Origin of the sequence: Pseudomonas sp. SORGH_AS_0211 (assembly GCF_031453455.1) — a bacterium.
In the GTDB taxonomy this organism is placed as follows: domain Bacteria; phylum Pseudomonadota; class Gammaproteobacteria; order Pseudomonadales; family Pseudomonadaceae; genus Chryseomonas; species Chryseomonas aestiva.
In genome coordinates this window covers 2278749-2509434 of record NZ_JAVIZV010000001.1, presented here as the reverse complement: position 1 = coordinate 2509434, position 230686 = coordinate 2278749, and the positions used below count along the sequence as shown (strand labels likewise).

Annotated in this window: 196 protein-coding genes, 2 tRNA genes and 5 pseudogenes (2 of these 203 only partly in view); 82 read left to right on the top strand and 121 right to left on the bottom strand. The window is 66.9% G+C overall.

The annotated features are described in order from the left end of the window. The 6 genes in view from QE393_RS11620 to QE393_RS11595 are tightly spaced (at most 5 nt apart) and all read left to right on the top strand, a layout consistent with a single transcriptional unit that may run on beyond the window. Positions 1-1068, top strand: partial view of an ABC transporter substrate-binding protein gene (locus QE393_RS11620; protein WP_310043606.1) — the final stretch only. 1155 nt of this gene lie to the left of the window's left edge; only the last 1068 of its 2223 coding nucleotides appear in the window; its start codon lies off the left edge, out of view; it ends in the stop codon at positions 1066-1068. Next, positions 1065-2042 (top strand): ABC transporter permease, encoded by a 978-nt coding sequence (locus tag QE393_RS11615; RefSeq protein ID WP_310043604.1) that lies wholly within the window; start codon positions 1065-1067, stop codon positions 2040-2042. The genes QE393_RS11620 and QE393_RS11615 overlap by 4 nt, the downstream gene beginning before the upstream one ends. Positions 2043-2047: 5 nt before the next feature. Then, entirely contained in the window at positions 2048-3505 is a 1458-nt protein-coding gene (locus QE393_RS11610; protein WP_310043602.1) for an ABC transporter permease, read from the top strand. Continuing rightward, complete coding sequence (locus QE393_RS11605) at positions 3502-5154, top strand: ABC transporter ATP-binding protein (RefSeq protein WP_310043600.1); 1653 nt, start codon at positions 3502-3504, stop codon at positions 5152-5154. Before QE393_RS11610 ends, QE393_RS11605 begins: the two co-directional genes overlap by 4 nt. Further along, positions 5151-5687, top strand: a complete 537-nt coding sequence (locus tag QE393_RS11600) for a GNAT family N-acetyltransferase (protein WP_310043599.1) — start codon at positions 5151-5153, stop codon at positions 5685-5687. Before QE393_RS11605 ends, QE393_RS11600 begins: the two co-directional genes overlap by 4 nt. Beyond that, positions 5684-6256 carry a GNAT family N-acetyltransferase gene (locus QE393_RS11595; protein ID WP_273805930.1) on the top strand — a complete coding sequence of 191 codons (573 nt, stop codon included), beginning with the start codon at positions 5684-5686 and terminating at the stop codon, positions 6254-6256. The genes QE393_RS11600 and QE393_RS11595 overlap by 4 nt, the downstream gene beginning before the upstream one ends. Positions 6257-6295: 39 nt before the next feature. On the opposite strand, the gene QE393_RS11590 is transcribed toward QE393_RS11595, so the two are convergent. From QE393_RS11590 to QE393_RS11545, 10 genes and pseudogenes are all read right to left on the bottom strand, one after another. Beyond that, on the bottom strand, positions 6296-7507 hold the full coding sequence (locus tag QE393_RS11590) for a nitrate/nitrite transporter (protein WP_310043597.1): 1212 nt from the start codon (positions 7505-7507) through the stop codon (positions 6296-6298). 722 nt (positions 7508-8229) lie between these two features. After that, the gene (locus QE393_RS11585) at positions 8230-8745 is read right to left on the bottom strand and encodes a DUF4142 domain-containing protein (protein WP_310043595.1); all 516 of its coding nucleotides are present in this window, start codon (positions 8743-8745) and stop codon (positions 8230-8232) included. Positions 8746-8868: 123 nt separating this feature from the next. After that, positions 8869-9624: a hypothetical protein gene (locus QE393_RS11580; RefSeq protein ID WP_310043593.1), complete on the bottom strand. Its 756-nt coding sequence runs from the start codon at positions 9622-9624 to the stop codon at positions 8869-8871. Beyond that, positions 9624-9818 carry a hypothetical protein gene (locus QE393_RS11575; RefSeq protein WP_017642174.1) on the bottom strand — a complete coding sequence of 65 codons (195 nt, stop codon included), beginning with the start codon at positions 9816-9818 and terminating at the stop codon, positions 9624-9626. The genes QE393_RS11580 and QE393_RS11575 overlap by 1 nt, the downstream gene beginning before the upstream one ends. A 94-nt stretch (positions 9819-9912) precedes the next feature. Continuing rightward, on the bottom strand, positions 9913-11154 hold the full coding sequence (gene alaC / locus QE393_RS11570; RefSeq protein ID WP_187979727.1) for an alanine transaminase: 1242 nt from the start codon (positions 11152-11154) through the stop codon (positions 9913-9915). Positions 11155-11287: 133 nt separating this feature from the next. Beyond that, complete coding sequence (locus QE393_RS11565; protein ID WP_027599890.1) at positions 11288-11860, bottom strand: ANTAR domain-containing response regulator; 573 nt, start codon at positions 11858-11860, stop codon at positions 11288-11290. Positions 11861-11871: 11 nt separating this feature from the next. After that, positions 11872-13068, bottom strand: coding sequence for a CmpA/NrtA family ABC transporter substrate-binding protein (locus QE393_RS11560; RefSeq protein WP_273805934.1), 1197 nt, complete (start codon positions 13066-13068; stop codon positions 11872-11874). A gap of 243 nt (positions 13069-13311) precedes the next feature. Then, positions 13312-15694, bottom strand: a pseudogene (locus QE393_RS11555) (penicillin acylase family protein). A 145-nt stretch (positions 15695-15839) separates the two neighbouring features. Next, positions 15840-16619 (bottom strand): hypothetical protein, encoded by a 780-nt coding sequence (locus QE393_RS11550; protein ID WP_273805936.1) that lies wholly within the window; start codon positions 16617-16619, stop codon positions 15840-15842. A 43-nt stretch (positions 16620-16662) separates the two neighbouring features. Then, the gene (locus tag QE393_RS11545; protein WP_273805937.1) at positions 16663-17631 is read right to left on the bottom strand and encodes an alpha/beta hydrolase; all 969 of its coding nucleotides are present in this window, start codon (positions 17629-17631) and stop codon (positions 16663-16665) included. 135 nt (positions 17632-17766) lie between these two features. Here QE393_RS11545 and aroC point away from each other — a divergent pair, with 135 nt between their 5' ends. The 13 genes from aroC to QE393_RS11480 all read left to right on the top strand — a co-directional run bounded on the left by aroC (position 17767) and on the right by QE393_RS11480 (position 28511). Next, complete coding sequence (gene aroC, locus QE393_RS11540; RefSeq protein ID WP_310043589.1) at positions 17767-18858, top strand: chorismate synthase; 1092 nt, start codon at positions 17767-17769, stop codon at positions 18856-18858. Positions 18859-18872: 14 nt separating this feature from the next. Next, on the top strand, positions 18873-20033 hold the full coding sequence (locus tag QE393_RS11535) for an MFS transporter (RefSeq protein ID WP_273805939.1): 1161 nt from the start codon (positions 18873-18875) through the stop codon (positions 20031-20033). Beyond that, positions 20017-20631 (top strand): methylthioribulose 1-phosphate dehydratase, encoded by a 615-nt coding sequence (locus QE393_RS11530; RefSeq protein ID WP_133861148.1) that lies wholly within the window; start codon positions 20017-20019, stop codon positions 20629-20631. The genes QE393_RS11535 and QE393_RS11530 overlap by 17 nt, the downstream gene beginning before the upstream one ends. Next, positions 20628-21179 carry an acireductone dioxygenase gene (locus QE393_RS11525; protein ID WP_310043587.1) on the top strand — a complete coding sequence of 184 codons (552 nt, stop codon included), beginning with the start codon at positions 20628-20630 and terminating at the stop codon, positions 21177-21179. The genes QE393_RS11530 and QE393_RS11525 overlap by 4 nt, the downstream gene beginning before the upstream one ends. Next, entirely contained in the window at positions 21176-21862 is a 687-nt protein-coding gene (gene mtnC / locus QE393_RS11520) for an acireductone synthase (RefSeq protein ID WP_310043585.1), read from the top strand. The genes QE393_RS11525 and mtnC overlap by 4 nt, the downstream gene beginning before the upstream one ends. A 105-nt stretch (positions 21863-21967) precedes the next feature. Beyond that, positions 21968-22180, top strand: a complete 213-nt coding sequence (locus tag QE393_RS11515; protein WP_026083979.1) for a PLDc N-terminal domain-containing protein — start codon at positions 21968-21970, stop codon at positions 22178-22180. Between the two features lie 96 nt (positions 22181-22276). Next, a complete protein-coding gene (gene speE / locus QE393_RS11510) occupies positions 22277-23128 on the top strand; it encodes a polyamine aminopropyltransferase (protein ID WP_310043584.1) in 852 nt (283 codons plus the stop codon). Between the two features lie 103 nt (positions 23129-23231). Next, complete coding sequence (locus tag QE393_RS11505; protein WP_273805944.1) at positions 23232-23573, top strand: ribonuclease E inhibitor RraB; 342 nt, start codon at positions 23232-23234, stop codon at positions 23571-23573. Positions 23574-23830: 257 nt separating this feature from the next. Further along, positions 23831-25240 carry a circularly permuted type 2 ATP-grasp protein gene (locus QE393_RS11500; protein WP_158891249.1) on the top strand — a complete coding sequence of 470 codons (1410 nt, stop codon included), beginning with the start codon at positions 23831-23833 and terminating at the stop codon, positions 25238-25240. Between the two features lie 62 nt (positions 25241-25302). Further along, the gene (locus tag QE393_RS11495; protein ID WP_310043581.1) at positions 25303-26256 is read left to right on the top strand and encodes an alpha-E domain-containing protein; all 954 of its coding nucleotides are present in this window, start codon (positions 25303-25305) and stop codon (positions 26254-26256) included. Further along, positions 26253-27053 carry a transglutaminase family protein gene (locus tag QE393_RS11490; protein ID WP_273805945.1) on the top strand — a complete coding sequence of 267 codons (801 nt, stop codon included), beginning with the start codon at positions 26253-26255 and terminating at the stop codon, positions 27051-27053. Before QE393_RS11495 ends, QE393_RS11490 begins: the two co-directional genes overlap by 4 nt. 97 nt (positions 27054-27150) lie before the next feature. Continuing rightward, complete coding sequence (locus QE393_RS11485) at positions 27151-27888, top strand: proteasome-type protease (protein WP_310043578.1); 738 nt, start codon at positions 27151-27153, stop codon at positions 27886-27888. A 533-nt stretch (positions 27889-28421) separates the two neighbouring features. After that, positions 28422-28511 (top strand) — tRNA-Ser (locus QE393_RS11480). Positions 28512-28585: 74 nt separating this feature from the next. On the opposite strand, the gene QE393_RS11475 is transcribed toward QE393_RS11480, so the two are convergent. The 3 genes from QE393_RS11475 to QE393_RS11465 all read right to left on the bottom strand — a co-directional run bounded on the left by QE393_RS11475 (position 28586) and on the right by QE393_RS11465 (position 30802). Further along, positions 28586-29398, bottom strand: coding sequence for an HDOD domain-containing protein (locus tag QE393_RS11475; protein ID WP_310043575.1), 813 nt, complete (start codon positions 29396-29398; stop codon positions 28586-28588). A gap of 184 nt (positions 29399-29582) precedes the next feature. After that, on the bottom strand, positions 29583-30311 hold the full coding sequence (lpxH, locus tag QE393_RS11470; protein WP_310043572.1) for a UDP-2,3-diacylglucosamine diphosphatase: 729 nt from the start codon (positions 30309-30311) through the stop codon (positions 29583-29585). Next, the gene (locus QE393_RS11465) at positions 30308-30802 is read right to left on the bottom strand and encodes a peptidylprolyl isomerase (RefSeq protein WP_007158996.1); all 495 of its coding nucleotides are present in this window, start codon (positions 30800-30802) and stop codon (positions 30308-30310) included. Before QE393_RS11465 ends, lpxH begins: the two co-directional genes overlap by 4 nt. A gap of 146 nt (positions 30803-30948) precedes the next feature. Between QE393_RS11465 and QE393_RS11460 the strand changes: the two genes are divergently transcribed. Both QE393_RS11460 and cysS read left to right on the top strand, forming a co-directional pair. After that, the gene (locus QE393_RS11460) at positions 30949-32637 is read left to right on the top strand and encodes a glutamine--tRNA ligase/YqeY domain fusion protein (RefSeq protein ID WP_310043570.1); all 1689 of its coding nucleotides are present in this window, start codon (positions 30949-30951) and stop codon (positions 32635-32637) included. Further along, positions 32637-34022 carry a cysteine--tRNA ligase gene (gene cysS, locus QE393_RS11455; RefSeq protein WP_310043569.1) on the top strand — a complete coding sequence of 462 codons (1386 nt, stop codon included), beginning with the start codon at positions 32637-32639 and terminating at the stop codon, positions 34020-34022. The genes QE393_RS11460 and cysS overlap by 1 nt, the downstream gene beginning before the upstream one ends. A gap of 271 nt (positions 34023-34293) precedes the next feature. On the opposite strand, the gene QE393_RS11450 is transcribed toward cysS, so the two are convergent. Beyond that, the gene (locus QE393_RS11450; protein WP_310043567.1) at positions 34294-35610 is read right to left on the bottom strand and encodes a DEAD/DEAH box helicase; all 1317 of its coding nucleotides are present in this window, start codon (positions 35608-35610) and stop codon (positions 34294-34296) included. A 138-nt stretch (positions 35611-35748) separates the two neighbouring features. Here QE393_RS11450 and QE393_RS11445 point away from each other — a divergent pair, with 138 nt between their 5' ends. Beyond that, a complete protein-coding gene (locus tag QE393_RS11445) occupies positions 35749-37641 on the top strand; it encodes an alkaline phosphatase family protein (RefSeq protein ID WP_310043566.1) in 1893 nt (630 codons plus the stop codon). An 18-nt stretch (positions 37642-37659) separates the two neighbouring features. Here QE393_RS11445 and QE393_RS11440 read toward each other — a convergent pair whose 3' ends face one another. From QE393_RS11440 to QE393_RS11410, 7 genes are all read right to left on the bottom strand, one after another. Beyond that, a complete protein-coding gene (locus tag QE393_RS11440; RefSeq protein WP_310043564.1) occupies positions 37660-38775 on the bottom strand; it encodes an FUSC family protein in 1116 nt (371 codons plus the stop codon). A 206-nt stretch (positions 38776-38981) separates the two neighbouring features. Then, on the bottom strand, positions 38982-40226 hold the full coding sequence (locus QE393_RS11435; protein WP_273805956.1) for a TIGR03862 family flavoprotein: 1245 nt from the start codon (positions 40224-40226) through the stop codon (positions 38982-38984). 53 nt (positions 40227-40279) lie between these two features. Continuing rightward, entirely contained in the window at positions 40280-41521 is a 1242-nt protein-coding gene (locus tag QE393_RS11430; RefSeq protein WP_158891227.1) for a zinc-dependent alcohol dehydrogenase, read from the bottom strand. Positions 41522-41675: 154 nt separating this feature from the next. After that, entirely contained in the window at positions 41676-42452 is a 777-nt protein-coding gene (locus QE393_RS11425; protein WP_310043560.1) for an NYN domain-containing protein, read from the bottom strand. Positions 42453-42464: 12 nt separating this feature from the next. Next, positions 42465-43391, bottom strand: coding sequence for a histone deacetylase (locus tag QE393_RS11420; protein ID WP_310043559.1), 927 nt, complete (start codon positions 43389-43391; stop codon positions 42465-42467). Beyond that, positions 43388-44020 carry an exopolysaccharide biosynthesis protein gene (locus QE393_RS11415; RefSeq protein ID WP_310043556.1) on the bottom strand — a complete coding sequence of 211 codons (633 nt, stop codon included), beginning with the start codon at positions 44018-44020 and terminating at the stop codon, positions 43388-43390. Before QE393_RS11415 ends, QE393_RS11420 begins: the two co-directional genes overlap by 4 nt. Beyond that, the gene (locus QE393_RS11410) at positions 44017-45633 is read right to left on the bottom strand and encodes a histidine kinase famiy protein (protein ID WP_310043554.1); all 1617 of its coding nucleotides are present in this window, start codon (positions 45631-45633) and stop codon (positions 44017-44019) included. Before QE393_RS11410 ends, QE393_RS11415 begins: the two co-directional genes overlap by 4 nt. A 171-nt stretch (positions 45634-45804) precedes the next feature. Between QE393_RS11410 and tesB the strand changes: the two genes are divergently transcribed. From tesB to QE393_RS11395, 3 genes are all read left to right on the top strand, one after another. Beyond that, positions 45805-46680, top strand: a complete 876-nt coding sequence (tesB, locus tag QE393_RS11405) for an acyl-CoA thioesterase II (protein WP_310043551.1) — start codon at positions 45805-45807, stop codon at positions 46678-46680. 97 nt (positions 46681-46777) lie between these two features. Continuing rightward, complete coding sequence (locus tag QE393_RS11400) at positions 46778-48226, top strand: ATPase domain-containing protein (RefSeq protein ID WP_310043549.1); 1449 nt, start codon at positions 46778-46780, stop codon at positions 48224-48226. Positions 48227-48251: 25 nt separating this feature from the next. After that, positions 48252-48620: a response regulator gene (locus QE393_RS11395; RefSeq protein ID WP_133861125.1), complete on the top strand. Its 369-nt coding sequence runs from the start codon at positions 48252-48254 to the stop codon at positions 48618-48620. A gap of 80 nt (positions 48621-48700) precedes the next feature. On the opposite strand, the gene QE393_RS11390 is transcribed toward QE393_RS11395, so the two are convergent. Further along, positions 48701-48952 carry a CsbD family protein gene (locus QE393_RS11390; protein ID WP_017642209.1) on the bottom strand — a complete coding sequence of 84 codons (252 nt, stop codon included), beginning with the start codon at positions 48950-48952 and terminating at the stop codon, positions 48701-48703. Between the two features lie 136 nt (positions 48953-49088). Between QE393_RS11390 and QE393_RS11385 the strand changes: the two genes are divergently transcribed. From QE393_RS11385 to cadR, 3 genes are all read left to right on the top strand, one after another. Continuing rightward, the gene (locus tag QE393_RS11385) at positions 49089-50492 is read left to right on the top strand and encodes a hypothetical protein (RefSeq protein WP_310043548.1); all 1404 of its coding nucleotides are present in this window, start codon (positions 49089-49091) and stop codon (positions 50490-50492) included. Positions 50493-50661: 169 nt separating this feature from the next. Further along, a complete protein-coding gene (locus tag QE393_RS11380) occupies positions 50662-50841 on the top strand; it encodes a hypothetical protein (protein ID WP_133861123.1) in 180 nt (59 codons plus the stop codon). 221 nt (positions 50842-51062) lie between these two features. Then, positions 51063-51533: a Cd(II)/Pb(II)-responsive transcriptional regulator gene (gene cadR, locus QE393_RS11375; protein ID WP_310043547.1), complete on the top strand. Its 471-nt coding sequence runs from the start codon at positions 51063-51065 to the stop codon at positions 51531-51533. 7 nt (positions 51534-51540) lie between these two features. Here cadR and rimO read toward each other — a convergent pair whose 3' ends face one another. Continuing rightward, positions 51541-52866 (bottom strand): 30S ribosomal protein S12 methylthiotransferase RimO, encoded by a 1326-nt coding sequence (gene rimO / locus QE393_RS11370; RefSeq protein ID WP_273806323.1) that lies wholly within the window; start codon positions 52864-52866, stop codon positions 51541-51543. Between the two features lie 306 nt (positions 52867-53172). On the opposite strand from rimO, the gene QE393_RS11365 reads away from it, so the two are divergent. Next, positions 53173-55014, top strand: a complete 1842-nt coding sequence (locus QE393_RS11365; RefSeq protein ID WP_183630178.1) for a potassium transporter Kup — start codon at positions 53173-53175, stop codon at positions 55012-55014. A 44-nt stretch (positions 55015-55058) separates the two neighbouring features. On the opposite strand, the gene QE393_RS11360 is transcribed toward QE393_RS11365, so the two are convergent. The 5 genes and pseudogenes from QE393_RS11360 to QE393_RS11340 form a co-directional block, all read right to left on the bottom strand. Continuing rightward, on the bottom strand, positions 55059-55364 hold the full coding sequence (locus QE393_RS11360) for a hypothetical protein (protein WP_310043546.1): 306 nt from the start codon (positions 55362-55364) through the stop codon (positions 55059-55061). Between the two features lie 267 nt (positions 55365-55631). After that, on the bottom strand, positions 55632-56906 hold the full coding sequence (locus QE393_RS11355) for an AcvB/VirJ family lysyl-phosphatidylglycerol hydrolase (protein ID WP_310043545.1): 1275 nt from the start codon (positions 56904-56906) through the stop codon (positions 55632-55634). Between the two features lie 7 nt (positions 56907-56913). Further along, positions 56914-59572 (bottom strand): annotated as a pseudogene (mprF, locus tag QE393_RS11350) (bifunctional lysylphosphatidylglycerol flippase/synthetase MprF). A gap of 190 nt (positions 59573-59762) precedes the next feature. Then, positions 59763-59839, bottom strand: a tRNA-Met gene (locus tag QE393_RS11345). A gap of 90 nt (positions 59840-59929) precedes the next feature. Next, positions 59930-60076 (bottom strand): hypothetical protein, encoded by a 147-nt coding sequence (locus QE393_RS11340; protein ID WP_166655896.1) that lies wholly within the window; start codon positions 60074-60076, stop codon positions 59930-59932. Between the two features lie 172 nt (positions 60077-60248). Between QE393_RS11340 and QE393_RS11335 the strand changes: the two genes are divergently transcribed. From QE393_RS11335 to dinB, 3 genes are all read left to right on the top strand, one after another. Continuing rightward, a complete protein-coding gene (locus tag QE393_RS11335) occupies positions 60249-60575 on the top strand; it encodes a hypothetical protein (protein ID WP_133861118.1) in 327 nt (108 codons plus the stop codon). 23 nt (positions 60576-60598) lie between these two features. Beyond that, a complete protein-coding gene (locus QE393_RS11330; RefSeq protein WP_208691707.1) occupies positions 60599-60832 on the top strand; it encodes a hypothetical protein in 234 nt (77 codons plus the stop codon). A 93-nt stretch (positions 60833-60925) separates the two neighbouring features. Then, the gene (dinB, locus tag QE393_RS11325) at positions 60926-62023 is read left to right on the top strand and encodes a DNA polymerase IV (RefSeq protein WP_273805970.1); all 1098 of its coding nucleotides are present in this window, start codon (positions 60926-60928) and stop codon (positions 62021-62023) included. A gap of 4 nt (positions 62024-62027) precedes the next feature. On the opposite strand, the gene QE393_RS11320 is transcribed toward dinB, so the two are convergent. Further along, on the bottom strand, positions 62028-64796 hold the full coding sequence (locus QE393_RS11320; RefSeq protein ID WP_273805971.1) for a response regulator: 2769 nt from the start codon (positions 64794-64796) through the stop codon (positions 62028-62030). 211 nt (positions 64797-65007) lie between these two features. Between QE393_RS11320 and QE393_RS11315 the strand changes: the two genes are divergently transcribed. From QE393_RS11315 to mazG, 5 genes are all read left to right on the top strand, one after another. Then, entirely contained in the window at positions 65008-65898 is an 891-nt protein-coding gene (locus tag QE393_RS11315) for an alpha/beta hydrolase-fold protein (protein WP_310043541.1), read from the top strand. 80 nt (positions 65899-65978) lie between these two features. Beyond that, positions 65979-66878 carry a cysteine synthase CysM gene (gene cysM / locus QE393_RS11310; RefSeq protein ID WP_007158967.1) on the top strand — a complete coding sequence of 300 codons (900 nt, stop codon included), beginning with the start codon at positions 65979-65981 and terminating at the stop codon, positions 66876-66878. Then, the gene (rlmD, locus tag QE393_RS11305) at positions 66865-68229 is read left to right on the top strand and encodes a 23S rRNA (uracil(1939)-C(5))-methyltransferase RlmD (protein ID WP_310043539.1); all 1365 of its coding nucleotides are present in this window, start codon (positions 66865-66867) and stop codon (positions 68227-68229) included. Before cysM ends, rlmD begins: the two co-directional genes overlap by 14 nt. 63 nt (positions 68230-68292) lie before the next feature. After that, positions 68293-70533, top strand: coding sequence for a GTP diphosphokinase (gene relA, locus QE393_RS11300; protein ID WP_208691702.1), 2241 nt, complete (start codon positions 68293-68295; stop codon positions 70531-70533). Between the two features lie 69 nt (positions 70534-70602). Then, a complete protein-coding gene (mazG, locus tag QE393_RS11295) occupies positions 70603-71448 on the top strand; it encodes a nucleoside triphosphate pyrophosphohydrolase (RefSeq protein WP_273805975.1) in 846 nt (281 codons plus the stop codon). A gap of 150 nt (positions 71449-71598) precedes the next feature. On the opposite strand, the gene QE393_RS11290 is transcribed toward mazG, so the two are convergent. Next, the gene (locus QE393_RS11290; protein WP_310043536.1) at positions 71599-71913 is read right to left on the bottom strand and encodes an EscU/YscU/HrcU family type III secretion system export apparatus switch protein; all 315 of its coding nucleotides are present in this window, start codon (positions 71911-71913) and stop codon (positions 71599-71601) included. Next, positions 71910-73481: a flagellar hook-length control protein FliK gene (locus QE393_RS11285; protein ID WP_310043533.1), complete on the bottom strand. Its 1572-nt coding sequence runs from the start codon at positions 73479-73481 to the stop codon at positions 71910-71912. The genes QE393_RS11290 and QE393_RS11285 overlap by 4 nt, the downstream gene beginning before the upstream one ends. 107 nt (positions 73482-73588) lie before the next feature. Here QE393_RS11285 and ccmA point away from each other — a divergent pair, with 107 nt between their 5' ends. From ccmA to QE393_RS11235, 10 genes are read left to right on the top strand one after another with little or no spacing between them, the layout of a single operon-like run. Further along, positions 73589-74194, top strand: coding sequence for a cytochrome c biogenesis heme-transporting ATPase CcmA (gene ccmA / locus QE393_RS11280; protein WP_310043532.1), 606 nt, complete (start codon positions 73589-73591; stop codon positions 74192-74194). Continuing rightward, positions 74191-74862: a heme exporter protein CcmB gene (ccmB, locus tag QE393_RS11275; protein ID WP_310043530.1), complete on the top strand. Its 672-nt coding sequence runs from the start codon at positions 74191-74193 to the stop codon at positions 74860-74862. The genes ccmA and ccmB overlap by 4 nt, the downstream gene beginning before the upstream one ends. A gap of 10 nt (positions 74863-74872) precedes the next feature. After that, positions 74873-75619, top strand: coding sequence for a heme ABC transporter permease (locus tag QE393_RS11270; protein WP_273805980.1), 747 nt, complete (start codon positions 74873-74875; stop codon positions 75617-75619). Positions 75620-75624: 5 nt separating this feature from the next. Continuing rightward, the gene (gene ccmD, locus QE393_RS11265) at positions 75625-75792 is read left to right on the top strand and encodes a heme exporter protein CcmD (RefSeq protein ID WP_310045629.1); all 168 of its coding nucleotides are present in this window, start codon (positions 75625-75627) and stop codon (positions 75790-75792) included. Then, the gene (gene ccmE, locus QE393_RS11260; protein WP_310043528.1) at positions 75789-76244 is read left to right on the top strand and encodes a cytochrome c maturation protein CcmE; all 456 of its coding nucleotides are present in this window, start codon (positions 75789-75791) and stop codon (positions 76242-76244) included. The genes ccmD and ccmE overlap by 4 nt, the downstream gene beginning before the upstream one ends. Next, positions 76241-78202, top strand: coding sequence for a heme lyase CcmF/NrfE family subunit (locus tag QE393_RS11255; protein WP_310043526.1), 1962 nt, complete (start codon positions 76241-76243; stop codon positions 78200-78202). The genes ccmE and QE393_RS11255 overlap by 4 nt, the downstream gene beginning before the upstream one ends. Further along, entirely contained in the window at positions 78202-78735 is a 534-nt protein-coding gene (locus QE393_RS11250; protein WP_310043525.1) for a DsbE family thiol:disulfide interchange protein, read from the top strand. The genes QE393_RS11255 and QE393_RS11250 overlap by 1 nt, the downstream gene beginning before the upstream one ends. Next, complete coding sequence (locus QE393_RS11245) at positions 78732-79190, top strand: cytochrome c-type biogenesis protein (protein WP_310043523.1); 459 nt, start codon at positions 78732-78734, stop codon at positions 79188-79190. The genes QE393_RS11250 and QE393_RS11245 overlap by 4 nt, the downstream gene beginning before the upstream one ends. Further along, positions 79184-80368, top strand: coding sequence for a c-type cytochrome biogenesis protein CcmI (ccmI, locus tag QE393_RS11240; RefSeq protein ID WP_310043522.1), 1185 nt, complete (start codon positions 79184-79186; stop codon positions 80366-80368). The genes QE393_RS11245 and ccmI overlap by 7 nt, the downstream gene beginning before the upstream one ends. A gap of 35 nt (positions 80369-80403) precedes the next feature. After that, positions 80404-81300 (top strand): hypothetical protein, encoded by an 897-nt coding sequence (locus QE393_RS11235; RefSeq protein ID WP_310043519.1) that lies wholly within the window; start codon positions 80404-80406, stop codon positions 81298-81300. On the opposite strand, the gene QE393_RS11230 is transcribed toward QE393_RS11235, so the two are convergent. Further along, positions 81226-83331: an NAD(P)-binding protein gene (locus QE393_RS11230; RefSeq protein ID WP_310043517.1), complete on the bottom strand. Its 2106-nt coding sequence runs from the start codon at positions 83329-83331 to the stop codon at positions 81226-81228. The two genes, QE393_RS11235 and QE393_RS11230, sit on opposite strands and share 75 nt — an antisense overlap. A gap of 205 nt (positions 83332-83536) precedes the next feature. On the opposite strand from QE393_RS11230, the gene QE393_RS11225 reads away from it, so the two are divergent. Beyond that, positions 83537-90106: a response regulator gene (locus QE393_RS11225; protein ID WP_310043516.1), complete on the top strand. Its 6570-nt coding sequence runs from the start codon at positions 83537-83539 to the stop codon at positions 90104-90106. Positions 90107-90112: 6 nt separating this feature from the next. Next, positions 90113-91027, top strand: a complete 915-nt coding sequence (locus QE393_RS11220) for a diguanylate cyclase domain-containing protein (RefSeq protein ID WP_133861098.1) — start codon at positions 90113-90115, stop codon at positions 91025-91027. Here QE393_RS11220 and QE393_RS11215 read toward each other — a convergent pair. The 9 genes and pseudogenes from QE393_RS11215 to QE393_RS11175 all read right to left on the bottom strand — a co-directional run bounded on the left by QE393_RS11215 (position 91024) and on the right by QE393_RS11175 (position 100479). After that, on the bottom strand, positions 91024-92070 hold the full coding sequence (locus QE393_RS11215) for a diguanylate cyclase (RefSeq protein WP_310043513.1): 1047 nt from the start codon (positions 92068-92070) through the stop codon (positions 91024-91026). The two genes, QE393_RS11220 and QE393_RS11215, sit on opposite strands and share 4 nt — an antisense overlap. A gap of 96 nt (positions 92071-92166) precedes the next feature. Continuing rightward, on the bottom strand, positions 92167-93204 hold the full coding sequence (gene cheB / locus QE393_RS11210) for a chemotaxis-specific protein-glutamate methyltransferase CheB (RefSeq protein WP_310043510.1): 1038 nt from the start codon (positions 93202-93204) through the stop codon (positions 92167-92169). Next, complete coding sequence (locus QE393_RS11205) at positions 93201-95387, bottom strand: response regulator (RefSeq protein WP_310043508.1); 2187 nt, start codon at positions 95385-95387, stop codon at positions 93201-93203. Before QE393_RS11205 ends, cheB begins: the two co-directional genes overlap by 4 nt. Further along, positions 95384-95911 (bottom strand): chemotaxis protein CheW, encoded by a 528-nt coding sequence (locus tag QE393_RS11200; RefSeq protein WP_310043506.1) that lies wholly within the window; start codon positions 95909-95911, stop codon positions 95384-95386. The genes QE393_RS11205 and QE393_RS11200 overlap by 4 nt, the downstream gene beginning before the upstream one ends. Continuing rightward, complete coding sequence (locus tag QE393_RS11195) at positions 95908-97155, bottom strand: protein-glutamate O-methyltransferase CheR (protein WP_310043503.1); 1248 nt, start codon at positions 97153-97155, stop codon at positions 95908-95910. The genes QE393_RS11200 and QE393_RS11195 overlap by 4 nt, the downstream gene beginning before the upstream one ends. Beyond that, positions 97152-97607, bottom strand: coding sequence for a chemotaxis protein CheW (locus QE393_RS11190; RefSeq protein WP_273805995.1), 456 nt, complete (start codon positions 97605-97607; stop codon positions 97152-97154). Before QE393_RS11190 ends, QE393_RS11195 begins: the two co-directional genes overlap by 4 nt. Positions 97608-97609: 2 nt before the next feature. Next, the gene (locus QE393_RS11185; RefSeq protein WP_273805996.1) at positions 97610-99415 is read right to left on the bottom strand and encodes a methyl-accepting chemotaxis protein; all 1806 of its coding nucleotides are present in this window, start codon (positions 99413-99415) and stop codon (positions 97610-97612) included. Positions 99416-99636: 221 nt separating this feature from the next. After that, positions 99637-99813 (bottom strand): annotated as a pseudogene (locus tag QE393_RS11180) (general stress protein); the annotation flags it as partial. A 351-nt stretch (positions 99814-100164) separates the two neighbouring features. After that, entirely contained in the window at positions 100165-100479 is a 315-nt protein-coding gene (locus tag QE393_RS11175) for a hypothetical protein (protein ID WP_310043500.1), read from the bottom strand. On the opposite strand from QE393_RS11175, the gene QE393_RS11170 reads away from it, so the two are divergent. From QE393_RS11170 to cysE, 3 genes are read left to right on the top strand one after another with little or no spacing between them, the layout of a single operon-like run. Further along, entirely contained in the window at positions 100478-101020 is a 543-nt protein-coding gene (locus QE393_RS11170) for a helix-turn-helix transcriptional regulator (protein ID WP_310043498.1), read from the top strand. The genes QE393_RS11175 and QE393_RS11170 overlap by 2 nt on opposite strands. 9 nt (positions 101021-101029) lie before the next feature. After that, positions 101030-101596 (top strand): GNAT family N-acetyltransferase, encoded by a 567-nt coding sequence (locus QE393_RS11165; protein WP_273806000.1) that lies wholly within the window; start codon positions 101030-101032, stop codon positions 101594-101596. Positions 101597-101611: 15 nt separating this feature from the next. Beyond that, positions 101612-102400 carry a serine O-acetyltransferase gene (gene cysE, locus QE393_RS11160; protein WP_273806001.1) on the top strand — a complete coding sequence of 263 codons (789 nt, stop codon included), beginning with the start codon at positions 101612-101614 and terminating at the stop codon, positions 102398-102400. On the opposite strand, the gene QE393_RS11155 is transcribed toward cysE, so the two are convergent. The 4 genes from QE393_RS11155 to QE393_RS11140 all read right to left on the bottom strand — a co-directional run bounded on the left by QE393_RS11155 (position 102382) and on the right by QE393_RS11140 (position 107799). Then, positions 102382-103122, bottom strand: a complete 741-nt coding sequence (locus QE393_RS11155; RefSeq protein ID WP_310043494.1) for an NUDIX domain-containing protein — start codon at positions 103120-103122, stop codon at positions 102382-102384. The two genes, cysE and QE393_RS11155, sit on opposite strands and share 19 nt — an antisense overlap. A gap of 5 nt (positions 103123-103127) precedes the next feature. Beyond that, entirely contained in the window at positions 103128-105671 is a 2544-nt protein-coding gene (locus QE393_RS11150; RefSeq protein ID WP_310043493.1) for a mechanosensitive ion channel domain-containing protein, read from the bottom strand. Positions 105672-105736: 65 nt separating this feature from the next. Further along, positions 105737-106780: an AraC family transcriptional regulator gene (locus QE393_RS11145; protein ID WP_310043491.1), complete on the bottom strand. Its 1044-nt coding sequence runs from the start codon at positions 106778-106780 to the stop codon at positions 105737-105739. After that, positions 106777-107799 (bottom strand): carbon-nitrogen hydrolase family protein, encoded by a 1023-nt coding sequence (locus tag QE393_RS11140; RefSeq protein WP_310043490.1) that lies wholly within the window; start codon positions 107797-107799, stop codon positions 106777-106779. Before QE393_RS11140 ends, QE393_RS11145 begins: the two co-directional genes overlap by 4 nt. 196 nt (positions 107800-107995) lie before the next feature. Between QE393_RS11140 and QE393_RS11135 the strand changes: the two genes are divergently transcribed. The 3 genes from QE393_RS11135 (at position 107996) to QE393_RS11125 (ending at position 112586) form a co-directional block, all read left to right on the top strand. Continuing rightward, positions 107996-110050, top strand: coding sequence for an NADPH-dependent 2,4-dienoyl-CoA reductase (locus QE393_RS11135; RefSeq protein ID WP_310043488.1), 2055 nt, complete (start codon positions 107996-107998; stop codon positions 110048-110050). A 287-nt stretch (positions 110051-110337) separates the two neighbouring features. Beyond that, positions 110338-111651, top strand: a complete 1314-nt coding sequence (locus QE393_RS11130; RefSeq protein ID WP_310043487.1) for a chromosome partitioning protein ParA — start codon at positions 110338-110340, stop codon at positions 111649-111651. 11 nt (positions 111652-111662) lie between these two features. Continuing rightward, positions 111663-112586: a pyridoxal-phosphate dependent enzyme gene (locus QE393_RS11125; protein WP_310043485.1), complete on the top strand. Its 924-nt coding sequence runs from the start codon at positions 111663-111665 to the stop codon at positions 112584-112586. Here the strand turns inward: QE393_RS11125 and QE393_RS11120 are convergent. After that, the gene (locus tag QE393_RS11120) at positions 112559-113389 is read right to left on the bottom strand and encodes a DUF1853 family protein (protein ID WP_310043483.1); all 831 of its coding nucleotides are present in this window, start codon (positions 113387-113389) and stop codon (positions 112559-112561) included. The genes QE393_RS11125 and QE393_RS11120 overlap by 28 nt on opposite strands. A 192-nt stretch (positions 113390-113581) precedes the next feature. On the opposite strand from QE393_RS11120, the gene QE393_RS11115 reads away from it, so the two are divergent. The 3 genes from QE393_RS11115 to QE393_RS11105 are packed head-to-tail and all read left to right on the top strand — an operon-like array spanning position 113582 to position 116291. Continuing rightward, entirely contained in the window at positions 113582-114466 is an 885-nt protein-coding gene (locus QE393_RS11115) for an NAD(+) kinase (RefSeq protein ID WP_007158929.1), read from the top strand. Continuing rightward, positions 114466-115425: a metallophosphoesterase gene (locus QE393_RS11110; RefSeq protein ID WP_310043481.1), complete on the top strand. Its 960-nt coding sequence runs from the start codon at positions 114466-114468 to the stop codon at positions 115423-115425. Before QE393_RS11115 ends, QE393_RS11110 begins: the two co-directional genes overlap by 1 nt. After that, positions 115422-116291: a rhomboid family intramembrane serine protease gene (locus tag QE393_RS11105; RefSeq protein WP_310043479.1), complete on the top strand. Its 870-nt coding sequence runs from the start codon at positions 115422-115424 to the stop codon at positions 116289-116291. Before QE393_RS11110 ends, QE393_RS11105 begins: the two co-directional genes overlap by 4 nt. Here the strand turns inward: QE393_RS11105 and QE393_RS11100 are convergent, their stop codons facing one another. Then, positions 116292-116615 carry a hypothetical protein gene (locus tag QE393_RS11100; protein ID WP_310043477.1) on the bottom strand — a complete coding sequence of 108 codons (324 nt, stop codon included), beginning with the start codon at positions 116613-116615 and terminating at the stop codon, positions 116292-116294. A 69-nt stretch (positions 116616-116684) separates the two neighbouring features. Continuing rightward, the gene (locus QE393_RS11095) at positions 116685-118451 is read right to left on the bottom strand and encodes a thiamine pyrophosphate-requiring protein (protein WP_310043476.1); all 1767 of its coding nucleotides are present in this window, start codon (positions 118449-118451) and stop codon (positions 116685-116687) included. A gap of 111 nt (positions 118452-118562) precedes the next feature. Here QE393_RS11095 and prmB point away from each other — a divergent pair, with 111 nt between their 5' ends. Continuing rightward, positions 118563-119477, top strand: a complete 915-nt coding sequence (gene prmB / locus QE393_RS11090; RefSeq protein WP_310043474.1) for a 50S ribosomal protein L3 N(5)-glutamine methyltransferase — start codon at positions 118563-118565, stop codon at positions 119475-119477. Between the two features lie 50 nt (positions 119478-119527). Then, entirely contained in the window at positions 119528-120847 is a 1320-nt protein-coding gene (locus QE393_RS11085) for a DEAD/DEAH box helicase (RefSeq protein WP_310043472.1), read from the top strand. Between the two features lie 55 nt (positions 120848-120902). Here QE393_RS11085 and QE393_RS11080 read toward each other — a convergent pair whose 3' ends face one another. From QE393_RS11080 to QE393_RS11065, 4 genes are all read right to left on the bottom strand, one after another. Continuing rightward, positions 120903-122735: a bifunctional diguanylate cyclase/phosphodiesterase gene (locus QE393_RS11080; protein ID WP_273806016.1), complete on the bottom strand. Its 1833-nt coding sequence runs from the start codon at positions 122733-122735 to the stop codon at positions 120903-120905. A 114-nt stretch (positions 122736-122849) separates the two neighbouring features. Further along, positions 122850-123812 carry an L-histidine N(alpha)-methyltransferase gene (egtD, locus tag QE393_RS11075; RefSeq protein WP_310043467.1) on the bottom strand — a complete coding sequence of 321 codons (963 nt, stop codon included), beginning with the start codon at positions 123810-123812 and terminating at the stop codon, positions 122850-122852. 3 nt (positions 123813-123815) lie between these two features. Then, complete coding sequence (egtB, locus tag QE393_RS11070; protein ID WP_310043465.1) at positions 123816-125099, bottom strand: ergothioneine biosynthesis protein EgtB; 1284 nt, start codon at positions 125097-125099, stop codon at positions 123816-123818. A gap of 98 nt (positions 125100-125197) precedes the next feature. Next, complete coding sequence (locus tag QE393_RS11065; RefSeq protein ID WP_310043464.1) at positions 125198-126424, bottom strand: carbohydrate porin; 1227 nt, start codon at positions 126422-126424, stop codon at positions 125198-125200. Between the two features lie 206 nt (positions 126425-126630). Here QE393_RS11065 and QE393_RS11060 point away from each other — a divergent pair, with 206 nt between their 5' ends. Together QE393_RS11060 and QE393_RS11055 are read left to right on the top strand one after the other, a co-directional pair. Further along, positions 126631-127575, top strand: coding sequence for an NAD(P)-dependent oxidoreductase (locus QE393_RS11060; protein ID WP_310043462.1), 945 nt, complete (start codon positions 126631-126633; stop codon positions 127573-127575). Between the two features lie 53 nt (positions 127576-127628). Further along, a complete protein-coding gene (locus QE393_RS11055; protein ID WP_310043460.1) occupies positions 127629-131975 on the top strand; it encodes a DEAD/DEAH box helicase in 4347 nt (1448 codons plus the stop codon). Positions 131976-131977: 2 nt separating this feature from the next. Here QE393_RS11055 and QE393_RS11050 read toward each other — a convergent pair whose 3' ends face one another. Beyond that, positions 131978-132703, bottom strand: coding sequence for a TorF family putative porin (locus QE393_RS11050; protein WP_310043458.1), 726 nt, complete (start codon positions 132701-132703; stop codon positions 131978-131980). A gap of 470 nt (positions 132704-133173) precedes the next feature. Here QE393_RS11050 and QE393_RS11045 point away from each other — a divergent pair, with 470 nt between their 5' ends. Beyond that, complete coding sequence (locus QE393_RS11045) at positions 133174-133305, top strand: hypothetical protein (protein WP_007158915.1); 132 nt, start codon at positions 133174-133176, stop codon at positions 133303-133305. An 82-nt stretch (positions 133306-133387) separates the two neighbouring features. Here QE393_RS11045 and QE393_RS11040 read toward each other — a convergent pair whose 3' ends face one another. From QE393_RS11040 to QE393_RS11020, 5 genes are all read right to left on the bottom strand, one after another. Further along, positions 133388-134152, bottom strand: coding sequence for an ATP-binding cassette domain-containing protein (locus QE393_RS11040; RefSeq protein WP_310043456.1), 765 nt, complete (start codon positions 134150-134152; stop codon positions 133388-133390). A 34-nt stretch (positions 134153-134186) separates the two neighbouring features. Then, positions 134187-135299 carry a M14 family metallopeptidase gene (locus QE393_RS11035; protein ID WP_310043454.1) on the bottom strand — a complete coding sequence of 371 codons (1113 nt, stop codon included), beginning with the start codon at positions 135297-135299 and terminating at the stop codon, positions 134187-134189. Positions 135300-135336: 37 nt separating this feature from the next. Further along, the gene (locus tag QE393_RS11030; protein ID WP_310043453.1) at positions 135337-136047 is read right to left on the bottom strand and encodes an ABC transporter permease; all 711 of its coding nucleotides are present in this window, start codon (positions 136045-136047) and stop codon (positions 135337-135339) included. Then, positions 136044-136784 (bottom strand): ABC transporter permease, encoded by a 741-nt coding sequence (locus QE393_RS11025; RefSeq protein ID WP_133861065.1) that lies wholly within the window; start codon positions 136782-136784, stop codon positions 136044-136046. Before QE393_RS11025 ends, QE393_RS11030 begins: the two co-directional genes overlap by 4 nt. Before the next feature lie 102 nt (positions 136785-136886). After that, positions 136887-137666, bottom strand: coding sequence for a transporter substrate-binding domain-containing protein (locus QE393_RS11020; protein WP_273806025.1), 780 nt, complete (start codon positions 137664-137666; stop codon positions 136887-136889). A 504-nt stretch (positions 137667-138170) separates the two neighbouring features. Between QE393_RS11020 and QE393_RS11015 the strand changes: the two genes are divergently transcribed. Then, complete coding sequence (locus QE393_RS11015) at positions 138171-138635, top strand: hypothetical protein (protein WP_310043450.1); 465 nt, start codon at positions 138171-138173, stop codon at positions 138633-138635. Here the strand turns inward: QE393_RS11015 and QE393_RS11010 are convergent. The 27 genes from QE393_RS11010 to QE393_RS10880 form a co-directional block, all read right to left on the bottom strand. Continuing rightward, the gene (locus tag QE393_RS11010; RefSeq protein ID WP_310043446.1) at positions 138575-139678 is read right to left on the bottom strand and encodes an FUSC family protein; all 1104 of its coding nucleotides are present in this window, start codon (positions 139676-139678) and stop codon (positions 138575-138577) included. The two genes, QE393_RS11015 and QE393_RS11010, sit on opposite strands and share 61 nt — an antisense overlap. 2 nt (positions 139679-139680) lie before the next feature. Then, positions 139681-141402 carry an ATP-dependent DNA ligase gene (locus tag QE393_RS11005; RefSeq protein WP_310043444.1) on the bottom strand — a complete coding sequence of 574 codons (1722 nt, stop codon included), beginning with the start codon at positions 141400-141402 and terminating at the stop codon, positions 139681-139683. Then, complete coding sequence (locus QE393_RS11000; protein ID WP_273806029.1) at positions 141399-142418, bottom strand: ligase-associated DNA damage response exonuclease; 1020 nt, start codon at positions 142416-142418, stop codon at positions 141399-141401. The genes QE393_RS11005 and QE393_RS11000 overlap by 4 nt, the downstream gene beginning before the upstream one ends. 60 nt (positions 142419-142478) lie before the next feature. Then, the gene (cobA, locus tag QE393_RS10995) at positions 142479-143225 is read right to left on the bottom strand and encodes a uroporphyrinogen-III C-methyltransferase (RefSeq protein ID WP_273806030.1); all 747 of its coding nucleotides are present in this window, start codon (positions 143223-143225) and stop codon (positions 142479-142481) included. Positions 143226-143476: 251 nt separating this feature from the next. Further along, entirely contained in the window at positions 143477-145147 is a 1671-nt protein-coding gene (locus tag QE393_RS10990; RefSeq protein ID WP_310043442.1) for a bifunctional protein-serine/threonine kinase/phosphatase, read from the bottom strand. A gap of 73 nt (positions 145148-145220) precedes the next feature. Next, a complete protein-coding gene (locus tag QE393_RS10985; protein WP_310043441.1) occupies positions 145221-147254 on the bottom strand; it encodes a M13 family metallopeptidase in 2034 nt (677 codons plus the stop codon). Between the two features lie 315 nt (positions 147255-147569). Then, a complete protein-coding gene (gene nuoN / locus QE393_RS10980; protein ID WP_273806033.1) occupies positions 147570-149021 on the bottom strand; it encodes an NADH-quinone oxidoreductase subunit NuoN in 1452 nt (483 codons plus the stop codon). Between the two features lie 7 nt (positions 149022-149028). Continuing rightward, entirely contained in the window at positions 149029-150561 is a 1533-nt protein-coding gene (gene nuoM / locus QE393_RS10975) for an NADH-quinone oxidoreductase subunit M (RefSeq protein WP_273806034.1), read from the bottom strand. 27 nt (positions 150562-150588) lie between these two features. Beyond that, on the bottom strand, positions 150589-152436 hold the full coding sequence (nuoL, locus tag QE393_RS10970) for an NADH-quinone oxidoreductase subunit L (protein WP_273862251.1): 1848 nt from the start codon (positions 152434-152436) through the stop codon (positions 150589-150591). Then, positions 152433-152741 carry an NADH-quinone oxidoreductase subunit NuoK gene (gene nuoK / locus QE393_RS10965; protein WP_007158894.1) on the bottom strand — a complete coding sequence of 103 codons (309 nt, stop codon included), beginning with the start codon at positions 152739-152741 and terminating at the stop codon, positions 152433-152435. Before nuoK ends, nuoL begins: the two co-directional genes overlap by 4 nt. A gap of 25 nt (positions 152742-152766) precedes the next feature. After that, positions 152767-153279, bottom strand: a complete 513-nt coding sequence (nuoJ, locus tag QE393_RS10960; protein WP_027599799.1) for an NADH-quinone oxidoreductase subunit J — start codon at positions 153277-153279, stop codon at positions 152767-152769. Between the two features lie 9 nt (positions 153280-153288). Next, a complete protein-coding gene (gene nuoI, locus QE393_RS10955; RefSeq protein ID WP_017642306.1) occupies positions 153289-153837 on the bottom strand; it encodes an NADH-quinone oxidoreductase subunit NuoI in 549 nt (182 codons plus the stop codon). Between the two features lie 10 nt (positions 153838-153847). Continuing rightward, on the bottom strand, positions 153848-154858 hold the full coding sequence (gene nuoH / locus QE393_RS10950) for an NADH-quinone oxidoreductase subunit NuoH (protein ID WP_310043439.1): 1011 nt from the start codon (positions 154856-154858) through the stop codon (positions 153848-153850). Beyond that, positions 154855-157572 carry an NADH-quinone oxidoreductase subunit NuoG gene (nuoG, locus tag QE393_RS10945; RefSeq protein ID WP_310043437.1) on the bottom strand — a complete coding sequence of 906 codons (2718 nt, stop codon included), beginning with the start codon at positions 157570-157572 and terminating at the stop codon, positions 154855-154857. Before nuoG ends, nuoH begins: the two co-directional genes overlap by 4 nt. Positions 157573-157712: 140 nt before the next feature. After that, entirely contained in the window at positions 157713-159062 is a 1350-nt protein-coding gene (gene nuoF / locus QE393_RS10940) for an NADH-quinone oxidoreductase subunit NuoF (protein WP_017642309.1), read from the bottom strand. Next, complete coding sequence (gene nuoE / locus QE393_RS10935) at positions 159059-159559, bottom strand: NADH-quinone oxidoreductase subunit NuoE (protein ID WP_017642310.1); 501 nt, start codon at positions 159557-159559, stop codon at positions 159059-159061. Before nuoE ends, nuoF begins: the two co-directional genes overlap by 4 nt. Positions 159560-159561: 2 nt before the next feature. Further along, positions 159562-161346 (bottom strand): NADH-quinone oxidoreductase subunit C/D, encoded by a 1785-nt coding sequence (gene nuoC, locus QE393_RS10930; RefSeq protein ID WP_273806039.1) that lies wholly within the window; start codon positions 161344-161346, stop codon positions 159562-159564. 51 nt (positions 161347-161397) lie between these two features. After that, a complete protein-coding gene (locus QE393_RS10925; protein WP_059315327.1) occupies positions 161398-162072 on the bottom strand; it encodes an NADH-quinone oxidoreductase subunit B family protein in 675 nt (224 codons plus the stop codon). A 10-nt stretch (positions 162073-162082) separates the two neighbouring features. Continuing rightward, positions 162083-162496, bottom strand: coding sequence for an NADH-quinone oxidoreductase subunit A (locus tag QE393_RS10920; protein WP_007158885.1), 414 nt, complete (start codon positions 162494-162496; stop codon positions 162083-162085). Positions 162497-162754: 258 nt separating this feature from the next. Continuing rightward, positions 162755-163516, bottom strand: coding sequence for a secretin N-terminal domain-containing protein (locus tag QE393_RS10915; RefSeq protein ID WP_310043434.1), 762 nt, complete (start codon positions 163514-163516; stop codon positions 162755-162757). Next, positions 163513-164043 carry a histone acetyltransferase HPA2 gene (locus QE393_RS10910; RefSeq protein ID WP_310043432.1) on the bottom strand — a complete coding sequence of 177 codons (531 nt, stop codon included), beginning with the start codon at positions 164041-164043 and terminating at the stop codon, positions 163513-163515. The genes QE393_RS10915 and QE393_RS10910 overlap by 4 nt, the downstream gene beginning before the upstream one ends. 12 nt (positions 164044-164055) lie before the next feature. After that, entirely contained in the window at positions 164056-165234 is a 1179-nt protein-coding gene (locus tag QE393_RS10905; RefSeq protein WP_273806043.1) for a cupin domain-containing protein, read from the bottom strand. Positions 165235-165292: 58 nt separating this feature from the next. Beyond that, the gene (gene purB / locus QE393_RS10900) at positions 165293-166663 is read right to left on the bottom strand and encodes an adenylosuccinate lyase (RefSeq protein ID WP_310043430.1); all 1371 of its coding nucleotides are present in this window, start codon (positions 166661-166663) and stop codon (positions 165293-165295) included. Positions 166664-166750: 87 nt separating this feature from the next. After that, entirely contained in the window at positions 166751-167371 is a 621-nt protein-coding gene (gene hflD / locus QE393_RS10895) for a high frequency lysogenization protein HflD (protein ID WP_310043429.1), read from the bottom strand. Continuing rightward, positions 167368-168450 carry a tRNA 2-thiouridine(34) synthase MnmA gene (gene mnmA / locus QE393_RS10890; protein ID WP_405046295.1) on the bottom strand — a complete coding sequence of 361 codons (1083 nt, stop codon included), beginning with the start codon at positions 168448-168450 and terminating at the stop codon, positions 167368-167370. The genes hflD and mnmA overlap by 4 nt, the downstream gene beginning before the upstream one ends. A 28-nt stretch (positions 168451-168478) precedes the next feature. Next, a complete protein-coding gene (locus QE393_RS10885) occupies positions 168479-168931 on the bottom strand; it encodes an NUDIX hydrolase (RefSeq protein ID WP_273806047.1) in 453 nt (150 codons plus the stop codon). A gap of 128 nt (positions 168932-169059) precedes the next feature. Continuing rightward, a complete protein-coding gene (locus QE393_RS10880) occupies positions 169060-171291 on the bottom strand; it encodes an NADP-dependent isocitrate dehydrogenase (RefSeq protein ID WP_273806048.1) in 2232 nt (743 codons plus the stop codon). A gap of 423 nt (positions 171292-171714) precedes the next feature. Here QE393_RS10880 and QE393_RS10875 point away from each other — a divergent pair, with 423 nt between their 5' ends. Continuing rightward, the gene (locus tag QE393_RS10875) at positions 171715-171924 is read left to right on the top strand and encodes a hypothetical protein (RefSeq protein ID WP_158894222.1); all 210 of its coding nucleotides are present in this window, start codon (positions 171715-171717) and stop codon (positions 171922-171924) included. A gap of 423 nt (positions 171925-172347) precedes the next feature. Here the strand turns inward: QE393_RS10875 and QE393_RS10870 are convergent, their stop codons facing one another. Both QE393_RS10870 and queD read right to left on the bottom strand, forming a co-directional pair. Next, entirely contained in the window at positions 172348-173814 is a 1467-nt protein-coding gene (locus QE393_RS10870; RefSeq protein WP_133861038.1) for an inorganic phosphate transporter, read from the bottom strand. An 82-nt stretch (positions 173815-173896) separates the two neighbouring features. Then, positions 173897-174253, bottom strand: coding sequence for a 6-carboxytetrahydropterin synthase QueD (gene queD / locus QE393_RS10865; protein ID WP_310043426.1), 357 nt, complete (start codon positions 174251-174253; stop codon positions 173897-173899). 172 nt (positions 174254-174425) lie between these two features. Between queD and QE393_RS10860 the strand changes: the two genes are divergently transcribed. Next, positions 174426-175040: a hypothetical protein gene (locus QE393_RS10860; RefSeq protein ID WP_273806050.1), complete on the top strand. Its 615-nt coding sequence runs from the start codon at positions 174426-174428 to the stop codon at positions 175038-175040. On the opposite strand, the gene QE393_RS10855 is transcribed toward QE393_RS10860, so the two are convergent. The 3 genes from QE393_RS10855 to QE393_RS10845 form a co-directional block, all read right to left on the bottom strand. Next, positions 174995-176866, bottom strand: a complete 1872-nt coding sequence (locus QE393_RS10855; protein WP_273806051.1) for an ABC transporter ATP-binding protein — start codon at positions 176864-176866, stop codon at positions 174995-174997. The genes QE393_RS10860 and QE393_RS10855 overlap by 46 nt on opposite strands. 95 nt (positions 176867-176961) lie before the next feature. Beyond that, complete coding sequence (locus tag QE393_RS10850) at positions 176962-177516, bottom strand: peptidylprolyl isomerase (RefSeq protein WP_222613601.1); 555 nt, start codon at positions 177514-177516, stop codon at positions 176962-176964. Positions 177517-177578: 62 nt separating this feature from the next. Then, positions 177579-178469, bottom strand: a complete 891-nt coding sequence (locus tag QE393_RS10845; protein WP_273806052.1) for a LysR family transcriptional regulator — start codon at positions 178467-178469, stop codon at positions 177579-177581. Positions 178470-178641: 172 nt separating this feature from the next. Here QE393_RS10845 and QE393_RS10840 point away from each other — a divergent pair, with 172 nt between their 5' ends. The 3 genes from QE393_RS10840 (at position 178642) to rarD (ending at position 181063) form a co-directional block, all read left to right on the top strand. Continuing rightward, positions 178642-179232, top strand: a complete 591-nt coding sequence (locus QE393_RS10840) for a DUF3060 domain-containing protein (RefSeq protein WP_273806053.1) — start codon at positions 178642-178644, stop codon at positions 179230-179232. Positions 179233-179306: 74 nt separating this feature from the next. Further along, on the top strand, positions 179307-180158 hold the full coding sequence (locus QE393_RS10835; RefSeq protein ID WP_273806054.1) for an EamA family transporter: 852 nt from the start codon (positions 179307-179309) through the stop codon (positions 180156-180158). Then, positions 180155-181063, top strand: a complete 909-nt coding sequence (gene rarD / locus QE393_RS10830) for an EamA family transporter RarD (protein ID WP_273806055.1) — start codon at positions 180155-180157, stop codon at positions 181061-181063. Before QE393_RS10835 ends, rarD begins: the two co-directional genes overlap by 4 nt. Here rarD and QE393_RS10825 read toward each other — a convergent pair. Genes QE393_RS10825 through puuE form a run of 4 tightly spaced genes read right to left on the bottom strand, consistent with a single transcriptional unit; the run spans position 181060 to position 184005 of the window. Continuing rightward, positions 181060-181560: an ureidoglycolate lyase gene (locus tag QE393_RS10825; protein WP_273806056.1), complete on the bottom strand. Its 501-nt coding sequence runs from the start codon at positions 181558-181560 to the stop codon at positions 181060-181062. The genes rarD and QE393_RS10825 overlap by 4 nt on opposite strands. Further along, complete coding sequence (gene alc, locus QE393_RS10820) at positions 181557-182564, bottom strand: allantoicase (RefSeq protein ID WP_273806057.1); 1008 nt, start codon at positions 182562-182564, stop codon at positions 181557-181559. Before alc ends, QE393_RS10825 begins: the two co-directional genes overlap by 4 nt. Positions 182565-182587: 23 nt before the next feature. Continuing rightward, positions 182588-183100: a 2-oxo-4-hydroxy-4-carboxy-5-ureidoimidazoline decarboxylase gene (gene uraD, locus QE393_RS10815; RefSeq protein ID WP_310043423.1), complete on the bottom strand. Its 513-nt coding sequence runs from the start codon at positions 183098-183100 to the stop codon at positions 182588-182590. Next, entirely contained in the window at positions 183097-184005 is a 909-nt protein-coding gene (puuE, locus tag QE393_RS10810) for an allantoinase PuuE (protein ID WP_273806059.1), read from the bottom strand. Before puuE ends, uraD begins: the two co-directional genes overlap by 4 nt. Before the next feature lie 215 nt (positions 184006-184220). Here puuE and uraH point away from each other — a divergent pair, with 215 nt between their 5' ends. Beyond that, positions 184221-184592 carry a hydroxyisourate hydrolase gene (uraH, locus tag QE393_RS10805; RefSeq protein WP_273806060.1) on the top strand — a complete coding sequence of 124 codons (372 nt, stop codon included), beginning with the start codon at positions 184221-184223 and terminating at the stop codon, positions 184590-184592. Positions 184593-184661: 69 nt separating this feature from the next. On the opposite strand, the gene QE393_RS10800 is transcribed toward uraH, so the two are convergent. Together QE393_RS10800 and QE393_RS10795 are read right to left on the bottom strand one after the other, a co-directional pair. Then, on the bottom strand, positions 184662-185708 hold the full coding sequence (locus QE393_RS10800) for an SGNH/GDSL hydrolase family protein (protein WP_273806061.1): 1047 nt from the start codon (positions 185706-185708) through the stop codon (positions 184662-184664). 194 nt (positions 185709-185902) lie between these two features. Beyond that, entirely contained in the window at positions 185903-186226 is a 324-nt protein-coding gene (locus tag QE393_RS10795; protein WP_133861023.1) for a helix-turn-helix transcriptional regulator, read from the bottom strand. A gap of 92 nt (positions 186227-186318) precedes the next feature. On the opposite strand from QE393_RS10795, the gene QE393_RS10790 reads away from it, so the two are divergent. Next, positions 186319-187416: an NADH:flavin oxidoreductase/NADH oxidase gene (locus QE393_RS10790; protein WP_310043420.1), complete on the top strand. Its 1098-nt coding sequence runs from the start codon at positions 186319-186321 to the stop codon at positions 187414-187416. A gap of 224 nt (positions 187417-187640) precedes the next feature. Here QE393_RS10790 and guaD read toward each other — a convergent pair whose 3' ends face one another. From guaD to xdhA, 4 genes are read right to left on the bottom strand one after another with little or no spacing between them, the layout of a single operon-like run. Beyond that, on the bottom strand, positions 187641-188945 hold the full coding sequence (gene guaD / locus QE393_RS10785) for a guanine deaminase (RefSeq protein ID WP_405046244.1): 1305 nt from the start codon (positions 188943-188945) through the stop codon (positions 187641-187643). A 17-nt stretch (positions 188946-188962) separates the two neighbouring features. Beyond that, complete coding sequence (xdhC, locus tag QE393_RS10780) at positions 188963-189793, bottom strand: xanthine dehydrogenase accessory protein XdhC (protein WP_273806063.1); 831 nt, start codon at positions 189791-189793, stop codon at positions 188963-188965. After that, a complete protein-coding gene (xdhB, locus tag QE393_RS10775) occupies positions 189790-192189 on the bottom strand; it encodes a xanthine dehydrogenase molybdopterin binding subunit (protein WP_310043417.1) in 2400 nt (799 codons plus the stop codon). The genes xdhC and xdhB overlap by 4 nt, the downstream gene beginning before the upstream one ends. Continuing rightward, complete coding sequence (gene xdhA, locus QE393_RS10770) at positions 192182-193621, bottom strand: xanthine dehydrogenase small subunit (protein ID WP_273806065.1); 1440 nt, start codon at positions 193619-193621, stop codon at positions 192182-192184. Before xdhA ends, xdhB begins: the two co-directional genes overlap by 8 nt. A gap of 313 nt (positions 193622-193934) precedes the next feature. Between xdhA and QE393_RS10765 the strand changes: the two genes are divergently transcribed. After that, positions 193935-196505 carry an EAL domain-containing protein gene (locus QE393_RS10765; RefSeq protein ID WP_310043414.1) on the top strand — a complete coding sequence of 857 codons (2571 nt, stop codon included), beginning with the start codon at positions 193935-193937 and terminating at the stop codon, positions 196503-196505. On the opposite strand, the gene QE393_RS10760 is transcribed toward QE393_RS10765, so the two are convergent. Then, positions 196502-197134 (bottom strand): LysE family translocator, encoded by a 633-nt coding sequence (locus tag QE393_RS10760; protein WP_310043413.1) that lies wholly within the window; start codon positions 197132-197134, stop codon positions 196502-196504. The genes QE393_RS10765 and QE393_RS10760 overlap by 4 nt on opposite strands. Positions 197135-197305: 171 nt before the next feature. After that, positions 197306-198757, bottom strand: a complete 1452-nt coding sequence (locus QE393_RS10755; protein WP_273806068.1) for an efflux transporter outer membrane subunit — start codon at positions 198755-198757, stop codon at positions 197306-197308. 98 nt (positions 198758-198855) lie between these two features. Here QE393_RS10755 and QE393_RS10750 point away from each other — a divergent pair, with 98 nt between their 5' ends. The 5 genes from QE393_RS10750 (at position 198856) to QE393_RS10730 (ending at position 206066) form a co-directional block, all read left to right on the top strand. Beyond that, positions 198856-199473, top strand: coding sequence for a TetR/AcrR family transcriptional regulator (locus QE393_RS10750; protein ID WP_273806069.1), 618 nt, complete (start codon positions 198856-198858; stop codon positions 199471-199473). 76 nt (positions 199474-199549) lie between these two features. After that, a complete protein-coding gene (locus QE393_RS10745; protein ID WP_273806070.1) occupies positions 199550-200665 on the top strand; it encodes an efflux RND transporter periplasmic adaptor subunit in 1116 nt (371 codons plus the stop codon). Continuing rightward, positions 200662-203760 (top strand): efflux RND transporter permease subunit, encoded by a 3099-nt coding sequence (locus QE393_RS10740; protein ID WP_310043411.1) that lies wholly within the window; start codon positions 200662-200664, stop codon positions 203758-203760. Before QE393_RS10745 ends, QE393_RS10740 begins: the two co-directional genes overlap by 4 nt. Positions 203761-203825: 65 nt before the next feature. Next, on the top strand, positions 203826-205112 hold the full coding sequence (gene fabF, locus QE393_RS10735; RefSeq protein WP_310043410.1) for a beta-ketoacyl-ACP synthase II: 1287 nt from the start codon (positions 203826-203828) through the stop codon (positions 205110-205112). Between the two features lie 339 nt (positions 205113-205451). After that, positions 205452-206066 carry a TetR family transcriptional regulator gene (locus QE393_RS10730; RefSeq protein WP_310043408.1) on the top strand — a complete coding sequence of 205 codons (615 nt, stop codon included), beginning with the start codon at positions 205452-205454 and terminating at the stop codon, positions 206064-206066. Between the two features lie 193 nt (positions 206067-206259). Here the strand turns inward: QE393_RS10730 and QE393_RS10725 are convergent, their stop codons facing one another. The 3 genes from QE393_RS10725 to QE393_RS10715 are packed head-to-tail and all read right to left on the bottom strand — an operon-like array spanning position 206260 to position 209043. Continuing rightward, positions 206260-207186 (bottom strand): sugar ABC transporter substrate-binding protein, encoded by a 927-nt coding sequence (locus QE393_RS10725; RefSeq protein WP_273806074.1) that lies wholly within the window; start codon positions 207184-207186, stop codon positions 206260-206262. Between the two features lie 46 nt (positions 207187-207232). Continuing rightward, a complete protein-coding gene (locus QE393_RS10720; protein WP_310043407.1) occupies positions 207233-208021 on the bottom strand; it encodes a TIM barrel protein in 789 nt (262 codons plus the stop codon). Positions 208022-208026: 5 nt separating this feature from the next. Then, positions 208027-209043: a Gfo/Idh/MocA family oxidoreductase gene (locus QE393_RS10715; protein WP_310043405.1), complete on the bottom strand. Its 1017-nt coding sequence runs from the start codon at positions 209041-209043 to the stop codon at positions 208027-208029. 181 nt (positions 209044-209224) lie between these two features. On the opposite strand from QE393_RS10715, the gene QE393_RS10710 reads away from it, so the two are divergent. Further along, positions 209225-211210, top strand: coding sequence for a sigma 54-interacting transcriptional regulator (locus tag QE393_RS10710; protein ID WP_310043403.1), 1986 nt, complete (start codon positions 209225-209227; stop codon positions 211208-211210). 81 nt (positions 211211-211291) lie between these two features. Here the strand turns inward: QE393_RS10710 and QE393_RS10705 are convergent, their stop codons facing one another. The 6 genes from QE393_RS10705 to cydP form a co-directional block, all read right to left on the bottom strand. Next, a complete protein-coding gene (locus QE393_RS10705; protein WP_310043402.1) occupies positions 211292-213253 on the bottom strand; it encodes a methyl-accepting chemotaxis protein in 1962 nt (653 codons plus the stop codon). Positions 213254-213445: 192 nt separating this feature from the next. After that, positions 213446-213742, bottom strand: a complete 297-nt coding sequence (locus QE393_RS10700) for a cyd operon YbgE family protein (protein WP_310045627.1) — start codon at positions 213740-213742, stop codon at positions 213446-213448. Beyond that, entirely contained in the window at positions 213729-213845 is a 117-nt protein-coding gene (gene cydX, locus QE393_RS10695) for a cytochrome bd-I oxidase subunit CydX (protein ID WP_007158843.1), read from the bottom strand. Before cydX ends, QE393_RS10700 begins: the two co-directional genes overlap by 14 nt. Before the next feature lie 25 nt (positions 213846-213870). Continuing rightward, complete coding sequence (gene cydB / locus QE393_RS10690; RefSeq protein WP_273806078.1) at positions 213871-215010, bottom strand: cytochrome d ubiquinol oxidase subunit II; 1140 nt, start codon at positions 215008-215010, stop codon at positions 213871-213873. 10 nt (positions 215011-215020) lie between these two features. Then, positions 215021-216634, bottom strand: coding sequence for a cytochrome ubiquinol oxidase subunit I (locus tag QE393_RS10685; protein WP_310043401.1), 1614 nt, complete (start codon positions 216632-216634; stop codon positions 215021-215023). Positions 216635-216667: 33 nt separating this feature from the next. After that, positions 216668-216811: a cytochrome oxidase putative small subunit CydP gene (gene cydP, locus QE393_RS10680; protein WP_310043400.1), complete on the bottom strand. Its 144-nt coding sequence runs from the start codon at positions 216809-216811 to the stop codon at positions 216668-216670. Positions 216812-217071: 260 nt separating this feature from the next. Here cydP and QE393_RS10675 point away from each other — a divergent pair, with 260 nt between their 5' ends. Together QE393_RS10675 and QE393_RS10670 are read left to right on the top strand one after the other, a co-directional pair. Beyond that, a complete protein-coding gene (locus tag QE393_RS10675; protein ID WP_310043399.1) occupies positions 217072-217332 on the top strand; it encodes a hypothetical protein in 261 nt (86 codons plus the stop codon). 87 nt (positions 217333-217419) lie between these two features. Further along, complete coding sequence (locus QE393_RS10670; protein WP_273806081.1) at positions 217420-218421, top strand: dipeptidase; 1002 nt, start codon at positions 217420-217422, stop codon at positions 218419-218421. A gap of 27 nt (positions 218422-218448) precedes the next feature. Here QE393_RS10670 and QE393_RS10665 read toward each other — a convergent pair whose 3' ends face one another. The 8 genes and pseudogenes from QE393_RS10665 to QE393_RS10630 all read right to left on the bottom strand — a co-directional run bounded on the left by QE393_RS10665 (position 218449) and on the right by QE393_RS10630 (position 227133). Further along, positions 218449-219636 (bottom strand): NAD(P)/FAD-dependent oxidoreductase, encoded by a 1188-nt coding sequence (locus tag QE393_RS10665; protein WP_273806082.1) that lies wholly within the window; start codon positions 219634-219636, stop codon positions 218449-218451. Positions 219637-219786: 150 nt separating this feature from the next. Further along, on the bottom strand, positions 219787-220524 hold the full coding sequence (locus QE393_RS10660) for an ATP-binding protein (protein ID WP_310045626.1): 738 nt from the start codon (positions 220522-220524) through the stop codon (positions 219787-219789). A gap of 246 nt (positions 220525-220770) precedes the next feature. After that, positions 220771-220911, bottom strand: a pseudogene (locus QE393_RS10655) (histidine kinase dimerization/phospho-acceptor domain-containing protein); the annotation flags it as partial. Positions 220912-221020: 109 nt separating this feature from the next. After that, positions 221021-222139: pseudogene (locus QE393_RS10650) on the bottom strand (PAS domain S-box protein); the annotation flags it as partial. Positions 222140-222474: 335 nt separating this feature from the next. Beyond that, entirely contained in the window at positions 222475-223923 is a 1449-nt protein-coding gene (locus tag QE393_RS10645) for an amidase (protein ID WP_310043396.1), read from the bottom strand. Positions 223924-223944: 21 nt separating this feature from the next. Beyond that, positions 223945-225162 carry an MFS transporter gene (locus QE393_RS10640; protein ID WP_310043370.1) on the bottom strand — a complete coding sequence of 406 codons (1218 nt, stop codon included), beginning with the start codon at positions 225160-225162 and terminating at the stop codon, positions 223945-223947. Positions 225163-225172: 10 nt separating this feature from the next. Beyond that, positions 225173-226099 carry a transporter gene (locus QE393_RS10635; protein WP_273806085.1) on the bottom strand — a complete coding sequence of 309 codons (927 nt, stop codon included), beginning with the start codon at positions 226097-226099 and terminating at the stop codon, positions 225173-225175. Between the two features lie 65 nt (positions 226100-226164). Beyond that, entirely contained in the window at positions 226165-227133 is a 969-nt protein-coding gene (locus QE393_RS10630) for a helix-turn-helix domain-containing protein (protein ID WP_273806086.1), read from the bottom strand. Positions 227134-227316: 183 nt separating this feature from the next. Here QE393_RS10630 and QE393_RS10625 point away from each other — a divergent pair, with 183 nt between their 5' ends. Both QE393_RS10625 and QE393_RS10620 read left to right on the top strand, forming a co-directional pair. Then, complete coding sequence (locus QE393_RS10625) at positions 227317-228309, top strand: dienelactone hydrolase family protein (protein ID WP_273806087.1); 993 nt, start codon at positions 227317-227319, stop codon at positions 228307-228309. 313 nt (positions 228310-228622) lie between these two features. Continuing rightward, positions 228623-229072 (top strand): DMT family transporter, encoded by a 450-nt coding sequence (locus tag QE393_RS10620; protein WP_273806088.1) that lies wholly within the window; start codon positions 228623-228625, stop codon positions 229070-229072. A 127-nt stretch (positions 229073-229199) separates the two neighbouring features. On the opposite strand, the gene QE393_RS10615 is transcribed toward QE393_RS10620, so the two are convergent. Both QE393_RS10615 and QE393_RS10610 read right to left on the bottom strand, forming a co-directional pair. Continuing rightward, on the bottom strand, positions 229200-230102 hold the full coding sequence (locus QE393_RS10615; protein WP_273806089.1) for an allantoinase PuuE: 903 nt from the start codon (positions 230100-230102) through the stop codon (positions 229200-229202). A gap of 52 nt (positions 230103-230154) precedes the next feature. Then, positions 230155-230686, bottom strand: the 3' portion of a protein-coding gene (locus QE393_RS10610) for a MurR/RpiR family transcriptional regulator (protein WP_310043363.1). Its footprint extends 338 nt past the window's final position; 532 of the gene's 870 nt are visible here — the last part of the coding sequence; the start codon falls outside the window, past its right edge; the stop codon is at positions 230155-230157.

Here is a 230686-nt window from a genome sequence, read left to right as displayed (position 1 = left end):
CTGCGCACCAAGGCGGGTGACTCGGCCGATTCCGCCGAGCTCTATCGCGAGCGCGGCCTCAAGCTGCCCACCGCGGTGGAGGCGTCCAACTGGTACCTGGGTTTCAACTGGCTGGATCCGGTGGTGGGGCAGGGCGCGACGCCCGAGCAGCAGGCACGCAATCGCAAGCTGCGCCAGGCGCTGTCCATCGCCTTCGACTGGGAGAGCTACATCACCGTCTTCCTCAATGGCAACGGCCTGGTCGCCAATGGCCCGCTGCCGCCCGGCGTGCTGGGCTATGAAGCGCCGCCGGCGGGCAGCAATCCGGTGGTCTACCGGCTGGTGGACGGCAAGCCCGAGCGGCGGCCCATCGAGGAAGCCAGGCAACTGCTGGCCGACGCCGGCTATCCCGACGGTCGCGACGCCAGGAGCGGGCGGCCGCTGATCCTGCAATACGACGCCCAGACCAGCGGCGACAGCGCCATGTTCGACTGGATGCGCCAGCAGACCGCCAAGCTGGGTATCCAGCTGGAATTGCGCGGCTCGGACTACAACCGATTCCAGGACAAGATGCGCAAGGGCGCGGCGCAGATCTTCTTCTGGGGCTGGAACGCCGACTATCCCGATGCCGAAAACTTCCTCTTCCTCTTCTACGGTCCCCAGGGCAAGGCCAAGCACGGTGGCGAGAATGCCGGCAACTACAGCAATGCCGAATACGACCGGCTGTTCGAGCAGATGAAGAGTCTCGACGATGGGCCGGAAAAGGTCGCCCTGATCCGGCGCATGGTGGCCCTCGTGCAACAGGACGCCCCCTGGCTGTTCGGCTGGAATCCCTTGTCGGCCGGGGCCTATCAGCAGTGGGTGTACAACGCCAAGCCGACCCAGATGGTGCGCGATCAGCTGCGCTACCTGCGCCTGGACCCGGCGCTGCGCGAGCGCAAGGTGCTGGAGTGGAACCGGCCGGTGCTCTGGCCGCTGTGGCTGTTGTTGGGCCTGGCATTGCTGCTGGCCTGGCCGGCCTGGCGCAGCCTCCGTCGTCGCGAGCGCCAGACCGCCTTTGGCGACGAGACCGGGGAGGGCCGGCCATGATCGGCTATCTACTGCGGCGCCTGGCCTATGGCGTGCTCATCCTGATCGGGGTGAATCTGCTGACCTTCCTGCTGTTCTTTACCGTCAACACCCCGGACGACATGGCGCGCCTGGCCATCGGCGGCAAGTACGTCACCGCCGAGGCCATCGAGGACTGGAAGGCGGAGCACGGCTACGACAAGCCACTGCTTTTTAATACCACCCGTGAAGGGGCGGAGCAGTTCACCGATACACTCTTCTTCGACCGGTCGGTCAGTCTGCTGGTGTTCGACTTCGGCACGGCCGACAGCGGTCGCGACATCGGCCGGGAGATCGCCGAGCGCGCCGGGCCCAGCCTGGCGCTGGCGCTGCCGACCTTTATCCTCGGCCTGGTCGCCAGCGTCGGTTTCGCCCTGCTGCTGGTGTTCTTTCGCGCCACCCGTCTGGACTTCTGGGGCGTGGTGCTCTGCGTGCTGCTGCTGTCGATCTCCTCGCTGTTCTACATCATCGCCGGCCAGTGGCTGTTCGCGAAGATCCTGCGCCTGGTGCCCTATTCGGGCTATGAGGAGGGCTGGAATCTGCTGCGTTTCCTGGCGCTGCCGGTGCTGGTCGCGGTGATTTCCGGGCTGGGCAGCCAGGCGCGCTTCTACCGCGCGCTGTTTCTCGAAGAGATCGGCAAGGACTATGTGCGCACCGCGCGTGCCAAGGGCCTGGCCGAGCGCCAGGTGCTCTTGCGCCATGTGCTGCGCAACGCGGCGCTGCCGATTCTCACCGGCGTGGTGTCGGCCATCCCGCTGCTGATCATGGGCAGCCTGATCGCCGAGTCCTTCTTCGGCATCCCGGGCCTGGGCAGCTACACCATCGACGCCATCAACGGGCAGGACTTCGCCGTGGTGCGCACCATGGTGTTCCTCGGCTCGGTGCTCTACATCGTCGGCCTGATCCTGGCGGACCTGTCCTACACCCTCGCCGATCCGCGCGTTCGCTTCAGGTAGCCGCCATGCCGAAATTCGTCTTGCTCTGGACCGACCTCGCCCTCTACCTACTGGTGGCCGGTACCCTGTTTTACGCCTGGCGCGCGCGTCGCCAGCCAGCCCTGCGCGCCAGTTGGCGGCGGGTGCTGCAGGATGCCCCGGCGATGAGCGCGGCCGTGGTGCTGGCCAGCTTCGTCGCCATCGCCCTGCTGGATTCGGTGCACTACCGGCCACAGCTGCCCGCCACGCCCGGTACCACGGCGCCGATCTATTCCCCGACGGTGCTCTCGGCCCTCGATGGCCTGCTGGCCGACACCAGCCTGACCCAGCGCGAGAAGACCTATTCCGCGCCGCTCGCCACCCACCAGTTCACCAAGGAAACGCTGGGCACCAGCGCCGAGGGCCTGCCGCTGCGCGACTTCCCGCGACTCAAGCATGCCGGTACCACCTTGAGCGATCCCGCCATCGAATGGCGGGGCGATATCCTCAAGCGACTGACGTTGGGCCTGCTCGGCGGTCTGGCGCTGGTCCTGGCGACTGCCGCCCTGGCCGCGGCGCGATTGCGCGACACGGGCGGTTTCGCGGCCCGCTGCGCACTCATCCTCCGTGGCCAGACCGCCATCCCCTGGCGCGCCATCCTGCTGACCTGGCTGGGCGTCTGCCTGGTGGCCGGCAGCGTGATCGCCCTGGCCAGCGGCTATCACGTGCTGGGGACCGACAGCACTGGCAACGACGTCCTCTACCAGTCGCTCAAGAGCATTCGCACCGCCTTCGTCATCGGCAGTCTGACCACCCTGGCCATGCTGCCGCCGGCCATCGGCTTCGGCCTGGCCGCCGGCTACTTCAAGGGCCGGGTGGACGACGTCATCACCTACCTCTACACCACCCTGACTTCCATCCCCGGAGTGCTGCTGGTGGCGGCCTGCGTGCTGATGATGCAGGTATTCATCGACCGCCACCCGGAGCTGTTCGACACCGGTGCGGCACGCGCCGACCTGCGCCTCTTCATGCTCTGCCTGATCCTCGGCCTCACCGGCTGGGCCGGGTTGTGCCGTCTGCTGCGCGCCGAGGCGCTCAAGCTGCGCGAATTGGAATACGTCCAGGCGGCGCGGGCTTTTGGCGTCTCCCACTTCACCATCCTGCGCCGGCACCTGCTGCCCAACGTCTTCTACCTGGTGCTCATCACCCTGACCCTGGAGTTCTCCAGCCTGGTGCTCTACGAGGCGGTGCTCTCCTACCTCGGCATCGGCGTCGATCCGACCATGAATTCCTTCGGCTCCATGATCAACGATGCCCGGACCGAAATGTCCCGTACGCCGATGATCTGGTGGAATCTGCTCAGCGCCTTCGCCTTCATGCTGGCCCTGGTGCTGGCGGCCAATCTCTTCGCCGATGCCGTGCGCGACGCCTTCGATCCGCGCAGTCGCCGGCTGAGATCCGCCTGGCTCGGACGTCGCCCCGGCCAGGGTGGGGTGCAGCCATGACCCCGGTGCTGGAGATTCGCGATCTGGAGATCCTGGTCGAGGGCGAGGAGGGTGCGCGCCAGGCGGTCCGCGGCCTGAGCCTGGCCATCGCCCGCGGCGAGACCTTCGCCCTGGTAGGCGAGTCGGGCAGTGGCAAGAGCGTCACGGCGCTCTCGCTGCTGCGGCTGCTGCCACCGTCGCTGGGTATCGCCCGCGGCGCGGCGCTGCTAGCCGGCACCGACCTGCATCGACTGCCGGAAGGACGCCTGCGCGAACTGCGCGGCGGGCGCGTCGGCACCATCTTCCAGGAGCCCGCCACCAGCCTGAACCCGGTCATGCGCGTCGGCGAGCAGATCGAGGAAACCCTGCGCGCCCATACCGCGCTGCGCGGCGCCGCCGCCCGTGCCCGGGTGGTGGAATGGCTGCGGCGGGTCGGCATTCCCGAGCCGGAGCGGCGGATCGACGACTATCCCTTCCAGTTCTCCGGTGGCCAGAAGCAACGCATCATGCTCGCCCTGGCGCTGGCCGCCGAACCGGACCTGCTGATCGCCGACGAACCCACCACGGCGCTGGACGTCACCGTCCAGGCGCAGATCCTCGCGCTGCTGGCCGATATCCAACGTGAACTGGGCATGGCCATCCTGCTCATCACCCACGATCTGGCGGTGGTGCGCCAGGTGGCCGATCACGTGGCCCTGATGCGCCATGGCGAGATCGTCGAGAGCGCGCCGGCCGCGGAATTCTTCCAGGCGCCCCGGCATCCCTATGCCCGCGAGTTGTTCGCCGCCATTCCCACCTTTGCCAAGCGCGGCCAGACCCTGGCCGGCACCCCGCGCGCCCTGCCGCAGCGCCAGCCGGGCGCGCGGCTGCTGGAGGTGCGTGAGCTGGCCGTGCACTATCCGCTCCGCCGCGGGGCCTGGGGCCGAACGCGGGACTGGGTCAGGGCGGTGGACGGGGTGAGCTTCGACCTGCACGCGGGCGAGACCCTGGCGTTGCTGGGCGAGTCCGGGTGCGGCAAGACCACCACCGGCAAGGCGCTGCTGCGCCTGCTCGATGGACCGCGCATCAGCGGCAGCGCCCAGCTGGGCGGCGAGGACCTGCTGACGGCCGATCGGCGCACCCTGCAGCGGCTACGGCGGCAGATCCAGATCGTCTTCCAGGATCCCTTCGCCTCGCTGGATCCGCGCATGCGCATCGGCGCTACCCTGGAGCAGGGCTTGCTGGCGCTGCGTCCCGAGCTGGATACCGCCGAGCGCCAGCGCCGCGCTGCCGTCCTGGTGGAGCGGGTCGGGCTGCCCGGCGACACCCTGCAACGCTTCGCCCACGAATTTTCCGGCGGCCAGCGGCAGCGCATCGCCATCGCCCGGGCGCTGATCGTCGAGCCGCAGGTGCTGGTGTGCGACGAACCCACCTCGGCGCTCGACGTCTCGGTGCAGGCGCAGATCCTCGATCTCCTGCGCGAGCTTCAGGCGGAGCGGGGGCTGGCCTATCTGTTCATCACCCATAATTTCGGCGTGGTCGAGTACCTGGCCGATCGCATCGCGGTGATGGACGGCGGCCGCATCGTCGAACAGGGCAGCGCCGAACGGGTGCTCCGTGCGCCCGCTCACGCCATGACCCAACGCCTGCTGGCCGCCGTGCCGCGCCTGGATTTCGGGACCTCGCCATGAATTTTCCACCGCGCATAGCCCTGGCCGACTTCGCGCTGGTCTGGCCGCAACCGCGCCTGGCCGCGGCCTTCGCCGAGGCGCTGAACTGGAGCTATGCGGAGCACCGCCGCTTTCTTGGCTGGGCGCGTGAACAGACCACTGTTGCCCAGGCCCGCGACAGTCTGCTCGCCGCTCGCGGCGCCTTCACCCTGGCCCAGGGCGAGAAGCGCTACTTCCTGGTGCGCGGTGACGAGTTGCTCGGCTGCCTGGGGCTCACGCCACTGGACGGCGGGCGGCGCTATGAGGTCGGCTACTGGCTGCACAGCCTGCATACCGGTCAGGGTCTGATGACCGCCGCGCTGCGCTACTTCGTCGAGCAGCGCGGCGCGGCGGGGCTCTTGCTCACCACCTCGGCCGCCAACGACGCCAGCCAGCGACTTGCCGAGCGGGTGGGTTTCCGGCGCGTCCGGGTGCTGGAAAACGATCGGGAAGGTCCGGACGGACAGCGCTGCGCCACCTGGGTCTACGAATTGCCGCCACAGGTGAGGCCATGACCGCCCTGAGCGTTCCGCTGCAGTATCCACCCCGCTTCGCGGTGACCGAGGCGGTGGAACTGATCGACCTGACCCTGGCGGATCCCGCCGCGGTGGCCGACTACTACCGGCGCAATCGGCAGCACCTGGCGCTGTCGATGCCACGGCGCTCCGACGCCTTCTATACCCTGGCGCAATGGCAGGGGCAGGTGGCCGCCTATCGCGCCGGCGGGCCGGGCCTGAGCGAGTTGCGCCTGGTACTGCGGGCGGGGCCGCTGGTGATAGGGACGGTGAATTTCAGCCAGATGGTTCGCGGCGGTTTCCAGGCCTGCTACCTGGGCTACGGCCTGGATGCAGCCTGGCAGGGACGGGGGTTGATGCGTCAGGCGGTGCGCCTGGGGCGGGACTTCGTCATCGGCGAGCTGGGCCTGAATCGGATCATGGCCAACCATCTGCCGGAGAACACCCGCAGCGCTCATCTGCTGATCAGCCTAGGCTTCGAGCGCGAGGGCCTGGCGCGGCGCTATCTGGAGATCGACGGGGTCTGGCGGGATCACGTGCTGACCAGCTATGTACGTCCCGCCCCCTGAATTGAGAAACCCGGCGGGAGCGATCCGCCGGGTCCTGGCTTAGACGCGTGCCGCCGTAACCGCGGCCGAGCCCCAGGTGGTGCGCCAGCGGCGCTTGACGCTGAGCAGGCCGAACCAGGCGAGCACGCCGAGGGCGGCAAACAGCCAGAGCCCCAGCTGATAGTCGCCGGTGGCCTGCTTGACCGCACCGAGGCCGGCGGTGAGGGCGAAGCCGCCGATGCCGCCCGCCATGCCGATCAGTCCGGTCATGACACCGATTTCCTTGCGGAAGCGCTGGGGGACCAGCTGGAACACCGCGCCATTGCCGGCGCCCAGGCTGAGCATGGCCACCACGAACAGGGCCAGGGCAGCCATGGCGCTGGGCAGGTGGAAACCCACGGCGGCGATGCAGATGGCCGCCACGGTGTACATGCCGAGCAACGCACGGATACCACCGATACGATCGGCCAGAGCACCGCCCAGGGGGCGCATCAGGCTGCCGCCGAAGACGCAGGCCGCGGTGTAGTAGCCGGCAACCACCGGCTCCAGGCTGTACTGGTCATGGAAGTAGCCGGGCAGGGTGCTGGCGAGGCCGAGGAAGCCGCCGAAGGTCACGCTGTAGAAGAACATGAACCACCAGCTGTCCTGGTCGCCCAGGGCGTGGCCGTAGTCCGCCAGCTTCTTCGGTGCCGGGCGTTCCGGGGCGTTGCGGGCGCAGAGCACGAAGATCACCAGGGTGAGGATCAGCGGGATCAGCGCAAAGCCGAACACGTTGGTCCAGCCAAAGGCCTTGGCCAGTGCCGGGGCGAAAAGGGCGGCGAACACCGTGCCGGAGTTGCCGGCACCGGCGATGCCCAGCGCCTTGCCCTGATGTTGCGGCGGATACCACTGCGACGCCAGCGGCAGGGCCACGGCGAAGGAGGCCCCGGCGAAGCCGAGGAACAGGCCCAGCAGCAGGGTCTGCTCATAGCTGTGCACGCCGTGCTGCCAGGCCACCAGCAGCGCCAGGATCACCACCACCTGGCCGATGACGCCAGCGGTCTTCGGCGACAGCCGATCGGCGACGAAGCCCAGGATCAGGCGCAGGACAGCGCCGGCGAGGATGGGCGTGGCCACCATCATGCTGCGCTGTTGGGTAGTCAGCTGCAGGTCGGTGGCGATCTGCACGGCCATCGGGCCGAGCACGTACCAGACCATGAAGCTCAGGTCGAAGTAGAGGAAGGCGGCGAACAGGGTCGGCGCATGGCCGGCTTTCCAGAAACTGGGACTCATGGAGGCACCTCGGGCACGTCACGGGCATGAAAAAGGCGCCAGTCACCCTTGCCCGTTGCCGGGAGGTGAACTGACGCCTTTGTCGATTGGGGTGACCGCCGTTGGCCACCGCTACCCAGGTCTTTGCAAGAGCGAAGCCAAGTCGCGCGAGCCCGGTGCCGACCGAGCCTGACAGCGTTGCCAGCGTCCAAAGAGCACGTTGCGCTGCACAATGATCGGGCGCCGTTATGACAAGTTGCTCTCTATTAGCGCTTCGTAGAGCAGTACTGCACCCGAAGCCCAACAGTGCCACAGAGTGCCGGCAACGTTGGGCTTCGACGACGGAGCCGTCTCAACCCAACCTACGGTCTGGTCCTGCAGCGGCGTGCCGTACCCGTAGGTTGGGCTGAGCGTAGCGAAGCCCAACGGTGACGCAGGATGCCGGCAATGTTGGGCTTCGACGCTGGAGCCGTCTCAACCCAACCTACGGTCTGGTCCTGTAGCGGCGTACCGTACCCGTAGGTTGGGCTGAACGTAGCGAAGCGCAACAGTGATGCAGAGTGCCGGCAATGTTGGGCTTCGACGATGGAGCCGTCTCAACCCAACCTACGGTCTGTTCCTGCAGCGGCGTGCTGTACCCGTAGGTTGGGTTGAGCGTAGCGAAGCCCAACGGTGCTACGGGGTGCCGGCAATGTCGGGCTTCGACGATGGAGCCGTCTCAATCCAACCTGCAACTCATACCTTTACTTCGCGTACTTGGTCTGCAGGGCCTTGGCTTCCTGGAGGTGGTGCTCCAGCTTGGGCAGGGTCTTCTCGGCGAAGGCCTTGAGCGCGCCGTCATCGCCGGTCTTGGCTTCGTTGCGGAAGATTTCGATGGTCTGCTCGTGGGCCACGACCTGGTTGTTGGCATAGGAGCGATCGAAGGAATCGTCACGCACCTGCAGGATCATGGCCTTGGCCTTGTCCATAAGCTCGGCGTCGGTGGAGACTTTCAGCTTCTTCTCCTGGGCCAGGCTCTTGAGCTGCTCGTTGGCCTTGGTGTGGTCGTCGATCATGCTCTGGGCGAAGGTCTTGATGTCCTGGGACTGGCTCTTTTCCAGGGCCAGCTTGCCTGCTTCGATCTCGGCGATGCCCTTGGCCGAGGCGTCGTCGACGAATTCGGCCGGAGACAGCTTGTCGGCGGCCTGGGCGAGACCGGCACCGGCAGCCAACAGGATGGCGAGGGACAGGCTGGAAGCTTTCTTCAGCATGGGCGTCATGGACGTGCTCCTGATTTTCTTGGCAGTAAGGGAAGGGCGTCACCGGCTGGCAGTGAACGCACCTGCAAAATGGGACCTGCCTAAAAAGTCATACGTTCCCTGAAGAAAGCGTGCGAAGCCAGATCAGGTGCGGCTTACGCTTGAGCGAAACGCTTCGTAGGCGTCGAAATCGAAGCGCGTCGCCGAGACGATCTGGCTCTGTTTCAGGGTCAGGTAGATGTCCTTGCCCTTGTCCGCATAGTGGGTGGTAAAGGTCACCCAGAGTTTGTCCTTGTCGCGGTAGCCGCTCATGATCGGCTTGATGCAGACGTCCTGGTCGGCCCCTTCCGTTTCGCTCGGCTCGCCCAGGGTGGTGATGCGACCGACGTACACCTTGCGCTCTTCCAGGGTCAGCATCAGCGTCTCCTTGTTGATGGAGGCGGTCATCAGCAGATCGTCCAGCGGACTGTCCTTGAGGATGCCGGCGAGGATGAAGGTACGGTAGTTGTCCTCGCTCAGGCCGTACTTGCGCTTGATGGTCCAGCGCGCCAGCGTGGCCCAGGCGCCGGGGATCAGCAGGGCGGTCACCGTCACCACCAGGATCCAGGCGGCCTGCAGCGGATCCTCCAGGGTGCCGGTGCGGCGCAGCAGCTCGGCGAGACCGGCGAAGTAGTCGAAGGAAAAGGTTCGCCCGCCCCATGACCAGTTGCGCCCCTGCAGGACTTGAGCGATGCCCAGGTGCAGGATCACGGCGAGCAGGGTGCAGAACAGGCCGAAACGGGCGCTCTGCAGATAGAGGTACTGGCCCTCGTAGCGGTGCAGGCGATAGAAATAGAGCGGATGCTTGTGGCAGACGAGAAAACCGCTGACCAGGATCGGCAGGAGCAGCAGCAGGAACATCAGCGGTTGATGAGCCGCCGGGCGCGGTCCAGGTCTTCCTTGAATTCGGGGGAGTCGAAGACCTCCGCCGGATCGATGCGCAGGGTACCGCGGCCGACCACGCGCATGGACTTGTAGGAGTTGTTGATGCTCGCGGCCAGCTTGAGATCATCCGCGGAGGGCGATTTGAGCAGGTTGAACAGGCCTTTCAGCATGGCGATATCCTGGGGATGCACTAGGCGCTTATAGCTTGGAACACCCGGACTGACAAGAATTCGCCGCGCCGCCAATCGACGGCGCGGCGAAGGCTCAGGCCGGCTCGACGCCGGATTTGCGCGGGGCCGCCTTGGGCAGCAGGCCGTCGGCGCGGAACATCTGCTTGATGCCGCGCACCGCCTGACGGATGCGGTCCTGGTTCTCGATCAGGGCGAAGCGCACATGGTCATCGCCATAGTCACCGAAGCCCAGTCCCGGCGAGACGCAGACCTTGGCCTCGGCCAGCAGCTTCTTGGCGAATTCCAGCGAACCCAGGTGGGCATAGGGCTCGGGAATCCTGGCCCAGACGTACATCGACGCCTTGGGATTTTCCACCATCCAGCCGGCTTCGTGCAGGCCACGCACCAGCACGTCGCGGCGCTGCTGGTACTGCTGGGCGATGTCGCGCACACACTGCTGGTCGCCTTCCAGCGCGGCGATGGCCGCCACCTGCAGCGGGGTGAAGGTGCCATAGTCGTGATAGCTCTTGATCCGCGCCAGGGCGGCGACCAGCTCGGGATTGCCGACCATGAAGCCGATCCGCCAGCCGGCCATGTTGTAGCTCTTGGACAGGGTGAAGAATTCCACCGCGATGTCCTTGGCCCCGGGCACCTGCATGATGGAGGGTGCCTGCCAGCCGTCGAAGACGATGTCGGCATAGGCCAGGTCGTGCACCACCAGCACGTTGTAGCGCTTGGCCAGCTCCACCACGCGCTCGAAGAAATCCAGCTCCACGCACTGGGCGGTGGGGTTGGAAGGGAAGCCGAGGATCATCATCTTCGGCTTGGGAATGCTCTCGCGGATGGCCCGCTCCAGTTCGGCGAAGAAGTCCATGCCCTGCACCAGGGGCACCGAACGCACCTGGGCGCCGGCGATCACCGCGCCGTAGATGTGGATCGGATAGCTCGGGTTGGGCACCAGCACGGTGTCGCCGGCATCCAGGGTCGCCAGCATCAGGTGCGCCAGGCCTTCCTTGGAGCCGATCGTGACGATGGCTTCGCTGTCGGCATCGATTTCCACCTGGTAGCGGTCGCGATACCAGTGGGAGATGGCGCGACGCAGACGCGGAATGCCCTTGGAGCTGGAATAACCGTGGGTGTCTTCGCGCTGGGCGACCTGGCAAAGCTTCTCGACGATATGCGGTGGGGTGGGGCCGTCGGGATTGCCCATGGACAGGTCGATGATGTCCTCACCGCGACGGCGCGCGGCCATCTTGAGTTCGGCGGTGATGTTGAAGACGTAGGGGGGCAGGCGATCGATGCGCGCAAAACGGCGCACGGGACTGGAGTCAGTCATGCGTTCCTCGAAGTACGTAAGCGCCCGGAACCGTCCGAGCGACGTGGGTCACAGGAGGTGACCTGCGACGGACATTAGCCGCAGGTCGCTGCGCTTGTCGAGGAAAAAATCGGGCAGGTCCGCGCGGCCTGTCTCAGCCGAGCAATTCGCTCATGGCGATGATCTGGTCGGCCACCTGGATCAGCTTCTGCTGCTTGCTCATGGCCTGACGGCGCATCAGGGTATAGGCCTCGTCCTCGCTGCAACCGCGCATCTTCATCAGCAGGCCCTTGGCCTGGTCGACCTTCTTACGCTCCAGCAACTGCTGCTCGCGGGCCTGGAGTTCGGCGCGCAGGGCCTGGTCGGTCTCGAAACGGGCGCGGGCCACATCGATGATGGCCTGCAGGCGGCTGGTCTGGATGCCCTCGACGATGTAGGCGCTGACCCCGGACTGGATGGCCCGGCGCATCACCGCCGGATCGTGCTCGTCGGTGAACATGACGATGGGGCGTGGCCGGTCGCGGGTCACCAGGCAGACCTGCTCCATGACATCGCGACCGGGTGATTGGGTGTCGAACAGGATGACGTCCGGACGCAGGGCCTCGATGCGCGCGGGCAGATCGATGGTCAGGCCGGATTCCTCGATGACCTCGAAACCGGCTTCGATCAGCGCGGCCTTGAGACGGCCGACCTGCTTGGGGGTGTCGTCGATGAGCAGGATGCGCAAGGTCGTTCTCCCTAGTGATCGCTGAGCGCGTGAATGGCGAAGCTGCGGGCGTAACCGGCCGGATCGCTGCCGTCCCAGATACGACCGTCGAACAGGGTGCTGCTGCGCCGGGTCGGCGGCACCGCCAGGCCCAAGCCGGTAGCCGCCTCCTGATACAGCTCGGTGCATTGCACGGACTGAGCCACGGCCAGGTAGTCCGGGTCCTCGCGCAGCAGGCCCCAGCGGCGGAACTGGGTAAGGAACCAGAGGCCGTCGGAGAGATAGGGCGGATTGACCGCGCCCTGGCGATGGAAGGCCAGGGGATGCTCGTCCTCCCAGCGGCGGTCGAGTCCATCTTCGTAGTGGCCGAGGAAGCGCCCGGCCAGCAGCGCTGGATCGGCGTTCACGTAGGCGGCATCGCTGATCAGCTGGGCGGTGCCCAGGCGGTTCTCGCGACTCTCCTCGATGAAGCGGCTGGCGTCGAGCAGGGTGCGGATCAGCGCCCGGGCGGTGTTGGGATAGCGCTCGGCGAAGGCGGCGGTGCAGGCCAGCACCTTTTCCGGGTGGTCCGGCCAGATCGCCTGGGTGGTGGTCAGGGTGAAGCCCTGGCCGCGCGCCACGGCGGCAGCGCCCCAGGGTTCGCCGACGCAGAAGCCGTCGACCCGGCCGGCAGCCAGGTGCTCGGGCATCTGCGGCGGCGGCACCAGCGCGGTACGCACGTCCTTGAGGGGATGGATGCTCTGGGCGGCCAGCCAGTAGTAGAGCCAGAAGATATGGGTGCCGGTGGGAAAGGTGTGCGCCAGGGTTAAGGGCCTGGCATCCGGTCGGCGGATCCGCTCGACCAGGGAGGCGGTATCCTGCACGCCTTCCAGGGCCAGGCTGCGCGCCAGATTGAGACTCTGGCCGTTCTGCGCCAGCCCCATGAGCACCGCCATCGGCGTCGCGGCAGCGCCGCCCAGTCCCAGCTGGGCGCCATAGACCAGGCCATAGAGGCAATGAGCGGCATCGAGCTGGCCATTGAGCAGGTTGTCGCGCAGCGCGGACCAGGAGGGCTGGCGGTGCAGATTGAGTGTCAGGCCATGGGGTTCGCCAAACCCCTGGGTCGCCGCCACGATCAGCGAGGCGGCATCGCTCAGGGGCAGGAAGCCCAGATTGAGCTCGGGCTTTTCCGGGGCATCCGAACCCGCGACCCAGAGATGCGCGGCGTGGGGGGAAGGCTGGGCAGGCATGGTGTCTCCGGCGGCTGACGGACGTCCAGGCACCTCTTTGTGCACCGCTGTGGACGTCTCGGCTAGGGCCTGCACCATTTTGGTGACAGGCGCGGCACCATCACCGGGCGCTCTCACGGCCACGACGCCTGCCGGACAGCGCTTCTGCAGCGGTCCGCGGCGCGGCGGGAGGAGGAGGCGCCGGCTGAGGTCTGCGAGGGAAGGGGCAAAACCCGCGCCAAGTCACGGGTTGCCAGGGGAGGATTACTTCTGCGGGATCAGTAGCAGGTGGTCACGGTCATAGACGCGCTCCAGATTCTGCGGCTGCAACGGCAGGCTCTGGTATTGGCCGCGGCTCCAGCCCTTGCCCGGGGTGCCGGCCTGGCTCGCCTGCAGGGGCTCGGCCAGGCCGAAGTCCACCACCAGGCGCAGCGCCGGCGCCAGCCAGGCCTGGTCATCGCCGCCCCAGTGGCTGGCGGTCAGGTCCAGGGTCGAACCGTCGCCGCCACTGGCATTGCCGTCCAGGCGGTGCAAGCGGCCCCATTGCCAGGCAGCGCGATTGCTGCCCAGCTTGGTCTCGCAGGTTTCGACGGCCCCGGCCAGAGCGCGGGCGAAGATCGCCGGCTTGTCTTCACGGGTAGGCGTGCTGACGTCATCCCAATAGGGGCTGTCGTCGCGGGCCAGGAGATGATCGACGATGGCGTTGTAGCTGGTGTCGCTCAGGGTAGTGAAGGCCTGCCAGGCCGGACTTCTGGTACCACCCAGCTCGTCGGCGAAGGTCTGTTCGGCCAGGGCCTGCAAGAAGGCCTCGTAGAGCGCCGCATCCGCGGAGCCGGCGGCCAGGCGACCGTCGAAGGCCAGCAGGCGCCGCAGGGCTTCTTCCGCCTGTTGGCGCTGGGTGGCCGGCAGGGCGGCAATGGCCTGGCGCAGCGGTGCGGCGAAGCCGGGGGCGTCGAGCTGGGTCCTGAGCTTGGCGGCCAGGGTGGTGGTCTGGTCCTGCTGCAGGGCCATGGCGTCGCGGCTGTCGAGGCGCGCCGAGCGCCCGGCCAGTTGTGCCAGGCGCTCCTGGCGCTCGGGGCCCGACCAGTTGCTGGACAGCTGCATGCCGTAGCCGCGCGGCACCACGCGCTGGTTGGCGGCGCCCAGCCAGCCCTGGGCCGGATCCTGGTCATAGGGGTGCAGCATGGGGTCGGCGTAGCCATCCCAGGCATAGCGCTCGTCCCAGCCGGGCGAGGGCAGCAGCCCCAGGCCGCTGCGGCGATTGGGGTAACGGCCGGTCACCTGCCAGCCGACATGCTCGGCATCGGCGAATACCAGATTCCAGTCGCTGGCGCGCAGCTCGCGAGCCAGTTCGAAGGCGCGCTCCACGTCCTTGGCGCGGGTGAGGTCGAAGAGGGCATCCAGGCTCTTGTCGGCTTCCAGGCGACTGCTGCGCAGGGCCAGGCCGTAGCCGTTGGCGTCCGGCGCCAGGGCCAGATTCAGCAGCGGACCGCGCGGACTGGTGTAGAGGGTCTCGCGCCGCGGCTTTTCACCGCGGACGAAAAAGGTCTCCACCCGCTCGCCGGCCGGCTGCCACTGCCCGCCACTCTGCACCTGCAGGCGACCGCCCTGGCGCTGCAGGCGTTCGAGGTAGAGGTCCTGGCTGTCGCCCATCAGGGTGGCGGCGCCCCAGGCCAGCTTGCCGTTGTAGCCGTCGAGCAGCAGCGGCAGGCCGGGCAGGGTGGTGCCCACGGCCTCGAAACGCGGCGCCCTCAGGGTCACCAGGGTGAAGGGCGATTGGCCGGCAAAGGCGCTGACCTTGTCGACGCCGAGCAGGCTGCGACCGCTGCGGGTATGGCCCGGGGTGGCGGCCCAGGCGGTACCGGTGGGGCCGCCGAAGGGGGCGAGCGCCCGCCAGTTGCCGCTGGACCTGCAGCAGGGCGTCGAGCCCGGGCAACTGGCCACGCAGATTCAGGCCGCGCAACTTGGCGGTCTCTTCTTCCGGCAGCGGTTCGTCGGGGTAGGTGGGCAGGAGCCAGGCCAGGCGCTCGGGACCGACCTGGGCGGCCAGGGCCAGCGCCGCGGTCTCCTTGCGCAGGTCCACCGCCTGGGCGAAGTTGAGCAGTTCGAAGAGCAGGGCGCTGTCTTCGGCTTTCCAGTATTCGGCGCGGTAGTCGTGGCCATCCAGCTCGACCCGCTCACCGGCGCGATAGAGGTAGGCGTTGACCCCCCGGGCATAGACCTCGAAGAAGGTCTTCATCCGCGGCGAGGCGTTGCCGTAGGCCACCTGGGCGGCCTTGCGCAGGTCCACGGCGCGCATGAATCTGTCGCTGTCCAGCCGGCTCTCACCGTAAGCCTCGGCCAGTCGCCCCTGGGCCAGCAGGCGCAGCTCCACCATCTGCGCCAGGCGTTCGCTGGCGTGAACGTAGCCGAGGGCGAAGAGGGCATCGTGAAAGGTGGTGGTCTCGATCAGCGACTGGCCGTCGGCATTGCGGCGCACCGAGGCGGTCTGCGCCAGGCCGCGCAGGGGCAGGCTGCCCTTGAGTTGCGGCTGGCCGCGGGGCGACGGCTCCTCGGCGAAGTACTGGCAGCTGGCGAGGGCGGTCAGCAGGCCGAGCGTGGCGAGGCGCAGCGGCGCGCGCGAGCGAAACGGGAGAGGCGAGACCATGAACAGCGGACACTCCGAGCGGATGGATGCGAACGGGTGGCTACGTTAGCAGGGTCCGCCGGGGGAGCAAGCCTCGGGCGAGGGGTGGCGTCTGGGCGCTGCCGACAGGTCATCGGGAAAGGGGCCTAGCGCAGCCTCTTCCCGCTCAGCGCAGTGCCATCCAGATCAGCAGCGCGGCCTGGAACAGGCAGAACACCGCCAGGCAGCCGATGGCGAAACGCAGCGAGATGTCGTCACGACGGTAGAGGGCGATGCGGTCTTCCAGCTGGCGCAGGCTGGCATCGCGCTCGTCGATCACCCGATCGCACTGTTCCAGCAGGGTGGCGCCGTCCAGCAGCGACAGCAGCTGGACCTTGTCGGCGTTCCAGTCCTCGCGCAGCTGGCTGACCCGCGCTGCCCGGCAGAGCTGCTGACGCTCGTCGTCCGCTGCGGTTTCGACGGTGAAGCCCTGGGCGCCGAGCACGTGGTCGCGGCGTTTGCGGCTGTCTTCGTCGAGGGCGTCGCGGCGCGCCAGGGGCAGGTCCTGCACCCGGTAGTGGTTCCAGCGCAGGCGCGCCCAGGCAGCCGCCCGGGCCAGCAGGAAGCGGCCCAGGCCGCGCTCTTCCGGCTCGATCTGCAGGCCGCGTTCGGGGCCCAGGCGGATTTCACCAAGGCGATGGTCGACCCAGACCTCCAGCACGTTCACCTCGCGGTGCAGCAGCTGACCGGGAATCTGCACCGTCAGTCGCAGCAGGCTTTCCTCGTCGCCATGGCGCTCGACCAGGCCGAGTTGCACGAAGCGCAGGGGGCGCACGCCCACCCGCCGATCCGCCGGCTGCGGCATCAGCCGCAGCAGCTGGAAGCGCTCGGGCGGCAGGCTGGCCCAGGGATGGGGCTCATTGGGGACGGCTTCGACGGCCGGCGATGCTTGATCGGGGGTTTCCACGGGCGGACTCCAGCTGGCGCGCCTCCTGGGCGCCTTTGCCGGCTTATCGGCCAGGGTGCGGGGAACCTGAGCGCGCGACGAAGGCGGTCACGCGCTCGACCAGCGCGCGGGCCAGCGGCAGGTTGGGGTTGTCGTAGGTGGGCAGTTGCGCCTGGATGTCCGCCGGCGCGATGCGCAGCACGTGGTTCATGCCGGGAATGATCGCCAGTTCGGCATCCGGATTGGCCCGCTGCAGGGCGCGGGCATCGTCCACCTCCACCTGAACGTCATGGGTACCCTGGACGATCAGCGCCGGGGCGTGGATGCCGGCAAAGGCCTTGGCCGGGTCCTGGCGGAACAGCGAGATCAGATAGGGCTGGACGCTGGGGCGGAACAGCACCAGCAATTCCTTCGGCACCTCGGGCACCGGCGTGCCGCGCAGCAACTGGTCGATGATCCACTGGGCGCTGGCCAGGCCGGCGGGCGACAGCTTGCCGGCCAGCTGCTCGCGCAGCACCACGTCAATGGGCCGGCCGCTGCCGGCCAGGGTGACCACGCCGGCGACCGGCACCCGGTCGGCGGCCAGGCTGGCGATCAGGGCGCCTTCGCTGTGACCGAGCAGAATCACCTTGGAAAAGCGCGGATCGGCGCGCAGCAGCCGGATCCAGCCGACCAGGTCGTCGACATAGCGCTCCACGCTGAGACGACTCTCGTCCGGCTCGGCGCTGCGACTCTCGGCCACCCCGCGCTTGTCGAAGCGCACGCTGGCGATCCGCTGCCGGCCCAGGGCCTCGGCCAGACGCTGCAGGGCGGCATTGCGGGCGCCGGGGGCGTTGCCATTGCGATCGATGGGGCCCGAGCCGGAAACGAAGAGCACCACCGGTTGCGGACGCTCGCTGCGCGGCAGGATCAGACTGCCCTTGAGCACCCCGCTGCCGGTGTCGAGCTGGAGGGGGCGATAGAGCACGGGATCGGCCGCCGTGGCGAGGGCGGGCAGGGCGAGGCACAGCAACAGGGAGAACAGCAGACGCATGGCAGGAAGGGCACCGGAGAGCTGGGGTGTGGGGGCCTATCCCGCACACAATCCGTGTAAAAGACCACGGCGCGTGTAAAATCGCCCATTCCCAATTTGAATCTATACCTTTCACCCGTAGCACGGAGCCCTCGCATGTCCGGCAATACCCTCGGCACGCTGTTTACCGTCACCACCGCCGGCGAAAGCCATGGCCCGGCGCTGGTCGCCATCGTCGACGGTTGCCCACCCGGACTGCCCCTGGACATCGCCGACCTGCAGCGGGACCTGGATCGGCGCAAGCCCGGTACCAGCCGCCACACCACCCAGCGCCAGGAAGCGGACGAGGTGGAGATCCTTTCCGGGGTCTTCGAGGGCGTCACCACCGGTACCCCCATCGGCCTGCTGATCCGCAACACCGACCAGAAGTCCAAGGACTACTCGGCGATCAAGGACCTGTTCCGCCCGGCCCATGCCGACTACGCCTACCACCACAAGTACGGCCTGCGCGACTACCGCGGCGGCGGTCGCAGCTCGGCGCGGGAAACCGCCATGCGCGTGGCGGCCGGTGCCATCGCCAAGAAGTACCTGGCCACCCAGGGCATCCGGGTGCGTGGCTACATGAGCCAGCTGGGCCCCATCGAGATCCCCTTCAAGACCTGGGACAGCGTGGAAGAGAACGCCTTCTTCAGCCCCGACCCTGACCGGGTACCGGAACTGGAGGCCTACATGGATCAGCTGCGCCGCGATCAGGATTCGGTGGGCGCGCGCATCACCGTGGTCGCCGACGGCGTGCCCCCGGGCCTCGGCGAGCCGATCTTCGACCGTCTCGACGCCGAGCTGGCCTATGCGCTGATGAGTGTCAACGCGGTGAAGGGCGTCGAGATCGGCGCCGGCTTCGCCAGCGTCGCCCAGCGCGGCACCGAGCACCGTGACGAGCTGACCCCGGAGGGCTTCCTGTCCAACAACGCCGGTGGCGTGCTGGGCGGCATCTCGTCCGGCCAGCCTATCGTCGCTCACCTGGCGCTCAAGCCTACCTCCAGTATCACCACCTCGGGACGTTCCATCGACGTCCATGGCAATCCGGTCGAGCTCATCACCAAGGGTCGCCACGATCCCTGCGTGGGCATTCGCGCCACGCCCATTGCCGAGGCGATGATGGCCCTGGTGCTGATGGATCACCTGCTGCGCCACCGCGCGCAGAACGCCGAGGTGAAAGTGCACACGCCCATTCTGCCGCAACTCTGATCAGCGGACGGACGATGCCGGTTCCCTATTGGCGGCTGTCGGGCTTCTACTTCGCCTACTTCGCGCTGCTGGGGGCCACGGCGCCCTACCTGGGGCTGTACTTCCACCACCTGGGTTTTTCCGGCACCGCCATCGGCCAGCTGGTGGCCATTCCCATGCTGATGCGGGTACTGGCGCCCAATCTCTGGGGCTGGCTGGCCGATCGCACCGGCCGCCGGCTGAGCATCGTCCGCCTCGGCGCCGCCTGCACCCTGCTGTGCTTCTCCGGTATCTACCTCGGCCGAGGCTTCGCCTGGCTGGCGCTGATCATGGCCGGCCACGCCTTCTTCTGGCATGCGGTGCTGCCCCAGTTCGAAGCCATCACCCTGGCCCATTTGCGCGACCAGCCGCAGCGCTATGCGCGCATCCGCCTCTGGGGCTCTGTGGGCTTCATCGCCGCGGTGGCCGGACTCGGCTGGGCCTTCGAATACGTCAGCCTGGATCTCTATCCGGCCTATCTGCTGCTGGTGATGGCGATCATCCTGCTCGCCTCGCTGGCGGTGCCCGGGGTGGCGGTGGATCCTGGCCAGCGCCCCGAGGCGCCGGCCGAGCCCTTCCTGACCACCCTGCGCCAGCCGCGGGTACTGGCCTTCTTCGCTGCCGCGGCGCTGATGCAGCTGTCCCATGGCCCTTACTACACGGTCTTCACCCTGCACCTGGAAGCCCTTGGCTATGGCCGCGGCGTTATCGGCCAGCTCTGGTCCCTGGGGGTGATCACCGAGGTGCTGATCTTCCTGGTGATGCCGCAACTGCTGGCACGACTTTCGCTCAACGCCCTGCTGGTCGGCGCCTTTCTGATCGCTGCCGGGCGCTGGCTGCTCCTGGGCGCCCTGGCCGACCAGTTGCCAGTGCTGCTATTCGCCCAGCTCCTGCATGCGGCCACCTTCGCCTGCTTCCACGCCGCCGCCATTCAGTTCGTCCAATCCCATTTCGACCGCCGCCGCCAGGGCCAGGCCCAATCGCTCTACGCGGCGCTTTCCGGGGCTGGCGGTGCGTTGGGCGCGCTGTATGCTGGCTATGCCTGGCAGGTATCCGGCGCCCTTGCCGCCTTTGCCGGCGCCTCCCTGGCAGCACTGGCAGGCGCCTTCCTCATCCTCTTGTCCGTTAGGAGAACCCTCCATGATCCAGCAGCGTGAGCAACTGGCCCGGGAAATCATCGACGCCGGTCGCTTCCTCTATGGCCGCGGCTGGTCGCCGGCCACCAGCAGCAACTATTCGGTACGGCTGTCCGACAGTCGCCTGCTGCTGACCGTCTCCGGCAAGCACAAGGGTCAGCTGGAGCTGGACGACGTCCTCGCCACCGATCTCGACGGCACGCCGCTGGAGGACAAGAAGCCTTCGGCCGAGACCGCGCTGCACACCCAGCTCTATCGCTGGCAGCCGGAAATCGGCGCCGTACTGCACACCCACTCGGTGAATTCGACGGTGCTCTCGCGCCAGCTCGAAGGCGATCGCCTGCTGCTGGACGGCTACGAGCTGCAGAAGGCCCTGCATGGCGTCACCACCCACGACGTGCGAGTGGAGATCCCGGTGTTCGACAACGACCAGGACATCCCGCGCCTGGCCGATCAGGTGCAGACCTGGCTGGACGTGCATCCCGACTGCGTGGGGTACCTGATCCGCGGGCACGGCCTCTATACTTGGGGCCCGCGCATGGCTGATGCCCTGCGCCACGTGGAAGCCTTCGAATTCCTCTTCGAATGCGAACTCAAGACCCGGAGCCTGCGTCCATGAGCCGACTGACCGTCTACCACGATGCCGAACCGCGCCAGCCGCTGAAGGTGATCAGCGATGGCGAGCACATCGCCGCCACCCTGGCCGAGGTCGGGGTGCGTTTCGAGCGCTGGCAGGCCACCGCCCCGGTGGCGCCGGGCGCCAGCCAGGAGGAGGTGATCGCCGCCTACCGACCGGAGATCGATCGCCTCATCCAGGAGCGCGGCTACCAGACCGTCGACGTCATCAGCATGCATCCCGAGCATCCGCAGAAGGCGGCGCTACGCGCCAAGTTCCTCGAAGAACATCGCCACAACGAGGATGAGGTGCGCTTCTTCGTCGCCGGCCAGGGCCTCTTCACTCTGCACATCGAGGACCAGGTCTATGCCGTGCTCTGCGAGAGGGACGACCTCATCTCGGTGCCGGCCGGCACCCCGCACTGGTTCGACATGAGCGAATCGCCGTCCTTTGTTGCCATCCGCCTGTTCGACAATCCCGATGGCTGGGTCGCCCACTTCACCGGCGTCGACATCGCCCAGCGCTTCCCGCGCCTGGAGGTCGAGGCGTGACGATCAAGGCCATCCTCACCGATATCGAAGGCACCACCAGCGCCGTCAGCTTCGTCTTCGACGTGCTCTTTCCCTATGCCCGCGCGCACCTGCCAGGCTATGTGCGCGCCCATGCCGGAGAGCCGGCGGTGGCCGAGCAACTCGATGCCGTGCGCGCCGAAGCCGGCGAGCTGGACGCCGACGTGGAGCGGGTGATCGCCATCCTGTTGGAATGGATAGCCACCGACCGCAAGGCCACACCGCTCAAGGCGCTGCAGGGTCAGGTATGGGAGCAGGGCTATCGCGCCGGCACCCTCCAGGGCCACGTCTATCCCGACGCCGTCCAGGCCCTGCGCCAGTGGCACGCGGCCGGACTGCCGCTGTACGTCTATTCCTCGGGATCGATCCAGGCGCAGAAGCTGATCTTCGGCTGCTCCGAGCATGGCGATCTCACGCCTTTGTTTTCCGGGTATTTCGATACCCTGACCGGCGGCAAGCGCGAAGCCGAGTCCTATGCGCGCATCGCCTCGGCCACCACCCACGTGCCGGCGGAGCTGCTGTTCCTCTCCGACGTGGTGGAGGAGCTGGATGCCGCGCGCCAGGCGGGCCTGCCGACCTGTGGGCTGGTGCGTGCCGGTGGCCAGCTGGGCGATCATCCGTGCGTGGCGTCCTTTGCCGACATTGATCTGGCCAGACTCGCCTGAAGCCCGTGGCCGGCACCGCTTCCAAGCGAGCCGGCCGAACTCGACGCCCTCATCGCCAGTCCCAATTGACGAGACCTGTGTCCTCGCAACGGGAGTCGCGACATGATCAATTCTACCATCGGCGGTGTACTGGGCTTCATCGTCTTCCTGCTCGACATCTGGGCCATCGTCAACGTCATCCGCAGTGACAGCACCAGCAACGCCAAGATCGGCTGGACGGTGCTCATCATCGTGCTGCCGGTGATCGGCCTGATCGCCTGGGCTGCCGCCGGACCGCGCGGCAATCGCTCGGCCACGGCGCCTACGCACAAGGGCTAGCCAGCACAACGCTGGAGCCTGTCACATCCAGCTCTTACAATGCCCGGCTTTTGGCCGGGCATTGTCTGTCTCGGCCAGCCACCTGCGGAGATCGACATGAGCGACTACCTGGAAACCCTCTACGACGGCTACGGTCAGCGATTCACCGTCGAGCGCATGCTGCACGAGGTGCGCACCGAGCATCAGCACCTGGTGATCTTCCAGAACGCCGTGCTGGGCAAGGTCATGGCCCTGGATGGCGTCATCCAGACCACCGAGGCCGACGAATTCATCTATCACGAGATGCTCACCCACGTGCCCCTGCTGGCCCATCCGGCGCCCAGGCGGGCGCTCATCATCGGCGGTGGCGACGGCGGCATCCTGCGCGAAGTGGCCAAGCACCGGGGTGTCGAGCACATCACCATGGTCGAGATCGACGGCTCGGTGGTGGCGATGTGCAAGGAGCATTTCCCCGGTCACTCGGCAGGCGCCTTCGATGACCCGCGGCTGAATCTGGTGATCGACGACGGCATGAATTTCGTCGCCACTACCACCGAGCGCTACGACGTCATCATCTCCGACTCCACCGATCCCATCGGACCGGCCGAGGTTCTCTTTTCGGAGAACTTCTACCAGGCCTGCCATCGTTGCCTGAACGACGGCGGCGTGATGGTGGCCCAGAACGGTACTCCGTTCCTGCAGCTGGACGAGGTCAGGACCACTGCCAGCCGCATGTCCGAGCTGTTCGCCGATTGGCACTTTTATCTGTCGGCGGTGCCTACCTACATAGGGGGCGTCATGACCCTGGCCTGGGGTAGCAAGGACTCGACCTTGCGTCGGCAGAATGCCGAAACCCTGGCGCAGCGCTACAGTGATACAGGCATCCAGACCCGTTATTACACTCCGGAGCTGCATGCTGCAGCCTTTGCTCTACCTCGATACGTGCTGGAGGCCATCGGCAAGGCGTAAGCCCTGACGGTCGCTGCACCGTTCGAGTTCTCAGCCGCGACTCGCCAGGCGTCGGTAACGACGTCCAGCGAGACGATCATCCGAACCAGAGGAGGGAAGTCCTATGTCCTTGTCGTTTGCCGATGATGTGAGCTTGAACCTGCTGCAGCGGATGAAGGAGGGCGGCTTCGATTTCGCCCGCTTCCATCCCATCGACTTCTTCGCCATCTTCGCCGATGAAGGCAAGGCCCGCATCGCTGCGGACCAGTTTCACGGCGAATCCCTCAACGCCCAGGTGGTGCCCCATGAAGAGGGGGGCTGGCATCTGCAGGTCAGCAAGGTGATGTTCGCCACCCACGCCACCATCGATGATTTCGAAAGCGATCTCGAGGCGGTGGTGGCGCCTCTTGGCGGTCAGCTCGATGGCTGGGGCGTCACCCAGGAAGTCAGCCGCAGCTCTGCCTGATCCTGCGCGTCCCGAGGCGGCATCCCAGACGGGGTGCCAGTCTCATCTCTGTTAACCGCTCCGCCCGTCAATCATCGCACTTTCCGCCTGGCGCACCGTCTTAGGCTCATGACGGAGACGTTGCGGTGCACGCGCACGCCTACGTGCCTGGGTTTGGTGCATCGTGCGACCCGCAGCCGCGCAAGAGCTTGATCTTGAAGGCTCTGGCGCTGGCACGCGGCTTGCGAAGCTGCACCGTGGGTGACAAGGAGATCGGCATGAGCCGCCAACTGTATAACGAGATGTATGACGTCCAGGCACAATGCCGACCGCACTATGGTCGCTATGCCCAGTGGCTGAGCGAGACACCCCCGGAACTCCTGGCCCAGCGGCGGCGTGAAGCCGATCTGCTGTTCCATCGTGCCGGGATCACCTTCACCCTCTATGGCGACGAACAGGGCACGGAGCGCCTGATTCCCTTCGACGCCTTGCCGCGCGCCATTCCCGCCAGCGAATGGCAGATCATCGAACGTGGTTGCATCCAGCGCGTCCAGGCGCTGAATCTCTTTCTTCACGACCTCTATCACGACCAGCGCATCATCAAGGCCGGGGTCATTCCCGCCGAGCAGGTGCTGGCCAACGACCAGTACCAGCTGGCCATGCAGGGGCTGGACCTGCCCAACGGCATCTATGCCCATATCGCCGGGGTCGACCTGGTGCGTGACGGCGACGGTGCCTACTACGTGCTGGAAGACAACCTGCGCACCCCCAGCGGCGTCTCATACATGCTCGAAAACCGCAAGATGATGATGCGGCTGTTTCCCGAGCTGTTCACCCTGGAGCGTATCGCGCCCATCGACCACTATCCGAACATCCTGCTCGATACCCTGCGCAGCTCCACCCCGGTCAACAACCCCACGGTGGTGGTCCTTACCCCGGGTCGTTTCAACAGCGCCTACTTCGAACACGCCTTCCTCGCGCGCGAGATGGGCGTGGAGCTGGTGGAGGGGGCCGATCTGCTGGTGCGCGACGAACAGGTGTTCATGCGCACCACGTCGGGCTTCCGCAAGGTCGATGTCATCTACCGGCGTCTCGACGACGCCTTCCTCGACCCCCTGGCCTTCAATCCCGATTCCATGCTTGGCGTGCCTGGCCTGCTCGCCGCCTATCGCGCCGGGAACGTCATCCTGGCCAATGCCATAGGTACCGGGGTGGCCGACGACAAGTCGATCTATCCCTATGTGCCGGAGATGATCCGCTTCTATCTCAGCGAAGAACCCATCCTCTATAACGTGCCCACCTGGCAGTGCCGCAAGCCGGACGAACTGTCCCATGTGCTGGCCAACCTGCCGGAACTGGTGGTCAAGGAAGTCCATGGTTCCGGCGGCTACGGCATGCTGGTCGGCCCCACCGCCAGCAGCATGGAGATCGAAGCCTTCCGCGCGCGGCTCAAGGCCAATCCCAGCGCCTACATCGCCCAGCCGACCCTGTCGCTGTCCACCTGCCCGACCTTTGTCGAGAACGGCATCGCGCCGCGGCACATCGACCTGCGGCCCTTCGTGCTGTCCGGGCGCAAGACGCGTCTGGTGCCCGGTGGCCTGACCCGGGTCGCCCTGCGCGAAGGCTCGCTGGTGGTGAATTCCTCACAGGGCGGCGGCACCAAGGACACCTGGGTGGTCCAGGACTAGATCGCCACAGAACAGCGGCCGCTTCGGCGGCCCCGCAAGGACCTTAGAAAGGCGACCCCACCATGTTGAGTCGTACCGCTGCCGATCTGTACTGGATGTCCCGCAACCTAGAGCGCGCCGAGAATCTCGCGCGGATGCTGGACGTCAGCTATTCGCTGTCGATGATGCCGCAGAGCGGGCAGGGCGGAGGCCTGGATGAACTGGCCATGCCACTGCTCATCACCGGCACCCTGGATGACTACCGGGAAAAGCACGCGGCCCTGCACCCCGAGCGCCTGCTGCACTTCTTCGCCCTGGACGAGCGCAACCCCGGCAGCATCTATTGCTGTCTGCAGGCCGCGCGCAGCAATGCCCACGCGGTGCGGGGGCGCATCACCGCCGACATGTGGGAGAACGTCAACTCCACCTGGCTGGAGATGCGCGAGATCGCCGTCACCGGCCTGATCCGCTTCGGCATCAGCCGGTTCTGCGAATGGGTCAAGGAGCGTTCCCACCTGTTCCGTGGCGCTACCGTCGGCACCATCATGCGAAACGACGCCTATCGCTTCATCCGCCTGGGCACCTTCGTCGAGCGCGCCGACAACACCCTGCGCATGCTCGACGCCCGCTACCAGGTCCTGGGCGAAGAGGAAGCGGAAGCCATCAGCGACGCCTCCGCCCGCGGCTTCTATCAGTGGAGCGCCCTGCTGCGTGCCCTGAGCGCTTTCGAGGCCTACACCGAGCTCTATCGCGATGCCCTCAACGTGCGCAACGGCGCCGAGCTGCTGCTGTTGCAGGAAGACCTGCCGCGCTCGCTGCTGGCCTGTGTGATCGAGTTGCACCGGGTGCTGGCCAGCCTGCCCGGCGAGAACGGCCGCGAGGCCAAGCGCCTGGCCGCGGGGCTGGAGGCGCGGCTGCGCTACACCAGCATCGACGAGGTGCTGGAAGAGGGCCTGCACGCCTGGATCGGCGACTTCATCGTCCATATCCGCCAGCTCGGCAGCGCCATCAACACCGCTTACCTGGAGACCGTATGAGACTCGCGATCCATCACGAAACCCTGTATCGCTACGCCGATCAGGTGCGCGCCAGCATCCAGTACCTGCGTCTCACGCCCCAGGACGACGCCCGGCAGAAGATCCTCGGCTGGGAGCTGGCCCTGCCACGCCCGGCGCGGGCGCAGCGCGATCCCTTTGGCAACATCCTTCATGTGCTGACCCTGGACACCCCGCACGACGCCATCACCATCACCGCCAGCGGCCAGGTGGAGATCGACGAGACCTTCGAGGCGGAACCCTGCCAGGCCTCGGCCTTTCCCTTTTTGCGCCAGACCCGGCTGACCGAGGCCGACGAGGCGCTGACCGCCTTTGCTCGCGAGGTCTGCGACGGTCGCCGGGATCGCGACACGCTGATCCAGTTGATGGAGCGCCTGCACGAGCGCATGACCTATATACCCGGCTCCACCGAGGTGGACGGCAATGCCGCCCAGGCCTTCGCCAAGGGCGCCGGGGTCTGCCAGGACCATGCCCATGCCTTCCTGGCCTGCGCCCGCAGCCTGGGCATCCCGGCGCGCTATGTGTCCGGCTATCTGTCCACCGATGACAGCGCGCACCTTTCCAGCCACGCCTGGGCGGAAGCCTGGCACGACGGCGCCTGGTACAGCTACGACGTTACCAATCGCCTGATCCGACCGGAGCGACACCTGCGCCTGGCCATCGGCCTGGACTACCTGGATGCCTGTCCGGTGCGTGGCATGCGCCGCGGTGGCGGGGTGGAGCACATGGAGGCCAGGGTACTGGTCGAGCCCTTGCAGCAGGCGCAGCAACAGCAATAATCAGCGCTGCCCACAGCAGACGAAAAGGCGGCCACGGGCCGTCTTTTCTTTTGGTAGCGGGCCTGTTGCGTCGACCGTTCCATTACCCGAGGTTCGCATGACCTATTGCGTCGCCATGAAGCTGCAAGACGGCCTGGTATTCGTCGCCGATTCCCGCACCAATGCCGGGGTCGACAACATCGCCACCTTTCGCAAGCTGCACCTGTTCCGGATCCCCGGCGAGCGCCTGATCGCCATCCAGTCAGCGGGCAATCTGGCCACCTCCCAGGCGGTCGTAAGCCTCCTCCGGCAACGTCTGGACAGCGAGCAGGACAACCTGCACGGGGTACCCACCCTGTATGACGCCGCCCGGCTGCTGGGGCAGACCCTGCGCGAGGTCCTGCAGCGTGACGCCGAGGATGCGCCCCAGGGCCACGGTCTGGACCTGAGCTGTTCCTTTCTGCTGGGTGGGCAGATCCGCGGCGCGGAGCCGGAGCTGTTCAACCTCTATCCCCACGGCAACTTCATCAGTGCCACCGAGGACACGCCTTACTTCCAGATCGGCGAGAGCAAATACGGCAAGCCCATCCTGGATCGGGCGTTGACCTTCGCGACGCCGCTGGAGGAAGCCCTGCGCTGCGCGCTGCTGTCCTACGATGCCACCATTCGCAGCAATCTGTCGGTCGGGCTGCCGCTGGATCTGGTGGTCTATCCGCGTGATCGACTGGCGCAGGTGAGCAGTCATCGGATCGACGAACACGATCGCTACTTCCAGGCCTTGCGCAAGGGCTGGGGGGAGGGGCTGCGTGATCTGCTGGCAGCCTTGCCGGCAGCACCTGCGGACTACTGGCGCTAGGGATCAGCCAACGAATCGCGAGAGGTTGGGGATGACCAGCACTACGGTGGTGACGATGAGCACGAAACTCGCCTGACGCCACTTGGGGACGGGATTCTTGAACATGACTCGGGGCCTTTATTGTTAGCTGTTTAGAGCCTTTACGTCTTCAGCGGGAAGCGCTTGCGCAACAGCGGCATGCAATTACTGATACCCGCAGGCTTGAGCACTATCCAGTAGCTATAGAACATAAATTTCAGTTTTGTGGCGATAACCGGCCAGGCGGTTATCAGAAATGTCGTACCAGGCGATTTTTCCTTTGCTTTCAGCCGATTAGAAAAATGCTTGCGACGCTACCGTTGGTCGGAGGTATCAGCGGCGCGGAGCGATGGCATAGCGACCAACCGGTCATCCCATGAACGGAGCAGGGTGGGGCTTCTTCCAGGTCATGAATGCAAATGCATGAATCGATTGAAGAAAAAGCTTGCCATCGAAATCGCCTTTGCCTATAGTTGCGCGCCTCGGTGATGCAGATGCAGCCGCCGAGCAAATCTGGTGAGGTGTCCGAGCGGTTGAAGGAGCACGCCTGGAAAGTGTGTATAGGAGAAATCTTATCGAGGGTTCGAATCCCTCCCTCACCGCCAGATCTGAGAGAACCCCTGAGAGCCCAGCTCCAGGGGTTTTTTCTTGCCTGCGATTTGGTCAGGCCATGGGTGGATCAGGCCGCCTGGGCAAAGGTCGCCGCGGTATCCCGCGCGTTGGGCAGCACCGCGCTCAGCTGCGCCAGATCGATGCTGGCGAACAGCGGGCCGCTCAGGTCCTGCACCTTGCTGTCGCCGGCACTCTCGTGGAGCACCTCGGCCACGGCGACCGCCTGGGCCACGACCAGCGCATAGCCATTGCCTTCCGGTGCCTGCAGCGGACGGGCCTGATAGCCGATGGCATCGCGTAGCACCTGGGGCAACTGCCAGCGGCGGGCCAATTCCGCACCCACCTCCGGATAGCCGAAGCCCAGTTGCAGGGTCTCGTCGGCAGCGCGATGGCTGCTGGCGGTGGCGCGGCCGGCCAGGCTCGGCGCCAGTTCGGGCGCGCCGCTCTGGATCAGCAGTTCGCCAATGTCATGCAGCATGCCGCAGGTAAAGGCCGTTTCCTGGTCCAGACCGGCCTGCTTGGCCAGCGGCTTGCACAGGCTGGCGACCAGAAAGCTGTTGTACCAGAAGGTCTGCAGATCGAAGCCGGGCGCGGATTTGAAGCCGCTGGCGAAGGCCGAGGCCAGGACCAGGGTGCGCAGGGTGTTGAAACCCAGGCGCAGGGCGGCATCTTCGATGCTGGTGGATTCACGGGCGCCACGGAAGCGCGCCGAATTGGCCAAGCGCAATACCTTGGCGGCGATGACCGGATCGCGCGACACGGTGCGCGACAGGGTTTCGATGCTGGTGTTGGGGTCGTCGAACTGCTGGATCAGGACCTGCGCCACTTCGGGGACGTTGGGCAGGTTGTGCAGCTGGGCAAACAGGGTGTCGAGTTGCATGGGCGTCTCCGCGGAAAAGGGTTACATCTCCTTACACCCTCGTCATCGGTCGCCTGTGCGGATTTCTGTAGCTGTCATGTGACGATCGGTCGCAGGCAGGACGGCCATGATCGAGTAGCCGAGCAAAATCGCATTACCAGTCAGGGACTTGCTGCAAGAGAGCCAGGCCTGCCTGGTCGCACCATTACCGTTCGTCGAGGGCGAAATCGACCTGGGTAAGGCCCGCTTCGCTGGCTTCCAGCACCCAGCCGCAACGGTCCCAATCGCCCAACACTACACGTTCGGCCGGCTGGCCATCGAGCAGCAGCTCATGGCGGGTGGGCCTGTGGGTATGGCCGTGGATCAGCGTCGTCACTTGGGCGGCACGCATTTCCCGCTCGACCTCGGACTCAGTGACATCGGTGATGTCCATGGCCTTGGCCCGGGTCTGCTGGCGACTCTCGCTGCGCAGCTTGCGCGCCAGCTTCTGGCGGCTGGCCAGCGGCAGGTGGCGCAGGACGAAGAGGGTGATGGGGTTGCGCAGAATGCGGCGCAGCTTCTGGTAGCCCTCGTCGCGGGTGCAGAGGGTATCGCCATGCATCAGCAGTACCCGGCGACCCTGGAAGTCGGCGATATGGCGATCCGCCAGCAGGCGGCAACCCGCCTGGCGGCAGAAGGCCTTGCCGATGAGGAAGTCGCGATTGCCATGCATCAGGTAGACGGCCGTACCGCTGTCGGCCAGCTGGCGCAGGGCGGTGGCGATCTCCTGCTCGAAAAGTCCCATGGCATCATCGCCGATCCAGGCCTCGAACAGATCCCCAAGGATGTACAGCGCCTCGGCACCGCGGGCGCGGTTCTGGAGGAAATGCAAAAACGCCCGGACCAGGTCCGGGCGTTGCGGTTCGAGATGCAGGTCGGAGACCAGTAGAATCACTCGACGATCTCGGCCTTCTCGATGATCACGTCTTCGCTCGGCACGTCCTGGTGACCGGCCTTGCTGGTGGTGGCGACGCCCTTGATGGCGTTGACCACGTCCATGCCCTCGACGACCTTGCCGAACACCGCATAGCCCCAGCCCTGGCTGGTGGGGGCGGTGTGGTTGAGGAAGGTGTTGTCGGACACGTTGATGAAGAACTGCGCCGAGGCGGAATGCGGGTCCATGGTGCGGGCCATGGCGACCGTGCCGATGGCGTTGGAGACGCCGTTGTTGGCCTCGTTCTTGATCGGGGCGCGGGTCGGCTTCTGCTTCATGCCGGGCTCGAAACCACCGCCCTGGACCATGAAGTTGCTGATCACACGGTGGAAGATGGTGCCGTCGTAGTGACCGCTCTTGACGTATTCCTTGAAGTTGGCCGCGGTTTCGGGCGCCTTGTCCTCGAAGAGTTCCAGGGTGATGACGCCGTGGTTGGTGTGCAGCTTGATCATGGCAGCGAATCCGTAGCTAGGGGGGACAGCATCCAGACCCGGCGAGGGCCTCAAGGGTTTCGCCGGGACTTGACGGGTTGGGCTATGATACGGGTTTACCTTTGCCCGGCCTACCCTGGCCGTGCGTCTGCCCAGTTAAGGATCCCATGAGCAAGCCGACTTCCGACTCGTCCACCGCCGCCAAAGCCGCCCCCGCGCATTTCCTGCGGCAGATCGTCCAGGCTGACCTGGACGCCGGCAAGCAGGCCAAGATCGTCACCCGTTTCCCGCCGGAGCCCAACGGCTACCTGCACATCGGCCACGCCAAGTCGATCTGCGTCAACTTCGGCCTGGCCAAGGAATTCGGCGGCGACTGCCATCTGCGCTTCGACGACACCAACCCGGCCAAGGAAGACCAGGAATACATCGACGCCATCAAGAGCGACGTGCACTGGCTGGGCTTCGACTGGGCCGGCGAGGTGCGCTATGCCTCCGCCTACTTCGACCAGCTCTACGCCTGGGCCGTCAACCTGATCGAGCAGGGCCTGGCCTACGTCTGCGACCTCACCCCCGAGCAGGCCCGCGAATACCGCGGCAGCCTTACCGAGCCGGGTCGCAACAGTCCTTTCCGCGACCGTTCGGTGGCCGAGAACCTGGACCTCTTCGCCCGCATGAAGGCCGGCGAATTCAAGGACGGCGAAAAGGTGCTGCGCGCCAAGATCGACATGGCCTCGCCCAACATGAACCTGCGCGATCCCATCCTCTATCGCATCCGCCACGCCCATCACCACCAGACCGGCGATGCCTGGTGCATCTATCCGAGCTATGACTTCACCCATGGCCAGTCCGATGCCCTGGAAGGCGTGACCCACTCCATCTGCACCCTGGAGTTCGAGGACCATCGCCCGCTGTACGAATGGTTCCTCGCCAAGCTGCCGGTGCCGGCCCAGCCACGCCAGTACGAATTCGCCCGCCTCAACCTGAACTACACCGTCACCAGCAAGCGCAAGCTCAAGCAGCTGGTGGACGAAGGCCACGTGCACGGCTGGGACGACCCGCGCATGTCGACCCTGTCGGGCTATCGCCGTCGCGGCTATACCCCGGCCGCCATCCGCAACTTCTGCGAGATGATCGGCGTGACCCGCTCCAACGGCGTGGTCGACGTGGCCATGCTGGAATTCGCCATCCGCGAGGACCTGGACCAGAACGCCCCGCGCGCCATGTGCGTGCTCAAGCCGCTCAAGGTGGTGATCACCAACTACCCCGAGGGCCAGGTGGGGCACCTGGAACTGGCGCGGCACCCCAAGCAGGATCTGGGTGTGCGCCAGCTGCCCTTCACCCGCGAGCTGTACATCGACCAGGGTGACTACGAAGAGAATCCGCCCAAGGGCTACAAGCGCCTGGAGCCGGGTGGCGAGGTGCGCCTGCGCGGCAGCTACGTGATCCGTGCCGACGAGGCCATCAAGGATGCCGACGGCACCGTCGTCGAACTGCGCTGCAGCTACGACCCGGACACCCTGGGCAAGAATCCCGAGGGCCGCAAGGTCAAGGGCGTGATCCACTGGGTGCCAGCCGAGGGTAGCGTGGAGTGCGAGGTGCGCCTCTACGATCGCCTGTTCCGTTCGGCGCAGCCGGAGAAGAGCGAAGAGGGCGGCAGCTTCCTCGACAACATCAACCCCGATTCCCTGGTGGTGCTCCAGGGCTGCCGCGCCGAGCCGTCGCTGGCCCAGGCCCAGCCAGAAGACCGCTTCCAGTTCGAGCGCGAGGGCTACTTCTGCGTCGATCCCAAGGATTCGGCGCCCGGCAAGCCGGTGTTCAACCGCACCGTGACCCTGCGCGATTCCTGGGGGCAATGATGGCGCTGCACCTCTACAACACCCTGACCAAGACCAAGGAAGCCTTCACGCCGCTGGTGCCGGGGCAGGTGCGCATGTACGTCTGCGGCATGACCGTCTACGACTACTGCCACCTGGGTCATGGTCGCAGCATGGTGGCCTTCGACGTCATCACGCGCTGGTTGCGGCATAGCGGCTACGACCTGACCTATGTGCGCAACATCACCGACATCGACGACAAGATCATCAATCGCGCCAATGCCAACGGTGAGCCCTTCACCGACCTGGTGGCGCGGATGATCGAGGCGATGCACGAGGACGAGGCGCGGCTGAATATCCGCAAGCCCGATCGGGAGCCGCGCGCCACCGATCACATCGATGGCATGCACGCCATGATCCAGACCCTGATCGACAAGGGCTACGCCTATGCCGCCGGCAATGGCGACGTCTACTACCGGGTTAATCGCTTCGCCGGCTACGGCAAGCTGTCGCGGCGGCGCGTCGAGGATCTGCGCATCGGTGCCCGCATCGAGCCGGGCGAGGCCAAGGAAGATCCGCTGGACTTCGTGCTGTGGAAGGCCGCCAAGCCGGGCGAGCCGAGCTGGCCGTCGCCCTGGGGCGCCGGGCGGCCGGGCTGGCACATCGAGTGCTCGGTGATGTCCACCTGCTGCCTGGGCGAGACCTTCGACATCCACGGCGGCGGCAACGACCTGGAATTCCCGCACCACGAGAACGAGATCGCCCAGAGCGAGGCGGCTACCGGCAAGACCTATGCCAACGCCTGGCTGCACTGCGGGATGATCACCATCAATGGCGAGAAGATGTCCAAGTCGCTGGGCAACTTCTTCACCCTGCGCGAGGTGCTGGAGAAGTACCACCCCGAGGTGGTGCGCTACCTGCTGATCGCCAGCCACTACCGCAGTCCGATCAACTACTCGGAAGACAACCTGCGCGAAGCCAAGGGCGCCTTGGAGCGCTTCTACCATTCGCTCAAGGGCCTGCCCCAGGCGCCGGCGCAAGGCGGCGAAAGCTACGCCGAGCGCTTCGCCCAGTGCATGGACGACGACTTCAACACCGCCGGCGCCTGTGGCGTGCTGTTCGAACTGGCCCGCGAGATCAACCGCCTGCGCGAGAGCGATCCTGCTGCGGCGGCTGGTCTGGCCGGGCGTCTGCGCGAACTGGGCGAGGTGCTGGGCGTGCTGCAGCTGGAGCCGGAAGCCTTCCTGCGGGCCGACGCGGCGGGGCGGGTGGATGCGGCCGAGGTCGAGGCCCTGATCCAGGCGCGCCTGAGCGCGCGCGCGGAAAGGAACTGGGCGGAATCCGACCGCATCCGCGACCAGCTCACCGCCCTCGGCGTGGTGCTGGAAGACGGCAAGGGCGGCACCACCTGGCGCTTGACGGAATAGGTCTGAGTTCAGGTGGATGACGGTGCTGCGTCATCCACCTGTTCCACCATTCCATCCCCGAAAAACGCTGCGCGATTTTCCAGACTACGGGATGTGTCGTAGTTATCGTAGGTTGGGTTGAGCGCAGCGAAGCCCAACAGGTCTTGCCTCAGGGGGCTGGCAATGTTGGCCTTCGACGATGAAGCCGTCTCAGCCCAACCTACGGTCTATCGCAGCCCTGGCCGCGATCATCCGTCTACCGTCGCTTCACCGCTAGCACCACCCCCACGCCTCAGGGCTTTTTGCGCGGCTTGCCGAAGCCGGGCGACTTGCGCACCGACTTGACCTTCGGCTTGCCGTCTTCCACCCAGCGACCCAGGGGCTTGTCCGATACCGGCGCGCCCACCTTGGGCTTCTTCGGCTTCTTGGGTTTCTTCACGACCAGGCCATTGGGTCGGGTTTCCGGGACCCGGTGATCGGGGACGAAGTCCGGCTCGTCGCGGCGCTGCAGGACCTGGCCGATCAGCGTCTCGATCGCGGCCAACTGCTCCACTTCGTCCGCGCAGACCAGGGACACCGCCTGGCCCTGGTTGCCGGCGCGCCCGGTCCGGCCGATGCGGTGGACGTAGTCTTCGGCAACGATGGGCAGGTCCAGGTTGACCACCAGTGGCAGGTCCTGGATGTCCAGGCCACGGGCAGCCACATCGGTGGCCACCAGGATGTCCGCCTCGCCGGCCTTGAAGCGGGCGAGGGCGCGCAGCCGCGCGGGCTGGGGCTTGTCGCCATGGATGGATTCCGCGGCCAGACCTTCGGCCTGCAGCGCCTCCACCAGCTGCTCCACACCCTTGCGGGTCTTGGCGAACACCAGCACCTGGCCGTGGCGACCGCTGCGATAGAGGTGCAGGAAGAGTTCGGTCTTGCGCTTCTTGTCGACCGGCACCACCCATTGCTTGACCGTGACGGCAGCGGTGTTGCGCGGACTCACGTCGATCGTTTGGGGATCGCGCAGAACGGGCGCGGCCAGCTGGCGCACGGCGTCGGAGAAGGTCGCCGAGAACAGCAGGGTCTGGCGCTTGCGCGGCAGCATGACGAACAACTCGCCCAGCTGCCGCGAAAAGCCCAGGTCGAGCATGCGATCGGCTTCGTCCAGTACCAGCAGTTGCACCTGGTCGAAGCGCACGGCGTTCTGGCTGAACAGGTCGAGCAGGCGCCCGGGGGTCGCCACCAGCACGTCCACGCCTTTGCGCAGCTTCATCATCTGCGGATTGATGCTGACGCCCCCGTAGGCCACTGCGGTGCGCAGTGGCAGGTGCTGGGCGTAGTCGCGCAGACTGGCATGGACCTGTTCGGCCAGCTCGCGGGTGGGGGTCAGGATCAGCGCCCGGATATGGTTGGGCGCAACCGGCGGGCCTTCCTGCACCAGTCGCTGCAGGAGCGGCAGGCCGAAGGCGCCAGTCTTGCCGGTGCCGGTCTGGGCGGCGGCCAGCAGGTCGCGACCGGCCAGCACCGCCGGGATGGCCTGGCGCTGGATCGGGGTAGGGGAGCTGTGCTCCAGGGCGCTGAGCGCCTGCAGCAGCGGATCTATGAGGCCGAGGTCGGCAAAGGTCATGACGGGCCCGGAAGGCGACGAAAAGGGAGCGAATTCTAGGCCGACTGTGACGCGTGCTCAAACTTTGTAGCCAGGCGGCGGCTGCAGGCGGAATCCCGACACGGCATAGTGGTCAGTTCCGTGGCTACAGGAGACCCCATGAGCGCTACCCCTACCTTGCCCCCGGTCCTGGCCGGCCCGCTGCTGCGGCGCACCGAGGCCTCCCGGTTGCTGCTCTGGCTGGTAACCACCACGGCCGAGGCGCCTGTCCCACGGCTATGGCAGGGCGAGGTCGAGCTCGGGGCTCAGGCCGAGGTGCGGTGCCTGCGCCTGGGCGAGCACGCCTATCTGCAACTGATCGATGTTCGGCCGGACGCCGCGTTGCCGGTCGACGCCTTCATCCAGTACGACGTGCGGCTGGCCGCAGGCGGGATTCGCGATTGGGCGCCGCACCTGCTCTCCACGGAGAGCGAGCTGCCACGCTTCGTGCTGCGCGCGCGTTTCGATCATCTGCTTCACGGCTCCTGCCGCAAGCCTCATCACGCCTCGGCCGATGGCCTGATCGCAGTGGATCGCCTGCTGCAGGCCTGCACAACCCCCGAAGAGCGGCCCGCGGCCCTGCTGCTCACCGGCGATCAGGTCTATGCCGACGATGTCGCCGGGCCGATGCTGTTGGCGGTGCAGGCGCTGATCTGCGGCCTCGGCCTCCATGGCGAGTACCTCGAAGGCGCGGTGGTGGCGGACAGCGACGCCCTGATGGCCCATCCGGCCAACCTCTATCACCGCGAAGACCTGCTGCCGGCCTTCAAGTCCAACCGGGCGCTGCGCGAGAAATTCTTTGGCGGGGTGGAGAAGCCGATCTTCACTTCCACCAATGCGCACAATCACCTGGTGACCCTGAGCGAGGTGCTGGCGCTCTATCTGCTCTGCTGGTCGCCGACGCCCTGGACCCTGATCGAGGTCGTGCCGCCGGCGCTGGACGCCAAGGACAGTGAGCGTTACGCCGCCGAATCGCGCTGCATCGACGGCTTCGTCGCAACCCTGCCCCAGGCGGCACGAGCCCTGGCCGGGGTACCGACGCTGATGATCTTCGACGACCACGACGTCACCGACGACTGGAATCTGTCGGCCCGCTGGGAAGAGACCGCCTACGGTCACCCCTTTTCCCGGCGCATCCTCGGCAATGCGCTGCTGGCCTACCTGCTCTGCCAGGCCTGGGGCAACGCTCCGGAAGCGGTCGCCGAACCCCTCGCGGTCACCGCCCGCCTGCTGGACACGGCGGGCGGCGACGGCATGCTGGATTGCCCGGTGCAGAACAGCTGCATCGACGACCTGCTGCGCTTCCAGGGGTGGCACTATGTGCTCAAGACCGACCCGCCGCTGATCGTGCTTGACACCCGCACCCGCCGCTGGCGCAGCGAAAGACGCCTGGAGCATCCGTCGGGCCTGATGGACTGGGAAGCCCTCTGCGAATTGCAGCAGGACCTGCTGGACCATCCCTCGGCGGTGATCGTCTCGGCCGCGCCCATGTTCGGCGTCAAGCTGATCGAGGCGGTGCAGCGTATCTTCACCTGGTTCGGCCAGCCGCTGATGGTGGACGCCGAGAACTGGATGGCCCACCCCGGTGCGGCCAGGACCATGCTCAACATCTTTCGGCACCGGCGCACCCCGGGCAACTACGTGGTGCTCTCCGGCGACGTGCACTATTCCTTCGTCTACGACATCCGCATCCGTGACCGACGGGGCGAGCCGCGGCTCTGGCAGATCACCAGCAGCGGCATCAAGAACGAATTTCCGCCGCGCCTGCTGGCGACCCTGGACCGACTCAATCGCTGGCTCTATGCGCCCTGGTCGCCGCTCAACGGCTTTACCAAGCGCCGCCGCTGGGAACTGCAGCCACGCCTGCCGGATCGGCGCGAGGCCGGCGAGCGTCTGTGGAACGGCGCCGGTATCGGCCAGGTGCTGCTGGATGAGGAAGGGCGGCCGGCAGTGATCCGCCAGCACAATGCCGATGGCTCGCCGGCCACCGAGTTCGTCGAGCGCCCGGCCTGAGCTCAGCGCGGCCGCTTGCTAGGTTCTCGAGGCTGACAGGCGTCTGATCAGCCAGGTCGAGATCCAGTACACCGGCTCCAGCACCAGAAAACCCAGCAGGATACCGCCCAGCCGCGCCATGCCCGCCACCGGGTCGATATGGTCATAGTGGTCAGGCACCATCACCACCAGAAACGCCAGCGCGAACTGCATGCCGAGATAGCCGATACCCAGTGGGCCGTTCTCGAGGTGTCTGCCGATCAGCACGCCGAGCGTGACGCCCGCCAGCGTCAGCCAGAGACTGTCCTGGCTGACCAGCAGCAGAATGGCCGCCAGGCCGCCGCCGAGCAGGCAGCCGAGCATTCGATGCAACAGCCTTCTGGAGACCGCCTTGCCGGCGCTGCTCAGGCCGTCGAAGGGAACGACCATGACCGCCAGGATGGTGATGGCGGCCTGGCTCATGTCCACCTCGATCTTCCCCGTCGCGCCCAACGCCAGCAGGGCCAGGGCCAGCCCCCCCTGCAGCGCATGGCGCAATGCCAGCGGCTGCCAGACACCCAGGGTGCGCGACGGTTGGGCTACCGTGGCTGGTGCCTTGGGCCATAAGCGGGCACGGACGCCGTAGGTAGAAAGCGCGCTCACCACTACGCAGGCCGAGGTGCCGAGCGCCACTTCCAACAGGCGCGACAGGGCGTATTGCTCGAGCTGATCGGGCGCCTGGAGGCTCGCCAGGACCACCATGGCGTAGGTGAGGCCGCCCAGCAACCAGGCGTAGCCATAGCGGCCCACCAGTGTCAGATAGAGGGTGATGCTGCCCACGGTGCCCAGCAGTAGAGCCTGCTCGTAGGGGTTCAGCTGCAGGTGACGCAGGACCAGCAAGGCGCCGGCGGCACCGATACAGGTACCCAGCACCCGCAGGCAGCCGCGCGCGAAGCTGTCGCGGACATCTGACCTCATCACGATATAGCCGCTGAAAGCCGCCAAGCCGACATGCTGAACCCCGGCCACATGGCCGAGCAGGATCGCCAGCAAGACCGAGGTCAGGGTTTCCAGTTCGTCGACCAGACGGCGACGGTCGCGGCCGAACTGGCGGAGATCTCCCGCCAGATCGCGCAACAACTGCCTGAATTCCGACAACGCCTGGGAAGGTGGCATGGATCCATGATGATTGCCGTGGTCTCGGCCTAGACTACCGCGCCTGATCGTCCAGCATCAAAGCAGGCTGTAGCTGGGCAGGAGGCGCGATGACCAAACGCAAAGGGGGCCTGCGAAGCTACGGTCAGAGGAAGCGGACCGGGCCGCCAGCGGTCAGGCTCCAGCTCTGGTGTCCGAGCGGGAGCGGCGCATCGCGACGGGGCCGCTCAGGCCGACCTGCCGCCAGCGGCCAGCCAGCGCAGCACGCCCCGGCCCGCTGCGCGGCCGCTGGCGAAGCAGGCCGTGAGCAGATAGCCACCGGTGGGCGCTTCCCAGTCGAGCATCTCGCCGGCGCAGAACACGCCAGGCAATTGCCGGAACATCAGGCCCTCGTCCAGGGCTTCCAGGGGCACGCCGCCCGCGCTGCTGATGGCTTCCGCCAGGGGGCGTGGTCTGACCACGGTGAGGGGCAGGGCCTTGCAGGCCTGGGCCAGCCGAGCCATGTCCTGGAACGTTTCCGGCGGGGCCAGCTCGCGAAGCAGGGCGGCCCGGGCGCCGTCGATCCCGGCGTGACGCCGCAGGTGATTGGCGAGGGACTGGCTGCCGCGTGGCTTGGCGAGTGCCCGGCCGAGTTCGGCAAGGTCGCGCTGGGGTGCCAGATCCAGGGTCAAGGTTGCCTGGCCGTCGCGTTCGATGGCCGAGCGGATCTCTGCGGACAGCGCATAGACCAGGCTGCCCTCGATGCCGGTCTCGGTAAGGACGAATTCGCCCTGGCGCGGCGGTTGGCCGGGCAGGGCCAGGGCGGCGGGCTTTACTGGCGCGCCGGCATGACGAGTCCTGAGGAAGTCGCTCCAGCCGGCCACCTCGAAACCACAGTTGGCTGGTTCCAGCGGTCGCAGTGTGACGCCACGTTCGGCCAGCAAGGCCTGCCAGGCACCGTCCGAGCCCAGGCGCGGCCAACTGCCGCCGCCCAACGCCAGCACACAGGCCTGGGGCCGCAAGAGACGCTCGCCCTCCGGGGTCGCCAGGCGCAGTCGGTTCTCGGCGTCCCAGCCCAGCCAGCGGCTGCGGGTATGGATGCGCACGCCCTGGTCGCGCAGCCGATGCAGCCAGGCACGCAGCAGGGGCGCGGCCTTCATGTCGGCGGGAAATACCCGACCCGAGGTACCGACGAAGGTCTCGATGCCCAGCTCATGGATCCAGGCGCGCAGGGCATCGCTGTCGAAGGCATCGAGCCAGGTGCTGACGTCGCCTTCGCGCTCGCGATAGCGCCGGCGGAAGGTGGCCTGCTCTTCGGCATGGGTGATGTTCATGCCGCCCACGCCGGCGAGCAGGAACTTGCGGCCAACGGAGGGCATGGCGTCGAAGAGGTCTACGGAGATGCCGGCGGCGGCCAAGGTCTCGGCCGCCATCAACCCGGCGGGGCCACCCCCGATGACAACGACGGCAGGGGTGGCGGGGGAGAGAGACATGGCGGCATCCAGGAGCTACGGAAAGCCGCCATTGTACGCGAGGTGCTAGGCTCTTAGACCACGCCAGCCTGACCCAGGGGTGCCGCCAGGGGTTCTTCCAAGCGCTCCGGAATCAGCGGTTCACTGCGCCCGGGCGTGAGGATCACCTTGCGGCAGTCCTCCTGCTTCTTGTCGAAGATCTTGTAGCCCTCGACCGCCTGCTCCAGGGACATCCGGTGGGTAATGATCGCCTCAGGAGCGAGATCGCCGCGCTCGATGTGTTCGAGCAATTCCGGCAGATAACGCTGCACGTGGGTCTGGCCCATCTTGAAGGTCAGGCCCTTGTCGAAGGCGTCGCCGAACAGGAAGCCATGGATGAAGCCGGCATAGACGCCTGGGACACTCACGGTGCCACCACGCCGTACCGCAGCGATGCACTGACGCAGGGCCTTGCCGCTGCTGCCTTCCAGCTTGAGGTTGGCGAGGATGGTCTCGGTGGTGCTGCCCTTGGCCTCGAAGCCCACAGCATCGACCACGCCGTCGACGCCGCGCTTGCCAGGCGTCTGTTCGATGATGGTCGCCGCCGGATCGTCGTCTTCGTCGAAGTTGATCGGGATGACGCCATAGGTCTGCTGCGCATAGGCCAGGCGATAGGGGTGGTGGTCGACCATGAAGATGCGCTCGGCACCCAGCATCCGCGCACAGGCGGCGGACAGCAGGCCGACCGGTCCGGCGCCATAGATGGCGATGCTGGAGCCCTGACCGATGCCGGTGTTGAGTACCGCCTGCCAGGCGGTGGGCAGGATGTCGGACAGGAACAGTACCTTCTCGTCGGCCAGGGTGCCGGGTACCTTGAAGGGACCGGTATTGGCCTTGGGTACGCGCACGTATTCGGCCTGGCCACCGGGCACGCCGCCATAGAGATGGCTGAAGCCGAACAGCGCCGCGCCCGGCGGAATCTGCTTCTTGTTGAGGATGGCGCCACGACCGGTATTGGTGGTCTCACAGGCGGCATAGAGATCCTGGTTGCAGAAAAAGCAGCTGCCACAGGCGATGACGAAGGGGATCACCACCCGATCGCCTTTCTGCACGGCCGTGACCGCCGAACCGGTTTCCTCGACGATGCCCATGAATTCGTGGCCGAAGATATCACCGTGCTCCACGGTGGGAATCTTGCCGCGATAGAGGTGCAGGTCCGAGCCGCAGATGGCCGTGGCGGTCACCCGTAGGACGATGTCGTCGGCGTCTTGGATGGTCGGATCAGGCACGGTATCGACGCGGACATCGTGGGCACCGTGGTAGGTCAAGGCTCGCATGGCGGTCTCCGTAGGGCTGCATTCACCTAGGGTGGAGGCCGCCGTCCGCCGAGCGGTTCCGCGACGTCTGACCGGTGGTATGGCAACCCGATGGCGACCGATCGCGACTTTTCGCCGCCAGTGCCCAGGCCAGAGCCGGGCAGGCGCAGCGGCGTCAGCGGTTGCGGATATAGACGGCCTTGCCCGCGCTGCCATCGGCGGGGTCGCGCTCCTGCACCTCGAAACGATCGCCATGGGCCTTGACCAGGCCGCTGAATTTGCGATGCCCATAGAGGCGAGCGTCGAAATCCGGACGCACCTTGCCCAGGTTGGTGCCGACCAGGCCCAGATTGGCCCAGCCGCCTTCGTCGGAGGCGTCTTCCACCGCCTGTTCGATGAGCTTGAGGATGGTGCTCAGCTTGGGCTTGCCGCGGTTGGTGGTAGCCGGCTTGTCGGAGGTGCTGGTGGCTTCCCGCGGCTCTTCCCGCGGCTTGGACCTGAGGATCTCGGTGTAGATGAATCTGTCGCAGGCCGAGACGAAGGGGTCCGGGGTCTTTTCTTCGCCGAAGCCATAGACCGTCAGCCCTTCCTCGCGCAGCCGCGCCGCCAGGCGGGTGAAATCGCTGTCGCTGGAAACCAGGCAGAAACCGTCGAAGCGACGGGTGTAGAGCAGGTCCATGGCATCGATGATCAGGGCGCTGTCGGTGGCATTCTTGCCCTTGGTGTAGCCGAATTGCTGCACCGGCTGGATGGAATGGTCGAGCAGCACCTTCTTCCAGCTGTTGAGTTGCGGCTGGGTCCAGTCGCCATAGATGCGCTTGACGCTGGCCACGCCGAAGCGCGCGATCTCGGCCATGAGGCCGTCGACGATGGCAGCTGGCGCGTTGTCGGCATCGATCAGTACTGCCAGGCGCGCCTGGCTGGATTCAGAGGTCTTGACGGTCTTGCTCATGAAAACTCCTGTTCAGGTCAGGCCCAGTTCCTGCCAGACCTGGGTCGCGGTGTGATGGAGGATGCCGTGCCGGCGGGCCAGGGCCAGGCGATCGGCGGAATAGCCGCCGCCGATCACCCCTACGACCGGTATATCCGCCGCCAGGCAGCGTCGCAAGACGAAACCGTCCCGGGCGGCGAGACCGGCATCGGTCAGGTCCAGATAGCCCAGGGCGTCATCTCGGTGGACGTCGACGCCGGCGTCGTAGAGCACCACGTCGGGCTGATGAAGGGGCAGCAGGTAGCCCAGGGCCTCGTCGAGGACCTGGAGATAGCCGGCGTCGTCCAGGCCGCGGGGCAAGGGGATGTCCCAGTCGCTCTGTGCCTTGCGCGCCGGATAGTTGGTGGCGCAGTGCAGCGAGACGGTGACGGCGTCCGGCACCCCGGCGAGGATGCGTGCCGTGCCATCGCCCTGGTGGACGTCGCAGTCCAGGATCAGCACCCGCCCGGCGCGCCCGCTTTCCAGCAGCGACAGCGACAGGATCGCCAGATCGTTGAAGATGCAGAAGCCGGCCGGATAGTCGTGGTGCGCATGATGGGTACCCCCGGCGAGGTGACAGGCCAGGCCATGGCGCAGTGCCAGCTCCAGGGTGAGCAGGGAGCCGCCCACGGCGCGGATGGTGCGGCGCACCAGGGCTTCGCTCCACGGCAGGCCCAGCTGGCGCTGCAGCGGCGGCGCCAGCTCGCCGGCCTGGAAGGCGCGGATGTAGGCGGGCGCATGGGCCAGCGCCAGCACCTCGTCCGGGCAGAGTTCGGGGCGCTGCCAGTTGTCCGTGCCGAGGATGCCGCTGGCGCTCAGGTGCTCGTGCAGCAGGCGGAATTTCTCCATCGGAAAGCGATGGCCCGCGGGGAAGGGCGGACTGTAGTCCTCGTGGTAGACCAGCGGCAGTCGCGTGCTCAAAACACCAGGAGCTCCAGGATGAACCAGAGGATGCCGGTACAGAAACCCAGTGCCAGAAGGAACAGCAGGCCATCGCGGGCGATCAGCGACAGGGCGAAGGAGGTCAATGCCAGTCCCGCCGTGGTGTTGGCGAAGGGCACCAGATCCAGCACCGGCATGGTCGCGGCGATCAGGATGCACAGCAGGGCGGTGACGAAGTGCGCCGGACGCGAGGTGAGCACCCGCAGTCGCGACTTGACCACCTTGTCCACCCAGCGCGCCGGCCTCTGCAGCAGCCGCAGCGACTTGCGCAGCTTGCCGCGCGAAACCGAGCGCTGCAGCACCCAGCGCGGCAGCCAGAAGTGATCCCGGCCGAGCAGCAGCTGGCCGCTCACCAGCATCACGAAGACGGCAATGGCGGTGGCGATACCGGGAATGCCAGTCAGCGGCGAGATCGCCAGCACCCCCGGCAAGAGAATCATGGAGCCGAAGGAGCGGCTGCCGATGGCATCGATCAGGTGCTGCACCGAGACCTGGTTCGGGCTGTTGCCGACCCGCTCCAGGCAGGCCAGAAAGCTCTGGAGGTCCACCGGGCCATTCTGCCCGGTGTCGCAGCTGGCGGGCTCGTGCTCCAGGGCCTCGTCCTTCATGGCTGGCCGCTGTCCAGCATGCGACGGATCCAGCGGGTCAGGTCCTGGCGACCATAGGGCTTGTTGAGAATCGGAAAGCGTTCGCCGTTGCCTTCTTCGAGTTCCAGCGCGTTGTTGGCATAACCCGTGGTCAGCAGGATGCGCAACTCGGGCTGTCGCCGCTGGGCCTCCTTGGCCAGCATCACGCCATTCATGCCGCCCGGCATGATGAGATCGCTGAACAACAGATCGACAGCGGGTTCGCGGGCAAGGATATCCAGCGCCTGCTGGCCATTGTGGGCGACCAGCACCTGGTAGCCGGTCTCCTCCAGGATGGCCTGGGCCAGTGCCGCCACGTCCGGTCTGTCATCCACCACCAGGATGGTCTCGGAGCCACCGCCGTCCTCGTGCGGGGTCGGCAGGGGCGTCGGGTGCTCGCGCGCCTCCTCTTCGGAAACCGGGAAGTAGAGGCGCACCGAGGTACCTATGCCTACCTCGGAATAGAGCCTGACCAGACCGCCCGACTGCTTGAGAAAGCCATAGACCATGGACAGGCCCAGACCGCTGCCCTGGCCTTCGTCGCGGGTGGTGAAGAAGGGGTCCAAGGCGCGCCCGAGCACATCGGTGGACATGCCGCTGCCGGTGTCGGTCAGGGCGATGCAGACATAATGCCCCTGGGCCAGGCCACCGTGGGCCAGGTCCTGGCCATTGACCTCGACGTTGAGGGTTTCCAGGGTCAGGGTGCCGGCGCCTCGCTCCTGCATGGCCAGGCGGGCGTTGTCGACGATATTGAGCAGCGCCGTTTCCAGCTGGATCGGATCGAGACGGCAGTTCCACAGCGCCGGTGCCGGGCGGAAGACAAAGCGGAAGGGCCCTCCCAGCGCCTGGGCCAGGCGCCCCTGGCGGGCATTGATGAGCTTGTTCAGGTCCACCGCGCGCCCGGTCAGGCGTTGCTTGCGAGCAAAGGCCAGCAGCTGCTGGGTCAGGGTCGCCGCCCGATTCACCGCGTCGCGGGTGTTGTCGACATGGCGCTTGGCCTTGTCCTTGTCCAGTTCCGGACGGTCCAGGTTGATCCTCAGGATATCCAGGTAGCCGACCATCACCTGCAGCAGGTTGTTGAAGTCGTGGGCGATGCCACCGGTGAGTTGGCCCAGGGCTTCCATCTTCTGCGCCTGGCGCAGGGCGTCTTCGGCATCGCGCCGACGGGAGACATCCAGCTGCGAGGCGAAGTAGTAGCGCAGCTGGCCCTCGTGATCGAACACCGGCGAGATGAACAGCGCATTCCAGAAGGTCGAGCCGTCCTTGCGGTAGTTCAGCAGCTCGACGTCGCAATCGCGCTGTTCGCGTACGGCATTGCGGATTTCGGCGATGTGCTCCGGGCGGGTGTCGGGCCCTTGCAGGAAGCGGCAATTGCGCCCCATCACCTCGTCCAGGGCATAGCCGGTGGTCCGCAGGAAGGACTCGTTGGCGAAGATGATCGGATTATCCGGCTGGTGCGGATCCGTCACGATCATTGGCATCCGGGTCTTCTTCACGGCGGCAAAGAAGATGTCGTCGTGTCCGAGGCCCTTGCCCAGCTCCGCGATCTGCGCTGCGGAAGGGTGGGGAGACGAAGCATTGGCGGTTTCGGTCATGGAGAGGAAGCCTGCGAGCGGACAGCGATACCTTCATTGTGACCGCTTATGCGGCCACACGCTCCACCAGTTATCGTCATACGATGAGCAAAGTGTCTGAAAGCAAGGCGAACGCGCAGGATTTGACCGGTTTTGCGTATGATGATCACTCTCTGTCAAGGAACCCTCCCCATGAGCAAGGTGCTGGACAACCTGGTCGATCTGCTGACCCTCGAATCCCTGGCCCCCGATCTGTATCGCGGCGGCAGTCAGGATCTCGGCTTCCCGCAGCTCTTTGGTGGACAGGTGCTGGGGCAGGCCCTGTCGGCGGCCAGTCAGACCGTGCCGGTGGAGCGCCGCGTGCACTCCCTGCACGGCTACTTCCTGCGCGCCGGTTCCGCGGTCGAGCCGGTGACCTACCAGGTGGATCGCATCCGCGATGGCGGCAGCTTTTCCACCCGCCGGGTCACGGCCTTCCAGGGTGAGCAGCCGATCTTCTTCTGCAGCGCCTCCTTCCATGTCGAGGAGCCTGGCTTCGAGCACCAGACGACCATGCCGGAGGTGCCCGCACCCGAGACCCTGCAGTCGGAGATCGCCCATGCCCAGCGCTATGCCGAGCTGATCCCTGCGCCGCTGCGCGACAAGCTGCTGGGGCCACGGCCGATCGAGATGCGCCCGGTGGTCTTTACCGATCCCTTCAAGCCGGAGCCGACCGAGCCGGTCCGCCATGTCTGGTTCCGCGCCACGGGCGATTTGCCGGACCCGCCGGCGCTGCACCGCTACCTGCTGGCCTATGCCTCGGACTTCAACCTGCTGCCCAGTTCGCTGCTGCCTCATGGCACCAGTTTCTGGGATCGCTCGCTGCAGATCGCCAGCCTCGACCATGCGGTCTGGTTCCACCGCGATTTCCGTCTGGACGACTGGCTGCTCTACGCCATCGACAGTCCCTGGGCCGGCGGCGCGCGTGGCCTGTGCCGCGGCAGCATCTACAACCGCGCGGGCCAACTGGTGGCCTCGGTAGCCCAGGAAGGACTGATTCGCAAACGCGGCCAAGACCAGGCCCTCTAGCTGGCTATTTAGGTAGCACCCTTATAGGCTCTTGCCTGCGAAGCACCGGGCGCTTGTCCAGGCGTCCCAGACACATCATTAGTTTGAGGCATCGTTCTTGAATCGACTCGAGCGCGTCGTAACCGGTATCCAGGGGCTGGATGAGATCTTGAAGGGAGGCCTGGTCGCAGGCGCGTCCTATGTCATCCAGGGCCGTCCGGGCTCCGGCAAATCGATCATGGCCAATCAGATCGCCTTCAACCATGTGCGCGGCGGTGGCCGGGTGCTGTTTGCGACCATGCTGTCGGAAACCCACGAGCGGATGTTCCAGTTCTTTTCCACGCTGGATTTCTTCGACCGCGCCTGCATCGGGGATCAGGTCCAGTACCTGAGCGCCTTCGATACCATGGAAGGCGAGGGGCTGGATGAGGTCGTGCGTCTCCTGCGGCGGGAAATCAGCCGGCAGAAGGCCAGTCTGCTGGTGGTGGATGGTCTGCTCAATGCGCGCTCGCGTGCGGAAACGCCCATCGACACCAAGAAGTTCATCGCGGAGTTGCAGGGGCATGCGGCCTTTGCCGGTTGCACGGTGATCTTTCTCACCAGCGCGCGTCTCGAAGACGGCAGCCCGGAGCACACCATGGTCGATGGCGTGCTGGACCTGCACGAGGAAGAGATCGGCAGTCGCACCATCCGCCGTCTGGCGCTGCGCAAGACTCGCGGCAGCGGCGCGTTGCCGGGCTTCCACGAATTCACCATCTCCGATGCCGGCATCACCGTGTTTCCACGGTTGGAAACGCTCTATCGCAATCCCTCGGAGGGCGCGACCTACCGCATTGGGCACCAGCGCGTGACCAGCGGCGTGGCCTCGCTGGATGCGATGATCGAGAACGGGCTACCGGAAAGCTCGACCACGTTGCTCATGGGGCCCTCGGGTGCCGGCAAGACGTCCATCGCGCTGAATTTCCTGGCCGCCTGCACGCCCGAGGCCCCCGGTCTGATGTTCAGCTTCTATGAACCGCCGGAGCGGCTGCAGCTCAAGGCCGACGCCCTGGGGCTCGATCTGGCCGGCCGTATCGATCAGGGCGTACTGCACATGCACTGGCAGCCCACTACCGAGTTGCGCCTTGACGAAGTGGGTCTGAAGCTGCTCGCGCTGGTCGAGCAGCACGGCATCAAACGGCTGGTGATCGACAGTCTGGGCGCCATTGCCCGCTTCGCGCTGCCACAGGGGCGGCTCATCGAATACTTCAGTGCATTACTGAACGAGCTGCGTACCCAGGGCGTCACAGTTCTAGCTACCTGGGAATTACGGGACATGTTTGGCGCGGATATATCAGCGCCGGCCCCCGAACTTTCCAGCATGGTGGACAATCTGATTTTGCTGCGATTCGTCGAGGCCGAGGCGGAGATCAAGAGAGTTCTGTCCATCCTCAAGGTGCGGGATAGCCTGTATGACCCCTCGCTACGCGAGATGGTGATAGACAACTCGGGAATCGAACTGAAAAAGGCGTTCAAAGACATGGTGAAGGTGCTTTCCGGTTCAGCCATGCCCTCAATACAACCATGATCGCGTCGGCTGGGAGAGTCTCCACATGACGACGATACTGGTAGTCGATGACGAATTTCTGATAGCGGACATCCTGGCCTTCGCGCTTGAAGACGAAGGCTACATGGTGGTCAAGGCGAGCAACGGCCGCCGAGCGCTTGATGTCTTCGATCGAGAACTACCGTCGCTGGTCATCACCGACTTCATGATGCCGGTGATGAATGGCCGTGAGCTGGCGGAAGCGTTACGCGAACGCCAGGGCCTGCAACACCTGCCCATCATCCTCATGAGCGGGGCCCAGGCACATCTGGCCCAGGAGAGCTCGGAGCTGTTCGATGCCGTGTTCCAGAAGCCGTTCAACATCGGCGAGATCGTGGACGCGGTGCACAAGCACCTGGTAACGCTGGAACGTTAATGGGCTCCACAGCAAAAAGGCCTGTCTAGACAGGCCTTTTTGCTGTGGAGCTGGCGCGGTGGCCAGCCCGGCGTCTCCGATCAGGAGCGCGAAAGCAGTACGCCCAGCACGAAACCGACACCGCCAGCGATGGCCAGGGCAGTGAAGGGCTTGTCGGCGGTCACATTGCGCGCGCAGTCGATGGCCTGGCCATATTGCTCTTGCAGCTTGCCTTCCAGTTGACGGGCCTTGCCCTCGGCTTGCCAGTCGGCATTGCCGGTCGCTGCGCCGAAACTGTCCTGGACCTTGCCGGTAGCGTCCTTGGCATTGCCTATGATCTGATCGGTATTCATAAATGCACCTCGTGTGGGGAAACGGGGGAGGTCATGCCAAGCGGCATGCTTCCTTTATTGATCCGCGCCAGACGCATTTCGTTCAGGTCAATTTGCTGTTCGCGACATCTTTCGCGGTTCCCTGTCGAGAGGATTCATGATCTCCAGCCGTCTTTCCGCCCTTTGCCTGCTGTCGCTACTGGCTGGCTGCAGCACTCAGCAGCCGCCGGTCGAGCCTCCGACCAGTGCCGATGACCTCTTCGCTCGTCCGGTCATCGCCGAAAGCGTTCTGCGCGAGGATTCACGCCTGCAGCTGGCGCTCGCCCTGGCAGAGGACGGTTTCGCCATGGTGTCGCTGGATTGCGCGGCCGACCAGGCTGAACTGCTCTACCTCGATGGTGCTCAGCGGGTCTATCCCGGACGGGTGAATGCCTATGCCGCGCCCCTGCCGCTGAGCGCCGCCAAGGTTGCGACGCTCAAGCAGCGTCCCGATGTGGCGGCGCTCTGCGCCCAGCCAGCCAACACCGACTGGCGCGCCCTCGCCAGTGGCCCCGGCGGTGACACCCTGGTGATCGACCGCAACAGCCTGGTGGATGCCAACGGAGTACGCCGCTTCTGGGGCGGTCAGCAACTGGCCGTCGCGGTGCAGACGCCGCGCTACGGCGCCCCGGTGCGTCAGTGGCGCGAGTCCCTGGCCGCCGATTGCACGGCGCGTCGTTACCTGCTGCTGGCGCGCTACGGCCTGGACGACCGCGGGCGGGTAACCGACAGCCAGTTGGGCGCCCAGGGCCAGGAGGCCTTCACGGCGGCGCCGATCGAGCGGCGTACGCTGTTGGAAGCCGCCTGTGATCGTCGGGATGCCTTGCTGGCCACGCCACGCCTGGATGGGGTCAAGGCTGCCGCCGCCGCACCGGCCGCACCGCCGCCGCCCGGCGAATTGCCCACGCCGCAGGCACAGCCCCTGCAGGTGCTAAAGGCGCAGGCGCTACCCGCGCCGCGCCTGGCCGTCCAGCGCTTCGTGGAGGAGGGCGAAAGTCGCTACGAAGGCCAGACCCATGCCTATCGCGAAGAGGTGCAGGTTAGCCCCGGCCCTCAGCCCGGACTGCTGCGCTTCAGTGCCCAGGGCAAGACCGCCCGGGTCGATTCGCTCAACTGGCGCGGGCTGATCGATCTGGTACGCCGTACCCGTATCGACAACGGCAATCTGCCGGTGGAAGAAGTGGCCAGCCTGGACCAGCTGAGCTTCAGCGGCGACTGGCGCGCCCTCGCCGTGGGCAGCCAGATCGGCTATCAGGCGCGGCAATCCCTGACCGGCAATCTCAAAGGCACCGAGCAGCGCGAAATCAGGCTGTCCTGCAAGGTGGTGGGCGAAGGCGAGGCACGCAAGGTGCTGGCCAGCCTCAGCGGGCGGGCCAAGACCCTGGAGTGCCAGCATGGGGAGGCGGGAAGCGGACCGCGCAGTCGCTGGACCTACCTGGAAGACTACGGCTTCTTCCAGCTGACCAGCGTCGGCGCCGGCCGCGCCACGGGACTGGAAAAGCACCTGAGGGAGCTGCGATAGCTGGGCTAGAGCCCTTGGGCCAAATTGCCAACGCTCGGAACAGGTGGGAAGTTCCCCAGTGATATTTGCCTTATAGGTAAATATCACTCTCGAAAAGCGCTCTTTTTGGCGAATTAGTACTGGGAGTACGCTGTGTCTATCGAAACAGCACAACCAAGAGGTATTCGCTATGAAAGTCCTGGGTGTCCAAGCCATCGTCGCCGTCCTGTTCCTGGGCCTGCTGTCGGGTACGGCGTCCGCAGCCAGCCGCGACGTATCGAACAAATCGATCCGTGCCAATGCGCAAACGCAATTCCAGTCGGAGCATCCGAATCGGGTCTCCGCGCTTTACCAGAACAACGCCAACTAGGCTGGCTGTTGTCTCGACGCCCCGGCGACCCACTCATCGCCGGGGCGTCGTGCTGTCTGGCCAGCCGCCACAGGTCTCAGCCACTTCCCCGAGCGCAGCGTTTCACCTGCCGCCCCTCCGAGAAAAGCCGCAGTCCAGCACCGTCCCGACCGCCGTGGCCTCTTGCTCCGAAGCGGCCGGCGGCGCAGGCTGGGCGTCCGTCAGCAGAACGAGACAGAGTGATGAAGATCGGCGAATTGGCCAGGCGTACCGATTGCGCGGTCGAGACCATCCGCTACTACGAGCGCGAGGGGCTGCTGAGCCCGGCAGCGCGTAGCAGTAGTAATTACCGCAGCTATGACGACACTCAGGTCGAGCGTCTGGTATTCGTCCGCCATTGCCGTTCGCTGGACATGACACTGGAGGAGATTCGCGCCTTGCTGGCCCTGCGCGACACCAGCGAACCCGGCTGTGCCCAGGTGGATGCCCTGATCGGCGCCCATCTGCATCATGTCGAGGTGCGCATTCGCGAATTGAATCAGCTGCGCGAGCAGCTGGTGACCCTGAGGCGTCACTGCCAGGGAGAGGGCGAGGGTGACCGTTGCGGCATCCTGCGCGAACTTGGTCAGCCGGCGGCGCCGTCAGCGACCACCTCCAGTTGCAGTGCGGCCGGGCACGCCCATGTGCCCGGCACCCACCGTTTGCACGACTAGCTAGGGATCAGAGCGTCTCTGCCCAGAGGTCGTACTCGTCGGCGTCGGTGACCCGGACCCAGACCTTGTCGCCCGGCTTGAGGGGATTGGCGCTGTCGACATAGACGTTGCCGTCGATTTCCGGGGCATCGGCGTAGGAGCGGCCGATGGCGCCTTGCTCGTCCACCTCATCGATCAAGACCTCGATCTCGCGACCGATCTTGAGCTGCAGGCGCGCCGCGGAAATGGCCTGCTGGTGCGCCATGAAGCGCTCCCAGCGCTCCTGCTTGACCTCGTCCGCCACCGGATCCAGGCCCAGTTCGTTGGCGGGTGCGCCCTCGACCGGCGAATACTGGAAGCAGCCGACGCGATCCAGCTGGGCTTCGGTGAGCCAGTCCAGCAGGTACTGGAAATCTTCCTCGGTCTCGCCCGGGAAGCCGACGATGAAGGTGGAGCGGATGGTCAGTTCCGGGCAGATCTCGCGCCAGCGCTTGATGCGCGCCAGGGTCTTGTCCTCGAACGCCGGGCGCTTCATGGACTTGAGCACCTTGGGGCTGGCGTGCTGGAAGGGGATGTCCAGGTAGGGCAGCAGCTTGCCGGCGGCCATCAGCGGAATGACGTCGTCGACATTGGGGTAGGGGTACACATAGTGCAGGCGCACCCAGACGCCCATGCTCGACAGCGCTTCGCACAGTTCCAGCATGCGCGTCTTGACCGGCTGGCCGTTCCAGAAGTCCAGCCGGTACTTGAGGTCGACGCCGTAGGCGCTGGTGTCCTGGGAGATCACCAGCAGCTCCTTGACGCCCGCCTTGACCAGGCGCTCGGCCTCGGACAGCACGTCACCCACCGGGCGGCTGACCAGCTTGCCACGCATGGAGGGGATGATGCAGAAGCTGCAGCTGTGGTTGCAGCCCTCGGAAATCTTCAGGTAGGCGTAGTGGCGCGGCGTCAGCTTGATACCCTGGGGCGGCACCAGGTCGATCAGCGGATTGTGCTCCAGCTGCGGCGGTACCACCTCGTGCACGGCGTTGACCACCTGCTCGTACTGCTGCGGACCGGTCACCGCCAGCACGCTGGGATGCACGCCGCGGATGTTGCCCTCGTCCACGCCCATGCACCCGGTGACGATCACCTTGCCGTTCTCGGCGATGGCCTCGCCGATGGCGTCCAGGGACTCGGCCTTGGCGCTGTCGATGAAGCCGCAGGTGTTGACCACCACCACGTCGGCGTCTTCATAGGTCGGCACGATCTCGTAGCCTTCCATGCGCAGCTGGGTGAGGATGCGTTCGGAGTCGACGGTGGCCTTGGGACAGCCGAGGCTGACGAAACCGACCTTGGGGGCGGACGTTTGGATGGACATGGGCTAACCTCGGCGGGCGCTCAGGAGGCGCCTTGATCAAAAAACGCGCGATTCTAGCCATCTCTGCCGCTGCTTGGAAGGGGCAGGCGGGTCCTGGCGACCGCGCAGAGCTTTTTGCCGACCAAGGAGTCTATGGTGCTGGAAGCGCTGCGCCGAGAGGTTGCGCGCGCCACGCTACCGGCCTTTTCAACTTGATCCTGACGCCGCTTCGGCGCAGGATGCGCCGATTTTAGACTCTAGGAGCCCTGCATGAGCCGTCCGGAACACGAGCACGGTGGTAAAGCCCCTTCGGCCTTGGGAATGATCGTGCTCGCCACCGGCGTGGTATACGGCGACATCGGCACCAGTCCTCTCTATACCCTCAAGGAAGTCTTTTCGCCGCACTACGGCCTGCCGCTGAATCACGACAGCGTGCTCGGCATCCTGTCGCTGATCTTCTGGTCGCTCATCTGGGTCGTCACCCTCAAGTACATCACCTTCGTCATGCGCGCCGACAACCAGGGCGAGGGCGGCATCATGGCCCTCACGGCCCTCGCTCGCCGCGCTGCCCAGGGCTCGCCACGCCTGGCCACCACCCTGGTCCTGCTGGGGCTGTTCGGCGCCGCGCTCTTCTACGGCGACAGCATGATCACCCCGGCGGTCTCGGTGCTGTCGGCGGTGGAGGGCCTGGAGCTGGCCTTCGATGGCCTGGACGCCTGGGTCGTACCCATCTCCCTGGTGATCCTGGTCGGCATCTTCGCCATCCAGAAGCGCGGCACCGCCACCATCGGCAAGTTCTTCGGGCCGGTGATGGTGCTCTGGTTCACCACCCTGGGCGCCCTGGGCGTCTATGGCATCGTCCAGCAACCCGAGGTGCTCAAGGCCTTCAATCCCTACTGGGCGGTGCAATTCTTCGTCGACAACCCGGTGAAGGGCTTCATCGTGCTGGGTGCCGCCGTGCTGGCGCTGACCGGCGCCGAGGCACTCTATGCGGACATGGGCCACTTCGGGCGCAAGCCCATCGCCCGGGCCTGGTTGCTGCTGGTACTGCCAGGACTGGTGCTGAACTACTTCGGCCAGGGCGCGCTGCTGCTCGCCGATCCCGCGGCGGTGCGCAATCCCTTCTATCTGCTGGCGCCTGAATGGCTGCTGCTGCCGATGATCGGCCTGGCGACCCTGGCTACCGTCATCGCCTCCCAGGCGGTGATCACCGGTGCCTTCTCCATGACCCGCCAGGCCATCCAGCTGGGCTACATCCCGCGCATGCAGGTCCAGCACACCTCCAGCCAGGAGCAGGGGCAGATCTACATCCCGCTGATGAACTGGGCGCTGATGTTGGGGGTGATCTTCCTGATCCTGACCTTCCAGTCCTCGGCCAACTTGGCCGAAGCCTACGGCGTGGCGGTGACGGGGACCATGCTGATCACCAGCTGCCTGGTGTCGGCAGTGATCCTGCTGCTGTGGAAATGGCCGCGCTGGATCATGGTGCCGCTGCTGATCGGCTTCCTGCTGGTCGACGTGCTGTACTTCTCCGCCAATGCGCCGAAGATCCTCTCCGGCGGGTCCTTCCCGGTTATCGCCGGTGTCATCATCTTCATCCTGCTGACCACCTGGAAGCGGGGGCGGCAACTGGTGGTGGAACGCCTGGACGACGGTGCTCTGCCGCTGCCGATCTTTATCAGCAGCATTCGCGCCCAGCCGCCGTTCCGCGCCAAGGGCACCGCGGTGTTCCTCACCGCCCGTACCGACGTGGTCCCCCACGCCATGCTGCACAACCTGCTGCACAACCAGGTGCTGCACGAGCAGGTGGTGCTGCTCACGGTGCGCTACGAGGACCGTCCGCGGGTATCGCGCGGTGAGCGCATCGAGGTCGAGGACTTCGGTGACGGCTTCTATCGGGTGGTGTTGCACTATGGCTTCATGGACGAACCGGACATCCCCCTGGCGCTCAGCCACTGCCCCTATCCAGGGCTGGATTTCACCCCGATGCGTACCACCTACTTCCTCAGCCGGGAGACGGTGATCGCTTCCAAGCGGCTGGGCATGGCGCCCTGGCGCGAGAATCTCTTCGTCTTCCTGATGAAGAACGCCAACGGCAACCTGAGATTCTTCAAGCTGCCGGTGAACCGGGTGATCGAACTGGGTACCCAGGTCGAGATCTAGTCCGGCGCAAGAAGAAAAGGCCCCAGCAGGGGCCTTTTCTTTGCCTAGTTGAACACTGGCGGCGGCAGGGCGTCGGGATCGGTGATGAAGGGCATCTGCCAGCTGTCGAGGGTCTGGCCGCGGCCTTCCAGCTCGCTGCGTACCGTGCCTATGTAGCCGGCCAGGCGCAGGGGATCACTGTAGTCGCTCTCACTGAGCTGTTCTTCGGCGTAGAGCGTCTTGCCCTGGGCATCGACCACGCCCAGGGCCAGGTCATGGCCATCCGTACCGGACGACACCACGCAGCCAAGGGGTTGGAAGGCATCCACCAGGATCTTGCTGGCGGCATCGGCGGAAAGCGGTGTGCTCATGTCGGGGGTCTCCGTGGCTGTTGCAGCCATAGACCGCGGGAGACCGGTCCCTTGTTCCAGCCGTTCGTCCGGGCCCCGAGCCAGTCCAACGTCTACTGCGCGTCGGCCAGGCGGCGTTGAAGATGGCCTGAAGGGCCAGCCCCGTCGGGATGCTCATTTACCCATCGTAAACTCCGCTTCCTCAGCCATCTTCGCGGGGCCACCCAGGCCTTGCTTGTCTCTGGCTCGTTAGACTTTGAACAGGCTCAGGCCCGGTCTGTCTGGCGGCTATTGCGGCGTACGGGCCTCGATGGCCTTGACCATGAAGTCGGCCAGCTTGTCGTAGTTCTCGTCGAAATGGTGACCGCCCGGACGACCCAGCTTCTCACCCGGCTGGCCCGCTTGGGTACAGCCACTGTCGTCCTTCTCTTCCTCGCCATAGACGCAGAACAGCTTGGCGGCGGGAATCCTGCTGGTTTCCGGCAGGGTATCGGCTTCGTCACCCGGCTTGCCCAGCCAGCCTTCCACGGCGATCTCGAAGTTGCTCTTGCGGCTGAAGGCCAGCAGCAGCAGGGAGCTCACCTGGTCCTGATCCGTCTTGGGCAGGCGGTTGTAGACCGCTGGCAGGATGTCGGCACCGAAGGAGTAGCCAGCCAGCACGAAGTGCTTGGCGTTCCACTTCTCGCGGTATTCCTGCATCAGGTTGGCAAGGTCGGCGGCGACCTGCTCGGGACTCTTGTGCTGCCAGAAGTAGCGCAGGGAGTCCACGCCAACGACCGGATAACCGGCCTCGTTCATGGCCTGGGCCGAGAGCCGGTCGATGTCACGCCAGCCGCCGTCACCGGAGTAGAAGATGGTCACAATGTCGGAATGGCCAGGCTTGACGTCCGGATCGGCCGGCATCTCGATGGTCGGGATGTCGTTGTGCTGGCCCAGCAGGCGATTCTTCAGCTGGGTGCGCAGTACCACCGGCAGGGCAGTGCCATAGTCGGCGATGGTCAGGTCGGCATTGCTCTGCTGACGCACGAAGATGGCCGAATCGTCGGTCGGATGATCGTTCCAGGCGATGTGCCATTGGCCAGCGGCCGCCTTGGCCGGCAGGGCGTCCGGGCAATCCAGGGTTTCCAGATTGAAGCCCACGCTCAGGGCCGCCGCCTTCGGGCTGTCCTGGGTCGTCAACCAGCGCCAGGCCCGGGCGGCGCCCGGGCCGATGCCACCGACGAAGGTCGGCGCCCCACTCAGCTGCTTGGCCGCCTGGGTGAAGTCGTCGTTCTGCGCCTGGCAGCTGTTGGCGACCTTGACTTCGTACTGGACGATCTCGGCGCCGGTGTTGGTCGCCAAGCCCAGCAGGTCGGCATCCGCCAGTTGCAGGTCCGACGGCGTGGCCAGGACCACGCGGGCATGCGGCTCGCCCTTGGGCGCGGCCATGGTCAGCAGACGGCCATCCGGCTGTTCCAGGACCTTGACCTGGGGCGCCGACGGCCAGCGATGGAGCCACCACCAGCCCAGACCTCCCGCGATCAGCAGGATGACGAGCAGTACTGCGAGTGCACGTTTCAGCATAGGAGTCTCAACGTTTGACCAGGCCGGTATAACCCCCGGCGATTAGGGCGGCGGTATCGGCGAAGGCGACCAGGGGATCCAGGCCGGCGGGCACCGCCATGTAGCGTGGTTCCCATTCCGGATCGAACTTGTCCTTGAAGCGACGCAGCCCTTGGAAGTTATAGAACTGTTCGCCACGTCTGAACACCATGGCGCCCAGGCGCTGGGTGATGGGGGCGCCACGGCGGGGGTGCAAACCGGCCAGCGGGACCATCCCCAGGGAGAAGCGGGCGAAGCCGGCAGCCTTGAAGTGCAGAATCAGCCCCAGCATGAGGAATTCCATGGTCTGCTTGGGCGCATCCGCGGTGACCCGCATCAGGTCGATGCTGGCCAGATCGGGGCGTTCGGTTTCCAGCAGGTTGGCGAAGGCCACCGCCTTGTCCTGGAAACGCACCACGGCGATGCGAAAGTGCTTGAGATAGGTCGGATCGAAACGACCCAGGGAAAAACCCTTCTCGCGCACCTGCTTGCTCTCCAGCCAGACGTCGGAGATGGCCTTGAGCTCGTCCAGCGGCGCTTCGCCCGGGGCGTGGAATTCGATCGCCAGGCCGTCGCGCTGGCCGCGATTCCAGGTGTATCTAAGGTCCTTCTTGCCCTTGCTGTCGAGATCGAAGGCATGCAGGTCCACCCGGGCCTCTTCGCCGAGCTTGAGCGCCGTCAGGCCGATGTCCATGTAGAAGGGCAGGTTCTCGGCCCGCACCTGATAGAACACCGGCCGGGCGTGGTGCAGGTCGCAGAGGTCGCGGAATTTCCAGATCAGCTCGGCACGGGGCTGGGAGCGGCCGATGGGATCGAAGAGGGCGATCAAACTGCGGCCCCGTCGTCCGTACATCAGGAAGGCATCGTCGCTGTCGTGGAAGAGCAGCGCCTTGTCACCGGTCATCACCAGGCCGCCATCCGGCTGACTGGATTTGCGCACGATGGCGAAGGCCCGCTCGAGCTCGACGCCGGTGGGGGCTTCGATCGGCGGCGGCGCGGCGCGCAGCAGCCAGCCCAGGGCGATGATCAGCAGCAGGACCGAACTGCCCAGGGCGGCACGCAGGCCGCGTGGGGCATCGGCATCCAGCGCGAATTGCCACCAGAGGCGGGTGTCGTAGGGCACGTCCTGATAGGCGAACAGCAGCAGCCACACCGAGGCGGCGACCACGCAGATGCTGGCGGTCACGTACAGCGGCGAGAAGGGCTGTTCCATCAGCCGGCTGCGGCGATAGAAGGATTTGCGGAAGATGGCGAGCAGCGCGGCTGTGATCGCCAGAATGGAGGCTTCCTCCCAGTCGAAACCTTTCAACAGGGACAGCAGGCAGCCCAGCAACAGCAAGACCAAGGTCACCGCCCAAGCCGCGGAGAGGCGCCGGCGCAGTCCCTGCGCCAGCAATAGACAGACGACGCCGATCAGGCTCGCGCCTAGGTGGGAGGCATCGATCAACCGCTGGGGCAGCAGAAAATCCATGCCCTCCAGGCGGGTGTCTATTTCAGGGGTGACCCCAGAAAAAAAGCAGTACCACCCCAGAAAAAAAAACCAGGATGGCGAGGATGGGTGCCGCCAGGCCTGAGGCGACCCGTACGGCCGGACTGTTCGACAGCAGGCGGCGGCCCTCGCTGAACAGCAGCACCAGGCAGGCGATCACGAAGGGCAGCAGCACATAGAACAGGCGGTAGACCACCAGCGCCGCGGCCAACTGGGCGGCGCCCAGCTCGTTGGCGAAGGCTGCCAGCAGGACTGCCTCGAACACGCCGACACCGCCCGGGACGTGACTGAGCACCCCGGCGGCCAGCGCCAGCAGGTAGACCAGCAGGAAGGCACCGAAGGGCGGCGCTGTGGGCAGCAGCAGATAGAGCACCATCGAGGCGGCGGTCACGTCGAGGATGGTGATCACCAGCTGCAGCACGGACAGCCGCAGGGTCGGCAGGCGCAGGGCGCGCTTGCCGATGCGGAAGTGCAGGGCGTGGGCGCAGGGCTGCTCGGGCACCCGCCAGCGGCGCAGGGCCAGGATGCCGACGGCATAGCCGATCAGGATCAGGGCGGACACGGTGATGATCACCGCTTCCGGAACGCGCAGGGCCTGGGTCGACGCCGGCAGGTTGGTCAGGGCGGCGATGGCGGCCAGGGGGGGCAGCGCGGTGCCCAGCGCCAGGCTGGAAAACACCGTCATCTGCGCCACTTCCAGGGCGCTGAGGCCCTGGCGGGCATAGAGGCGATAGCGCACCGACCCACCGGACAGCATGGACAGGCCAACCGCATTGCCGATGGCAAAGGCGGTGAGGCCGCCCATGGTCCAGGCGCGTGCCGGCAGCTTGACGTCGGCGAAGCGCATGGCCGACCACTCGTAGCCGAGCAGGATGGTGAAGCCGGCGGCTGCGGCGATCAGCGCGCCGATCAGGGAGGAGTGTGGAATGTCGTGAAGGGCATCATGGAGAGCTTCGCCATCGATGCTGCTCAGCAGATGCCAGCAGACCACCAGGGCGGCGGCGAACAACACCAGCGTCAGACCCAGTTCGATGGGTTGCCGGTAGGCCGTCAGGCGCTCCAGGAGGCGCCAGGGCAGCGCCTGAGGGGGCGAAACAGGGTGGTCCGCAGGGGATGCCGGCTTCGAGGAGACCTCTTTGGCTGGATCAGGTGCAGTCATGCAAACTCCTCTAGACAGGAACGCGCGTCAGATTACTGGTCGCGCGCGGTTTGCCAAGCCTTGTACAGATAAAAAAGCTCTATACCAACCTTTGTAGCTCTTGTAGCTACAGAGTTCGCACCGCCTGGATCTGAACCGGGTCAAATTCAGGGCAAAAAAAAACCACTCAAGAGAGTGGTTTTTTCGAATTTGGTTGCGGGAGCTGGATTTGAACCAACGACCTTCGGGTTATGAGCCCGACGAGCTACCAGACTGCTCCATCCCGCGTCCGATGTGGCTCAGTATAGGGCCAAGAAAAAATTCGTCAAGAAAAAATTTAATATTCTTCAAAGGCTTATTTGCCAGGCAGGGACGGGCCTACTTGTCGCCGTCGCTTTTCTGCATCTGCACCGACGCCTTTTCGCCACTGGAGCGATTCTGCTGATCCGATTGGTCGCGATCAAAGCAGCCACCGAGCATGAGGCTGAGGAGTAGGGCAGAGGACACGAGTAGAGGGCGTTTCATGGGGGTTCTCCTAGAGGTACGTCCTCAGTCGACCTATCTAGCCGGCAAAGGGTCCGGAAACCCGATGAGGGCCCCTGTGCGATCAAGTGAGAAGGTGATAGCAAAACGCCGCTAAGCGGCCGAGGTGGGTGGTGGCCATGTGCTATCCTGGCTGAGTGTTATGGAGAACCTCATGCACCCTACCCAGGATTCGAGTCGTCTGGATCAGCGCATCATGCGCGTGATGGATCACGATATAGCGACACTGGTCGCCCAGTTGTGCAATCTTTCCCTGGCGCTTACCGGCAGCAGTGCCAAAGGTGCGTCGGAGATGGCACTTCAGGTCGTGGAGAAAGTCGAATTGCTCGTCGACGACATGCAGACGCTCCGCGCCGCCGCGCAGGAGTTGCTGGACACCACGTCCCGCCATGTTCGCTCCGGCCATATAGAAGATCGGACCGTCATCGCCGGCGACGAGGGTGCACCTTTCGACGATGGGCAGCGCGACCGAACCGTTTGACCAGGAAAGTCCAAGGGGCCGCCATGAATCTGCTGCTGGAAACCTTGCTCCAACATCTCCAGGGCCTGGGTCGCATCGAGTTCTTCGAGCGCAGCGAGCATTTCGCACGGTTGATGGTTACCACGCCCGACGGCGTGATCGCCGAGCGCCACCTCTATTACGATCAGCTGCACCATGCCCATGACCTCAAGGCGGTGGTCGATGAGTTGCGCGAAGAGGTCGTCCATCGGCAACGCCTGCTGCAAGACGTCGGTTGACGGGCGATTCGTCGTCCGCCATGGACAAATCCGGGCGGTCTTGGCTTACTGTACGGATAATCAGCCGCCAAGCCCGGCCCGGCATCTCCTTTCATGGCTCCGGACAGTTCTCCCGCTCAGCTCCCAACCAAACGCCAGCGCAAGATCATCCATGTCGACTGTGACTGCTTCTATGCGTCCATCGAGATGCGCGACGATCCGCGCCTGGGCGGCAAGCCGCTGGCGGTAGGCGGGACCCCTGATCGTCGTGGGGTCGTCGCCACCTGCAACTACGAGGCCCGGGCTTTCGGCGTGCGCTCCGCCATGTCGTCCCATCAGGCGCAGAAGCTCTGTCCCGACCTGGTCTTCGTCAAGCCGCGCTTCGAGGTCTACAAGGAGGTATCACGGCAGATCCACGGTATCTTCCAGGACTACACCGAGCTGATCGAGCCGCTGTCCCTCGACGAAGCCTATCTGGATGTCACCCAGTGCGAGCTGTTCAACGGCAGCGCGACCCTGATCGCCCGCGATATCCGCAGGCGGGTGTGGCAGGAGTTGAACATCACGGTGTCCGCCGGGGTGGCGCCCAACAAGTTTCTCGCCAAGATCGCCAGCGACTGGAAGAAGCCCAACGGGTTGTTCGTCATCGCCCCGCACGAGGTGGACGACTTTGTCGCCGCCTTGCCGGTGGCCAAGCTGCATGGCGTGGGCAAGGTCACCGCCGATAAGCTCAAGCGCCGCGGCATCGTCCTCTGCAGCGACCTGCAGACCTGGTCGCGCTTCGATCTGCTGCGCGAATTCGGCAGCTTCGGCGAGCGCCTCTGGTCGCTGGCCCATGGCATCGACGAGCGCCAGGTCAAGGTGGACAGCCAGCGGCAATCGGCCAGCGTGGAGCGCACCTATGACCGCGATCTGCCCGATGCCGCCGCCTGTGTTCAGGAATTGCCCGAGTTGCTGGCCAAGCTCGAAGAGCGGCTGACGCGCCTGGCCGATCGTTATCGCCCGGAGCGACCCTTCATCAAGGTCAAGTTCCACGACTTCACCCAGACCACCCTGGAGCAACAGGGCGCCGGGCGTGATCTCGACAGCTATCGGCGCCTGCTGGAGCAGGCCTACCGACGGGGCAATCGGCCGGTACGGCTGCTCGGGGTGGGCGTGCGCCTGACCGATCTGCGCGAAGCGGCACTGCAGCTCAGGCTGTTCGAGGACTAGCCCGCTAGAGCGGGCTCTTGGCCTGGGTGGACAGATTGACGATGGCTGCGTCCAGTTCTTCCAGCGCCGGGCTGGAGGTCGGCGCGCCCTGCTTGAGCAGGGTTTCGCTGTGCTGGCAGGCGGCGCGCAGCTGGGGCACGCCGCAATAGCGGGTGGCGCCATGCAGGCGGTGGACGCGCTCGATGAGGGCGATGCGGTCGCCGTCTTCGCGGGCCTGGCGAATGGCCTGACGGTCCGCCGCCAGGGAGGCGAGCAGCATGCTCAGCAAATCCTTGGCCAGGTCCGGCTTGTTGGCGGCCAGGCGCAGGCCTTCGTCCGCATCCATCACCGCCAGCGTGGAAATGTCCTGGCCGCCGCTGTTGAGGCTGGTGACCTCGGGCGCCGAGCTGTGCAGCAGGCGCAGGCCGGTCCACTTGAGGATGACCTGGGCCAGTTGCCGATCGCTGATGGGCTTGGTGAGGTAGTCGTCCATGCCGCTCTGCAGCAGGGCGCGCTTCTCGTTGGCCATGGCGTGGGCGGTAAGGGCGACGATGGGCACCGGGGTGCCACCTTCGCTGGCTTCCCAGTCGCGGATCGCCTCGGTGGCCTGGCGACCGTCCATGCCGGGCATCTGCACGTCCATGAACACCAGATCGAAGCGCTCCTGCTGGACGGCTTCCACCGCCGCGTAGCCGCTCTCAACCGCGGTGACCTGGGCGCCGAGATCGGTCAGCAGGGTTTCCACCAGCAGCAGGTTGGCCGGGTTGTCGTCCACGCAGAGCAGCCGCGGCGGCCGGTCGGTGATGCCCAGGCCACCGCTCTCGTTGCGTTGCGGGCGCTGGTTGAGCAGCTCGGCCACCGCCTGCTCGAGCTTGCGGCTGCAGGCCGGCTTGGAGTGCAGCTGGCAATGGACATCGGGCAGGGAGGCGTGGAACACCGCCTGGTCGGTGGTGGGGCAATAGACCAGGGTATTGCAGTCCTGGCGACCCAGCTCCCAGATGCGCTCGGTGAGCAGGTCCGGCGGGATGCTGCGGGCACTGACGCCGAGCACCGCCAGGCTGACCGGCAGCTTGCCGGAGGCCGGGTGGGCGACCGCTTCGCTGAGCTGCTCCAGGGTCTCGAACGGCTCCACGCTCAGGCCGCATTCTTCCAGCTGGTGCTGCAGTGCCTGGCGGGTGAGGGGATGGGGCTCCACCAGGCCGACGCGACGACCGGCCAGGGCGATGCGCTTGTGGCTCTCGACGCTGCCATGGGCCTTGGGCAGGTTGAGGGTGATCCAGAATTCCGAGCCCTCGCCGGGAATGCTCTCCAGGCCGATCTCGCCCCCCATCTGCTCGATCAGGCGCTTGGAGATGACCAGGCCGAGCCCGGTGCCGCCGGCCTGGCGGGTCAGGGAGTTGTCGGCCTGGGAGAAGGCCTGGAACAGCATCTGCCGGTCTTCGTCGGTGAGGCCGACCCCGGTGTCCTGGACGCTGATGCGCAGCTGGGCGTGGTCGTCGGTCTCTTCCTCGACCATGGCGCGCACGGCGATGGTGCCGGAATGGGTGAACTTGATGGCATTGCTCACCAGGTTGGTGAGCACCTGGCGCAGGCGCTGCGGATCGCCGACCAGGTGGGTCGGGGTGTCGCGGTAGACCAGGCAGACCAGCTCCAGGTGCTTTTCATGGGCCGAGGGCGCCAGGATGGTCAGGGTGTCCTGGATCATGTCACGCAGGTTGAACGGCAGATTCTCCAGCACCAGCTTGCCGGCCTCGATCTTCGAGAAGTCGAGGATCTCGTTGATGATGCCCAGGAGGCTCTCGGCGGAATTCTGGATGGTGCTCAGGTAATCCTGCTGGCGCGGGGTCAGCTCGCTCTTCTGCATCAGATTGGTGAAGCCGATGATGCCGTTGAGCGGGGTACGGATCTCGTGGCTCATGTTGGCCAGGAATTCCGACTTGATGCGGCTGGCTTCCAGCGCGGCCTTGCGCGCCAGGTCCAGCTCGATGTTCTGGATCTCGATGGTCTCCAGATTCTGGCGCACGTCCTCGGTGGCCTGGTCGATGTTGTTCTGCATCTCGAACTGGGCGTTTTCCATGGCTTCGGCCATGCGGTTGATACCGGTCGCCAGTTCGTCGAATTCGGGGCTGCCGAGCTGGGTCGGCAGGCGCGTCTCCAGGCGACCCTCCTGCAACTGGCTGACGCCATGGGCGATCACCTGCAGGGGCCGGTTGATGCGGCGGCCCATGCGCACCGCGATGAAGGCGGTGAAGGCCAGGCCGAGCAGGATCAGCAGGAGGCCGGCCACCAGGTTGCGATAGCCGCGCAGCAGGGTGGCGTGATGGGAGAGTTCGAGCTGGATCCAGCCCAGGGTCTGGGGCGTGGCCGGACTGCCGTCGCTGCGGGTCAGGCGCAGGTCGTGGGTCTGCACCGGCAGGTTGAAGTGGGTGATGTCCAGCCCGGATCTCATGCTGATGGTCTGGTAGTCACGCCCGGTGAGCTCCACGGTCATTGAGGGACCGGCGTGGGCGAGCAGGTTGCCATCGGCATCCAGAAAGCTGATGGCCCGGACATCGGCCTGGTCGAGGGCGCGCTGGGCGATACGGTTGAGCTGGTCGTTGTCGCCGGTGCGCATGGCCGGGGCGATGAGCGGGGCCATCTGCTGGGCCACCAGCTGGCCGTGCTCGATGAGCTGGCTGCGCATGTCGGACAGCTGCACCCAGCTGAAGTAGACCCCCAGCAGGGCCGCCATGCAGCAGGTCGGGAGGACGCTCAACAGCAGGATGCGCCCCTTGAGTCCCAATTCGTCCAGCACTGCGCGTCCCCCGAGGAAATTGGCGAGTCTAACCCCTTTACCAAATGTAAAGAGAGTCTTTGCGAAAGGGGTCGCACCCCCTGGCGCGCCGATTCGCGAAAATCCGCGAAGGCTGCCACGGTCCCTGGCCGGGGTGCACAACCATTGACCCCATCGGCGGTCTGGTAGGGACTGCCGGTCGTTCCGGTGCGGTTGCGTTCGAGGAGATCCTTTGAAGAAGAGTTGCAGTCTGATGCTGGCGGGCGCCCTGTTGCTGGGGACCGGCTGGATGGCGTCGAGCCAGGCCCAGGAGCCGAAGAAGACCACCCTGGTGGAGCGGGGGTCGATGTACTACAGCTTCGAGACGCACCTGCTCGACTCGGCGGACGGCAAGCGCCGCTATCGCGTCTATATCGGCATTCCCAAGCAGCCGGCGCCGATGATGGGGTATCCCGCGCTGTTCCTGCTCGACGGCGATGCCGCCCTGGCGCAACTCCAGGATGTCTGGCTGTCCCCTCATAAACTGAAGAGTGCGCCGGTGCTGGTGGCCATCGGTTACGCCGATGCCGCGGACGCCATGCAGGAGCGCACCTACGACTACACCCCGGCGGTGGGCACCGGCCGCACGCGCGACGACGTGCGCAAGGACTGGCCGGCGGGAGGGTCGCGGGCCTTTCTCGACCTGATCGAGCAGCGCATCAAGCCGCTGCTGACCCAGAGCGTGCCGGTGGACCCCAATCGCCAGACCCTCTGGGGCCATGGCTACGGCGGGCTGTTCGTGCTCGACACCCTCTATCGGCAGCCGCAGGCCTTCCAGCGCTACGTGGCGAGCGATGTTGCCTATGGCTGGCAGCAGGGCTTCATCCTCAAGCGGGCCGAGGAATTCCAGGGCGTGGGTGGCGCCCGGCCGGTGCAGCTCTGGCTGTATTCCGGTACCGAGGATCTGACCCGCAAGGTCGCGCCCGACGCCGCCAGGCGCCTGGCCGACCGGCTGGGCGGGCTGCCGGGGATGCAGGTGACCTCCCAGGTGCAGCCCAACCTGGGGCCGGAGGGCATTCTGTCGCTGAGCCTGCCCGCCGCCCTGGAGGTGGCCAGCGACGGCGCCGCCACGCGCCGGCCCTAGCCAGGCGCCGGACGGGTAGGGTCGGCGAGGCTTTGGGAGTATCATGGAAGGCTTTCACCCCTGGCGGAACGAGCTGATTCATGAGTCTGCACTATCCCACCATCGCCGATTGCATCGGTAACACGCCGCTGGTGCGCCTGCAGCGCCTGGCCGGCGACACCCGCAGTACCGTGCTGCTCAAGCTGGAAGGCAACAACCCGGCGGGCTCGGTCAAGGACCGCCCGGCGCTGTCGATGATCCGCCAGGCCGAGGCCCGTGGCGACATCCAGCCCGGCGATACCCTCATCGAGGCCACCTCCGGCAATACCGGGATCGCCCTGGCCATGGCCGCCGCCATCATGGGCTACCGCATGATCCTGATCATGCCCGACAACTCCAGCGCCGAGCGCAAGGCGGCCATGACCGCCTATGGCGCCGAGCTGATCCTGGTCAGCCGGGAAGACGGCATGGAAGGCGCGCGGGATCTGGCCACGCGCATGCAGGCCGAAGGCCGCGGCAAGGTGCTCGACCAGTTCGGCAATGGCGACAATCCGGTGGCCCACTACCTGGGAACCGGGCCGGAGATCTGGCGCCAGACCCACGGCAGCATCACCCATTTCGTCAGTTCCATGGGCACCACCGGGACCATCATGGGTACCTCGCGCTATCTCAAGGAGCAGAATCCCAAGGTGCAGATCGTCGGTCTGCAGCCGGAGGAGGGGGCGGCCATCCCCGGCATCCGCCGCTGGCCGGAGGCCTATCTGCCCAAGATCTACGAGGCCAGCCGCGTGGATCGCATCATCGACATGGGTCAGCAGGAAGCCGAGGACACCATGCGCCGCCTGGCGCGGGAAGAAGGCATCTTCTGCGGCGTATCGTCCGGCGGGTCGGTGGCGGGCGCCCTGCGCATCGCCCGGGAAGTGGACAATGCGGTGATCGTCGCGATCATCTGTGACCGAGGCGATCGCTACCTGTCGACCGGCGTCTATGACGCGCGCTAAGCGAGGCGGCGGCGGACTGCGCTTCCAACCGGCCGGTGGCGCCCGGGCGACCGGGGTACCGACCGGCAAGCGGCAGCTGCTGGGCATCGAGCGGCTGTCCCATGACGGGCGCGGCATCGCGCGCGAAGGCGGACGGACCTGGTTCGTCGCCGGCGCCCTGCCGGGCGAGCAGGTCGAGGCGCGGGTGCTCGGCGCCCGCAGCCAGGTGGTCGAGGCCCGTACCCTCAGGGTACTGGAGGCCAGTCCGTTGCGGCGCACGCCGCCCTGCAGCGTGGCCGACCGCTGCGGCGGTTGCACCCTGCAGCACCTGCCCCATGCCGATCAGCTGACCCTCAAGCAGGAAGCCCTGGCCGAGCAATTCCGCCGTCTGGCCGGGGTGCAGCCGCTGGCCTGGGCCGCGCCCATGGTCGGTCCCGAGTTCGGCTATCGCCGCCGCGCCCGCATCGCGGTGCGCTGGGACGAACGCCAGGGGCGCCTGGAAGTGGGCTTTCGCGCCGAGGCCAGCCAGGACATCGTCACCCCCGACGACTGCCTGGTGCTGGTGCCGGAGCTGCAGCCACTGCTGCGCGCGCTGCCCGACCTGCTGAGCGGGCTGGAACGGCCCCAGGCGATCGGTCATGTCGAACTCTTCCAAGGGACGGCCACGGCCTTGCTGGTGCGTCATACCCAGGCGCTGCTGCCCGGCGACCAGGCGCGCCTGCGCGACTTCTGCGCGGCGGCGGGCGTCCAGCTCTGGTGGCAGGGCAAGGGTGAGCCGCAGCCGGATCAGGCCGACGCCAGGCTGGGCTTCCGGCTGGCGCCCTGGGACCTGACGCTGGCCTATCAACCGGGCGACTTCGTCCAGGTCAATGCCGCCATCAACGAGGCCATGGTCGCCCAGGCGCTGGACTGGCTGGCGCCGACGGCGGATGACCGGGTGCTCGATCTGTTCTCCGGGCTGGGCAACTTCGCCCTGCCGCTGGCGCGGCAGGCAGCGGCCGTCACCGGCATCGAAGGGGTCGCGGCGATGACATCCCGGGCAATACAAAATGCACGTGACAACGGCATCGGCAACGCGCACTTTCTACAGGTGGATCTGTCGAACCCGCTACCCGCCGATCTGGGCAGTTATTCGCTGGCCCTGCTGGATCCGCCGCGCGACGGTGCGCTGGAAGTGGTCCGGCAGCTCAAGGGCCTGGGTATCGGGCGGCTGGTCTATGTCTCCTGCAATCCGGCCACTTTGGCACGGGATGCCGGGGAGCTGGTCCGACAGGGCTATCGCATGACACGAGCGGGCATTCTCGACATGTTCCCGCAGACCGCCCATGTGGAAGCCATGGTGCTGTTCGAAGCGGGCAGGATGCCCGGGTAACGACGGCTCGCCAACCGATGCGAGCCAATCCGGCGAGAAGGCTACGCCGTGAGGAAGGGGTAGATGGTACAGGTCAGAGCGCATCAGCCAGTCAACGTCGATGGCAGCATCAACCTCCACGCCTGGCTGGATCATATCCAGAGCGTGGATCCGAATCTCGATCGCGAGGCCTTGCTGGACGCCTGCGGCTTCGCCCGCACGGCGGAAGAGAATTCCGGCCAGGTCGAGCACACCTGGGCGGAGGGGACCTCCAGTTTCCATACCGGCCTGCAGATGGCGGAGATCCTGGCCGACCTCAAGCTGGATCAGGACAGCCTGATCGCCGCCATCGTCTACCGGGCGGTGCGCGAGGGCAAGGCGACCCTGGAGTCGGCGGCCGAGCATTTCGGGCCGGTGGTGGCCAAGCTGATCGAAGGCGTGCTGCGCATGGCGGCGATCAGCGAGAGTCTCAATCCGCGCAAGTCCATGGTGCTGGGCAGCCAAACCCAGGTCGACAACCTGCGCCGCATGCTGGTGGCCATGGTCGACGACGTGCGCGTGGCCCTGATCAAGCTGGCCGAGCGCACCTGCGCCATCCGCGCGGTCAAGAACGCCACCGAAGAGCGCCGCAACCGGGTGGCCCGCGAGGTCGCCGACATCTACGCGCCCCTGGCCCACCGCCTGGGCATCGGCCATATCAAGTGGGAGCTGGAAGACCTGTCCTTCCGCTACCTGGAGCCCCAGCAGTACAAGCAGATCGCGACCCTGCTGCATGAACGGCGGCTTGATCGCGAGCAGTACATCGCCGACGTCATGCAGCAGCTGCGTGACGAGCTCACCGCCACCGGCATCAAGTCCGACCTCAGCGGGCGCGCCAAGCACATCTATTCCATCTGGCGGAAGATGCAGCGCAAGGGCCTGGAATTCAGCCAGATCTACGACGTGCGCGCGGTGCGGGTGCTGGTGCCCGAGGTGCGTGACTGCTATACCGCGCTGGGCATCGTGCATACCCTGTGGCGGCATATTGCCCGCGAGTTCGACGACTATATCGCCAATCCCAAGGAGAACGGCTACCGTTCCCTGCACACTGCGGTGATCGGTCCGGAGGGCAAGGTGCTGGAGGTGCAGATCCGCACCCACGCCATGCACGAAGAGGCCGAACTGGGGGTCTGCGCCCACTGGCGCTACAAGGGGACCGACGTCAAGTCGGCCTCCAATCACTACGAAGAAAAGATTTCCTGGCTGCGCCAGGTCCTGGAATGGCACGAGGAGCTGGGCGACATCGGCGGCCTGGCCGATCAGCTGCGGGTCGACATCGAGCCGGACCGGGTCTACGTCTTCACCCCTGACGGCCACGCCATCGACCTGCCCAAGGGCGCGACCCCGCTGGACTTCGCCTATCGGGTGCACACCGAGATCGGCCACAACTGCCGTGGGGCCAAGATCAACGGCCGCATCGTGCCGCTGAACTACCAGCTGCAGACCGGCGAGCAGGTGGAGATCATCACCGGCAAGCAGGGATCGCCCAGCCGCGACTGGCTCAACCCCAACCTCGGCTACGTCAACACCTCGCGGGCCCGGGCCAAGATCGTCCACTGGTTCAAGTTCCAGGCGCGCGACCAGAACGTCGCCGCCGGCAAGGCCATGGTCGAGCGCGAGCTGTCGCGCCTGGCGCTGCCCCCGGTGGACTTCAACACCTTGGCCGAAAAGGTCAACTACAAGGGTGCCGAGGACATGCTCGCCGCCCTGGGCGCCGGCGATCTGCGCCTGGCCCAGGTGATGCACGCCGCCCAGCAGCTGGTGGAGCCGGACAAGGGCCTCGATACCCTCGATCACCTGCCGCGCAAGCCCACCAACAAGCCGGGCAAGCGTGGCGATGTGCAGATCCAGGGCGTGGGCAACCTGCTCACCCAGATCGCCGGCTGCTGCCAGCCGGTGCCGGGCGATGCCATTGTCGGCTACATCACCCTCGGCCGTGGCGTGACCATCCATCGGCAGGATTGCGCCAATGCCCTCCAGCTGGCCAGTCGCGAGCCGGAACGGACCATCCAGGTGAGCTGGGGCCCAGTGCCGGTGCAGACCTATCCGGTGGACATCGTGATCAAGGCCTTCGACCGTTCCGGTCTGCTGCGCGATGTCTCGCAGATCCTGCTCAACGAGCGGATCAACGTGCTGGCGGTGAATACCCGCTCCAATCGCGAAGAAAACACCGCCAACATGCTGCTGACCATCGAGATCCCCGGTCTCGACGCCCTCGGCCGCCTGCTCGGACGCATCTCCCAGCTGCCCAACATCATCGAAGCCCGGCGCAATCGCGCTGCCTGAGTGGTGTGACGCTGCCCTCACGAGGCGCCTCCTGGCGCCTCGTTCTTTTTCCAGTGACAGGATTCATCCATGTACCAGCTCGACGACCTGCTGCACCTCATGGCCCGGTTGCGCGATCCCCGGCACGGCTGCCCCTGGGACCTGCGCCAGGACTACGCCAGCATCGTGCCCCACACCCTGGAAGAGGCCTACGAGGTCGCCGACGCCATCGCCCGGCGGGATTTCCCCCAATTGCGTGACGAGCTGGGCGACCTGCTGTTCCAGGTCGTCTACTACAGCCAGCTGGGTCGCGAGGATGGCCATTTCGACTTCGCCCAGGTAGTGGATGGCATCACCCGCAAGCTGGTGCGCCGCCATCCCCATGTCTTTCCCGACGGCGACCTGCATGGCCCGCTCGACCTGCCGCGACTGGACGAGGCGACCATCAAGCGCCGCTGGGAGGAGATCAAGGCCGAGGAGCGCGCGGAAAAGGCCGCGGCGCCGGAGCAGCTGTCGCTGCTGGATGACGTGCCGGCCGCGCTGCCGGCCCTGAGTCGTGCGGCCAAGCTGCAGAAGCGTGCGGCCAATGTGGGCTTCGACTGGGCCGATGCCACGCCGGTGGTGGCCAAGATCCAGGAGGAACTGGACGAGGTGCGCGAGGCCATGGCCAGCGGCCAGGCTGCCCAGGTGGCGGAAGAGGTCGGGGACCTGCTGTTCGTGATGGTCAACCTGGCGAGGCACCTGCAGGTCGACGCCGAGGACGCCCTGCGCCAGGCCAACGCCAAGTTCGAGCGGCGCTTCCGGTTCATCGAAGAGGCGCTTAAAGCCCAGGACCGTACGCCCCAGGAGGCCAGTCTGGAGGAGATGGATGCCCTGTGGGACGCCGCCAAGGTGGAAGAGAAGGGCGCCGTCGGGCATTCGTTGCGGCGGGGGTAGAGCAGGTTTTTGCGGGTTTTATCGCGGCCATGCCGGTGCACCGTAGCGACCGCTCTGACTTGGACTATCGCGGCCATGGGCCGCTCCTACAAAAGCATCACTCCCTGTAGGAGCGGCCCATGGCCGCGATAAGAGAATTGAGCTGGATATCTACGGCATCCGCTCCCAACCGTACGACAGATCCGGCTGGTCGGCCAGGTGCGCCGGGCACTTGCCCTTGAGGTGCCAGGCGAAGGCGATGATCTCGGCCAGGGTGCGATAGAGCGCCTCGGGGATTTCGGCGCCCAGTTCCAGGCGCGCCAGGATGCGCACCAGGTCGGCGTTCTCGTAGATGGGCACCTCGTGCTCCCGGGCCGTGGCCAGGATGAGTTCGGCCAGTTCGGCATCGCCCTTGGCGGAGAGGACGGGGGCGCTGCTGCCGTCATAGGACAGCGCGATGGCCTGGCGGGTGGCGGATGTGCTCATGCGGTGTCGTCGATCCAGCGTTGTTCGAGGGTGGTGCGCGGATGGCGTGCGGGACGGCCCTGGCGGCTGCTGAGGTCGCCGACCACGAAGCCGGCCGCCAGCAGGCGTTCGCGCAGATGGGGCAATTCGATATCGATCAGCGTCGCGGTGGCGCCCTTTTCCGCCCAGAATTCGCTCGACAGCCGGCCGCTGGCCAATTGCGCCCGCACCTGCAGCGGCCCCAGCGGTGCCAGGTCGAAGGCCAGTTCCACCTTCCACAGACTGTCGCGGGCTTCACCGTGGCTATCCGGCGGCGGTCGTTCTTCCTGGAAGCGCACCTGCACCGCGCCAAGGCGCTCGCCATCGCGCCAGGGAATCTCGGTCTGCCAGGTGGAGAGGTAGTAACCATCGGGCAGGACCTGGGTCTGGGCCAGGCTGGCGAGCTGGTGGGTCTGCAGGCGGGCGATGACGCCCGTGGCCAGTTGCAGCAATTCGTCGAGTTCGGCGTTGGCGGCACTGAGGCCGCGACCATCGCGCTCGCCCAGGGGAAAGTCCAGGGCGGTCGGTTGGCGACTGGTGGTGGCATCACCCAGGGCCCGGCGCAGGGCATCGGGCAGATTCTGCTGGGCGGTCTGGATCGCGACCTGGGGATTGCGCAGGGCATCGCCCGGCACGCTGGCCAGCAGCCGATCCACCAGGCGCAGCAGGTTGGCCTTGAAGTCTTCCTGGAGATCGGGACCGCCGCGATCCAGCAGTTGTTGCTCCAGTTGCAGGCCACTGCGCGCCAGGGCGCGGGCCCAGCCCTGGGGCGTGGTCAGGGCCGCGGTGGTTTCCAGATTGGCCAGCAGGGACTTGAGCGCGGCGCCCACCGACGGCGGCAGCTCTGCCTCGGGGACGTCCTCCAGCCATTGCAGCAGGGCATTCATCGACAGCTGGCGCTGCCCCTGACCCTGCAGCTGGCGATCGATGTCGAGCTGGTCGAGGCGCTGCGCCATGGGCAGCACCGTGACCTCCTGGCTGTCCTTGATCACCACGGTCAGCAGACTGCCCACCGGTACCGGGCGGGGCGATTCCAGCTTGAGCTGGCGACCTTCGAGACTGGAACTCAGGGCCTTGGCGATCACCTCGTAGGTGGGCGTCGCGCCGGGCGGCTGTTGCAGCAGGCTGCTCAGCACGCGCAACTGCAGGGTCGTGCCCACCGGCAACTGGCGCAGATCCAGTTGCTGCAGCGGCGGCGGTGGTGCGTCGCCCTCCAGGCTCTGCAGCAGCACCGCCAGCTGGGTGGAGCCGAGGGTGCTCACCAGCAACTGGCTGCCCACCGGCAGGTTGTTGGTCGGACTCTGTGTCGTGAGCAGGACGCTGCCGCCCTCGGCCAGCTGCAGTTGCAGCAGGAACTGGAAGCTCTGGCCGGCCGGACGGGTGGCGAGTACCTCGGCGGTGGCCGTGCTGCCGGGCGGAATCAGGTCGTCGAGGGATTGCAGGGCCTGCAGGATCTGCGCCCCCGCGTCCGACGCCTGCGCCGCCGCGGCCCGGACGGGCAGGGCGGGCGTGACGCCGACGCTGGGTTGGATCGCGGAGATGGAAGTCATCGGGCAGGTCCGGTGGAATCGCCTGTGTATAATGGCGCGCCTTCAAGGGCGTGTGCCGGGTTAACGGCCAGCGCCCGACCGACTTTAGTGCCGTGAGATCCCCTGTCTTGAATCAGCCCCTGCTCGACGCCGTCGCGCTCCGTTGCGAACGGGGCGGTCGCCTGCTGTTCGACGACCTGAGTCTGAGCGTGGCGGCGGGCGAGTCGCTGCAGATCGGGGGCGTCAACGGCAGTGGCAAGACCAGCCTGCTGCGTATCCTGGCGGGACTGCTGCCGGCCGACGCGGGTACGGTGCGCCGGCCCGCTGCGGCCGAATTGCTCTGGCTGGGCCATGCGCCCGGCATCGCCGAGGGGCTGACCGCGGCGGAAAATCTTCATGGCCTGGCCAATCTGTGGCGCCCGACCGCGAGTGAAGCCTGCCGGGTCGCCCTGGCAGCGGTGGGGCTGGCCGACTGGGCGGACGAGCCCTGCGGGCAACTGTCGGCCGGCCAGCGTCGGCGCGTTGCCCTGGCCCGGCTTCAGCTGCCCGAGCCACCGCGGCTCTGGCTGCTGGACGAACCCTTCACCGCCCTGGACGCCAGCACCTGCACGCAGCTGGAAGAGCGCCTGCGCGCCCATTGCGCGGCAGGCGGCGCCCTGGTGCTAACCAGTCACCGCGAGCTGGAGGTCGTCCCCGAAGGGCATCGGCTGCTGTGGCTGGACGGTGGCCGATGAGCGGCGCCTGGTTGGCCTTCCTCAGGCGCGAAGGGCGCCTGGCCTGTCGCCGTCCGGCGCTGTGGCTCACGCCCCTGGCCTTCCATGCCCTGGTGGTGACCCTCTTTCCCCTGGCGCTGGGTGCCGATAGCCAGCAGCTGGCCGCCCTGGCACCAGGCCTCCTGTGGATAGCGCTGTTGCTGGCCTTGCTGCTTGGCCAGGAAGCCCTGTTTCGCAGCGACTGGCAGGATGGCTCGCTGGAGCTCTGGCTGCTGGCGCCCCAGCCCTTGCCGCTGCTGGTGCTGCTCAAGCTGCTGGTGCACTGGTGCTTCGCCGGCCTCGGCCTGGTACCCCTGACGCCGCTGCTGGCGCTGATGCTGGGGTTGCCCGCCGCGGCCCTGCCGGCGACCCTGGCGGCCCTGATCCTGGGCAGTCTGGCCCTGACCCTGATCGGCGCCATAGGGGCGGCGCTGACCGTGGGCCTGGCCCGTGGCGGGCTGCTGCTGGCGCTGCTCAACCTGCCGCTGCAGATCCCGGTGCTGATCCTGGGCGCCAGCATCCTGGACGCAGCGCGTCTTGGCCTGCCGGTGACGGGGCTGTTGCTCTGGCTGGGTTGCCTGACCCTGCTGGCCCTGACCCTGGCACCCCTGGCGGTCGCCGCCGGCCTGCGCATTGGCGCGGCCCAATGACGAGGACGACATGAACTGGACCTGGCTGCATCGCCTGGGCTCTCCCGCCATCTTCTATCGCCTGGCCGGCCGCCTGCAGGGACCCTGCCTGGCGCTGGCCGGAGTGCTGCTGGCCGTCGGTCTGGTGTGGGGGTTGTTCCTGGCCCCGCCGGACTACCAGCAGGGCGACAGCTTTCGCATCATCTATGTGCATGTGCCGGCCGCCTTTCTGGCACAGTCCTGCTATCTGCTGCTGGCGGTCGCCGGGGTCGTCGGCCTGGTCTGGCGCCTCAAGCTGGCCGACGTGGCCCTGCGCGCAGCCGCGCCGATCGGCGCCTGGATGACGGTGATCGCCCTGGCCACGGGGTCGCTGTGGGGCATTCCCACCTGGGGCACCTGGTGGATCTGGGACGCCCGGCTCACCTCGATGCTGGTGCTGCTGTTTCTCTATCTGGGCGTGATCGCGCTGGGGCAGGCCATCGAGCATCGCGAGAGCGCCGCCCGCGCCTGCGCCATCCTGGCCCTGGTGGGCTCGGTCAATCTGCCGATCATCAAGTATTCGGTGGAGTGGTGGAGCACCCTGCACCAGCCGGCCACCTTCAGCCTGGTGGAACGTCCACCGATGCCCGCCGCCATGTGGCTGCCGCTGCTGGTGATGGTGCTGGCGTTCTATCTGTTCTTCGCTGGCGTCTTGCTGCAGCGGATGCGCCTGGAGGTGCTCAGGCGCGAGTGGCGCAGTCGCTGGGTACGCCTGGAGCTGGGGGAGGAAGGCGCTTGAGCGGCATGGACTGGGCGCAGGCCCTCGGCATGGGCCGCCACGGCCTCTACGTCTGGCCCGCCTTCGGGCTGACCCTGGCGATCCTCGGTGGTCTGCTGCTGCACGGCTGGCGGGCGCGGCGGCGCCTGGAGCGCGAATTGCGCCAGCGCTGGCGGCGGGAGCGGCGGCCATGAATCCGGTCCGCCGTCGACGGCTGCTGTGGGTCCTGCTGCTGTTGCTGGGCGTAGGGGGCGCGGCGGCGCTGGCCCTCAGCGCCCTGCAGCAGAACATCAATCTCTTCTATACCCCGAGCCAGATCGCCAGGGGTGAGGCGCCGACCGCCACCCACATCCGCGCCGGCGGCATGGTGGAGAAGGGCAGCCTGGTGCGCGCCGCGGATTCCCTGGCGGTGAGCTTCGTCATCACCGACTTCCAGCAGGAGGTGCGGGTGAACTATGCCGGCATCCTGCCGGATCTGTTCCGCGAGGGGCAGGGGGTCGTGGCCCTGGGCCGACTCGACGACCAGGGGCGCCTGGTCGCCGATCAGATCCTTGCCAAGCACGACGAGAAATACATGCCGCCCGAGGTGAGCCAGGCGTTGCGCCAGGCCGGGCGACCGCCGGACGGCGCGAGGCCGACGCCATGATCCCGGAACTCGGGCAACTCTGCCTGCTGCTGGCGCTCGTCATGGCCCTGGTGCAGGGCACCCTGCCACTGCTGGGCGCCTGGCGCGGTCAGGCCGACTGGATGCGCCTGGCGCGCCCGGCCGCCCTCGGTCAGTGCCTGTTCCTGGCGCTGGCCTTCGCCGCCCTGACCTGGGCCTTTCTGCAGGACGACTTCTCGGTGGCCTATGTGGCGGCCAATTCCAACAGTCGCCTGCCCTGGTACTACAAGGTCAGCGCCACCTGGGGCGCCCACGAGGGCTCACTGCTGCTGTGGGCGCTGACGCTGGCCGGCTGGAGTCTGGCGGTGGCCGTCTGCTCGCGCCAGTTGCCCCAGGCGCTGCTGGCACGGGTACTGGGCATCCTCGGGCTGGTGGCCACGGGATTCCTGACCTTCCTGGTCGCCACCTCCAATCCCTTCGCGCGCCTGCTGCCGCAATTTCCGCGGGAGGGCAACGACCTCAATCCGCTGCTGCAGGATCCGGGGCTCATCCTGCATCCGCCCATGCTCTACATGGGCTATGTCGGCTTTTCGGTGGCCTTCGCCTTCGCCCTGGCGGCCTTGCTGGAAGGTCGCTTGGACGCCGCCTGGGCACGCTGGGCACGGCCCTGGACGCTGCTGGCCTGGGCCTTTCTCGGCTGCGGCATCGTGCTGGGCTCCTGGTGGGCCTACTACGAACTGGGCTGGGGCGGCTGGTGGTTCTGGGATCCGGTGGAAAACGCCTCCTTCATGCCCTGGCTGGTGGGCACGGCGCTCCTGCATTCCCTGGCGGTGACCGAGAAGCGCGGCCTGTTCAAGGGCTGGACGGTGCTGCTGGCCATCGCCGCCTTTTCGCTCAGCTTGCTGGGGACCTTTCTGGTGCGCTCGGGAGTGCTGACCTCGGTGCACGCCTTCGCCAGCGATCCCACCCGTGGCGTCTTCATCCTGGCCTTCCTGCTGCTAGTGGTCGGCGGTTCGCTGGCGCTGTTCGCCTGGCGCGCGCCAGCGCTCGGCGGCTCGGCGTCCTTCAGCCTGGCCTCCCGCGAGGCGCTGCTGCTGGTCAACAACCTGATCCTGGTGACCGCCGCCGCCACGGTCCTGCTCGGTACTCTCTATCCGTTGATCATCGACAGCTTCACCGGGACCAAGCTGTCGGTGGGCCCGCCGTATTTCGACCTGCTGTTCGTGCCGCTGATGGCGCTGCTGATGCTGGCCCTGGGCGTCGGGGTACTGGTGCGCTGGAAAAGCAGCCCGGGTCGCTGGCTGGTGCGCCTGCTGGCGCCCGTCCTGCTGGCTTGCGCCGTCCTGGCGGGACTGGCCGGCTGGTGGCTGGACCAGCCCGGGGCGGCGATCCTGGCGGTGCTGGCGCTGGCGGCGTGGATCCTGCTGACCGCGCTACGCGACGTGCTGGGCAAGGTGTCGGCGCTGGGCTGGCGCCGCGGCCTGCGCAGTCAGCCACGCAGCTACTGGGGCATGCACCTGGCCCACCTGGGGCTGGCGGTGCTGGCCCTGGGCGTGGTGCTGGCCAGTCAGCTGGATGTGCAGCGCGATCTGCGCCTGGCGCCGGGCGAGCATGTCGAACTCCAGGGCTATCGCTTCGGCTTCGCCGGAACCCAGCACTACGAGGGGGCCAACTTCACCGCCGAGCGTGCCCTGCTGCAGGTCGAGCGCGAGGGGCGGGTGGTCGCCCTGCTGACCCCGGAGAAACGGCGTTATCTGGCCGGCGGCGCGGTGATGACCGAAGCCGCCATCGACGCCGGCCTGACCCGCGATCTCTATGTGGCCCTCGGCGAGCCGCTGGGGGAGGGCGCCTGGGCCGTGCGCCTGCAGATCAAGCCCTTCGTCCGGCTGATCTGGCTCGGCGGGCTGCTCACCGCCCTGGGTGGCCTGCTGGCCCTGGCCGATCCGCGCTATCGCCGCCGGCGCTCGTCTTCCCCTGCCGCTGCCGCGGAGTCCGCCTGATGCGCCGTCGCCTGTTGCTCTGCCTGCCACTGCTGGCCTTCCTGCTGCTGGCCGGCGTTCTCTTTCGCGGGCTCTATCGCGATCCCCAGGCCCTGCCGTCGGCGCTGGTCGGCCAGCCCTTTCCGGCCTTTTCGCTGCCGGGCGTACAGGACGAGCGACTGTTCACCCGGGAGGATCTGCTCGGCCGCCCGGCGCTGGTCAATGTCTGGGGCACCTGGTGCGTGGCCTGCCGTGAAGAGCACCCGGTGCTCACGCGACTCAAGGCCGAGGGCGTGGTGATCCATGGCATCAACTACAAGGACGATCAGGCCAGCGCCCGCCGCTGGCTGGCGGAGTTCCACGATCCCTACCAGCTCGATATCCGTGACGACGAAGGCCGGCTGGGGCTGGACCTGGGTGTCTATGGCGCGCCGGAGACCTTTCTCATCGATGCCCGCGGCGTGGTGCGCTATCGCCATGTCGGGGTGATCGATCAGCGCGTCTGGGACGCCGACCTCGGGCCGCGCTACCGGGCCCTGGTGGCGACGCCATGAGGGTCGGCTGGCTGCTGCTGTTGCTGGTCTGGTCGACCCTGATCCAGGCGGCCATCGACCCTTATGGCTTTCGCGACGACGCCGAACGCGGGCGCTTCCAGGCGCTGACCCGCGAATTGCGCTGTCCGAAGTGCCAGAACCAGGACCTGGCCGATTCCAATGCGCCCATCGCCGGCGATCTGCGCCGCGAGATCCAGCGCCTGATGGCGGCCGGGCAGAGCGATGACGAGATCATCGCCCACCTGGAGCAGCGCTATGGCGAATTCATCCGCTATCGGCCGCCCTTCGAGGGCCGCACCCTGCTGCTCTGGCTGTTGCCGGGCCTGGGTCTGCTGGGCGGCGCCGGGCTATTGCTGGTCCTGACGCGGCGGCGGCGCCCGGAGCAGACGCTGAGCGACGCCGAACGCCAGCGACTGGCCGCGCTGCAGGCCGAGGAGGAGGAGCCGAGATGCTGACCTTCTGGGGGCTGGCGGGACTGCTGCTGATCCTGGCGGTGCTGATCCTGCTGGTGCCGCTGCTGCGCGGTGGACGCGTCATGGCGGACCAGCGGGCGGTGCTCAATCGCTCGCTCTATCAGGAACGCCTGGCCGATGCCCGGGCGCGGGCCGCACGGGGGGAGCTGGACAGCCAGGCGCTGGCGCTGGCCGAAGCCGAGGCGGGCCGCAGCCTGCTCGCCGACAGTCCTGCCGAGGGTTCTTCGCCGCTGCGCCACGGCCGGCGCCTGGGTATCGCGGTCGCCCTGGGCGGCCCGGCCCTGGCCCTGGGGCTCTATCTGCTGCTCGGCGCCTGGCCGGCGCTGCAGCTGAGCCAGCGCCTCGCCGCGGCGCCGGCTTCGGCCCAGGCGCTGCTGGCCGATCTGGAAGCGGCGACGCGACTGCAACCCCAGGCGACCGACAACTGGTATCTGCTGGCACGGGCCTATGCCGGCCTGGGTCGCTACACCGATGCCGTAGCCGCCTTCGAGCAGGTCATCCAGCGCGATGGCCGGCGCGCGGAAGTCCTCGGGCAACTGGCCCAGGCCCGTTTCTTCGCCGCAGGGCGTCAGCTGGATGCGCGCACCCAGGCACTGGCCGACGAAGCCCTGGCCGCCAATCCTGGCGAGCCCACCACCCTGGGTCTGCTGGGCATGGCCACCTACGAACGGGGGGCCTACGCCAAGGCGGCGGGCTACTGGCAGCGCCTGGTCGCCGTGCTGCCGCCAGGGGATCCCCTGCGCGCAACCCTCGCCCAGGGCGTCGCCCGGGCGGAGACGGCGGCGCGGGCCGCCGGTCAGGCGCTGACCACGCCGGGGCTGGACGTGGAGGTCAGTCTGGCGCCCGCGGTGGCGCAGCGGGTGCGGCCCGAGGACAGTGTCTTCGTGCTGGCGCTGGCGGTGGATCAGCCCGGTCCACCGCTGGCGGTACGGCGGCTGCGGGTCGTCGATCTGCCCCGCCGGGTGCGCCTGGATGACCGCGACGCCATGCTGCCCCAGCGCAAGCTGTCCGACCATCGACGGATCCGGCCGGTCGTGGTGATCGCCCGGGGCGGCGATCCGCTCAAGGGGGACTGGCGACACGAGGGGCCGCCACTGGAGCTCTCTTCTGGTACGTTCAGCCTGTTGCGCGTGGAAGCCGCTGATGCCATTGCGCCATGATCGGGCGGGATACCGACACTCAGGGCAGGGAAGGCATGTACACCTATGAAGACGCCGTCGCAGCGACCCGCGAACTCTGTCGCCAGATCGAGAACGTCCCGGCCCGGCGGCGGGCGGTGCGCGAAGACTTCTATCTGCGCTTTGGCGATGCCGACAACGACGGCCTGAGCTATGGCGACTCGGAACTGGCCTTTCTCGACTGGGAAATCCAGGCCGGTGTCCTGGATCCCGTAGCCGGCAGTGCCTGGTGGCGCAACGTCAATCTGCACTTCATCTACCTGGCCGAGCTGGCTGGCTGCCTGGCGCAGCATGGGCTGCCCGGCGACCAGGCGCCCTATCCGACGCGCTGCTGGCTGACCTTCATCGCCGATCCTACCCCGCGGCACTGGTACCGGGCGCACAACGCCTCCATCCTGGCCGGCTTCGCCCTGCATCAGGCGGATGCGCGCGCGGAGAACGCCGTGGGTCAGCTGTTTCTCAACATAACCCTCTACCGATTGATGTTCGCCCAGGCGCTGGTGGAAGAGGCGACGCTGTTCGCCGAGCTGGGGGCCTTGCTGGCCGACCCGCGCGGCTTCTCGGTCAAGTTGCTGGTCAGCCTGGCCGAGTTCTATCCGCCGCACTATCCCCTCACCGATGCGGATCGCGAGGTGGTCGAGGGCCACGGCCTGGGTATCGAGGAGTTGGGCGTGCGCCTCATGGATGGCTGGATCCGGCTGGAATTGCATCGCCTCTACAGCGAGGCCGCGGTCTGGAACCAGGCGCCCGAGCTGCTGGACTACCTGGATGGCACCGCGCCGTGCTATCCGCCTGCCCTGGACCGCTGCGCCGAGCGCGCGGCGGTCCAGGCGGTGGCGCTACTGGAAGGCGTCCTCGCCGGGCAGGACCTCGCGGTGGCCGAGCAGGGCACGAGCGGTCTGCAGGCCGGATAGGGTCGCCGACTCCACGCAGCCCATGTTGAAGCCGTTGTCGATCCAGTCGCCAGTCAGATAGAGGTTGCGGCAGAGGCTGCCGTCGGTGGCCAGGCGATAGCGGCTGCTGCCGGCCACGCTCTGTACATAGCGCTCGCTGGGATCGACGTTGGCTCGCCAGTATTGATAGTCGAAGCGCGCCGGCCCCTGGACCTCGGCGGGCGCCAGCAGGACGTCCCAGCGATAGCCCGCCGGGGTCACGGCGGTCGGCCAGTAGGCGCCCAGTTTGGCGTTCATGAGGTCGAGGAAGGCCTGCTTGACCTTGGCGGCCTCCTGCTGCGGATAGTCATCCTTTTTGCCGATGGGCGGGGCGGCCTCGGCGGCGAAAACCCCGCAGAAATAGCTGATGTCCGCGGGCGGCGTGCCGCTCGACCAGTCTTCGCGGTCCACCAGGTAGCTGACATCCGCCCAGGAGTCCATCGCCTGGGCGGCGAAGCCCAGCAGCTCGGGGGCCTGCCCACCCTGAGGCGAGCCGCTCCAGCCCAGTTGCCAGACGTCGCGGTTCTGCCAGAGCTGTACCGCCTGGGTGGCGACGGTGGCCACCTGCCGGGTCATGCGCTCGAACGCCGGGTCCAGGGCGCAGAGGCCGGGGGCGAGGTCGGCCAGGCCGGCCACGGAAATCCCCAGCACCACCTCGTCGAAGTCGCGGTCGACCTGCAGCTCCAGCTGCTCGACGCCCTGCCAGCCGCTCCAGTTGGATTCCAGATTGATCTGGCCCTCCTGCAGGTCCCGGGCGATCTGGTCGTCGAGCTGGTCGTACAGCGGCGCCGAAGGCCAGCAGGGCAGGCCCTTGACATCCACCAGCGGTTGGTAGGCGTCACCCTTGAGCGTGACCTGGCGCTGGATCCGCAGGCGCGTCACCCGCGGCCCCTGACCGTCGTCAGCCGCTTCGATGGCGGTTACCTGGTGGAAAAAGCGGAAGTCCACGCCGCGGCGGGCGAGCACCTCGTAGTAGGGCGCGAAGACCACGTCGCCCATGCCGGCCTGCATGCGCCAGATGAAGGAGCCCTTGGCCGTGGTCAGGGCCAGCAGGGCGGCACGCAGCACGGTGCCGGCCTCGACGTCGGGTCGGGCGAGGTCACCGTCGCGATAGGCGAAGATGCCGCCGTGCAGGGACTTGAGCACCGCGCCGTCCAGGGTCGCGGCGCTGGCGCCATGGCGGCTCAGCCAGGCCTGGAAGGTCTCTTCGTTGAGCGCTGCGAAGCCCTTGGCATAGACCTCGTCGGCGAGCATGCCGATCAGCACGGTCAGCCCGAAATCCATCAGCAGCCACAGCCGGTGGGCCTTGACGTGGGTCTGGCTGCGGTCGTGCAGGATGTCGCCGAGCAGGCCGCGGAGCCTGCGCAGCAAAGCCAGCAGCACGGGATGGTCGACGCCGTCGGGCAGCGTCGTGCGGGCCTGCCGTAGTTGGTGCTCCGCCTCTTTGAGGGCCAGCTCCTGCAGTTCTTCCCGGCAGTGCGCGCGCAGCCGGGCGAACAGGCCGCCTGGCGCGGCGCCCGCCGGGGTGTCATCCACCTCGCCCAGCCGCAGCAACCATTCCAGCAGATCGCCGAGGGCGGCCATGAAGGGCTTGGGATTCCAGCCCTCGCCGGGCTTGCCGGGCAGGGCCAGGGTATCGATGGGCCAGGTGGTCCACTGCCCCTGGAAGGCATCGGCGAAGGCGGTATGGGAATGCGGGAAGAAGGCCTCGTCGAGGGTCGCCAGGGGCGCGCCGGCAGGCCGGTCCAGTTCCTCGTAGCACTGCCTCAGGCTGTGGAAGGCGTTGTAGTAGAAGCCGAACCAGACATGGATGCCGTGTTCCTCGATGCGCTGGTGGTCGGTCGCGTTGCGTCCACTGGCACCCTTGCCGCCGAGACGCCAGCCCTGCTGGTACAGGGTGATCTGATAGCGGTCCTGCCAGTTGGGCTCACTAGTAAGACGAAAGGCGGTGGTGACGGCGGACACGCCGCCGCCCAAGATGGCGATCTTGCGGACAGAAGGTACAGCGTCCATGCGTATTGCTCCGAAGTGTGCAAATTGTTGCACCAGTGGACGTAAGCCAGATGATGGCTAGGGTAATATCACTTTATCGAAAAGTTCCCTTGAGACTTTAGCAAGGCAACGGAAATAGTTGAGGCGCTGGCCCGGTATCCCCGGTCGGCCGAGGATCGAGGCGAACGCGGTGTTGAGGATTCCAGGCTACAGCTGCAAGGCGCAGGTGAGCGAAAGCCGCCATGCCCTGATCTACCGTGGCACGCGCCTGGCCGATGGCCAGCCGGTGATCCTCAAGCAGCTGGCCGCCGACTATCCCACGCCCCAGGCCCAGGCCGGGCTGCGCCACGAATTCGAACTGACCCGCCGCGCCAGTGCCAGCGGGGCGGTGAGCGCCGCCCTGGAACTGCTGGAATACCAGGGTCGCCAGGTGCTGGTGCTCGAAGACATCGGCGGCACCGACCTCGCCGAATTGCTCGCCGCCGGGCCGCTGGCGCTGGACGACTTCTTCGACTGGGCGCTGGCCATCGTCCGGGCCCTGGCGCGGCTGCACCGGTTGCGCATCGCCCACAACGATCTCAATCCGCGCAACATCGTCTGCAACTGCACCACGGGCAGCCTGCGGCTGACCGATCTGGGCATCGCCACGGCCTTTGGCGCCGTCCATGGCAGCGATGCCCGTCTGGAGGGCTCGCTCACCTATCTCGCCCCGGAGCAGAGCGGGCGGACCGGGCGCCATCAGGACTATCGCAGCGACTTCTATGCGCTGGGCGTGACCTTCTACGAGATGCTCGCGGGCGAGCCGCCGTTTCGCGCCCAGGACCCGCTCGAACTGGTGCATGCGCACCTGGCGATGCGTGCGCCCTCGCTGGTCGAGCGGGTGCCGACGGTACCGCCGATGCTGGCGGCGCTGGTGGACAAACTCATGGCCAAGGCCGCCGAGGAACGCTACCAGGGCTGCTACGGCATCCTGCGCGATCTGCAGCGCTGCCAGGCGGCCCATCAGGCCGGTGAGCGGGCGCCCTTCGCCCTGGGCGAGCAGGATCCGCCGGCACGCCTGATGCCGGTACGCACCCTGCAGGGCCGCGGCGCGCCCCTGCGCCTGCTCGAAGAGGCGCTGGCCCGGGCGACCCTGGGCCGGATCGAAGCCGTCTTCGTCAGTGGCAGTTCCGGGGTGGGCAAATCGGCGCTGGTGCAGGCCTTCGTCCGCCGCCAGGGTGAACGGGTGCTGCTCGCCCACGGCAAGTTCGAGACCCTTGGCAGCGGTGTGCCCTATGGCGCCCTGCGCCAGGCCGTGCGCGAGCTGGTCGACGTCGGCCAGAGCCTGGGCGAGGCCTTCGCCGACCGCCTGGTCGCGGCCCTGGGGGGCAACGCCGGGGTGCTGACCGAGGTCTCGCCCGAACTGGCCAGCTGGCTCGGGCCCCAGGCGCCAGTGGCCGAACTGCCGCCGCTACAGGCCGAACAACGCTTCGACGAAGCCGTGATCGCGCTGCTGCTGGCCTTCGCTACGGACACCCGGCCGCTGCTGCTCTGGCTGGACGATCTGCAATGGGCCGACAGCGCGTCGCTGCGCCTGATCGAGCGGCTGCTGGCGCGCACCGACCAGGGGCCGCTGCTGCTGGTGGCGACCCATCGTGAAGAACAGCTCGTCGGCAACGCCCTGGAACGCCTGCTCGGCGCGGCGCTGATCCGCACGCTGTCGCTGGGTCCGCTGTCGCGCGTGGAGATCGAGCGACTGATCGCCGAGCTGCTGCCGGCGCCGGCGAAGGAGCAGGCGGCCCTGGCCGGGCTCTGCCTCGACAAGACCCTCGGCAATCCCTTTTTCATCGAGCAGTTGCTGCGCAGTCTGCAGCAGGAAGGCCTGCTGGAGTTCGACGGCGAGCACGGTCAGTGGCACTGGGAGCTGGCCCGGCTCCAGGCCCTGGACGTCTACGACAATGTCGTCGACTTCATGGTCGGCAAACTCAAGGAGCTGCCGGCCAGCACCTCGCAACTGCTGCAGTGGGCAGCCTGCCTGGGTACCCATTTCTCCAGCGATCGCCTCGCCGCGCTGATGGCGGAATCGCCCGCGGACATCCGCCGCCTCTGCCAGTCGCTGGTGCAGGAAGGCCTGCTCACCGAGCCCGAAGGCGGTCCGGCGGGGGAACAGACGCCCACGCACTACAGTTTCCTGCACGATCAGGTACGCCATGCCGCTCACTCGCTGCTGGCGCCCGCCGAGCGCGAGCGGGTCCACCTGCGCGCCGGTCAGCTCTATCTCGCCGGAGGCAGCGCCACGCGGCTGGACGCGGTCAATCACCTCAACCTGGCGCTGGCGCTGATCGAGACGCCCGCCGAGCGGCTGCAGCTGCTGGAGCTCAATCTGGAGGCCGCGCGCAAGGCGCGCCAGGCCAACGCCTATCCCGCCGCTCAGGACTTCCTGCGCACGGCGGTCGCGGTGATCGACGATGCGGCCTGGGAGAGCCGCCATGGGCTGCTGTTCCAGCTGCATCGGGAATGGGCCGAGGTCGCGCACCTCTGTGGCGACGCCAACGAAGCCCTGCGTATCTGCGAAGTGCTGCTGCCGCGGGCGCGGACCATCTTCGAGGAGGCCGGGGTGCGCGCCCTGCAGATCGACCTCTACAGCGGCCTCGGGCGCTTCACCGAAGCCCTGGTGGTGGCCAAGGCCGGCATCCAGGTGCTGGACGAACCCTGGCCGGAGGCGCCGGACGCCATCAACCAGGCCATCGGCGCCGACAGCGCCGAGGTCGAGGCCTGGCTCGCCGAGCGCCATCCGGCGGCGCTGCTCGACCTGCCGCGCATGGAAGACCCGCGTGCCCAGTTGCTGATCCGCCTGCTGGGCCTGCTCTGGGGGCCGGCGATCAACGTCGACCTGCCGATGAGCCTGCTGGCGGTCATGCGCATCGTCAAGCTGTCGATCCAGTACGGCAATGGCGATCTCTCGCCCTTTGGCTATGCCAACTACGGCTCGCTGCTGTCGGCCTTCCACGGTCGCTACGAACTGGGTTACCAGGTCGGGCGCCTGGCCGTCGACCTGGTCGACCGCACCGGCAATCTGCCGCTCAAGTGCAAGGTCTACACCATGTTCGCGGTGACCAACAGCCCCTGGTCGAGCCCCATCGCGGACAACGTCGCCCTGCTGCGTGAGGCCCTGGCCGCCGGTCAGCGCACCGGCGAGATCATCTTCACCGCCTATAGCGCCTTCCACATCCTCAAGCACCTGCAGCACGCCGGGGCGCCGCTGGACGACATCCTTGGCGAAACCGCGGAGATCGAGCGGATCCTGCTGGGCATTGGCGATCCCAACACCCTGGAGATCTTCACCATCCTGCGCCAGTCGCTGCGCCTGCTGCAGGGGCTCACCCCGAGTCAGGAGACCTGGGACGAAGAGGGCCAGGACGAAGCGGCGCTGGTGCGGCAGATGCAGGACAGCGGCCATGTGCTCTGTCTGAACTACTACGACTTCAACAAGATGCAGGCGGCGCTGCTGTTCCGCCGGCTGCCCCAGGCACGGCAGCATGCCGAAGCCATGGAAGCCTCGCTGGCGGCGAGTTTCGGCTGGTTCAGCATCGCCGAGCACGCCTTCTATCAGGCGCTGATCCTGCTGGCCGAGGGCGAACTGGCGGGCGAGGCGCTGGCCAAGGTCGAGGTCGCCCAGGAACGGCTGAACGGCTGGGCCGCGCACTGCCCGGAAAACTTCGCCCACAAGCGTGACCTGGTGGCGGCCGAGCGCGCCCGCCGCGAGGGCCGGGTCGAAGCCGCCATGGATCTCTACGAACAGGCCCTGGAATCCGCGCGCTTGCACGGCTTCCGCCAGGGCGCGGCGCTGACCGAGGAACTCTATGGGCGCTTCTGGCTGGAACAGCAGCGTCCGCGGATCGCCCGGACCTACCTGCAGGACGCCCAGCGCAGCTATCTGCACTGGGGCGCCGCGGCCAAGGCCCTGGCACTGGAGAACGAATTCCCGCAATGGCTGCGCGCCGCCGAGGCCAACACCCTGACGGTGCAGCGGACCCATAGTCAGTCGACCAGCGAGATGATGCGGCTGGACTGGCTGTCGGTGCTCAAGTCGCTGCAGACCATCTCCAACGAACTGGCGCTGGATCAGCTGCTGGCACGGATGATGCGCATCATCCTGGAGGAGGGCGGCGCCCAGCATGGCCTGCTGCTGTTGCCCGAAGGCGGTCGCTGGCTGGTGCAGGCCTCGGTCTGCAGCGGCTCGGCCGAGCCCAAGGTGCTGCAGGGTCTGCCGCTGGCGCTGAACGAACAGGACTCCGGCGAGGGCCTGGTGCCCCTGACCCTGGTGTCCCACGTGATCCGTCATCGCGAACCGGTGATCCTCGATGACGCCGCCCGCGCCGGCCGCTTCGTCCGCGACGCCTACATTCGCGCGCGGCGCCCGCGGTCGGTCTGTTGCCTGCCGGTGCTGCGCCAGGGGCGCCTGATCGGCATCCTCTACCTGGAAAACAACCTGCTGGCCCAGGCCTTCACCCCGGGTCGGCTGCAGGTGCTGGGCATCCTGGCCACCCAGGCGGCGATTTCCCTGGAGCACGCGCAGATCTACGAAACCCTGGAGCAGCGCGTCGGCGAGCGTACCCTCGAGCTGGACCAGGCGCGCATCCGGGCCGAGGAAGCGGCGGCGGCCAAGTCGCTGTTCCTGGCGACCATGAGCCACGAGATTCGCACCCCGCTCAATGCGGTGATCGGCCTCAGCCGCCTGACCCTGGGCACCCGGCTGTCCGGCGAGCAGCGCGGTCACGTCGGTAAGATCCTCGACTCCGGCGAGACCCTGCTGGGGGTGATCAACGACGTGCTCGACTATTCGCGCAACGAAGCTGGCGGTACCCAGCTCGAACAACTGGGCTTCAACCTGGCCAAGGTGCTCGAACGCACCCTCAACCTCTGCGCCATCAAGGCCCACGAGAAGGGCGTCGAACTGGTGCTGGACTGCGGTCCGGACATTCCCCTGGCGCTGGAGGGTGATCCCTTGCGCCTGCAGCAGGTGCTGGTCAATCTGCTGAGCAATGCGGTCAAGTTCACCGAGCGCGGTCATGTGCTGATCCGCGTCGGCGCCGTCTGCGAAGCGGGTCGTGCCCATTTCAGCCTGGCGGTGGAAGACACCGGCATCGGCCTGACCGAGGCGCAGCAGGCGCAACTCTTCCAGCCCTTCACCCAGGCGGATGGCTCCATCAGCCGCCGCTACGGCGGTACCGGCCTGGGCCTGGCGATCTCCCGCCAGCTCACCGAACTCATGGGCGGCACCCTCGAGGTCCACAGCGAAGCCGGGCGCGGCTCCTGCTTTACCCTGCGTCTGACCCTGCCGGTGGTAGGCGAGCCCGAGCGGCTGCCCAGCCAGACGCCACGGCAGGTCCTGCTGGTGGACGACCACGGCCTGGCCCGGCGCACCATGGGGCAGCGCCTGCGCGAACTGGGCATGCAGGTGGTGGAAGCGGAATCCACCGAGCAGGCCCTGGCGGCGATGGCCACATCGGTCTTCGAGCTCGCCATCGTCGACTGGCGCCTGGGCGCCGAGGATGGCCTGGCACTGGCGCGCCAGTTGCGCTTCCGGCAGCCGGAGCTGGCGCTGACCCTGCTGGCTTCGCCCTACGAAGCGGAAGAGGTGCGCAGCCTGGGCGAGGATCTGCCGGGCCTGGAACTCCTCGACAAACCGGTTACCGGCCCGGCCGTGCAGCGCCTGCTCGCGGGCCTGGGCCTGGCGCCGGTGGTCGCGCCGACGGTGGGCCAGAGCGTGGTGGATCTGCAGGGCATTCGCCTGCTGCTGGTGGACGACAATGCCATCAACCGCCAGGTGGTCATCGGCTTCCTGCAGGGCAGCGGCATCCTGATCGACGTGGCCGAGGACGGCCAGGCGGCGCTGGACCAGCTGGAGCGACAGCGCTATGACCTGGTGCTGATGGATGTCCATATGCCCCGCCTGGACGGCCTGTCGGCTACCCGCGAATTGCGCACCCGACCGGCGCTGGCCGCGCTGCCGGTCATCGCCATGACCGCCAACGGCCTGCCGGGCGATCGCGAGCGTTGCCTGGATGCGGGCATGAACGATCACCTGGTCAAGCCGCTCGATCCCGCCGAGCTGTTCCGCATCATCGCCGCCTGGGCCAACCTCGAGCAGCTGCAGCGCGCCGAGCGCAAGGCGGTGGAAGAGGGGGTGGACGTCAAGGAAGTCGGCGTGCTGGCGCGGGCGCGGGCCAGTGCGGTGCTCGAACCCGAGTCGGCGTTGCGCCTGCTGCGCGGCAGCGCCCAACTCTATGAACAGCTGATCCGCGATTTCCGCGTGCAACAGGCCGAACTGCCCGGGCGGATCGCCGCCTGGCGCGCGGCCGACGATGTCACCGCGCTGTTCGAGTGCGCCCACGGCCTGCAGGCCACCGCCGCTTATGTCGGCGCCATGGCCTTGCAGGACGCGGCGCAACGTCTGACCAACAGGATCCGGCTGGCCCAGCCCATCGGCGAGGACGTGCGCCGCCTGCAGGCCGAGGCCGAGCGGTGCCTGGCGTCTCTCGACGAGATCCTGGTCGAGGTCGCCGGCGGCGAGGAGGCCTCCGTGGAGGAACTGGAAGCCCTGCTCGAACGCCTGGTCGGACTCCTGCAGACCTCGGATTTCGCTGCCGAGGAGGTGCTCGACAGCCTGCTGCGCGCCTGCGTGAGCACCCCCCACAGCGCCGATGTGGTACGGATCCGCGAGTGGGTGAACGACGTCGAGTTCGAACACGCCGCCGATGCCACCGCGGATCTGCTGCGGCGGGTGCGGCAGGCCGGACAACGGGCGGAATAGCTGCCCATGGAGGGGCGTCGTCCCGAGCTGCCGTTGATCCTCATCGTCGACGATCAGAAGAGCAATCTGCGCGTCCTCGGCGACCTGCTGCGCAACGAGGCGCGCATCATGCTGGCCAAGAGCGGGGTCCAGGCGCTGACCAAGGCCGCCCGCGAACACCCGGATCTGATCCTGCTGGACGTGGTGATGCCCGGCATCGACGGTCTGCAGCTGATCCAGCTGTTCAAGCGCCGCGCCGAGACCAGCGCCATCCCGGTGATCTTCATCACCGCGGCCAACGACCTGCACCGCGAGGTGGAGTGTTTCGAGCTGGGCGCCAGCGACTTCATCCAGAAGCCCTTCAATCCGCTGGCCGTGCTGGCGCGGGTGCGGCTGCACCTGCAGCTGGCCCGCCAGCGGCGGCTGCTGGAGGAACTGGCGCACATGGATCCGCTGACCGCGGTGGGCAATCGCCGCCGCTTCGACGAGCAGCTGACGATCGAGTGGCAGCTGGCGGTCAGCCGGCGGGGTTCGCTGGCCATCGCCATGCTCGATATCGACTACTTCAAGCAGTACAACGATACCCACGGCCATGGCGCCGGGGATCAGGCGCTGGCGCGGGTCGCCCAGGTGCTGGAGCAGCGCATCCGCGAGCGGGACTGCCTGGCGCGCTATGGCGGGGAGGAATTCGTGCTCTTGCTACCGGGCGCCACGCGCACGGCGGCGGAAGCGGTGCTGGAGCGCTGCCGGCAGGGCATCGCCGAATTGCGCATCGCTCATCCGCTGGCGGAGGACCGTCTCTGGCTGACCATGAGCATGGGCCTGGCCTGCTGCAATCCGACCCCCGAACAGACCCCGGACGGCCTGCTCAAGGCCGCCGACAACCTGCTTTACCAGGCCAAGGCCGAAGGGCGTAATCGCCTGGTGAGTCGCAGCTTCTAGACGTTTGGCGAAACGCCCTGGGACGCCAGCTCCGTGCCACCCTTGACCAGATGCACCCGGTTGCGGCCTTCGGCCTTGGCCTGGTACAGCGCCTGGTCGGTGCATTCGATGAAGGCTTCGTGGTCGTCGCCGCTCTGCGGCTGGATGCTGCCGACGCCGATGGAAATGGTGACGAAGCCGAGGTCGCTGCCGGAGTGCGCCACCTGCAGCCGTTCCACCCCGGCACGGCAGGCTTCGGCGACCTTGAGCGCGCCCTCGGCGTCGGTCTCCGGCAGCACCATGGCGAATTCCTCGCCGCCGTAGCGGGCCACCAGATCGGCCGGGCGCTTGAGCTGCTCGGTGAGCACCGCCGCCACCTTCTTCAGGCAGAGATCGCCGCTGAGATGGCCATAGGTGTCGTTGTAGCGCTTGAAGTGGTCGACATCGCACAGCAGCAGGGCCAGCGGCTGGCGATTGCGCCGGGCGCGCAGCCATTCGCCTTCGTAGGTCTGGTCGAAATGGCGGCGGTTGTTGATGCCGGTGAGGCTGTCGATGGCCACCAGCTTCTGCAACTGGATATTGGCTTCGGCGAGCTGGCGCTGGCTTTCGCGCAGGAAGCGAAAGGCCTCGTCGCGCTGGGCGCGCAGGACGTGGGCTTCGGAGTGGTAGCGCACCCGCGCCAGCAGTTCCAGCTTGTCGGGCAGCTTGACCAGATAGTCGTTGGCACCGGTCGCGAAGCTCTGCGCCTTGACCTGGGGATCCTCCTTGGAGGAGAGCACCACGATGGGTACGTCGCGCAGGGCCGGTTCGGCGCGGAAGCGCCTGACCGTTTCCAGACCGTCGATCTCGGGCATGATCAGGTCCTGCAAGACCACCGTGGGCTTGAGTTGCAGGGCCATGTTGACCGCCTGGTGAGCGTCCAGGCAGTAATGCAGCTCGATGTCGGGCTGATCGGCGATCATCCGCCGCAAGGCTTCGATGATGATCAGCTGATCGTCCACCAGCAGCAGGCGCACCTTGGGTGCGGTCAGGCTGTCCTGGGCGTTACCCTCATGCGTGGCCATTACTGCGAGTCCTTGTGCGGGCGGGGTCGGGCGTCCCGCGTCTCTTCTTGGCCAATCCCTGCCACTGCGCCGTCCAACGCTCCTGTTGGCGACCTTTCATGTCATGTTACGCGAGCCGTTGCCGAAGCGTCTTTGCAGCCAGGCGCCGATCTGCGCGGGGCTGAGAATGCGCTCCGCGGCGCCCATTCTAACCGCAGCCGCGGGCATGCCGTATACGGCGCAACTGGCCTCGTCCTGCGCCAGGGTCGGGCAGCCGCTCTGGCGCAGGGCATAGAGGCCGCTGGCGCCATCGCGGCCCATGCCGGTCAGCAGGATGCCCAGGGCCTTGCTGGCCCGCAGCGGGTGGCTGGCGAGCTGGGTAAAGAACACGTCCACCGAGGGACGATAGGGGTAGTCCACCGGCTCGGCGGTATAGGCGAAGCGGCCGCGCTCATCCAGCAGCAGGTGGTCGTCACCCAGGGCCACGGCGACGCGGCCGGGCTCTGGCAGGGCGCCGGGCATGGCGGCGGTGACCGGCCAGGCGATCTGGGTGCTGAGCCAACCGATGAAACTGGGGGCGAAGCGTCGGTCGATATGTTGCACCAGCACCACGCTGGCCTCCTTGGTTGGCGCCCAGGCCTCGAACAGGCTGACCAGGGCCGCCGGTCCACCCGTGGAGGCACCGATGGCCACCAGGCTGTCGCTGGTGGCCTCGGCCGCGGTGCTCGGCGTGGCAGCGGTGGCCTGGGGCGGTCGCGTGGCTCGTTCGGGCAGCCGCACCAGGGGTTCGATACGGGCGATCTTGCGCAGCAGGGCGCCACCATCGGCACCGCCGCTCAGGGCCGGGGTAGCGGTCACGTCGAGGGCGCCGGCGCCCATGGCGCGAAACACCCCTTCGCAGTCGTCGGGGGTGGCGGTGACCATGAGGATGGCGCAGGGCGATTGCGCCATGATCCGGCGCGTCGCCTCGATGCCGTCCAGGCGGGGCATCTGCAGGTCCATGAGGATCAGATCCGGGCGGTCCTCGGCGCAGCGTGCCACGGCTTCCTCGCCGTCATGGGCGATCCAGGCGACCGTATGGCGCCCGTCGCCGATCAGCAGGCGACGCAAGGCCTCGGTGGCGAGCAGCAGATCGTTGACGATGGCGATTCTCATGGCGCTCCGATGAGGTCCTGCACGGCGGTGATCAGGGCGTCGTCGTGGAAGCTGCCCTTGGTCAGATAGTAGTCGGCACCGGCTTGCATGCCCTTGAGCCGATCCTCCGGGCGATCCTTGTAGGAGACGATCATCACCGGCAGGGCATGCAGACGCGGATCGCGGCGCACCAGTTCCACCAGCTCGATACCGTTCATGCGCGGCATGTCGATGTCCGACAGCAGCATGTCGAATTCACCGGCGCGCACGGCGTTCCAGCCGTCCATGCCGTCCACCGCCACTTCCACCTGATAACCCTGGCCTTCCAGGAGCTTGCGCTCCATCTCGCGCACGGTGAGGGAGTCGTCCACCACCAGGATCCGCTTGACCCTGCGGCTGTCCAGGGCGGCGCCGCTCTGCACCTGCCGCAGGCGGCCCTCGCCGAGCAGTCGCTCGATGCCGGTGAGCAGGTCGGCAACGTCCAGCAGGAGCACCGGACTGCCATCGTCGAGCAGTGCCCCGGCGATGACCGAGCGCAACTTGCCGAAGATCTCGTCCAGCGGCTTGAGCGCCAGGCCCTGTTCGCCGCGCAGGCGATCCACCACCAGACCGTAGCGCCGGTCACCACCGCCGATCACCAGCACGGCGAGATCGCCGGTGGGCGGCGCGCCATCCAGTTCCAGCAGCTGATGGGCCGCGACCAGCCCCAGGCGATCCTCGCCGAGCAGGAAGAAGGCCTTGCCCTCCAGCGAATGCACCTCGGCCGGATCCAGGCGCAGCACCCGTTCGATGCGATTGACCGGCAGGGCATAGGCCTCGCCGGCGATGTCGACGATCAGAGCCCGGACGATGGAGCGACTGACCGGTACCAGCAGGTGGGTGCTGAAGCCCAGCCCCGGGCGGGTTTCCAGGCGCACCTCGCCATCCAGGGCGCGAATGGCGTCGGCCACCACGTCCAGGCCCACCCCGCGACCGGACAGCTCGGTCACCGTCTCCTTGAGGCTGAAGCCGGGCAGCAGCAGGAATTCCAGCAACTCCGCCGGGCTCAGCTCGGCGGCCACCGGCGGCGGACTCAGGCGCCGGGCGATGACCGCGGCGCGGATGCGCTCCAGGTCCAGGCCGCGGCCGTCGTCGTGCAGGCTGACCTGCAGGCGCCCGGCGACATGGCGGGCCTCCAGGCGGATCTGGCCGCACTCGGGCTTGCCCAGGGCGCGGCGTTCGGCCGGGGTTTCCAGACCGTGGTCGACGGCGTTGCGCAAGAGGTGATTGAGCGGGCTTTCCAGTCGCGCCAGCACCTCCCGATCGATCAGGGTGTCGGCGCCGTCCACCTGCAGCACGGCGTCCTTGTCCAGGCCCCGGGCCAGGTCGCGCACCAGCCGCGGAAAGCCCTGGACGGCATCGCGCAGCGGGCGCATGCGCACCCCGAGTACCTCGTCCAGCAGCCCCTGGCAGACCCCGAGCAGGCGCCGCTCGTAGGCTTCCAGCGCCTGCAGCTGCTGCTGATAGCGATCAAGCAGGCTTTCCTGGCGCTGACGCCATTCGCTGCTGACCGCCTGGGCCTGGCCGAACAGGCCCTGCAATTCCGCGCGATAGCCCTGGAAACCCTGGACCAGGCCATGCAGGCCGAGGCCCATGACCCGGGCTTCGCTGGTGAGGGCGAGAATCTGGTTGAAGCGACCGCTGTCCACCCGCAGCGGATCGCGGCTGCGCTCGGCATCGGGCGTTGGTTCTTCGGGTACGGCGGGTGCAGGCACCGGTTCCCGCGAGGCGACCGCGGCCGCTGGCAGCGGATCGCCCACGCCAGCGCTCAGCGCCTGCGCCAGCGCCCGCTGGCTGTCTCGCTGCTCGCGCTGCCAGCGCTGGCTGGCGGCCTCGTCCAGGCGACTGACCTCGCCGAGGACGTCGACGCAGCGAAACAGCTGATCGAGGTCCGCCGGACCGAGCTGGCGGCGTCCGGCCTGGACCGCGACCAGACAATCCTCCATGGCGTGGGCCAGCTCCACCAGGCCGTCGAGGTCGACGATGCGCGCCGCGCCCTTGATGGAGTGGGCCGCGCGCATCATCGGCTCGATCACCGCCGTGTCGCTGGGGTCGCGCTCCAGGCGCAGCAGACCGGCATCCAGCGCCTGCAGGTGACTCTGCACCTCGCTGGCGAAGAGGTCATAGAGGGACATCTCGCGCACATCGCGCGGTGGCTGGCTCATCGCAGCGCCTCTTCCAGGGCCCGCTCCAGGCGCGTCAGCTCGAGCAGGCCGACCTGGTACGCGCACTCGCGATAGACGCCGCCCAGGTAGCTGAGCAATTCACCGCCCAGGGTGGCTGGCGGCGGCTGCACCTCGCCAGGGGCATAGCGCTGCAGGCCCAGCACCTCGTCCACCTGTACCGCCCAGTCACGATGACCGACATGCAGCAGCAACAGGCGCGGAAAGCCACGGGTCTGCTCAGCCGGCGCCACCGCCAGCAGCAGCTCCAGGGCGATGCAGGGCTGCAATTGGCCGCGCACCGGGACGATGCCGCGCAGCAGCGGCGAACGCCGGTGCGGGACGCGATGCACGGCGGTGGGTTCGGTGGCGGTCACCAGGCAACTGCCCGGCAGACCCAGCCATTCCGCGCCGAGGCGAAAGACCAGCGCACTGGCCGAGCGCGCCTGGCGATCGTCCAGGGGCTCGGCATAGTGCTCGGCCCAGGCGGCGCGCTCCAGGGCGCTGAGTTCGCGGTTCAGGCTCATGCCTCGTCACCGGCGCGGGTCTGGATGCGCGCGGCCCGTTCGCGCAGGCGTCCGGCTTCGTCGAGTCGGCCGGCTCTTTCACAGATCAGCGCCAGGCGACAGAGGGCGGGATAGTGCCCCGGCTCCAGATAGAGGGCCTGGCGCAGCGCCCGCTCGGCTTCAGCGGCGCGGGCATCGGGCAGGATCAGCGCCAGCAGGAAGTGGGCCCTGGCCTGGCTGCGATCCGTCTCGAGCAGGTTGCGCAACAGCGCCTCGGCTTCGGCGCCGCGTCCGGCATCGGCCAGGCGCTGGGCTTCGTCGAGCGGCGCAGGGCCGGCGGAGACGGGGGGAGTCGGGGCCGGTGGAGGCGTGCTTCTGGCGCGCAGGCGCGCAGGCAGGTCCGCCGCGGCGGGTGGGCGCGGTGCGGCCTTGCGCCGGGGCGGCGCAGCCGGCGTGGGCGGGCGCGGCTGTTCGGGGGCGACGGCCTGGCGCTTGACCAGGGCGGAGGCGTGGGCCACGCCCAGGCTGGCGAAGCCGTGACGCATGGCGCTGACCATCTCCGAGCTGCCGACGCAGAGCAGGCCGTCGTCGTGCATGAGCGCGGCCAGGTGACTGAGGGCGCGGCCCTGGGTCTGGTCGTCGAAATAGATCAGCAGGTTGCGGCAGAGCACCACGTCGAAGGCGGTGCCGTCACGCAGGCTGCCCAGCTGCAGGATGTTGCCCTGGCGAAAACGCACCTGATTGCGCACCCGTTCGGCCAGGCGATGGCGATCGCCCTCGGGGTCGAAATAGCGATCGCGAAAGCTCAGGTCGCGAGCGCGAAAGGAATTGCGCCCATAGAGGCCGCGGCGGGCGCGCTCCAGGGACGGCTCGTTGATGTCCACCGCGGTCACCTCGAAAGCCGCAGCCGGCAGACCGGTATCGAACAGCGCCATGGCCAGGGTGTAGGGCTCTTCCCCGGTGGAGCAGGGCAGGCTGAGCAGCCGCACCGGCACGCCACTGCGGGCATGGCGTTCCTGGGCGAAGCGGGCGGCGTGGGCGATGGCCTGGGGATCGCGAAAGAACCAGGTCTCGGGAATGACCAGCAGGTCCAGCAGATCGGCGAATTCGGCTTCGTCGTCGAGGATGCGCGCCATGTAGCCCTCCGCATCGCTCTCCTGGCGCTCGCGCAGGCGCTGGCGGATGGCGCGACCGAGCATGTCGTCGGCGATGGCCAGGCCGGTACGCGCCCGCACCAGGGGCGCCAGCCGGGGATCGAGCTTCACGCGGCCTCCTGGAACAGCAGGGCGGCCAGGCTCGGCGAAAGCAGACGATCCGGCTCCAGCCACAGCCAGAGGCCCTCGGGTGTCTCCAGCACCTCGCCGAGCCAGGGATAGTCGGGCAACCGGACGCCTGCCGGCCGTGGCGCGCGAGCGGTGATCCGGCGCACGCCGGCGACGCCTTCCACCACCAGTCCGAGCGGACGGCTACGGCCCTCGGGCAAGTTGAAATCCACCAGCAGGATGCGGGTGTCCTGGCGCGCCTGGGCACCCGCGCCGCCGCTCATGGCGGTGACATCGACCACCGGGATCGCCGTGCCGTGCAGGTTCATCAGGCCGGCGACGCCCGCTGGGGCCGCGGGGAAGCGGGTGAGCTGCAGCAGGGGCAGCACCTGGCGGATCGCCGTCGTCGGCAGGGCTGCCGCGGCATCGGCCAGCTGGAAGATCAGGATCTGCATGGTCAACGGGTGACCGAGAAGGTGGCGACGCTGCTCTGCAGGTCCTGGGCCGCCTGTTGCAGATACTGGACCGCCTCGCTGGTGGCCTTGAGCGCCTCGGTGGTCTGCTGGGTGCTGTCGTTGAGCTGGGTGATCGTCTCGGCGATCTGGCCGGCACCCACCGCCTGGGACTGCATGCCCTCCAGCACGATGTCGAAGCGTGCCGGCAGCTTCTGCACGTCCTCGATCACCTCGGCCAGCTGATCGCTGACGCTGGCCACCTCCTGCACGCTGCGGCGGATTTCCTCGGAAAACTTGTCCATGCCCATGACGCTGGCGGAGACCGCGGAATTCATGTCCTTGAGCATCTGCTCGATGTCATCGGTGGCCGCGGTGGTCTGGTCGGACAGGCGCCGGATCTCGGTGGCCACCACCGAGAAACCGCGTCCTGCCTCACCGGCCTTTTCCGCTTCGATGGCGGCGTTGAGCGACAGCAGATTGGTCTGGTCGGCCACCTTGGTGATGGTGGTCAGCACCTTGTTGATGTGACTGGACTTCTCCGACAGGGCGGCGAGCTTGGCATTGATGGAATCGGTGGCGGCCACCATGCGCTGCATGGTGCCGTCCATGCTCGCCAGGCTGCTGCGCGCCTGTTCCGCGCCCTCGGTGGTCTCGTCCGCCACCTGCACGGCTTCTTCCATGGTGCGTACCAGGGCATTGGCGTTGGCGGCGATTTCCCGCGTGGTGCTCAGCACCTCAACGCTGGTCTGCGCCTGCTCGATGCTGGTGGCCTCCTGCTGGCGAGAGGAAGCGGCGATCTCGGTGGTGGAAGAGGTCACCTGGATACCGGCGCGCTGCACCTTGGCGAGCATGCCGCGCAGGTCCTCGATCATCTTGCTCAGGCCGCGGGCGAGCTGGCCGATGGCGTCGTCACCGCTGACCGCGGTCCGCCCGGTGAGGTCACCGGCGGCGGCCTTGCTGACCAATCCGAGCAGGTCGTCGACATCGGCCCGCAGGCGCTGCATCAGCACCTGCTCGCGGGCATGGTCATCCTGGATCTGCTGCGCCATTTGATTGAAGGCCAGGCCTACCTGGGCGAGTTCATCCCGGCCCTGGACAGCCACGCGAGCGCCGCTGTCACCCGCGGAAATGCGCGCCACGGTATCGGTCAGCCGGCGTACCGAGCGCAGCAGGTGATGGGACAGCAGCCAGGCGATGAGGGCGGCCAGCAGCACACAGAGGGCGCCACCGGCGACCAGGGTCCAGGTCAGCTGATTGCGCACCTCCTCGGTATGGTCCGCCCGTTGCGCGTACAGGCGGCGCTCCTCGTCGCCGATGGTCTGGATCTGCTGACGCATGGCCGCGACCTGGCTCGTCAGGGCGGTGATCAGGGGCTCGTTGGCCAGCTGTACCGGTGACAGGTTGCCGGTGTCGCGCAGGCGCAACAGGGGCTCGAAGGTCTGCTGCCGCCAGGTGTCGAGGTCCGCGGTGAGGCGGGCGAAGCGCTGCTGCTGGTCGGGATTGTCCTGAGTCAGCCGCTGCGGCACGCGCACGGCTGCGGCCAGGGGCCCCAGTGCCTGACGAGCGACGTCGGCGTCCGCAGTGGAGCCGGAATACCAGTAGTTGCGCAGCTTGGCCCGGGTCTCGAGCAGATTGTTGTCCAGCGTCGTGACCGACAGCAGCACCTCGGCGGTGTGCCGGTCCCAGCGATTGGCGTCGACCAGGCTCTGCAAGGCGGCATAGGTCAGCCAGAGCAGCAGAACCACCAGGGCGATGATGGCGGCGAAGCCGGCGAAGAGTTTGTTCTGGATGCGAATGTTGTTGAGCATGGGCACCGGCGCAGACGGACAGAGGCGGAAAGAGTGAGCCCTGGGGAGCACTCGGGTTGTCCGATAAAAGTAGCACGGTCATGCATTTGTGTGAGTTGTAACGCACTTCGGGGCTCAGGAGCCTGCAGTGCCGGCAGCGATGGAACAGCGACCACGGAAAGGGCAGCCTGCCAGGTCTTGCCATGCCTGGAGGGCTGCCGGACAGCGTCGAGGAACGCGGTTCAGGTCGCCTCGGCGTCATTCGCCGCTTCGGATCGGCGAGTGCCATGGCTGTTCTGGCCACCCTTGCGCCCGGCTTCGGAAGCCCGTGTCGGATTGTTGGCGAAATTGCCGCCGCTGGCACGCCCACCCTTGCGACCAGCCTCGGCGGCGCGATCGCGATTGTTGGCGAAGTTGCCTGGATTGCTGCTCTTGTTGGCCATCAGAACTTCTCCCACTTTTAATTATTGAAGAGTCGAACGCCGCGCTCCCCAAAGGCTAGGCGTTTCGGTTATTGAGAGTGGGGGTATGGAAGGCGAGTTCGAGCGAGGTGATAAAGGGGATTTTTGTTATACGACGTGCAAGTTAAATATAGACTTTTGTTTAACGATAGCCTGGCTAGAGCCGTCAGGCCGCACCTTGTACAGGAGCTGTAGAAGAATCGGCGAGCAGAGCGACAGTATTCCAGCAGGCTGTCTGTCATAGGCTGAAATGTCTTGTTGCATCTGGCTGCAGGGCTTATCCGGGCTGGGCTTCGCCGCAGTCTTGATTCAGACGTCTTCGCCAGGAGCTTGTTCTTTTTTCACGCGTAAATTTATCGCCGATTCAATAGCGCCGTTTCTCATTGCCGTTACAGGATAACGCTGTTCGCCTGACGATATAATGGGGCGACAGCCAAGCCAGAGCGCTTCACCAGGAAATTGAGTCGATCGATCAGGGTGCTGGACAATCGGCGATATAATTCTTCCGATAAAGTTTAATGCGATAGGAAGTTGGTCAACAAGTCCAATGAGGCGAATCTTGCAAAAAAACTTTCCAAATTTTCCCGAATGTGAGAAAAAATCCCTAAATTGGGAGGTGATCATGCTTGATCAACGTCTTGCCGTCCGGCTGAAGGCCCTGCGCCTGGAGCACGATCTGTCACTGGAGCAGTTGGCAACCCTGAGCGGGGTCAGTCGCGCGACACTGTCTCGGCTGGAAAACGCCGAGGTCAGCCCGACCACGGCGGTTCTCGGGCAGCTCTGTTCGGCCTACGGCCTGACCCTGACGCGCCTGCTGCATAGCGTGGAAAGCGCTTATCCGGCCCAGGTCGAGCGCCAGGCGCAGCAGATCTGGGCCGATCCCGAGCAGGCCTTCACCCGTCGTTCGGTCTCGCCGCCGGCCCAGGCCCTGGCGGGTGAAGTCATCGAGAGCCAGCTGGGGCCGGGAGTGGATATCCGCTATCAGGCATCACCCCGGCCAGGCCTCGAACACCATCTGCTCCTGCTCGAAGGCGAGTTGCAGCTGTGGATCGAAGAGCAGCCCTATCGGCTGGGCGTCGGCGACTGCCTGCGCTATCGCCTCTGGGGTGGCAGTCGCTTCCTCAGCGGCCCGGCGGGCGCCCGTTATCTCCTGTTCATGATCTGAGGTGTGTCCATGAGTGCTTCCCTGCGTATCGAACAGCTCGACGCCGCCGCTTTCACGAGTCATCTGAATGAATTCCAGCAACTGCTGGCCGCCTGTGTCGGGCAGGGCGCCAGCATCGGCTTCATCCTGCCGCTGGCCGAGGCTGTAAACCGGCGCTTCTGGACCGAAGCCGTGGCCCCGGGCCTGGCCCGGGGCACCCGGCTGTTGTTCGCCGCGTTGCAGGACGGCCGCGTGGTCGGCAGCGTGCAACTGGTCCTGGATACCCCGGCCAATCAGCCGCACCGCGCAGACGTGGTCAAGCTGCTGGTGCATCCGGACTGCCGTCGCCAGGGACTGGCACGCCGGCTGATGCAGGCGGTGGAGGCGGCCGCCCAGGCCCAGGGGCGAGAACTGCTGACCCTGGACACCCGCAGCGACGACCATGCCGAGCCGCTCTATCTGTCGCTGGGCTATCAGGTGGTCGGCAGGATTCCCGGCTATGCCCTGGATGCCCGCCAACCCGAACGCCGTGACAGCACCACCCTGATGTACAAGACGTTACCAGCCGCGCCCGCTAAGCTTGGCGCCCCTCGTTAAGGACCCTGTCCCGCCATGCCGCCTCGCTCCGCTCCCGAACTCTGGCAACTCCTGCGCGCCCAGGCCGAGGCCGGGCGCCGCGACGCCCCGGCCCTGGCCGAGGGTCTGACGCGAGCGCTGCTGCAGCCGGTCGATCTGGCCGCCGCCCTGGTCCGGCGCTGCGCCGAGGCCCTGGCGGAGGATCCACGGCAGGCCGAGGCCCTCGCCGAACGCTTCGCTGCCCTGCACGCCGAGTGGCCGGCCTTGACCCTGGCGGCCTGCGCGGACCTGGAAGCGGTGCTGGCACGGGATCCGGCCTATGCCAGCCTGCTGGAGATCTTTCTGTTCTCCAAGGGCTTCCTGGCACTGCAGACCCAGCGCCTGAGCCATGCCCTCTGGCACAACGACGAGCGGCTGCTGGCCCTGCACCTGCAGGCGCGCTGCAATCGACTGCTGGCCATCGACATCCATCCGGCGGCGCGGCTGGGGCACGGCCTCATGCTCGACCACGGTACCGGCATCGTCATCGGCGAAACCGCGGTGGTGGAGGACGACGTCTCCATTCTGCAACAGGTGACCCTGGGCGGTACGGGCAAGGAGCAGGGCGATCGCCATCCCAAGGTGCGTCGCGGGGTGATGATCGGCGCCGGGGTCAAGATCCTCGGCAATCTGGAGATCGGCGAAGGCGCCAAGATCGGCGCCAACAGCGTGGTCCTGCATCCGGTGGCGCCCCACACCACGGTGGTGGGCATTCCCGCCCGCCCGGTGGGTCGTCCACGCGACGCCCATCCGGCCGAAAGCATGGATCAGTCCTTCGACGGCTGAGCCAGAAAGACCTCGGCCTTGGGATAGCGCTCGCTGTTCAACGCGCTCGACTGCAGGCCCTCCGCCCGCGCCAGGCTGCGCACCAGTTCGCGATTGAAGGCGCTGTTGCCCGGATCGGCCAGGTAGTCGGGCAACGCCAGCCAGCGGGCGTCCGCGATCTCGTCCGGATCCTGGATGGCGATGTCGGCACTCAGGGGGTCGAGGCGGCAGACCACATAGAGATTGGACTTGCCGAAGCGGTAGGGGTGGGTGGTCACCAGGCCGACCACGCTGCGAAAGGCGCTGTGGATGCCGGTTTCCTCCCAGACCTCGCGGATCACCGCAGTCGCCAGGTCTTCACCCAGCTCGACATGGCCCCCCGGCAGCTTGTAGCCCTGGCTGCCGCGTTCGCGGATCGCCAGCAGTTCACCACGGGCATTGAGCACCAGGCCGCCAACGCCCAGGCTGTGGGTCGGCACGAAGGGCGCGAAGGCGGTGGGCGTGCCGCGCCAGACCAGGGTCAGTTCCTGCTCCAGGCAGTTGTGAAAGACGAAACCGGCGCTGGTGGCCACGCCGACCAGCTCGCCGAGGGCCAGCGGCAGGGTCAGCCAGATCAGATTGCGTCCGTCGCGGCGGGCGTTGTCGAGCAACTCGGCCAGCGCCGGGGCGAAGGCCTCGCGGGTAGTGGGCAGCGAGGCGGCGTCGATGATCAGGCCGTTGAAGGCGTCTTGACGGTATTGCACAGCTGTTACTCCGCAGGCCGTGGCTGGATGGGCGAGGAGGGCACGATACCGGCTTCGCTGGGCAGCAGCAGACTGGCGCGCGGATTGGCGATCTCGATGCCGCGTTCGCGGAAGCGTTCGAGGATGCGGCGGTTGAGTTCGCGCTGCACGCCCCAGCGGCCCTTGTCGAGGCATCTCATCTGCCCGGCGATGGTCACCATGGAGCCGTCGACGGCGTCCACGCCCCAGATCTCCAGATCGGCGAGGATGAGGTTCTTGAAGGCCTCGTCGGCGCGCATGCCGGCGCCGATGTCCTTGAGTTCGGCGATGACGCGTTCGATGTCTTCTGCGTAGCCCACGCTGATGCGCAGGGCGGCGTTGCCCAACCCACGGTTGATGTTGTTGACCGCCGACACCGAGCTGAAGGGCACGATGTGCAGGGAGCCGTCACCGGCGCGCAGGCGCACGGTGCGGATCGACAGGTACTCCACGGTGCCCGAGACCCCGGCCACGGTGACCCAGTCGCCCACCTGCATGGCGTTTTCCAGCAGCAGGAAGATACCGGTGATGAAGTCCTGCACCAGCTTCTGCGAGCCGAAGCCCAGGGCCACGCCGATGATGCTGGCACTGGCCAGCAGTGGCGTGGTGTTGATGCCCAGCTCGCTCAGGGCGGTCAGGCCGACGATCAGTGCGACCAGGATGAACAGGCCGGTGCGCAGCATGGGCAGCAGGGTACGCAGGCGGGCCGCCCGCACCGTGTCGCCGCGTTCGTTCCAGCTGCTCAGCCGACGATTCACCGTGGCGTTGGCGCCTTCCCAGACCACCACGGCGATGACGGCGGCGATGAGGATGGTGAGAAAGGCGGACAGCAGACTGCGCCCGATGCTGCCGTCACCGAACCAGTCCAGCACGCCCCAGCCCCAGGACTGGAACAGGGCCAGGGCGGTGATCAGGGTGACGATTACTCCCACCAGCCAGCGCGCCAGCGGATAGTAGCGCTGCAGGTGTACGTCGCTAGCGCTGCCGCCTTCGGGGGTGGCGGGCTGGAACAGCCGACCCAGCAGGCCGAGCAGGAACACCGCCGCCAGGCGCCCGAGGATCACGATGCCGGCGGAAAGCGCGACGAAATTCATCAGCCGCGGCAGCCCGTTCTCGATGTCCAGTGCCCACATGGTCCAGCCACCCATGACGAACACGGCAGCGAATACGGCCCAGACCTGACCCAGCCAGGCGCGCAGCACGGTCAGGGCGCCACTGCCATCCTGGCGCCCGGCGATACGGGTGGCCACCGGACGGCGGACATGGAAGATCAGCCCCACCACCAACAGGTGGGCCAGCAGCGAGACCAGCTTGACGATGGCTTCGCGGCCCTCTTCGTTGGCACCCAGGATGTCCGCGGCCTGGGCCAGCGCCAGGCCGAAGGTGATCAGGGCGACGAAGGCGTGCAGCCAGCGCAGCAGGGTACAGGCAAGGGCCGTCCTGACCTTGAGCAGGCGGATGCCGTGGGCGGCGGGATCGATCAGCAGGCGGATGACGATCAGCACCAGGCGGGTGGTGAGATAGGCACCGAGGAAGCCACCAACCAGCTCGCGCTGATTGGCATCCGAACCCACCAGATAGTGGATCAGCAGCGCCGCCGTGGCCCAGAAGGCCAATAGCGGCAGCAGTTCCAGCAATAGCAGTCCCAGGGCGAAGGGCAGGTGCCGCAGGGTGGTCCAGTGCTCCTCGGCGCTGGGTCGGGCGCGGTTGGCGGGTGCGGGATCGGTGGCAGTGGCAGTGGCGGTGGACTCGGTCGCCGGTGCGGCTGGCGCAGGTGCGGCGCTGTCGGATGGGGCGATGGGCACTTCTTCGAGTTGATCCACGCCATCACGCTGCGTCTTGACCAGGGCCACCGCGGCTTCGGCCGGGCGGGTGGCGGCCTCCTCGGCCGCCGGTACCGAGGCCGCGGGCGGGGGCTGCTGGGCCGCCTGCTGCTGGGCCTGGCGCCGGGCGCGGGTGTCGGCAAGATCGGCATGGCGCTGCAGCCGTTGCCGCGGGCGCTGGAGCGCCCGATGGATCAGCCACTCGCCCACCAGGCCGGCGGCAAAGAGGGTGGCCAGGGTCAGCAGGGCCTGCAGCAGGGCGCGGCGACCCGCTTCGGAGGTGAAGCTGGCGCGCGACCAGTCGGGCAGGGTACGCACGGCCCGCTGCACCTGGTTCAGCTCGCTGCCCAGGTTGTCGGCCCAGCGACCGACGCGACTGAGGGTCTGGGCGATCAGGCCATTGGCTTCCAGCGGTACCAGCGCCTTTTCCTCGCCTGCCGCCGGGGCGGCTGCCGCTGGCGCAGTGGCGGCGGTTGTCGTAGCCGCCGGCGCCGCCTTCGTCCCGGTCGCGCTCGCCGGCTGGCTGGCGATGGCCTGCAAGGTCAGGATCAGCTCCTGGCGGCGCTGCGGATCCTGCAGCAGGGCCGCGACCTGGCGCGCCTGCTGGGGATCGAGGCCGGCCGGGGCCGGGGCCGGGGCAGGGGTTTCGGCGGCGCGCAGGGGCAACGCCAGGCACAGCAGCAACAGGGCGAGCAGGAAGTTCGGCATGGGGCGACAATGGTCCTGATGAAGGATCAGCAAGTTACGACCCTTGATCCTTGCCTATGCTCCCTTCAGTTGGCCATTCCCTGCCGCTGGAGACGCCGCCAGTCGCCGGGCGTCTGCTCGGTCCAGCGCTTGAAGGCGCGCTGAAAGGCGGCGGGGGAGGCGAAGCCGAGCAGATAGGCGATCTCGCCGAAACTGGCCTCGGTATCGCGGATATAGGCCAGCGCCAGGTCGCGGCGGGTCAGGTTGAGCAGGGTGCGGTACTGGGTGCCTTCTTCGGCCAGCTTGCGCCTCAGCGTCCAGGAGGGCAGACGCAGCCGGCTGGCGATCTGCTCCAGGGTCGGCTCGCCGTGCCGCAACAGCGGCCCCATGACTTCGACCACCCGCTCGGTGAGACCCCGGGTGCGGGTCAGGCGGCCGTGTTCGGCTTCGCTCAGCGCCAGCAGCTGGCGCCAGGTGGCCGGGCAATGCTCGGGCCCGGGCAGGGCCAGGGTCGCGGCATCGAGCAGGAGCGCATTCTCGGCGGCGCCGAATTCCACCGGGCAGCCGAAGGCGGCCTCGTAGGGTGCCACGTCCGCCGGTGCGGGGTATTCGATGAGGACGCGGCGCGGTTGCAGCGAGCGTTTCGCGACCGCGCTCAGCAGCGCCAGCCAGGCGCTGAGCACCACGTCCACCACGAAGCGGTTGTAGCCGTTGTAGGGGCTAATGCTATAGAAATGCAGCCAGGCGTCGCGGCCCTGGGCCGCATAGCGCGACTGGCCCCGGTAGTTGCGGCCATAGAGCGGTTCCAGCCCGAGCAGCGTTTCGGCGGCATGGCGCACGTCCGGTGCCTGGCCCACGGTGATGCCGGCGAGACCGAGAAAGGCCGGTCGCATCGCCTGGCCCATGGCCAGCCCCAGCGCCGAATCGCCAGTCAGTTCCAGGGCGGCATGGCCCAGGCGCATGTAGTGGGGGATCGACAGCCGTCCGCCAGGCTCGGCCAGCCGCGCCGCGGTCAGGCCGAAGCGTGCCAGCAGGCCGGCGGCATCGGCGTCCCGCTGGACGACGGCGGCCGCCAGCGCCAGCACGAAGCCGGTGGAAAGGTCGCCCAGGCGCAGCGCCGGCGCGCTCATAGCCGCAGATTGATCAGCTTGCTTCCGGCCTGGGTGGAGTCGGTGGCCGCGGTCGCATCCGGGGTGAAGGCCTGGCTACCGCCGCCGGCCTGCCATTCCCAGAGGCGGCCGCGCAGCTGCACTTCCAGGGCGGCGCGGATGCCGGCGGCGCGCAGGCGCTGGATGTCGAAGGGTGTCGGTGCCGGGGTGGCGCCCGAGGCGAGGGCGGGGATCGCCAGCAGCTCCACCTGGGGATCGTCGAGCACCCTGGCGCGACCGGTGTCGCTACCCTGGATGACGCCGAGACGGCCCAGCGGCGTCTCCAGTCGCAGCAGGGGCGGGCTGAGATCGTCACCGCTGTCCCTGGCCGTCAGCGGTCGCACCAGCGGTTGGCCGAGCACCTTGCCGTCGGGTCCGAAGACCAGGGTGACATTGCGCAAAGGTCCCGTACCCACCTGCAATTCGCCGTCGACCAGGGTTGGACCGGGCAGGACGATGGAGCCGGCCACCAGGGTGACGCCGTACTGGCGGGCGAGGCCGCCGAAGAGCTGCTGGTAGGCGCTGGCCATGTCCCAGGCCTTCATACGCAACAGGCTGTCGGCCAGGCGCCGGTCGCCTTCGGCCTGGAACCAGGCGCGAGCCACCCGCAATGGGTTGCCCAGCAGCAGCCACTGGATGGCTTCTTCGCTGCGCGCCGCGGCATAGACCTCGGGCTTCTCGCCCATCAGCGCCAGGGGCGTGCCCAGATGCTCGGGCAGCACCACGATGGTCTGGGCGCCGATCAGGCCCAGGCGCCGTGCATTGGCCAGATAGGCATCGAGCTTGAGGCGCAATCGCGCGGGATTGCCATAGTCCAGGGCGACCAGTTCGGGCTCGATCCCCAGCAGGTTGCCGGTGGTGGCCGCCGCTGGCGTGGTGGTCAGGTCCACCTCCAGGCTGCTGCGCAGATCCGACAGGTAATGGAAGGCTGGCCGCTGGGCCACCCAGCCCGCCAGCACGGCGAACAGGGCGATCAGCACCAGGAATACGAGCTTGCGCATCGGCACTCCAGAGCGGTCCCGGCCTCCCGGGCCGGGCGAGATAAAGGTGCTCAGGGTAGGAGACCAGACCGCCACTGCCAAGGGGTGGCTGTACATTTGGGTAAAGAGGTTGTCATTTCCGGTGATTGAGGCCAGACCACGCTGCTCCTATCGTGGCGCCAGGCTTTCCCAGAAAGGCCAACCACCGGAGACCGCCATGATCGAGCTTGCCCCCCGTAATACCACCCCTATTGATAGCTATCCGCATCTGCTCGAACCCCTGCCCGTGGGGTCGATCACCCTGCGCAATCGCGTGGTGATGGGGTCCATGCACACGGGGCTGGAAGAGCGACCCGGCGGCTTCGCGCGGATGGCCGCCTTCTTCGCCGAGCGAGCGCGGGGCGGGGTGGGGCTGATCGTCACCGGCGGCATAGCGCCGAACGAAGAGGGGGCGGTGGCCAAGGGCGCGGCCAAGCTGACCACGGCCGAGGAGGCCGAGCACCATCGGCCGGTAACGGACGCGGTCCACGCCGCCGGCGGGCGTATCTGCCTGCAGATCCTGCACGCCGGTCGCTATGCCTATAACCCCCAGCTGGTGGCGCCCTCGGCGCTGCAGGCACCGATCAATCCCTTCACCCCGCGCGAACTGGACGAGGCCGAGGTGGAGGGGCAGATCGCCGCCTTCATCCGCTGCGCCACCCTGGCGCAACAGGCCGGTTACGACGGCGTCGAGGTGATGGGTTCCGAAGGCTACTTCATCAACCAGTTCATCGCCGCGCGGACCAATCACCGCACGGATCGCTGGGGCGGCGACTTCGCCCAGCGCTGCCGCTTGCCGCTGGCCATCGTCGAGGGCATCCGCGACGCGACCGGTCCGGATTTCCTGATCATCTTCCGTCTCTCGCTGCTGGACCTGGTGGAGCAGGGCAGCACCCCCGAGGAATGCCTGCAGCTGGCGCTCTGGCTGGAAGCCGCCGGGGTCAGCCTGATCAACACCGGCATCGGCTGGCACGAGGCGCGCATCCCCACCATCGCCACCCTGGTGCCACGCGGCGCCTTTGCCGCCGTCACCGCCCAGCTCAAGGGCCGGGTGCGGGTGCCGCTGATCGCCACCAACCGCATCAACACCCCCGAGGTGGCCGAGGCCATCCTCGCCGCCGGCCAGGCCGACCTGGTATCCATGGCCCGCCCGCTGCTGGCCGATCCGGATTTCGTCGCCAAGGCCGCCGCCGGCCGCGCCGACGAGATCAATACCTGCATCGCCTGCAACCAGGCCTGCCTGGACCACACCTTCGCCGGCAAGCTGACCAGCTGCCTGGTCAACCCGCGCGCCTGCCACGAGACCGAGTTGCAGATCCTGCCCGCCGTCGAGGTCCGCACCTTCGCCGTGGTCGGCGCCGGGCCAGCCGGCCTGGCGGCCGCCTGCACCCTGGCCGAGCGCGGCCACCAGGTGGTGCTGTTCGAGGCCAGCGAGCGTATCGGTGGCCAGTTCAATGTCGCCCGGCGCATTCCCGGCAAGGAAGAATTCGGCGAGACCCTGAGGTATTTCCAGCGTCGCCTGGAGCGACTGGCGGTGGATGTCCGTCTCAACCATCGCGTCAGCGCCGCCGAATTGCAGGCCGAGGGCTTCGCCGGGGTGATCCTGGCCACCGGGGTGACGCCGCGGGTGCCGCCCATTCCGGGGGTCGACCATCCCAAGGTGCTGGGCTACCTGGACGTCCTGCTGGAGCGCAAGCCGGTAGGGCGGCGGGTGGCGCTGATCGGCGCCGGCGGCATCGGCTTCGACGTGGCGGATTTCCTCACCCATGGCCATCAGCAGGCGGAGCCCATCACCGCCTTCTACCGCGAGTGGGGCATAGACCCCAGTTTCAGCACCCGCGGCGGGCTGGCCCCGGCCACGCCGCCGGCGGTGCCGCGCGAGGTCTGGCTGCTGCAGCGCAAGCCGGGCAAACCCGGCAAGGGGCTGGGCAAGACCACTGGCTGGATCCACCGCGCGCGCCTGCAGCAGCGTGGCGTCCAGGCGTGGGGCGGGGTGGAATACCTGGGTATCGACGACGCCGGCCTGCGCCTGCGGCTGCCCGATGGCAGCGAGCAGGTGCTGGACGTCGACAACGTCGTGCTCTGCGCGGGCCAGGAGTCCCTGCGCGAGCTGGAAGACGAGTTGCTCGGCGCGGGCGTGACGGTGCATCGGGTCGGTGGCGCGGATGTCGCCGCTGAACTCGATGCCAAGCGCGCCATCGATCAGGCCACTCGCCTGGCTGCCCAGCTGTAACTCTTCGTTGCAATCAGGGATGATTTCTGTGATCCACTCCGCATAACATCGGTTCCGGACCGACCCTCGTCCCAATGTCTGGCCTCTCTTCCATCCCGCCGACCAGGATTGGCTAAGCTGCCGTCCTGATGCGTCGGGTGGGGGCCCGGCGCGTCGGAGAAGTCGGGCGGAGACGCGGATCAACCGCGTCGCCGCCAGAGGTCGGCGGGCGGACGCAGGTCCGGTCGCCAGCTGGCGAGACACCGGCCTCGGTATTCATGTGGGATCGACAGAGCACGCGGCGAGAGATGGCAGAGACGTTGAACGAAGAGGCGGTACTGACCCCGGTGGTGCTGGGGTTCGGCGACCAGGGTGTGAATCGCGCCTTGCTGTTTCCCGATTTTCAGGCGCTCTGGCAGGGCGACCAGACGCTGCTCGACTGCGCCGGACGGCGCCATCGCTTCGTCTATCTGTTGCTGGACGATCACCGCCGGGTCAAGGCCGCAGTGTTTTTCCTGTTGGCCTTCGATGCCCAGGGCAAACCGCTGCCGGAATGGGACCTGCCGCTGGGCGAGCTGGCCGAGCGCGGCGATGCCGGCCTCGACCTGGGCGCCGGACCGATCCGCCTGGCCAGTCGCAGTCATTGTCCGATTTCCTGGCACCAGGGTGATCTCTGGGATCCGCGCAGCGAGGCCGAGCACGACGACTGGCAGGCGATCCGCGATTGCCTGGGTCTGGTCGCGCCGCGCGATGGCGAGGTGGAGCTGGCCGGGGAATACCACCCCAGTGCCGCCGACGGCATCGATGTCGAGGCCCGTCTCGAACGGGTCCGCCGCATCCTCGCCCAGGAACACCAGGAGGCGCTGGACAAGCTGATCGCCGGTCAGCGCACCCGGCTGCTGACCCTGACCCGCCAGCACCAGGAAGACCTGGCGCGTCTGCAACGCGACGCCGACGACGTGCGCGCGGCCAAGGCCGAGCTGGAGGTGCGTTACGCCGCCCTGGCCCAGCACCTGGAGCAGCAGCACGAGCAGGCTCGCCAGCAGCGCGAAGAACTCAACGAGCAGATGCGCACCCTGGAGCGCAACGCCCTCTACAAGATCGAGGCGCTGCGCATCCAGTCCGAAGCCGAGAGCGAGGCCCGGGTGGCCGCCGCCGTGGGCGAGCTGAAGAACCAGCTGACCATCCGCGAGGTGGAACTCAAGTACCGCGACGAGCTGGACGGCCAGTTGCAGGAAGACATCCGCCAGCTGCGCGAACGCTGCACCCAGCTGATCGGCGACAGCAACGAAGGCCAGCTGGAGCGCCTGGCGCGCCAGGGCATCCTGTTCGTCACCTTCCAGCCCGGCGCCGGTCATCTGATCCTCAGTCGCCAGGACGTTCCGCGTTTCAGCACCGATCCCCTGGGTTATGTCGCCGAGCATTGCAAGGTCAGTCGTGAGCAGTACCAGCGCTGGCTGGAACATCACCAGCAGCCGGTCTGCCAGGCCGAGGTCGAGGGCGAGCGCTGCGGCCGGCCGGTGGTACGGGTGGAACATCCCGCCCAGTTCGATCCGCTGCGCTCGACCCTGTGCGCCGAGCACCGCGGCGATGACAGCGATGGTGACGTCGCCAATCTCTGAGCGACTGGCTGATGACCTTTCTCCGGCCCGCCGCGCTCCAAGAGGTGCAGCTCGCCGCCCTGGCGGCGCGGGACCTACGCCTGGCGGTGCTGCGCCTGGATCAGCGTCCGGCCGGGCATAACGGTAACAAGGGTTACAAGCTGCAGCCCTGGCGCGAACGCCTGGCCCGGGGCGAGGGCCGCGGGCTCATCAGCCTCGGCGGTGCGCACTCCAATCATCTGCACGCGCTGGCCGCCCTGGGTCGCGAGGAAGGCTTCGCCACCGTCGGCCTCTTGCGTGGCGAGCCCTGCCTGACGCCCACGGTTCAGGATCTACAGGCCAATGGCATGACCCTGCACTGGCTGGGCTATGGCGGCTATCGCCGCCGCCATGACGCCGACTTCTGGCAACCCTGGCAGGCGCGCTATCCCGGGTTGCTGCCCATTCCCGAAGGTGGCTGCGACGAGCAGGTCGCCGCGGCCTGCGCGGCCATCGTCACGGAGGTGCGGCAGGGACTCGCCGCCCTGGGCTGGCCCGATTGTCAGCAATTCTGGCTGGCCGCCGGCACCGGTACCACCCTGGCTGGGGTGATCCGCGCCGCCGATCCCGCCTGGCAGGTGGTGGGCGGCCTGGCAGTGCCACCCGGGCATGGCGTCGAAGGCACGCTCGACCGGTTGCTCGCGCAGCGCACCCGCTCGAACTGGCGCCTGCTGGACGCCAGTCGCGGCGGCTTCGGCCGCATTGATGCCGAGCTGGCGCGGGCCATGGCGGACTTCGCGGCGCAGACCGGGATCACCCTTGATCCGCTCTATACCGGCAAGCTCTGGCTGGCGTTGCGCCAGGAAATCGAGGGCGGGGCGCTGGCGCCGGGCAGTCGCCTGGTGCTGGTCCACAGTGGTGGCCTGCAGGGCCGCCGTGCGCTGGAGACTCAGCTGGCGGCATTGGCCACTGGCTGAACCGGCCAGCCCGCAGGCACCAGGAACAGCCGCGCCTCTTCGTCACCGCGTGCATCGCGCCGCACCAGCAGTTGCGGCCAGATCGGCTCGCCGTCCGGCAGCGGCAGGCAGGGCGTGTCGGCGACCGCGGGTGCCAGCCAGTGGCCCTTGGGCAGCACCTCCCAGGGACCGTCCGGCAGTTGCCCGCGGGCGCACCACAGCTGGGGTTGTCGGGGCGGCAGCGCGCCAGCCGGCCAGGGCAGGGGGCGGTCGAGCGGCTGGAACAGATAGCCGCCCAGCCACAGCGCCGCCTGCGGGGCGGCGATGTCCAGCGCCGCCAGGCTGGCCTGGGCCAGGGGCGTGGCCGACAGCGGCAGCTGGCGCTGGCGCAGATGGGCGAGCTTGCGCGTCAGCTGGTCTTCGCCGCCGGGACCCAGCCAGCGCGGCGCGTCCGCTGGGCCTTCGCCCAGGTAGAACTTCACCGCCAGTTCCAGGTGATGGACGCCCTCGGCGTCTTCCACCAGCAGGTCCAGTTCGCCCAGGGTACGGTCACCGTCACGCAGAGGCAGGTTGGCCGCGCGCAACCTCAACCCCGGGGCGCGCGCCAGGGCGAATTGCCAGAGTCTTTCGTACTGGCGCCCTAGCCGGCGATCGCTGCCCTGGGCCAGCCAGGCCGCCAGGGCTGCGGGCGCCGCGTCCTGTTGCCGCAGCCAGTCGGCCAGTCGTTCGGGATGGCGCGCCCAGTCGCTGGTGGCCAGTGGATGACGGGTATCGGCGGCTTCCAGCAAGGGCGAGGCGACCAGCGTCCAGGCGAGGTCGCGCACCTGGGGCTGGCTCAGGCGGCGGGGCAGGGCGTGCAGCTCGGCGAAGGGCGCGTCATGGTGCCAGCATAGGCCAAGCCAGGTCGCTGCGGATCACCGCCGGCGACCCGCGGTCGGATGAGGGCGGTTTGCCGCTGCCACGGCCTTTCGCCCATACTTTCCGCACTTTCCAGCCAACGGGGCCGCCGACGCGTCATGGACTCCTTTCGTAACATCGGCATCATCGGTCGACTCGGCAGCACCCAGGTGCTGGATACCATCCGCCGGCTCAAGACCTTTCTGCTGCAACGCGGGCGCAACGTCATCCTGGAAAACACCATCGCCGAGGTCCTGCCCGGGCACGGCCTGCAGACGGTGTCGCGCAAGCTCATGGGCGAGATCTGCGACCTGGTGATCGTGGTCGGCGGCGACGGCAGCCTGCTGGGCGCCGCTCGCGCCCTGGTACGCCCACGGGTGCCGGTGCTGGGCATCAACCGCGGCAAGCTAGGCTTTCTCACCGACATCCGCCCCGACGAGCTGGAGACCAAGGTCGCCGAGGTGCTCGACGGTCAGTACCTGATGGAGACGCGCTTCCTGCTGGACGCCTTCGTCGAGCGCGGGGGCGAGATGATCGGCCAGGGCGACGCCCTCAACGACGTGGTGCTGCACCCGGGCAAGTCCACCCGGATGATCGAGTTCGAGCTGTACATCGACGGCCAGTTCGTCTGCAGCCAGCGCGCCGACGGCCTGATCGTCGCCACCCCCACCGGCTCCACCGCCTACTCGCTGTCGGCGGGCGGTCCCATCATGCATCCCAAGCTGGATGCCATCGTGGTGGTGCCCATGTATCCCCACACCCTGTCCAGCCGACCCATCGTCGTCTCCGGCGACAGCACCCTGTCGATCTTGGTGTCGCCGAACATGACGATCTATCCGCAGGTCTCATGTGATGGCCAGAATCATTTCACCTGCGCACCCGGCGATACCGTGACCATTCAGAAGAAGCCCCACAAGCTCAGGCTGATCCACCCGCTGGATCACAACTACTACGAGATCTGCCGGACCAAGCTCGGCTGGGGCAGTCGCCTGGGAGACGACTGATGCCCCAGGGCTACGATCTGATTGGCGACCTCCACGGCTGCGCCCATACCCTGGACCTGCTGCTGGAACGGCTCGACTACCGTCAGCTGGACGGCGTCTGGCAGCACCCCGAGCGCCAGGCGATCTTTCTCGGTGACCTGGTCGATCGCGGACCGCGCATCCGCGGCTCCCTGCGCCGGGTGCGGGCCATGGTCGAAGGCGGCCATGCCCACTGCATCCTCGGCAATCACGAACTCAATGCCCTGGCCTGGCACACCCCGGCGCTGCCCGGCACCGGCCAGACCTGGGTGCGCGAGCACACGCCGCGCCATCGCCAACTGATCCAGGAGACCCTGGCGGCCTTCGCCGACCACCCCGGCGAGTGGCAGGACCACCTGCGCTGGCTCTACCGGCTGCCGCTGTGCAAGGACTTCGGGCACTTCCGCATCGTCCACGCTTGCTGGGATCAGCGGCTGATCGACGAATTCCTCCACCACTATCCGGATGCCTGCATCGACGAGGACTTCGTGCGCCAGTCCATCGTCGGCGGCAGCCTGGCCAGTCGGGTCGCCTCGCGCCTGCTCAATGGCGTGTCGCTGCCCTTGCCCCATGGCCTGCGCCTCACCGGCAGCGATGGCTATGTGCGGGCGCGCTTTCGCACCAAGTTCTGGGAGAGCGATCCCCAGACCTATGGCGACGTGGTCTTCCAGCCCGATGCCTTGCCGGCGGAAATCGCCTGCGAACCCTTGAGCGACGAGGAAAAGGCCGGGCTGCTTTGCTACGGCGCCGATGAGCCGATGCTGTTCGTCGGTCACTACTGGCGCGATGGCCATCCCGAACCCTTGCGGCCGAACCTCGCCTGCCTGGACTACAGCGCGGTCAAGTACGGCAAGCTGGTGGCCTACCGCCTCGACGACGAACGTCAGATCGACCCGGCCAAGTTCGTCTGGATCGACGTGCAGCGCGAGGAGGGGCGATGAACCAGCCGCAACCCGTGCTGCGGGTGCCCCTGGGCCGCGATCTGCTGGGCTTCACCCGCCTGCTGCGGCGCCTGCAGATCCGCCACCGGGTAGTGGAAGAGGGCGACAGCCAGGTGCTCTGGGTGCTGGACCCGGCGCGGGTCGAGGAGACCCGCGCGCTCTATGAGCGCTATCCCGACGGCGATCCGCGCGGCGAGGTCCAGGCCAGCCGCGGACCGCGGGGCTTCGGGCTGCTGGCGCAACTCAAGGCCAGTCCGGTCAGCGCCGTCTTTCTCGCCATCACGCTGCTGCTGGGTCTGGCCACCGAACTGGGCGACAACCTGGCGTTGATCCACTACCTGACGCTGCAGGAATTCCGCCTGATCGACGCCGAGCACATCGCCTTTCTCGATCTCGACGCCAGCCTGGCTCGCGGCGAATGGTGGCGACTGGTCACCCCGATCTTCCTGCACTTCGGTCTGCTGCACCTGGCGATGAACGCCCTCTGGTACTGGGAGCTGGGTCGGCGCGTCGAATTCCGCCAGGGCGGCCTGATGCTGCTGCTCCTGACCCTGGTGTTCGCCGCCGGCTCCAACCTGGTGCAGTACGCCTGGACCGGCCCCGCCCTGTTCGGCGGCCTGTCCGGGGTGCTCTATGGCCTGCTCGGCCACTGCTGGCTGTTCCAGTGGCTGGCGCCCAGCCCGGCCTATCGCATGCCACGCGGCGTGGTGGCCATGATGCTGATCTGGCTGGTGATCTGCCTGACCGGCGTCTTCGACCTGCTCGGCTTCGGCTCCATCGCCAATGGCGCCCATGTCGGCGGCCTGGTGCTGGGTTGCCTCACCGGGCTGCTGGGCGGTGGTCTGGCACGCTTGCGGCAACGCTAGCTAGCGCCGCCGCTTGAGCTCGGGAGCGAGGCTCAAGGCATTGCGATAGCGCCAGCGCCGCTGGCTGCGGCGGCGCAACCAGAGCCCCATGAGCAGGAGCAGCGCACCGCCGCTCAGGAAGCCCTGGGCGGCCTCGCGGGTCAGGGTCAGATAGGGGGCCAGCTGCGGCAGCTGTAGCAGGGCGGCACCGCCTGCCAGCAGCGCCGCCAGGCCGGTCAGCACCGAGAAGGTGCCGAGGCCGGCGGCGAGGGAGGTCAGAAAGGGCCGCCGCAGGCGCACCGGTGGCGGATCGAAACGGTCGTGCTCGGGCAACTGCATGCTCATACCCCAGGCTCTGTAAGGCCGCCGAGGTTATACGCCTCGGCGTTGCTTGGCGAGCCTGGGAGGCGCGGGCTAGCGCAGCAGCTGGCGGGCGCCCTGCTTGAGCATGTCCCAGCGATTCGGATCGCCACTGGCGATAGCGCCGAGGAAGGCCCTGGCCTGCTCGAAGCTGATGTGCGGCGGCAGCGGCGGCACGCTGGGGTCGGTGACGAATTCCAGCACCACCGGGCGATCCGCTTCGAAGGCCTGCTGCCAGGCATCGGCCACCTCGTCCGGGCGATGGATGCGCAGGCCCTTGAAGCCCAGCAATTCGCCATAGCGGGCATAGGGGAAGTCGAGCACATCCTGCGCCGGGGCGAACTTGGGATCCCCGGCCAGGGCGCGCTGCTCCCAGGTCACCTGGTTGAGATCGCCATTGTTGAGCACCATGACGATAAAGGTCGGATTGCTGAATCTCTTCCAGTACTGCTGCAGGGTGACCAGTTCGGCATTGCCGTTCATCTGCATGGCGCCATCGCCCACCAGGGCGATCACCGGGCGATCCGGATGGGCGAACTTGGCGGCGATGGCGTAGGGAATGCCGCAGCCCATGGTCGCTAGCTTTCCCGACAGCGACCCCAGCATCTGCCCGCGCAGGCGGATGTCGCGGGCATACCAGTTGGTGTGGGAGCCGCTGTCGCCGCAGAGGATGGCATCCTGCGGCAGCTGGCTGGAAAGTTCGTGGAACACCCGTTGCGGATTGATCGGCTCGGCCGGCGCCAGGGCGCGTTGCTCGATGGAGTGCCAGGAAGCGGCCACGCTCTTTTCGATGCGCGCGCGCCATTTATCGTGGGGTTTGCTCTCCAGCAGCGGCAGCAGGCGTCTCAGGGTCTCGGCGGCATCGCCCAGCAACGGCTGCTCGATGGGATATCTCATGCTGATGTTGCGCGCATGCAGGTCGATCTGCACCGCCCGCGCCTGGCCTTCCCGGGGCAGGAATTCGGTATAGGGGAAGGTCGAGCCGACGATCAGCAGGGTGTCGCATTCCTTCATCAGCAGATCGCTGGCCTCGGTGCCGAGCAGGCCGATGGCGCCGGTGACATAGGGCAGTTCGTCGGAGAGTACGCCCTTGCCCAGCAGCGCCTTGGCCACCCCGGCGCTGAGCTTCTCGGCCACCGCCATCACCTCGCTGCGCGCCTGCAGGGCGCCGGCGCCCACCAGCAGGGCGACCTTGTTGCCGGCATTGAGGATATCGGCGGCGGCCTGCAGGTCGTCTTCCTGGGCATAGGGTCGCGGCGGGATGGCACCGGCACCGGAAAGGACATTGGCATGCTGGTGCGGCGGACTTTCCACCGCCGGCAGCTGCTGGATGTCGTTGGGGATGATCACCGTCGCCACCTGGCGCTCGGCGATGGCCACGCGGAAGGCGCGGTCGATGACATGGCGCAGCTGCGCCGGATGCACCACCGTCTCCACATAGGCGGAAACGTCCTTGAACAGGGTGTGCAGGTCGACTTCCTGCTGGTAGTCGCTGCCAAGCGAAGAGGCCGCCTGCTGGCCCACCAGGGCCACTACCGGCATATGGTCCATCTTGGCGTCGTACAGGCCGTTGAGCAGGTGAATGGCCCCGGGCCCGGAGGTGGCCAGGCAGACGCCCACCTCGCCGGTGAACTTGGCATGGGCGCAGGCCATGAAGGCGGCCATCTCCTCGTGGCGCACCCGCACATAGTCGAACTGGTCGGCCACCCGACCCAGGGCGCCCATGATGCCGTTGATGCCATCGCCGGGATAACCAAAGATGCGCTCGACGTGCCACTGGCCGAGGCGCTCCCAGAGATGGTCGGCTACGGTCTTGCTCATGACGTTCTCCTCGTTGAAGGTCTAGGCTTAGGAAGAAAGGCCCGGACGTTAAGTTCCTGCAGCCGGACCGGGCGCGGGTTAGAATGCGCGGCTGATCATCCGGAGCCTTTCATGAGCGAATCCCGCCTGCGCACCTTGCGCGACCACATCCGCTGGGCCGTCAGCCGCTTCCATGCCGAAGAGCTGTTCTTCGGCCATGGCCACGACAACGCCTGGGACGAGGCCCGCGCCCTGGTGCTGGGCGCCGTGCACCTGCCCTGGGACACCGCCGATCGCTACCTGGACTGCGCCCTGGAAGACGACGAGCGCTACGCACTCGGTGTGCTCCTGCACAAGCGCATCCAGGAGCGGGTGCCCACCGCCTATCTGCTCGGCGAAGCCTGGTTCTGCGGCTTGCCGTTCACCGTCGACGAGCGGGTGCTGGTGCCGCGTTCGCCCATCGGCGAGCTGATCGACGCGCAATTCGCGCCCTGGCTGCCGGCCGCGCCGGCGCGCATCCTCGATCTCTGCACCGGCTCGGGCTGCATCGGCATCGCCTGTGCTTATGCCTTCCCCGAGGCCGAGGTGGCGCTGGGCGATCTGTCCTACGACGCCCTCGAGGTGGCCTGGCAGAACATCGAGCGCCACGACCTGGAGGATCGCGTCTATACCGTCCAGGGCGACGGCTTCGCCGGACTGCCGGGGCAGCGTTTCGACCTGATCGTCAGCAATCCCCCCTATGTGGATGCCGAGGACTTCGCCGACATGCCGGCCGAATACCAGCACGAACCGGCCCTGGGTCTGGCCTGTGGCGAAGACGGCCTGGATCTGGTGCGGCGGATGCTGGCCGAGGCCGCCGATCACCTCACCGAGCAGGGCATCCTGATCGTGGAGGTGGGCAACAGTCAGATCCACGTCGAGGCGCTCTATCCGGAAGTCGATTTCACCTGGCTCGAATTCGAGCGCGGCGGCCATGGCGTCTTCCTGCTGGCCGCCGCCCAGTGCCGCGAGCACCAGACGCTGTTCCGCAGCCGTCTGGTCCCCTGATCACCTGCGGTCGCCCGCGGCGGCCGCCCTTTCTTTACCGAGGTCTACCCGTGTTTACCGAACTCGCTCTGCACGAGCGCCTGCTCAAGGCCCTCGATACAATGGGCTTCAAGACGCCCACTCCGGTCCAGGCCGCTGCCGTGGGCCCGGCCCTGGCAGGCCATGACCTGCGCGTCACCGCCCGCACCGGCAGTGGCAAGACCGCCGCCTTCCTGCTGCCGCTGCTGGATCGCCTGCTCAAGGATCCTAAGCCCCGCTCCGGCGCCCGTGCGCTGATCCTGCTGCCGACCCGCGAGCTGGCCCAGCAGACCGCCAAGGAAATCGAACGCTTCGGCCAGTTCACCTTTCTCAAGGCCGGCTTGGTGATCGGGGGCGAGGACTTCCGCGTCCAGGCCGCCGGCCTGCGCAAGAATCCGGAAATCCTGGTGGCCACCCCCGGCCGCCTGCTGGAGCAGCGCAACGCCGGCAACGTGAACCTGAAAGACATCGAGATGCTGGTGCTCGACGAAGCCGACCGCATGCTCGACATGGGCTTCTCCGAGGACGTGCTGCAGATCGCCGCGAGCTGCGAGCGCGAGGGTCGCCAGACCCTGCTGTTCTCCGCGACCAGCGGGGGCAACAGCCTGCGTCAGGTGGTCGAGCAGGTCCTGCGCGAGCCGCAGAATCTCATGCTGGACCGCACCGGCGAACTCAACGAAGCCGTGGTGCAGCAGGTGATCCTGGCCGACGAGCCGCCGCACAAGGAGCGCCTGCTGCAGTGGCTGCTGGCCAACGAGACCTATCGCAAGGCCATCGTCTTCACCAACACCAAGGTGCAGGCCGATCGCCTGACCGGCCGCCTGGTGGCCGAGGGTCTCAAGGTCTTCGTGCTGCACGGCGACAAGGACACCAAGGATCGCAAGCTGGCCGTGGAGCGGCTGCAGAGCGGCGCGGTCAAGGTGCTGATCGCCACCGACGTGGCCGCCCGCGGCCTGGACGTGGAGGGCCTGGACCTGGTGATCAACTACGACCTGCCGCGCAGTGGCGACGAATACGTCCACCGCATCGGCCGCACCGGCCGCGCCGGCGAGGCGGGTACGGCGATTTCCTTCGTCACCCATGGCGACTGGAATCTGATGTCCAGCATCGAGCGCTATCTCAAGCTGAGATTCGAGCGCCGTCACCTGCCGGGTCTCAAGGCCAACTACAGCGGTCCGAAAAAGCTCAAGGCCTCGGGCAAGGCGGCGGGCGTGAAGAAGAAAAAGACCGAGGGCAAGAAGGACGGCAAGGCCAAGACCAAGGCCAAACCCAAGTCCGAGCGCCGCCCCGGCGCCCTGGTGCCGACTTCGGCCGACGGCTTCGCGCCGCCGCGCAAACGCACCCAGGAATGATCCCGCCCCGGGCCTGAGGGGCCAACCCGCGGCGAGACCGCGGGGCAGGACGGGCTCAGTGCTTGGCGGCGTTGTCGAACAGCTGGAAGACCGGGGCGCGGCGGGTCGAGCGTTGCAGATCCGGTTGCTGGATCAGCAGCCAGGCCTGCAACTCCGGTTCGGGCATCGGTTTGCCGATCCAGAAGCCCTGGCCTTCGTCGCAGCCCATGGCCAGCAGGCTGGCCAGGGCCTCGGCGGTCTCGATGCCCTCGGCGGTGATGCGAAAGCCCAGTTGATGGGACAGTTCGATCAGCGAACTGACGATCAGCCGGTCCTTGGTGCGATGGGTCAGTTCGCGCACGAAGCTGCGGTCGATCTTGATGGTGTCGGCCGGCAACTCGCGCAGGTGCGAGAGGTTGTTGTAGCCGGTACCGAAGTCGTCGATGGCGATGCCGATGCCCAGCTCGCGCAGGGCGGCCAGCTGGCGATGGATCAGCGCCACGTCACCCAGCAGGGCATTCTCGGTGACCTCCAGCTCCAGGCGCCGGGGATTGACCGGATAACGCTGCAGCAGCTCGGTGGTCTGCTCGGTGAAGTCCGGATCGTTAAGGTCATGGGCGGAGATGTTGATCGCCACGCCCAGACTCCGGCCTTCCCGCTGCCAGGTATAGGCCTGGCTGATGGCCTGCTGCATCACCCAGCGACTCAGGGCGGTGATCAGCGCGGTCTTTTCCGCCAGCGGAATGAATTCCGCCGGACTGACCGGGCCCAGGTGCGGATGCTGCCAGCGCAACAGGGCTTCGACGCTGTGGCAGCGACCGGTGGCCAGGTCGATGCGCGGCTGGTAGACCAGGCTCAGCTGATCCTCGGCACGCAGTGCCTGGGGCAGGGCGCTGAGCAGGGCGAAGGCGCGACGGTAGGCGGCATCGTGCTGCGGATCGAAATGCCGGCAGCCGCGCATCTCGGCGCGAGCATCGTCGGCGGTGGCGATCAGGGCGCGCAGCCAGTCGGCCGGATGATCGTCGGTCAGGGACATCACCCCCAGGCCCAGGCGGGTCTGGATGGGAATGCCGTTGTAGTCGAGCACCCCGGTCAATTCCTCCTGCAGGCGTTCGAGCAGCGCCTGCTGCGCGGCCTCGTCGGCGTCGTGCAGCAGAAAGCCGAAGCGGGCCGGCCCCAGACGATACAGCGGTAGCTCGACCGGCAGCAGGCGACGCAGGTGCTGCTTGATGGCACGTTGCAGGCCATCGAAGTGGGCCTGGCCCATGGCCTTGATGAAGTCGTTGAGGTAGCTCTGGGCGAACAGATCGGCCGCCACGGCCACCACGCGGGTGCCCGCCCGGGTCAGGGCTTCGGCATCCTCGATGAAGCGCTGGCCATTCGGCAATTGGGTGACCGGGTCCCAGAAGGCTTCGGTGCGCAGCAGTTCGATGTGCTGGCTGGCGAGGGCCGCCAGTTGCTGCAGCGCTATCAGCCGATCCTGGGGCAGGGCGGCGCGGGGTGCCGAATCGAACAGGCAGAGGCTGCCGAGCATCAGCCCTTCGGTCGTGCGCAGCGGCGCGCCCAGGTAATAGCGGATGTTGGGCGCGCTCGTGACCACCTGGAGAGCGGCGAAGCGGGCGTCGTTGCGGGCGTCTTCCACCTGCAGCGGCAGGCTGGATTCCTGCAGGTGCTGGCAGAACGACTGGGTGCGCGGCACGGTCAGGGGCGCACAGCCCACGGTGGCTCGACAATGGACCTGCTGGCCGTCGAGAAAGCAGATCATGGCGTAGGGGACGTCGAACAGCCGCGCGCAGAGATCGGTGAGATCCTGGAAGGCACGATCGGAAGGACGGTCGATCAAGGCGAGATCGCGCAGCAGTGCAAGACGCTGGCGTTCATTGGCCGCAGTGAGTGGAGCGGGCTCCATAGCAACGTCTCGGTGCGCTGTAGTAGCAGATTGCTACTTAGAGCGTGATCGGGTCGAGAGTTCCCTCACCACCCGCCTCACACTCTGCCAGTCGTCATTTATCTGTCGAAAGGCTCAGGCCGCGAAGTAGAAGACGGCGAACAGCGCCTGGGGGTCGGTCCATACCCGTACCTGTCTGAAACCGGCGTCTTCGGCCAGCGCGCGAAAACTCTCCAGGCTGTACTTGTAGGAGTTCTCGGTATGCAGGCGCTCGCCTTCACGGAAGGTGAATCGGCGGCCTTCGAGACGTACGGTCTGGTCGCGGGTACTGACCAGGTGCATCTCGATGCGCGCCTGTTCTTCGTTGAAGAAGGCCAGGTGCCGGAAGCGCTGCGGATCCAGATCGGTGTCCAGTTCGCGGCGGATGCGTTCCAGCAGGTTGAGGTTGAAGTCGGCGGTCACCCCGGCGGCGTCGTTGTAGGCCGCATCCAGCCGCGCCCGGTCCTTGATCAGGTCCACCCCGATCAGCAGGCCCCCGGTCGCCGGCAGCATCCGGTGCAGGTTGCGCAGAAACACGTCGGCTTCTTCCGGGGTGAAGTTGCCGATGCTCGAGCCCGGAAAGAAGGCGATGGGACGCAAGCCGTCGAGACTGTCGGGCAGGGTCATGGGTCGACTGAAGTCGGCGCAGGCGGCGCTGACGTCCAGCCAGGGATAGTCGGCTGCCAGCCGCTGGGTGCTGCTGAGCAGGAATTCCCGGGAGATGTCGATGCCCAGGTAGCCGGCCGGGTGCATGGCTTCCAGCAGCAGGCGCACCTTGCGACTGGCGCCGCTGCCCAGTTCGACCAGGGCCGCGTCGCGCCCGGCCAGGCGAGCGATCTCATCGGCCGCCGTGGCCAGGATGGCCTCTTCGGTACGGGTGGGATAGTACTCGGGCTGGCGGGTGATGGCCTCGAACAGCTCGGAGCCGCGCTGATCGTAGAAATACTTGGGCGACAGCGCCTTGGGGGTCTGGGCGAAGCCCTGGAGCACATCGTCCCGCAGCGAGCCGTCGGCGACGCTCACCGGTTGCTGATCGAAGAAGCGCACGGCTAGGGCCATGGGTCAAACCTCTCTGGCCAGGCGCAGGCCGGAAAACTGCCAGCGCATGGTGGGATAGAAGAAGTTGCGGTAGGAGGCGCGCACATGGTCCTGGGGCGTGGCGCAGCAGCCACCGCGCAGGACCATCTGGCCGGACATGAACTTGCCGTTGTATTCGCCCAGGCTGCCCGGCAGCGGTTTGAAGCCGGGGTAGGGGCGGAAGGCGCTGCCGGTCCACTCCCAGACATCGCCGAACAGCTGGCGCATGCCCTGGCCCGCGCTGGCGACCGGCTGCAGGTGATCCTGCTCGACGAAGTTGCCCTGGACCGGCTGGCGCGCCGCCACGGTTTCCCATTCCGCCTCGGTGGGTAGCCGGGCGCCGGCCCAGCTGGCGTAGGCATCGGCTTCGTAGAAGCTCAGGTGGCAGACCGGTGCGGCCTGATCGATGGGAGTGAGGCCACCCAGGGTGAAGTGATGCCAGACGCCATCGAGCTTCTGCCAGTACAGCGGCGCCTGCCAGCCGAGGCTGCGGATGGCCGCGGCGCCGTCCGACAGCCAGAGATCGCTGCGGCCGTAGCCATTGTCTTCGATGAAGGCCAGGTATTCGCCATTGGTGATCAGCCGATCGGCCAGCTGGAAGTCATCGACGAAGTGGCGGTGGACCGGGGTCTCGCAATCGAAGGCGAAGCCTTCGCCACCATGGCCGACATGCCGGACTCCGCCCGGATGGGCTGCCCAGCCCAGGGGCGCGACCGCGGCCGCGGGGCCCTTGGCCAGGTCGGCGCGATAGACCGGATGCAGCGGGTTTTGCGCCAGGATGTGCTTGATGTCCATGAGTAGCAATTCCTGGTGCTGCTGCTCGTGGTGCAGACCCAGCTCCAGGCGGCGGGCGATCTCGGCGGCATGTTCGGCGGGCGGCGCGCTGAGCAGCTCGGCCATGGCGGTGTCCACCGCCGCACGAAAGCGATAGACGTCGTCCACGCCCGGTCGCGACAGATGCCCGCGGGCCGCCCGGGGAAAGGGTTTGCCGTGGGTCTCGTAATAGGAGTTGAACAGGTAGTCGTAGGCCGGATTGGGCGTCTGGTAACCCTTGAGGAAGGGCTTGAGGATGAAGGCCTCGAAGAACCAGGTGACGTGGGCCAGATGCCATTTCGGCGGACTGACGTCGGCCATGCTCTGGATGACGTAATCCTCGACGGTGAGCGGGGCGCACAGGGCCTCGCTGGCCCTGCGCACGCGCTGGAAGCGGTCGAGCAGGGTGGTGGCGGTGTCACTCGCTGCGGGCAGCTCGCGGGCGAGAGGATTCATGGCGTTCTCCCTGGTCGGCCTTTTGGTTGTCAGGAAACCGACCGGGCGGCATACGTTTAGTTCGCCTGGTTATGACGGGCGGTCTCGCTTGCTTCCGTCTACCACCAGGTTTCCAGCTGCACCCCGAAGTTGTTGCCGTGGCGGGCGTCGCCGAAGGCGCCGCTGTCGGACAGCGCCGTGCCAGCCACGGCAGCGTCCTGGGCGCCGCGGTTCCAGCTGGCGTAGGTCCAGTAGAGGCGGATCTCCGGCCGGTCCATCAGCCCCATGCCGCCCAGCGCCAGGGTCGGCGCCACGGTGACCTTGTTCAGCGTGCGGGTGGCACCGCTGTCGGGGTGGATCTGGTCGTGGCCGAATTCCACCTGCAGCTTGAACAACCGGGTGAAGGCATAGCTGGGCCGCACGCCAAAGGAGTACCAGGTCTGGCCGCCATCGCCCGGCGCTCGGTCGCGCTGGTAGAGTGCCAGCAACTGGCCGCCGAAGCGCGGGGTAAGCTGCCAGCGCGGCGACTCGAGCACGCGCAGGCTCTGGTAATCCTGGTCGGCGGTCAGGCTGCCGGTGGCGCCCAGGCCGGTGCCCGGTCCGCGGCCGTATTGCACGGTGAAGACATTGACCCCGCCAAGGAACTGCGACTGCTTGTGTTCGGCGGTGGCCGACCAGCCGCTGTGGGCGTTCTGCACCTGGCCGGCGCGCTGGACATAGGACAGTCCCAGTTCGATCTCGCCGCCGGGATTGGTCTTGATGCCGCCCAGGTTCAGGTCGTGGCGATTGGCCTTGTCCGGCTGGTCGACGTTGTCTTCGCGACTGAAGGCGTAGCTCAGCCGCAGGCCGCTGTCGCCCAGGCCGTAGTCCTCCACGCCGAAACCGGTGCCGCTCGGATTCCAGTAGTAGAAGTCGTTGATATGGATGTCGTGACGCTTGTAGTAGCGGCGACCGGCCCAGAGTCCGCCGCCATTGAGCGCCGGCAGGCTGAGACTGGTCCAGATCTGCGGCAGGCGCACGTTGCCGTTGTCGCCGCTGAAGGTGGGCGTCTGGTCGTAGACGTTGTAGAGGCTGGCCATGCCGTGCACCTTGAGCTCGGTGCCATCCACGCCCTTGTACAGGGTCTGGTGCAGCTCGAGTTCCCAGTAGGTCTCGCATTCATTGCCCAGCCGGTACTTGGCGGGTGCCCCGGGCAGCTGGAAGCAGCTCTGCTTGCCGCCTTCCGCGGCGCCACCGACACCTACCCGACCGTAGCCGTTGAATTCCAGCGCCGTGGCGTTCAGTGGCAGGCCGGCGAGCAGGGCGAGGCAGGAGGCCGTGCCGGCCTGGCGGAGAACTCTAGTCATCCCGAAAATCCCTGTGTGGTTGGCGAACGCCGATCGGACCTTGGGTGAGGTCCGCAAGTTGCGCGAAAGTCCTGGCCGATCAAGTACTTGCCCAAGGTTCGGGCCAGCGGTGAACGCCTCTGAAAATGGCGCACTAAAGAGAATGGTTGACGACCATGGCTCCTGCTGGCGACGCTTGGGTTTTGCCACAGGGAAAGTATTACAAGATGAAACCGACGCTGCTGATGGCCCCGCAATTGCCCCAGGGACTGGTGACCCGGCTCGAAGCCCACTACCGGGTCCTGGGTCCCTTTCCCTCAGCCGATCCCGCGGCGCTGCCCGCCGGGGCCGAGGAGGCCGTGGCCCTGCTGACCATCGGCGGCCTGCCGACCCGCGCTGCGCTACTGGATGCCCTGCCGGCCCTGCGCCTGGTGGCCTGCTACGGCACCGGCTACGAGGGGGTCGAGCTGGCGGCCTGTCGCGCGCGCGGCATCGCCGTGACCACCGCCGGTGACGCCAATGCCACCGCCGTGGCGGAATTCACCTTTGGCCTGATCCTGGCCAGCGCGCGCCGCCTGCTGCACGGCGATGCCTTCGTCCGCAGCGGTCGCTGGCAGGGCAACGCCATCGAGCGCATGCCCCAGGTACCGGGCCTGGCCGGGCGACGCCTGGGCATCTATGGCCTGGGCGAGATCGGTAGGCGCATCGCTCGCCGCGGCGAGGCCTTCGACATGGAGATCGGCTACTTCAATCGCTCGCCGCGGGAAGGGCTGGACTATGCCTACCACGGCAGTCTGCTGGAACTGGCGCGCTGGAGCGACGTGCTGGTGGTGGCGGTGAGGGCCAGTGCCGAGACGGTAGGGGCGGTGGATGCCGAGGTCCTGGCCGCACTCGGCGCGGAGGGCCATCTGGTCAATATCTCCCGTGGCAGCGTGGTCGACGAAGACGCCCTGGCCGAGGCCCTGGAACGGGGAGTGATCGCCGGCGCAGCGCTGGATGTCTTCGCCCGCGAACCCGAGGTGCCCGAACGCCTGCGCCAGCAGCCCAACCTGGTGCTCAGTCCCCATGTCGCGGCCAACGCGGCCTCGGCCCAACAGGCCCAGCAGCAGGTGATGCTGGCCAACCTCGAAGCCATGCTGGAGGGGGGCGAATTGCGCAATCGCATCGCCTGAGCCGCCGGTCGGCTCGGGTTGTGGCCCCTGAGGGCCACTCCCATATTGAGCGCATGACCTCGAACTCGCCTGCCGCCGTCCTGGCGGACTTTCACGACGCGCCGCGCAGCTGGTTCACGACGCGCTTTCCCGCCCCGACCGAGGCGCAGCTGCAGGCCTGGCCGGCCATTCGCGCCGGCGCCTCGGTGCTGGTGGCGGCCCCCACCGGCTCGGGCAAGACGCTGACCGCCTTCTTCGCCGTGCTGGATGGCCTGGTCCAGGAGGCATTGCGGGAAGACGGCCTGCCCGAGGCCTGTCTCTGGCTCTATGTGTCACCGCTCAAGGCCCTGTCCAACGACATCCGCCTCAATCTCGAAGAACCCCTGGCCGGCATCGGCGCGGCGCTGGAGGCACGGGCTTTACCGCCGCTGGCATTGCGCACGGCGGTGCGTACCGGCGATACCCCGCAAAAGGAGCGAGCGGCCATGCGCCGGCGGCCGCCGCACCTGCTGGTCACCACGCCCGAATCCCTCTATGTGCTGCTGGGTTCGGATTCCGGGCGCCGAATGCTGGCCAGCGTGCGCGGCGTCATCGTCGACGAGATCCATGCCATCGCCGATGGCAAGCGCGGCAGCCACCTGACCCTGAGCCTGGCGCGACTGGAAGCCCTGACCGGGCATCCGCTGCAGCGCATCGGCCTGTCCGCCACCCAGAAGCCGCTGGCCGCCGTGGCCGCCTTTCTGGTCGGGCGCGATGCGCAGGGCCAACCCCGCCCCTGTACGGTGATCGACATCGGCCACCAGCGCGCCCGCGACCTGGCCCTGGAGGTGCCGCCCATTCCCCTGGAGGCCATGCTGTCCACCCAGGCCTGGGAGCTGGTCTACGACCGTCTGGCCGAACTGGCCGAGGCGCACCGCACCACCCTGGTGTTCGTCAACACCCGCCGCCTGGCCGAGCGCATGGCGCGCCAGCTGTCGGATCGCCTCGGCAGCACCCAGGTCGCCGCCCACCACGGCAGCTTGGCCCGGGAGCAGCGACTGGACGCCGAGCAGCGCCTCAAGCGCGGCGAATTGCGCCTGCTGCTGGCGACCGCTTCCCTGGAGCTGGGCATCGACATCGGCGAGGTCGACCTGGTCTGCCAGATCGGCTCGCCGGGTTCCATCGCCGCCTTCCTGCAACGGGTCGGCCGGGCTAACCACCAGGTCGGCGGCTTGCCCAAGGGACGGCTGTTCCCCACCTCGCGGGACGACCTGGTGGAGTGCGTGGCGCTGCTCGACTGCGTGCGTCGCGGTGAGCTGGATACCCTGCACATCCCCCAGGCGCCGCTGGACGTCCTGGCCCAGCAACTGGTAGCCGAGGTCGCCTGCCAGGAGTGGTCGGAGGCGGGCCTGCTGGCCGCGCTACGCCAGGCAGAGCCCTATGCGGCGCTGAGCGAGGCCGATTACCGGGCCGTGGTGGAGATGCTCAGCCAGGGCTATACGGATCGCCGCGGTCCGCGGGCGGCCTATGTCCATCGGGACGCGGTCAATGGGCTTCTGCGCGGCCGCCGGGGCGGCAAGGCGACTGCGGTGATGAGCGGCGGCACCATCCCGGAGAGCGGCGATTTCAGCGTACTGCTCGAACCCCAGGGCCATACCGTCGGCAGCGTCAACGAGGATTTCGCCTTCGAAAGCCTGGTGGGCGACGTCTTCCAGCTGGGCAACACCGCCTACCGCATCGTCAAGATCGAAGGCAGCAAGGTGCGGGTCGAGGATGCCAAGGGACAGCCGCCCAACATCCCCTTCTGGCACGGCGAGGCGCCGGGGCGCAGCGATGAGCTGTCGGCCGGCCTGGCGCGGCTGCGCGCGGAACTCGAACCCCTGCTGCCCGCGGCCGGCGAACCACCGGAACCGGCCATCGTCCGCATCGGCGCGGCCTATGCGCTGGAGGAGGGCACGGCCCGCCAGCTGGTGGACTATCTCGGCCGGGCGCGCCAGGCGCTGGGCGCCTTGCCGACCCAGCAGACCCTGGTGATGGAACGCTTTTTCGATCAGGCCGGCGGCATGCAGCTGATCATCCATGCGCCCTTCGGCAGCCGCATCAACCGGGCCTGGGGCCTGGCCCTGCGCAAGAGATTCTGCCGCAATTTCAATGTCGAGCTGCAGGCGGCAGCCACCGAGAACGCCCTGATTCTCTCGCTGGCCACCAGCCACAGCTTCGTGCTCGACGAGGTCTGGCGCTACCTGCATCCGGCCACCGCCGAGACGGTGCTGATCCAGGCGCTGCTCGACGCTCCGCTGTTCGCCGTGCGCTGGCGCTGGAACGCCACCACGGCCCTGGCCCTGCCGCGCTTCAGCGCCGGGCGCAAGGTGGCCACCCAGGTGCAGCGCATGCGCAGCGAAGACCTCCTGGCCACGGTTTTTCCCGATCAGGTCGCCTGCCTGGAAAATCTCGCCGGCGAGCGGCAAGTACCGGATCATCCGCTGGTCCGCCAGACCCTCGACGACTGCCTGCACGAGTCCCTCGACAGCCGCGGTTGGCTGGCCCTGCTGGCACGTATCGCCGGTGGCCAACTGACCCTGCTGACCCGCGACCTGCCCGGGCCTTCACCACTGGCGGCGGAGGTGCTCACGGCCAAACCTTATGCCTATCTGGACGACGCTCCCGTCGAGGAGCGGCGGACCCTGGCGGTGCAGAATCGCCGTTTCGGCGGCGCCGATCCGGACGAGCTGGGCGCCCTGGATCCGGCGGCCATCGACCTGGTTCGGGCGGAGGCCTGGCCGCGGCTGGAGAGCGCCGATGACCTGCATGAAGCCCTGCTCGGGGTCGGCTTTCTCACCGAGACGGAACTGGCGCCCCACCAGGCCCAGGCCCGCCAGTTGGTCAAGGCCGGGCGGGCAGGGCGGCTGCGGCTGCCGGCGGTGACCCTCTGGATCGCGGCCGAGCGCTTGCCACTCTTCCAGGCGCTGTTTCCAGGCTCCGCCACGGAGCCAGTGCTCAGTGCGCCACCAGGTTTCGCAGCGCCCGCGGATGCCGCGGCGGCCCTGGTCGAGGTGCTGCGCGCCCGCCTCACCGCGCTGGGTCCGGTAGACCAGGACGAGCTGGCCGCTAGCCTCGGGTTGCCGCCGGCGCAGCTCACGCCGACGCTGCTGGCCCTGCAGGGCGAGGGCTATGTCCTGCAGGGGCGTTTCACCGCGACGGGTAGCAGCGTGGAATGGTGCGAGCGCCACCTGCTGGCGCGGATCCATCGCTACACCCTGGGGCGACTGCGCAAGGCCATCGAGCCGGTGGCCCTGGCCGACTACCTGAGATTCCTGCTGGAGCACCAGCAGCTGGCCGGTCCGGCGAGCCTGAGAGGCAACGAGGGGCTGGAGCAGGTGATCGGCCTGCTGGAAGGCTTCGAGGTCGCCGCCGCCGGCTGGGAAGGCGAGATCCTGCCCAGTCGCCTGCCGGACTATCAGTTCACCTACCTCGATGACCTCTGCCGCGCAGGTCGCGTTGTCTGGCTGCGCCTGCCCCAGGCGGGACGTGGCGGTAGCGGACCGGTCAGGGGTTCGCCCATCGTCCTGCTGCCGCGGCGGCACCTGGCCGACTGGAACGGCCTGACCGAGCCCACCGGCAGCGAGATGCTCTCACCCAAGGCGCAGCGGGTGCTGGAGGTGCTGACGCGCCGCGGCGCCTCCTTCTTCGATGAGTTGCTCGGCGAGGCGCGCCTGCTGCGCAGTGAGCTGGAGACCGCTTTGGGCGAGTTGGTGGGGGCAGGTGCGGTCAACGCCGACAGCTTCGCCGGTCTGCGCGCCCTGCTGCAGCCGGCAGCCAAGCGCGGCGGCAGTCGCAGCGGTTCGCGCCGTGGGCGCCTGGCGCTCTATGGCGGGATGGAGGATGCCGGCCGCTGGGTCGCCTTGCGGCCCGCCGAGGCGCCGGGCGAAGCGCGGCTACCGGATGCGCTGCTGGAGCGCCTGGTCGGGCTGCTGCTGCGCCGCTATGGCGTGCTCTGCTGGCAACTGCTGCAGCGGGAGAGCGCCGTCTTGCCGCCCTGGCGTGACCTCCTGCGTGCCTGCCATCGCCTGGAGGCCCGTGGTGAGATTCGCGGTGGCCGCTTCCTTGCCGGGCTCTCCGGCGAGCAATTCGCCGATCCGGCCGCCATCGCCCCCCTGCGCGAGTGGCGTCAGCGCCCGGCGGAGGATCTGTGGGTGTCCGTCTCGGCGCTGGATCCGCTCAATCTGGTCGGTACCCTGCTGCCCGGCGCCAGGGTACCCGCCGTGGCGGGCAATCGCCTGCTCTATCGCGACGGGGTGCCCATCGCCGCGCGGGTGGGAACCAAGGTCAGCTGGCTGGTCGAGCTAGGGGCAGAGGAGCAGGTGCGGGCGCGCCAGGCCCTGCAGCAACTGGGACGGGAACGACCCCAGGTCGGCATCGGGCGCAGCCTGCTGCGGCAGTAAGACTAGAAGAAGGGGTGCGAGGCCTTGAGCATCAGGGCGCTGTCGCAGTAGGTGTTGTGGCCCGAATACACCGAGCAGTCGGCGCCTCTCAGGCTGGTGCCGCTGTAGGTCAGGTTGAACAGGGTGTTCACCCACTTGCGGCTCAAATTCACCGACCAGTCGTTGAAGCTGCGCACCATGCCGCCGCTGTCGAGGGTCGAGGGCACATCCATTACGTAGTTGGTGTACTTGAGCGAAACCCCGGTCTTGATCAGCGGCAGCGTACCCAGGTCGGCATAGACCGAGGCGTTGTGGCGACCCGGGTCATTGGCGAAGGCGGCGCCGAGGCGCTTGCCATAGACGGTCATCCCGGAATACAGCTCGCGGCTGGGATCGACGTTCTGGATCAGGTTGCTGTAGTTGATCACGCCCAGCTCGTAGCCATAGCCAGGTGCGAAGCGGTGCTTGTAGCCCGCGTAGGTGTCCATCTCCAGCAGCGGCGCATCCGCGGACGAGGCGTTGTTGGTCGTCCACTGGCCGAAATACAGCCCGCTGTCGTGGGTGAGATCGAAGCCACCGCCCATGCCGGCGGAATTCGGCGCGACCAGACCCTGGGCCATGCTGCGTGACGGCGCCGTGCCCATCTTCAGATCGAAATCCCCTACCTCGCGCTGCATGCCCCAGCTGGCCGCCAGCACCGGACTTGCCAGCAACCCGAGCACGATGAAGAGAGGTAAGGATCTGGTCATGGAAGCACTCCTGCCGTGCCGGTCACGCTAACTTGAAAGTGGATGTGATGGGGATAACAACAAGCAGGGAAAACATCGAGGTGCGAGCACCCTGATGACATCGTTGTTATTGGATGAGAAACCGCGGCTAACCCGTTATCGTCCCTCGATGATAACCAACGACAGCGGCATATTTTCACCATTCGTCAGTTTTCGGATCGAGAATTGAACTCGATAGCAGTAACAAGACAGACGGGTTTGATATGGGTTCCGATAACAATCGGCGGCCATTGTCCAGGCTGGCGTCAGAGCGGCGCTGGCCCTGTCTTCGGGCAAAAGACACACTTTTTGACAAAGCGCAGCCCTGTTGCGACGAACAACCGCACGGTAGTGGATTGAATCGACCCGGGAAGACTCAATATTGTGGAGGAGGGCAGCAAGGTCTGCCCGCCAAGGCTGTCCCTGATTGAGCGCTGGCTCGAGGAGTTTCCATGAACGACCGTATACAAGCTCTGATGCTGGACCTGCTCGCGCGACTCGGTCTGGTCAAGGCCATCCCGATTCCCAGCCGTGAACGCGAGCAGCTGGCTGCCCAGCGTCGTCGCCAGCAGCAGCGCCGCTAAGCGCCACCGGCCCTGACGGACGCGAACCCGGCCGGCTGGAGCCGACCGGTTCGCGCGGGGTCCCCAGCGTGGGGACCCCGGCCTACTTGAGGTTGCCGCTGAGGAACTGGCGCAGGCGCTCGCTACGCGGGCTCACCAGCACCTCGCTCGGCGGACCTTCTTCCTCCACTACCCCCTGGTGCAGGAACAGCACCTGAGAAGACACCTCGCGGGCGAACGCCATCTCGTGGGTCACCATGAGCATGGTACGTCCTTCTTCCGCCAGGGCGCGGATCACCTTCAGCACCTCGCCGACCAGCTCCGGGTCGAGCGCCGAGGTGGGCTCGTCGAACAGCATGATTTCCGGCTCCATGGCCAGGGCGCGGGCGATGGCTACGCGCTGCTGCTGGCCACCGGAGAGGAAGGCCGGATACTGGTCCGCGACCCGCGGCTGCAGACCGACCTTGTCCAGGTATTTGCGTGCGCGCTCTTCGGCTTCCGCCTTGCTGATGCCCAGCGCCTTGCGCGGTGCCAGGGTGATGTTGTCCAGCACGCTCAGGTGACTCCAGAGATTGAAGTGCTGGAAGACCATGGCCAGGCGGGTGCGCAGATTCTGCAGCTGGGCCGCATCGGCCACCCGGACGGCGCCGCGATCCTCGGCCATGCGGATGGTCTCGCCATCCAGGGTCATGGTCACGGCGTTGGGCTGCTCGAGGAAGTTGATGCAGCGCAGGAAGGTGCTCTTGCCCGAGCCACTGGCGCCGATCAGGCTGACCACATCGCCGGTCTTGGCCTTGAGCGAGACGCCCTTGAGCACTTCGTGGTCGCCGTAACGCTTGTGCAGGCCTTCGACGGTCAGTTTGTACATGGATAGGAATTCCACAGCTGAAAAGGGGTAGGGGTCACGGCGAGAGCAGGTAGCCGCTGCGATAGGCCTCGGTGCCCGCCACATGGGCGATCACCATGCCGGCCGTGGCCATGCGGCGATTGGAGCGCGCATAGAGGATGCCGGCGACCGCGCTGCGGACCTCTTCGACGCGGTCGCTGATGGGATCCACGACCTGCGCCAGCAGCTGGCCGACCTCGATGCGTTCGCCCACCTGGGCCTTGAGCACCAGCACGCCGCCCTGGGTGGTCGCCACGGGCTCCACGGCGGCCAGCGGCGTGGCCGGTTGCAGCAGCGGCGGCAGGGGCGCGGTGCTGCCGCTCAGGAAGCCCTGGTGGCGCAGGTAGTTGACGATGGCCTCGGCATCCGCCGCGGCGAGTTCGTCACGCACGTCCAGCTGGCCGCGCAGCTCCAGGGTCACCGACAGGCTGCCCATTGGCAGGCGCTCGCCGAAGCGCTGGTTGAGATTCCACCAGAGCAGGGTGAAGCATTCGTCGAAGGACTGGCCGCCCGAATCGGTGGCGAGCAGGCTGGCTTCGGAACCGAAGTAGCGCGCCAGCGGCTCGACCTGGGGCCAGGCTTCCGGCGTGGTATAGAGGTGGGCGACCGCGTCGAAATCGCAGTGCAGGTCGAGCACCACCTCGGCGTCGCAGGCCAGGCGCTGCAGGGTCAGGCGCTGACTGTCGAGCTGGGTGCTGGCGGCTTCCGCGGCCAGGGCCGTGCGGAAGGCCTCGCGCACCAGGGCCTGGTTGGCGCTCACGTCGTCGCCGAGGCGTTCGCTGATGGCAGCTTCCACCTGGGCGGTCATGTCGCGGAAGCGACGATTGAAGTTCTGCCCGCTTTCCAGCTCGTAGCGACCGAGGTGGACGTCGGCGACCTGCTGATCCTGGCCGATGGGGTTGGCCAGCGGTACCAGGACCACCTCCGCCAGGAGTTCACCGGCGGCTTCCAGCGCCCTGAGGCGCTGCTTGAGGTGCCAGGCGGTGAGCATGCCGGGCAATTCGTCGGCATGCAGCGAGGCCTGGATATAGACCTTGCGGCCACTGTCGGCGGGACCGAAGTGAAAGCTGTGGATGCAGCGCTCGGTGCCCGGGACCGGGGCGACCAGCGGATGGGTGAGATGGCGCATGACAACTCCGGGGCCGCGCCAGGCGCGGCCGCTTGGGTCAGTGGGTCGGGCCGAGGAAGTCCAGCCAGCGGCGCTCCGCCAGGCGGAACAGGCCGATCAGGATGAAGGACACCGCCAGGTACAGCAACGCGGCCAGGCCAAAGGCCTGGAAGGTCAGGAAGGTGGCGGTGTTGGCGTCGCGGGCGATCTTGAGCAGGTCCGGCACCGTGGCGGTGAAGGCCAGGGTGGTGGAGTGCAGCATCATGATGACTTCGTTGCTGTAGAAGGGCAGCGAGCGGCGCAGCGCCGAGGGCAGGATGACGTGCACGTACAGGCGCCAGCCATCCAGGCCGTACGCCTTGGCCGCCTCGACCTCGCCGTGGGGGGTGTTGCGGATGGCCCCGGCGAAGATCTCGGTGGTGTAGGCGCAGGTATTCAGGGCGAAGGCCAGGATGGTGCAGTTCAGGCCGTCGCGGAAGAAGCTGCCCAGCATCGGCTGGTCACGCACGAAGCCCAGGCTGTAGATGCCGGTGTAGCAGATCAGTAGCTGCAGATAGAGCGGGGTGCCACGGAAGACGTAGGTGTAGAAGCCGATCGGCCAGCGCAGCCAGCGACGCTCCGAGACCCGGGCCACCGACAGCGGCACCGATACGATGAAGCCGATCACCACCGAGGCCACCAGCAGCCAGAGGGTCATGGCCAGGCCGGTGATGTGGTAGCCATCGGTCCACAGCAGGGGTTTCCAGTATTGCTGCAGGAGTTCGATCATCGCTTGGCCTCCCGCACGCCGACGTGATAGCGCCGTTCCAGGGCCCCGAGGATGGCGTTGGTCACGGCGGTGATGAGCAGATAGATGACGCCGGCGACGATCAGGAAATAGAACAGCTTGAAGGTGCCCTTGCCGGCCTCCTGGGAGGCGCGCACGAGATCGGCCAGGCCGATGATGGAGACCAGCGCGGTGGCCTTGAGCAGCACCTGCCAGTTGTTGCCGATGCCGGGCAGGGCGAATCTCATCATCTGCGGAAAGGTGATCAGGGTAAAGGTCTGCCAGCGGCTCAGCCCGTAGGCCAGGGCGGCCTCGCCCTGACCGCGCGGCACGGCGAGGATGGCGCCGCGAAAGGTCTCGGTGAAGTAGGCGCCGTAGATGAAGCCGAGGGTGGCGATGCCGGCGGCCATGGGATCGATGTCGATGTAATCCCAGCCCATGTAGTCGGTGAGGGCGCCCAGCCAGTTCTGCAGGCTGTAGAAGATCAGCAGCATCAGCACCAGATCGGGCACGCCGCGGATCAGAGTGGTGTAGCTCTGGGCAATGAAGCGCAGGGGCGCGAGGCGCGACAGCTTGGCCGAGGCGCCGAGCAGGCCGAGGATGACCGCCACGATCAGCGCGAAGCCGGCGAGCTTGAGGGTCGTCAGGGTGCCTTCCAGGATCAGCGGGCCGTAGCCATGCAGGCTGAGCGTGCCCAGTCCGATGGACTGCAAGAAGGAGTCGAAGGAATTCTGCTGCATGCGTCTTGGGAAAATCGCCTGGTGAGGCCGCCGGCGCGGTGGGCGCCGGCGGTCATACGTAAAACGCCCCCGGTGGCACCGGAGGCGTTTGCCGAACCGACCTTACTTGGGATCGTAGAGGTTCAGGTCGCCGAAGTACTTCTTCTGGATCTTGTCGTAGGTGCCGTCGGCGTGGATGGCCGCGATACCCTTGTTGACGAAGGTCTTGAACTCGTCGTTGCCCTTGCGGATACCGATGGCGGTATCGGCCGGCAGCAACTCGTCATGGATGGCGGTGTTGGTGTAGCCCTTGCCCTGGGGCGACTTCATGAAGCCACCTTCGGCCTGCAGCATGTCCTGCATGGCGACGTCGATACGACCGGACACCAGGTCGGCATAGACCTGATCCTGGTTCTGGTAGCTCTGGACGTTGACGCCGTTGGGCGCCAGCTTCTGCTTGGCGAAGGTTTCCTGGATGGTGCCCTGCTGCACGCCCACGGTCTTGCCCTTCAGGCTTTCCGCGGTGGCCTGCAGGTTGGCGCCTTCCTTGGTGACCATGGAGGAGGGGCCCGACCACAGCAGGTCGGAGAAGTCGATCTGTTCGGCACGTGCCGGGGTCTTGGTCAGCGAGGACAGGATGCCGTCGAACTTGCGCGCGCGCAGGCCGGGAATCAGGCCGTCGAAGTCACTCACCACCCACTTGCACTTCACGTCCAGCTTTTCGCAGATGGCGTTGCCCAGCTCGATGTCGAAGCCGACGAAGCTGCCATCGGCGGCCTGGGATTCGAAGGGCGGATAGGTGGTATCCACACCGAAGCGGATCTCTTTCCATTCCTTGGCCATCGCCGAACCGGCGGCCAGACACAGGGCGAGCGCAGAGAGAGTCAGCCAGCTTTTTTTCATGTCGGATCCTAGTGCGAATGTGGATGAAATCATGGCGCCAGTACGACGCCCGTGCCCTCGCGGGAGCAATAAGCTTACCAGTCGGCGAAGATCGTCCCAAATCTGTACGCGGTTGCCGCGTTGGTTACATCCTGTAGCAGCCGACCCCGCCGAGCGGCGCGCATTATGCACCGGAAAGGCGCGGCTTTCCTGCCCGGTGCGGACGAACGCACCGCTTTGGGTCTAAAAATATACGCATGCGCCAAAGGTGGGCAGAAAGGTAGCAGAAGGCCCGCTTCGCCAAGACATCGTATCTGTTCGGTAGCAGTAACGCTGGGCAGCTGTGTGCAAAGGAAACGGGAGCGAAGCCTGATGAATTGTGGCGAAAGGGCGGGGACCTTGAGCAGGAGTGAGGCGCCTGGCGTCTATCGACACCACCCGGTGCGCCGGCCATGGGCAAGGGTAGTCGGCCTGCTCGGCTGCCATCAGGCAATGGGCTAGCCAGTGGCAAGGAGCCTGGGCAGGTTGCTGGCGCTGGTCGTCCTGGCCGCGCTCTATGGGGCGCTGCATGACCAGCTCAGCTATGGCCTGGGTCCGGATTACTTCGATTGCCTGAAATTCCCGCAATTCGGTCTGCTCGATAGCGAGGTGGCGCCGCGCTGGCGAGTGGCGCGGGTCGGCCTGCAGGCCGGCGCGGCGGCAGGACTGCCCCTGGGCCTGGCGCTGCTCTGGCTGGCGCGCGGACGTCCTGCCGGTGACCGTTATCTCTGGCGCGGCAGCGCCGCCGTGCTGCTCGGGGCGCTGGGTTGCGCGGTGCTGGGCTTGGGCCTGGGTTGGCTTGCCCTGGACCAGGGCAGCGTCCTGCGAGTGCCGGCCTGCGTGCAGGACCGTAGGGGTTTCCTGTTGGCGGCCTGGATGCACGATGGCAGCTACCTGGGCGCCCTGTTGGCTTTGCTGGTGTTTGCCTGGCGCAACCGGCGTCGCCGCTGAAGCCGGGCGAGGACCCGTGCGACGCCGGCTTCCAGCGCCAGAAAGAGCAGGGCGACCGTGCCACCGAGCAGGGTGCTGCCGATCCGTTCGCGGGCGATGCTCGCCTCGGGCACGCCGGCCAGGGCGACCATCAGCACCGTGGTGCCGGTGATGAACAGCGTCTGCAGCGAGTAGCGCCCGTCTTGCAGCAGATAGGCGCCCGCTGCACACAGCAGGCAGGCAGCGGCCAGGACGATGGGCGTGTTGTCGAGCCAGGCCACCGCGCCCGCCAGCAGGCAACCGGCCAGGGTGCCGCCCAGCCGACCCAGGCCGCGCCGCCAGGTATCGCCCAGGCGCGGCTTGAGCACCAGCAGGGCGGTCATCGGCGCCCAGTAGCCGTGGCCGTAATCGAGCAGGCCGGTCAGAGTCTGGCAGAGGGCGACCACGGCGGCGGCATAGAAGCCGTAGCGGCCGAGCCGAAATCTGTCCTCGAACAGCACCACCACCTCCCTGAGATGGGCCTTGAGGGAACCGGTGCGCAGCCGCCATTGGGAGCGATAGAGGGCCTTTTGTACGAGGGCGAAGACCAGCAGTTGCAGCAGTCCGCCGCCGAGCACCAGGCCGCCCCGCAGTAGGGCCTGGTGCAGGTCACCGGGAAAGCCGCCGGCTACCAGCAGGGCCACCGTCCACTGCTGGGTGATCCACCAGGGGCCATTGCCAACCGCGAACAGCCAGGCGCAGCAGGCCGCCCACAGGGCGCCGGCCAGCACCAGCGGCAGCAACTGCTGACCCAGCAGGGAGCCGACCACGGCGGAAAAGGCCATGCCCAGCGCCGCCACCAGCATGGGCGCCAGGGGCTCGGCGGCAAAGCTCTTGTAGGCGCCGAAGCCGACGGTATAGGCGCCACCCAGGGCCACCACGCAGGGGAGCCAGGCCCCGGTCCACCAGCCGGTGAGCAGGATCGCCGCCAGGGCCGGCAGGCAGGCGAGCGCCAGGGCCCAGCGCGGTTCCCGCGGCGCGCCTAGGGCGCCATCGGTCACCGGCGGCGCTGTCTGGCCAGCCATCGCTAGGCCAGCAGATTCTGCAGGATGTCGAGGGTATCGGCTTCGGCCACCGGCTTGTCGTGGCGCCAGCGCAGCATCCGCGGAAAGCGCACGGCGACACCGCTCTTGTGGCGCTTGGACAGGGCGATGCCCTCGAAACCCAATTCGAACACCAGGGTCGGCTCGACGCTGCGCACCGGGCCGAACTTCTCGACCGTGGTACGTCGGACGATGGCGTCCACCTTGCGCATCTCTTCGTCGGTGAGGCCGGAGTAGGCCTTGGCGAAGGGCACCAGGGTACGTTCGCTACTTTCCGGCGGACCGTCCCAGACGGCGAAGGTGTAGTCGGAATAGAGACTGGCCCGCCGCCCATGGCCGCGCTGGGCATAGATGAGCACCGCATCCACCGAGAAGGGATCGACCTTCCATTTCCACCAGGTGCCCATGTCCTTGGTACGGCCGACGCCATAGAGCGAATCCCGGGCCTTGAGCATCATCCCTTCGACCCCCAGGGTGCGCGAGGCCTCGCGCTGGCGGGCGAGATCCTGCCAGTCTTTGCCGTGCAGCAGCGGCGAGGGGCGCAGCAGCGGACTGGCGCAGCGTGCCACCACCCGTTCCAGTTCGGCGCGGCGCTGGCGTTGCGGCTGGCTGCGCAGGTCATGGCCCTGCCATTCCAGCAGGTCGTAGGCGAGCAGGATGACCGGGACGTCTTCGAGGATCTTCTTGCCCAGGGTCTTGCGCCCGATGCGTTGCTGCAGCAGGGCGAAGGGCTGCACGCCGAAGGGGATGGGCGCGGCTGGATCGCGGCCGTCCTGCTGCTCGCTCACTTCCTCGCTACTGAACAGGGCGTCGGGCGCGGCGTCTTCCTTCCAGACCACGATCTCGCCGTCGATGACGGTGCCATCAGGTAGCGATTCCGCGAGGGGATGCAGTTCGGGAAAGCGATCGGTGACCAGATCCTCACCCCGCGACCAGATCCACAGGCGACCGTCGCGCTTGACCAGCTGGGCGCGGATGCCGTCCCACTTCCATTCCACCTGCCAGTCTTCGGCCGGACCCAGTTGTGCCTCGAACTGCTCCACCGGCAGTTGCAGGGCGTGGGCGAGAAAGAAGGGATAGGGCTGGCCGCCGCGCTGGGCATGCTCGTCCGGACTTTCCGGGGCGACCAGGCGGGCATAGCCCTTTGCGGTGGGGCGGTGGGACAGATCGGTGTAGCCCACCAGGCGCTGGGCAACGCGCTTGGGGTCGAGGTCCGCCAGGGTGGCCAGGGCGCGGGTTACCAGCAGCTTGGAGACACCGACGCGGAACTCGCCGGTGATCAGCTTGATGCACACCATCAGACTCTGCCGATCCAGCTGGTCCCAGAGCGGCGGCAGGCGCTCGGCCAGTTCTTCCGGTGGCAGGCCGCGCAGGGGCAGCAGGTACTCCTCCAGCCAGAAGGCCAGGCCCTCGGCATTGGCGGCATCGGTGGTGGGAATCAGCAGTGCCATGGTCTCGGCCAGGTCGCCCACCGCCTGGTAGCTCTCTTCGAACAGCCACTCGGGTAGTCCGGAGAGGGCCATGGTCAATTCGCGCAGCTGCCGGGTCGGCACCAGTCGGCGAGGGCGGCCACCGGCGAGAAAGTACACCGCCCAGGCGGCATCCGCGGCCGGGGCGCTGCCGAAGTAGTCCACCAGCGCCGCGAGCTTGGCGTTGCTGGAGGTGGTGGCGTCGAGACGCCCATAGAGTTCGGCGAAGGCCTTCATGCCTGGGCCTCCGTGGCGACGGAGGTGTCGTCTTCCTCACCGTATTCGGTGGTGAAGCCCTGGGCGTCCAGGCCCTGGTCGCGCAGATAGCGCACCAGGGTGGCGACCGAGCCATGGGTGACCATCACTCGTTCGGCGCCGGTCTGCTCGATGGCCCACAGCAGGCCTGGCCAGTCGGCGTGGTCGGAGAGCACGAAGCCGCGATCTACCCCGCGCCGGCGGCGGGTGCCGCGCAGCATCATCCAGCCGCTGGCGAATGCGTCGCTGTGCTCGCCGAAGCGGCGGATCCAGGTGCTGCCGCCGGCCGAGGGCGGGGCGATGATCAGCGCCTGGCGCAGCGTGGGGTCGCTCTTCTTGAAGTCGCCGGCGTAGTGGGTTTCCGGGATGCGAATGCCGGCTTCGCGATAGACCCTATTTAGGGGCTCCACCGCGCCATGGGCGAGGATGGGACCGATCTCCGGATCCAGGCCGTGCAGGAGCCGCTGCGCCTTGCCGAAGGCATAGCTGTAGAGCACGCTGGCCAGGCCCTGGGCCTGGTTGGCGCGCCACCATGCATTGACCTCGGCGAAGATCTCCGCCTGGGGGCGCCAGCGATAGATCGGCAGGCCAAAGGTGGATTCGGTGATGAAGGTATGGCAGCGCACCGGCTCGAAGGGGGTGCAGGTGCCATCGGGTTCGACCTTGTAGTCGCCCGAGGCCACCCACACCTCGCCGCGGTATTCCAGGCGCACCTGGGCCGAGCCCAGCACATGGCCGGCCGGATGGAAGCTGAGCTTGACCCCGTGGTGGTCGATGACCTCGCCGTATTCCAGAGTCTGGAGGTTGATGTCGGCACCCAGCCGGGCGCGCAGGATGCCGGCGCTGCCGGAGGTGGCGAGATAGTGGCCGTTGCCCACCCGGGCATGGTCGCCATGGCCGTGGGTGATGACCGAACGCTCCACCGGATGCCAGGGGTCGATGTAGAAGTCGCCGGGCGGGCAATAGAGGCCGTCCGGGCGGGCGATGACGAGGTCCATGGGCGCCGCTCTGCTGGGGAATACCCATAGGAACGGCGGCTGGGCTCTGGAGTTCGCCGCTCAGGCCTCGGCGGCGAAGCTCAGGGCCTGTTGCAGGGCGGCCTGGCCGACCACCTCGCCGATCACCAGGATCGCCGGACTGCGCAGCTGGAAGAGGGCGGCGTCCACCTGCAGGTCCTGCAGGGTCGAGCGGCACTCGCGCTGGTCCGGCAGGGAGGCGTTCTCGATCATGGCCACCGGCGTGGTCAGCGCGAGCCCACCGTCCAGCAGGCCCTGCTGGATCTCGGCCAGGCGGGCCACGCCCATGTAGACCACCAGGGTGGTGCCGGTGGCGGCCAGGGCGGCCCAGTTGGGCGCCGTGTCGTCCTGGGTATGGGCGGTGACCAGGGTCACACCGCGGGCCACGCCTCTCAGGGTGAGGGAGATGCCGCAGGCGGTGGCGCCGGCCAGGCCGGCGGTGATGCCGTTGACGATCTCGCTGGCGACGCCACGGGCGGCCAGCCATTCGGCTTCCTCGCCGGCACGACCGAAGATGCAGGGATCGCCGCCCTTGAGCCGGGCCACGCAACGGCCCTGGCGGGCATAGCGCAGCATCAGCCGGTGGATGAAGGCCTGGGGCGTGGAGCGGCAGCCGCCGCGCTTGCCGACGCGGATCACCCGAGCGGTAGGACAGTGTTCGAGCACCGCCGGATTGACCAGGTCATCGATCATCACCACCTCGGCTTCGCCCAGGGCGCGCACCGCCTTGAGGGTCAGCAGCTCGGGATCGCCGGGGCCGGCACCGATCAACCAGACTTTCCCGCTCATGTAGTGACCTCTCGTTTCCAGGGTGGCGACTGTAACGCAAAAAAAAGGCGTCCCGCTGCAAGCAGCTGGGACGCCTTTGTCCGGAGGGTCTTTCCTCGCCGTTGAAGAAGGACCTGTATGTATTGTGGAATTGCAGACTTCATGCCAAGGCGCGGATCCGTCCTTTCTGGCGGTTTACCGCTGGAAACGGGCCGCTGGCTGCCCCTTTTGGGCGCAGCGTGCTGCAAAGGAGGGCATGGCGTCCCGACACTTCAGTGCCGATAGAGCCAGAGCAGCACCAGCAGCAGATTCAGCAGCAGCGAGCAGGCGGCCACGATCCGCCAGGTGCGCAGGGGGTCGCGCTGCAGCAGCGGCAGCGGGCGGGCCAGGGGCTGGCGCTCGCCCTGCTCCAGCAGCAGCAGGGCTTCTTCGGCGGTTTCGAAGCGGTCGGCGGGGTCGACCGCCACGGCGCGCTGCAGCCAGTCGTCGAGCCAGGCCGGTACATCCGGACGCCGGCGCAGGGCACTGGCCGGCGCGCCGAAACGTGGCCGCTGGAAGGGCTCGACCTCGCCGTAGGGATAGCCACCGGTGAGCAGCTGATAGAGGGTCACCCCGGTCGCATAGAGATCCTGGGCCGGACTGGGCTCGGCGCCCTCGAAGGACTCCGGCGCCCGGTAGCTGGGGGTGCCCGGGCTGTCATGCAGGTCCTCGGACAGCTGCGGGCAGTAGGCCAGGCCGAAGTCCAGCAGGCGCAGTTCGCCATCCTGGCCGCGATGCAGGTTGTCCGGCTTGATGTCGCGGTGAAGGATGTTGCGCCTGTGCAGCTGACCGAGGGCCCGCAGCAGGCGGGAGGCGACGTCCAGCCAGTCGGCCAGGGCCAGGGGGCCTTCCCCGCGTAGCTGCTGCGCCAGGGTGCGGCCGGCATATTCCCGTTGCACGAAGTAGAGATGCGCCCGCCGCGGCAACGGATGGACCTCGACGAAGGCGCGCCCGGCGACCCGGCGCAGGAACCACTCCTCCATGAGCAGGGCATGGCCGGCCAGGGTGTCGAATTGCCGCGCCGCGGGCAGGGTCTTGAGCAGCCAGGGACGGCCACCCTCGTCCTTGACCCGGTAGAGCAGCGATTGCCGCGACTCGGCCAGGCGCTCCACCACCGTCCAGCCTTCGAAGTGCTGGCCGGGCTTGAGCGCCGGCAACGGCGGCCAGGTGTCGGCGCTGGCCAGGGTATCGGCCAGGGACACATCGGGGAGGTGGTCGACCCGTACCAGCAGGGCGCTGGCGTTGTCCTGGCCACCGGCATGCAGGGCGCCGGCCACCAGGGCCTGGGCGGTGGCATCCAGCTCCGCGACGCCATCGACCAGGATGCGTCTCATGCTGTCTTCACCCAGCGCGGCCCAGACGCCATCGCTCAGCAGGAGCAGGGTTTCGCCGGCTTCCAGCTCGCCTTCGCGAAAGTCCACCACCAGGTGGTTCTCCAGCCCCAGGGCGCGGGTCAGCACGTGCTGCATGCCGGCCTGCTGCCAGACGTGGTCGACGGTGAGACAGCTCAGCCGGTCGCCATGCCAGCGGTAGGCGCGGCAGTCGCCGACGTGGGCCAGGGTATAGCGCCGCCCGCGGATCACCAGGGCGGTGAGGGTGGTCAGCAGGGGTTGGCCATTGCCCGCTGCCTGCAGCCAGCGATTCTGCGCCAGCAGCAACCGTTCCAGGGCCTGGGCCACCGGCCAGGTCTCCGGCGTGGAATAGTAATCCTGGGCCAGGGCCTGGAGGGTGGCGCGCGCAGCCAGGCCACCGTCCGGACAGCCGCTGACGCCATCGGCGAGGGCGAACAGATGCCCCTTGGTCGCCGCCAGCGCCGCGCTGGGCTGGACACTGCGCAAGGCGTCCTGGTTTTCCTTGCGCGGACCGGTCGCGGTGGCTTCGGCGAAGGCGAGTTCTAGGGGCATTGAAGGGGCGCCAGAGAGGAGAGGAGACCGGCGATGCAAAAGCGATACCCGACCACCGGACGCCCCGGATCCCTCACCAGATTTCCACGCGTTTCTCGTCCGGCCGGACCATGGCATCGCCTGCCTTGCAGCTGAACGCCTTGGCAAAGGACGGCATGTTGGACGGCGCCCCGATGGCGCGGAATCTCATGGGCGCATGGGGATCGGTGTTGAGGAACAGGCGCGCCTGCTCTTCACGGATCGAACCGCGCCAGACCCGCGCCCAGTTGAGGAAGAAGCGCTGCTGCTGGGTATAGCCATCGATCTTCCGGTTGGCTTCCTCCGGCTTCTTGGCCAGGGCCAGTTGCAGGGCGTCGTAGGCCGCACTGATGCCGCCGAGATCACCGATGTTCTCGCCCAGGGTGAGCTTGCCGTTGACGTGCAGCTCCGGATGATCCGGCAGCGGCTGGTAGTGGTCGAACTGCTCCACCAGTTTGCCGGTGCGGGCTTCGAAGGCCTTGCGATCGGCCGGTGTCCACCAGTCCACCTGGTTGCCGGCGCCATCGAACTTGCTGCCCTGGTCGTCGAAGCCATGGCTGGCCTCGTGACCGATCACCGCGCCGATGCCGCCGTAGTTGATGGCGTCGTCGCCGTCCGGATAGAAGAACGGCGGCTGCAGGATGGCGGCAGGGAAGTTGATGGTGTTGTCGGTGGGGCTGTAGTAGGCATTCACCGTCTGCGGGTACATGCCCCATTCCTGGCGGTCGGTGGGCTTACCGATCTTGTCCAGGTCATGGCGATAGTTGAAGCGCGAGGCGGCTTCCAGGTTGGCGTAGAAACCCTGAGGCTTGAGCGTCAGGCCGCTCCAGTCGCGCCAGCGCTCGGGATAGCCGATCTTGGGCAGGAAGCTGTCCCACTTGGCCAGCGCCTTCTGCTTGGTCTCCGGGCTCATCCAGTCGAGCTGCTCGATGCGCGCCCTGAGCGCCAGCATCACGTTGTCCACCAGTTCCTGGGCGCGCGCCTTGGCCTGGGGCGAGAAATGCTCCTGCACATAGAGCTGGCCGAGACCTTCGCCCATGGCGCCGTTGACCGCGCGCAGCACCCGCTTCCAGCGTTCGCTCTGCTGCTGCTGACCGCTCAGGGTCTTCTGGTTGAATTCGAAGCTTTCCTGCTGGAAGGGCCTGGACAGCAGCGGCGCGGCGTCGTCGATCACGTGAGCACGCAGATAGGCCTGCCACTGCTCGACGGGAGTCTCGGCCAGCATCCGGTCGAATTCGGCGAAGAAGCCCGGCTGGGACAGCGAAAAGCCCTGCTGGCCGGTGACGCCCTGGCTGGCGAAGAAGGCCTGCCAGTCGAAGTGCGGCGTGACCTTGTTGGCTTCGGCGAAGCTCAGGTAGTGATACTGGTTCTCCGGATTGCGCAGCTCCACCGGCTTGACCGAGGCGCGCGCCAGGCGACTTTCGAAGGCCAGCACCAGTTCGGCCTGGGCGGCCGCCTTGGCCTTGGGCACTCCGGTCAGCACCAGCAGCCGGGCGATGTGGCCGAGATAGGCCTGGCGCAGCTTGGCGTAGTCGGCTTCGGTGTAGTAGTCGGGCGTCGGCAGGCCCAGGCCGCCCTGATAGGCGTAGGCGATCTGCTGCTTGGCATTCTGGTAGTCGGCGCCGGAGCCGAAGGAGAACACCTGCATGTCGCCGCGGGCAAAGCTCTCGCGCAGATAGCTCGCCACATCGGCGGAGGTGCGCAGCCGGTCGATGGCGGCCAGTTGTGCCTGGATCGGCCGATAGCCGGCGCGCTCGATGGCGGCCTCGTCCATGCCCGACCGATACAGCCAGCCGACCTTCTGTTCCACCGAGCCCGCTTGCGCGCGGTCCGCCGTGCGGGCGGCGCGCTGCAGGATGGCGTGCTGGTCGTTGAGCGATTTCTCCCCCAGGGCCATGAAGGAACCCCAGCGTGACTTGTCCGGCGGGATCGGATTGGCCGCGACCCATTTTTCATTGACGAAGGTGTCGAGGTCGCTACAGGCGGTGGCGGGGTCACCCAGTTCGGTGACGTCGAAGACCGGGGCGGCGAAGGCCTGGCTGCCGAGCAGCAGGCCGATGGCGAGGGTGAGGGGTTTCAACGCAGGCATGGGAGAAAAGGGTCTCCAGGAAAGGACAGGGAAAGCAGGGTAGGGCGTCGAGGGTAGCGGTCGGGGCGCGACCCTGCCAAGCGCGGCGGCTTTGTCTGAAAAGTGTCTGCGCTCGGTCATGCAGCGTTAAAGATCCGCTGGATCGCCAGCTCGGTCGGAATACTCATTGACCACTCGTAAACTCAAGCGCAAGTCCGATCCGCTTCCTCACGGATTCTTGCCTTGCCTGACCTTCGCTCGGCGACTTTTCAAACAGGCCTCGACCCCAGAAACGACGATCCCCGCCGAGGCGGGGATCGTGGGCGACGCTCTGGATCAGAACACTGTGAGCTGCGCCAGTTGCAGCAGCGGCTGCGGATAGACGCCGAGGATGAAGGTCGCGATGGAAATGGCGATCAGCATCACGCCACCGGCGCGCTGACCCCAGTTCATCGGCGCGTCGTGGCGCTGCAGGCCCTGCTCGGTCAGGTACAGGGTGACCATCACGCGCAGGTAGTAGAACAGGCCGATGGCGCTGCCCAGCACGATGGCCGCGGTCTGCCACCACATGCCCGCTTCCACGCCCACGGTGATGACGTAGAACTTGCCGATGAAACCGGCGGTGAGCGGGATGCCGGCCAGAGACAGCATCATCACCGTCAGCGCCGCGGTCAGGTACGGACGGCGCCAGAACAGGCCGCGGTACTCGAACAGGGCATCGGCGTCACGCTGGCCGTTGCTTGGGCTGGACATCAGGGTGATCACGCCGAACGCGCCCAGGCTGGTGAAGACATAGGTCACCAGGTAGACCGCCACGGCTTCCATCGACAGGCCTTCGCCCGAGGCCACCGCCACCAGCAGATAGCCGAAGTGGGAGATGGAGGAATAACCCAGCAGACGCTTGAGGTTGCTCTGCATCAGCGCCAGCAGGTTGCCCACCAGCATGGAGGCGATGGCGATGAAGGCGATGGCATCGTGCAGCCAGCCGTCCTCGGTGGCCATGGGCATGGTCTGGAACACCCGCACCAGTACGGCGAAGACGGCGACCTTGCTGGCGGTGGCCAGGAAGGCACCGACCGGAGCCGGGGAGCCCTCGTAGACGTCCGGGGTCCAGAGGTGGAAGGGCACCAGGGACAGCTTGAAGCCGAGACCGACGATCAGCATGCCGAGGCCGATTTCCATCAGCAGGCCGGTGCTCGCCGGGGCGTCCATCTGCATGCCGATGTCGGCGAAGTTCAGGCTGCCGGACTGGGCGTAGAGCAGGGCCATGCCAAACAGCAGGATGGCCGAGCCGGCGGCGGACAGCACCAGGTACTTCATGCCGGCTTCCAGGGAGCGGCGATTGAAGTAGCTGTAGGCCACCAGGCCGTAGACCGGCACCGACAGCAGTTCCAGGCCGATGAACAGGCCGGCTACGTTCTGCGCCGCCACCAGCACCAGACCACCGGTGGCGGAGATCAGCAGCAGCAGGTACAGCTCTTCGCGGTTGCCCGGATAGCCTTCCATGTAGGCATGCGACAGGGTCATGCAGGCCAGGGTGGCGATCAGGATCAGCGCCATGTAGAAGCAGGTGAAGCCGTCGATGCGCAGCAGCGGGGTGACGTCGATGGCACCGACGCCGAGGGCCGGGATGCAGGAAAGCAGGGCCAGGTTGAGACCGATCACGCCCAGGGTGGGAATGAGGGTGTGATCCCGCCGCCAGGCGATGCCCAGCATCACCACCACGGCGGTGAAGCCGGTGATGATGATCGGCAGGAGGGCGATGAAGTGTTCGTAGGTAAAGGTCATGGCGCTCTTACCGGGCGGAAACGAGAGAGGAGAAGGCTTCGCCGAGCCACTGCTGGACACCGGCCATGCTCGCGGCCGAGGTATCCAGCACCGGCTGCGGGTAGACGCCGAGCAGCACCAGCAGCACGCCAAGCAACAGCAGCATCGACAGCTCCCGTGCGTTCAGTCCCGGCAGGGCGCCTTCGGCCTTGGCCGGACCGAAGTAGGCGCGGTGGATCATGATCAGCGAGTAGACCGAGGCGAACACCAGGCCGAAGGTGGCGATGACGGTGATCATCGGCACTACCGGGAAGGCGCCCAGCAGGATCAGGAATTCGCCGACGAAGTTGCCGGTACCCGGCAGACCCAGCGAGGCAGAGGCGAAGAACAAACTCAGGGCCGGCAGGTAGGGCACCCGCGCCCAGAGCCCGCCCATCTGGCGCATGTCTCGGGTATGCATGCGCTCATAGAGCTGGCCGCAGAGGATGAACAGACCGGCGGCGGAGAGGCCGTGGGCGATCATCTGCACCACCACGCCCTGCAGCGCCTGAGGGCTGCCGGAGTAGATGCCGATCAGCACGAAGCCCATGTGCGAGACGCTGGAATAGGCCACCAGGCGCTTGATGTCGGTCTGGGCGAACGACAGGATGGCGCCATAGAAGATGCCGATGATGCCCAGCCACATGGCGATCGGGGCGAATTCCGCCGAGGCGTTGGGGAACAGCGGGATGGCAAAGCGCAGCAGGCCGTAGGCGGCGGTCTTGAGCAGGATGCCGGCGAGGTCGACGGAACCGGCGGTCGGCGCCTGGGCGTGGGCATCGGGCAGCCAGGAGTGCAGCGGCACCACCGGCAGCTTCACCGCGAAGGCGATGAAGAAGCCCAGCATCAGCAGGTATTCCAGCTTTGGATCCAGCTGCAGTTGCAGCAGGTCTTCGTAGTCGAAGGTCAGGACGCCGGTGGCACCGTAGTTCACCAGCACCAGGGCGATGATCGCCACCAGCATGATCAGGCCACTGGCCTGGGTGAAGATGAAGAACTTGGTGGCAGCGGTGATGCGGCTCTTCTTGCCGTCCGCGGAGCTATGGCCCCACAGCGCGATCAGGAAGTACATCGGTACCAGCATCATTTCCCAGAAGAAGAAGAACAGGAACAGGTCCAGGGCCAGGAACACCCCCACCACGCCGCCGATGATCCACAGCAGGTTGAGGTGGAAGAAGCCGACGTGGCGCTGCACTTCGCGCCAGGAGCAGGTCACCGCCAGCACACCGAGCAGGCCGGTGAGCAGGATCATCAGCAGCGACAGGCCATCGAGGCCGAAGTGCAGGCTGATGCCGAAGCGCGGAATCCAGTTCATCTGGAATTCCGCGGTCCAGGCGGTTTCGGCGCCAGGGGCCGGAGCCAGGCTGTAGTCGCCGTGGGCCCACAGCCAGAGGCCGAGCACCAGCTCCAGCAGCATGGTGAACAGGGCGATCCAGCGGGGCACCAGCGGGCCGGTCTTTTCCGTGAGGAAACAGAGCAGGCCGCCGATGAAGGGGATCAGGATTAGCCAGGGCAGAAGCATGACGTGTACTTATCCTTAGTCAGGGGGTCAGGCCAGCAGCAGCGCGCCGAGCAACAGCACGGCGCCTCCCACGATGGAAGCCGCGTACCAGCGCAGACGGCCGTTCTCGGTGATGCTCAGTGCCAGGTTGCCGCCGCGGGCCAGCATCGGGATCAGGCCGATGGCCTGGTCGAAGGGGTCGCGACGCAGCAGGCGGGTCAGCAGCAGGTACGGCTTGACGAAGATCAGGTCGTACAGCCAGTCGAAGCCCCAGGCGTGATACCACCAGGTCCCGAAGAAGCGACCCGGCGCACTCCTGGCCAGGCCGTTCACGAAGGAACGCTTGCCGAGGAAGAGCAGGGCGGCCAGCAGGATACCGGCGATGGCGATGGCCCCCGAGGTGATCTCCAGGGAATGCTTGGCTTCGCCACCGGCATGGCCGATCGATTCCGGCAGCACACCCGCCAGCGGCGGCACGATCATCGCGCCGACAAAGGTCGAGAGCACCAGCAGTACCGCCAGCGGCAGGTTGTGGGCGATGCCGTGGCCGGCATGGGCCTCGGTGTGCGCCTCGCCATGGAAGGTGATGAAGATCAGGCGGAAGGTGTAGATCGAGGTCAGGAAGGCGCCGGCCAGGCCTGCGTAGAGCAGGTAGGTATGACCGCTGGCCATGGCTTCCCAGAGAATCTCGTCCTTGGAGTAGAAGCCGGCGGTCACCAGCGGCAGCGCCGCCAGGGCCGAACCACCCACCACGAAGCTGGCGTAGGCCAGGGGGATCTTCTTCCACAGGCCGCCCATCTTGAAGATGTTCTGCTCGTGGTGGCAGGCCAGGATCACCGAGCCCGAGGCGAGGAACAGCAGCGCCTTGAAGAAGGCATGGATCATCAGGTGGAAGATCGCCGGTTGCCAGGCGCCGACACCCAGGGCCAGGAACATGTAGCCGATCTGGCTCATGGTCGAATAGGCCAGGATGCGCTTGATGTCGGTCTGCACCAGGGCGGCGAAACCGGCCAGCACCAGGGTCACGGCACCGATGATGCCGACCAGGTGGAGGATTTCCGGCGCCAGCAGGAACAGGCCGTGGGTCCGGGCGATCAGGTAGACGCCCGCGGTCACCATGGTCGCCGCGTGGATCAGTGCGGAGACCGGGGTGGGGCCGGCCATGGCGTCCGCCAGCCAGGTCTGCAGCGGCAGCTGGGCCGACTTGCCGACGGCACCGCCAAGCAGCGCCAGGGTGGCCAGCACGATCAGCGGATCACCGCTGGCGAAGACGTCCGGGGCCTTCTGCAGCAGCTCCTGGATGTCCAGGGTGCCCAGGGTCATGAACAGGATGAACAGACCGAAGGCCATGAAGACGTCGCCGACGCGGGTGACGATGAACGCCTTCAGCGCCGCGTTGCCGTTGGCGCGCTCGCTGTAGTAGAAGCCGATCAGCAGGTAGCTGCACAGGCCCACGCCTTCCCAACCGAAGTACAGCAGCAGCAGGTTGTCGCCGAGAACCAGCAGCAACATGCTGAAGATGAACAGGTTGGTGTAGGCGAAGAAGCGCGAATAGCCCTCTTCACCACGCATGTACCAGGACGCGAACAGGTGGATCAGGAAGCCGACGCCGGTGACCACGCCGAGCATAGTCAGCGACAGGCCGTCCAGGTAGAGAGCCATGTTGGGCGCGAAGCCCTCCACGTTCATCCACTGCCAGAGGACGATGGTCAGGTGACCGTCGGCGGGCGGTGCGACGTGGAAGTTCCAGCCGACCCAGGCGGCGACCAGCGCCGCCAGGCCCACCGAACCCACGCCGATCAGCGCGGAGAGATTCTCCGACAGCCGACCGCGGGAGAAGGCCAGCAAGAAATAGCCGACCAGGGGAAAGGCGAAGGTGAGGGGTAGCAGGTTCATCCGTGCATCTCGCTGGCGGCATCGACGTCGAGGGTGTGGAAGCGGCGATAGAGCTGCAGCAGGATCGCCAGGCCGATACTGGCCTCGGCGGCGGCCAGGCTCAGCACCAGGATGAACATCACCTGGCCGTCGGGGGCGCCCCAACGGCTACCCGCGACCACGAAGGCCAGGGCGGCGGCGTTCATCATGATTTCCAGACTCATGAGCACGAAGAGGATGTTGCGGCGGACCATCAGGCCCACCAGGCCAAGGGCGAACAGGGCGCCGGCGAGGGCGAGTCCGTGTTCCAGAGGTATGGCGTTCATTGGCTGTTCTCCAGTCCTTGGCGACTCACTCGCCGATCCCGTCTTTGACGTCGCTGCGACCCAGGTGATAGGCCGCGACCAGGGCACCCAGCAGCAGCATGGAGGCCAGTTCGACCGCCAGCAGATAGGGTCCGAACAGGCTGATGCCCACGGCCTTGGCTTCCACCGAGGTATGACCGATGGCAGCGCCGCCCGGGGTGCGCGAGAGCACCACCAGCAGTTCCACCAGCAGCGCACCGGCGAGGATCGACGGACCGATCCAGACCTTGGGGGTCAGCCACTTGCGTTCCTGCTCGGCGACGACCGGCCCGAGGTTGAGCATCATCACCACGAAGACGAACAGCACCATGATGGCGCCGGCGTAGACGATGATCTCCAGGGCGCCGGCGAAGGGCGCGCCCAGGGCGAAGAACACCATGGACACGGCCAGCAGCGAGATGATCAGGTACAGCAGCGCATGCACCGGATTGGTGTTGGTGATCACCCGGAAGGTGGCCAGGACGGCCACCCCAGCGGAGAAATAGAAGGCGAATTCCACGACAGCTCCTTAGGGCAGCAGGCTCTTCACGTTGATCGGCTCTGCCTCGCTCTGCGCGGCACCCTTGGGCTTGCCCGCGATGGCCATGCCGGCCACGCGGTAGAAGTTGTATTCCGGATACTTGCCCGGACCCGAGATCAGCAGGTCCTGCTTCTCGTACACCAGCTCCTGGCGCTTGAACTCGGACATCTCGAAATCCGGGGTCAGCTGGATGGCGGTGGTGGGGCAGGCCTCCTCGCACATGCCGCAGAAGATGCAGCGCGAAAAGTTGATGCGGAAGAACTCCGGGTACCAGCGACCGTCTTCGGCTTCGGTCTTCTGCAAGGAGATGCAGCCGACCGGGCAGGCCACGGCGCACAGGTTGCACGCCACGCAGCGCTCCTGGCCGTCGGGGTCACGGGTGAGCACGATGCGGCCACGGTAACGCGGCGGCAGGTATACGGGCTCCTCGGGGTATTGCAGGGTGTCGCGCTTGCGGAAGGCGTGGCCGAAGACCATCACGATGCTGCGCAACTGGGTGTAGGTGCCATGCAGGACGTGCAGGATTTCCTTGATCATGACGGATACCTCACTGGCCGATGGCCGGCGTGGCGCTATAGAGCACCACCGCGCCGGTCACCAGCAGATTGATCAGGGTCAGGGGCAGGCAGAACTTCCAGCTGAAGGCCATTACCTGGTCGTAGCGCGGACGCGGAATGGACGCGCGCAGCAGGATGAAGATCATGATGAAGAAGGCGGTCTTCAGGGCGAACCAGAAAAACGACAGCCAGGGCAGGGTATCCAGGAAGGGACCGTGCCAGCCGCCGAAGAACAGGGTCACCAGCAGCGCCGAGATCAGCACGATGCCGATATACTCGCCGACGAAGAACATGCCCCACTTCATGCCCGCGTATTCGATGTGGTAACCGTCGGCGAGCTCCTGCTCGGCTTCCGGCTGATCGAAGGGATGACGGTGGGTGACGGCGATGCCGGCGATGAAGAAGGTGCAGAAGCCGAAGAACTGGGGAACGATGAACCACCAGCCCTGGTGCTGCGCCTCGACGATGTCCCTCATGTTGAAGGAACCCGTCACCGCCACGATGCCCATCACCGACAGACCCATGAACACCTCGTAGGAGAGGGTCTGGGCCGAGGCGCGCATGGCGCCCAGCAGCGAGAACTTGTTGTTGCTCGCCCAGCCGGCGAAGAGCACGGCGTAGACGTTGACACCGGCCATGGCGAAGAAGAACAGCAGACCGACGTTCAGGTCCGCCACGCCCCAGGTGGGGGTGATCGGGATGACCGAGAAGGCCACCAGCAGCGAACCCATGGCGATCACCGGCGCCAGGGCGAAGATCATCTTGTCGGCGAACGGCGGCGTCCAGTCCTCTTTGAAGAACATCTTCAGCATGTCGGCGCCAAGCTGAAAGGCGCCGAAGGGACCGACCCGGTTGGGACCGTAGCGGTCCTGCCAGAGACCCAGCAGGCGCCGTTCGACGAAGCTCAGCAGCGCCCCGCAGATGACCACCGCCAGCAGGATGACGATGGCCTTGAGGATGCCGATCACCACGGCGATGAGGGTGGGGGTGAGCCAGGTCATGCCGCGGCCTCCTGCAGTCCTTCCACGGTGAGGCCGGCGAAGTCCACCGGAATCCCTTCGAAGCCGGCGGGCAGACCGACCAGACCCGCCGACAGCTCGGACTTGATCTGCAGCGGCAGGCGCAATTCCTGACCGGCAACCTGCAGGCGCAGCAGGGCGCCTTCGTTGACGCCCAGGCGGTCGGCATCGGCCTTGGCCAGCGCCACATAGGCGGCCGGGATGCGCTCGCGTACCGGCTCGGCGCGGGAAGAGGTCTCTTCGCTGCCGAACAGGTGGTACAGCGGCACGGCCTGGAAGCCTGACTCGGTACCGCGCACGACGGCAGCCGGAGCGGCAAACCAGCCCAGGCGATCGCCCTGGGTCTCGATCAGACGCACGCCCGGATCGCCGGCGCGCAGGTGACCACCGACCTCGTCCTGGAACTTGTTCCAGGCCTGGGGCGAGTTCCAGCCCGGGGACCAGGCGAAGGGAATCTGCTGACGCGGTTCGACGCTGCCGGCATAGCCTTCCATGGAGAAGGCGAAGGCGGTGTCGGCATCCTGGGGCGCGCGCGGCTCGTGCACGCTGAGGTTGGCGCGCATGGAGGTGCGGCCGCTGTAGCGATGCGGTTCGCGGGCGAGCTTGAGGCCCTTCACCCGGAAGCTGGCGTTGGGCGCGGCGTCGCGGATGCCGTCCAGCTGCGGCGCGGCGGTGGCCACGGCGTCGGTGACGTGGTCCAGCTGGGTCCAGTCTACCGGGCGGTTGTCCAGGGTGTTGCGCAGGGCGTGCAGCCAGCGCCAGCCCTCGCGGATCAGGCTGGAGGGATCGTAGTAGCTCGGCTCATAGACCTGGAAGAAGCGCTGGGCGCGACCTTCCTGGCTGACCAGGGTACCGTCGCCTTCAGCGAAGCTCGCCGCCGGCAGCACCAGGTCGGCGCGCTGGGCAGTGGCGGTACGCTGGTGATCCAGCACCACCAGCACCTGGGCGCGGGCCAGGGCCTGATCCACCTGCTGGGCAGGGGCGCGGCGATAGAGGTCGTTCTCCAGCACCACCAGGGCATCGGCCTGGCCGTTTTCCAGGGCCGCGAAGGCGTCTTCGACGGACTCGCCGCCATAGAGCGCCAGGCCCAGGCTGTTGGCTTCGGGCACCACCAGGCTCAGGGAACCGGCCTTGCCCTTGGCGGCCAGAGCCTTGGCCAGGTTGGCGGCGGCTTCGATCAGCGCCGGCTCACCCAGGGAGGTACCGGACACCACCAGCGGGCGTTCGGCCGCCAGCAGGGTTTCGGCCAGCAGGCGCGCCTGCTCGGCGACTTCGTCGCTCAGGCCGTCGACGGCCGGGGCGCTGGCGTCGATGGCATGGGCCACGGCATGGCCGAAGCGGGCCAGTTCCAGCGGCGAACCATGCAGGCGGGCGTCGGCGACGTCGTCCAGGCGGGTGGCGGCGACGCTGGCGATGAACAGCGGATTGCGCTCGCTCTGGCCGATGTTCTGCACGGCCGCGTTCAGCCAGGGCTGGATCTTCTGGGCCGCGGCCATGGCCTCGGGCTTGCCCTTGACGGACTGCCGCAGGGACAGCGCCAGGCGGGCCGCGGTCTGGGTCAGATCCTCGCCGAGGACGAAGACGGCATCGTGCTTCTCCATGGCGCGCAGGGTCGGGACGGGCAGGGGGCTGTCCTTGAGCACCTGCAGCACCAGGCGGACGTTGGCCAGGTCACGGGCGCTCATGCCACTGGAGAAGTTTTCGGCGCCGACCAGCTCACGCAGGGCGTGGTTGCTTTCCAGGCTGGCACGCGGCGAACCGATGCCGATCACCTTCTTGCCGCGCAGCAGCAGGGCGGCGCGATCCAGGGCGGCGTCGATGCCGGTCTCCAGGCTGCCGTCCTTCAGCAGGGCCTGGCGCGGACGATCCTTGCGATTGACATAGCCATAGCCGAAGCGGCCACGGTCGCAGAGGAAGTACTGGTTGACCGAACCGTTGAAGCGGTTCTCGATGCGGCGCAGTTCGCCATAGCGCTCGCCGGGGCTGATGTTGCAACCCGAGGAGCAGCCATGGCAGATGCTGGGGGCGAACTGCATGTCCCACTTGCGGTTGTAGCGCTCGGAGTGGGTCTTGTCGGTGAATACCCCGGTGGGACAGACCTCGGTCAGGTTGCCGGAGAATTCGCTCTCCAGGGCACCGTCCTCGACGCGGCCGAAATAGACGTTGTCGTGGGCGCCGTAGACACCCAGGTCGGTACCGCCGGCGTAGTCCTTGTAGTAGCGCACGCAGCGATAGCAGGCGATGCAGCGGTTCATCTCGTGAGCGACGAACGGGCCGAGGTCCTGGTTTTGGTGGGTGCGCTTGGTGAAGCGATAGCGGCGCTTGTTGTGGCCGGTCATCACCGTCATGTCCTGCAGGTGGCAGTGGCCGCCTTCTTCGCAGACCGGACAGTCGTGGGGATGGTTGGTCATCAGCCATTCGATGACCGAGCTGCGGAATTCCTTGGCTTCGGCGTCTTCGATGGAGATGTAGGTCTTGTCGCTGGACGGGGTCATGCAGGACATGACCAGGCGCCCGCGGGTGTCATTCTCGTCGGCGAACTGCTTCACCGCGCACTGGCGGCAGGCGCCGACGCTGCCCAGCGCCGGGTGCCAGCAGAAATAGGGGATGTCGAGCCCCAGGGACAGGCAGGCTTCGAGGAGGTTGTCCGCCCCGTCGACCTCGTACGTCTTGCCGTCTACATGGATAGTGGCCATAGGGTTTTCTTCTCACCCGCGCAGGGCGGGTCTGGCTAATGGGAAAACGTTCGCGCCGCCCTGACGATCGTCGGAGGCGGCGCCGGCCGGAGCAGGTCCGGCCAGAAAGCGATGGGAGCGGCCCCGTGGGGGGCCGGTCCTCAGGTCACGCTCGCCGAAGCAGTTGGCCGTGGCTCGCTGGGCGCCTTGCGCACACCGGCCTCGAACTCTTCGCGGAAATACTTGATGGCACTGCCCAGGGGCTCGACGGCACCCGGTGCGTGGGCACAGAAGGTCTTGCCCGGGCCGAGGAAATTGACCAGCTGCAGCAGGGTATCGAGATCGCCCTGCTGGCCTTCGCCCTTCTCCAGGCTGCGCAGAAGCTTGACGCTCCAGGGCAGGCCGTCGCGGCAGGGGGTGCACCAGCCGCAGGATTCCCGGGCGAAGAACTCTTCCATGTTGCGCAGCAGCGAGACCATGTTGACGCTGTCGTCCACGGCCAGGGCCAGACCGGTGCCCATGCGGGTGCCGACCTTGCCGATGCCGCCGGCGTACATCTGCGCCGAGAGATGCTCGGGCAGCAGGAAGCCGGTACCGGCGCCACCGGGCTGCCAGCATTTCAGCTTGAAGCCGTCGCGCATGCCGCCGGCATAGTCCTCGAACAGCTCCTGGGCGGTGATGCCGAAGGGCAGTTCCCAGACGCCGGGATTCTTGACCTTGCCGGAGAAGCCCATGAGCTTGGTGCCCATGTCTTCGCTGCCTTCGCGGGCCAGGCTCTTGTACCAGTCCACGCCGCCCGCGACGATGCCCGGCACGTTGCACAGGGTCTCGACGTTGTTGACGCAGGTCGGCTTGCCCCAGACGCCGACGGCGGCGGGGAAGGGCGGCTTGGAGCGCGGGTTGGCGCGACGGCCTTCCAGGGAGTTGATCAGCGCGGTCTCTTCGCCACAGATGTAGCGACCGGCGCCGGTGTGGACGAACAGCTCGAAATCGAAGCCGCTGCCCAGGATGTTCTTGCCCAGCAGGCCGGCGGCCTTGGCTTCTTCCACGGCGCGCCGCAGGTTGGCGGCGGCGTCGACGTATTCGCCACGCAGGAAGATGTAGCCACGGTAGGCCTTGAGCGCCCGGGCGCTGATCAGCATGCCTTCCACCAGCAGGTGGGGCAACTGCTCCATGAGCAGGCGGTCCTTCCAGGTGTTGGGCTCCATCTCGTCCGCGTTGCACAGCAGGTAGCGGATGTCGAGGGATTCGTCCTTGGGCATCAGGCCCCACTTCACGCCGGTGGGGAAGCCCGCACCGCCACGGCCCTTGAGGCCGGAGTCCTTGACTTCCTGGACGATGGCGTCCGGTGCCAGCTCGGTCAGCGCCTTGCGTGCCGCGGCGTAGCCGTCCTTCGCCTGGTATTCCTCCAGCCAGACCGGGGCGCCGTCTTCACGCAGGCGCCAGGTCAGGGGATGGGTCTCGGGGGTACGGGCAATGCTGTTGGCAGGCCCGAAGGAGGTCAGTCTCATGCGTATCCCTCCAGCAGTTTGGCCACGCCCGCAGGTTGGACATCGCCATGGGTGTCGTCGTCGATCATCAGCGCCGGGGCCTTGTCGCAATTGCCCAGGCAGCAGACCGGCAGCAGGGTGAAGCGGCTGTCGGTGGTGGTCTGGCCCAGGCCGATGCCCAGCTGGCGCTGGATCTCGCCGACCACGGATTCGTGGCCGCCGATGTAGCAGGTCATGCTGTCGCACACGCGGATGATGTGGCGGCCGACCGGCACGCGGAAGATCTGGCTGTAGAAGGTCGCCACGCCCTCGACGTCGCTGGCGGGAATGCCCAGCACCTCGCCGATGGCGTAGATGGCGCCATCCGGCACCCAACCACGTTCCTTCTGGACGATCTTCAGGGCTTCGATGGACGCCGCGCGCGGGTCCTCGTAGTGATGCATCTCGTGCTCGATGGCCGAGCGCTCGGTGTCGCTCAGGACGAAGCGGTCGGTTTGGATCAGGGTTTCGGTGCTCATGCTCAGCGGTCCACGTCGGCCATGACGAAGTCGATACTGCCCAGGTAGGCAATCAGGTCGGACACCATGCTGCCGCGGATGACGGCCGGGATCTGCTGCAGGTGCGGGAAGCTCGGCGTCCGGATGCGGGTGCGGTAGCTCATGGTGCTGCCATCGCTCGTCAGGTAGTAGCTGTTGGCGCCCTTGGTCGCCTCGATCATCTGGAAGGCTTCGCCGGCCGGCATCACCGGACCCCAGGACACTTGCAGGAAGTGGGTGATCAGGGTCTCGATGTGCTGCAGGGTGCGTTCCTTGGGCGGCGGCGTAGTGAGCGGGTGATCCGCCTTGTACGGGCCTTCGGGCATGTGCTGCAGGCACTGCTCGATGATGCGCAGACTCTGGCGCATCTCTTCGACGCGCAGCATGCCGCGGTCGTAGCAGTCGCCGTTGTGGGCGATGGGCACTTCGAATTCGAAGTTCTCGTAGCCGGAGTAGGGACGAGCCTTGCGCAGGTCGAAATCGAGACCGGTGGCGCGCAGGTTGGGGCCGGTGACGCCCCACTCCAAGGCTTCCTTTGTGTTGTAGACGGCGACGTTCTTGGTTCGGCCGATGAGGATGCTGTTCTTCATCGCGGCCTTTTCGTACTCGTCCAGGCGCTTGGGCATCCAGTCGAGGAATTCGCGGACCAGCTTGTCCCAGCCGCGCGGCAGGTCGTGGGCAACGCCGCCGATACGGAACCAGGCCGGGTGCATGCGGAAGCCGGTGATGGCCTCGATGACCTTGTACGCACGCTGACGGTCGGTGAAGGTAAAGAACACCGGGGTCATGGCGCCGACGTCCTGGATATAGGTGCCCAGGTACAGCAGGTGGCTGTTGATGCGGAAGAACTCGGCCATCATCACCCGGATGAAGTCGACCCGCGACGGCACCTTGATGCCGGCGAGCTTTTCCACCGAAAGGACGTAGGGCAGGTTGTTCATCACCCCGCCCAGATAATCGATCCGGTCGGTGTAGGGGATGTAGCTGTGCCAGGACTGGCGCTCGGCCATCTTCTCGGCGCCCCGATGGTGGTAGCCGATCTCCGGCACGCAGTCGACGATCTCTTCGCCGTCCAGTTGCAGGATGATGCGGAAGGCACCATGGGCGGAAGGGTGGTTCGGGCCCAGGTTGAGGAACATGTAATCGGAATTCTCCGCATGTTCCTTCATGCCCCACTCTTCGGGCTTGAATCTCAGGGTCTCCTGCTCGAGATCCTGCTTGGCGGCGTTCAGCGCATAGGGATCGAACTCGGTGGCCCGCGCCGGATAGTCCTTGCGCAGCGGATGACCCTGCCAGTTGTCGGCCATCAGCATGCGCTTGGGCAGCGGGTGACCGTCGAAATGGATGCCGTACATGTCCAGCACTTCCCGCTCGTACCAGTTGGCATTGGGGTAGATGCCGGTGGCGGTGGGCAGGCGCAGGTCGTTGGCGGACAGGGCCACCTTGAGCATCACATCGCTGTTACGGTCGATGGACAGCAGGTGGTAGAAGACGGTGAAGTCCGCGTTGGGCAGGCCGCGGCGGTGAGTCCGCAGGCGCTCGTCCACGCCATGCAGGTCATAGAGCATGACGTAGGGGCGGGGCACGTTGCGCAGGAAGCGCAGTACTTCGATGATTCTTTCGCGCGCCACCCAGATCACCGGCATGCCGGTACGGGTGTCTTGCAGGGTCAGGGCGTCGGCGCCGAATTGGCCCTGGAGTTCGCCAACCACCGACGCATCGCCGGCAGGGGCGAGCGCAGAGGCGGACAGAGCGGTGTCTGCGGTCATGATGTTCCGTCGCTAATCGATCGTCGTCAGCGTGCAGGTCCCGTAGGGGACTTACACTTCGTCTGGGCTGCGCAGGTTGGTGACCTGGATGCGGCGCTCGCGGTTCTGCTCGCGCTGCGAAGGCATCTCGGCGCGATAGATGCCCTGGTCGCCCACCACCCAGGAAAGGGGGCGGCGCTCTTCACCGATGGAGTCCTGCAGGAGCATCAGGCCCTGGAGGAAGGCTTCGGGGCGAGGCGGGCAGCCGGGCACATAGACGTCGACGGGCAGGAACTTGTCCACGCCCTGAACGACCGAGTAGATGTCGTACATACCGCCGGAGTTGGCGCAGGCGCCCATCGAGATCACCCACTTGGGTTCCAGCATCTGCTCGTACAGGCGCTGGATGACCGGGGCCATCTTCATGAAGGGAGTGCCGGCGATGACCATGAAGTCGGCCTGACGCGGCGAGGCCCGGATGACTTCGGCGCCGAAGCGGGCGATGTCGTGGGGCGCCGTGAACGCGGTGGTCATTTCCACATAGCAGCAGGACAGGCCGAAGTTGTAGGGCCAGAGGGAATTCTTGCGTCCCCAATTGACCGCGCCCCGCAGGACATCTTCAAGTTTGCCCATGAAGATGCTGCGGTTGACCTGACTCTCCATTGGGTCGGCAACGGTTTCCCGTTGGCCGGCCGGATAGCGGTCTACTGCCGCATCGGGATCGATCCGGGTGAGATTGTATTGCATTGCCAAAGCCTCATTGTTTCGACTTCGCCTGCCGCTCGCGACGGCTCGCAGGCGCCCAATCGAGCGCTCCGATTCGCCACAGGTAGACAAGACCCGCCAACAGAATTGCTATGAAAATGGAGGCTTCCACGAAGCCGGCCCATCCCGATTCACGGATGGACACCGACCAGGCGAAGAGAAAGAGGGCTTCGACATCGAAGATCACGAAGAGCATCGCGACCAGGTAGAACTTGGCAGAGAGACGGAGACGGGCACCCCCGGTGGGGACGATGCCGGACTCGAAGGGATCGTTCTTGCTACGGCCCACGGCTTTGCTGCCGAGCAGGCTCGAGACTCCGAGCATGAAGGCGATCAGACCAACCACGCCCAGGAGAAATACCGCGAAGCTCCAGTTGTGGGTCAGTAGGCTGATCGACTCAGACATGCTTTGAATCCTTAATTATTGGGTATCAGGCGCTATCAGTGCGACACGGTGTCGCAAGACAGACAGATTTTATGCTCTATCGATTCATTCTGTAAATTTATTGGTCCAAAAAGATTCTATTGGACTGCTTTGAATCAAACTAAACAGAACTTCAGGTTTATTTGAGAATGAATATAAGAATTATTCTCAAATAAACTTCATTGTCTGGTGAAGCCTAGATTGCCAGGCGCCGCGAGAGTTCTCCCATTCGCCGGTCGGTCAGTCGATGAGGTCGGCGCGAATGCTCAACTGGCGGTCGTCATGACCCTCGGTCGAGTAGTAGCGGGTAAGCCCGTTCTGGTCGCCCTCGACCTGTTGCCGAAAGCCCCCTAGATCCAGCCATTGCCCGAGGGGACCGCTGATGCGGGTGGCGGCGCTCTGGGTCTGCACCGTGCCCGGGCGCCCGGTGGCGGCCCGATCATCGAGGCTGCTGATGTCCAGGTGCACCAGGTTGCCGCTCAGACGGGCGGTGACCTGAAAGCCTCGTTCGAGGCGGCGGTAATCGGTCTGGGCAGAGCTCTGCCCATAGGGCGAGGTCTGGTAGGTGGTGACCGGGACATCCTCGCCGAAACGGATGAAGGCGGGGTAGCCCTCGGTGACCTGGACGCGCTGGGCGCCATCCTCCTGCTGATCGGTGCTGTCTTCGATGATGCGCACCTGGGGCGCACGCACGTCGCCGTTTACCGAATAACCCTGACTGGCACCCGAGCTGCCGGCGCGGGTAGCCAGGGTGACAAGCAGGCGCCGCGGCTGGGTATCCAGCTGGGCCAGCAGAGTCTTGATCTCGGCGAGCTTGGCCGGCTCGGCATTGACGATCAGCTGATTGCCATAGACGTTGACCTTGCCTTCGCCGCCGATGACGGATTGCAGGGTGGGCAGGAGATCGTCGGCGGTGCGGTACTGCAGGGGAATGACCTCGGTACGAGGCGCGGCCCAGGCGGTGGCCGTCAACAGCAGCAGAAGCGCCAGCAGGCCCTTCACAGCACCATCCTCCGCAATTCCTGATCCGGCTGGCTGATGGCCCAGAGGCGGTCGAAGACCTGCTGCTGGACCTTGACGGCGGCGCGGTCGCCATAACGCACGAAGCCATTGGGGGCGCTGCCCATGCGACGCAGCAGGGCCTGGTCGTCGACGATGAGGCAGCTGCCTTCCGGTTGCCGATCGGCCGGTGGCCGCCGGATCAGCAGATTGCTGGTCAGGCGCTGCGCCAGGGCGATGAGGCGGTGGCCCTGGCGCATGGCGAGGGCGCTGTCGTTGATCAGGATGCGTACCTGATGCCGCGGATGGCCCAGCAGCAGGCGCTTGATCGCCGTCTCGACGTCCAGGTTGTCGTAGAGGGGCGCTTCCAGATCGGGCGTCTGGAGGCACAGCTGGCGGCTGGCTTGAGCGACGAGGCGAACGCTGTGCTCACGCAGGGCGTCCAGGCCTTCGAGGCGCAGGGCGAAGTCCTGGCCGAGCCGGGGTTCGGGCAGGCCGTCCAGGGTCAGATCGGCAAAGGACTCGTCCACGGCGGCTCCCTATCACTCTTCGTCGTCTTCTCCGGCGAAGATCAGACTGCCCTGCTGGAGCAGCTCGCGGATCAGGCGCATGGCATCGTCGTCCTGCAGCCAGGGCGCGAGATTGGCCTCGTGCAGGACCTCCGCCGAGCATAGCAGGTCGAGCAGCGGTTGCAGCCTCATGGGCAGCAGGCGGCTCTGGCCGCTGGCGAAGACCATCACCTCGTCTTCCAGGCGACTCCAGGCGATGCGACCGCTGGGATTGCGCATCAGCAGGGCGCCTTCGTCGAGTTCCTTGCGCAGCTGCTTGGCGCTGAGGTTTTCCCCGGCGACCCGCTCCGGGTAGCGCGGCTCGGTCATGTGCTGGCCGAACCAGGCCAGCAGCAGGCGATCATCGCTCAGGTGGCGCTCCATCAGGCCGCGCAGGCGCTCGATGGCCTCGGGCGGGATCTCCGCCGGATGCTCGCTGGCCGGGGCGCAACCGGCGTCGCTGTAGCGCTCGTCCTCGGGGATGAACTGGGCGAGGAAGTCGGTGAAGTGGGTGAGCACCTCGCCGGCGCTGGGGGCGCGGAAGCCGATGGAGTAGGTCATGCACTCGTCTTCGGCGATACCGTCATGGGCCAGACCCGGCGGCAGGTAGAGCATGTCACCCGGTTCCAGGACCCATTCGTCGGTCTGCTGGAAATCGGCGAGGATCTTCAGCTCCAGGCCGTCGATCAGCGGGCTGTCGGCGGTGCAGGGCTGGCCGATGCGCCAACGGCGGCGGCCATGGCCCTGCAGCAGGAAGACGTCATAGTGATCGTAGTGGGGGCCGACACCGCCACCGGGGGCGGCATAGCTGACCATGATGTCGTCGACGCGCCAATTGGGCAGGAAGCGGAAGGACTCCAGCACCTCGGCCACCTCGGGCACGAACTGGTCGACCGATTGCACCAGCAGGGTCCAGTCCCGCTCGGGCAGGCCGGCGAAGGTGTCTTCCGGGAGCGGGCCGCGGCGCAGCTCCCAGGTCTGGTCCTGGCCGATGATCAGGCGGGATTCGATTTCCTCCTCCAGCGACAGGCCGGCCAGTTCGTCGGGCTCCAGGGGATTCTGGAAGTCCGGGAGGGCTTGGCGGATCAGCAGGGGTTTCTGCTGCCAGTAGTCGCGGAGGAATTCACGGGCGGTCAGGCCGCCGAGCAGTTGCAGGGGTTGATCCGGGTTCATGCACACCTCGCGCAATGAAAAACGCCCGGCGAGGCCGGGCGTAGAAAAAGGATGATCTTCAGACCCGACGGGCCTGCTCGGCAGCATTGCCGATATAGCCGGCCGGGGTCAGCTGGCGCAGTTCTGCCTTGGCGGCCTCGGGGATCTCCAGGCCGTCGATGAAGTCCTGCAGGGCGCTGGCGCTGATGCCCTTGCCGCGGGTCAGCTCCTTGAGCTTCTCGTAGGGATTGGCCACGCCATAGCGGCGCATCACGGTCTGCACCGGCTCGGCCAGGACTTCCCAGCAGGCGTCCAGGTCCTCGGCGATGCGGGCGGCGTTGAGTTCCAGCTTGCTGATGCCCTTGAGGGTGGCTTCGTAGGCGATCACGCCGTGGGCCAGGCCGGTGCCCAGGTTGCGCAGCACGGTGGAGTCGGTCAGGTCGCGCTGCCAGCGGGAGATCGGCAGCTTGCTGGCCAGGTGCTGGAGGATGGCGTTGGCGATACCCAGGTTGCCTTCGGAGTTCTCGAAGTCGATGGGGTTGACCTTGTGCGGCATGGTCGAGGAGCCGATCTCGCCGGCCACGGTCTTCTGCTTGAAGTAGCCGAGGGAGATGTAGCCCCAGATGTCCCGGTCGAAGTCGATCAGGATGGTGTTGAAGCGGGCGATGGCGTCGAACAGCTCGGAGATGTAGTCGTGCGGCTCGATCTGGGTGGTGTAGGGATTCAGGGTCAGGCCGAGGTCGCCTTCGATGAAGGTGCGCGCATTGGCTTCCCAGTCGACGTCCGGGTAGGCGGACAGGTGGGCGTTGTAGTTGCCCACGGCGCCGTTGATCTTGCCCAGCGGGCGGACGGCGGCGATCTGCTCGATCTGGCGCTCCAGGCGATAGACCACGTTGGCCAGTTCCTTGCCCAGGCTGGTGGGAGAGGCGGGCTGGCCATGGGTGCGCGAGAGCATGGGCACGTCGGCGAAGCGATGGGCCAGCGCACGGATCTCGCCGGCGATCTGGCGCATCAGCGGCAGCAGCACCTGGTCACGACCTTCGCGCAGCATCAGCGCATGGGACAGGTTGTTGATGTCCTCGGAGGTGCAGGCGAAGTGGATGAATTCGCTCACCGCGGCCAGTTCCGGCAGGTCGGCGACCTCCTCCTTGAGCAGGTACTCGATGGCCTTGACGTCGTGGTTGGTGGTGCGCTCGATGTCCTTGACCCGCTGCGCCTGCTCGACGCTGAACGCGGTGGCCAGCTTGTCCAGCAGGGCATTGGCCTCGGCGGAGAAGGGTGCGACCTCGGGAATGCCGGCGTGGGCGGCCAGGCGCTGCAGCCAGCGGACCTCGACCTGGGCGCGGAAACGGATCAGGCCGAATTCGCTGAAGATGGGGCGCAGGGCGGCGGTCTTGCCGGCGTAACGGCCGTCGATGGGCGATACGGCGGTGAGCGAGGAGAGCTGCATGGGCATTCTCTTGGTAGCAGGGGAGAAAGGGGCGGAATTCTACACGCAAAGGCCGGGGCTTTAGTACCGCCGCCGGCCAGTCCGGGATCAGCCGTTGCGCAGGGGATAGAGATTGTCGAGCAGCTTGCGGCGGTTGAGCACCAGCTGCCAGCGATGGCCGCCGAGCTGCCGCCAGAGGCGGGCGGAACGAATGCCGGCCAGCAGCAGGGCGCGCACCCGCGAGGCGGTGGCGGACTGCTGGAGGTAGCGCATCTCGCCGTGCACCTGGATGCGCTGCTTGAAGGTGCTCAGGGTGTCTTCGTAGAGGCCACCGCAGGCGGCGATGACGTTCTCGTGGGCCACGCCGAAGTGTTCGACCTGGGACTGGATCTGGGTGAGGCGCCGGCCGATGAGGTCGAGCAGGTCGCCACGCTTCTCCAGCTTGCGTTCCAGGGCGATCATCGCCAGGGCATAGCGCAGGGGCTCGCGCTGCAGGCTGTTGGGATTGCGTTCCAGGGTGCTGGAGAGGGCGCCCAGTCCCTCGCGCAGGGGGGCGACGCTGCCGCCATAGACGTCCAGGGTGCTGCCCGGATCCCGTACCAGCAGGCTGCCGAGCAGGCAGGCCAGGGGTTCTTCCGCGACCTGGCCGGTACGCGCCAGCTGGTCCACCAGCAGGGCGGCCTGAAAGACGCCGCCCAGGGCGATGAGTTGTTCCTGGGTACGGTTCATGCAGCGGGCGCCTCGGCGCAAGCGGGTTGGTAGTGTTCGATCACGCCGCCGCCCAGGCAGACGTCGCCGTCGTAGAAGACCACCGACTGGCCGGGGGTGACGGCGCGCTGGGGTTCGTCGAAGACCACCCGGTAGCCGGCGCCCTGACGCTCGATCCGGCAGGGCTGGTCCTGCTGGCGATAGCGGACCTTGGCGGTGAGGCGGCGCGGCTGGGCGAGCTGCAGATCGTTGACCCAGAACATCTCGCCGACGGTCAGGGACTCGGCGAACAGCCAGGGGTGGGCATTGCCCTGGCCGACGATCAGCACGTTGCGGGTCAGGTCCTTGCTCAGCACGTACCAGGGATCGTCACCGGCGTCCTTCATGCCGCCGATGCCCAGGCCCTGGCGTTGGCCGATGGTGTGGTACATCAGGCCGTGGTGGCGGCCGATGACCTCGCCGGTGGTGGTCTCGATGTCACCCGGCTGGGCCGGCAGGTACTGCTTGAGGAAGTCGCTGAAGCGGCGCTCGCCGATGAAGCAGATGCCTGTGGAGTCCTTCTTGCGCGCGGTGGCCAGGCCATGCAGCTCGGCGATGGCGCGGACCTCGGGCTTTTCCAGTTCGCCCACCGGGAAGAGCGTGCGCGCCAGCTGCTCGCCGCCCACGGCATGGAGGAAATAGCTCTGGTCCTTGTTGGCATCCAGGCCCTTGAGCAGCAGGGTCTGGCCGTCGACATCGCGACGGCGAACGTAGTGGCCGGTGGCGATCAGGTCGGCGCCCAGGGCCAGGGCGTAGTCGAGGAAGGCCTTGAACTTGATCTCGCGGTTGCAGAGGATGTCCGGATTGGGCGTGCGGCCAGCCTTGTATTCGGCAAGGAAGTGCTCGAAGACGTGGTCCCAGTACTCGGCGGCGAAGTTGGCCGTGTGCAACGTGATGCCGATGCGGTCGCAGACCGCCTGGGCGTCGGCCAGGTCTTCCTTGGCGGTGCAGTACTCGGTGCCGTCATCCTCGTCCCAGTTCTTCATGAACAGGCCCTCGACCTGATAGCCCTGCTCCTTGAGCAAGAGGGCCGAGACCGAGGAATCCACTCCGCCGGACATGCCGACGATGACGCGGGTGCCGTTCACTTCAAAAACCTCTCATATCTACGATCATCGACAGGGGATAGCGGTGGCCGTCCAGGTATTTCTCGATGGCGTCCAGGACCAGGGGGCTGCGCAGCCGCGCCCGTTCGGCGCGGATCTCGTCGAGCGTCAGCCACACCGCGCGGGTGATGTCGGCGTCCAGGGCGCGCCCGGGCTCGTGGGCCAGGGGGCGGGCATGGAAGGCCGTGCGGTAGTAGGTGACGCCATTGGCTGGCGCCACATAGAGGCCGATGCCGATCACGCCCTGGATCTCCACCTGCCAGGCGGTTTCTTCCAGGGTCTCGCGGTGCGCCGCCTCGATCAGGCTCTCGCCTGGCTCCAGGTGCCCGGCCGGCTGGTTGAGCACCAGGCGACCCTGCTTCTCTTCTTCCACCAGCAGGAAGCGACCGGCGTCTTCCACCACGGTGGCCACGGTGACGTGGGCGTGCCAATCCATCTCGGACTCCGCTATCGGTAATCGCGCAGTATACGCCTTAAGCTTTGCCGGTCCCAAATGCAGCGAACCCCGGCCAGGGCCGGGGTTCGCTGAATCAACCTTTCAGGCTGCGGGCGCAGCCCTCAGGTTCAGCCCTTGAGCTGGGCCAGAGCGGCGTTGAGCGTGGCGCTCGGACGCATGGCCTGGCTGGTCTTGGCCTGGTCGGGGTGGTAGTAGCCACCGATGTCCACGGCCTGGCCCTGGACGCCGTTCAGCTCGGCGACCACCTTGGCTTCGTCGGCGCTCAGCGACTTGGCCACCGGCGCGAACTGGGCCTTGAGCTCGGCGTCTTCGCTCTGCTCGGCCAGGGCCTGGATCCAGTACAGTGCCAGATAGAAGTGGCTGCCACGGTTGTCCAGTTCACCCGTCTTGCGCGACGGCGACTTGTTGCTGTCGAGGAACTGGCCGTTGGCCTGGTCCAGGGTCTTGGCGAGGATCTTGGCCTTGGCGTTACCGGTGGTTTCGCCCAGGTGGTTCAGGGATTCGGCCAGGGCCAGGAATTCGCCCAGGGAGTCCCAGCGCAGGTGGTTTTCCTGCACCAGCTGCTGGACGTGCTTGGGCGCGGAGCCGCCGGCACCGGTCTCGAACAGGCCGCCGCCGTTCATCAGCGGGACGATGGACAGCATCTTGGCGCTGGTGCCCAGTTCCATGATGGGGAAGAGGTCGGTCAGGTAGTCGCGCAGGACGTTGCCGGTCACCGAGATGGTGTCCTCGCCCTTGCGGATGCGCTCCAGGGACACGCGGGTGGCTTCCTCGGGCGACAGGACGCGGATGTCCAGGCCGTTGGTGTCATGGTCCTTGAGGTAGCGCTCGACCTTGGCGATGACCTGGGCGTCGTGGGCACGGTTCTGGTCCAGCCAGAAGATCGCCGGGGTGCCGCTGGCGCGGGCACGGTTGACGGCGAGCTTCACCCAGTCCTGGATCGGCGCGTCCTTGGTCTGGCACATGCGCCAGATGTCACCGGCCTCGACCGGATGCTCGAAGATCACCTTGCCCTGGTCGTCGGTCACGCGCACGGTGCCGTCGGTGGGGATCTGGAAGGTCTTGTCGTGGGAACCGTATTCCTCGGCCTTCTGCGCCATCAGGCCGACGTTGGGCACGCTGCCCATGGTGCTGGGATTGAAGGCGCCGTTCTGCTTGCAGTCCTCGATCACCACCTGGTAGACGCCGGCATAGCAGCGGTCGGGGATGATGGCCTTGGTGTCCTGCAGGTTGCCTTCGGTGTTCCACATCTTGCCGGAGTCACGAATCATGGCCGGCATGGAGGCGTCGACGATGACGTCGCTCGGTACGTGCAGGTTGGTGATGCCCTTGTCGGAGTTGACCATGGCCAGCGCCGGACGCTGGGCGTACTGGGCGTCGAAATCGGCCTTGATGGCGGCCTGGGTGGCTTCCGGCATGCTGGAAAGGCGGGCGTAGAGGTCGCCGATGCCGTTGTTGCGATCGAAGCCGGCTTCTTTCAGGGCGGCTTCGTGCTTGGCCAGCACGTCCTTGTAGAACTCGCCGACGATGATGCCGAACATGATGGGGTCGGAGACCTTCATCATGGTGGCCTTCAGGTGCACGGAGAACAGCACGCCCTTGGCCTTGGCGTCTTCGATCTGGGCGGCGATGAAGCTCTGCAGGGCCTTGCGGCTCATGGTCGAGGCATCGACGATCTCGCCCGCCTTGACCGCGGTCTTCTCTTTCAGGACCTTGCTGCTGCCGTCCTTGCCGATCAATTCGATCTTCAGGCTGCCGGCGTTCTCGAGGGTGGCCGAGCGCTCGCTGCCATAGAAGTCATGGGCGTCCATGTGGGCGACGTGGGACTTGGAATCGGCGCTCCAGGCACCCATGCGATGGGGGTGCTTGCGGGCATAGTTCTTGACCGACAACGGTGCGCGGCGGTCGGAGTTACCTTCGCGCAGGACCGGGTTCACGGCGCTGCCCTTGACCTTGTCGTAGCGCGCCTTGACGTCCTTTTCCTTGTCGTCCTTGGGCTCGTCCGGATAATCCGGCAGGGCGTAACCCTGGCCCTGCAGTTCCTTGATCGCGGCCTTGAGCTGCGGTACCGAGGCGCTGATGTTGGGCAGCTTGATGATGTTGGCTTCGGGAGTGGTGGCCAGTTCGCCGAGTTCGGCGAGGTGGTCGGAGATACGCTGCTCTTCCTCAAGGTACTCGGGGAAGAGGGCGATGATGCGGCCGGCAAGGGAGATGTCACGGGTCTCGAGGGCGACGCCGGAAGAGGCGGTGATGGCCTCGACGATGGGGAGCAGCGAATAGGTCGCCAGGGCGGGCGCTTCGTCGGTCAGGGTGTAGATGATCTTCGACGTGGTGGACATGTCTTGCTTTAACTCCTCTTTATCACAGCTGTGGCGCGAAGCCGGGCGAGCGAGGATCGACCCTTGAGTCGATAGACGCCCCAAGAAGGCGTTATCGGGCCGCGCGACAGGCGCGGCGGCGATGGACGTGCGATGCGACAAAGCGTCGCTGCGGAAATTGCGGGATCGGCCGATACAGCCAGCGGAACCGGCAGGGCCTGCAGCGACCCGTCAGTCGGCGGAGTATACCAGCGCGGCGCCTGGCGTGCATTCGCACCACTGCGGCTGGGCTATGGAGAAACGTTGCCGGCGCGATCGGTCCGACAGAAGCGAACAGCCGCATCGTGGATTCAGGTCAAGAGGCTTGACCATTCGACGGCTGGCGCTGCACGGCAGTTGCTTAAGGGACTAAACTATTGCCCCTCTTAATTTGATGAGGTCGTTATGAAAACCAAGGACAACACGTCCAAGAGTCGTTCCTGGGCCATCGTCGGGCTGGAAACGCTCGTCATCGTCGCCCTGTCGCTGTACGTCGCCTTTGGCGCCGGGCTGTTCATCAAGCATCACTGCTGGGATACCCTGACCCCGCAGCAGCAAGACCAGATCCTCGAGCAGATGAGCCGCAGCGCTCAGGAAAATACCCTGCTCACCTGATTCGCGTCCGTTCGAATCCCTTCCTTCCAAACAATAAGAATCTTCCTTTTTCCCCGCGCACTGCTCAGGTGTCGAGGTGGCCTCGTCACGTCCGCAGCGCTAGCAGACCAGATGTTTGCCTGGACTCACGGGGGCGGTGGGCGTGACCTTGGGTAGCGCCCTGGGCGCGGACGTCGCCACGGGTCTGGCGCGACGTGCCAAGCGCAGCATGGCCCAGAGTATGGCCAGCGCCAGGGCTAGCCAGCCAAGTATCAGGAGAAGGATGTAGGTCGCAGGAGTCATTGACGTTCACCGTACGGCTGTCTCGGAAAGGTGTCTCTGCTGGGACACATTTCACTAGACTCGTCAATAACTATCCTGTTCAGGCCTTCCCGACGAGGGGTCCGACCGGGCCCCGCGCGCGCGGGGCCCGGTCGGTACGGGTCACAGGAACAGGTGCGCCAGCCAGAACAGGCCGGCGGAGAGAGCCATGGAGGCCGGCAGGGTCAGGACCCAGGCCATGAGGATGTTGCGCACAGTGCTGCCCTGCAGGCCGCTGCGGTTGGCGACCATGGTGCCGGCCACGCCGGAGGACAGCACGTGGGTAGTGGAGACGGGCAGGGCGAAGACGTTGGCCATGCCGATGGCGGCCACGGCCGTCACCTGAGCGCTGACGCCCTGCGCATAGGTCATGCCCTGGCGACCGATCTTCTCGCCCACGGTGAGCACCACGCGGCGCCAGCCGACCATGGTGCCGATGCCCAGCGCCAGGGCGACCGCGATGATGACCCAGAAGGGCGCGTATTCGGTGGTGCTGGTGAGGTCCTTGCGCAGGCGGCTGAGGTCGTCGCGATCGCGCGCGGTCAGCACCGGCAGCTTGCTCACCTTCTTGGCGGTGTCGTCCAGGCACAGCAGGTAGCGGCGCACCTGCTGGCGATGGTCGTCGCTCATGGCGCGGTAGTCGGTGATGCCTTCCAGATCGGCCAGCAGTGCCTGCAGGGTCGGCACGGTCATGTGCGGGGCGCAGCGGAATTCCTGGGGCAGATCGCGATTGCCGGGCACTTCGGCGAGGAAGTCCTTGAGGTTGTCGCCCTGGCGCTCGTAGAACTGGCCCAGGTGGATGGCCGCGTCGCGGGTGCGCTCGATCTGATAGGTGGTGCTGTCCAGGTCCAGCACGAACTTGGCCGGGACGATGCCGATCAGCACCAGCATGATCAGGCCGATGCCTTTCTGGCCGTCGTTGGAGCCGTGCACGAAGCTCATGCCCATGGCCGAGAGGACCAGCATCAGGCGATTCCAGAAGGGTGGATGCTTCTTGGCATCCACTTCGCGGCGCTGTTCCGGGGTCTTGTGCATCTTCGACAGCGGCCGCCAGCGCTTGAGGGCGAGCAGCAGCAGGCCGGCGACGGCGAAGCCGGCCAGCGGCGAGAAGATCAGCGACAGGCCGATGTCGATCGCCTTCTGCCAGTTCACGCCTTCGCTTACCGGCAGGCCGGTCAGCAGGGCGTTGGTCACGCCGACACCGAGGATGGAGCCGATCAGCGTGTGGGAGCTGGAGGCGGGGATACCGAAGTACCAGGTGCCCAGGTTCCAGGTAATGGCCGCGGCGAGCAGCGAAAACACCATGGCCAGACCATGGCCGGTGTTGACGTTGATCAGCAGCTCGACCGGCAGCAGGTGGACGATGGCGTAGGCGACGCCGACACCACCGAGCAGCACACCGAGGAAATTGAAGATGCCGGAGAAGAACACCGCGAGGTGCGGTGGCATCGCCTTGGTGTAGATCACCGTGGCGACGGCGTTGGCGGTGTCGTGAAAGCCGTTGATGAATTCAAAGGCCAGCACAAAGGCCAGGGCCAAGACGAGGCTGATGGCGACCCAGGCATGGAGTCCGCTGAAAAGTTCGAACATGGGGATACGTCGACAGTTGGCAGGCGCGAATTATGGCAGAAAAATGACTGCCGCCATCGCCACCTTGAATGGGAGGGGCAAATTAGTCGCCGCGGTAGATGCAGCCGCAGGTGCAGGTCTCGTGGACACGAACCTGGCTGAGCTCCGGCAGCAGGGGCTTGAGCTGTTGCCAGATCCAGCGCGCGAGCACTTCGCTGGTGGGATTCTCGAGGCCCGGGATGTCGTTCAGATAATGATGGTCGAGACGCTCGTACAGGGGTTTGAAGACGGCCTTGATGTCGGCGAAATCCCGGACCCAGCCGGTATGAGGGTCAATGGCACCTTCGATGTGCAGGCCTACCTTGAAGGAATGCCCATGGAGACGACCGCACTTGTGCCCGGCCGGAACGTTGGGCAGGAAGTGTGCGGCTTCGAAAACGAATTCTTTGAAAATTTCCACGATAACCACTCGCGTTGGGCCACGGTATGTGACGGCTGCGGGGCGGCAGTCTATCAGCTCGACAGCGGCTTGCCGAACCTCCGGCCTCAGGCGCCGGAACCGGCGGAATTCCGATTTGCCTTCGCCGGCGGGCTTAGGCAGTCTCCCGGTCTTTGTCCGGACGAGATTCCCTATGCGCAGCAATCCCCGTACCTTCTGGGTGCTTCTTGGCCTGGCCGCCATCTTCGGTCTCATCGGTCTGATCGGCAATCAGGTGGGATGGGAGCGCGTGGAGATCGGCTACCGGACGGTACCGTCGCCCAGCGGGCTGGACATCGGCGTGGCGGGGCAGGTCATCACCGGCCTGCCGTCGCTGTGCATCGCCCTGGCGCTGGTCACGGTGGTGACGGCGCTGATCATCCGTGGTGGCCGCCGCTTTCGTTCGCGGCTACCGCTGCCGGTAACGGCCGGCATTCTCTGGGTGCTGCTGGCGGGCCTGCTGGTGCTCTTCTATCCCAGCACCCTGGCGTTCCAGTGGGAGAATCATCGCAGCGCCGCGGATATCGACTTCTATGTGCTGCAGGAGCGCCAGGGTCCGTTCCAGGGTACGGCGCAGAAGAGCCAGCGCCTCAGCTACTACCAAGACTGCGGCAAGACCGGGCAGGCCGCCTGCCCGGTGTTCGAGTGCGTGGTGGAGAAGCGCAGCTGGCTGGGTGGCCTGCAGAAGATCGAAGGCTTCTATCCGGGCCTGGACCAGCAGCATCAGCTGGAGCTGCTGCGCACCCGCTGCCTGCCCGGCACGCCATGACCGACGAAGCCGCCGGTTTGGTGGCGCCATAGACGGGCATAGAGGCCGTTGTAGGCGATCAGCTCGTCATGGGAACCCATCTCAACGATCTGGCCGCGCTCCATGACCACCAGGCGATCCATGCGCGAGATGGTCGACAGGCGGTGGGCGATGGCGATCACCGTCTTGCCTTCCATCAGGGTTTCCAGGCTTTCCTGGATCGCCGCTTCCACCTCGGAGTCGAGGGCGGAGGTGGCTTCGTCCAGCAGCAGGATCGGCGCGTCCTTGAGCAGGGTGCGGGCGATGGCGATGCGCTGGCGCTGACCGCCGGACAGCTTGACGCCGCGTTCACCCACCTGGGCATCCAGCCCGGTACGACCATGGGCGTCGGTGATACGGGCGATGAAGTCGTCGGCCTTGGCCTTGCGCAGGGCGGCATGCAGCTCTTCATCAGTGGCCTCGGGACGGCCGTAGAGCAGATTCTCGCGGATCGAGCGGTGCAGCAGGGACGTGTCTTGGGTGACCACACCGATCTGGCATCTCAGGCTTTCCTGGGTGACATGGGCGATGTCCTGGCCGTCGACCAGGATGCGCCCGCCTTCCAGGTCATAGAGGCGCAGGAGCACGTTGATCAGCGTCGACTTGCCGGCGCCGGAGGGACCGACCAGACCGATCTTCTCGCCCGGTGCCACGTCGAGGGTCAGGCCTTCGATGATGCCGGCGCCCTTGCCGTAGTGGAAGGCGATGTCCTCGAACAGCACCGCGCCGCGAGTCACCTGCAATGGCTTGGCGTCCGGGGCGTCGCCGACCTGGCGTGGCTTGGCGATGGTGCTCATGCCGTCCTGCACCATGCCGATGTTCTCGAAAATGCCGTTGACCACCCACATGATCCAGCCGGACATGCTGTTGATGCGGATTACCAGGCCGGTAGCCAGGGCGATGGCCCCTACGGAGATGACGCCCTGGTGCCAGAGCCAGAGGGCAAGGCCCGTGGTGCCGGCGATGAGGAAACCGCTGAGGATGGCGATGGTCACGCCCATGGCGGTGATCAGGCGGGCGGCGCTCTCGGCCTTTTCGGTCTGCTCTTCCATGGCCTGGCGAGCGTACTGCTCCTCCTGGGCCGAGTGGGAGAACAGCTTGAGGGTGGATATGTTGGTGTAGCCGTCGACGATCCGCCCGGAGAGCTGCGAGCGGGCTTCGGAGGCGATGGCCGAACGCTCCTTGGTCTGGGGCACGAAATACCAGAGGGCGATGACATAGCCGATGATCCAGAGGATCAGCGGGACCATCAGCCAGACATCGGCCTGGGCGAACAGGATCAGCGAGGTGACGGCGAAGATCAACACGTGCCAGATGGCGTCCACCGCCTGCACCGCCGAATCGCGCAGGGAGACACCGGTCTGCATGATGCGGCTGGAGATGCGCCCGGCGAAGTCGCTGTGAAAGAAGCCCAGGCTCTGCTTGAGCACGTAGCGATGGTTCTGCCAGCGGATCAGGGTGGTGAGGCTGGGAGTGATGGTCTGGTGCACCAGCAGGTCGTGCAGGCTGATGAACAGGGGCCGGATGACCAGGGTGACCACCGCCATCCAGATGAGGGTGCCACCGTGTTCCTGGAAGAACACCGTGCTGTTGGGCGCACTGCCCGCGAGGTCGACGATCTGGCCGATGAAGTTGAACAGGGCGACTTCGACGAGGGCGCCGATGAGACCCACTGCCAGCAACAGGGCGAAGGCCGGCCAGGCTTGCTTGAGGAAGTGGAGATAGAAGGCGCCGACACCAGTGGGCGGCATTTCATCGGGGGCTTCCCGAAACGCATCGATGATGCGTTCGAAGCGGCGAAAGATCATGCGGGGTCCTTGTGAGGGGGAGACGGCGTCTCGCACTGGGGCCTCGCCTGGTTTACCGGACGACCGCCAGCGGATCGTCCGGCAGGAAGGGTCGGCTACAGCCGTTTGGCAGCGAGAATCATGACCGGTTCACGGGGAATGTCCCGCAGCATGCCCTGGCGGGTGGTCTGGACCCCGGCGATCTGGTCGACGACTTCCATGCCGCGCACGACCTTGCCGAATACCGCGTAGCCGAAGTCGCGCGAGCCGTGGTCGAGGAAGGCATTGTTCTCGACGTTGATGAAGAACTGACTGGTGGCGGAGTTGACGTCGGAGGTACGCGCCATGGCCAGGGTGCCGCGCAGATTCTTCAGGCCGTTGTCGGCTTCGTTCTTGATCGGCGCCTTGGTGCGCTTTTCCTGCATGTCGCGGGTGTAGCCACCGCCCTGGATCATGAAGCCGGGGATGACGCGGTGGAACAGGGTGCCCTTGTAGAAGCCGCTGTCGACATAGCCCAGGAAGTTCTCGGTGCTGACCGGTGCCTTAGCCGCATCCAGCTCGACCTCGATGTCACCCTTGTTGGTGCTGATGAGCACATGCGGATTGTCCGCGGCCCAGGTGGTGGAGGCGACGAACAGGGCGCAGGCGGCAAGCAGGGCTTTGAACATGATGGATCCTTGAGTGGCAGAGACGACTGGCGAACGATAGCAACCCGGCAGGCACCCCGCCACGGTCAGCGTGGCAGGGCATGTTTGCGCAGCAGGTTCATGAGGATCTGCGACGCCGGGCCCAGCTCGTGCTGGCGGGTCTTGTAGAGCTGGAAGGGATGGAAGCGCTGGGCGCCCTGTTCCAGCGGCAGCGGCTTGAGCAGGCCGGCGTCGAGATCGGTCTGGATGGCGTCCCGCGGCAGCCAGGCGAAGCCCAGGCCATCGCGCAGGAAGGTGGCGGCGGTACTGATGCTGCCCACCGTCCAGCGTTGTTCGGCGGCCAGCCAGCCGGCATCCCGTGGCTGGGCGCGGCCGCTGTCACGGATGACGATCTGCAGCTGCTCTTCCAGATCGGCGGTCACCAGGGTGCGCTGCAACAGATGCAGCGGATGCTCGGGATGGGCGACGGCGATGAATTCCACGTTGCCGAGGGAGGCGCCCAGGTGGGCGGTGATCACCAGGCCGGTGATCGCCAGGTCCGCCGAGCCGTCGAGCAGGGCCTCTTCCACCCCGGACAGGACCTCTTCGCGCAGTCGTATGCGGCAACCACGACTCTGCGGCATGAATTCGCGCAGGCAGTGCAGCAGCGGACGGGTCGGGTAGGCGGCGTCCACCACCAGGCGCACCTCGGATTCCCAGCCCTGTTCCATGTGGTAGGCCAGTTCCTCCAGCTGGCTGGCCTGCTGCACCAGGCGCCGCGAGCGGCGCAGGAGCACGGCGCCGGCATCGGTCAGCACGGCGCGGCGGCCTTCCAGGCGCAACAGCGGCACGCCGAGCTGCTCCTGCATGCGGGCGACGGTATAGCTGACCGACGACTGGGAGCGATGCAGGACCTCGGCGGCCTGGGCGTAGCCGCCGTGGTCCACCACCGCCTGCAGGGTCCGCCACTGGTCGAGGGAAACGCGAGGAGTCTTCATCGAGCGCTCTGGAGCCACGAAAGGGCGCATGGTAGTGCCTAGGGTGGCAATGGCAAAACGCGGCGTCCATCACGGCATGAAAAAATTCCGCCCGCAGGGACAAATGTCTGCTCGGCGCCACCCTCCAAGCCAGCCGATGGGTTTCCCACTCTAGGCAAGACAAGGAGTCTCCATGTCGTCATTCAAGGCGTTGCTGGGTTGCTGTCTGGTCATCGCGCCGCTGCTGGTCCAGGCCGAGGAATCCCGCGCGGCGGCGGCCGAGCCGATCGATATCGACGGCATGAACATCAGTCGCACCCTCGACTGCGAAGGCCGTGACGTGTCCCTGTCCGGCGAAGGCAATACCCTGACGTTGAAAGGTCAGTGCGGCACGGTGACCGTCTACGGCAGTCATCATCGGCTGGTGCTCGACGGCGCCCAGGTGCTGACCATCCATGGCCTGGGCAGCGTCACCACGGTCAAGGGCGCGGTGGCCAGCCTGAGCATCGGCGGTGGCTACCAGCAGGTGCAGGCCAATGTGCGCGGCAGCGACGGCCTGGCCAAGGTCGATGCCTATGGCTACGGCGCCAAGGCGCGCCTGACCCTGCTCAGCCAGGCCGACATCGCCGTGGGCGGTTCCAATCAGCAGGTCTACTGGTCGCGCGCCGCAGGCGTGGCCGAACCCAAGACCCTGGTCTCGGGCAGCGACAATGTGCTGCAGGCCAATCAGTCGGTAGCGGCGCTCACCGGCGGCGAGCCCTCGGGCCTCAACGCCACCCGCTAGCCCGCGACAGGTCGGGGGTTTCCCTTCGGCGACGGGCACGTTAAGGTCGCGCACCTTTTTCGTGCGTCGCCGCCATGCCTTATCTCCTGCTCGTCACCCTCATCTGGGCGTTTTCCTTCAGCCTGATCGGCGAGTACCTCGCCGGTCGGGTCGACAGCGACTTCGCCGTGCTGGTCCGCGTGGCCATCGCCTTCGTGCTGTTCCTGCCGTTCACCCGCTGGCGCGGGGTGCCGGGACGCTTCGCCCTGGGGCTGATGGCGGCGGGCGCCCTGCAATTCGGCATCACCTATCTGTGCCTGTACCGCAGCTTCGCGGTGTTGACGGTGCCCGAGGTGCTGCTGTTCACCGTGCTCACGCCTATCTACGTGACCCTGCTGGACGATGCCTGGCAGCGGCGCTTTCGCCTCTGGTCGCTGCTGGCGGCCGTGGTGGCGGTGGGCGGCGCGGCGCTGATCCGTTTCCAGCCGCTGACCGGTGACTACCTGCTGGGTTTTCTCCTGCTGCAGGTGGCCAACCTGACCTTCGCCGCTGGCCAGGTGCTGTGCAAGCACCTGGGCCATGCCTATGCCGGGCAGGGCGCCTTGCATCGCTACTTCGGCCTGTTCTTTCTCGGTGCCCTGCTGGTGGCGGCGCTGTCCTTTCTGCTGTTCGGCAATCCGGCGCGGCTGCCCAGCACGGGCTTGCAGTGGGGCGTGCTGGTGTGGATGGGCGTCTTCGCCACGGCGCTCGGCCTGTACTGGTGGACGCTGGGTTCGTTGCGGGTCAATGGCGGCACCCTGGCGATCATGAACGAGGCCCATGTGCCGGCCGGCCTGCTGGTCAGCCTGCTGATCTGGCAGCACCCGGCCGATCTGCCTAGGCTGTTGCTGGGCGGCGGGATCATCCTGCTGTCGCTGTTTATCAATCGTCTGGGGCGCCCGTCATGAATGTGCTGTCCGGCAAGGGCCTGGGCCTTTCGGTGCTGTCGTCGGTGCTGTTCGCGCTGATGCCGGTGTACTTCGCCTGGCTGGCGCCGCTGGATGGCCTGCAGGTCGTGGCCCTGCGGGTGGTCTGGTCGTTGCCGATGGTGCTGCTGCTGGTGGTGGTGCTGCGGGAGGGCAGGGCCCTGTGGGCCACGCTCAAGCGGCTGGCGCGCGAGCCTCGCCTGTGCCTGGCCATCCCGGCGGCGGCGCTGCTGATGGGCATCCAGTGGTGGGTGTTCGTCTGGGCGACCATGAATGGCGAGGCCATGGCCATGTCGCTGGGCTACTTCCTGCTGCCCCTGGCCATCGTGCTGACCGGACGCCTGGTCTATGGCGAGCGCCTGCGGCCGCTGCAGCAGGTAGCGGTGGTCTGCGCGCTGCTGGGGGTGGTCAACGAGGTCTGGGTGACCGGAGCGCTGTCCTGGGTCAGCCTGCTGCCGGTGGTGGGTTATCCGCCGTATTTCGTCCTGCGCCGCTGGATGGCGGTGGATGCGCTGTCGGGCTTCGTCCTAGAGATGTGCTGCCTGCTGCCCTTCGCGCTGCTCGCCCTGCACTGGTTCTCGCCCGGCGTCATCCTGCAGCAGACGCCCTGGCTGTGGGCGCTCCTGCCGGGCCTGGGCCTGCTCAGCGCCATCGCCTTCGCCGCCATGCTGGCGTCCAGTCGCATGCTGCCGCTGAGTCTGTTCGGCATCCTCAGCTATGTGGAGCCGGCGCTGCTGGTGTTCGTCGCCCTCTATGTGCTCGGTGAGCAGCTGCCGGAGGGTGCGATCTGGACCTATGGTCCCATCTGGCTGGCGGTGGCCTGGGTCTGCCTGGACAGTGCGCGCCTGCTGCGCAAGCAACTCAGGCGCGTGCCGGTTGCGCCCTAGAGCGCCAGGATCGGGCATTCCGGCGCGGCGAAAAAGAATTCGTCGCAGTTGGGCAGGGTGCCGGCGCGATCGACGATAAGGAATTCATCTTCGTCGAGCAGGGCCAGCACCGGATGGTGCCAGACCCCGGCGTGGTAGTTGATGCCCTGCCGGCCATCGGCGCGAAAGACGCGGATGGCGCGGGCATCCGGCTCGGCTGCGGGTGGCGCCACCACCACCAGAAAGGGTTCGCCGCGCAGCGGCACGAAGGCCTGGCTGCCGTGCGGATGGCGTTCGAGCATGGTGATGGTCAGCGGATAGTCCAGGCGCCGGGCGCGAAAGATGCTGATGATCGCCGCGCCGTCCGCCGGCCCCGTCTCGACCCGGGCCAGGGCGTGGTATCTCCGGGTCGAGCCGTTGTTGATCGGATACCAGTCCCGACCCGCCGTCTCTATGACCTCGCCGAAGGGCGCGAAGCCCTCGGCGGTCAGCGGCTCGATGCGCAGTGGCCGACTCATGCCTGGCCCCGTGCCACCTTGCCGAACAGTCGCAGCCGGCTGACACCGCCGTCCGGGAAGATGTTCAGGCGCACGTGAGTGATGGGGCCAAGGTCGCGCACCAGCTCGCGGAAGCTGTGCTCCTGGTGCATCTGCAGCTTTTGCGGCGGCAGCAGCTCCTTCCAGAAGAGACTCTGGGTCTCGATCTGGCCATCGGTACCGCCGCGGACGAAGGCGCCCTGGATCTGGCAGCTGTCCGGGTAGTTGCCCTTGAAGTGCAGGGTATCCACCAGGATCTCTTCGACGGTGCCGGCATGGCCCAGGGCGATGATCACCCAGTCATTGCCGGGGGTGCGACGGCGCGCGGTTTCCCAGCCATCGGCCATGCTGTCGGCGCGACCGGGGTTGAGGATGTTGCTCATGCGGCCGTAGTGCTCGTCGTTGCAGGCGAGGGCGCGCCCGCCATTGAGCGCGGCGGCCAGATCCAGCACCTCGTCTTCGGCCTGGGCCGACCAGTCGCGATGGGGAATGCCATAGACGCGCAGGCGCGCCACACCGCCGTCGGGAAAGATGTTCAGCCGCAGGTGGGTCCAGGGGCGGTCATCGGCGATGGCATGGTAGTGGTGGCTATTGCCCTGCATCTCGATGGCCGGCAGCACCTCGGTCCAGGCAGCGTCGTCGGCCGGATCGCCCTCGGCGCAGAAGCAGGCTTCCAGGGAGGCGGAGGGCGGATAGTTGCCGGTGAACCAGCGGGTGTCGATGTCGACGCCCTTGATCGAGCCGGGCACGCCCAGGCGGATCACCGCGTGGTCGTAGCCTTCGAAACGCTTGCGTCGCGATTCCCAGCCGTCCATCCATTTGCCGTTGTCGTCGTAGACGCCTTCCTTCCACTCCGGCTCGTGGGGCTGGAGCATGCGGTCGGCGGCGGCGAACCAGTCGTCGGTGACGCTGATGACGCGGGTGCCGAGACGGGCGTCGGCGAGGTTGAGGTACTTCTCGAAGGGCGCGGCGTAGGTGCGTTTCATGGGGTGCTCTTGTCGGGGAAGGGTCAGAGGGTCTGCAGGCGGAAGAGGGCGATGCGATCGATCTCGGCCAGGGCACGCTGGAATTCCTGCTCCGGGCTGTTGGGCAGGCGCTCTTCGAAGGCCGCCAGGATCAGATGCCGGTTGCTGCCCTTCACCGCCATGATGAAGGGGAAGCCGAATTTGGCGCGGTAGGCGTCGTTGTGGCGGGTGAAGCGATCGAGCTCGTCCGGGGTGCATTGATCGAGGCCGGCACCGGCCTGTTCGCCACTGCTGGCGGCGGTCAGCTCGCCGGCCAGGGCCGCGCGGCCGGCAAGATCCGGATGCGCCTGGATCAGCGCCAGTTGCTCGGCATGACTGGCGTGGGCGACCTGGGCGGCGAGGCGCTGATGCAGGGCGTCGACGCTGTCCGGCAGCGGCTGGCCCTCGTCGAAGGCGCGCTCGGCGACCCAGGCGGAGTGCTCGTAGATGCCGCCGAAGGCCGCGACGAAGGCGGCGCGATCCAGCTGGCTGGGCGTGACGGTGTGGAAGGCGCTCATGCCGGCGGATGCTCCCTGTGCCAGTGACGGGCGATGTCCACCCGGCGGGCGAACCAGACGCGCTCATGGCTCTGGGCGTATTCGAGGAAGCGCTTGAGACCCACCAGGCGACCGGGGCGACCGATCAGCCGGCAGTGCAGGCCGATGGAGAGCATCTTGGGCGCGGTGGCGCCTTCCGCGTAGAGGGTGTCGAAGGCGTCCTTGAGGTACTGGAAGAATTGCTCGGCGGTATGGAAGCCCTGGACCTGGGTGAATCTCATGTCGTTGGTGTCCAGGGTGTAGGGGATGACCAGGTGCGGCTTGCCGGTGGGCGTATCGGGCTCCCAGTAGGGCAGGTCGTCGTCGTAGGTGTCGCTGTCGTAGAGAAAGCCGCCTTCCTCCATGACCAGGCGCCGGGTGTTGGGCCCGGTCCGGCCGGTGTACCAGCCCAGCGGACGTTCGCCGGTCAACTCGGTGAGGATCTCGATGGCGCGCTGCAGATGGGCGCGCTCCTCGGCTTCGTCCAGGTACTGGTAGTCGATCCAGCGATAGCCGTGGCTGCAGATCTCGTGGCCGGCCTGGACCATGGCGCGGATGACCTCGGGATGGCGCTCGGCGGCCATGGCCACGGCAAAGACGGTCAGGGGCACCTGATGCTTGGCGAACAATTCCAGGATGCGCCAGACGCCGGCGCGACTGCCGTATTCGTAGAGCGACTCCATGGACATGTTGCGCACGCCCTGCAGCGGCTGGGCGGCGACCATCTCGGAAAGGAAGGCCTCGGACTCCTTGTCGCCATGCAGGATGTTGCGTTCGCCCCCTTCTTCGTAGTTGAGCACGAAGGACAGGGCGATGCGGGCGTCACCCGGCCAGCGAGGGTGGGGCGGCTGGGCACCGTAGCCGATGAGATCGCGGGGATAGGTCATGGGAAGGGCATCCTGGCAGTCGAGATGTTTTGTATACAATGTTTGGAGACCTTTGCCGAGTCCCAGCAAGAATCCTGCCTAACTGGTCTGACCGGTCTGAAGACTTGCTTGCGCTGGAGCGCGGTGGTCCCTTGGATAGGGCGGGGCAAAGGGCTGTATACAATCGCCGGGCAAAAAACTGCTAGGCTGGATCATCCCCTTGCAGGAGCTCTTCCATGTCCGTTTCATCCCCTGGCGGTTACCTGACGACTCATGTGCTGGACACCACCGGCGGCTGCCCCGGCGCGGATATCGCCGTCCGTCTGTACCGCCTGGATGGGGTGTCGCGGCAGGCGCTGGGTGAATGGCGGACCAATGCCGATGGCCGCGGCGATGCGCCGTTGTTGCAGGGCGAAGCCTTCACGGCGGGCACCTACGAGCTGGAATTCTCGGTGGGTGACTACTATCGGCGACGGGGGACGACGCTGGAGGAACCGGCATTTCTCGACACTGTGATCCTGCGCTTCGGCCTCGCCGATGAGGCGGCGCATTACCATGTGCCGCTGCTGGTTTCGCCCTACAGCTATTCGACCTATCGCGGCAGTTAGGCAAGACTGCGCTGCGGCGGTGCGCGCAGGGGTGAGCCGGCACCAGGCCAGGGCGCGGATCCGCTAAGGCTAGTGGAAGGTCGGCTCGTTGCTCAGCCGGGCGCTGGCCAGCAGTGGTCGGTCCGGCACCGCACTGCCGGGCCAGGTCTGGGCGATGCGTTCCAGCACCACCTGGGCCAGCATGCTGTGGGTACGGCTGGCGAAATGACCCCGGGCGCCGAAGATATAGGCCTGGTCAGCGCCCGGTTCGACGTAGCTGTCCGGATCGCAGAATTCGCGACCGGGCAGGCAGGCATCGCCTTCGGCATGGGTGAATCCATAGTTGCCGTAGTGGGCGAAGACCTCTTCCATCACCCGGTAGGCATCCACCAGCAGCAGGCGGTCTCCGGCCGGCAGGTTGGCCTGCAGGGTGTCATTGTAGAGCTTCACCAGATCATGATTACGCTGCGCCACCTGCTCGGTCCAGGGCTCCAGATAGGGCGCCTTGCCGTAGTCGGTGTTGTTGAGCACCACCAGCCGCTGGGCACCCAGGCTCAACAGGTAGCGCAGCAGCTTGACCTCGTTCATGGCCGTATGGCGGATCCGGGCCTCGACCTGCTCGCGGACCTCCGGGGGCAGCGGGGCATCGGCCATCAGCGCGGCCTTGAGTTTCTTGTCGTAGAAGGGGCCGATGATGTCATTGCCACCGATCTGCACCAGCACCAGATCCTGCTGGCGGAAGCGGCCATGCTGCATCTCGAAGTTGCGGATCTGCTGTGAGAACGCCAGCGGCGCCTCGTTGTGGTCGAAGCCTGGCTCGGTGAAGCTGCCGGTTACGGCGCCGCCCTCGGCGTAGCAGAGGCCGTCGGGATCGCTCGGACCCTCGTGACCATAGCCTTCCACCTGACGATTGGGGCCCAGCTCGATACCATAGGCGTCGGCGATTTCCTGGGGGTAGGTACGCCCCGGATTGGTGGCGTAGATGTGGCCGAAGGTGCCGCAGTCCATCAGGCTGTCGCCAAAGGCAATGACCCTCTGGATGCCCCGCGCCTCGGCGATGGGCTCAGGGCTGGGTACGAGGGCGAGCAGCGTGGCGACACCTGCGAGTGCAGTCGCCAATCCCCAGTGCTTGCCCATCGTCTACCTCCCGGCAGCGTCCAGCGTCGGTGCTGCCCTTGTCTTTTGCAACCTTCATACCGGGAAGAGCGAAAAAGGCCCCCGGGAGTTCCCAGCGCCCAGACCAGCCGAAGCGGCAGCCGACGACCAGCACGGGACAGCAAGGGCAGGGGGCGATTCCGAGGTTTCGCCGCTAGGGCTGCCCCACGACCGAGCTAGTCCGGCTTGATCACCGGATCGGAGGATTGCGCCAGGATGGCTGCCATCAGACCGGGGAAACGCTGATCCAGGTCGTCGCGCCGCAACTGGTTCATGTGCGTGGTACCGGCATTGCGGGTGTGTACCAGGCCGGCGTCGCGCAGGACGCGGAAGTGGTGCGACATGCTGGATTTCGGACGCCCCCCGTCGAGTTCGCCACAGGTGGCCTCGGCGACCCGCGCCAGGTAGCGGACGATGTCCAGACGCACGGGATCGCTGAGCGCATGGAACAGGCGCTCGAGGGAGAATTCGTCGGGACTGGGATGTTTGAAAGGGCGCATGCGCTAATCATACACCGGGGGTTGGCGATTATGTTATGTTCGATTAATATCGAAATAACGAAACAGCATCCGCCTCATTGGAGACCGCTCAGATGTCCGCATTGTTCCAACCCTTCACCCTCAAGGACGTGACGCTGCGCAACCGCATCGCCATCCCGCCCATGTGCCAGTACAGCGCCGTCGACGGCGTGATCAACGACTGGCACCAGGTGCACTATGCCGGCCTGGCGCGCGGCGGTGCCGGCGTGGTTATCGTCGAGGCCACCGCTGTTTCGCCGGAGGGCCGCATCACTCCCGGCTGCGCCGGTATCTGGTCCGACGCCCATGCCCATGCCTTCGTGCCGGTGGTGCAGGCGATCAAGGCCGCCGGTTCGGTGCCCGGTATCCAGATCGCCCATGCCGGTCGCAAGGCCAGCGCCAACCGCCCCTGGGAAGGCGATGACCACATCGCCGCCGACGACGCCCGTGGCTGGGATACCATCGCCCCGTCCGCGGTGGCCTTTGGCGCCAATCTGCCCAAGGTGCCCAAGGCCATGACCCTGGACGACATCGCCCGGGTCCGCCAGGACTTCGTCGATGCCGCCAAGCGTGCCTATGAGGCCGGCTTCGAGTGGCTGGAGCTGCACTTCGCGCACGGCTACCTGGCGCAGAGCTTCTTCTCGGTGCATTCCAACCAGCGCGACGACCAGTACGGTGGCGATCTGGCCGGCCGTAGTCGCTTCCTGCTGGAAACCCTAGCCGCGGTGCGCCAGGTCTGGCCGGAGCACCTGCCGCTGACCGCCCGTTTCGGCGTGATCGAATACGACGGTCGCGATGAAGAAACTCTGGCTGAATCCATCGAGCTGGCCCAGGGCTTCAAGCGCGAAGGTCTCGACCTGCTGAGCGTCAGCATCGGCTTCTCCACCCCGACCGCCAACATCCCCTGGGGCCCGGGGCTGCTGGCACCCGTCACCGAACAGGTACGCAAGGCCACCGGCATCAAGGTGGCCTCGGCCTGGAACATCGACACCCCGGCGCTGGCCGACCAGGTGGTGGCCGATGGGCAGCTGGATCTGGTGATGGTAGGTCGCGCCCACCTCGCCGATCCGCACTGGCCCTACTATGCGGCCAAGGCTCTGGGCGTCGACAAGCCGTCCTGGGTGCTGCCGGCGCCCTACGCCCACTGGCTGGAGCGCTATCGCAGCAGTTGAGTCGGCTTAGGCTGAAAATGAAAACCGCCCCTCGGGGCGGTTTTTTGTGGGTATTGGTTGGGCGTGCGGCGTGGTTTGTTGGGCTTCGCTGACGCTCAACCCAACCTACGGTGACCGGCCGATTGGGTTGTGGAGGCTCCGCTCCATCGGCGAAGCCCATCGGTGCCGTTTTGCTCCATCCGTGGAAAACGCTGCGCGGTTTTCCACGCTACGAGGTGACGGTGTCAGGCGTCGCGACTGTGTACCCGGCGACCGGCGGCATGGGTCTCCCGTATCACCCGGTCGTCGCCCAGGGTGGTGAGGACGAAGAGGGTTTCTTCCAGACTCTTCGCCTGCTGTAGACGGTAGTCCAGCAGCGGGGTGGCCTTGAGGTCGAGCACCACGAAGTCGGCGTCGTGGCCAGGGGCCAGGCTGCCGATGCGGTCGTCCAGGCGCAGGGCGCGGGCGCCGCCAAGGGTGGCCAGGTACAGCGACTTGAAGGGATGCAGGCGATGGCCGCGCAGTTGCTGCACCTTGTAGGCTTCGCCTAAGGTCTGCAGCAGCGAGAAGCTGGTGCCGGCGCCAACGTCGGTACCCAGGCCGACGTTGACCTTGAAGGCTTCCATCCGCTCGAGATCGAACAGTCCGCTGCCCAGGAAGAGGTTGGAGGTGGGGCAATGCGCCACCGCTGACCCGGTGTCGTGCAGGCGCTGGCATTCGGCGTCGCAGAGGTGGATGCCGTGGGCGAACACCGAGCGCGGGCCGAGCAGCTGGAAGTGGTCATAGACGTCCAAGTAGTTGTTCCGCTCCGGGAACAGCGCCTTCACCCAGTCGATCTCCTTGAGATTCTCGGAGAGGTGGGTGTGCAGGTAGACGTCCGGGTGTTCGGCCAGCAGGCGGCCGGCGGCTGCCAGCTGTTCAGGGGTGCTGGTGGGGGCGAAGCGTGGGGTGACGGCATAGTGCAGCCGGCCCTTGCCGTGCCAGCGCTGGATCAGCGCCTTGCTGTCGGCATAGGCGGACGCGGCCGTGTCCTGCAGATAGTCGGGAGCATTGCGATCCATCAGCACCTTGCCGGCGATCATGCGCAGGTCGAGGCGTTCGGCGACCTCGAAAAAGGCGTCCACCGACTGCGGATGGACGCTGCCGAACACCAGGGCGGTGGTGGTGCCGTTGCGCAGCAGTTCGCCGACGAAAATCTCCGCCACCTCGGCGGCCTTGGCCGGATCGGCGAAGGTGCCCTCCGTGGGAAAGGTGTAGGTGTCCAGCCAGTCGAGCAGCTGCTCGGCGTAGCTGGCGATCATGCCGGTCTGCGGATAGTGGATATGGGTGTCGACGAAGCCGGGGGTGATCAGGGCGTCGGGATGCTCGATGACCCGGGTGCCGGCGGGCAGGGTGGACAGCAACTCGGCGGCCGGGCCCATGGCCTGGATGCGGCCGTCCGCGACCAGCAGCAGACCGTCGGCATGGTATTCGTGGGAGGCGTCCAGCCCCACCTCGGCCGGGTCGGCGAGGCTGTGGAGCAGGGCGGCGCGATGGGCGATGGCGGTCATAACGATCTCGGATAGGGCTAGCGCTGATTGGGGGTGGCGGTGACCAGACGCAGGGGCAGATCCGCCTGCTCGGCCTGGCGGCCGTAGTGGGCGATGACCTCGCCGGCCACGGCGATGGCGATCTCCAGCGGCAGCTTGCCCTGGACCTCGGGCAGGCCCAGCGGGCAACGCACCGTGGCCAGGCGGTCGGCGCCGTGGCCGCGCGCCGCGAGGCGGTGGTGGAACTTGGCCCACTTGGTGCGGGAGCCGATCAGACCGAAATAGCCATGGTCGCCGCGGGCGAGGATGGCGTCGGTCAACTCCAGGTCCAGGGGGTGATTATGGGTCATGACGATGTAGTAGGCACCCGCCGGCATCCGGGCGATCTCGTCGACCGGCTCGTCGGTCAGGCGCTTTTCCACGCCGGCGGGCAGGACGGCCGGAAATTCCTGGGCGCGCGAATCCACCCAGCGCACCGCGCAAGGCAGCCCGGCCAGCAGCGGCACCAGGGCGCGGGCGACATGGCCGGCGCCGAAGACGATTACCGGGACGTCCTGCGCCAGCTGGGGTTCGAACAGCAGGGTGGTGACGCCCCCGCAGCACTGGCCGAGGCTGGCGGCCAGGGAGAAACGCTCCAGGCGCGGCTGGCGGGTACCGGCGGCGAGCATTTCCCGGGCGATCTCCACCGCGCGGTATTCAAGGTGGCCGCCGCCGATGGTCAGGTGCTGCTCTTCCCGGCCCACCAGCATCTTGGTGCCGGCCTCGCGGGGCGTGGAGCCCTGCTCGTCGGCCACGGTGATCAGCACGCAGGGCTCGCCCCGCGCTTCGAAATCGGCCAGCAAGGCCAGCCAGCCACGTTTGGTGTTCATGCCGGCTCCTCCGTGGCGGGGACCGGGGCGGGCGAGGCCTCGGCGGCCAGGCGACGCATGCGCTCCACGCCCCAGAGCACCCGTTCCGGGGTGGCCGGCGCGTCCAGCGCGGGATGGAAGCGGTAATCCGCCACGCTGGCCACGGCGTCCTGCAGGGCGCACCACACCGAGATGCCGAGCATGAACGGCGGCTCGCCCACGGCCTTGGAGTGGAACACCGTGGCCTCGGGATTCTGTCGATTCTCCACCAGCCGCACGCGCAGGTCCGGTGGTACATCGCTCACGGCGGGGATCTTGTAGGTGGAAGGGCCGGCGGTGAGCAGCTTGCCGGCGTCGTTCCACACCAGTTCTTCCATGGTCAGCCAGCCCAGGCCCTGGACGAAGCCGCCTTCGACCTGGCCGATGTCGATGGCCGGATTCAGGGAGGCACCGACGTCATGGAGGATGTCGGTGCGCAGCAGGCGGTATTCGCCGGTGAGCGTGTCGATCAGCACCTCGGAGCAGGCGGCGCCGAAGGCATAGTAGTAGAAGGGCCGACCGCGGGCCTGGTCGCGGTCGTAGTGGATCTTGGGCGTGCGGTAGTAGCCGGTGCTGGACAGCGACACCTGGCCGACATAGGCCAGCTGGATCAGCTCCTCGAAGCTCAGCAGCCGGTCGCGCACCCGGACGTGACCGTTGCGGAAGTCGACCTCTTCGGAGCCGACGTGGAAGTGGCGGCTGGCGAAGTCGATCAGGCGGTCCTTGATGGTCTGGGCGGCGTTCTGGGCGGCCTTGCCGTTCAGATCGGTGCCGCTGGAAGCCGCGGTGGGCGAGGTGTTGGGCACCTTGTCGGTGTTGGTCGCGGTGATCTGGATGCAAGCTATGTCGACCTGGAAGACCTCGGCCACCACCTGGGCGACCTTGGTGTTGAGCCCCTGGCCCATCTCGGTGCCGCCATGGTTCAGGTGGATGCTGCCATCGGTGTAGACGTTGACCAGGGCGCCGCCCTGGTTGAGGAATGAAGAGGTGAAGGAAATGCCGAATTTCACCGGGGTCAGCGCCAGGCCCTTCTTGAGTACGGGACTGGTCCGGTTGAAGTCGCGAATGGCTTCGCGGCGGGTCTGGTAGTCGCTGCTGGCCGCCAGGTCCGCGGTCATCTCGTCGAGCAGGTTGTCTTCCACCACCTGGTGGTAGTGGGTGACGTTGCGCGTCTCCTTGCCGTAGTAGTTGCGCCGGCGCACCTCCAGCGGATCCAGGCCGCGATGGCGGGCGATGGCGTCCATGACGTTCTCGATGGCCAGCATGCCCTGGGGGCCGCCGAAACCGCGGTAGGCGGTATTGGACGCCAGGTGGGTCTTGCAGCGGTGGCCGGTGATCTGGGCGTTGCCGAGGAAGTAGGCGTTGTCGGCATGGAACATGGCGCGGTCGATGATGGCGTTGGACAGGTCGGGCGAATAGCCGCAGTTGCCCGCCAGTTCGAAGCGGATACCCAGCAGGCGACCCTCTTCGTCGAACCCGACGTCGTATTCGACGTGAAAGGGATGGCGCTTGCCGGTCATGTGCATGTCTTCGAATCGCGGCAGGCGCATCTTCACCGGGCGCCCGGTGAGATGGGCAAACACCGCGCAGAGCGCTGCGGGCATGCCGGCCTGGCTTTCCTTGCCGCCGAAGCCGCCGCCCATGCGTCTCATGTCGACGGTAACCCTGTTCATCGACACCCCCAGCACCTCGGCCACCTGCTTCTGCACCTCGGTGGGATTCTGGGTGGAAGAATAGACCAGCATGCCGCCGTCTTCGGTGGGCATCACCGAGGCCACCTGGGTTTCCAGGTAGAAGTGTTCCTGGCCGCCAATGGCCAGTTCGCCCTGCAGGCGATGGGGCGCGGCGGCCAGGGCGGCGGCCGCGTCACCGATCCGATGGCTGTGGCTGGGTGAGATGAAGTGCTCGCGGCGAAGCGCCTCCCTGACGTCGAGGATGGCCTCCAGCGGCTCGTATTCGACGAGGGCGGCCTGGGCGGCGCGGCGGGCGGCATCCAGGCTGCTGGCGGCCACCGCCAGGATCGGCTGGCCCAGGTACTGCACCTTGCCATCGGCCAGCAGCGGATCGCCGGGCAATACGGCGCCAATGTCGAGCTGGCCGGGTACGTCGGCGGCGGTGATGGCCAGGGCCACGCCAGGGATCTGATAGCAGGGCGTGAGATCGATGTGCCTGATCCGCGCGTGGGCGTGCTCGCTCATCCGCGCATAGACGTGCAGCTGGTTGGGAAATTCCAGGCGGTCATCGATATAGACGGCTTCGCCGCTGACATGCTTGTCGGCGCTCTCGTGCTTGAGCGGCTTGCCGACGCCGGTGGCCAGGCCGACGGCGAAGGCCGCGGCCATTTCCTCGGGGGTGCGGGCGGGCAGGGTGCTAGACATGGGCGGTGACCCTCGTGGCGAGCGCGGGCTGGGTGGTTTCCAGGTGACATTTGCGCAGCAGGTTCTGCGCCGTCAGCAGGCGGTATTCGCGACTGGCGCGGAAATCCGACAGCGGGGCGAAATCCTCGGCCAGGGCCTGGACGGCGCACTCGATGGCTGCGGCGTTCCAGGGCTGGCCGAGCAGCGCCTGTTCGCAGCGCGCCGCCCGCTTGGGCGTGGCCGCCATGCCGCCATAGGCGATGCGCACGCTGGCGACGCGGTCCTGCTCAAGTTCCACGGCGAAGGCGGCGCAGACCGCGGAAATATCGTCATCCAGCCGCTTGGACACCTTGAAGGCGCGGAACATCAGGCCCTCGCGTGACCGCGGCACCCGTACCGCCTGGATGAATTCGCCCGGCTCCAGGGCGGTCTTGCGATAGTCGAGGAAGAAGTCGTCGAGGGCCAGTTCGCGCAGCCGTTCGCCCTGGCGCAGCAGCACGCTGGCGCCCAGCGCCAGGAGCAGGGGCGGACTGTCGCCGATGGGCGAGGCATTGCCGATATTGCCGCCCAGGGTACCCTGGTTGCGGATCTGCAGGGAGGCGAAGCGCTGCAGCAGGGTGCCGAAGTCCGGGTAGTCGGCGGCCAGGGCGGCGGCGCAATCGGCCAGCGGGGTGGCGGCGCCGATCTCGATAACCTCGTCGCTCAGGGTAAGGCCACGCAATTCGGGCAGGTTGCCCAGGTAGATCAGGGTTTCCAGTCGACGATGCTGCTGGGTGACCTCCAGGGCCAGGTCGGTGCCGCCGGCCAGCAGGCGCGCTTCGGGATGGGCCAGGTAGAGACTGGCCAGTTCGCTCAGGCTGGTAGGGCTGTGGCAGCGTCGACCGTCTCCTTCCAGGCGCGTAGCGGGCGTAGGCGCCAGGGCCTGGAGACGTTCCAGGGTCTGCTGCTCGCGGGCATCGAACTGATCCGGCTGCCGCCCGGCGCAGGCCTGCTCGGCCGCGGCCAGGATCGGCCGGTAGCCGGTGCAGCGGCAGAGATTGCCGGCCAGGGCCTCGTGGGTCATGGCGTCATCGGGCGCGGCCACGTTCTTTTGCAGGGCGAACAGCGACATGACGAAGCCCGGGGTGCAGTAGCCGCACTGGGAGCCGTGGCAGTCGACCATGGCCTGCTGCACGCTGTGCAGGCGGCCCTGGTGCTTGAGGTCCTCGACACTGATCAGCTGCCGGCCGTCCAGCGCCGCGACAAAGGTCAGGCAACTGTTGACGGTGCGATAGCGCAACCGGTCGCCGTCGGGCTCGGCCAGCACCACGGTGCAGGCGCCGCAGTCGCCCGAGGCGCAACCTTCCTTGGTGCCGGTCTTGCCGCAGCGCTCGCGCAGGTACTGCAGCACGGTGAGGTTGGGGTCGAGCTGCTCTTCGCTGCGCAACTCCTGGTCCAGCAGAAACCTGATCACGGCCGCTCTCCACCTGGTCTCGAATGTCTCGATGGTGGGTAAAGCTGACCGATAGGTCAACAATTGCCCGGTCGAGTGGAGCGCCCCTGTCGTTTTTGGGCAAGCGCCCTGGCCAAGGCTGCGCCGTCCTGGCGCGCCCAGCACGGTGTTGCACACCGATGGTGCAAAACAAGCGCTCTAGGCTGCGTTTCTGCGGAATATTTATGCCGGCGCTTCAAGGCCGTCACAGCAGTGCCGATATAAAAGGCAGACGATTGCGGCCTGGCCGCCTGCCGTCAGCACCCTCGTACAACCGTTGCAACAGGTCGCTACCGTGCCTACCCAACTCAACCGCGTCGCCCTTCAGGCCTCCCTGGGTTTCTTCGCCCTGGTCACCCTCATTTTCACCCTGGCCGGGTGGATGCTGTTCGACCTGTGCGCGCGCATCGACGAGCAGCAACGCCATCACAGCGAAGCGGATGCCCAGCGGGCGCTGGAGACGCGGCTGGACAAACTGGGCCGGGTGCTGACGGATTATTCCTTCTGGCTGGAGGCCTATGCGCGGACCAGCAAGAAGGTCGACGTCAACTGGGCCTACGAAGAAGACAACGTCGGGCCATCCCTCTATAGCGGCTATGGCGTGAATGGCGCCTTCATCCTGGCGCCCACTGGGGTCACGCGCTACGCCGTGGTCGGCGGCGGTCGCAGCAAGCTGCAACTGGATACATGGCTGGGCGACGACCAGGCGCGGTTGCTGGCACAGGCACGGGAGCGCTCGCTCAAGGATGGCTATGCCCAGGGCTATTTCCTGATCGAGGGCAAGCCGGCCAGCGTGCTGGCCGCGGTCATCCGCCCGGACGCCACCTACCAGGACTTCAAGCGGCTGTCCTACATGGTCTTCGTCGACATCCTCACGCCGGACAAGCTCGCCCAGCTCGGCCAGACCTTCGAATTGCCCGGGCTGACCGCGGAGCCAGGGGAACTGCCCGCCCTGGCGGAGCGGCCGACCCTGGTGGTGAAGTCCGATCCGGGCATCGTCGTGACCTTCCACTGGCTGGTGCATGGCATGGGGCAGCGCCTGCTGGCGCAGTTCCTGCCGTTGCTGGCGACGATGTGTGGTCTGGCGCTGCTGCTGGTCTGGTACCTGCGCCGCCGGATCGGCCTGGCGGCACGGCAGACGAATGTGGCCGAAGATGCCCTGAGGCACAGCGAGCAGCGCTTCCGCACCGTTTCCGAGGCCTCGTCCGACTGGATCTGGGAGAGCGACGCCGAGCAGCGGCTGGTCTATCTCTCGGAGCGCTTCGTGGCGGTGACCGGCTTCAGCCGCGAGGACTGGCTGGGCCGCCCGCTGCACGAACTGCTCGGCTATCCGCCGAGCCAGGTGGAAGAAGTGGCGAGGACGCCCCTGGCGACCGGCCGCACCCGGCGCCCCCTGCGCTGCGAGATGCGTGACGCCCAGGCCAAGCTCAGGTACTGCCAGCTGACGGCGCAACCCATCATCAGCGGTGGTCTGCTGGCGGGCTTTCGCGGCACCGTGTGCGACGTGACCGAGGAAATCGAGGCCAAGGCGCGCATCGAACACATCAGCCAGCACGATGCCCTGACCGGACTGGCCAACCGTCATCAACTGCACCGCTACCTGGCGCAGCGCTTCGCCGCGGGCGTCAACGCCAGTCAGCCGCTGCATCTGCTGGCCCTCGACCTGGACCGCTTCAAGCCGGTCAACGACTCCCTCGGCCATGGCGCCGGCGACCAGGTGCTCTGCCAGGTCGCCCGGGAGTTGCGCGCCAGCGTGCGCGAGGGCGATCTGGTCGCGCGCATCGGTGGCGATGAATTCGTCATCGCGGTGAATGGCTGCCTGAGCGCCGAGCAGGTGAGCGTGCTGTGCAACCGAATGCTGGAGGGCATCGGCCGGCCCATGCGCATCGACGAGCACGACATCAACATCGGTGCGAGCATCGGCATCGCCCGGGCGCCCCAGGATGGCCATGGCGCCGAGGATCTGCTGCGCTATGCCGACATCGCCCTGTACGAGGCCAAGGCGGCGGGACGCAATACCCTGAGGTTCTATGAACCCACCATGAACCAGCGCATCCTCGAGCGGCGCCAGCTGGAGACCGAGTTGCGCCTCGGGTTGCAGCGACTGGAATTCGAGCTGGATTTCCAGCCGCGCTTCGCCGCCAATGGCCAGCGATTGCTGGGCGCCGAGGCGCTGGTGCGCTGGAATCATCCCGCTCGCGGTCGACTGGCACCCGCCGCATTCATCGGGGTGGCGGAGGAAACCGGGCTGATCCTGGGGCTGAGCGACTGGGTGCTGCAGGAAGCCTGCAGTCAGGCGCTGGAGTGGGCGCCAGAGTTGATCGTGTCCATCAACCTGTCACCGCTGGAGTTCCAGCGCGATGATCTGGTGGCACGCATCCGCAAGGTGCTCGACCGCACCGGCATCGACCCGGCGCGGGTCGAGCTGGAGCTCACCGAGAACGTCCTGCTGGACGACGCCGCGGGCGCCCTGGAGTTGATGAAGAAGCTCAAGGCCCTGGGCGTGCGGCTGTCCATGGACGACTTCGGCACTGGCTATTCCTCGCTGAGCTATCTGCGCACCTATCCCTTCGACTGCCTAAAGATCGATCGCAGCTTCGTCTCCAACATCGAGGTGAGCGAGAGCAATGCCGCCATCGTCGAGGCCATCGTCAGCATGGGGCGGGCACTGTCGTTGACGGTGGTGGCCGAGGGCATCGAGACCGCCGGCCAGCTGGCGCGCATCGCCGACCTCAAATGCGACCAGGCCCAGGGCTTCCACCTGCAGCGGCCGCTGTCCCCGGCGCGTTTTGCGGCCTTGCGGCAGGAGCAGTCACAGCCACGGGAAGCGTCGAACGACGCCAGCCGGACCCTGGTCGCGCACTAGGCGCTGGGGGCGCCCAGGGCCGCTCCCAGCAACAGCGCGGCGAACACCAGAAAGAATGCGCCAGCCGCCCGCTGCAGCCGGGCGAGGGTGGTACCCGAGGTCAGGCGGGCGCTCAGGACTGTCGCTGCCCCGGCGTAGCTGCAATGGATGATGAAGCTCATCAGGCAGAAGGTCGCCACCAGCAGCATCAGCTGCGGCAACACCGGGCGATCCGCCTGGATGAAGGGCGGAAACAGCGCCAGGAAGAAGAGGATCAGCTTGGGGTTGGTCAGGGACACCAGCAGGCCCTGCAGGAGGTGTCTGGCACCGCTGACCGAAGGCCGCGTGGCGGCAGGCTGCCGGCCCTGGGACGCAGGACTGCGCAGACGCCGCAGTCCCAGCCAGCCCAGATAGAGCGCGCCGACCAGTTGCAATCCCTGCAGGGCCCGCGGCGAGCTGCTCACCAGGGCGCCGAGCGCGGTGCTGGCCAGGACGGCCACCAGCAGTATGCCCAGCACCACCCCGAGGATGCCCGGCAGGGCGCCGCGCAGCCGCAGCTGCAGCGCATTGGTGGTCGTGAGCAGTACGCCCGGGCCGGGGCTGGCGATGGTGAGGCCGCACAGCAGGAGGTAGAGGGCGAAGGGTTGCATTGGGCGTGTCTCAACCTGCTGGCATGGGACGACTGGAAGGGTCGTCTTCCTGGGAGGCTGGCCGGTGCCGGCCATGGGTACCCAGTATGGCCAGCCGCCTTGCCGAGGTCGCGATGCAGAATCCAGGCTTTTGGACCGGACAGCCGCTCGGGCCGGCCCGGTCGTCTTCTCCTATCGCAGGCTCAAGGCGGCGGGGGAAGCGGGTTGCCAGCCTCCACCTAGCGCCTTGAAAGTCCCTACTGCCGCCTGTGCTGCTGCCGTTTGCGCCTGGGCACGTGCATCGGCAGTGCGTAGCAGGCGCTCATCGGCCTGCAGAACGTCGACCAGGGGTACCACGCCCTTCTGGTAGGCAAGGGCGGAGGCCTGTCGGGCTTTTCTGAGAGAGGCTTCGCCCGCCGTCAGCAGAGTGACCTGCTCTTCGCGCTTCAGCTGGCTGGTGAGGGCATCTTCGACGTCTTCGGTGGCGCGCAACGCCGCCAGCCGATAGGCCGCCAGCAATTCCGCACCCTGGCCCTTGGCCGCCTGGATCTGCGCATCGATCCGTCCGAAGTCGAACAGCCGCCAGCGTACGCCCAGGGTACCCAGCGCCTGATTGGCGTCGTGGCTGAAGAGGTTGCCACTGGAAATCGTGGTGGCGCTGCCGAGCAGGGCGCTCAGGGAGATCCTGGGATAGTACTCGGCCATCGCTGCGCCGATCCGGGCATTGGCGGCAGCGAGACGGCGCTCGGCCGCGATCAGGTCCGGACGCCGCCGGAGCAGGTCGGCAGGCGTGCCTGCCGTATCGAGTCGGGGGCCGCTGGGGATGGACGCGGCGCCAGCCAGTTGGGCACGCCAGGTACCAGGTGGTGTCGCCAGCATCACGTCCAGCGCATTCATCGCCCGCTCCAGCGAGAACTCCAGACCGGGTATCGAAGCCTGAACCTCGGCCAATCCCCCTTCGGCCTGGCGTAGCTCCCGGTCGGTCGCCAGGTCCTTGCTGTTCAATAGCCTGACCATCGACAGCAACCCCTGCTGGGTGTCGACCTGACGCCGAGCGATCGCCAGGCGGGTCTGCAGACCGCGGATGCCGACATAGAGATCAGCGGTCTGGGCAGCCACGGCCAGCCGCACGGCGCGGGCGCCGGCCAGGGTGGCCTGGTAGTCGGCCCGGGCGGCCTCGCGATCTCGGCGCAGGCCGCCGAACACGTCCAGCTCCCAGCTTGCGTCGAGATTGACTTCATAAGAGGAGCCGCTCCTGTCATAGCCGGGCGATGAAGCCAGCACCCGTCCAAGCGGTGTCTCCCGAGACTGGTAGGCACGACCGGCTTGGCCATCAAGGTCGCCTACTGGCAACAGCGCGGCGTTGGCCGCCGTAACGCCGGCGCGAGCCTGGGTAATGCGTGCGTTGGCTTGAGCCAGGTCGAGATTTTGCGCAAGGGCCTGGTTTACCAGGCGGCTCAGGAGCGGATCGTTGAAGCGGTCCCACCAGCCAGCCAGCGCCTGATCGGCCAGGGGCGCTGGCACCGGCTCCCGCTGGAAGCTTGCCGGGAGCGCAACTTCAGGGGCGCGGTAGTCAGGCCCCACGGTACAGCCGCTCGCCAGAGTGGCGCTGGTGAGCAGAATAATCTGGAGTCTGGAACGCATGGGCTTTTATCCTGAGCAACGCCTGAACGGTTTTAGTGACTAATTTGTATATTGGTCACCTTCCGTTTCATTTTGCAACTGCCGGAACGCCTCTCTCCATGACTACCGAATCCGTTTCACCTGGCCAGGCCCGCGGACCGGCCGAGCACGACGTGCGCCACCAGATCATGGTGGCGGCGAAAGAACACTTCAGCCTTTATGGCTACGAGAAAACCACGGTGTCCGAACTCGCCAGGAGCATCGGATTTTCCAAGGCCTACATCTATAAATTCTTCGATTCGAAGCAGGCGATCGGCGAGGCCATCTGTGCGGATTGCCTGAGCCGAATCGAGGCAGAGGCCAGGGCCGCGGTTACTTCGACCAACCAGCCGCACGAGAAGCTCAGAAGGCTGTTCCAGAGCCTGGCGACGGCAACCTTGCAGCTGTTTTCCGACGATCGGAAGCTGTACGAAATCGCGATCTCGGCGGCGTCGGGTCGCTGGCCGGCCACGATCGGCTACGAAGCGCGGGTGCAGGCGCTGCTCAAGGAGATCCTGGTGCAGGGGCGCTGGGAAGGACAGTTCGAGCGCAAGACGCCGATCGACGACGTGACGATGGCGACCTATCTCGTGCTTCGACCCTATCTGAATCCGCTGATGCTGCAGCACAGCTTCGAGCATTTCGACGTCGCTCCCACCCAGGTGGCTAACCTGGTGCTGCGCAGCCTCGCGCCTTAAATTGCTTTGTGACTATTGACTAAAATGGTCACTGGTATCACATTGCGCGCTCTGCTGGCATCCTCTCGGAGCTTCCATGTTCGCGCACCGTCTGCTTTCCGCCGCTGTGGGGGCTACAGTCCTCTCGCTGTCCCTTGGCGGGTGCAACGCCCCTTCCCAGGGCGATCCCCGTACGCAGGCGCCTTTGGTGCGCGTTGCGATGGCGGAGCCCGCCGAGAGCGCCGGTCGTACCTTTACCGGTATCGTCGCCGCGCGGATCCAGAGCGATCTGGGTTTTCGCGTGACAGGCAAGGTCGCCGAACGGCTGGTGGACATCGGTGAATTCGTCAAGCGCGGGCAGCCGCTGCTGAAGCTTGATCCCATCGATCTGCAGCTGGCCCTGCAGGCACAGCGCGAAGCCGTGGCCGCGGCCCAGGCGCGGGCTCGCCAGGCGGCAGACGATGAGTCCCGCTATCGAGACCTGCGAGGTACAGGGGCAATCTCGGTCTCCGGCTACGATCAGATCAAGGCGGCTGCGGATACGGCGAGGGCCCAGCTCAAGGCTGCCGAAGCCCAGGCGGAGGTAGCCCTCAACGCCAGCCGTTATGCCGTCCTGGTGGCCGATGCGGAGGGCACCGTGGTCGATACGCTGGCCGAGCCCGGGCAGGTCGTAGCCGCTGGACAGATCGTCATGCGCCTGGCTCGCGCGGGCGCCCGAGAGGTCGTCGTCCAGCTACCGGAGACCTTGCGTCCGGCACTTGGCTCCCTGGCCCAAGCCAGCCGTTTGGGCGGTGCGCAACAGCCGGGACCGGCTCGGCTGCGGCAGTTGTCGGATAGCACCGACCGCGAGACGCGTACCTTCGAGGCGCGCTATGTGCTCGAAGGGGCGCTGGCCAATGCGCCCCTGGGCACAACGGTGAGACTGCGCATTCCGGAAGAGTCCGTGCCGCGGGCGAATGCCTTGAAGGTGCCCTTGGGCGCTCTGTACGACGAGGGCAGGGGCGCAGGGGTCTGGCGTATCCAGGGCTCGCCCGAGCAGGTCGCCTGGGTACCCGTGCAGGTTCGCCAGCTGGCGGATGACACCGCCCTGGTGGACGGCCCCCTCCTGCCGGGTGACAGGGTCGTGGCCCTCGGCGCTCATCTGCTTCACGAAGGCCAGACGATCCGCTTGGCTGCAGATGCCAACAATGCGCTGGAAGGAAAGCAGCCGTGAGCGACAGCCGATTCAATCTGTCGGCGCTGGCCGTCCGCGAGCGCTCGATCACCCTGTTTCTGATCCTGCTGATCTCGGTCGGTGGGGTGCTGGCCTTCTTCAAGTTGGGGCGGGCTGAAGACCCGGCTTTCACGGTCAAGGTCATGACCATCATCACGGCCTGGCCGGGGGCCACGGCGCAGGAGATGCAGGATCAGGTCGCCGAGAAGCTGGAAAAGCGCCTGCAGGAATTGCGCTGGTACGACCGCTCGGAAACCTATACCCGTCCGGGGCTGGCCTTCACCACCTTGACGCTGCTCGACCGAACGCCGCCGGCCGAGGTCCCGGAGGAGTTCTACCAGGCGCGCAAGAAGATCAGTGACGAAGCCAAGACCTTGCCCGCCGGGGTGATCGGGCCAATGGTCAACGATGAATACGCCGATGTCACCTTCGCGCTCTTCGCGCTCAAGGCCCGGGGCGAGCCGCAGCGGCTGCTGGCGCGCGAGGCGGAAACGCTGCGCCAGCGCCTGCTGCATGTGCCGGGGGTCAAGAAGGTCAATATCCTGGGTGAGCAGACCGAACGCATCCATGTGGAGTTTTCCCATGATCGCTTGGCGACCCTGGGGGTCGCACCGCAGGACATCTTTGCCGCGCTCAATGCCCAGAATGTCCTGACTCCCGCGGGCTCCATCGAAACCCGCGGCCCCGAGGTCTTTGTTCGCCTGGATGGTGCCTTCGAACGGCTCGATGCCATTCGCGACACCCCGGTGATCGTCAGAGGGCGCACCTTCAAGCTGGCGGACATCGCGACGGTGACGCGTGGCTATGAAGACCCGGCCACCTTCGTCATCCGCAGCGGTGGCGAGCCGGCCCTCCTGCTGGGCATCGTCATGCGCGACGGCTGGAATGGCCTGGATCTCGGCAAGTCCCTTGAAAGCGAAGTTGGCGCCATGAGCGCTGAGATGCCCTTGGGCATGAGCCTGACCAAGGTCACCGACCAGGCGGTCAACATCGCCTCGTCGGTCGACGAATTCATGATCAAGTTCTTTGTCGCCCTGCTGGTGGTGATGGTGGTGTGCTTCGTCAGCATGGGCTGGCGGGTGGGCATCGTCGTGGCGGCCGCGGTCCCCCTGACGCTGGCGGCGGTGTTTCTCGTCATGGCAGCCACCGGCAAGAATTTCGATCGCATTACCCTGGGCTCGCTGATCCTGGCCCTGGGGCTGCTGGTGGACGATGCCATCATCGCCATCGAGATGATGGTGGTGAAGATGGAGGAGGGCTATAGCCGGGTCAAGGCGTCGGCCTATGCCTGGAGCCATACCGCCGCCCCCATGCTGGCCGGCACTCTAGTGACCGCCGTGGGCTTCATGCCCAATGGCTTTGCTCAGTCCGCTGCAGGTGAATACACCAGCAACATGTTCTGGATCGTCGGCATCGCGCTGATCACCTCCTGGCTCGTGGCGGTGGTCTTCACACCCTACCTGGGCGTCAAGCTGCTGCCGGAGACCAGGACGGTCGAGGGTGGCCATGGTGCGCTCTACGATACGCCGCGCTACCACCGCTTCCGCCGCGTTCTCGGCCAGGTGATTGCGCGCAAGTGGCTGGTCGCGCTGCTGGTGATCGGCCTGCTCGTGGCCGCCATCCTGGGCATGGCTGTCGTCAAGAAGCAGTTCTTCCCCATCTCCGATCGCCCCGAGGTGATGGTGGAGGTGCAGATGCCCTATGGCACCTCGATCACCGAGACCGAGCGGGCGACCGCCAAGGTCGAGGCCTGGCTCGCCCAGCAGGACGACGCCCGGATCGTGACGTCTTACATCGGACAGGGCGCACCCCGCTTCTTTCTCGCCATGAGCCCGGAACTGCCGGATCCGTCCTTCGCCAAGATCATCATCCGCACCGACAATCCCGAGGCCCGCGAAGCTCTCAAGCTGCGGCTGCGTGACGCCATTGCCGCCGGACTCGCGCCGGAGGCACAGCTGCGGGTCACCCAACTGGTGTTCGGGCCCTATTCGCCATTCCCGGTCGCCTTTCGCGTGAGCGGTCCCGACCCGCAGGTGCTGCGGCGGGTGGCGGGGGAGGTGGAGCAGGTGATGCGCGCCAGTCCGCTGATGCGCACCGTCAACAGCGATTGGGGCACGCGTACGCCGGTCCTGCGCTTCAAGTTGCAGCAGGATCGCCTGCAGGCGCTAGGCCTGAGCTCGAGCTCCGTGGCGCAGCAGCTGCAATTCCTGCTCAGCGGCGTGCCGGTTACGGCGGTGCGCGAAGACATTCGTACCGTCCAGGTGGTTGCGCGCGCGGCGGGCGACGTTCGCCTCGATCCTGCGCGGTTGCGCGATCTGACGCTGGTTGGCGCCCAGGGCCAACGCATTCCGCTGTCGCAGATCGGCGACCTGGAGGTGCAGATGGAAGAGCCCCTCATGCGGCGGCGCGATCGGGTGCCGACGATCACGGTGCGCGGCGATATCGCCGAAGAGCTGCAACCGCCAGACGTTTCCACTGCCGTGCTCAAGCAGCTGCAGCCGATCATCGAGCGCTTGCCGGCGGGCTATCGGATCGTGCAGGCGGGCGCCATCGAAGAGTCGGGCAAGGCGATGGCGGCGATGCTGCCGATCTTCCCGCTGATGATCGCGTTGACGCTGCTCATCATCATCCTGCAGGTACGTTCCATGGCAGCGATGATCATGGTCTTCATGACCAGCCCGCTGGGGCTGATCGGGGTCGTCCCTACGCTGATCCTCTTCCAGCAACCCTTCGGTATCAACGCCCTGGTCGGGCTGATCGCGCTGTCGGGCATCCTGATGCGCAACACCCTGATCCTGATAGGGCAGATCCACCAGAACGAGCAGGACGGCCTGCCACCCTTCCAGGCGGTAGTCGAGGCGACCGTGCAGCGCGCAAGACCGGTGATCCTCACGGCGCTGGCGGCGGTGCTGGCCTTCATTCCGCTTACCCATTCGGTGTTCTGGGGCACCCTGGCCTACACCCTCATCGGCGGCACCCTCGCCGGTACGGTGCTTACCCTGGTGTTCCTGCCGGCCATGTATGCGATCTGGTTCCGCATCAGGCCACCCGCCCGCGGTGATTCCCTGTCCTCCGACCTGGCAATTGCGCCGTGATCGGACGCGAACAAGACACGAGGCCGCCCGCAGGCGCCTCGTCCATCGAGAAAAGAGGTAAGGCAATGCAAGTCAACGACAGAACACGCATCGTGGTGACCGGCCTGGGAACGGTCAGTCCGCTGGGCTGTGGCACCGACGCCGTCTGGGCGCGGCTGCTGGCGGGGCGCTCGGGCCTCAGCCTGCTGCCGGCCGAAGTCAGCGACGGGGTGGGCAGTCTCATCGCCGGTCAGGTCCCGAGCCGCGCCGACGATCCGGAGGCGGGCTACGACCCCCTGGTGGCCATCGCCGCCAAGGACCTGAAGAAGATGGATCGTTTCATCGAGTTCGCTCTGGTGGCGGCCAAGGAAGCGCTCGATCAGGCCGGCTGGCAGCCGACCAGCGAGGCGCAACGGGAGCGAACGGCGACCATCATCGCCTCTGGCGTCGGCGGCTTCGGCGCCATCGCCGAGGCGGTGCGGACCACCGACGCCCGCGGTCCGCGAAGACTCTCGCCATTCACCGCGCCCTCGTTCCTGGCCAACATGGCGGCGGGCAACGTCTCCATCCAGCACGGCTTCCGCGGTCCGCTGGGCGCGCCGATCACCGCCTGCGCCGCCGGTGTCCAGGCCATCGGCGACGCCGCCCGGCTGATCCGCAGCGGCGAAGCCGATATCGCCCTCTGCGGCGGGGCCGAGGCGGCCATCAACCGCGTGAGCCTGGGTAGCTTCGCTGTCGCCCGGGCCCTGTCCACGGGATTCAACGAGCGTCCGCAGGAGGCCTCGCGCCCCTTCGACCGGGATCGCGACGGCTTCGTCATGGCCGAAGGCGCGGGGCTGCTGGTGATCGAGACCCTGGAGCATGCCCTGGCACGAGGCGCTACGCCGCTGGCCGAACTGGTGGGCTACGGTACCAGCGCCGATGCCTACCATCTCACCGCCGGCCCGGAAGACGGTAGCGGTGCCCGTCGCGCCATGGAGCAGGCGCTGCGCCAGGCCGGGATCGACGCGACCAAGGTCCAGCACATCAACGCACACGCTACCTCCACGCAGGTGGGCGACAAGGGCGAGCTGGCGGCCATCCGCGCGGTCTTTGGCGACGCGTCCCCAGTGGCCATCACCTCGACCAAGTCGAGCACTGGGCATCTGTTGGGTGCCGCGGGCGGTATCGAGGCCATCTTCACCGTGCTTGCGCTGCGCGACCAGATCGTGCCGCCGACCTTGAACCTGCAGCACCCCGATTCGGCTGCCGAAGGCCTGAATCTCGTCGCCCTGCAGGCTCGACCGCTGGCGATCGACTACGCCCTGTCCAATGGCTTCGGTTTCGGTGGGGTGAACGCCAGTGTGCTGTTCAGGCGTTGGCTGGGGGCCTGATAGTTGCTGAACATACAGGCCCGCGTGTCCCGGCAGCCCATGCTCGCGGCGGTGCACATGATTTTTGGACTCGCATAGCGGTAGGAGCGGCGTTCCCTGCGTCGTTTCAGATAACAATTGAGTCCACCAGGAAGAGAAGGCGCTCTTCCTGTTTTTCTTCAGGCGCTGTCCAGAACCCCTGCCTGGGCTGATGGCACCTGAGTAGTTCCCAGGTCAGACGAGCACGCATCGTCCGGGAATACCGGAAGACAGTCCATGGAAGCATACATGCAAGAATGTTTGTAAAAGGCCGGCTAGACGTTAAGCTGGCGAAACAGAGGCCATTGAAACGAGAGACCCATGCGCCGTACGAAGGAAGACGCTGAGCAAACCCGGCAGACCATTCTGGATGCAGCCGAGGCGCTGTTTCTCACCAATGGTGTCTCACGCACCAGCCTCGAAATGATCGCCAGAGAGTGCGGGCTCACTCGAGGAGCGGTGTATTGGCACTTCAGGGACAAGGGGCAGCTGGTCCATGAGATGCTCAATCGCATCCGCATTCCGCTTGACGAAGTCACCCAACAGCTGAGTGCGGATGGGGAAGGCGATTGCCTGATGAGGCTGTACGAACTGTGCGTCGAGTGCATGGAGAAATTCGTTCAGCCGGGACGGGAGCGTCGAGTCATGACCATCCTGATGCACCGTTGCGAATTCACGCTGGAACTGCAGGAAGTCGAACAGCGGGAAAATGCCTTGACCCGCGAATTCGTAGCGCTCGTCGAACGCCTTTTCGACGGCCAAGAGCAGCGTCTGCGGGCCGCGGTGACGCCGAGAAGTGCCAGCCTACAGCTGCATAGCCTGTTTTGCGGCACGCTGGCTGGCATCCTTCGTGACCAGGACATCTTCTCGCCGCTCATGGATGTACGGCTGATCTTCACCCTCTACTTCAGGTCGCTGGTAAAGGACTGGCCCTGACGGTGGGCGAGCGGCTCGCCGGAGGCGCAAGGGACCGGCAATGAAGCCTTGCTGCCGCCGGACGCGGGGCTGAGCTGCCCCGGGACTCGGTTTTCAGCCTTCCAGGGGCGTTCGCGCAGGGTGATCGCTCTTTTCCGACAGCGCCCCGTACCCTTTCGGGACGCCAGCGTTCAGGCTGGCGCGCGCCCAGTCGCTATTTGAAACGAGCGGTGTAATCCGCCAGGTTACCGGGCGTGATCAGCTCGTACGGCACCCAGACATCCGCCTGGACCGATTCCTTTCGGATCATCCTGAGCGCGGATTGCACCGCCTGCACGGCCTGGCCGCGGGGGTCCTGGAACACCGAGGCGGCCAGCAGTCCGCGCTTGATGGCCGCCTGACCGTCGGGCAGACCATCCACCCCCACCACCGGAACCTGACCCTTGCCCATTCCGGCCTGTTGCAGCGCCATGGCGGCGCCGATGGCCATCTCGTCGTTGTTGGCGACGATGGCGTCGAAATGGGTCCCGGCGGTCAGCCAGTTGCTGGTCAGGTCCATGCCCTTGCTGCGGTCCCAATCCGCGTTCTGCTGGGCGATCACCTTGATGTCGGGGTAAGCCCTGAGCGCTTCCTTGAGACCCTCGGAGCGACCGCGGGTGGCGTTCTGGGTCAGCTCGCCCATGATCAGGACGACGCTGCCCTTGCCGTTCAGCTGCTTGGCGATGAACTGCCCCTGCAACTGCCCGGCCTGCTGGTCGTCCGAGGCCACGGCGACCACGCCGGCGGGCAGCTTGGGATCGTCCGGACGCCGGTTGACGTACACCAGTGGGACCTTGGCCGTGGTCGCGGCGCGGGTAATGTTGACGGTGGCGGCGGTGTCCACCGGCAGCACGATCACGGCATCCACGTTCTGCGCCAGGAAGCTCTGCACCTGGTTCAGCTGGCGAACGACGTCGCCCTGGGCATCCTCAAATTGCAGGCTGATCTTTTCCGCCTTGCCCGCCTCCTCCAAATTGCGGCGGACATAGGTCATGAAGTTGTCGTCGACCTTGGCGATACTGACCCCGATACGGTAGTCGGCGAGGGCCAGGGGTGTCAGGGCGAGGGCGAAGGCGGCGCACAGCAGGTTGCGAAGCAGCATGTTCAGTTCCTCTTGTTGTTATGCGAGCGAAAACATCTATCGGGAATTACAGGGTGAAGGCCGTTCTGAAGCGCTCCAGCGCACGCTCGGTATCACCTTCGGCAGCCCAGCCTTCGAGGCCGACCACACCGCGATAGCCGAGCCTGGCGAGGGCCCGGGCAATGGCCGGGTAGTGGATCTCGCCGGTCCCCGGCTCAAAGCGCCCCGGGACATCGGCTACCTGGATTTCCCCGATAGCCGACCCGGCCCGACGGATCAGCTCGATCAGGTTCCCTTCGCCGATCTGGGCATGGTAGAGGTCCAGGTTGAGCCGCAGGTAGGGACTGGCGACCGCCTCGATCAGGGCCAGGGTGTCTTCGGCGCGGGCGAAGGGCACGCCGGGATGGTCCACGGCGGTATTGAGGTTCTCCAGCAGGAAGACCCGGCCAGCGGACTCGCCCAGGCGGGCGATCTCGGCGAGGGTGTCACGCGCCGCCAGCCAGTGATGGCCGCCCACCTCGACCAGTGGCCTGACCGGCAAGCCGCGCGGGTCCAGGCCGGTGCCATGCAGATTGAGCGAGGGGCACGCCAGGCGCTCGGCCACGGCCAGGGATTCCTGGGCACTGGCGAGCAGGGCGGCACGGCCTTCGGCGCTCACCAGGTCGCCTGAGACATAGCCGGTCATGGAGGTGAAGCGCGCGCCGGTGGCGGCCAGGGCGTCGATGTCGTGACGCGTCCAGTCCCAGATCTCCACGGCGAAGCCCAGGGCGTGCAGGCGGCGGACCCGCTCGACGAAGGGCAGGTCGAGAAAGACCATTTCGGCGCTGACGGCCAGGATGAAGGGCGATGAGGTCATGGGCTTCACTCCGCGACGGCGACCGGCTGGCCGGTCTGCACCGATTCGATGGCTGCCAGGGCGATCGCCAGCGCCGCCCGGGCATCGTTGCCGCCCACCGGCACCGGGGTGCCCTCGCGCACGGCATCGACGAAGGCGCGCAGCTCGGCCAGGTAGGCGTCGCGCAGCAACTCGGCGTCGGAGCGCTGGGTGGTCTGGCTGATGCCTTCGGCGCCGTAGCAGACCAGCTCGCTGGTCCGGGCGTCCCCGGCGGTCAGCATCCCCGCGCTGCCGAACACCTCGCCGCGCACGTCGTAGCCATACACCGCCTGGAAATTCGCCTCGGCGGTGGCGATGGCGCCGTTGTCGTAGCGGAGGGTCACCACGGCGGTGTCCAGCAAGCCGCGGTCACGGAAATCGGGGCGCACCAGGGCGTCGGCCACCGCGTAGACCTGCACGGCGCGGGCGCCCGGATTGAAGAAGTTGAGGGTGTCGAAGTCGTGGATCAGGGTTTCCAGGAAGATGGTCCAGGGTTTTACCGCCGCCGGATCGTGCAGCGCCGGATCGCGAGTGAGCGAGCGCAGCAGCTGAGGCGTGCCGATGCGTCCCTGGCTGATCAGCTCGTGGGCGGTCCGGAAACTGGTTGCAAAACGCCGATTAAAACCCACCTGCAGGGCGACCCCTGCTTCAGCGCAAGCGGCGATGGCCCGGTCGGCCTCTTCCAGGGTCACGGCCATGGGCTTTTCGCAGAACACCGGCTTGCCGGCCCGGGCGGCGGCCACCACCAGCTCGGCGTGACTGCGGGCCGGGGCGACGATGACCACGGCTTCCACGGCAGGATTGTCGATCAGCGCCTGGGGATCGGTATGGATATGCGCGACGTCCAGCGTCTCGCCGAGTCGCGCCGCGGCGCCGGGCGCCGGATCGGCCAGGGCGACCAGGCGAGCGCCATGCAGGTGCCGGGCGAGGGCGGTGGCATGGAAGGTACCCATGCGGCCGGTACCGATGAGGCCGAGGGACAGGGGGGTCTTCGTCTGGGGCATGAGGCATCCTCTTGTGATTGTTGTAGGCACCGGCGGTGAAGCCAGGAGAACAGGAGCAACCGCCATGCCAGCGCTGGAAGACCCCCATTCCTGCGGCTTTCCGGGCTTGCCAGGGCCTCGGTATGTCTATAAAAAAGACATGTCTAGCTGGACATGTCCAATCGTTGGACAAGGAGGGGGGATGGAGGAGCAACGCGCCTCGGACGAACTGGCTCAGGAACTGCTGTTCGTCACCGAGTTGCAGCGGGCGACGGTAGCCGAGCGCGTCCAGGGTGAGCTGAATGCCGCCTGGAGGGCGTGCCTGGCAGGCGCGGACGAACTGCCCGGGGTACGGCCGGTCATCCGAGCTTCCTGGCTGCGCAGTCGCGCCACGGGCATCGACGCGGGAGAATTCCACTACGAGTTCATCGATCCGCCGGACCTGGCTCGGCGCCTGGAACGTCTGCGGGAGCTTTTGGACATCGCCGCGCCGATCATGGCCGACCTGCTGAGCTACAACCCGGATGGACACCTCAATCTCGCCGATGCCGACGGCGTGACGCTCGCCGCCTGCGGGGTCGACCTCACGCCACTGGGCAGTCGCCTGCTGGAGGAGGTGCAGGGCACCAACTGCACGGGGCTGGCTCTGCGCGAGCGGCGACTGGTATTCGTCCTGGCCGGCGAGAACTTCAAGCGCGAGCTCCGGGAGCGGCGGATGCATTGCGCCTCCGCCCCGGTGCGTGATCCCCAGGGGCGACTGCTGGGCGCCCTGACGCTCACCGCGGCGGTGGGCAATTTTCACTGCCATACCCTGGGCACGGTGCAGGCAGCGGCGGAGGCCATTTCCCGCCAGCTAGCGCTCAAAGCGCTACTGGACGAACAGCAGCGGGTGCTGGAGGTGCTCAACGAAGGGGTCATCCTGCTCGACGAGGACCGCCGTATCCGCAGCCTGAACGGCTATGCCCGCCGTTTGTTGCAGCTCGACGATCCGCAGCGCGGTCGGCCGTTCGCCAGTTTGATCGCCCAGGAGACCGATCTCGACCTGTGGCTGGATCGCCGTTGGGAGCGTCAGGATCGTGACCTCACCCTGTTGCTGCCAGACGGCAGCGGCTTGCCGTGCCTGGCCTCCGCCGCGCCCATCGCCCAGGGGGGCTGGGTGCTGTCGCTACGGGAGAATCGCCGTATCCGCGAGATCACCCGCCAGCTGCTGGGTACTCGGGCGCGCTACAGTTTTACCGATATCCAGGGCCGTTCGCCGGCGCTGCAGAGCAGCTTGCGGGTCGCGCAGGCAGCCAGCCGCAGCGAGGCGACAGTGCTGGTGCTGGGGGAGAGCGGCGTGGGCAAGGAGCTGTTCGCCCAGGCGATCCACAACGCCAGCGTCCGCCGCCATGGCCCCTTTGTCGCAGTGAACTGTGGAGCCATCCCGCGTGATCTGGTGCAGAGCGAGTTGTTCGGACACGTCGAGGGTGCCTTCACCGGCGCTGCGCGCGGCGGCGCGGCCGGCAAGTTCGAACTGGCAGACGGTGGCACCCTGTTTCTCGACGAGATCGGCGACATGCCTCTCGAGGCTCAGGTCAGTCTGCTACGGGTGCTGCAGGAGGGCGAGGTGACGCGGGTCGGCGCCAAGAAGGCCCAGGCGATCGACGTTCGGGTGATCGCCGCCACCCACCGCGATCTCGCCCAGGCGGTGGCGAGCGGGAGCTTCCGCGAGGATCTCTTCTATCGCCTCAATGTGCTTTCCCTGCAGGTACCGCCGTTGCGTGAGCGCCGCGACGACATTCCCCTGCTGGTGGCGACGCTGCTCAAGGCCCTGAGCCGTCAGCTGGAGCGCCCGCCGCTGGCCATCGCGGACGAGGCGCTGACGCTGCTGATGACCCATGGCTGGCCTGGCAACGTACGAGAGCTGGAAAACGTCATCGAACGGGCGGTCAATCTGGCCCAGGGACCGCTCATCCAGCCGCTGGACCTGCCTCCTTCGCTGGTCACCAGTGCGCTAGCCACGGATACCGCAGGCGATCGGCTCACGCCACTTGAAGTGGGTCAGCGGGAGCTGATCCGTGCGACCCTGGCACAGACCCGTGGCAACCTTCGGCAAACCGCCGCCCAGCTCGGTATCTCCCGTGCCGGGCTCTACGTAAAGCTGCGCCGCTACGCCTTGAATCCGGCGGATTTCAGGGTGGGACGCTGAAGCCCAGCCGCGTCCGATCACCGCGTGCCAGGCCACGGCGGGCCCGTTTCGGCCTGCCGGTTGCCAGCACGCGTGGCAGCCTCAGGCCACCCGGAAGCGGCCGACCAGCGCCTGCTGCTGTTCGGCGAGCCGAGCCAGTTCGCGACTGGTGACGGCGGTCTGCTCGGCACCGGCGCTGACCTGGATCACCAGGTCGTTGATGTCGTTGACGTTGCGGCTGATCTCTTCGGCGACCTGGCTCTGCTGCTCGGCGGCCGAGGCGACCTGGATGTTGCGGTCGTTGATCAGGGTCACGCCCTCGGCGATCTCGCCCAGCAAATCGCCGGCGCGGACCACGCTGCTGGCACCGGTCTGTACCTGGCTGAGGGTCTCCTGCATGGCCTGGGTGGCGCGGTCGGAGCCGCTCTGCAGATGGCTGATCATCTGCTGGATGCTGCCGGTGGATTGCTGGGTCTTCTGCGCCAGGGAGCGCACCTCGTCGGCCACCACGGCGAAGCCACGGCCGGCTTCACCGGCGCGGGCGGCTTCGATGGCGGCGTTGAGGGCCAGCAGATTGGTCTGCTCGGCGATGCCGCGGATCACGTCCAGCACCGAGGAGATGGCGTCGCTCTCGTGCTTGAGTTCGGCGATGATCTCCGAGGTCCGCTCGGCCTGCACCGAGAGGCCCTGCACCAGGCCGATGGTAGCCTGGAGTTCGCGGCGGCCCTGGCTGGTGTTGCCCTCGACCTGACGCGAGCCTTCGGCGGCTTCGGTGGTGCTGCGGGCGACGTCCTTGACCGTCGCGCTCATCTCGGCGATGGCGGTGGCGACCTGGTCGGTGCCCAGGCGCTGCTGGGCGACGTTCTGGCTGGTCTGGATGGCGACGGCCGAGGCCTCTTCGGCGGCGGTGGCAACCTGCACGGTGGCCGCGCCGATCTCCTGGATCACCTGGCCAAGTTCCTGACTCATCAGGTTGAGGTTGCCGGTGATGGTGCCGAATTCATCGCGGCCCCGATAGCCACAGCGCGCGGTGAGATCACGGGTGGCGAGGCGGGTAAGGGTCGCGTTGACCTGCTCCACCGCCTGCTTGATGTTGCGAATGATCACCCAGGCCAGGGCCGAGACGGCCACCAGCACCAGCAGCACCAGGCCGAGGGTGATCCAGAGGTCGCGACTGGCCTTGGCGCGGGCCTGCTCGGCCTGGGCGCCGACGCTGGCGCCGAGGTCCGCCTCGACCTTGCCCATCAGATCGATGCGCTGGGTGGCCAGGTTGAACCAGTCCTCCGGCTTGACGCCCAGGGCATCGCCTAGGGGGACGGTAAAGGCCAGCTGTTGCAGGCGGCTGACTTCCTGGGCGCTGGGCTGCTTGAAGGTGTCGTCGAGCTGGCGGATGAAATCGGGCGTGGCCTTGCGCTCGAAGGCGTCGGCGTAGGCGGAGAATTCGCCCAGGTTGCGGGCGAAGCGCGACAGCAGACCGGCGTCGAAGCGATTCTGGTTGAAGGCCAGGCCCAGCAGCACGCGCTCGCGGCCGGCGCGCTCCTTCATCTCGACGAACAGGTTGAGGGCGCCCAGGGCGCGCAGGATGGTCGGATCGTCGACACCGGCTTCCAGGGAATGGGTGTAGCCGATCAGCGTCTTGATCAGGTCGGTATAGGCCGCACCGGACTGGGTGCTGTTGAGCGCCAGGCCGTCGACCTTGGTGCGCAGATCGGCCAGCCCGTCCAGGGCACGCAGCAGGCTCTGGATAGCGGCATCGCTACCGCTGGCCAGGGCCTTGAGCTCGCCATGGGCCTGGTCGCTGTCCTGGCGGAAGGTCTTGAGCTTGTCCTGCATCGACTTGCCGCCGCTGCCCAGGAAGACGCCGCTGGCGCCCCGCTCACGCTGCAGGCTGGTGACCACGGCGCTGATACGCTGCGCCGTGGCGCTGGCGGTCACGGTGTGCTCCATGTCCTTGAAGGTTTCGTAGCGGTCGGCGGTGTAGAGTCCGGAGATCACCAGGAATCCAGCCAGCGGCAGGAGCAGGATCAGCAGCAGCTTGGTACTTAAGGGGGCATTCCTGAGCATCGTGGCATTCTCTGAGGCGTTCAGCGGGTACGCCGGCGGCAAGGGGGGCTGGCGCGGGCAGGATCGATTCCGGTTATGTCGGCACCCGCAGATGAACCTTTATAGTCAGGCTATTAATTGGCGTGAGGGGAGCGGTACGCTGGGTGAGGAAGACGGCGCCCGGGAAGGCCGGGCGCTATCGTCAGACGCCAATCAGCCCAGTTGCGCCCGGAAGAGCAGGGCATAGCCGAGCACCAGCAGCGGCCAGCCCAGCACGGGGCCGAATACCAAGCGCCAGAGCCACAGGCGCGGCACGAAGCCGACCCCATGGACCAGCCCGGCCGAGACGCCGAGCATGACCGCCATGAGCAGCGGATGGCTGTAGTGGCCGCTGGCGTCGAGCATCAGCCCCGGGTGGATCAGCAGCAGCAGTGCCAGGGGCGCCGCCAGCAGCAGGGACAGCGTCCGCCCGAGCGCATGGACGCGGGGCAGGGCCTCAGCATTCGGCATCGTCATGGACATCGAGCTCCCGGGTGCTTTCCAGCCAGAGGGCGTTGATGATGCCGAAGCTCGCGGCGAGCAGGACACCGAGGATCCAGGTGAAGTACCACATGAGTGAGTCTCCTTGAGATCAGTGTTCAGTAGAGGCCGTGCGGGTTGGCGTCGATGAAGCGGTCGTCGACCTTGCCCCACATGCGCACGTAGCTCCACAGGGTGTAGGCCAGGATGAGCGGTACGAAAATGGCCGCGGCGACGAACATGATGCCCAGCGTCTTGTGGCTGGAGACGGCGTCCCAGACCGTCAGGCTGGAGGCCGGGTCCAGGCTCGACGGCAGCACGAAGGGAAACAGCGCGCAGCCGGCGGTGGCGAGGGTGCCGACGATGGCCAGGGACGTGCCGGTAAAGGCCAGGCCGGCCTGGCGCCAGCTGCTGCCCAGCAGGGCCAGGACGCTGCCGAGCACGGCCACGACCGGGGCGATCAGGGTCAGCGGCCGGGTATGGTAGTTGGCCAGCCAGCCCGGATTGCCGGCGGTCACCACCTTGTGCAGCGGATTCAGGGCACTGCCCGGATCGCCCTGGCTGACCAGCACGTAGCCGTCGAAGCCATAGGCCAGCCAGACGCCGGCCAGACCGAAGGTGACGAGATGGAGCAGGGCGCACAGGCCAGTGGCGCGACGGGCGCGCTCGCCCAGCGCCTGGTGGGTGCGCAGCATCAGCCAACTGCCGCCATGGGCACAGAGCATGGCCAGGCTGACCAGGCCGCTGAGCAGGGCGAAGGGGTTGAGCAGGGCGAAGAAGCTGCCGCTATAGGTGGATCTCAGGGTGTCGTCGAGCTGGAAGGGCACACCCTGGAAGAGGTTGCCGAAGGCGACGCCGAACACCAGCGCCGGGACCAGGCTGCCGGTGAACAGGCCCCAGTCCCAGGCGCTGCGCCAGCGGGTGTTGTCCAGCTTGCTGCGGTAGTCGAAGCCCACCGGGCGCAGGAACAGCGCGAAGAGCACCAGCAGCAGCGCCCAGTAGAGGCCGGAGAAGGCCGTGGCATAGACCATCGGCCAGGCGGCGAAGAGGGCGCCACCGGCGGTGATGAACCAGACCTGGTTGCCGTCCCAGTGCGGCGCGATGCTGTTGATGGCGGCGCGGCGCTCCTTGTCGGTCTTGCCGATCAGGGGCATCAGGATCATGGCGCCCATGTCGAAACCGTCGGTGAGGGCGAAGCCGATCAGCAGCACGCCGATCAGCACCCACCAGATGAGCTTGAGGACTTCATAGTCGAACATGGCGGTCTCCTCAGACGTTGGCCGGAGCGGCGGGCCTGGCCACGGCGGCCTGGCGCAGGACGTCGCCTACCCGGGCAGCGCGTTCGTGGTAGTAGCGGCCACTGTGCAGGCTGCTCGGGCCGAGGCGGGCGAAGCGGATCATCAGGTACATCTCCACGATCAGCAGCAGGGTGTAGAAGGTCACCAGGGCGCCGATGGAGCCGAGCAGATCGCCCGTGGCCAGGGTCGAGGCCGACAGGTGGGTAGGCAGCACCTCGCTGATGGTCCAGGGCTGGCGGCCATGCTCGGCGACCCACCAGCCGGTCTGGGTGGCGATCCAGGGCAGCGGCAGGCTGAACAGGGCCCACTTCAGCAGCCAGGGCTTCTTCAGCTCGTTGCGGCGGGTCGAGGCCCAGAAGGCGCAGATGAACAGCGCCAACATCAGCACGCCACTGGCGACCATGAGGCGGAAGGTCCAGAACAGGCTGGCGACGCCGGGAATGGTGTCCCGCGCGGCCTGCCGGACCTGCTCGGGGGTGGCCGTGGCGGGATCGTTGACGTATTTCTTCAACAGCAGGCCATAGCCCAGGTCGTGCTTGCGCGCGTCGAAGGCCGTGCGGGTGGCGGCGGAGTCGTCGCCGGCGCGCAGTCGCTCCAGCAGGGCATAGGCCTGGGCGCCATTGCGGACGCGGGCCTCGTATTGGCTGACCAGATCCCTGATGCCGGTGACCTGTTCGGTGGTGGAGCGGGTGGCGATCAGGCCCATCAGATAGGGGATCTTCACCGCGTAGTCGGTGCGCATCTCCTGTTGATTGGGGATGCCGAACAGGGTGAAGGAGGCCGGGGCTTCCTCGGTGTTCCACTCGGCTTCGATGGCGGCCAGCTTGACCTTCTGCACCTCGCCCACGCGATAGCCGGATTCGTCGCCCAGCACGATCACCGAGATGACCGCGGCAGTACCGAAGGCGGCGGCCACGGCGAAGGAGCGCCGGGCGAAGCCGATGTCGCGACCCTTGAGCAGGTAGTAGCTGGAGATCGCCAGCACGAAGATGGCGCCGGTGACGTAGCCCGAGGCCACGGTGTGGACGAACTTCACCTGGGCCACGGGGTTGAGCAGCAGGGCGCCGAAGTCGACCAGCTCCATGCGCATGGTCACGTAGTTGAATTCCGCGCCGACCGGATTCTGCATCCAGCCGTTGGCCACCAGGATCCACAGGGCGGACAGATTCGAGCCCAGGGCCACCAGCCAGGTGACCAGCAGGTGCTGCCCCCTGGACAGGCGCTCCCAACCAAAGAAGAACAGCCCGATCAGGGTGGATTCCAGAAAGAAGGCCATCAGGCCCTCGATGGCCAGGGGCGCGCCGAAGATGTCGCCGACATAGTGGGAGTAGTAGGCCCAGTTGGTGCCGAACTGGAACTCCATGGTCAGGCCGGTGGTGACGCCCAGGGCGAAGTTGATACCGAACAGCTTGCCCCAGAACTGGGTCATGTCCTTGTAGATCTGTTTGCCGGTCATCACATAGACCGACTCCATGATCCCCAGGATCACCACCAGCCCCAGGGTCAGGGGCACGAAGATGAAGTGATACAGCGCGGTCATGCCGAATTGCAGGCGTGACAGGTCCACGACGGATTCCGAGATCATCCCGGCAATCTCCTCAAGCTAAGGGAAAGGGTGCTAGTCCAGCAGGTGGGCGCTGACCGCCTGGGTGGCGTCGGGCGGGACCGTGGGGGCGTTGAACCAGAGGCTCTTGATCACCATCAGCAGCGCCAGCTTGATCAGCAGGATGACCAGGAGTTCTTTGACCAGGCGTCCGTTCATGGCGACCTCGTGAGCCGTGGCGCCGCTCCAGGACGGAGTGGCGGCTGCCTGCAGGATGCGCCTGCTGGCCCTGGGCAAAACTGATCCAGATCAATTGGCCAGTGGCCATCGCCTGGGGCAGGTTGTCGCAGCCGTTCAGGTCGGGTTCAGAGGGGTTAAGACAGCGTTAAGACGCCTGGGCGCAAGGTGGAACCGTGACTGACGCCGGACCGCTTGCCGCGGCGACGCCAGCCCCCGTGTTCAAGACAGGAGGACCTACCATGAACGTCTTCAACAAGATGGCCGCACTCGCCCTGCTCAGCACCGCCAGCTACACCGCCATGGCCGCCGAGATCAACGAAAGACGCGCCCAGGCCGCGCTGCAGCCCAAGCCGGCGCAAGCCGCAGTCGTCGCGGTTCAGCAGCAGGCACCGGCGCGCTGGGATCAGGTGCTCGATCCCCAGGCCTATGGCCAGGCCGCGGTGCGCTATCAGGCGCGGGCGGTCGATCCGGCGCTGTTGCGGGGCGTCAGCTTCGGCTAGGCCCGGGCCGTCCAGCCTGGGCGGATCTGTGGGCCTGGTCTGCATGCTATGTTGAACCCCTCGAGACGTGTGGAGGGGAGGACTAAGATGCAGGCCGTCACAGCCGGAGAAGCAGCACTCAAGCCGCTGCGCTGGGAGGCGCATGCCTGCCTGCCACTGGTGCCGGGGCAGGACATGTCCGGCTTGAGTCGCTATCGCGCGGCCGGCTTCCATCACGTGTCGATCAACGTCGGCATGGACATGACGCGTTTCGCGACGGTGCTGCGCACCCTCGCCGGCTTTCGCGCCTGGCTCGCCCGGCACGCCGCGCACTTCTGCCTCGTCGGCACGGTGGCCGACCTGCAGCGTGCGCGCGAGCAGGGCAAGCTGGCGGTTTCCTTCGATCTCGAAGGCTCGACCATGCTGCTCGACGATCCGGCGATGGTCGGGCTGTATGCCTCTCTCGGGGTACGCCAGATGCTGCTCGCCTACAACCGCGACAACGCCTGCGCCGGGGGTTGCCATGGCGCGGGCGGCGGTCTGACGACGCTGGGTCGCGCGGTTGTGGCGGCCGGCAATGCGGCGGGCATCACCCTCGACTGCGCCCACGCGAGCGAGCGCGCCAGCCTGGAGATCATGGCGGTCTCGACGCGGCCGGTGGTGTTTTCCCACACCAACATCAGGGCGCTGCATGACCATCCCCGGACGATCAATGATCGGCAGATCCGCGCCTGTGCCGACCAGGATGGGGTGATCGGCCTGACCGGGCTAGGCATCTTTCTGGGTGATCCCGCGGCCTCGGTGGCCAGCTATGTCCGCCAGATCGACTACCTGGCGGAGCGGGTCGGGACCCGGCATATCGGCATCGGACTGGATACCGAGCTGTGCCTGGCCGACCATGACCTTCCCGCCGGCGTCGACGCTGAAGACTGGTGGCCCGCACGCCACTATGGACAGCCGCACGGTCATGCCCAGCTGCAACCCGAGGCGTTACCTGAACTGGTCCGCCAGCTGGCGGGTCGGGGCTACAGCGCCGCTGACATCGACGCCATCCTGGGCGGGAATTTCCTGCGCATCGCGAGCCAGACCTGGCCGTCGGCGGCTACCTGAGTCCAGGCGCAAGGCGCTTTCCCTGGCCTAGACGTACTGCGCCGCCGCGTAACCCGAGGCCCAGGCCCACTGGAAGTTGAAACCGCCCAGATGGCCGGTGACGTCCAGCACCTCGCCGATGAAGTACAGGCCGGGCGACTTGAGCGACTCCAGGGTCTTGGACGAGACCTCGCGAGTGTCCACGCCGCCCAGGGTGACCTCGGCGGTCCGGTAGCCCTCGGTGCCCGCCGGGACCAGTTGCCAGTCGTGCAGGCGCGCGGCGATGGCCTTGAGTTCGTCGGGGGTGTACTGCTTCAAGGGCTTGGACTGGAACCAGCTGTCGGCGAGCAGGGTGGCCATCTTCTTGGTGAACAATTCGCCCAGCAGCGTCTTGAGTTCGCTGTTGGGGCGCGCCTGGCGCTGCTCGGCGAGCCACAGGGCCAGGTCGAGGTGCGGTAGCAGGTCGATGCTGAGGCTGTCGCCCGGTTGCCAGTAGGAGGAGATCTGCAGGATCGCCGGACCGCTGAGGCCGCGGTGGGTGAACAGCAGATTCTCGACGAAGCTCTGGCCGTTGCAGCTGATCCGGCAGTCTTCCACCGCCGTGCCGGACAGGGCGCCGCAGAACTCCTTGAGTTGCGGATCGGTGATGGTGAAGGGCACCAGGCCGGCGCGGGTCGGCAGCAGCTGATGGCCGAACTGGCGGGCGACCTGATAGCCGAAGCCGGTGGCACCCAGGGTCGGGATCGACAGGCCGCCGGTGGCGATCACCAGGGATTCGCCGCGCACCGGGCCCAGGCTGGTCTGCAGCTGATAGCCGCCTGCCTCGAGGCGGGCGATCTCCTGCACCGAGGTATCCAGGCGGATGTCGACGCCGCCTCGCTCGCACTCGTCCAGCAGCAGGGCGAGGATGTCGCTGGCCTTGTTGTCGCAGAACAGCTGGCCGAGCTTCTTCTCGTGATAGGGCACGCCGTGCTTGGCCACCAGGGCGATGAAGTCCCACTGGGTGTAGCGTGCCAGGGCCGACTTGCAGAAATGTGCGTTCTGCGAGAGGAAGTTGGCGGGCTCGCAATAGAGGTTGGTGAAGTTGCAGCGGCCGCCGCCGGACATGAGGATCTTCTTGCCGGCCTTGTTGGCGTGGTCGAGGACCAGGACCCGGCGCCCACGCGCGGCGGCGCTCAGGGCGCACATCAAACCGGCCGCGCCGGCACCGATGATGATGACCTGGGTCTCGAACACTGTGACTCCTTACCGATAGAAAGAGGGCCACTGGCCCGCGGCGGCGCATGTTACCCGATCCTCAGGGCGGGGTGGGGGGCCGCTGTCGGCGCGCTCCGGTACGCCGTCGCGCCCGGTCCTTCCCGGACGTAGCGGTCTGTCAGCGGTGCGCTAGGTGGTCAGGTGCGACTCGCACTCGGCGAGGATCTCCTGCAGCCGGCGGGACAAGGCGTCCGCCGAGTAGGGCTTGTGGATCAGCTCGAAGCCCTGGGCGCCATTGGTTGCCAGTACGTGGCTGTAGCCCGAGGTCAGCAGGATCGGCAGGCTGCGATAGAGGCGCCTGATCTCGATGGCCAGTTCCAGCCCGCTCATGCCGGGCATGACGACATCCGAGAAGACCACGTCGAACCGGCCAGGCTGGTCGGCGAGCAGGGCGAGGGCGCACTCGGCATTGGCGGCCAGCACCGCGTGGTAGCCGAGGTCGCTCAGCAGGTCGACGGCGAAGCTGCCGACCTCGAGATTGTCCTCGACCACCAGGACGGTGACCCCGCCGCCATCGGCGGTTGCCCCGGCATCATCCAGGGGCGGTGGCTGTCCGTTTGCCGGCGCGATCGGCAGGTAAAGGTGGAAGGTCGTGCCGCGACCGACCTCGCTGGTGACCCGCACCTCGCCACCGGACTGCTTGATGAAGCCGAACACCTGGCTCAGGCCGAGACCGGTGCCCTGGCCGACTCTCTTGGTGGTGAAGAAGGGCTCGAAGATCTGTTCCAGGTGCTCCCTGACGATGCCGCTGCCGTTATCCGTCAGGGCGACGGCCACGGCCGGGAGGGCCAGGGCCGGCTGGGTGGCAGTGGCCGGAATGCGGGCGACGGTGCTGACGCTGATGGTCAGGCGCCCCGCATCGCTCATGGCGTCCCGGGCGTTCACCGCGATGTTTACCAGGGCGGTATCGAACTGGCTGGGGTCGGCATAGACCAGGCAGGGGTCGTCGCTGACCTCGAGTGCGATACCGACCTGCGAGCCGAGCAGGGTTTCCAGCATGTCGCTCATGGCCAGGACATTGTCCCGCGCGGAAAACACCTCCGGAGCCAGCGTCTGGCGGCGGGCGAAGGCCAGCAGTTGCCCGGTCAATCTGGCGGCGCGATCCACGGTGGTGGAGATCGCCTCCAGATAGCGTTCGCGGCGGGCGTCGCTGAGGTTGGGGCGCTTGAGCAGGTCGCAGGAGGTGCGGGCGACGGTGAGCAGGTTGTTGAAGTCGTGGGCCACGCCGCCGGTGAGCTGGCCGATGGCTTCCATCTTCTGCGCCTGGCGCAGGGCGTCCTCGGCGGGCCGCGAGATCCAGCGTCTGCTGGCGTTGCTGGGTCACGTCGCGCACGGTGGCGTAGATCAGTTCGCCATTGCGCGTGGCATTCCAGGAAAACCAGCGGTAGGAACCGTCGCGGTGGCGATAGCGATTTTCGAAGCTGACCAGCGCGATGCCCTGCTTGATATCCCGGAACGCCTGGCGCGTGGCGACGAGATCGTCATCGTGGACAAAGGCCAGGAACGGCTGGGCCTTGAGTTCCGAGAGCGACCAGCCCAGGGTCGACTCCCAGGCCGGGTTGAGGTTGACGAAGAAGCCCTCGAGGTCGGCCACGCACAGCGGATCGGTGGAGCGGTTCCAGATCTGATCGCGCTCGGCGGTGCGCTCCGAGATGCGTTGCTCCAGCTCGTCGTTGAGCGCCGCGATGGCCTCGGCCCGGGCCTGCTGGGCCCGCTGGGCGAGGATGCGACTGCTGATGTCGCGGGAGATGCAGACGATCTTCACCTCGCCGGTACCGGCCACCTCGAAGGGTGAACAGGACACCTCCCACCAGCGCGGCTCGCCGCGGGCCGTGGGACAGAAGCCTTCGACCCGGGTGGTCTGGCCGGTAGCGGCACGCGCGACGGCGTGGCGGATCTTGGCGACTTCCTCGTCGGGCCAGAGGGCGGCGTACTCGCGGCCCATCACCTGATCGCCGGATTGCAGCTGGTTGAGCTCCAGGCCCTGGGCGTTCATGAATTCGATATGGCCCCTGGCGGAGAGGACCTTGACGCAATCCAGGCTGGCCTGGAGCAGGCTGCGGGAAAAGCCCTCGCTGTGCAGGACGTTGCGGGCGGCGACGAAACGGCGCTGGGCACCGATCTCCAACGCGATCATGCCGGCGAAGAGTTCGAAGGCGGACAGGATCTCGGGGCTGCTGGGTTTGGCCGGCTGCGGATCGATGGCGCAGAGGGTGCCGAAGAAACTGCCATCGTCCAGCACGATGGGGACCGAGATATAGCTGCGCAGGCCGTAGCGCCGCGGCGTGTGATGGTCGCGATAGCAGTCGTCCTGCGCCACGTCGTCGATCACCACGGGCTGGCGATGATCGCGGATCTCGTCGCAGATGGTCGACTTGAGCTCCAGCTCGCCACCGGGCTCGAGGCCGAAGCCGATCAGGTCGAGGGTGCTGCAGGCGATCCAGCGATCATCGGTCACCCGGGCGACGGCCGCGAAGCCCATGCCGGTCATCCGGCAGACCACATCCAGGATCTTGGGCACCGCCGCGATCTCGGCGATGAGATCGATGTCCTGGGTCAGGGCATACGAAGGGACTGGAGTCGAGGTGAGGATGCTCATCGGGTCGCTCGTACGGTGCCCTGCCCGGGCAACGGGGAAGATGGCGAGCGACAGTCTGAAGCCTCCAGCACGGATGCCAGAGGGATTCGTCACAGGCCGTGCGCGGCCAGTATAGCGAGCATCCAAGCGAAGCGGGTGACGGGATGCCCGCCAGTTTGCGATGGGCATCTCCGTCTCTCACCTGAGGTCGCGGCGGGCATTGCCGTGCGGCCCGGGCTTCAGCGACTGCCCGCCAGCGGCGGCCGCCGTCCCGCCCAGGGTTGCGCGCGCTCCAGCTGGGCGGCCAGCGCCAGCAGGGTGCCTTCCTCGCCAAAGCGCGCGGCGAAGTGGCTGCCCAGCGGCAGGCCATTGGCGGTCCACCAGAGCGGCACCGACATGGCGGGCTGGCCACTGGCGTTGAACAGGGCGGTGAACGGCGAATAGCTGTGGAAGGCGGCGATGGCCTCGGCCAGCGAGCGTTCCGGGCGGTCGCCATCCAGCTCGCCCAGGCGCGGCGGTTCGCGGGTCAGGGTGGGGGTGAGGATGACGTCATGGTCGGTGAGAAAGCGTGCCAGGGTCCGGCCCAGGGCATGCAGGCCTTCCACCGCAGCCGCGTAGCGATGGGCGGGAATGTCGCCCCGTTCGCGCAGGATCACCCGGGTACGGGCGTCCAGCTCCTCGTCGCTGACCGGGGCACCGCGCATCGCACCGAGCACCTGCAGGTAGTGACGGGTGCTGGGGCCGATGATGTCGAACACCTGGTCGAGGAAGCCTGGCAGGTCCACCGGCAGGGTCGCCGGCTCGACGTGGTGGCCAAGGCTTTCGCACAGTCTGGCGGTGTGGCGCACCGCGGCCAGGGCCTCAGGTCCGCTCGGCCAGGGTGCCAGGTGCTCGACCAGGGCGATGCGCAGCGGGCGGGGATCGCGCTCCAGCAGGCTGGCGAAGGGTACGTCGTGGGCCGGTGCGGCATAGGGCGCGCCCAGGTCGGCGCCAGCGGTGGCATCCAGCAGCAGGGCATTGTCGCGCACCGACAGGCTCATGGCGTGGGGCGTGCCCATGCCGGCCCAGCCTTCGCCGACCATGGGGCCGGACGGCATCCGTCCGCGGCTGGGCTTGAGGCCGAAGATGCCGCAGCAGGACGCCGGCACCCGCAGCGAGCCGCCGCCATCGTTGCCATGGGCGAAGGGCACCACTCGCGCGGCGACCAGGGCCGCCGCGCCGCCACTGGAGCCACCGGCGCTATGGGCCGGATTCCAGGGGTTGGCGGTGGCGCCGAACCGGCGCGACTCGGTGCTGTAGGAGGTGCCGAATTCCGGCGAGGTGGTGGTGCCGATGAACAGGCAGCCGGCCTGGCGCAGGCGGCTGACCAGTTCACAGTCGAAATCCGGGCGCGCTTCGCCCAGGGCCAGGGAGCCATTGGTCATGCGGGCGCCGGCCAGGGGGGTGAAGAGGTCCTTGACCAGGGTCGGGACCCCGGCGAAGGGGGCCTTGACATCGAGCGGCGCCCGGGCCGCGGCGCGGGCCTGGTCATAGAGCCGCTCGCTCACGGCATTGAGGCTCGGCTCAACGGTATCCAGGCGCTCGATGACCGCTTCGAGCACTTCGCTCGCCGTGATCTCGCGCTGCCGCAGCAGCGTCGCCAGGCCGTGGCCGTCCTGGGTGTCCAGCAGGGATTGCAGGCTGTGCATGGAAAGATCCTCGATCAGAATTCAGGAAGAGCGCGACGGAGCAGGCAGGGCGGCCTTGCGCCACAGCAGGCCGACGGCCGCCCAGACGAGCGCGGCGATCAGGGCGGCGCTGGCGAGGGCACGGATGGCCAGGTGCAGATCGCCGGTGAAGGGCAGGAGCACCGCCACCACCAGGGGACTGGCGAACTGACCCAGGTAGAGGCAGCCGGTGTAGCCGCCCATGCCGCGGCCCCGGGCCCGGGCACTCAGGGCCCCCATCACCGGTGCCATGGTGTTGGGCACCAGCATGCCGACGCCCAGGCCATGGACGGTCACCGCCACCAGCACGGCTTCATAGCTGCGCGCGTTCACCAGCAGCCAGAGGCCGCTGCCCATGCACGCCAGCAGCACGGCGTTGCAGCCGGCCAGGCCCCACCCGCGGCGCAACAGCGGCCAGAGCAGCGGGCCGCCCAGGGTGGCCAGCAGGCCCAGCCCCGCCGAGGCGCCGATCAGGGTGCTGGAGGTGATGCCCAGCTGCACCAGCAGCAGCGGACTCTGGATGGGCACCACCACGCTGAGCACCATGCCGGCGAAGACCAGCAGGTAGTTGACCAGCAGCGGCAGGGGCGCACTGCGCTCGGGGCCGTCCTCGGTGCGACTCGGGACGCTGGCGCGGCTGGGCTCCCACAGCAGGCGCAGCATGAAGGGCACCAGCAGCAGGGGCAGCAGATAGAGATAGAAGGGCGTGCGCCAGGAATGCTCGCCCAGGGCGCCGCCAACCACAAAGAACAGCGAGCCCACCAGGCTGATGGCGATGACCTGGCCATTGACGTAGGCCAGCCGCCGGCTGCCCTGCCAGTAGTCGGCGATCAGGGTCACGCAGCAGGTCATCACCGCCGCCTCGGCCAAACCGAAGACCAAGCGGGTGAGGGTGATGGCCGGCAACGATTGCAGCAGCGCCGGCAGCATGCCGAGCAGGGCATAGCAGAAGGTGGCGATGATCAGCAGCCGCTTGCGCCCCAGGCGGTCGGCCAGCCAGCCGGCCAGGGGCGCGAAGAGGGCGATGGCCAGGGCCGGCCCGGTCATCGCCAGGGGGATCAGCAGGTCGGCGCGGGGTTCGATGGGACCGAATTCGGCGCCCAGCTTGGGGATGATCGGCGCGACCATCACCGAACCCATGATGGTCAGGCTGCTGCCGAGCAGGAGTACGGCGCCCTGGCGCCGGCCGGGGGTAGGGCGGGAGGAGGCGGTGGCGGTCATGGACGGATCCTCAGAAGCTGTGGGAGAGCCGTACGGCGAAGGCGTAGCCCTCGGCGCGGTTGCGGGCGTCGACTTCCTTGTAGAGGTGCACCCAGACCGGTGGCAGGCCGGGCTGGAAGAAGCTCAGCGCCGGTCCCAGCGCCAGCACCCGGGCGCGATTGCCGCGGGTGAGGCCGGGGGCGTCGTCGTCGGTGAGCTGGCGGTAGTAGTAGCCGCCCAGACCCGCGGTCCAGGGGCCGAAGTGCTGCCCCACGGCGAATTCGTGGCGGTATTCCGTGCCGCTGCGGTAGTCGGTGGCGTGGTTACGGCTGTTGAAGTCGGTCTGGAAGCTGGACGACACCTCGAAGCCCGAATCGCTGATGTAGCTCAGGTTGAGCATCGGTGAGACGGTCCAGTGGTGGGTGCCCGGATTCACCAGTCGCCGCTTGTCGTAGTCCCCGGTAGGCGCCTGCACCTGGAACCAGAAGTTCACGCCCAGGTTGTGCGAGGGCTCCCATTGCAGGATCAGCGGAATGACTTGGATGTCGGCCTGGCGGAACAGGGTGGCGCTGTCGGCAAACACCGGCACGCCGTTGGCCTTGACGGTGAGGTCCGCGTCCATCCTGAAGAAGGGCTGGACCCCGCCAAAGCCATAGCGAGCGCCCAGGACGCGGGTATCGGTCATCTTCAGGTAAGCCAGGCCCAGGGAGAGGACGTCGATGGAAAAGGCATTGCCGTTGTCGCGACCGTGGCTATCGCGGATGGAGGTGGCGCGATAGAAGTTGCTGCGCAGGCCCAGGGTGCCGTGGGGCGTGGGCGGCGGGGTGAAGCCGGCGCCGAAGTCGTAGACGCCGAAGGCGGTGGTGGGCGAGCCGCTTTCGGTGGCGTGGGTCGCGGCGGTCAGCCCCAGGGCGGCGAGGCCGACGACGAGGGCGTGGAGCGGACGGGTAACGTTCATGGAGTTCCCTCTTCTTATTGGCCACTCGAGCCTGAGGGAAAGCCGTTATCCGCCGTTAGCCAGATTCAGCACTTCTGCGTGGCGGTCTTGAGGGTGGTGGAGGGCAACTGGCCGAACAGCCTCTGGTAGTCGCGAGCGAAGCGGCTGAGGTGGCAGAAGCCCCACTGGGCGGCGACGTCCTGCACCGATTCGCCCGCTCCCCGGCGCAGGGCGCGATGGGCCGCATTGAGACGCAGGGTGCGCAGGTAGGCCACCGGGTTGAGGCCCAGCGTCTCCTGGAAGCAGTACTGCAGCTTGCGGCGGCTGGCACCGACGCGATTGCACAGCTCCAGGATGCTGGGCGGCCGGTCTGGATGGGCCAGGGCGTATTCCCGTGCCCGCCGCACCATGCGCAGCCGCGCGCTGGGCGCCAGCTCCTGGGGTTCGCTGGTGTCGAGCAGATCGAGCAGGTGCAGCAGCACGGTGTCGCGCAGGGCGGCGCGGGCACGCGGATGGGCCAGCCAGGTCTGGATCTCCGCTTCCGGGGCGAAGAGTTCATGAGCCAGGGCGGCCAGCTCCCCATGGGCACAGCCGGTAGGGAGGCGATAGCAGCCGGACAGATCGCGCGCGTCGAGAGCGCTGTGCTGGCAGGCCAGCAGGCGCGCCATCTCGGCTTCCGGCAGATTGATGCAGATCAGATCGAGATTGGCCGGGGTCCGCAGCTCCGGCAGATTGTCGCCACGCGCCACCAGTAGCTGGGCCTCGTGCAGGGTATGGCCGCCGCAGTGCAGGGCGCCGGCGTCACGCATGGGCAGGCTGAAGGTCAGGGTGTTCCCCTGGGCCTCGCCGCTCTTGAGCATGGCCTGGTTGGAGCGATCCCGCAGCAGGCTGAGGTCGTCCAGCCAGAGGTCGCTGAGCTCGCCCTGAAAACGACCCGACGACAGCTGATCGTATTGCATGTGCCAGCCCTCGACGCAGAGCGCATGCTCGTCGATGTCACCGGTATACCGATGCCGTACGCGCGGCGGTAACGCGAGGGAGCCGTCTTGGTGCATTTGGGAAACCTTTTGGGTCGCAAAGGGCCGTTGCCGCGGGAGCTACAAGTTTCGTACCTCAAGGCCGGTTTACGCGGCAAAGGTGCCAATTCTGGCTAGTGCGGCGGGTTCCGCTCACCGCCTTTCCAGCAGAGCACCGCCGATTGGCTACCCTGGGAGGACCCCACAAGAAGGATGCAACCGATGCGCCACCTGTCCGCTGGATCTTTGCGCCCCGCGCTCGCGGCCATTGCCTGCCTTGCCAGTGCCACCGTCTGGGCGGCCACCTCGCCGGCAACCGATATTCCCGCTCGGCAAGAGGTGCTGACCTTCACCTCGCTGACCCTCAGCGATCAGCAATTCCTGACGGGGGACAAGGGCGGCACCGAGGTCCTGCTCGGTGGCGTGCTGTCGCTGCCGCCCGGCGCGGGCAAGGTCCCGGTGGTGATTCTTCAGCATGGCTCGGGAGGGGTGGGTGCCAACATCGCCTATTGGCAGCGGCAGTTCAATCAGGTCGGCATCGCCACCTTCGCCGTGGATGGCTTCTCCGGCCGGGGCATCACCAGCACCGCCACCGACCAGGCCCAGCTGGGGCGGCTCAATTTCGTCCTGGATGACTATCGCGCTGGCGCCCTGCTCGCGCGGCACGCGCGGATCGATCCAGGCAAGATCCTCCTCATGGGCTTTTCCCGCGGCGGGCAGGCGTCGCTCTATGCCGCCATGGAGCGCTTCGACAGACGCTGGAAAAGCCAGGATTTCCAGTTCGCCGGCTACCTGTCGTTCTATCCCGACTGTTCGATCACCTTTCGCGAGCAGAATCAGGTCGTCGCCAAGCCGCTGCGCGTCTACCACGGCCTGGCCGACAACTACGATCCCTATTCCCGCTGCGAGGGCTATTTCGCGGCGCTCAAGCAGCAGGGGGCCGACCTCGGGGTGCATACCTATCCCCATGCCGAGCATGGCTTCGACAGCCCCTATGCCTGGAGTCCGGTGGTGGTCGCGCAGGACAGCCAGACCGTGCGCGACTGCCGGATCGCCGAGAACGCCAGGGGCGAGTTGATCAACCAGCAGACCGGCAAGGTCTTTTCCTACCGGGACAGCTGCGTCGTGCTGGGGCCCAAGGTCGGGCCTGATGCGGAGGCGACCCGGCAGGCCACCCGGGATGTCTTGGCGGCGGTCAAGGCCATCGTCAAATAGGCCTGCCCTGGTTTGGCCGGGATCTGGGAGAAAGGGTGCCTGGGCCAGGCAGGCACCTGACGCCGACGTCGGCCCTGGCGGAGGAGGGCGCAGGACCGCCGCGGGCTTGCGCGAATCGCTTGACGGGACCGGCATCGAACCAGGCGGCGGGTCAGGCCCGCTGGTCGAAAAAGCGGCCAATATCCCGGTGTAGAGCCTTCAGGCACGAGCGAGACGGCACTTTTACAAGATGTGTCCAGTCGTAACTCAGGCCTCGCCCGGCCACTGAATCGGCCCCGCGCCTCCTCCATGCTCCGCTCCGAGACGACTCCTGATGAATACTGCGAACTGGGCTTATCTCCTTATCGTCGTTGCCGGATTCCTGCAGGCTGCCGGTGCGGCCATGAACGGCTCGCTCAACAAGGCGCTGGTCAATCCCTGGCTGGCGACCTCGGTGTCCTTCGTGATGGTCACCTTCGTCGCAATCGGGCTGTTCATCTGCATGCCCAGGCCGCTGCCCTCGGTGAGCCAGATCGGCGACATGCCTTGGTGGGCACCCCTGGGTGGTATCGCCGGCGCGGTGGCGGTCTTCGCCGGTCTGCTGTTCATCCAGCGCCTCGGCGCGGCGCCGGTGAACGGCGTCACCATCACCGCCAACCTCATCGCCAGCCTGGCCATCGATCACTTCGGCCTGTTTTCCATGGAGCAGCATGCGGTCAACGGCTGGCGGCTGCTGGGCGCGATCCTGATGATCGCCGGGGTCGTCCTGATTGCCCGGTTCTGAAGCGGCGCCCCGGTAATCCCTGGCCCGCGGCGGTCTCCCTGTCCCCAGGACGGCGGTCGTCATCACGCCTGGACGGTGACGACCGCGAGGCGACCGCCAAGGCGCCTCCGGACGCGCTGGGATCAGCCTAGCCGTCAGCCCTTTCCAGCCAGGCGCGGGCGATCTCTTCGCGGGTCGCGAACCACACCCCCTCGGACTGCCTGGCGTATTCGATGAATTTCTTGATCGCCCGGACCCGGCCGGGGCGACCGACCATGCGCGGATGCAGTCCGATCGACATCATGCGTGGTCCGGTCGCTGAGTCCTCGTAGAGGACCTCGAAGCTTTCCTTCATGTATTCGAAGAAGTCCGAAGCCTGGGACAGACCGGGCGAGTTCCAGTAGCGGAAATCATTGACGTCGGTGGTGTAGGGCACGACGAGATGGCGCCTGCCCTCGACCTCGACGAAATAGGGAACGTCGTCGTTGTAGGCGTCGGAGTCGTAGAGAAAGCCGCCTTCCTCGGCCACCAGCCGACGGGTGTGGATGCTGGCGCCATAGCGGCAATACCAGCCGACCGGCCGCTTGCCACAGGTGCGCTCGAAGGATTCGACGGCGAGGCGGATGTGCTCGCGTTCCTCTTCTTCGCTCAGGCGAAAGACTTCTTCCCAGCGATAGCCATGGCTGCAGATCTCGTGGCCTCCGGCGACGGCCGCCTGGGCGACATCGGGATTCTGTTCGAAGGCCACCGCACAGGCATGGAAGGTCGCGCGCACCGCCTGTTCGTCGAGGATATCGAGGATCCGCCAGATGCCGACGCGGGAGCCGTATTCGTACATGGATTCCATGGCCAGGTTGCGGGTGCCGGCGGGGATGGCGTAGCTGCCCCATTCGGTCATCGACTCCTGGTCCGGATCGCCCATGGCGAGCGAACGCTCGGAGCCTTCCTCGTAGTTGATCACCAGGCTGATGGCCAGGCGGGCGCCGTTGGGCCAGGTACCTTGCGGGCGTTGTCTTCCATAACCCACCAAATCGCGTGCAGGTGACAGCATCGGGATCTACTCCTGAAGTGATAGTTGTGAACTACAAGGTGAGCCCAGGGGCTCAGCAGTCGATGTCCTTCAGTCGTTCATGATCGAAGGTCCCATCGGTATCGCCCTGGCTGAAGGCGAGTCCCATGGCCAGGGTCTGGGCGATGCAGAAGGAGGCGGTGAGTGAGCGAAAACCGAGCAGCTCCGCATCGTTGACCTCTATCACCGTCTCCGCCATTTTGCCGATCGGGCTCAGCACGGTGTCGGTGATGGCCACCAGCGTCACACCCGCCTCGCGCGCCTGCCGGCAGGCCTCGACGGTATCCCTGGCGTAGGGCGGAAAACTCACGGCGATCAGCAGATCGTCATGGGCGATGGCGCTGACCTGTTCCGGCAGGGTGCCGCCACCGCCGCTGATCTGCACGGCGCGGCGGCCCACCCGGCTCAGGGCGTAGCTCAGGTAGGCGGCCACCGGGAAGGCGCGCCGCAGGCCGATGACGAAGGTCGTGCGGGCGGCCTGCAGGTGGGCGATGGCGGCTTCGATATTGGCCTGCTGGTCACCTTCCGCCAGGTGTTCCAGGGACACGATATTGGCCTGGCTGAAT

Bases quoted from the DNA above. Each gene is read 5' to 3' on its own strand.
- QE393_RS11615 (WP_310043604.1), top strand. From the start codon at position 1,065: ATGATCGGCTATCTACTGCGGCGCCTGGCCTATGGCGTGCTCATCCTG.
- QE393_RS11610 (WP_310043602.1), top strand. From the start codon at position 2,048: ATGCCGAAATTCGTCTTGCTCTGGACCGACCTCGCCCTCTACCTACTG.
- QE393_RS11605 (WP_310043600.1), top strand. From the start codon at position 3,502: ATGACCCCGGTGCTGGAGATTCGCGATCTGGAGATCCTGGTCGAGGGC.
- QE393_RS11600 (WP_310043599.1), top strand. From the start codon at position 5,151: ATGAATTTTCCACCGCGCATAGCCCTGGCCGACTTCGCGCTGGTCTGG.
- QE393_RS11595 (WP_273805930.1), top strand. From the start codon at position 5,684: ATGACCGCCCTGAGCGTTCCGCTGCAGTATCCACCCCGCTTCGCGGTG.
- QE393_RS11590 (WP_310043597.1), bottom strand. From the start codon at position 7,507: ATGAGTCCCAGTTTCTGGAAAGCCGGCCATGCGCCGACCCTGTTCGCC.
- QE393_RS11585 (WP_310043595.1), bottom strand. From the start codon at position 8,745: ATGACGCCCATGCTGAAGAAAGCTTCCAGCCTGTCCCTCGCCATCCTG.
- QE393_RS11580 (WP_310043593.1), bottom strand. From the start codon at position 9,624: ATGTTCCTGCTGCTGCTCCTGCCGATCCTGGTCAGCGGTTTTCTCGTC.
- QE393_RS11575 (WP_017642174.1), bottom strand. From the start codon at position 9,818: ATGCTGAAAGGCCTGTTCAACCTGCTCAAATCGCCCTCCGCGGATGAT.
- alaC (WP_187979727.1), bottom strand. From the start codon at position 11,154: ATGACTGACTCCAGTCCCGTGCGCCGTTTTGCGCGCATCGATCGCCTG.
- QE393_RS11560 (WP_273805934.1), bottom strand. From the start codon at position 13,068: ATGCCTGCCCAGCCTTCCCCCCACGCCGCGCATCTCTGGGTCGCGGGT.
- QE393_RS11545 (WP_273805937.1), bottom strand. From the start codon at position 17,631: ATGCGTCTGCTGTTCTCCCTGTTGCTGTGCCTCGCCCTGCCCGCCCTC.
- aroC (WP_310043589.1), top strand. From the start codon at position 17,767: ATGTCCGGCAATACCCTCGGCACGCTGTTTACCGTCACCACCGCCGGC.
- QE393_RS11535 (WP_273805939.1), top strand. From the start codon at position 18,873: ATGCCGGTTCCCTATTGGCGGCTGTCGGGCTTCTACTTCGCCTACTTC.
- QE393_RS11530 (WP_133861148.1), top strand. From the start codon at position 20,017: ATGATCCAGCAGCGTGAGCAACTGGCCCGGGAAATCATCGACGCCGGT.
- QE393_RS11525 (WP_310043587.1), top strand. From the start codon at position 20,628: ATGAGCCGACTGACCGTCTACCACGATGCCGAACCGCGCCAGCCGCTG.
- speE (WP_310043584.1), top strand. From the start codon at position 22,277: ATGAGCGACTACCTGGAAACCCTCTACGACGGCTACGGTCAGCGATTC.
- QE393_RS11505 (WP_273805944.1), top strand. From the start codon at position 23,232: ATGTCCTTGTCGTTTGCCGATGATGTGAGCTTGAACCTGCTGCAGCGG.
- QE393_RS11500 (WP_158891249.1), top strand. From the start codon at position 23,831: ATGAGCCGCCAACTGTATAACGAGATGTATGACGTCCAGGCACAATGC.
- QE393_RS11495 (WP_310043581.1), top strand. From the start codon at position 25,303: ATGTTGAGTCGTACCGCTGCCGATCTGTACTGGATGTCCCGCAACCTA.
- QE393_RS11490 (WP_273805945.1), top strand. From the start codon at position 26,253: ATGAGACTCGCGATCCATCACGAAACCCTGTATCGCTACGCCGATCAG.
- QE393_RS11485 (WP_310043578.1), top strand. From the start codon at position 27,151: ATGACCTATTGCGTCGCCATGAAGCTGCAAGACGGCCTGGTATTCGTC.
- QE393_RS11475 (WP_310043575.1), bottom strand. From the start codon at position 29,398: ATGCAACTCGACACCCTGTTTGCCCAGCTGCACAACCTGCCCAACGTC.
- QE393_RS11465 (WP_007158996.1), bottom strand. From the start codon at position 30,802: ATGATCAAGCTGCACACCAACCACGGCGTCATCACCCTGGAACTCTTC.
- QE393_RS11460 (WP_310043570.1), top strand. From the start codon at position 30,949: ATGAGCAAGCCGACTTCCGACTCGTCCACCGCCGCCAAAGCCGCCCCC.
- cysS (WP_310043569.1), top strand. From the start codon at position 32,637: ATGGCGCTGCACCTCTACAACACCCTGACCAAGACCAAGGAAGCCTTC.
- QE393_RS11450 (WP_310043567.1), bottom strand. From the start codon at position 35,610: ATGACCTTTGCCGACCTCGGCCTCATAGATCCGCTGCTGCAGGCGCTC.
- QE393_RS11445 (WP_310043566.1), top strand. From the start codon at position 35,749: ATGAGCGCTACCCCTACCTTGCCCCCGGTCCTGGCCGGCCCGCTGCTG.
- QE393_RS11440 (WP_310043564.1), bottom strand. From the start codon at position 38,775: ATGCCACCTTCCCAGGCGTTGTCGGAATTCAGGCAGTTGTTGCGCGAT.
- QE393_RS11435 (WP_273805956.1), bottom strand. From the start codon at position 40,226: ATGTCTCTCTCCCCCGCCACCCCTGCCGTCGTTGTCATCGGGGGTGGC.
- QE393_RS11430 (WP_158891227.1), bottom strand. From the start codon at position 41,521: ATGCGAGCCTTGACCTACCACGGTGCCCACGATGTCCGCGTCGATACC.
- QE393_RS11425 (WP_310043560.1), bottom strand. From the start codon at position 42,452: ATGAGCAAGACCGTCAAGACCTCTGAATCCAGCCAGGCGCGCCTGGCA.
- QE393_RS11415 (WP_310043556.1), bottom strand. From the start codon at position 44,020: ATGAAGGACGAGGCCCTGGAGCACGAGCCCGCCAGCTGCGACACCGGG.
- QE393_RS11410 (WP_310043554.1), bottom strand. From the start codon at position 45,633: ATGACCGAAACCGCCAATGCTTCGTCTCCCCACCCTTCCGCAGCGCAG.
- tesB (WP_310043551.1), top strand. From the start codon at position 45,805: ATGAGCAAGGTGCTGGACAACCTGGTCGATCTGCTGACCCTCGAATCC.
- QE393_RS11395 (WP_133861125.1), top strand. From the start codon at position 48,252: ATGACGACGATACTGGTAGTCGATGACGAATTTCTGATAGCGGACATC.
- QE393_RS11390 (WP_017642209.1), bottom strand. From the start codon at position 48,952: ATGAATACCGATCAGATCATAGGCAATGCCAAGGACGCTACCGGCAAG.
- QE393_RS11385 (WP_310043548.1), top strand. From the start codon at position 49,089: ATGATCTCCAGCCGTCTTTCCGCCCTTTGCCTGCTGTCGCTACTGGCT.
- QE393_RS11380 (WP_133861123.1), top strand. From the start codon at position 50,662: ATGAAAGTCCTGGGTGTCCAAGCCATCGTCGCCGTCCTGTTCCTGGGC.
- cadR (WP_310043547.1), top strand. From the start codon at position 51,063: ATGAAGATCGGCGAATTGGCCAGGCGTACCGATTGCGCGGTCGAGACC.
- QE393_RS11365 (WP_183630178.1), top strand. From the start codon at position 53,173: ATGATCGTGCTCGCCACCGGCGTGGTATACGGCGACATCGGCACCAGT.
- QE393_RS11360 (WP_310043546.1), bottom strand. From the start codon at position 55,364: ATGAGCACACCGCTTTCCGCCGATGCCGCCAGCAAGATCCTGGTGGAT.
- QE393_RS11355 (WP_310043545.1), bottom strand. From the start codon at position 56,906: ATGCTGAAACGTGCACTCGCAGTACTGCTCGTCATCCTGCTGATCGCG.
- QE393_RS11340 (WP_166655896.1), bottom strand. From the start codon at position 60,076: ATGAAACGCCCTCTACTCGTGTCCTCTGCCCTACTCCTCAGCCTCATG.
- QE393_RS11335 (WP_133861118.1), top strand. From the start codon at position 60,249: ATGCACCCTACCCAGGATTCGAGTCGTCTGGATCAGCGCATCATGCGC.
- QE393_RS11330 (WP_208691707.1), top strand. From the start codon at position 60,599: ATGAATCTGCTGCTGGAAACCTTGCTCCAACATCTCCAGGGCCTGGGT.
- dinB (WP_273805970.1), top strand. From the start codon at position 60,926: ATGGCTCCGGACAGTTCTCCCGCTCAGCTCCCAACCAAACGCCAGCGC.
- cysM (WP_007158967.1), top strand. From the start codon at position 65,979: ATGAGTCTGCACTATCCCACCATCGCCGATTGCATCGGTAACACGCCG.
- rlmD (WP_310043539.1), top strand. From the start codon at position 66,865: ATGACGCGCGCTAAGCGAGGCGGCGGCGGACTGCGCTTCCAACCGGCC.
- relA (WP_208691702.1), top strand. From the start codon at position 68,293: ATGGTACAGGTCAGAGCGCATCAGCCAGTCAACGTCGATGGCAGCATC.
- mazG (WP_273805975.1), top strand. From the start codon at position 70,603: ATGTACCAGCTCGACGACCTGCTGCACCTCATGGCCCGGTTGCGCGAT.
- QE393_RS11290 (WP_310043536.1), bottom strand. From the start codon at position 71,913: ATGAGCACATCCGCCACCCGCCAGGCCATCGCGCTGTCCTATGACGGC.
- QE393_RS11285 (WP_310043533.1), bottom strand. From the start codon at position 73,481: ATGACTTCCATCTCCGCGATCCAACCCAGCGTCGGCGTCACGCCCGCC.
- ccmB (WP_310043530.1), top strand. From the start codon at position 74,191: ATGAGCGGCGCCTGGTTGGCCTTCCTCAGGCGCGAAGGGCGCCTGGCC.
- QE393_RS11270 (WP_273805980.1), top strand. From the start codon at position 74,873: ATGAACTGGACCTGGCTGCATCGCCTGGGCTCTCCCGCCATCTTCTAT.
- ccmD (WP_310045629.1), top strand. From the start codon at position 75,625: ATGGACTGGGCGCAGGCCCTCGGCATGGGCCGCCACGGCCTCTACGTC.
- ccmE (WP_310043528.1), top strand. From the start codon at position 75,789: ATGAATCCGGTCCGCCGTCGACGGCTGCTGTGGGTCCTGCTGCTGTTG.
- QE393_RS11255 (WP_310043526.1), top strand. From the start codon at position 76,241: ATGATCCCGGAACTCGGGCAACTCTGCCTGCTGCTGGCGCTCGTCATG.
- QE393_RS11250 (WP_310043525.1), top strand. From the start codon at position 78,202: ATGCGCCGTCGCCTGTTGCTCTGCCTGCCACTGCTGGCCTTCCTGCTG.
- QE393_RS11245 (WP_310043523.1), top strand. From the start codon at position 78,732: ATGAGGGTCGGCTGGCTGCTGCTGTTGCTGGTCTGGTCGACCCTGATC.
- ccmI (WP_310043522.1), top strand. From the start codon at position 79,184: ATGCTGACCTTCTGGGGGCTGGCGGGACTGCTGCTGATCCTGGCGGTG.
- QE393_RS11235 (WP_310043519.1), top strand. From the start codon at position 80,404: ATGTACACCTATGAAGACGCCGTCGCAGCGACCCGCGAACTCTGTCGC.
- QE393_RS11230 (WP_310043517.1), bottom strand. From the start codon at position 83,331: ATGGACGCTGTACCTTCTGTCCGCAAGATCGCCATCTTGGGCGGCGGC.
- QE393_RS11220 (WP_133861098.1), top strand. From the start codon at position 90,113: ATGGAGGGGCGTCGTCCCGAGCTGCCGTTGATCCTCATCGTCGACGAT.
- QE393_RS11215 (WP_310043513.1), bottom strand. From the start codon at position 92,070: ATGGCCACGCATGAGGGTAACGCCCAGGACAGCCTGACCGCACCCAAG.
- cheB (WP_310043510.1), bottom strand. From the start codon at position 93,204: ATGAGAATCGCCATCGTCAACGATCTGCTGCTCGCCACCGAGGCCTTG.
- QE393_RS11205 (WP_310043508.1), bottom strand. From the start codon at position 95,387: ATGAGCCAGCCACCGCGCGATGTGCGCGAGATGTCCCTCTATGACCTC.
- QE393_RS11200 (WP_310043506.1), bottom strand. From the start codon at position 95,911: ATGAGCCTGAACCGCGAACTCAGCGCCCTGGAGCGCGCCGCCTGGGCC.
- QE393_RS11190 (WP_273805995.1), bottom strand. From the start codon at position 97,607: ATGCAGATCCTGATCTTCCAGCTGGCCGATGCCGCGGCAGCCCTGCCG.
- QE393_RS11185 (WP_273805996.1), bottom strand. From the start codon at position 99,415: ATGCTCAACAACATTCGCATCCAGAACAAACTCTTCGCCGGCTTCGCC.
- QE393_RS11170 (WP_310043498.1), top strand. From the start codon at position 100,478: ATGCTTGATCAACGTCTTGCCGTCCGGCTGAAGGCCCTGCGCCTGGAG.
- QE393_RS11175 (WP_310043500.1), bottom strand. From the start codon at position 100,479: ATGATCACCTCCCAATTTAGGGATTTTTTCTCACATTCGGGAAAATTT.
- QE393_RS11165 (WP_273806000.1), top strand. From the start codon at position 101,030: ATGAGTGCTTCCCTGCGTATCGAACAGCTCGACGCCGCCGCTTTCACG.
- cysE (WP_273806001.1), top strand. From the start codon at position 101,612: ATGCCGCCTCGCTCCGCTCCCGAACTCTGGCAACTCCTGCGCGCCCAG.
- QE393_RS11150 (WP_310043493.1), bottom strand. From the start codon at position 105,671: ATGCCGAACTTCCTGCTCGCCCTGTTGCTGCTGTGCCTGGCGTTGCCC.
- QE393_RS11145 (WP_310043491.1), bottom strand. From the start codon at position 106,780: ATGAGCGCGCCGGCGCTGCGCCTGGGCGACCTTTCCACCGGCTTCGTG.
- QE393_RS11140 (WP_310043490.1), bottom strand. From the start codon at position 107,799: ATGCGCAAGCTCGTATTCCTGGTGCTGATCGCCCTGTTCGCCGTGCTG.
- QE393_RS11135 (WP_310043488.1), top strand. From the start codon at position 107,996: ATGATCGAGCTTGCCCCCCGTAATACCACCCCTATTGATAGCTATCCG.
- QE393_RS11130 (WP_310043487.1), top strand. From the start codon at position 110,338: ATGGCAGAGACGTTGAACGAAGAGGCGGTACTGACCCCGGTGGTGCTG.
- QE393_RS11125 (WP_310043485.1), top strand. From the start codon at position 111,663: ATGACCTTTCTCCGGCCCGCCGCGCTCCAAGAGGTGCAGCTCGCCGCC.
- QE393_RS11115 (WP_007158929.1), top strand. From the start codon at position 113,582: ATGGACTCCTTTCGTAACATCGGCATCATCGGTCGACTCGGCAGCACC.
- QE393_RS11110 (WP_310043481.1), top strand. From the start codon at position 114,466: ATGCCCCAGGGCTACGATCTGATTGGCGACCTCCACGGCTGCGCCCAT.
- QE393_RS11105 (WP_310043479.1), top strand. From the start codon at position 115,422: ATGAACCAGCCGCAACCCGTGCTGCGGGTGCCCCTGGGCCGCGATCTG.
- QE393_RS11100 (WP_310043477.1), bottom strand. From the start codon at position 116,615: ATGAGCATGCAGTTGCCCGAGCACGACCGTTTCGATCCGCCACCGGTG.
- QE393_RS11095 (WP_310043476.1), bottom strand. From the start codon at position 118,451: ATGAGCAAGACCGTAGCCGACCATCTCTGGGAGCGCCTCGGCCAGTGG.
- prmB (WP_310043474.1), top strand. From the start codon at position 118,563: ATGAGCGAATCCCGCCTGCGCACCTTGCGCGACCACATCCGCTGGGCC.
- QE393_RS11080 (WP_273806016.1), bottom strand. From the start codon at position 122,735: ATGGAGCCCGCTCCACTCACTGCGGCCAATGAACGCCAGCGTCTTGCA.
- egtD (WP_310043467.1), bottom strand. From the start codon at position 123,812: ATGGCCCTAGCCGTGCGCTTCTTCGATCAGCAACCGGTGAGCGTCGCC.
- egtB (WP_310043465.1), bottom strand. From the start codon at position 125,099: ATGAATCCTCTCGCCCGCGAGCTGCCCGCAGCGAGTGACACCGCCACC.
- QE393_RS11065 (WP_310043464.1), bottom strand. From the start codon at position 126,424: ATGACTAGAGTTCTCCGCCAGGCCGGCACGGCCTCCTGCCTCGCCCTG.
- QE393_RS11060 (WP_310043462.1), top strand. From the start codon at position 126,631: ATGAAACCGACGCTGCTGATGGCCCCGCAATTGCCCCAGGGACTGGTG.
- QE393_RS11055 (WP_310043460.1), top strand. From the start codon at position 127,629: ATGACCTCGAACTCGCCTGCCGCCGTCCTGGCGGACTTTCACGACGCG.
- QE393_RS11050 (WP_310043458.1), bottom strand. From the start codon at position 132,703: ATGACCAGATCCTTACCTCTCTTCATCGTGCTCGGGTTGCTGGCAAGT.
- QE393_RS11045 (WP_007158915.1), top strand. From the start codon at position 133,174: ATGAACGACCGTATACAAGCTCTGATGCTGGACCTGCTCGCGCGACTC.
- QE393_RS11040 (WP_310043456.1), bottom strand. From the start codon at position 134,152: ATGTACAAACTGACCGTCGAAGGCCTGCACAAGCGTTACGGCGACCAC.
- QE393_RS11035 (WP_310043454.1), bottom strand. From the start codon at position 135,299: ATGCGCCATCTCACCCATCCGCTGGTCGCCCCGGTCCCGGGCACCGAG.
- QE393_RS11030 (WP_310043453.1), bottom strand. From the start codon at position 136,047: ATGATCGAACTCCTGCAGCAATACTGGAAACCCCTGCTGTGGACCGAT.
- QE393_RS11025 (WP_133861065.1), bottom strand. From the start codon at position 136,784: ATGCAGCAGAATTCCTTCGACTCCTTCTTGCAGTCCATCGGACTGGGC.
- QE393_RS11020 (WP_273806025.1), bottom strand. From the start codon at position 137,666: ATGAAAAAAAGCTGGCTGACTCTCTCTGCGCTCGCCCTGTGTCTGGCC.
- QE393_RS11010 (WP_310043446.1), bottom strand. From the start codon at position 139,678: ATGGCTGGCCAGACAGCGCCGCCGGTGACCGATGGCGCCCTAGGCGCG.
- QE393_RS11005 (WP_310043444.1), bottom strand. From the start codon at position 141,402: ATGAAGGCCTTCGCCGAACTCTATGGGCGTCTCGACGCCACCACCTCC.
- QE393_RS11000 (WP_273806029.1), bottom strand. From the start codon at position 142,418: ATGGACCTCGTCATCGCCCGCCCGGACGGCCTCTATTGCCCGCCCGGC.
- cobA (WP_273806030.1), bottom strand. From the start codon at position 143,225: ATGAGCGGGAAAGTCTGGTTGATCGGTGCCGGCCCCGGCGATCCCGAG.
- QE393_RS10990 (WP_310043442.1), bottom strand. From the start codon at position 145,147: ATGCCCCTAGAACTCGCCTTCGCCGAAGCCACCGCGACCGGTCCGCGC.
- QE393_RS10985 (WP_310043441.1), bottom strand. From the start codon at position 147,254: ATGCCTGCGTTGAAACCCCTCACCCTCGCCATCGGCCTGCTGCTCGGC.
- nuoN (WP_273806033.1), bottom strand. From the start codon at position 149,021: ATGACCTTTACCTACGAACACTTCATCGCCCTCCTGCCGATCATCATC.
- nuoM (WP_273806034.1), bottom strand. From the start codon at position 150,561: ATGCTTCTGCCCTGGCTAATCCTGATCCCCTTCATCGGCGGCCTGCTC.
- nuoL (WP_273862251.1), bottom strand. From the start codon at position 152,436: ATGAACCTGCTACCCCTCACCTTCGCCTTTCCCCTGGTCGGCTATTTC.
- nuoK (WP_007158894.1), bottom strand. From the start codon at position 152,741: ATGAACGCCATACCTCTGGAACACGGACTCGCCCTCGCCGGCGCCCTG.
- nuoI (WP_017642306.1), bottom strand. From the start codon at position 153,837: ATGATCAAGGAAATCCTGCACGTCCTGCATGGCACCTACACCCAGTTG.
- nuoH (WP_310043439.1), bottom strand. From the start codon at position 154,858: ATGACCTGGCTCACCCCCACCCTCATCGCCGTGGTGATCGGCATCCTC.
- nuoG (WP_310043437.1), bottom strand. From the start codon at position 157,572: ATGGCCACTATCCATGTAGACGGCAAGACGTACGAGGTCGACGGGGCG.
- nuoF (WP_017642309.1), bottom strand. From the start codon at position 159,062: ATGAGACTGACCTCCTTCGGGCCTGCCAACAGCATTGCCCGTACCCCC.
- nuoE (WP_017642310.1), bottom strand. From the start codon at position 159,559: ATGAGCACCGAAACCCTGATCCAAACCGACCGCTTCGTCCTGAGCGAC.
- nuoC (WP_273806039.1), bottom strand. From the start codon at position 161,346: ATGACCGCAGACACCGCTCTGTCCGCCTCTGCGCTCGCCCCTGCCGGC.
- QE393_RS10925 (WP_059315327.1), bottom strand. From the start codon at position 162,072: ATGCAATACAATCTCACCCGGATCGATCCCGATGCGGCAGTAGACCGC.
- QE393_RS10920 (WP_007158885.1), bottom strand. From the start codon at position 162,496: ATGTCTGAGTCGATCAGCCTACTGACCCACAACTGGAGCTTCGCGGTA.
- QE393_RS10905 (WP_273806043.1), bottom strand. From the start codon at position 165,234: ATGAACCCGGATCAACCCCTGCAACTGCTCGGCGGCCTGACCGCCCGT.
- purB (WP_310043430.1), bottom strand. From the start codon at position 166,663: ATGCAGCTCTCCTCGCTCACCGCCGTATCGCCCATCGACGGCCGTTAC.
- hflD (WP_310043429.1), bottom strand. From the start codon at position 167,371: ATGAACCGTACCCAGGAACAACTCATCGCCCTGGGCGGCGTCTTTCAG.
- mnmA (WP_405046295.1), bottom strand. From the start codon at position 168,450: ATGTCCGGCGGAGTGGATTCCTCGGTCTCGGCCCTCTTGCTCAAGGAG.
- QE393_RS10885 (WP_273806047.1), bottom strand. From the start codon at position 168,931: ATGGATTGGCACGCCCACGTCACCGTGGCCACCGTGGTGGAAGACGCC.
- QE393_RS10880 (WP_273806048.1), bottom strand. From the start codon at position 171,291: ATGTCCACCACGTCGAAGATCATCTACACCCTGACCGACGAAGCGCCC.
- QE393_RS10875 (WP_158894222.1), top strand. From the start codon at position 171,715: ATGAAAACCAAGGACAACACGTCCAAGAGTCGTTCCTGGGCCATCGTC.
- QE393_RS10870 (WP_133861038.1), bottom strand. From the start codon at position 173,814: ATGTTCGAACTTTTCAGCGGACTCCATGCCTGGGTCGCCATCAGCCTC.
- QE393_RS10860 (WP_273806050.1), top strand. From the start codon at position 174,426: ATGCGCAGCAATCCCCGTACCTTCTGGGTGCTTCTTGGCCTGGCCGCC.
- QE393_RS10855 (WP_273806051.1), bottom strand. From the start codon at position 176,866: ATGATCTTTCGCCGCTTCGAACGCATCATCGATGCGTTTCGGGAAGCC.
- QE393_RS10845 (WP_273806052.1), bottom strand. From the start codon at position 178,469: ATGAAGACTCCTCGCGTTTCCCTCGACCAGTGGCGGACCCTGCAGGCG.
- QE393_RS10840 (WP_273806053.1), top strand. From the start codon at position 178,642: ATGTCGTCATTCAAGGCGTTGCTGGGTTGCTGTCTGGTCATCGCGCCG.
- QE393_RS10835 (WP_273806054.1), top strand. From the start codon at position 179,307: ATGCCTTATCTCCTGCTCGTCACCCTCATCTGGGCGTTTTCCTTCAGC.
- rarD (WP_273806055.1), top strand. From the start codon at position 180,155: ATGAATGTGCTGTCCGGCAAGGGCCTGGGCCTTTCGGTGCTGTCGTCG.
- QE393_RS10825 (WP_273806056.1), bottom strand. From the start codon at position 181,560: ATGAGTCGGCCACTGCGCATCGAGCCGCTGACCGCCGAGGGCTTCGCG.
- alc (WP_273806057.1), bottom strand. From the start codon at position 182,564: ATGAAACGCACCTACGCCGCGCCCTTCGAGAAGTACCTCAACCTCGCC.
- uraD (WP_310043423.1), bottom strand. From the start codon at position 183,100: ATGAGCGCCTTCCACACCGTCACGCCCAGCCAGCTGGATCGCGCCGCC.
- puuE (WP_273806059.1), bottom strand. From the start codon at position 184,005: ATGACCTATCCCCGCGATCTCATCGGCTACGGTGCCCAGCCGCCCCAC.
- uraH (WP_273806060.1), top strand. From the start codon at position 184,221: ATGTCCGTTTCATCCCCTGGCGGTTACCTGACGACTCATGTGCTGGAC.
- QE393_RS10800 (WP_273806061.1), bottom strand. From the start codon at position 185,708: ATGGGCAAGCACTGGGGATTGGCGACTGCACTCGCAGGTGTCGCCACG.
- QE393_RS10795 (WP_133861023.1), bottom strand. From the start codon at position 186,226: ATGCGCCCTTTCAAACATCCCAGTCCCGACGAATTCTCCCTCGAGCGC.
- QE393_RS10790 (WP_310043420.1), top strand. From the start codon at position 186,319: ATGTCCGCATTGTTCCAACCCTTCACCCTCAAGGACGTGACGCTGCGC.
- guaD (WP_405046244.1), bottom strand. From the start codon at position 188,945: ATGACCGCCATCGCCCATCGCGCCGCCCTGCTCCACAGCCTCGCCGAC.
- xdhC (WP_273806063.1), bottom strand. From the start codon at position 189,793: ATGAACACCAAACGTGGCTGGCTGGCCTTGCTGGCCGATTTCGAAGCG.
- xdhB (WP_310043417.1), bottom strand. From the start codon at position 192,189: ATGTCTAGCACCCTGCCCGCCCGCACCCCCGAGGAAATGGCCGCGGCC.
- QE393_RS10760 (WP_310043413.1), bottom strand. From the start codon at position 197,134: ATGCAACCCTTCGCCCTCTACCTCCTGCTGTGCGGCCTCACCATCGCC.
- QE393_RS10755 (WP_273806068.1), bottom strand. From the start codon at position 198,757: ATGCGTTCCAGACTCCAGATTATTCTGCTCACCAGCGCCACTCTGGCG.
- QE393_RS10750 (WP_273806069.1), top strand. From the start codon at position 198,856: ATGACTACCGAATCCGTTTCACCTGGCCAGGCCCGCGGACCGGCCGAG.
- QE393_RS10745 (WP_273806070.1), top strand. From the start codon at position 199,550: ATGTTCGCGCACCGTCTGCTTTCCGCCGCTGTGGGGGCTACAGTCCTC.
- fabF (WP_310043410.1), top strand. From the start codon at position 203,826: ATGCAAGTCAACGACAGAACACGCATCGTGGTGACCGGCCTGGGAACG.
- QE393_RS10730 (WP_310043408.1), top strand. From the start codon at position 205,452: ATGCGCCGTACGAAGGAAGACGCTGAGCAAACCCGGCAGACCATTCTG.
- QE393_RS10725 (WP_273806074.1), bottom strand. From the start codon at position 207,186: ATGCTGCTTCGCAACCTGCTGTGCGCCGCCTTCGCCCTCGCCCTGACA.
- QE393_RS10720 (WP_310043407.1), bottom strand. From the start codon at position 208,021: ATGACCTCATCGCCCTTCATCCTGGCCGTCAGCGCCGAAATGGTCTTT.
- QE393_RS10715 (WP_310043405.1), bottom strand. From the start codon at position 209,043: ATGCCCCAGACGAAGACCCCCCTGTCCCTCGGCCTCATCGGTACCGGC.
- QE393_RS10710 (WP_310043403.1), top strand. From the start codon at position 209,225: ATGGAGGAGCAACGCGCCTCGGACGAACTGGCTCAGGAACTGCTGTTC.
- QE393_RS10705 (WP_310043402.1), bottom strand. From the start codon at position 213,253: ATGCTCAGGAATGCCCCCTTAAGTACCAAGCTGCTGCTGATCCTGCTC.
- QE393_RS10700 (WP_310045627.1), bottom strand. From the start codon at position 213,742: ATGCCGAATGCTGAGGCCCTGCCCCGCGTCCATGCGCTCGGGCGGACG.
- cydX (WP_007158843.1), bottom strand. From the start codon at position 213,845: ATGTGGTACTTCACCTGGATCCTCGGTGTCCTGCTCGCCGCGAGCTTC.
- cydB (WP_273806078.1), bottom strand. From the start codon at position 215,010: ATGTTCGACTATGAAGTCCTCAAGCTCATCTGGTGGGTGCTGATCGGC.
- QE393_RS10685 (WP_310043401.1), bottom strand. From the start codon at position 216,634: ATGATCTCGGAATCCGTCGTGGACCTGTCACGCCTGCAATTCGGCATG.
- cydP (WP_310043400.1), bottom strand. From the start codon at position 216,811: ATGAACGGACGCCTGGTCAAAGAACTCCTGGTCATCCTGCTGATCAAG.
- QE393_RS10675 (WP_310043399.1), top strand. From the start codon at position 217,072: ATGAACGTCTTCAACAAGATGGCCGCACTCGCCCTGCTCAGCACCGCC.
- QE393_RS10670 (WP_273806081.1), top strand. From the start codon at position 217,420: ATGCAGGCCGTCACAGCCGGAGAAGCAGCACTCAAGCCGCTGCGCTGG.
- QE393_RS10660 (WP_310045626.1), bottom strand. From the start codon at position 220,524: ATGAGCGATGCGGGGCGCCTGACCATCAGCGTCAGCACCGTCGCCCGC.
- QE393_RS10645 (WP_310043396.1), bottom strand. From the start codon at position 223,923: ATGCACAGCCTGCAATCCCTGCTGGACACCCAGGACGGCCACGGCCTG.
- QE393_RS10640 (WP_310043370.1), bottom strand. From the start codon at position 225,162: ATGACCGCCACCGCCTCCTCCCGCCCTACCCCCGGCCGGCGCCAGGGC.
- QE393_RS10635 (WP_273806085.1), bottom strand. From the start codon at position 226,099: ATGAACGTTACCCGTCCGCTCCACGCCCTCGTCGTCGGCCTCGCCGCC.
- QE393_RS10630 (WP_273806086.1), bottom strand. From the start codon at position 227,133: ATGCACCAAGACGGCTCCCTCGCGTTACCGCCGCGCGTACGGCATCGG.
- QE393_RS10625 (WP_273806087.1), top strand. From the start codon at position 227,317: ATGCGCCACCTGTCCGCTGGATCTTTGCGCCCCGCGCTCGCGGCCATT.
- QE393_RS10620 (WP_273806088.1), top strand. From the start codon at position 228,623: ATGAATACTGCGAACTGGGCTTATCTCCTTATCGTCGTTGCCGGATTC.
- QE393_RS10615 (WP_273806089.1), bottom strand. From the start codon at position 230,102: ATGCTGTCACCTGCACGCGATTTGGTGGGTTATGGAAGACAACGCCCG.